At 55.6% G+C, this 230,686-nt stretch carries 201 protein-coding genes, 2 pseudogenes and 2 riboswitches (2 of these 205 cut by a window edge); of the genes and pseudogenes, 73 read left to right on the forward strand and 130 right to left on the reverse strand.

The window, feature by feature from the left end; genetic code table 11:
* The 8 genes from ACWI0H_RS18635 to ACWI0H_RS18670 all read right to left on the reverse strand — a co-directional run.
* A protein-coding gene (locus tag ACWI0H_RS18635; protein ID WP_485874204.1) for a formate dehydrogenase subunit gamma crosses the window boundary here: on the reverse strand, positions 1–515 show its 5' end (the start). The gene continues 586 nt to the left of window position 1, outside the view; only the first 515 of its 1,101 coding nucleotides appear in the window; its start codon is at positions 513–515; the stop codon falls past the left edge of the window.
* A gap of 11 nt (positions 516–526) precedes the next feature.
* Entirely contained in the window at positions 527–1,141 is a 615-nt protein-coding gene (fdh3B, locus tag ACWI0H_RS18640) for a formate dehydrogenase FDH3 subunit beta (protein ID WP_008959355.1), read from the reverse strand.
* 106 nt (positions 1,142–1,247) lie between these two features.
* On the reverse strand, positions 1,248–4,100 hold the full coding sequence (locus ACWI0H_RS18645; RefSeq protein ID WP_485874205.1) for a molybdopterin-dependent oxidoreductase: 2,853 nt from the start codon (positions 4,098–4,100) through the stop codon (positions 1,248–1,250).
* Between the two features lie 24 nt (positions 4,101–4,124).
* Positions 4,125–4,325 carry a twin-arginine translocation signal domain-containing protein gene (locus ACWI0H_RS18650; protein ID WP_176303970.1) on the reverse strand — a complete coding sequence of 67 codons (201 nt, stop codon included), beginning with the start codon at positions 4,323–4,325 and terminating at the stop codon, positions 4,125–4,127.
* A gap of 81 nt (positions 4,326–4,406) precedes the next feature.
* Positions 4,407–5,021 carry a TorD/DmsD family molecular chaperone gene (locus ACWI0H_RS18655; RefSeq protein ID WP_336273913.1) on the reverse strand — a complete coding sequence of 205 codons (615 nt, stop codon included), beginning with the start codon at positions 5,019–5,021 and terminating at the stop codon, positions 4,407–4,409.
* Positions 5,022–5,025: 4 nt separating this feature from the next.
* On the reverse strand, positions 5,026–6,753 hold the full coding sequence (locus ACWI0H_RS18660) for a 4Fe-4S dicluster domain-containing protein (protein ID WP_336273914.1): 1,728 nt from the start codon (positions 6,751–6,753) through the stop codon (positions 5,026–5,028).
* 198 nt (positions 6,754–6,951) lie between these two features.
* Complete coding sequence (locus tag ACWI0H_RS18665) at positions 6,952–7,578, reverse strand: DUF3306 domain-containing protein (RefSeq protein ID WP_336273915.1); 627 nt, start codon at positions 7,576–7,578, stop codon at positions 6,952–6,954.
* The gene (locus ACWI0H_RS18670; protein ID WP_336273916.1) at positions 7,578–8,015 is read right to left on the reverse strand and encodes a DUF3305 domain-containing protein; all 438 of its coding nucleotides are present in this window, start codon (positions 8,013–8,015) and stop codon (positions 7,578–7,580) included. The genes ACWI0H_RS18665 and ACWI0H_RS18670 overlap by 1 nt, the downstream gene beginning before the upstream one ends.
* A 176-nt stretch (positions 8,016–8,191) precedes the next feature.
* On the opposite strand from ACWI0H_RS18670, the gene ACWI0H_RS18675 reads away from it, so the two are divergent.
* From ACWI0H_RS18675 to ACWI0H_RS18695, 5 genes are read left to right on the forward strand one after another with little or no spacing between them, the layout of a single operon-like run.
* On the forward strand, positions 8,192–9,061 hold the full coding sequence (locus tag ACWI0H_RS18675) for a formate dehydrogenase accessory sulfurtransferase FdhD (RefSeq protein WP_485874206.1): 870 nt from the start codon (positions 8,192–8,194) through the stop codon (positions 9,059–9,061).
* Complete coding sequence (gene mobA / locus ACWI0H_RS18680; RefSeq protein WP_485874207.1) at positions 9,058–9,669, forward strand: molybdenum cofactor guanylyltransferase MobA; 612 nt, start codon at positions 9,058–9,060, stop codon at positions 9,667–9,669. Before ACWI0H_RS18675 ends, mobA begins: the two co-directional genes overlap by 4 nt.
* The gene (gene moeA / locus ACWI0H_RS18685) at positions 9,666–10,937 is read left to right on the forward strand and encodes a molybdopterin molybdotransferase MoeA (protein WP_485874208.1); all 1,272 of its coding nucleotides are present in this window, start codon (positions 9,666–9,668) and stop codon (positions 10,935–10,937) included. The genes mobA and moeA overlap by 4 nt, the downstream gene beginning before the upstream one ends.
* The gene (moaA, locus tag ACWI0H_RS18690; RefSeq protein ID WP_485874209.1) at positions 10,934–11,926 is read left to right on the forward strand and encodes a GTP 3',8-cyclase MoaA; all 993 of its coding nucleotides are present in this window, start codon (positions 10,934–10,936) and stop codon (positions 11,924–11,926) included. The genes moeA and moaA overlap by 4 nt, the downstream gene beginning before the upstream one ends.
* A gap of 3 nt (positions 11,927–11,929) precedes the next feature.
* Entirely contained in the window at positions 11,930–12,973 is a 1,044-nt protein-coding gene (locus ACWI0H_RS18695; RefSeq protein WP_485874210.1) for a CobW family GTP-binding protein, read from the forward strand.
* On the opposite strand, the gene ACWI0H_RS18700 is transcribed toward ACWI0H_RS18695, so the two are convergent.
* A complete protein-coding gene (locus ACWI0H_RS18700; RefSeq protein ID WP_101148125.1) occupies positions 12,953–16,003 on the reverse strand; it encodes a bifunctional diguanylate cyclase/phosphodiesterase in 3,051 nt (1,016 codons plus the stop codon). The genes ACWI0H_RS18695 and ACWI0H_RS18700 overlap by 21 nt on opposite strands.
* A 191-nt stretch (positions 16,004–16,194) precedes the next feature.
* Between ACWI0H_RS18700 and ACWI0H_RS18705 the strand changes: the two genes are divergently transcribed.
* Positions 16,195–17,097, forward strand: coding sequence for a LysR family transcriptional regulator (locus tag ACWI0H_RS18705; RefSeq protein ID WP_485874211.1), 903 nt, complete (start codon positions 16,195–16,197; stop codon positions 17,095–17,097).
* A gap of 58 nt (positions 17,098–17,155) precedes the next feature.
* On the opposite strand, the gene ACWI0H_RS18710 is transcribed toward ACWI0H_RS18705, so the two are convergent.
* Together ACWI0H_RS18710 and ACWI0H_RS18715 are read right to left on the reverse strand one after the other, a co-directional pair.
* A complete protein-coding gene (locus ACWI0H_RS18710; protein WP_485874212.1) occupies positions 17,156–18,673 on the reverse strand; it encodes an NCS1 family nucleobase:cation symporter-1 in 1,518 nt (505 codons plus the stop codon).
* Between the two features lie 353 nt (positions 18,674–19,026).
* Positions 19,027–20,388, reverse strand: a complete 1,362-nt coding sequence (locus ACWI0H_RS18715) for an IS1380 family transposase (protein WP_045812073.1) — start codon at positions 20,386–20,388, stop codon at positions 19,027–19,029.
* A gap of 612 nt (positions 20,389–21,000) precedes the next feature.
* Here ACWI0H_RS18715 and ACWI0H_RS18720 point away from each other — a divergent pair.
* From ACWI0H_RS18720 to ACWI0H_RS18740, 5 genes are all read left to right on the forward strand, one after another.
* On the forward strand, positions 21,001–21,867 hold the full coding sequence (locus tag ACWI0H_RS18720) for a nitrilase-related carbon-nitrogen hydrolase (protein WP_485874213.1): 867 nt from the start codon (positions 21,001–21,003) through the stop codon (positions 21,865–21,867).
* Between the two features lie 31 nt (positions 21,868–21,898).
* Positions 21,899–23,338: a dihydropyrimidinase gene (gene hydA / locus ACWI0H_RS18725; protein WP_485874214.1), complete on the forward strand. Its 1,440-nt coding sequence runs from the start codon at positions 21,899–21,901 to the stop codon at positions 23,336–23,338.
* A 40-nt stretch (positions 23,339–23,378) separates the two neighbouring features.
* Entirely contained in the window at positions 23,379–24,758 is a 1,380-nt protein-coding gene (locus ACWI0H_RS18730) for an NAD(P)-dependent oxidoreductase (RefSeq protein ID WP_485874215.1), read from the forward strand.
* Positions 24,755–26,089, forward strand: a complete 1,335-nt coding sequence (gene preA / locus ACWI0H_RS18735) for an NAD-dependent dihydropyrimidine dehydrogenase subunit PreA (RefSeq protein WP_485874216.1) — start codon at positions 24,755–24,757, stop codon at positions 26,087–26,089. Before ACWI0H_RS18730 ends, preA begins: the two co-directional genes overlap by 4 nt.
* A gap of 158 nt (positions 26,090–26,247) precedes the next feature.
* Positions 26,248–27,129: an ABC transporter substrate-binding protein gene (locus ACWI0H_RS18740; RefSeq protein WP_336269062.1), complete on the forward strand. Its 882-nt coding sequence runs from the start codon at positions 26,248–26,250 to the stop codon at positions 27,127–27,129.
* Positions 27,130–27,135: 6 nt separating this feature from the next.
* On the opposite strand, the gene ACWI0H_RS18745 is transcribed toward ACWI0H_RS18740, so the two are convergent.
* The gene (locus tag ACWI0H_RS18745; protein ID WP_336273926.1) at positions 27,136–30,180 is read right to left on the reverse strand and encodes an efflux RND transporter permease subunit; all 3,045 of its coding nucleotides are present in this window, start codon (positions 30,178–30,180) and stop codon (positions 27,136–27,138) included.
* Positions 30,181–30,182: 2 nt separating this feature from the next.
* Positions 30,183–31,277: an efflux RND transporter periplasmic adaptor subunit gene (locus ACWI0H_RS18750; RefSeq protein WP_336273927.1), complete on the reverse strand. Its 1,095-nt coding sequence runs from the start codon at positions 31,275–31,277 to the stop codon at positions 30,183–30,185.
* 177 nt (positions 31,278–31,454) lie between these two features.
* Between ACWI0H_RS18750 and ACWI0H_RS18755 the strand changes: the two genes are divergently transcribed.
* The 4 genes from ACWI0H_RS18755 (at position 31,455) to ACWI0H_RS18770 (ending at position 35,480) form a co-directional block, all read left to right on the forward strand.
* Positions 31,455–32,084 carry a TetR family transcriptional regulator gene (locus ACWI0H_RS18755; RefSeq protein ID WP_336273928.1) on the forward strand — a complete coding sequence of 210 codons (630 nt, stop codon included), beginning with the start codon at positions 31,455–31,457 and terminating at the stop codon, positions 32,082–32,084.
* 62 nt (positions 32,085–32,146) lie between these two features.
* A complete protein-coding gene (codB, locus tag ACWI0H_RS18760) occupies positions 32,147–33,412 on the forward strand; it encodes a cytosine permease (protein WP_336273929.1) in 1,266 nt (421 codons plus the stop codon).
* Between the two features lie 16 nt (positions 33,413–33,428).
* Positions 33,429–34,685 (forward strand): cytosine deaminase, encoded by a 1,257-nt coding sequence (gene codA / locus ACWI0H_RS18765; RefSeq protein ID WP_101148136.1) that lies wholly within the window; start codon positions 33,429–33,431, stop codon positions 34,683–34,685.
* Between the two features lie 32 nt (positions 34,686–34,717).
* A riboswitch (FMN riboswitch) is annotated at positions 34,718–34,877 on the forward strand.
* 105 nt (positions 34,878–34,982) lie between these two features.
* Positions 34,983–35,480 carry a 6,7-dimethyl-8-ribityllumazine synthase gene (locus ACWI0H_RS18770; RefSeq protein WP_176303950.1) on the forward strand — a complete coding sequence of 166 codons (498 nt, stop codon included), beginning with the start codon at positions 34,983–34,985 and terminating at the stop codon, positions 35,478–35,480.
* A gap of 48 nt (positions 35,481–35,528) precedes the next feature.
* On the opposite strand, the gene ACWI0H_RS18775 is transcribed toward ACWI0H_RS18770, so the two are convergent.
* Positions 35,529–35,978: a GNAT family N-acetyltransferase gene (locus ACWI0H_RS18775; protein ID WP_336273932.1), complete on the reverse strand. Its 450-nt coding sequence runs from the start codon at positions 35,976–35,978 to the stop codon at positions 35,529–35,531.
* A 104-nt stretch (positions 35,979–36,082) separates the two neighbouring features.
* On the opposite strand from ACWI0H_RS18775, the gene ACWI0H_RS18780 reads away from it, so the two are divergent.
* The 3 genes from ACWI0H_RS18780 to ACWI0H_RS18790 all read left to right on the forward strand — a co-directional run bounded on the left by ACWI0H_RS18780 (position 36,083) and on the right by ACWI0H_RS18790 (position 38,225).
* The gene (locus ACWI0H_RS18780) at positions 36,083–36,688 is read left to right on the forward strand and encodes a DNA-3-methyladenine glycosylase I (RefSeq protein WP_485874217.1); all 606 of its coding nucleotides are present in this window, start codon (positions 36,083–36,085) and stop codon (positions 36,686–36,688) included.
* 84 nt (positions 36,689–36,772) lie between these two features.
* A complete protein-coding gene (gene pcsA, locus ACWI0H_RS18785; RefSeq protein WP_422822697.1) occupies positions 36,773–37,498 on the forward strand; it encodes a phosphatidylcholine synthase in 726 nt (241 codons plus the stop codon).
* A gap of 34 nt (positions 37,499–37,532) precedes the next feature.
* Positions 37,533–38,225, forward strand: a complete 693-nt coding sequence (locus ACWI0H_RS18790) for a uracil-DNA glycosylase family protein (protein WP_485874218.1) — start codon at positions 37,533–37,535, stop codon at positions 38,223–38,225.
* A gap of 16 nt (positions 38,226–38,241) precedes the next feature.
* On the opposite strand, the gene ACWI0H_RS18795 is transcribed toward ACWI0H_RS18790, so the two are convergent.
* On the reverse strand, positions 38,242–39,684 hold the full coding sequence (locus ACWI0H_RS18795) for an aminotransferase-like domain-containing protein (RefSeq protein WP_485874219.1): 1,443 nt from the start codon (positions 39,682–39,684) through the stop codon (positions 38,242–38,244).
* A 165-nt stretch (positions 39,685–39,849) separates the two neighbouring features.
* On the opposite strand from ACWI0H_RS18795, the gene ACWI0H_RS18800 reads away from it, so the two are divergent.
* Positions 39,850–40,050 carry a YjiS-like domain-containing protein gene (locus tag ACWI0H_RS18800; protein WP_339885671.1) on the forward strand — a complete coding sequence of 67 codons (201 nt, stop codon included), beginning with the start codon at positions 39,850–39,852 and terminating at the stop codon, positions 40,048–40,050.
* Between the two features lie 102 nt (positions 40,051–40,152).
* On the opposite strand, the gene ACWI0H_RS18805 is transcribed toward ACWI0H_RS18800, so the two are convergent.
* From ACWI0H_RS18805 to aptA, 6 genes are all read right to left on the reverse strand, one after another.
* On the reverse strand, positions 40,153–41,205 hold the full coding sequence (locus tag ACWI0H_RS18805) for a class I fructose-bisphosphate aldolase (RefSeq protein WP_101148144.1): 1,053 nt from the start codon (positions 41,203–41,205) through the stop codon (positions 40,153–40,155).
* A gap of 143 nt (positions 41,206–41,348) precedes the next feature.
* Entirely contained in the window at positions 41,349–41,747 is a 399-nt protein-coding gene (locus tag ACWI0H_RS18810; RefSeq protein ID WP_101148145.1) for an Hsp20/alpha crystallin family protein, read from the reverse strand.
* Positions 41,748–41,783: 36 nt separating this feature from the next.
* Entirely contained in the window at positions 41,784–42,245 is a 462-nt protein-coding gene (locus tag ACWI0H_RS18815; RefSeq protein WP_101148146.1) for an Hsp20/alpha crystallin family protein, read from the reverse strand.
* Between the two features lie 141 nt (positions 42,246–42,386).
* Positions 42,387–43,007 (reverse strand): TetR family transcriptional regulator C-terminal domain-containing protein, encoded by a 621-nt coding sequence (locus tag ACWI0H_RS18820; RefSeq protein ID WP_485874220.1) that lies wholly within the window; start codon positions 43,005–43,007, stop codon positions 42,387–42,389.
* A gap of 94 nt (positions 43,008–43,101) precedes the next feature.
* Positions 43,102–44,598: a CoA-acylating methylmalonate-semialdehyde dehydrogenase gene (locus ACWI0H_RS18825; RefSeq protein ID WP_485874221.1), complete on the reverse strand. Its 1,497-nt coding sequence runs from the start codon at positions 44,596–44,598 to the stop codon at positions 43,102–43,104.
* 46 nt (positions 44,599–44,644) lie between these two features.
* Positions 44,645–46,018, reverse strand: coding sequence for an omega-aminotransferase AptA (aptA, locus tag ACWI0H_RS18830; RefSeq protein WP_485874222.1), 1,374 nt, complete (start codon positions 46,016–46,018; stop codon positions 44,645–44,647).
* Between the two features lie 193 nt (positions 46,019–46,211).
* On the opposite strand from aptA, the gene ACWI0H_RS18835 reads away from it, so the two are divergent.
* Entirely contained in the window at positions 46,212–47,492 is a 1,281-nt protein-coding gene (locus ACWI0H_RS18835; protein WP_485874223.1) for a Zn-dependent hydrolase, read from the forward strand.
* A gap of 54 nt (positions 47,493–47,546) precedes the next feature.
* Here the strand turns inward: ACWI0H_RS18835 and ACWI0H_RS18840 are convergent, their stop codons facing one another.
* From ACWI0H_RS18840 to frdA, 7 genes are read right to left on the reverse strand one after another with little or no spacing between them, the layout of a single operon-like run.
* Positions 47,547–48,944 carry an AMP-binding protein gene (locus tag ACWI0H_RS18840; RefSeq protein ID WP_290702222.1) on the reverse strand — a complete coding sequence of 466 codons (1,398 nt, stop codon included), beginning with the start codon at positions 48,942–48,944 and terminating at the stop codon, positions 47,547–47,549.
* Positions 48,941–49,885 (reverse strand): o-succinylbenzoate synthase, encoded by a 945-nt coding sequence (gene menC / locus ACWI0H_RS18845; protein ID WP_290702220.1) that lies wholly within the window; start codon positions 49,883–49,885, stop codon positions 48,941–48,943. The genes ACWI0H_RS18840 and menC overlap by 4 nt, the downstream gene beginning before the upstream one ends.
* Positions 49,885–50,745 (reverse strand): 1,4-dihydroxy-2-naphthoyl-CoA synthase, encoded by an 861-nt coding sequence (gene menB / locus ACWI0H_RS18850; RefSeq protein ID WP_295711620.1) that lies wholly within the window; start codon positions 50,743–50,745, stop codon positions 49,885–49,887. Before menB ends, menC begins: the two co-directional genes overlap by 1 nt.
* A gap of 49 nt (positions 50,746–50,794) precedes the next feature.
* Positions 50,795–51,175 (reverse strand): fumarate reductase subunit FrdD, encoded by a 381-nt coding sequence (gene frdD / locus ACWI0H_RS18855; RefSeq protein ID WP_241524590.1) that lies wholly within the window; start codon positions 51,173–51,175, stop codon positions 50,795–50,797.
* A 17-nt stretch (positions 51,176–51,192) separates the two neighbouring features.
* Positions 51,193–51,588: a succinate dehydrogenase/fumarate reductase transmembrane subunit gene (locus ACWI0H_RS18860; protein ID WP_290702214.1), complete on the reverse strand. Its 396-nt coding sequence runs from the start codon at positions 51,586–51,588 to the stop codon at positions 51,193–51,195.
* A gap of 13 nt (positions 51,589–51,601) precedes the next feature.
* On the reverse strand, positions 51,602–52,354 hold the full coding sequence (locus ACWI0H_RS18865; protein ID WP_290702212.1) for a succinate dehydrogenase/fumarate reductase iron-sulfur subunit: 753 nt from the start codon (positions 52,352–52,354) through the stop codon (positions 51,602–51,604).
* A complete protein-coding gene (gene frdA / locus ACWI0H_RS18870) occupies positions 52,351–54,138 on the reverse strand; it encodes a fumarate reductase (quinol) flavoprotein subunit (RefSeq protein ID WP_290702210.1) in 1,788 nt (595 codons plus the stop codon). The genes ACWI0H_RS18865 and frdA overlap by 4 nt, the downstream gene beginning before the upstream one ends.
* 257 nt (positions 54,139–54,395) lie before the next feature.
* On the opposite strand from frdA, the gene ACWI0H_RS18875 reads away from it, so the two are divergent.
* Complete coding sequence (locus ACWI0H_RS18875; RefSeq protein WP_295711613.1) at positions 54,396–55,865, forward strand: anion permease; 1,470 nt, start codon at positions 54,396–54,398, stop codon at positions 55,863–55,865.
* Positions 55,866–55,873: 8 nt separating this feature from the next.
* Here the strand turns inward: ACWI0H_RS18875 and menH are convergent, their stop codons facing one another.
* Genes menH through ACWI0H_RS18895 form a run of 4 tightly spaced genes read right to left on the reverse strand, consistent with a single transcriptional unit; the run spans position 55,874 to position 60,261 of the window.
* Positions 55,874–56,638, reverse strand: a complete 765-nt coding sequence (gene menH / locus ACWI0H_RS18880) for a 2-succinyl-6-hydroxy-2,4-cyclohexadiene-1-carboxylate synthase (RefSeq protein WP_290702204.1) — start codon at positions 56,636–56,638, stop codon at positions 55,874–55,876.
* Positions 56,622–58,400, reverse strand: coding sequence for a 2-succinyl-5-enolpyruvyl-6-hydroxy-3-cyclohexene-1-carboxylic-acid synthase (gene menD, locus ACWI0H_RS18885; protein ID WP_290702201.1), 1,779 nt, complete (start codon positions 58,398–58,400; stop codon positions 56,622–56,624). The genes menH and menD overlap by 17 nt, the downstream gene beginning before the upstream one ends.
* 5 nt (positions 58,401–58,405) lie before the next feature.
* Positions 58,406–59,731, reverse strand: a complete 1,326-nt coding sequence (locus ACWI0H_RS18890) for an isochorismate synthase (RefSeq protein ID WP_290702199.1) — start codon at positions 59,729–59,731, stop codon at positions 58,406–58,408.
* A gap of 41 nt (positions 59,732–59,772) precedes the next feature.
* Positions 59,773–60,261, reverse strand: a complete 489-nt coding sequence (locus tag ACWI0H_RS18895; RefSeq protein ID WP_290702198.1) for a DoxX family protein — start codon at positions 60,259–60,261, stop codon at positions 59,773–59,775.
* A gap of 158 nt (positions 60,262–60,419) precedes the next feature.
* Between ACWI0H_RS18895 and ACWI0H_RS18900 the strand changes: the two genes are divergently transcribed.
* Complete coding sequence (locus ACWI0H_RS18900) at positions 60,420–61,346, forward strand: 1,4-dihydroxy-2-naphthoate polyprenyltransferase (protein WP_290702196.1); 927 nt, start codon at positions 60,420–60,422, stop codon at positions 61,344–61,346.
* Positions 61,347–61,407: 61 nt separating this feature from the next.
* Here the strand turns inward: ACWI0H_RS18900 and hmuQ are convergent, their stop codons facing one another.
* A complete protein-coding gene (gene hmuQ, locus ACWI0H_RS18905; RefSeq protein WP_295711606.1) occupies positions 61,408–61,710 on the reverse strand; it encodes a heme-degrading protein HmuQ in 303 nt (100 codons plus the stop codon).
* A 201-nt stretch (positions 61,711–61,911) separates the two neighbouring features.
* Here hmuQ and ACWI0H_RS18910 point away from each other — a divergent pair.
* Positions 61,912–62,244 (forward strand): annotated as a pseudogene (locus tag ACWI0H_RS18910) (FAD-binding domain-containing protein); the annotation flags it as partial.
* An 86-nt stretch (positions 62,245–62,330) separates the two neighbouring features.
* Here ACWI0H_RS18910 and ACWI0H_RS18915 read toward each other — a convergent pair.
* Positions 62,331–63,584, reverse strand: a complete 1,254-nt coding sequence (locus tag ACWI0H_RS18915; protein ID WP_054641842.1) for an IS256 family transposase — start codon at positions 63,582–63,584, stop codon at positions 62,331–62,333.
* A gap of 151 nt (positions 63,585–63,735) precedes the next feature.
* Between ACWI0H_RS18915 and ACWI0H_RS18920 the strand changes: the two genes are divergently transcribed.
* Positions 63,736–63,897 (forward strand): hypothetical protein, encoded by a 162-nt coding sequence (locus tag ACWI0H_RS18920; protein ID WP_485874224.1) that lies wholly within the window; start codon positions 63,736–63,738, stop codon positions 63,895–63,897.
* A gap of 619 nt (positions 63,898–64,516) precedes the next feature.
* Here the strand turns inward: ACWI0H_RS18920 and ACWI0H_RS18925 are convergent.
* The 3 genes from ACWI0H_RS18925 to ACWI0H_RS18935 form a co-directional block, all read right to left on the reverse strand.
* Complete coding sequence (locus ACWI0H_RS18925; RefSeq protein WP_101146771.1) at positions 64,517–65,818, reverse strand: IS1380 family transposase; 1,302 nt, start codon at positions 65,816–65,818, stop codon at positions 64,517–64,519.
* A gap of 495 nt (positions 65,819–66,313) precedes the next feature.
* The gene (gene gabT / locus ACWI0H_RS18930) at positions 66,314–67,585 is read right to left on the reverse strand and encodes a 4-aminobutyrate--2-oxoglutarate transaminase (RefSeq protein WP_485876268.1); all 1,272 of its coding nucleotides are present in this window, start codon (positions 67,583–67,585) and stop codon (positions 66,314–66,316) included.
* Positions 67,586–67,596: 11 nt separating this feature from the next.
* Positions 67,597–68,904 carry an NAD-dependent succinate-semialdehyde dehydrogenase gene (locus ACWI0H_RS18935; protein ID WP_485874225.1) on the reverse strand — a complete coding sequence of 436 codons (1,308 nt, stop codon included), beginning with the start codon at positions 68,902–68,904 and terminating at the stop codon, positions 67,597–67,599.
* A 138-nt stretch (positions 68,905–69,042) separates the two neighbouring features.
* On the opposite strand from ACWI0H_RS18935, the gene ACWI0H_RS18940 reads away from it, so the two are divergent.
* The 5 genes from ACWI0H_RS18940 (at position 69,043) to ACWI0H_RS18960 (ending at position 73,775) form a co-directional block, all read left to right on the forward strand.
* On the forward strand, positions 69,043–70,461 hold the full coding sequence (locus tag ACWI0H_RS18940; protein WP_485874226.1) for an aminotransferase-like domain-containing protein: 1,419 nt from the start codon (positions 69,043–69,045) through the stop codon (positions 70,459–70,461).
* Between the two features lie 115 nt (positions 70,462–70,576).
* Positions 70,577–71,257, forward strand: a complete 681-nt coding sequence (locus ACWI0H_RS18945) for a transglycosylase SLT domain-containing protein (protein WP_176304042.1) — start codon at positions 70,577–70,579, stop codon at positions 71,255–71,257.
* Positions 71,258–71,267: 10 nt separating this feature from the next.
* Positions 71,268–72,008, forward strand: coding sequence for a TSUP family transporter (locus ACWI0H_RS18950; RefSeq protein ID WP_485874227.1), 741 nt, complete (start codon positions 71,268–71,270; stop codon positions 72,006–72,008).
* Positions 72,009–72,077: 69 nt separating this feature from the next.
* Complete coding sequence (locus ACWI0H_RS18955) at positions 72,078–73,265, forward strand: M24 family metallopeptidase (RefSeq protein ID WP_485874228.1); 1,188 nt, start codon at positions 72,078–72,080, stop codon at positions 73,263–73,265.
* 135 nt (positions 73,266–73,400) lie between these two features.
* Complete coding sequence (locus ACWI0H_RS18960; protein ID WP_339884461.1) at positions 73,401–73,775, forward strand: hypothetical protein; 375 nt, start codon at positions 73,401–73,403, stop codon at positions 73,773–73,775.
* A 110-nt stretch (positions 73,776–73,885) separates the two neighbouring features.
* On the opposite strand, the gene ACWI0H_RS18965 is transcribed toward ACWI0H_RS18960, so the two are convergent.
* Positions 73,886–75,445, reverse strand: coding sequence for a Fic family protein (locus ACWI0H_RS18965; RefSeq protein WP_485874229.1), 1,560 nt, complete (start codon positions 75,443–75,445; stop codon positions 73,886–73,888).
* 300 nt (positions 75,446–75,745) lie between these two features.
* Between ACWI0H_RS18965 and ACWI0H_RS18970 the strand changes: the two genes are divergently transcribed.
* From ACWI0H_RS18970 to ACWI0H_RS18980, 3 genes are all read left to right on the forward strand, one after another.
* Positions 75,746–76,864 carry an alkene reductase gene (locus tag ACWI0H_RS18970; protein WP_485874230.1) on the forward strand — a complete coding sequence of 373 codons (1,119 nt, stop codon included), beginning with the start codon at positions 75,746–75,748 and terminating at the stop codon, positions 76,862–76,864.
* 132 nt (positions 76,865–76,996) lie between these two features.
* Positions 76,997–77,407: a TspO/MBR family protein gene (locus tag ACWI0H_RS18975; RefSeq protein WP_485874231.1), complete on the forward strand. Its 411-nt coding sequence runs from the start codon at positions 76,997–76,999 to the stop codon at positions 77,405–77,407.
* A gap of 83 nt (positions 77,408–77,490) precedes the next feature.
* A complete protein-coding gene (locus ACWI0H_RS18980) occupies positions 77,491–78,093 on the forward strand; it encodes a cell division protein ZipA C-terminal FtsZ-binding domain-containing protein (protein WP_176304048.1) in 603 nt (200 codons plus the stop codon).
* Between the two features lie 30 nt (positions 78,094–78,123).
* On the opposite strand, the gene ACWI0H_RS18985 is transcribed toward ACWI0H_RS18980, so the two are convergent.
* The gene (locus tag ACWI0H_RS18985; RefSeq protein WP_485874232.1) at positions 78,124–79,713 is read right to left on the reverse strand and encodes an ABC-F family ATPase; all 1,590 of its coding nucleotides are present in this window, start codon (positions 79,711–79,713) and stop codon (positions 78,124–78,126) included.
* 94 nt (positions 79,714–79,807) lie between these two features.
* A complete protein-coding gene (locus ACWI0H_RS18990; RefSeq protein ID WP_485874233.1) occupies positions 79,808–80,662 on the reverse strand; it encodes a sirohydrochlorin chelatase in 855 nt (284 codons plus the stop codon).
* A gap of 130 nt (positions 80,663–80,792) precedes the next feature.
* Between ACWI0H_RS18990 and ACWI0H_RS18995 the strand changes: the two genes are divergently transcribed.
* On the forward strand, positions 80,793–81,365 hold the full coding sequence (locus ACWI0H_RS18995) for a gamma-glutamylcyclotransferase (RefSeq protein WP_339884471.1): 573 nt from the start codon (positions 80,793–80,795) through the stop codon (positions 81,363–81,365).
* Positions 81,366–81,367: 2 nt separating this feature from the next.
* On the opposite strand, the gene ACWI0H_RS19000 is transcribed toward ACWI0H_RS18995, so the two are convergent.
* The gene (locus ACWI0H_RS19000) at positions 81,368–81,895 is read right to left on the reverse strand and encodes an HPP family protein (protein WP_101145515.1); all 528 of its coding nucleotides are present in this window, start codon (positions 81,893–81,895) and stop codon (positions 81,368–81,370) included.
* 122 nt (positions 81,896–82,017) lie between these two features.
* Entirely contained in the window at positions 82,018–82,311 is a 294-nt protein-coding gene (locus ACWI0H_RS19005) for a hypothetical protein (protein WP_485876270.1), read from the reverse strand.
* Positions 82,312–82,511: 200 nt separating this feature from the next.
* On the opposite strand from ACWI0H_RS19005, the gene ACWI0H_RS19010 reads away from it, so the two are divergent.
* Together ACWI0H_RS19010 and ACWI0H_RS19015 are read left to right on the forward strand one after the other, a co-directional pair.
* Positions 82,512–84,182, forward strand: coding sequence for an isovaleryl-CoA dehydrogenase (locus tag ACWI0H_RS19010; RefSeq protein WP_485874234.1), 1,671 nt, complete (start codon positions 82,512–82,514; stop codon positions 84,180–84,182).
* A 102-nt stretch (positions 84,183–84,284) separates the two neighbouring features.
* A riboswitch (glycine riboswitch) is annotated at positions 84,285–84,386 on the forward strand.
* A 161-nt stretch (positions 84,387–84,547) separates the two neighbouring features.
* Positions 84,548–85,813: a D-amino acid dehydrogenase gene (locus tag ACWI0H_RS19015; RefSeq protein ID WP_485874235.1), complete on the forward strand. Its 1,266-nt coding sequence runs from the start codon at positions 84,548–84,550 to the stop codon at positions 85,811–85,813.
* Between the two features lie 41 nt (positions 85,814–85,854).
* On the opposite strand, the gene ACWI0H_RS19020 is transcribed toward ACWI0H_RS19015, so the two are convergent.
* A complete protein-coding gene (locus tag ACWI0H_RS19020; protein ID WP_485874236.1) occupies positions 85,855–86,202 on the reverse strand; it encodes an aminotransferase class III-fold pyridoxal phosphate-dependent enzyme in 348 nt (115 codons plus the stop codon).
* Positions 86,203–86,412: 210 nt separating this feature from the next.
* Here ACWI0H_RS19020 and ACWI0H_RS19025 point away from each other — a divergent pair, with 210 nt between their 5' ends.
* On the forward strand, positions 86,413–87,174 hold the full coding sequence (locus tag ACWI0H_RS19025) for an SDR family NAD(P)-dependent oxidoreductase (RefSeq protein ID WP_008959273.1): 762 nt from the start codon (positions 86,413–86,415) through the stop codon (positions 87,172–87,174).
* Here ACWI0H_RS19025 and ACWI0H_RS19030 read toward each other — a convergent pair.
* The 11 genes from ACWI0H_RS19030 to ltnD all read right to left on the reverse strand — a co-directional run bounded on the left by ACWI0H_RS19030 (position 87,171) and on the right by ltnD (position 98,593).
* A complete protein-coding gene (locus tag ACWI0H_RS19030) occupies positions 87,171–88,109 on the reverse strand; it encodes a GGDEF domain-containing protein (RefSeq protein WP_336273998.1) in 939 nt (312 codons plus the stop codon). The genes ACWI0H_RS19025 and ACWI0H_RS19030 overlap by 4 nt on opposite strands.
* Before the next feature lie 285 nt (positions 88,110–88,394).
* Positions 88,395–89,270, reverse strand: a complete 876-nt coding sequence (locus ACWI0H_RS19035) for an NAD(P)-dependent oxidoreductase (RefSeq protein WP_336273997.1) — start codon at positions 89,268–89,270, stop codon at positions 88,395–88,397.
* A gap of 30 nt (positions 89,271–89,300) precedes the next feature.
* Complete coding sequence (locus ACWI0H_RS19040; RefSeq protein WP_485874237.1) at positions 89,301–90,761, reverse strand: aldehyde dehydrogenase family protein; 1,461 nt, start codon at positions 90,759–90,761, stop codon at positions 89,301–89,303.
* Between the two features lie 50 nt (positions 90,762–90,811).
* Positions 90,812–92,089, reverse strand: a complete 1,278-nt coding sequence (locus tag ACWI0H_RS19045; protein WP_485874238.1) for a TRAP transporter large permease — start codon at positions 92,087–92,089, stop codon at positions 90,812–90,814.
* Positions 92,086–92,649: a TRAP transporter small permease gene (locus ACWI0H_RS19050; protein WP_485874239.1), complete on the reverse strand. Its 564-nt coding sequence runs from the start codon at positions 92,647–92,649 to the stop codon at positions 92,086–92,088. The genes ACWI0H_RS19045 and ACWI0H_RS19050 overlap by 4 nt, the downstream gene beginning before the upstream one ends.
* 65 nt (positions 92,650–92,714) lie before the next feature.
* Entirely contained in the window at positions 92,715–93,728 is a 1,014-nt protein-coding gene (locus ACWI0H_RS19055; protein ID WP_485874240.1) for a TRAP transporter substrate-binding protein, read from the reverse strand.
* Between the two features lie 104 nt (positions 93,729–93,832).
* Positions 93,833–94,795 carry a D-erythronate dehydrogenase gene (gene denD, locus ACWI0H_RS19060; protein ID WP_485874241.1) on the reverse strand — a complete coding sequence of 321 codons (963 nt, stop codon included), beginning with the start codon at positions 94,793–94,795 and terminating at the stop codon, positions 93,833–93,835.
* Positions 94,796–94,862: 67 nt separating this feature from the next.
* Complete coding sequence (otnI, locus tag ACWI0H_RS19065) at positions 94,863–95,660, reverse strand: 2-oxo-tetronate isomerase (protein WP_485874242.1); 798 nt, start codon at positions 95,658–95,660, stop codon at positions 94,863–94,865.
* A gap of 40 nt (positions 95,661–95,700) precedes the next feature.
* The gene (otnC, locus tag ACWI0H_RS19070) at positions 95,701–96,360 is read right to left on the reverse strand and encodes a 3-oxo-tetronate 4-phosphate decarboxylase (RefSeq protein ID WP_101145496.1); all 660 of its coding nucleotides are present in this window, start codon (positions 96,358–96,360) and stop codon (positions 95,701–95,703) included.
* Positions 96,357–97,655, reverse strand: a complete 1,299-nt coding sequence (otnK, locus tag ACWI0H_RS19075) for a 3-oxo-tetronate kinase (RefSeq protein WP_101145495.1) — start codon at positions 97,653–97,655, stop codon at positions 96,357–96,359. Before otnK ends, otnC begins: the two co-directional genes overlap by 4 nt.
* 5 nt (positions 97,656–97,660) lie before the next feature.
* Entirely contained in the window at positions 97,661–98,593 is a 933-nt protein-coding gene (gene ltnD / locus ACWI0H_RS19080) for an L-threonate dehydrogenase (RefSeq protein ID WP_485874243.1), read from the reverse strand.
* Positions 98,594–98,750: 157 nt separating this feature from the next.
* Here ltnD and ACWI0H_RS19085 point away from each other — a divergent pair, with 157 nt between their 5' ends.
* Positions 98,751–99,830: a LacI family DNA-binding transcriptional regulator gene (locus ACWI0H_RS19085; RefSeq protein ID WP_485874244.1), complete on the forward strand. Its 1,080-nt coding sequence runs from the start codon at positions 98,751–98,753 to the stop codon at positions 99,828–99,830.
* 68 nt (positions 99,831–99,898) lie between these two features.
* Here the strand turns inward: ACWI0H_RS19085 and ACWI0H_RS19090 are convergent, their stop codons facing one another.
* Positions 99,899–100,792, reverse strand: a complete 894-nt coding sequence (locus tag ACWI0H_RS19090) for a LysR family transcriptional regulator (protein ID WP_485874245.1) — start codon at positions 100,790–100,792, stop codon at positions 99,899–99,901.
* Positions 100,793–100,975: 183 nt separating this feature from the next.
* Here ACWI0H_RS19090 and ACWI0H_RS19095 point away from each other — a divergent pair, with 183 nt between their 5' ends.
* Together ACWI0H_RS19095 and ACWI0H_RS19100 are read left to right on the forward strand one after the other, a co-directional pair.
* The gene (locus ACWI0H_RS19095; RefSeq protein WP_336273985.1) at positions 100,976–101,305 is read left to right on the forward strand and encodes a hypothetical protein; all 330 of its coding nucleotides are present in this window, start codon (positions 100,976–100,978) and stop codon (positions 101,303–101,305) included.
* A gap of 94 nt (positions 101,306–101,399) precedes the next feature.
* Positions 101,400–101,891, forward strand: a complete 492-nt coding sequence (locus ACWI0H_RS19100) for a YciE/YciF ferroxidase family protein (RefSeq protein ID WP_485874246.1) — start codon at positions 101,400–101,402, stop codon at positions 101,889–101,891.
* Positions 101,892–102,036: 145 nt separating this feature from the next.
* On the opposite strand, the gene ACWI0H_RS19105 is transcribed toward ACWI0H_RS19100, so the two are convergent.
* Entirely contained in the window at positions 102,037–104,172 is a 2,136-nt protein-coding gene (locus tag ACWI0H_RS19105) for a PhoX family protein (protein WP_485874247.1), read from the reverse strand.
* 198 nt (positions 104,173–104,370) lie between these two features.
* On the opposite strand from ACWI0H_RS19105, the gene ACWI0H_RS19110 reads away from it, so the two are divergent.
* Complete coding sequence (locus ACWI0H_RS19110) at positions 104,371–104,745, forward strand: YbaN family protein (protein ID WP_008959256.1); 375 nt, start codon at positions 104,371–104,373, stop codon at positions 104,743–104,745.
* Between the two features lie 7 nt (positions 104,746–104,752).
* Here ACWI0H_RS19110 and ACWI0H_RS19115 read toward each other — a convergent pair whose 3' ends face one another.
* Positions 104,753–105,259: an Lrp/AsnC family transcriptional regulator gene (locus ACWI0H_RS19115; RefSeq protein ID WP_339883547.1), complete on the reverse strand. Its 507-nt coding sequence runs from the start codon at positions 105,257–105,259 to the stop codon at positions 104,753–104,755.
* A gap of 310 nt (positions 105,260–105,569) precedes the next feature.
* Positions 105,570–106,750, reverse strand: a protein-coding gene (locus ACWI0H_RS19120) for an IS3 family transposase (RefSeq protein WP_485874248.1) whose coding sequence is annotated in 2 segments (ribosomal slippage) — positions 105,570–106,483 and positions 106,483–106,750 — 1,182 coding nt in all. Because the reading frame shifts where the segments join, the coding sequence is not laid out codon by codon here.
* 61 nt (positions 106,751–106,811) lie between these two features.
* On the opposite strand from ACWI0H_RS19120, the gene ACWI0H_RS19125 reads away from it, so the two are divergent.
* The 3 genes from ACWI0H_RS19125 (at position 106,812) to ACWI0H_RS19135 (ending at position 110,299) form a co-directional block, all read left to right on the forward strand.
* Entirely contained in the window at positions 106,812–107,768 is a 957-nt protein-coding gene (locus ACWI0H_RS19125) for a 1-aminocyclopropane-1-carboxylate deaminase (RefSeq protein WP_485874249.1), read from the forward strand.
* A gap of 300 nt (positions 107,769–108,068) precedes the next feature.
* A complete protein-coding gene (gene mgtE / locus ACWI0H_RS19130) occupies positions 108,069–109,424 on the forward strand; it encodes a magnesium transporter (RefSeq protein WP_485874250.1) in 1,356 nt (451 codons plus the stop codon).
* Positions 109,425–109,558: 134 nt separating this feature from the next.
* A complete protein-coding gene (locus tag ACWI0H_RS19135) occupies positions 109,559–110,299 on the forward strand; it encodes a sulfite exporter TauE/SafE family protein (RefSeq protein ID WP_485876272.1) in 741 nt (246 codons plus the stop codon).
* Here ACWI0H_RS19135 and ACWI0H_RS19140 read toward each other — a convergent pair.
* The 6 genes from ACWI0H_RS19140 to ACWI0H_RS19165 all read right to left on the reverse strand — a co-directional run bounded on the left by ACWI0H_RS19140 (position 110,292) and on the right by ACWI0H_RS19165 (position 117,958).
* Positions 110,292–111,008 (reverse strand): HAD family hydrolase, encoded by a 717-nt coding sequence (locus ACWI0H_RS19140; RefSeq protein ID WP_485874251.1) that lies wholly within the window; start codon positions 111,006–111,008, stop codon positions 110,292–110,294. The genes ACWI0H_RS19135 and ACWI0H_RS19140 overlap by 8 nt on opposite strands.
* An 89-nt stretch (positions 111,009–111,097) precedes the next feature.
* A complete protein-coding gene (locus ACWI0H_RS19145) occupies positions 111,098–113,773 on the reverse strand; it encodes a bifunctional diguanylate cyclase/phosphodiesterase (RefSeq protein WP_485874252.1) in 2,676 nt (891 codons plus the stop codon).
* Between the two features lie 127 nt (positions 113,774–113,900).
* Complete coding sequence (locus tag ACWI0H_RS19150; protein WP_008957458.1) at positions 113,901–115,205, reverse strand: TRAP transporter large permease; 1,305 nt, start codon at positions 115,203–115,205, stop codon at positions 113,901–113,903.
* 104 nt (positions 115,206–115,309) lie between these two features.
* The gene (locus ACWI0H_RS19155) at positions 115,310–115,873 is read right to left on the reverse strand and encodes a TRAP transporter small permease (RefSeq protein WP_485874253.1); all 564 of its coding nucleotides are present in this window, start codon (positions 115,871–115,873) and stop codon (positions 115,310–115,312) included.
* 81 nt (positions 115,874–115,954) lie between these two features.
* Positions 115,955–116,938: a TRAP transporter substrate-binding protein gene (locus tag ACWI0H_RS19160; protein ID WP_176304075.1), complete on the reverse strand. Its 984-nt coding sequence runs from the start codon at positions 116,936–116,938 to the stop codon at positions 115,955–115,957.
* A gap of 36 nt (positions 116,939–116,974) precedes the next feature.
* Complete coding sequence (locus ACWI0H_RS19165; protein WP_008957461.1) at positions 116,975–117,958, reverse strand: LysR family transcriptional regulator; 984 nt, start codon at positions 117,956–117,958, stop codon at positions 116,975–116,977.
* A 355-nt stretch (positions 117,959–118,313) separates the two neighbouring features.
* Between ACWI0H_RS19165 and ACWI0H_RS19170 the strand changes: the two genes are divergently transcribed.
* The 3 genes from ACWI0H_RS19170 to ACWI0H_RS19180 are packed head-to-tail and all read left to right on the forward strand — an operon-like array spanning position 118,314 to position 120,756.
* Positions 118,314–119,066, forward strand: a complete 753-nt coding sequence (locus tag ACWI0H_RS19170) for a 5-oxoprolinase subunit PxpA (RefSeq protein ID WP_485874254.1) — start codon at positions 118,314–118,316, stop codon at positions 119,064–119,066.
* A 44-nt stretch (positions 119,067–119,110) separates the two neighbouring features.
* Positions 119,111–119,809, forward strand: coding sequence for a 5-oxoprolinase subunit PxpB (gene pxpB, locus ACWI0H_RS19175; protein WP_485876273.1), 699 nt, complete (start codon positions 119,111–119,113; stop codon positions 119,807–119,809).
* Positions 119,806–120,756 carry a 5-oxoprolinase subunit C family protein gene (locus tag ACWI0H_RS19180; RefSeq protein ID WP_485874255.1) on the forward strand — a complete coding sequence of 317 codons (951 nt, stop codon included), beginning with the start codon at positions 119,806–119,808 and terminating at the stop codon, positions 120,754–120,756. The genes pxpB and ACWI0H_RS19180 overlap by 4 nt, the downstream gene beginning before the upstream one ends.
* A gap of 12 nt (positions 120,757–120,768) precedes the next feature.
* Here the strand turns inward: ACWI0H_RS19180 and ACWI0H_RS19185 are convergent, their stop codons facing one another.
* Entirely contained in the window at positions 120,769–122,268 is a 1,500-nt protein-coding gene (locus ACWI0H_RS19185) for a sodium:solute symporter family protein (protein WP_485874256.1), read from the reverse strand.
* On the reverse strand, positions 122,261–122,449 hold the full coding sequence (locus ACWI0H_RS19190; protein ID WP_336273973.1) for a hypothetical protein: 189 nt from the start codon (positions 122,447–122,449) through the stop codon (positions 122,261–122,263). The genes ACWI0H_RS19185 and ACWI0H_RS19190 overlap by 8 nt, the downstream gene beginning before the upstream one ends.
* A 292-nt stretch (positions 122,450–122,741) precedes the next feature.
* Between ACWI0H_RS19190 and ACWI0H_RS19195 the strand changes: the two are divergent.
* A pseudogene (locus ACWI0H_RS19195) lies at positions 122,742–123,703 on the forward strand (XdhC family protein).
* 55 nt (positions 123,704–123,758) lie between these two features.
* Here ACWI0H_RS19195 and ACWI0H_RS19200 read toward each other — a convergent pair.
* From ACWI0H_RS19200 to ACWI0H_RS19230, 7 genes are all read right to left on the reverse strand, one after another.
* Positions 123,759–124,796 carry a hypothetical protein gene (locus tag ACWI0H_RS19200; RefSeq protein WP_485874257.1) on the reverse strand — a complete coding sequence of 346 codons (1,038 nt, stop codon included), beginning with the start codon at positions 124,794–124,796 and terminating at the stop codon, positions 123,759–123,761.
* A gap of 169 nt (positions 124,797–124,965) precedes the next feature.
* Entirely contained in the window at positions 124,966–127,119 is a 2,154-nt protein-coding gene (gene katG / locus ACWI0H_RS19205) for a catalase/peroxidase HPI (protein ID WP_485874258.1), read from the reverse strand.
* A gap of 241 nt (positions 127,120–127,360) precedes the next feature.
* Positions 127,361–128,365: an aldo/keto reductase gene (locus tag ACWI0H_RS19210; RefSeq protein ID WP_485874259.1), complete on the reverse strand. Its 1,005-nt coding sequence runs from the start codon at positions 128,363–128,365 to the stop codon at positions 127,361–127,363.
* Positions 128,366–128,396: 31 nt separating this feature from the next.
* Positions 128,397–130,160, reverse strand: coding sequence for an ABC transporter transmembrane domain-containing protein (locus ACWI0H_RS19215; RefSeq protein WP_485874260.1), 1,764 nt, complete (start codon positions 130,158–130,160; stop codon positions 128,397–128,399).
* A 122-nt stretch (positions 130,161–130,282) separates the two neighbouring features.
* Complete coding sequence (locus ACWI0H_RS19220; protein ID WP_336270545.1) at positions 130,283–131,725, reverse strand: NAD(P)(+) transhydrogenase (Re/Si-specific) subunit beta; 1,443 nt, start codon at positions 131,723–131,725, stop codon at positions 130,283–130,285.
* Positions 131,726–131,741: 16 nt separating this feature from the next.
* Positions 131,742–133,313, reverse strand: a complete 1,572-nt coding sequence (locus ACWI0H_RS19225) for a Re/Si-specific NAD(P)(+) transhydrogenase subunit alpha (RefSeq protein WP_485874261.1) — start codon at positions 133,311–133,313, stop codon at positions 131,742–131,744.
* Between the two features lie 185 nt (positions 133,314–133,498).
* Positions 133,499–134,422, reverse strand: a complete 924-nt coding sequence (locus tag ACWI0H_RS19230; protein WP_101146440.1) for a LysR family transcriptional regulator — start codon at positions 134,420–134,422, stop codon at positions 133,499–133,501.
* Between the two features lie 165 nt (positions 134,423–134,587).
* Here ACWI0H_RS19230 and speB point away from each other — a divergent pair, with 165 nt between their 5' ends.
* On the forward strand, positions 134,588–135,490 hold the full coding sequence (gene speB, locus ACWI0H_RS19235) for an agmatinase (protein WP_485876275.1): 903 nt from the start codon (positions 134,588–134,590) through the stop codon (positions 135,488–135,490).
* Between the two features lie 108 nt (positions 135,491–135,598).
* Here speB and ACWI0H_RS19240 read toward each other — a convergent pair whose 3' ends face one another.
* From ACWI0H_RS19240 to ACWI0H_RS19275, 8 genes are all read right to left on the reverse strand, one after another.
* Positions 135,599–136,981: an L-serine ammonia-lyase gene (locus tag ACWI0H_RS19240; RefSeq protein WP_485874262.1), complete on the reverse strand. Its 1,383-nt coding sequence runs from the start codon at positions 136,979–136,981 to the stop codon at positions 135,599–135,601.
* Between the two features lie 268 nt (positions 136,982–137,249).
* Complete coding sequence (gene purU, locus ACWI0H_RS19245) at positions 137,250–138,116, reverse strand: formyltetrahydrofolate deformylase (RefSeq protein WP_485874263.1); 867 nt, start codon at positions 138,114–138,116, stop codon at positions 137,250–137,252.
* Between the two features lie 75 nt (positions 138,117–138,191).
* Complete coding sequence (locus ACWI0H_RS19250; protein ID WP_485874264.1) at positions 138,192–138,827, reverse strand: sarcosine oxidase subunit gamma; 636 nt, start codon at positions 138,825–138,827, stop codon at positions 138,192–138,194.
* Positions 138,820–141,870 (reverse strand): sarcosine oxidase subunit alpha family protein, encoded by a 3,051-nt coding sequence (locus ACWI0H_RS19255; protein WP_485874265.1) that lies wholly within the window; start codon positions 141,868–141,870, stop codon positions 138,820–138,822. The genes ACWI0H_RS19250 and ACWI0H_RS19255 overlap by 8 nt, the downstream gene beginning before the upstream one ends.
* A complete protein-coding gene (locus ACWI0H_RS19260) occupies positions 141,867–142,208 on the reverse strand; it encodes a sarcosine oxidase subunit delta (RefSeq protein WP_101145557.1) in 342 nt (113 codons plus the stop codon). The genes ACWI0H_RS19255 and ACWI0H_RS19260 overlap by 4 nt, the downstream gene beginning before the upstream one ends.
* Positions 142,209–142,232: 24 nt before the next feature.
* Positions 142,233–143,483, reverse strand: a complete 1,251-nt coding sequence (locus ACWI0H_RS19265; protein ID WP_101145558.1) for a sarcosine oxidase subunit beta family protein — start codon at positions 143,481–143,483, stop codon at positions 142,233–142,235.
* A 12-nt stretch (positions 143,484–143,495) separates the two neighbouring features.
* The gene (gene glyA / locus ACWI0H_RS19270; RefSeq protein ID WP_485874266.1) at positions 143,496–144,809 is read right to left on the reverse strand and encodes a serine hydroxymethyltransferase; all 1,314 of its coding nucleotides are present in this window, start codon (positions 144,807–144,809) and stop codon (positions 143,496–143,498) included.
* 298 nt (positions 144,810–145,107) lie between these two features.
* Complete coding sequence (locus tag ACWI0H_RS19275) at positions 145,108–146,214, reverse strand: FAD-binding oxidoreductase (RefSeq protein WP_176304104.1); 1,107 nt, start codon at positions 146,212–146,214, stop codon at positions 145,108–145,110.
* Positions 146,215–146,578: 364 nt separating this feature from the next.
* On the opposite strand from ACWI0H_RS19275, the gene ACWI0H_RS19280 reads away from it, so the two are divergent.
* Positions 146,579–147,865: an aromatic ring-hydroxylating oxygenase subunit alpha gene (locus tag ACWI0H_RS19280; protein ID WP_176304105.1), complete on the forward strand. Its 1,287-nt coding sequence runs from the start codon at positions 146,579–146,581 to the stop codon at positions 147,863–147,865.
* 64 nt (positions 147,866–147,929) lie between these two features.
* Here ACWI0H_RS19280 and fdhF read toward each other — a convergent pair whose 3' ends face one another.
* From fdhF to fdhA, 3 genes are all read right to left on the reverse strand, one after another.
* Complete coding sequence (fdhF, locus tag ACWI0H_RS19285; RefSeq protein WP_485874267.1) at positions 147,930–150,791, reverse strand: formate dehydrogenase subunit alpha; 2,862 nt, start codon at positions 150,789–150,791, stop codon at positions 147,930–147,932.
* An 11-nt stretch (positions 150,792–150,802) separates the two neighbouring features.
* Positions 150,803–152,521, reverse strand: coding sequence for an NADH-ubiquinone oxidoreductase-F iron-sulfur binding region domain-containing protein (locus ACWI0H_RS19290; protein ID WP_485874268.1), 1,719 nt, complete (start codon positions 152,519–152,521; stop codon positions 150,803–150,805).
* Positions 152,522–152,674: 153 nt separating this feature from the next.
* Positions 152,675–153,865, reverse strand: coding sequence for a formaldehyde dehydrogenase, glutathione-independent (gene fdhA / locus ACWI0H_RS19295; protein WP_485874269.1), 1,191 nt, complete (start codon positions 153,863–153,865; stop codon positions 152,675–152,677).
* A 243-nt stretch (positions 153,866–154,108) separates the two neighbouring features.
* On the opposite strand from fdhA, the gene ACWI0H_RS19300 reads away from it, so the two are divergent.
* On the forward strand, positions 154,109–155,689 hold the full coding sequence (locus ACWI0H_RS19300; RefSeq protein WP_485874270.1) for a BCCT family transporter: 1,581 nt from the start codon (positions 154,109–154,111) through the stop codon (positions 155,687–155,689).
* A gap of 157 nt (positions 155,690–155,846) precedes the next feature.
* On the opposite strand, the gene etfB is transcribed toward ACWI0H_RS19300, so the two are convergent.
* The 7 genes from etfB to gbdR form a co-directional block, all read right to left on the reverse strand.
* On the reverse strand, positions 155,847–156,665 hold the full coding sequence (etfB, locus tag ACWI0H_RS19305) for an electron transfer flavoprotein subunit beta (RefSeq protein WP_485874271.1): 819 nt from the start codon (positions 156,663–156,665) through the stop codon (positions 155,847–155,849).
* Entirely contained in the window at positions 156,655–157,959 is a 1,305-nt protein-coding gene (etfA, locus tag ACWI0H_RS19310; RefSeq protein ID WP_041159049.1) for an electron transfer flavoprotein subunit alpha, read from the reverse strand. Before etfA ends, etfB begins: the two co-directional genes overlap by 11 nt.
* Complete coding sequence (locus tag ACWI0H_RS19315; protein WP_485874272.1) at positions 157,956–159,971, reverse strand: (Fe-S)-binding protein; 2,016 nt, start codon at positions 159,969–159,971, stop codon at positions 157,956–157,958. Before ACWI0H_RS19315 ends, etfA begins: the two co-directional genes overlap by 4 nt.
* Positions 159,972–159,991: 20 nt before the next feature.
* The gene (dgcA, locus tag ACWI0H_RS19320) at positions 159,992–162,076 is read right to left on the reverse strand and encodes a dimethylglycine demethylation protein DgcA (RefSeq protein ID WP_485874273.1); all 2,085 of its coding nucleotides are present in this window, start codon (positions 162,074–162,076) and stop codon (positions 159,992–159,994) included.
* 23 nt (positions 162,077–162,099) lie between these two features.
* Entirely contained in the window at positions 162,100–162,645 is a 546-nt protein-coding gene (locus ACWI0H_RS19325) for a DUF5943 domain-containing protein (RefSeq protein WP_176304117.1), read from the reverse strand.
* 86 nt (positions 162,646–162,731) lie between these two features.
* Positions 162,732–163,709, reverse strand: a complete 978-nt coding sequence (locus ACWI0H_RS19330) for a dipeptidase (RefSeq protein WP_485874274.1) — start codon at positions 163,707–163,709, stop codon at positions 162,732–162,734.
* A gap of 199 nt (positions 163,710–163,908) precedes the next feature.
* A complete protein-coding gene (gbdR, locus tag ACWI0H_RS19335; RefSeq protein WP_176304119.1) occupies positions 163,909–165,051 on the reverse strand; it encodes a choline metabolism transcriptional regulator GbdR in 1,143 nt (380 codons plus the stop codon).
* A 543-nt stretch (positions 165,052–165,594) separates the two neighbouring features.
* On the opposite strand from gbdR, the gene ACWI0H_RS19340 reads away from it, so the two are divergent.
* The 4 genes from ACWI0H_RS19340 to ACWI0H_RS19355 all read left to right on the forward strand — a co-directional run bounded on the left by ACWI0H_RS19340 (position 165,595) and on the right by ACWI0H_RS19355 (position 169,477).
* Entirely contained in the window at positions 165,595–166,071 is a 477-nt protein-coding gene (locus ACWI0H_RS19340) for a LabA-like NYN domain-containing protein (RefSeq protein WP_336274026.1), read from the forward strand.
* A gap of 338 nt (positions 166,072–166,409) precedes the next feature.
* The gene (locus ACWI0H_RS19345; protein ID WP_176304120.1) at positions 166,410–167,717 is read left to right on the forward strand and encodes an ATP-grasp domain-containing protein; all 1,308 of its coding nucleotides are present in this window, start codon (positions 166,410–166,412) and stop codon (positions 167,715–167,717) included.
* A gap of 159 nt (positions 167,718–167,876) precedes the next feature.
* On the forward strand, positions 167,877–168,680 hold the full coding sequence (locus tag ACWI0H_RS19350) for a M48 family metallopeptidase (RefSeq protein ID WP_485874275.1): 804 nt from the start codon (positions 167,877–167,879) through the stop codon (positions 168,678–168,680).
* Between the two features lie 212 nt (positions 168,681–168,892).
* Positions 168,893–169,477, forward strand: a complete 585-nt coding sequence (locus ACWI0H_RS19355) for an exopolysaccharide biosynthesis protein (protein WP_336269838.1) — start codon at positions 168,893–168,895, stop codon at positions 169,475–169,477.
* Positions 169,478–169,535: 58 nt separating this feature from the next.
* Here ACWI0H_RS19355 and ACWI0H_RS19360 read toward each other — a convergent pair whose 3' ends face one another.
* Both ACWI0H_RS19360 and ACWI0H_RS19365 read right to left on the reverse strand, forming a co-directional pair.
* Positions 169,536–170,735, reverse strand: coding sequence for a toxic anion resistance protein (locus tag ACWI0H_RS19360; protein ID WP_008956091.1), 1,200 nt, complete (start codon positions 170,733–170,735; stop codon positions 169,536–169,538).
* Positions 170,736–170,855: 120 nt separating this feature from the next.
* The gene (locus ACWI0H_RS19365; protein WP_485874276.1) at positions 170,856–171,797 is read right to left on the reverse strand and encodes a cobyrinic acid a,c-diamide synthase; all 942 of its coding nucleotides are present in this window, start codon (positions 171,795–171,797) and stop codon (positions 170,856–170,858) included.
* A 310-nt stretch (positions 171,798–172,107) separates the two neighbouring features.
* On the opposite strand from ACWI0H_RS19365, the gene ACWI0H_RS19370 reads away from it, so the two are divergent.
* The 5 genes from ACWI0H_RS19370 (at position 172,108) to rnk (ending at position 178,074) form a co-directional block, all read left to right on the forward strand.
* Complete coding sequence (locus tag ACWI0H_RS19370; protein ID WP_485874277.1) at positions 172,108–173,730, forward strand: BCCT family transporter; 1,623 nt, start codon at positions 172,108–172,110, stop codon at positions 173,728–173,730.
* A 344-nt stretch (positions 173,731–174,074) separates the two neighbouring features.
* Positions 174,075–175,460 carry an FAD-binding oxidoreductase gene (locus tag ACWI0H_RS19375; RefSeq protein ID WP_485874278.1) on the forward strand — a complete coding sequence of 462 codons (1,386 nt, stop codon included), beginning with the start codon at positions 174,075–174,077 and terminating at the stop codon, positions 175,458–175,460.
* Between the two features lie 61 nt (positions 175,461–175,521).
* Complete coding sequence (locus ACWI0H_RS19380; protein ID WP_008956088.1) at positions 175,522–175,662, forward strand: hypothetical protein; 141 nt, start codon at positions 175,522–175,524, stop codon at positions 175,660–175,662.
* Positions 175,663–176,195: 533 nt separating this feature from the next.
* Positions 176,196–177,548, forward strand: coding sequence for an NADP-specific glutamate dehydrogenase (gene gdhA, locus ACWI0H_RS19385; RefSeq protein ID WP_485874279.1), 1,353 nt, complete (start codon positions 176,196–176,198; stop codon positions 177,546–177,548).
* A 112-nt stretch (positions 177,549–177,660) separates the two neighbouring features.
* A complete protein-coding gene (rnk, locus tag ACWI0H_RS19390; protein WP_035581566.1) occupies positions 177,661–178,074 on the forward strand; it encodes a nucleoside diphosphate kinase regulator in 414 nt (137 codons plus the stop codon).
* A gap of 61 nt (positions 178,075–178,135) precedes the next feature.
* On the opposite strand, the gene ACWI0H_RS19395 is transcribed toward rnk, so the two are convergent.
* Positions 178,136–178,576 carry a universal stress protein gene (locus tag ACWI0H_RS19395; protein WP_035581568.1) on the reverse strand — a complete coding sequence of 147 codons (441 nt, stop codon included), beginning with the start codon at positions 178,574–178,576 and terminating at the stop codon, positions 178,136–178,138.
* Positions 178,577–178,784: 208 nt separating this feature from the next.
* On the opposite strand from ACWI0H_RS19395, the gene ACWI0H_RS19400 reads away from it, so the two are divergent.
* Positions 178,785–179,687: a LysR family transcriptional regulator gene (locus ACWI0H_RS19400; RefSeq protein WP_035581571.1), complete on the forward strand. Its 903-nt coding sequence runs from the start codon at positions 178,785–178,787 to the stop codon at positions 179,685–179,687.
* Positions 179,688–179,696: 9 nt separating this feature from the next.
* Here ACWI0H_RS19400 and ACWI0H_RS19405 read toward each other — a convergent pair whose 3' ends face one another.
* The 10 genes from ACWI0H_RS19405 to catA (ACWI0H_RS19450) form a co-directional block, all read right to left on the reverse strand.
* Complete coding sequence (locus ACWI0H_RS19405; RefSeq protein WP_035581573.1) at positions 179,697–180,497, reverse strand: universal stress protein; 801 nt, start codon at positions 180,495–180,497, stop codon at positions 179,697–179,699.
* A gap of 37 nt (positions 180,498–180,534) precedes the next feature.
* Complete coding sequence (locus tag ACWI0H_RS19410; RefSeq protein WP_485874280.1) at positions 180,535–181,734, reverse strand: benzoate/H(+) symporter BenE family transporter; 1,200 nt, start codon at positions 181,732–181,734, stop codon at positions 180,535–180,537.
* Positions 181,735–181,813: 79 nt separating this feature from the next.
* Positions 181,814–182,545, reverse strand: a complete 732-nt coding sequence (locus tag ACWI0H_RS19415) for an ABC transporter ATP-binding protein (RefSeq protein ID WP_035581577.1) — start codon at positions 182,543–182,545, stop codon at positions 181,814–181,816.
* Positions 182,542–183,309 carry an ABC transporter ATP-binding protein gene (locus tag ACWI0H_RS19420; protein WP_035581579.1) on the reverse strand — a complete coding sequence of 256 codons (768 nt, stop codon included), beginning with the start codon at positions 183,307–183,309 and terminating at the stop codon, positions 182,542–182,544. The genes ACWI0H_RS19415 and ACWI0H_RS19420 overlap by 4 nt, the downstream gene beginning before the upstream one ends.
* A 3-nt stretch (positions 183,310–183,312) precedes the next feature.
* On the reverse strand, positions 183,313–184,380 hold the full coding sequence (locus ACWI0H_RS19425; RefSeq protein ID WP_035581581.1) for a branched-chain amino acid ABC transporter permease: 1,068 nt from the start codon (positions 184,378–184,380) through the stop codon (positions 183,313–183,315).
* Between the two features lie 12 nt (positions 184,381–184,392).
* Entirely contained in the window at positions 184,393–185,253 is an 861-nt protein-coding gene (locus ACWI0H_RS19430; RefSeq protein ID WP_035581584.1) for a branched-chain amino acid ABC transporter permease, read from the reverse strand.
* 65 nt (positions 185,254–185,318) lie between these two features.
* A complete protein-coding gene (locus ACWI0H_RS19435) occupies positions 185,319–186,491 on the reverse strand; it encodes an ABC transporter substrate-binding protein (RefSeq protein ID WP_035581586.1) in 1,173 nt (390 codons plus the stop codon).
* A gap of 104 nt (positions 186,492–186,595) precedes the next feature.
* On the reverse strand, positions 186,596–187,084 hold the full coding sequence (gene benB, locus ACWI0H_RS19440) for a benzoate 1,2-dioxygenase small subunit (RefSeq protein WP_035581588.1): 489 nt from the start codon (positions 187,082–187,084) through the stop codon (positions 186,596–186,598).
* A gap of 26 nt (positions 187,085–187,110) precedes the next feature.
* A complete protein-coding gene (locus ACWI0H_RS19445) occupies positions 187,111–188,478 on the reverse strand; it encodes a Rieske 2Fe-2S domain-containing protein (RefSeq protein ID WP_071694742.1) in 1,368 nt (455 codons plus the stop codon).
* 99 nt (positions 188,479–188,577) lie between these two features.
* Positions 188,578–189,549, reverse strand: coding sequence for a catechol 1,2-dioxygenase (gene catA / locus ACWI0H_RS19450; protein WP_485874281.1), 972 nt, complete (start codon positions 189,547–189,549; stop codon positions 188,578–188,580).
* Positions 189,550–190,100: 551 nt separating this feature from the next.
* Between catA (ACWI0H_RS19450) and ACWI0H_RS19455 the strand changes: the two genes are divergently transcribed.
* The 4 genes from ACWI0H_RS19455 to ACWI0H_RS19470 all read left to right on the forward strand — a co-directional run bounded on the left by ACWI0H_RS19455 (position 190,101) and on the right by ACWI0H_RS19470 (position 195,974).
* On the forward strand, positions 190,101–191,993 hold the full coding sequence (locus ACWI0H_RS19455; RefSeq protein WP_485874282.1) for a sigma-54-dependent Fis family transcriptional regulator: 1,893 nt from the start codon (positions 190,101–190,103) through the stop codon (positions 191,991–191,993).
* 264 nt (positions 191,994–192,257) lie between these two features.
* Complete coding sequence (locus ACWI0H_RS19460) at positions 192,258–193,190, forward strand: transporter (protein ID WP_485874283.1); 933 nt, start codon at positions 192,258–192,260, stop codon at positions 193,188–193,190.
* A 140-nt stretch (positions 193,191–193,330) separates the two neighbouring features.
* The gene (locus ACWI0H_RS19465; protein ID WP_485874284.1) at positions 193,331–194,797 is read left to right on the forward strand and encodes a benzaldehyde dehydrogenase; all 1,467 of its coding nucleotides are present in this window, start codon (positions 193,331–193,333) and stop codon (positions 194,795–194,797) included.
* Between the two features lie 52 nt (positions 194,798–194,849).
* Positions 194,850–195,974 carry an NAD(P)-dependent alcohol dehydrogenase gene (locus ACWI0H_RS19470; RefSeq protein WP_485874285.1) on the forward strand — a complete coding sequence of 375 codons (1,125 nt, stop codon included), beginning with the start codon at positions 194,850–194,852 and terminating at the stop codon, positions 195,972–195,974.
* A 204-nt stretch (positions 195,975–196,178) separates the two neighbouring features.
* Here ACWI0H_RS19470 and ACWI0H_RS19475 read toward each other — a convergent pair whose 3' ends face one another.
* The 13 genes from ACWI0H_RS19475 to salA all read right to left on the reverse strand — a co-directional run bounded on the left by ACWI0H_RS19475 (position 196,179) and on the right by salA (position 210,493).
* Positions 196,179–197,423, reverse strand: coding sequence for a benzoate/H(+) symporter BenE family transporter (locus ACWI0H_RS19475; RefSeq protein ID WP_485874286.1), 1,245 nt, complete (start codon positions 197,421–197,423; stop codon positions 196,179–196,181).
* A 73-nt stretch (positions 197,424–197,496) separates the two neighbouring features.
* Positions 197,497–198,297 carry a benzoate diol dehydrogenase BenD gene (gene benD / locus ACWI0H_RS19480; protein ID WP_485874287.1) on the reverse strand — a complete coding sequence of 267 codons (801 nt, stop codon included), beginning with the start codon at positions 198,295–198,297 and terminating at the stop codon, positions 197,497–197,499.
* Positions 198,294–199,319, reverse strand: a complete 1,026-nt coding sequence (gene benC, locus ACWI0H_RS19485; RefSeq protein ID WP_035581598.1) for a benzoate 1,2-dioxygenase electron transfer component BenC — start codon at positions 199,317–199,319, stop codon at positions 198,294–198,296. The genes benD and benC overlap by 4 nt, the downstream gene beginning before the upstream one ends.
* A gap of 24 nt (positions 199,320–199,343) precedes the next feature.
* Entirely contained in the window at positions 199,344–199,832 is a 489-nt protein-coding gene (benB, locus tag ACWI0H_RS19490) for a benzoate 1,2-dioxygenase small subunit (protein ID WP_035581588.1), read from the reverse strand.
* 26 nt (positions 199,833–199,858) lie between these two features.
* The gene (locus ACWI0H_RS19495; protein ID WP_035581590.1) at positions 199,859–201,226 is read right to left on the reverse strand and encodes a Rieske 2Fe-2S domain-containing protein; all 1,368 of its coding nucleotides are present in this window, start codon (positions 201,224–201,226) and stop codon (positions 199,859–199,861) included.
* A 99-nt stretch (positions 201,227–201,325) separates the two neighbouring features.
* Positions 201,326–202,300 (reverse strand): catechol 1,2-dioxygenase, encoded by a 975-nt coding sequence (gene catA, locus ACWI0H_RS19500; RefSeq protein WP_035581592.1) that lies wholly within the window; start codon positions 202,298–202,300, stop codon positions 201,326–201,328.
* A 64-nt stretch (positions 202,301–202,364) separates the two neighbouring features.
* Entirely contained in the window at positions 202,365–202,655 is a 291-nt protein-coding gene (catC, locus tag ACWI0H_RS19505; protein WP_035581600.1) for a muconolactone Delta-isomerase, read from the reverse strand.
* 42 nt (positions 202,656–202,697) lie between these two features.
* On the reverse strand, positions 202,698–203,816 hold the full coding sequence (locus ACWI0H_RS19510) for a muconate/chloromuconate family cycloisomerase (protein ID WP_443604706.1): 1,119 nt from the start codon (positions 203,814–203,816) through the stop codon (positions 202,698–202,700).
* A 411-nt stretch (positions 203,817–204,227) separates the two neighbouring features.
* The gene (locus ACWI0H_RS19515) at positions 204,228–205,400 is read right to left on the reverse strand and encodes an ABC transporter substrate-binding protein (RefSeq protein ID WP_133733630.1); all 1,173 of its coding nucleotides are present in this window, start codon (positions 205,398–205,400) and stop codon (positions 204,228–204,230) included.
* A gap of 40 nt (positions 205,401–205,440) precedes the next feature.
* Positions 205,441–206,895, reverse strand: a complete 1,455-nt coding sequence (locus ACWI0H_RS19520; protein ID WP_133733631.1) for an aldehyde dehydrogenase family protein — start codon at positions 206,893–206,895, stop codon at positions 205,441–205,443.
* A gap of 57 nt (positions 206,896–206,952) precedes the next feature.
* Complete coding sequence (locus tag ACWI0H_RS19525) at positions 206,953–208,065, reverse strand: NAD(P)-dependent alcohol dehydrogenase (protein ID WP_133733632.1); 1,113 nt, start codon at positions 208,063–208,065, stop codon at positions 206,953–206,955.
* A gap of 50 nt (positions 208,066–208,115) precedes the next feature.
* Positions 208,116–209,090, reverse strand: a complete 975-nt coding sequence (catA, locus tag ACWI0H_RS19530; RefSeq protein WP_133733633.1) for a catechol 1,2-dioxygenase — start codon at positions 209,088–209,090, stop codon at positions 208,116–208,118.
* A 59-nt stretch (positions 209,091–209,149) separates the two neighbouring features.
* A complete protein-coding gene (gene salA, locus ACWI0H_RS19535) occupies positions 209,150–210,493 on the reverse strand; it encodes a salicylate 1-monooxygenase (RefSeq protein ID WP_485874288.1) in 1,344 nt (447 codons plus the stop codon).
* A gap of 158 nt (positions 210,494–210,651) precedes the next feature.
* Here salA and ACWI0H_RS19540 point away from each other — a divergent pair, with 158 nt between their 5' ends.
* The gene (locus ACWI0H_RS19540) at positions 210,652–211,557 is read left to right on the forward strand and encodes a LysR family transcriptional regulator (protein ID WP_485874289.1); all 906 of its coding nucleotides are present in this window, start codon (positions 210,652–210,654) and stop codon (positions 211,555–211,557) included.
* Between the two features lie 35 nt (positions 211,558–211,592).
* Here ACWI0H_RS19540 and ACWI0H_RS19545 read toward each other — a convergent pair whose 3' ends face one another.
* The 3 genes from ACWI0H_RS19545 to ACWI0H_RS19555 all read right to left on the reverse strand — a co-directional run bounded on the left by ACWI0H_RS19545 (position 211,593) and on the right by ACWI0H_RS19555 (position 213,954).
* Positions 211,593–212,411 (reverse strand): DODA-type extradiol aromatic ring-opening family dioxygenase, encoded by an 819-nt coding sequence (locus ACWI0H_RS19545; RefSeq protein ID WP_485874290.1) that lies wholly within the window; start codon positions 212,409–212,411, stop codon positions 211,593–211,595.
* A 73-nt stretch (positions 212,412–212,484) separates the two neighbouring features.
* Positions 212,485–213,432, reverse strand: a complete 948-nt coding sequence (locus tag ACWI0H_RS19550; protein WP_485874291.1) for a glutathione S-transferase family protein — start codon at positions 213,430–213,432, stop codon at positions 212,485–212,487.
* Between the two features lie 63 nt (positions 213,433–213,495).
* The gene (locus tag ACWI0H_RS19555) at positions 213,496–213,954 is read right to left on the reverse strand and encodes a DoxX family protein (RefSeq protein ID WP_485874292.1); all 459 of its coding nucleotides are present in this window, start codon (positions 213,952–213,954) and stop codon (positions 213,496–213,498) included.
* A gap of 158 nt (positions 213,955–214,112) precedes the next feature.
* On the opposite strand from ACWI0H_RS19555, the gene ACWI0H_RS19560 reads away from it, so the two are divergent.
* From ACWI0H_RS19560 to ACWI0H_RS19570, 3 genes are all read left to right on the forward strand, one after another.
* Positions 214,113–215,030 carry a LysR family transcriptional regulator gene (locus tag ACWI0H_RS19560; protein ID WP_253028244.1) on the forward strand — a complete coding sequence of 306 codons (918 nt, stop codon included), beginning with the start codon at positions 214,113–214,115 and terminating at the stop codon, positions 215,028–215,030.
* 72 nt (positions 215,031–215,102) lie between these two features.
* Positions 215,103–216,101: a LysR family transcriptional regulator gene (locus ACWI0H_RS19565; RefSeq protein WP_485874293.1), complete on the forward strand. Its 999-nt coding sequence runs from the start codon at positions 215,103–215,105 to the stop codon at positions 216,099–216,101.
* Positions 216,102–216,150: 49 nt separating this feature from the next.
* Positions 216,151–216,348, forward strand: coding sequence for a tautomerase family protein (locus ACWI0H_RS19570; RefSeq protein WP_485874294.1), 198 nt, complete (start codon positions 216,151–216,153; stop codon positions 216,346–216,348).
* Positions 216,349–216,459: 111 nt separating this feature from the next.
* Here ACWI0H_RS19570 and ACWI0H_RS19575 read toward each other — a convergent pair whose 3' ends face one another.
* A complete protein-coding gene (locus ACWI0H_RS19575) occupies positions 216,460–217,350 on the reverse strand; it encodes a LysR family transcriptional regulator (protein ID WP_485874295.1) in 891 nt (296 codons plus the stop codon).
* Between the two features lie 190 nt (positions 217,351–217,540).
* Here ACWI0H_RS19575 and ACWI0H_RS19580 point away from each other — a divergent pair, with 190 nt between their 5' ends.
* From ACWI0H_RS19580 to ACWI0H_RS19590, 3 genes are read left to right on the forward strand one after another with little or no spacing between them, the layout of a single operon-like run.
* Positions 217,541–217,753, forward strand: a complete 213-nt coding sequence (locus ACWI0H_RS19580) for a hypothetical protein (protein WP_485874296.1) — start codon at positions 217,541–217,543, stop codon at positions 217,751–217,753.
* Complete coding sequence (locus ACWI0H_RS19585) at positions 217,746–219,203, forward strand: sodium:solute symporter family protein (protein WP_485874297.1); 1,458 nt, start codon at positions 217,746–217,748, stop codon at positions 219,201–219,203. Before ACWI0H_RS19580 ends, ACWI0H_RS19585 begins: the two co-directional genes overlap by 8 nt.
* A 16-nt stretch (positions 219,204–219,219) precedes the next feature.
* The gene (locus ACWI0H_RS19590; RefSeq protein WP_133733642.1) at positions 219,220–220,521 is read left to right on the forward strand and encodes an amidohydrolase; all 1,302 of its coding nucleotides are present in this window, start codon (positions 219,220–219,222) and stop codon (positions 220,519–220,521) included.
* Positions 220,522–220,563: 42 nt separating this feature from the next.
* Here the strand turns inward: ACWI0H_RS19590 and ACWI0H_RS19595 are convergent, their stop codons facing one another.
* The 3 genes from ACWI0H_RS19595 to ACWI0H_RS19605 all read right to left on the reverse strand — a co-directional run bounded on the left by ACWI0H_RS19595 (position 220,564) and on the right by ACWI0H_RS19605 (position 223,447).
* Positions 220,564–220,971, reverse strand: coding sequence for a nuclear transport factor 2 family protein (locus ACWI0H_RS19595; RefSeq protein ID WP_485874298.1), 408 nt, complete (start codon positions 220,969–220,971; stop codon positions 220,564–220,566).
* Positions 220,972–221,010: 39 nt separating this feature from the next.
* Positions 221,011–221,832 carry a 3-oxoadipate:acetyl-CoA acetyltransferase gene (locus ACWI0H_RS19600; RefSeq protein ID WP_485874299.1) on the reverse strand — a complete coding sequence of 274 codons (822 nt, stop codon included), beginning with the start codon at positions 221,830–221,832 and terminating at the stop codon, positions 221,011–221,013.
* Between the two features lie 112 nt (positions 221,833–221,944).
* Complete coding sequence (locus tag ACWI0H_RS19605; RefSeq protein ID WP_485874300.1) at positions 221,945–223,447, reverse strand: SLC13 family permease; 1,503 nt, start codon at positions 223,445–223,447, stop codon at positions 221,945–221,947.
* A 332-nt stretch (positions 223,448–223,779) separates the two neighbouring features.
* Here ACWI0H_RS19605 and ACWI0H_RS19610 point away from each other — a divergent pair, with 332 nt between their 5' ends.
* Positions 223,780–224,448 (forward strand): nitroreductase, encoded by a 669-nt coding sequence (locus tag ACWI0H_RS19610; RefSeq protein WP_485874301.1) that lies wholly within the window; start codon positions 223,780–223,782, stop codon positions 224,446–224,448.
* A gap of 59 nt (positions 224,449–224,507) precedes the next feature.
* Here ACWI0H_RS19610 and pobA read toward each other — a convergent pair whose 3' ends face one another.
* Complete coding sequence (pobA, locus tag ACWI0H_RS19615) at positions 224,508–225,692, reverse strand: 4-hydroxybenzoate 3-monooxygenase (protein ID WP_295713962.1); 1,185 nt, start codon at positions 225,690–225,692, stop codon at positions 224,508–224,510.
* A 158-nt stretch (positions 225,693–225,850) separates the two neighbouring features.
* Between pobA and ACWI0H_RS19620 the strand changes: the two genes are divergently transcribed.
* On the forward strand, positions 225,851–226,753 hold the full coding sequence (locus ACWI0H_RS19620; RefSeq protein WP_485874302.1) for a helix-turn-helix domain-containing protein: 903 nt from the start codon (positions 225,851–225,853) through the stop codon (positions 226,751–226,753).
* 52 nt (positions 226,754–226,805) lie between these two features.
* Here the strand turns inward: ACWI0H_RS19620 and ACWI0H_RS19625 are convergent, their stop codons facing one another.
* The 5 genes from ACWI0H_RS19625 to pcaH all read right to left on the reverse strand — a co-directional run.
* Entirely contained in the window at positions 226,806–228,095 is a 1,290-nt protein-coding gene (locus ACWI0H_RS19625) for a TRAP transporter large permease (RefSeq protein WP_485874303.1), read from the reverse strand.
* Positions 228,085–228,612 (reverse strand): TRAP transporter small permease, encoded by a 528-nt coding sequence (locus tag ACWI0H_RS19630; RefSeq protein WP_295713971.1) that lies wholly within the window; start codon positions 228,610–228,612, stop codon positions 228,085–228,087. The genes ACWI0H_RS19625 and ACWI0H_RS19630 overlap by 11 nt, the downstream gene beginning before the upstream one ends.
* Positions 228,613–228,624: 12 nt before the next feature.
* Positions 228,625–229,650 (reverse strand): TRAP transporter substrate-binding protein, encoded by a 1,026-nt coding sequence (locus tag ACWI0H_RS19635; protein ID WP_485874304.1) that lies wholly within the window; start codon positions 229,648–229,650, stop codon positions 228,625–228,627.
* 324 nt (positions 229,651–229,974) lie between these two features.
* Positions 229,975–230,607 (reverse strand): protocatechuate 3,4-dioxygenase subunit alpha, encoded by a 633-nt coding sequence (gene pcaG / locus ACWI0H_RS19640; protein ID WP_208862679.1) that lies wholly within the window; start codon positions 230,605–230,607, stop codon positions 229,975–229,977.
* A gap of 31 nt (positions 230,608–230,638) precedes the next feature.
* Positions 230,639–230,686 carry the end of a protocatechuate 3,4-dioxygenase subunit beta gene (pcaH, locus tag ACWI0H_RS19645; protein WP_133731742.1) on the reverse strand. It continues 687 nt past the right edge of the window, so 48 of the gene's 735 nt are visible here — the last part of the coding sequence; the start codon falls outside the window, past its right edge; its stop codon occupies positions 230,639–230,641.

Genomic DNA, 230,686 nt, shown 5'->3' on the forward strand with positions numbered 1-230,686 from the left:
TTGCCGAACAGCAGCGTCATCCCGGTCAGCGCCAGAATGATAAACAGCGTCGCGACCGTCCAGTGCAGTGCGCGTTTCATTAGCGTCCAGCGCAATAGCAGACGACCTGTCCGCGGTGCTTCAAGCTCCTTACGTCCCACAATGAAGTAGAACAGGGCGATCAGCGCCGCCATGCCAAATACCGCGATCAACCCAAACGGCGATACCCAGCGGTTACGAATCTCCCGCCAGGTTTCACCGCTTGAGTTGATCAGGTTGTAGTTACTGTCAGCACGTGAATCACGGTAGTTAGGCCCGGTTTCTCCACTGCGCACCTGGCGCCACTGCTCGGCGGTAATACCAGGAGCAGCGGTGGTCATTTCACGGTCAGGATCCGCTTGAGCCACCGCCACTTGCGTAAAGCCGAGGCTTAGCACCAAAGCAAGCGCCACCAACATAAAACGCCAAATGCCCAGGGCGAGCCCTTTACCTGAGCGTGGCACCCCACCGGGTGCCTGTGCAGTCAACAGGTTCATGACACGCCTCCTTACCCTTTATGGGCAGCATCATAGGCTAGGTTGTCGGCGCTGGCCTGGGGATTATTGGACCAACCGCCATCTTTATGGCCACGGTGTACAACGCGCTGGCGGAAGATATCGGCAACGTCTTGGGCATCACCGGCAAGCAGCGCTTTGGTAGAGCACATTTCTGCACATAGCGGCAGTTTGCCTTCGGCAATACGGTTAGAACCGTACTTCTCGTACTCTTCTTCTTTGCTTTCGGCCGGGCCGCCCGCGCAGAAGGTACATTTGTCCATCTTGCCGCGCTCGCCGAACGCATCCTGCTGGGGAAACTGCGGGGCGCCAAACGGGCAGGCGTAGAGGCAGTAGCCACAACCGATGCAGAGGTCTTTATCGTGCAGAACGATGCCGTCATCGGTCTTGTAGAAGCAGTCGGTCGGGCAGACGGCCATGCAGGGGGCGTCGTCACAGTGCATACAAGCGACGGAAATGGACATTTCATCCGCTTCGCCATCATTCAGTGTCACCACGCGGCGGCGCTGGATACCCCACTCGACATCGTTGGCATTTTTACAGGCGGTGACACAGCCGTTGCATTCAATGCAGCGTTCTGCGTCACACATAAATTTCATTTGAGCCATGGTGTTCTCCTCATGCCGGTGCGGGATGGCTCCCGCACCGCCGTACTGTCAGGTCGGTCGCGTCTTTTGTTCTAAACTCAGTTTTCTAGACTCAAGTTTTCTAGACTCAGGCGCGCTCAATGCGGCAAATGGTGCACTTGGTCTCTTGCATCAGTGTCACCGGATCGTAGCCGTAGGTGGTGGCGGTGTTAGCCGCTTCACCGATGATGTACGGGTCAGACCCATCCGGGTAACGGTCGCGCAGGCTTTCGCCCTGGAACATGCCGCCAAAGTGGAACGGCATGAATGCGACGTTACGATCAACGCGAGGCGTGACCAGTGCTTTAACTTTCACACGGCCCCCTTCAGCCCCTTCAACCCAGACATCATCACCATCTTTGATACTGAGGTCGTTGGCATCGGCCGGATTGATCTCGACAAACATCTCTTGCTGCAGCTCGGCAAGCCACGACATGGAGCGCGTCTCTTCACCGCCCCCTTCGTACTCAACCAAACGCCCGGAGGTGAGAATCATCGGATATTCGCCGGTGTTGTCGCGATCCTGAATGGTTTTGTACATGGTCGGCAGGCGCATAATCGAGTCGAAGTCATCCCAGGTAGGGAAGCGTTCAACCAGATCGCGGCGCGTGGTGTAAAGCGGCTCACGGTGCTTCGGCACTTGGTCGGGGAAGGTCCAGACCACAGCGCGGGCTTTGGCGTTGCCGTAGGGCGCACAGCCATGCTCAATCGTGACACGCTGGATACCGCCGGAGAGGTCGGTTTTCCAGTTTTTGCCTTCCGCCGCCTGCTTCTCTTCGGCGGTCAGGTCGTCCCACCAGCCCAGATCCTTGAGCAGTTGGTCGTTGAACTCCGGATAGCCGTCGTCAATATCGCCGCCGACAGGCGCTGAACCTTCCGCCAACAGGTTGATCCCATCACGCTCGATACCGAACCGGGCGCGGAAGCCCATGCCGCCTTCCATCACAGGAACACTGGTGTCATAAAGATTGGGCGAGCCCGGGTGTTTAAACTCAGGTGTACCCCAGCAAGGCCACGGCAAGCCGTAGTAGTCACCATCCGCCGGGCCACCCTCTGCGCGCAAGTTCTCGAAGCTGAAGGTGTGCCAGTTTTTCTGGTGCTCTTTGAGGCGTTCAGGGCTTTGCCCGGTATAGCCTACCGTCCACATGCCGCGGTTGATTTCACGCAGAATATCGTCGATCAACGGCTCGTCGCCGTTCATCTGGTAGTTTTTCACCAGCTCATTACCAATGCCCAGCTTGCGGGCAAACAGGTACATGATTTCGTGGTCGGGCTTGGACTCAAACAGTGGCTCAATCACGCGGTCGCGCCACTGAATCGAACGATTGGTGGCGGTAACACTGCCGGTCGTCTCAAACTGGGTGGCCGCTGGCAGCAAATAAACACCATCGGTGCGGTCATGCATAACGGAAGCGACGGTGGGATAAGGGTCAACGATGACCATCATCTCCAGCTTCTGCATCGCCTTTTGCATTTCTACACCGCGGGTTTGGGAGTTAACCGCGTGGCCCCAGTAGAACATCGCTTTCAGCGCGGTGCGCTGGGAGATGTTTTCGTCGTCTTCGAGCACGCCATCGACCCAACGCGACACGGTAATGCCGGGGCTGTACATGGGCTGACCATCGGCGTATTCGGTATCGTCATAGCGGCCTTTAATCCACTCGTAGTCGACATCCCATACCTGTGCCCAGTGTTGCCATGCGCCTTCCGCCAAGCCGTAGTAGCCCGGCAGCGAGTCACAGCCAAGGCCAAGGTCAGTCGCGCCCTGCACGTTATCGTGCCCACGCAGGATGTTGGCGCCGCCGCCAGCGACACCAATATTGCCCAACGCCAGCTCCAGAATGCAGTAAGCGCGGGTGTTGTTGTTGCCGGTGGTATGTTGGGTGCCGCCCATACACCAGACCACGCAGCCTGGGCGGTTGTCGGAGAGGCGTTTGGCGACATCGTACATCTCGGCTTCGGGCACGCCGGTGACTTCCTCGACGACGCTGGGCGGGAAGTTGGCGACTTCGGCGCGCACTTCATCCATCCCGTAAACGCGCTGGTTGATGTACTCGTTATCTTCCCAGCCATTCTCGAAAATGTGCCACAGCAGGCCCCAGATATACGCCACATCAGAGCCAGGACGCAGACGCACGTATTTATTGGCTTTGGCGGCAGTGCGGGTAAAGCGCGGGTCGGCGACGATGATGTCGCAGTTATTACGCTCTTTAGCGATCAGGATATGCTGCATCGCGACCGGGTGCGCTTCACTGGGGTTAGAGCCAATGAACAGAATCGCCTTGCTGTTATGCATGTCATTGAGCGAGTTGGTCATCGCTCCATAACCCCAGGTATTCGCTACGCCCGCCACGGTGGTGGAGTGACAGATACGCGCCTGGTGGTCAGTATTGTTGGTGCCCCACAGCGAGGCAAGCTTGCGCATCAGATACGCCTGCTCGTTGCTGAACTTCGCTGACCCCAGCCAGTAAACGCTGTCCGGGCCGTGCTCTTCGCGTAGTTCAAGCAGCTTGTCGCCAATTTCGTTAACGGCGTCTTCCCAGCTCATGCGCTCCCACTCACCAGCCACCAGCTTCATCGGATACTTGAGGCGCCGCGTGGAGTGACCGTGCTGGCGCAGTGAAGCGCCTTTTGCGCAGTGTGCGCCGCGGTTGATGGGGTGATCAAAAGCGGGTTCTTGCTTAGTCCAAATACCCTCTTGAACTTCCGCATAAACGCCACAACCCACTGAACAGTGGGAGCAGATGGTACGTTTGGTCTCTACCGGAGAGTCCAGTACCGGTGTTTTATCCGCGGCTTCCGAGCGCTGCATCATCGGCGCGCCCATGAAGCCGACAGCGGCCACGCCGCCTGTGGCTGCACCGGTGCGCTTGAGGAATTGACGGCGGGAAATTCCCAGTCCAGAGGCCTTGGGGGTGTCTGTTTTGCGAGTTAAACGCATGGCAAATCTCCTGGCATTCCGCCGTCAGTCACGCAGCGAGGCGTAGTAAGCGCGGACGTGGTCGGTCTCACGGTAGTTAACCGTTTGTTTTTCGTTTTTCACTGGGGCAGTGTCAGCCTGTGCCAGGGTGACATGACCGACGGCCGCTGCAGCGCCAGCAGCGGCGGTTCCCAACCCAACGGTTTTCATAAAACGGCGGCGCTCAGGATTGTGTGACGGGTGCATGGGTTTCTCCTCTTGCATGCCTTTATAGCGGGTCTTTTTATGCTGTTTTTGATTTTTACTGATTTTTTTATGGAGCCTGCGTTAAGGCTCAACAATACGCACCGGCGTATGGCCCGCATCAACACTCAAGCGAGCCTCCTCACTCTCCATAAAAGCGCCACCCAACTGCCCCAGCGCTGCATAGAAAGCGGTGTCTACCTGTCCCAGGTCGGCAAAACAGCTGGCCGCCCAAGGGGCTAAATGTTGGCTAAAAAAATAGGCCTGCTCGTGACTCGCTGAGTCAATCAGCATTGCCATCACTTCGCACAGTGCCGCCAAGTGATCTTCTGGGTCACGGGTATGTTCACTGCGCACAAAACCGAGCACCTTCAAATCCTGACGCAGCGCTACCAGCGCCGCTTCCATCAATTCGCCATTGCGGTACCAAGAAGCATACGGCACCACCTCACCCTGAATGACGCCGACCAGGAGGCGGAAGTGAGCACGCTGCAGCCCTTCGACGTCGGTGTTTTTGGCGGCGGCTGCCAGCGCATGCCAACACTCAGCCAAGCGGCTGCCGTCTTGTTCGATGTCCAGTTCAGCCAACCAATTTAGCAACTCGGCATCCGGCGCCTGGCGCAATAAGGTGGCTAATAGCCGGTAAATATCGGCGCGTAGCGCATCCGCTTCTTTCAGCGTGGGCAGTGCATCCGTCATCGGCTTATACCTTCAGTTGCGCGTCGGGATCGCGAATCATGGTTTTCCAAACATCCTTAACGCGGCAGTCTTCACACATTTCCAGACGAATCATCGCTTCGCCAGCAAAGTAGGGGTGGTTGGCCAGCTTTTCTTTAATAGTAGCTACCGTGCTGACAGTAGCAAACGGCTTGCCGCAGTTGATGCATTCAAAGGCCGCTTCTTCGTGGCAGATATGGCGCGTTTCGCGAGCCTCCGAGGCCAGGAAGCCGGGCATCAAGGTAATCGCATCTTCCGGGCAGGCTTGTTCACACAGGCCACACTGCACACAATCCGCCTCAAGGAAACTCAGCGCGGGGGTTTTACCACCTGACTTGAGCGCGGGGGTTGGGCAATTGCTGACGCAGGCATGGCACAGCGTGCAGGCATCGCGATCCACCTGAATGGCGCCGTAGGCAGCGCCCACCGGCATAGCAACCCGCTCGTCGCTGGGGTTACCCAACTCGGCTAACCGCGCCAGCACGCGGTTCAAGCGTGCCCGCTTTTCAGGCTCAGGTAGACTAAGCGGCGCCTCGGTCAGTGGAGTAAGCGCCGGTAGCGCATCGCGAGCAGCGTGGTCAGCTACCTCAATCAGCGTCACACGGGCGCGATCATGGCCCAGCGCGTCCAACAAGGCATGTGCTTGAGCGACTTGATCAGTCAAAAAGTTACTCAAGCGGGCAGGCATGTCAGGGTGCAGCTGGATACGCACTTCAGCGGCACCGGCAGCCAGGGCGGTTAGCCACTGGTCGTGACCTGCGGCTCCAAGCTCTTCTAACGGTGCGTCGATGATATGGCCTGCGGGCACTACACCCGCAGCGCGCTCGGCATCTTGGGAGTCATGGGTAATAAAACGCAGCACCGGCACCTGACCACCGGCTTCGCGATAGGCTGCCAGCCAAGCGGATAGGGTGTCTTGCTGACGGCGCGTTTCTGGTAGACGAAATTCGATAGCACCCGTAGGGCAAGCACTGGTGCAACTGCCTACGCCTTGGCAGAGGAAGGGATCAATCTCAATACGAGACTCAATCCGCCCCTGAATGCTGGAGATGGCATCCGCCGGGCAAACATCCAAACAGCGGGTGCAACCAATGTTGCCGCTGGTGGAGTGGGCACATAAATCACTGTTGACTTGGAAATAGCGCGGCTTATCGAATTCGCCCACTAGCCCCACAAAATCGTCAAGAATATCGCTGCGCTGCTCAACGTCCTGCCACTGCATCACTACATAGCCAGGAGGCGGCAGCTCCCAGCGCTGGGTATGCGAAGTTGGAGCAAGATCGAGGATTAAGTCAAAACCGTCGCGCTCAATCAGTGCGCGAGCAATATCCAGCGGCGCATCTTCATCGTCAAGTTGAACGCTAAAGGCACCTAGATAGCCATTGATACGCAGTTGGCTGAGTTGTCCCTGGGTCAGCGTCTGGGCGACCAGCGGTTCGCTAGCCCCGAGAGGATCGACAGCATCGTTTCCCGGGCTGTTCGCGTCAGACTCAGTGACAAGTAGCGTCAGCGATGCCAAGCCGCGCCCCTGTAGAGCGCGAGCGGCAGGGTAAACGTCGGCTTCGGTACCTATTAACAGCGCATGACCACGGCTGTGATAGGTCACATTGGCAGGCGTTAGGTTAGCTGGCCACGAGATACGTCGGCGTACCGTTTCCCGAGCCTCGGCATTGCGCTGGTCGTCTATCGACGCCAGTTGGATTCGTTGGTTCATGCGCTCTCACGGTCTGGGAATCATTCTTATTATATTTTTGAGTTATATATTTAACTATTGTGGCATAACAATACGTTGAAGCTAAGTTCAGCCTATGTGCAATGCTGATATTTGCCAACTTAATTACCGTCAACGCTGCCAACGCTAGCAACTAAATCAATGCTCAACTTATTGATTTTTATATACTAAGGAATAATGTCATAGTTTGGTATGAGTGTCAGATAAATAATCAGACTGGTCGTCTAGTGAAGGCTCTTTTACAACGTTGTTACTGGCCGTGCAAGGTGCGGAGTGCTCTTCGTCGGCAGCTGTCGACGGCTCACTGGCTGCCACTTCAGCCGGGGACTCGGTGTGGCCCTCGTCTACTGGCTTATCAAGCGCCTCTTCCACTTTATGCGTCCAGCGGCGCAGTTTACCGGCGAGATCTGCCGCCATCGGTTTCAACAGCTTATTGTAGTCGGCGTCGTAGTCATCCAAGCCATCGCGCACGTTGTAGTTACCGGTGGCCCATAGGCGTTTCAATGCTTGTCGGCGTAAAGGGCCGCTAACGCCCGGCGCCATATACGCACTGAAATCGCTGCCTGCTTCCAGCGTGTCAGGATCTGGCAAGGTGTGGTCGAGACTGCCGGGTTCTGGCTCCTCGGCTGACGTTGCCAGGGGCTGGTCGTTCTCAGCGTTAGGTTGCTCGGCCTCGTTATGAAGCGCTGCCTCCTGGTCAGCAGGTGCCTCATCAACGGGCGTAGTATCTGGTGAAGCGGACGCCGATGCGTCCTCTTCTTTTTGCACATGGCGCTTTAGTCGCGACCAGCGTTCCAGGCGACTCATTACGGCTGCTCCTTGGAGGGCGTGTCTTTGGCGCGCCCAGCCCCTTTGTGTTTTTTCTTGCGCATTTCCAGTGGCGCTTCCCCATGGCGTGCCAGATAACTCTCAAGCCAGACCTGAATGGCCATTGGCATCGGTGCTTCGAGCACCTGTTGCTCGCCATCCATCCAACCAGCCGCAACGTCCTGACTAGCGGTAATCACATCCGGCTTGGGTGTTTGTCCGGTAAAGCCTGCTCGCACAAACAGTCGCGGAGTAGTCGACGTTAGATTGAAGCGGTAAGCAGCACGCTCGGTCATCGACAGCTGCAGGTTAAGGACATTATCCCCCTGATCGCCCAGCGTTAGCTCAGCAATGCGCCACTGTGTCAGTGTAAATCGCTTCACCTGCTTGGGCTCAGCCACCAAGGTAATACTGATGGGGCGTAGGTTATCGCTCATATTTTAAAAACCCTGCACCTTGCATGGATGACATGTGGAAAAATAGCACTTAGAAAATAGTACTTAGAAAAATCGCACTTATAAGGATAGCGCTTGAATGGGTAGACAAGTAAGCATCCCCAGCGCCATCATCGTCAACCCTGTCGTTTTGCGAGAACTATTTCGCGAGGATTACCATGCCCGCCCTTCAGCCTGCCTTTCAGATAAGCCGAGCCCGCTTACCGGCCACCACCGAAATCAGCATCGTTGATGAATATGGCGATGCGCGTCAGCAGGCCATCGCCGCTGAACGGGCACTCACCGTGTATCTCAACAAACGTGAAATCGTCACGCTGATGACGCTGGGCGATGACCCTGAAGCGCTGGTCGTGGGCTATCTACGCAACCAGGGGTTACTGCGTGCCGCAGCTGATTTAGCCGCCGTGCAGGTGGATTGGGAAGTAGAGGCCGCGGTCGTCATTACACGCCACTTGCCCGAGGATTTAGAGACGCGGTTAAGCACCCGTACGGTGACGACCGGCTGCGGCCAGGGCACGGTCTTTGGTAAACTGCTCGACCAAACCGCTCTGACGGCGCTTCCTGATACGCAGTTAGCACAATCCACGCTCTATCAACTGCTGCAAAACCTCAACGCCTATAATGAGACCTACCGTAGCGCGGGCGCCGTTCACGGCTGCGCGCTTTGCCGCCAAACCGAGGTGCTCGACTTTGTTGAAGACGTGGGGCGGCACAATGCGGTGGATACCCTGGCCGGGCGCCAATGGTTGCAACAAGCCGACAGCGCCGATGCCGATATTTTCTATACCACTGGGCGACTGACATCTGAGATGGTACTCAAAGTGGCGCAAATGGGCATTAGCGTGCTGGTTTCGCGCTCCGGTGTTACCCAAAAAGGCGTCGAGCTGGCTGAACGCTTCGGCGTGATGCTGATTGCCCGCGCCAAAGGCCGCCACTTTCAGGCGATTAATACTCAGAATCGCTTGGCGCTGGATGCGATACCTAATCGACCATCTCATGCCCGTTCATCTAAAGAGGCAAGCTCATGATTCCCACTCACAAACTCACCGGCATGATTCTCGCAGGCGGTGAAGGGCGCAGAATGGGTGGCCGGGATAAAGGGCTTGAGCCATTCGCGGGCCTGCCATTAGTCGGCCATGTCGTAAAACGCCTTGAAGGCCAAGTAGCCGAGCTGCTGATTAACGCCAACCGCAATGCTGACGCCTACCGCTTCTTCGCCGATCGCGTGATTGCCGATAAAGAAGGCGGCTTTAAAGGCCCACTGATGGGTATTTACAGCGGCCTACGTGCGGCAAAAACGCCTTGGTTACTAGTCGCCCCCTGCGACTCCCCCGCCCTGCCTGACGATCTAGTCGCGCGCATGGTGGCAGGGATTGGCGATCATGATATCGCCGTGGCCTTTGACGGCGAACGGCTGCATCCAGTGGTTGCCCTGCTACGCACTTCGCTGGCAGATGATTTGGCCGCTACACTTTCCGAAGGCGAACGCAAGATTGACCGTTGGTACGCCCGCCATGCGTGGTGCAAGGTCGATATGTCGGACTGTCCCGATGCGTTTGCCAATCTTAATACCGAAGAAGAGAAGCTGCGTTTGGAAAGTCTGCTGGCAGCCGCCTCAGGGAAGGTGTCGACATGACGCTTTCCTGCTTTGACCTTGGTGAGCAGATGCTTAGCGTGGATGAAGCGCGCCAAGCACTCGCCACTTTGATTGAACGCCCGCTGGGCAGCGAACAGATTCCGCTGGCGCAGGCTCACGGCCGCCGGCTGGCCACAGCCATTCAGGCCCCCATTAATGTGCCGCAAAATACCAATGCGGCCATGGATGGCGTAGCGCTCGCCTTGGCTAAAGAAGGTGTTGGGGCCAAGCAAGCCCATTGGCCGCTGGCCGGTGAGGTGTTGGCCGGGCAGTATCGCAGCGAATTAGTACCTGCCGGTCACTGTGTGCGCATCACTACCGGCGCCCCGCTGCCGCCGGGCACCGATACCGTGGTGATGAGTGAACAGCTGCGCGAACCGTTAGATGATAAGCCTGCGCATGTGATCATTGAGTCGCCCGAGCTTCTCAAGCACGGCCAACATGTTCGCCAGGCCGGTGAAGATATTGCCACTGGCGATACGGCGCTACCTGCGGGAGCAAGGCTCGATGCCGCCTCGATGGGACTGTTAGCGTCATTGGGTTATGCAGAGGTTAGCGTGTGCCAGCGCCCCAGAGTGGCGATTTTTTCCACCGGCAATGAAGTCACGCCCCCCGGCGAACCACTACCCAAGGCCGGCATTTACGATGCTAACCGCTTCACGCTGATCGGCTTACTCACCGAGCAGGGGGCCGAGGTGATCGATCTGGGCATTCTGCCGGATGACTTAAACGCGACCCAAACGGCGCTTAAGCAAGCCGCCGAACAGAGCGATCTAGTGATCACCAGCGGCGGCGTGTCAGTGGGTCAGGCCGACTTTACTCGCGCTGCACTGGAACAACTGGGCCGCCTGGCTTTTTGGCGCGTGGCACTGCGCCCAGGGCGCCCCATGGCCTGCGGCTGGCTGGGCGAATCGCGCACGCCATTTGTCGGTTTGCCCGGCAACCCGGTCGCTGTCATGGTAACCTTTGGACAGTTTGTGACACCGCTGCTGGACCGCCTTCATGGGCAGCCCATGGCGCCACCCCATCGCCTGCATGCAATCGCCGATAACCTGTTAAAAAGTCGCTTAAAGCGTACTGACTTTATGCGTGGCGTTTACCATACTGATGAGAATGGACAGCTACACGTGCGCAGTACCGGCGCTCAGGGTTCGGGTATTTTAACCTCGATGGTGGCTGCTAACTGTTTGATTGAGCTTGCCGATGACCAAGACGGCGCACAATTAGGTGAGGTAGTCAGCATACAACCACTAACGGGATGGCTATGACCCAGCAACTAATCGACGACTTTGGCCGGCGCATTAGCTATGTGCGTATCTCGGTCACCGATCGCTGTGACTTCCGCTGCGTATACTGCATGAGCGAGGAGATGACATTTCTGCCCCGCGCCCAGGTACTCACGCTGGAAGAGATCGCCATGGTGGCCCGCGCCTTTACCGAACTCGGCGTGGAAAAAATTCGCCTGACCGGTGGTGAGCCTCTGGTGCGCCGTGATATCACCCAGTTGGTCGATGAAATCGGCTCGATGCCAGGTCTTAACGACTTCACCATGACCACCAACGGCGCCAGCCTGCGCAAACACGCCAAGCAGCTGTACGCCGGCGGTTTACGTCGGCTGAATATCAGCCTGGATTCGCTGGATGCCGAACGCTTCAAGCAACTCACCCGCACCGGTGATTTAGCCAAAGTCATCGACGGTATTCATGCCGCTCAGGAAGCAGGCTTTAAGCGTATCAAGCTTAACGCGGTGATCTTGAAAGGGCGTAATGACGACGAAGTCATCGACTTGGTCACTTTTGCCCGCCGGGAAGGCCTCGATATTAGCTTTATCGAAGAGATGCCGCTGGGCGATGTTTCCGATCACTCTCGGGCGGAAACCTTCTACTCCAGCGATGACGTTCAGACGCTGATTGAATCACGCTACCCGCTGATCCCCACGACCGAAACCACCCCAGGGCCCTCGCGCTACTTCCGGATGGCGGATAGCGACAGCCGGGTTGGTTTTATCTCACCGCATAGTCACAACTTTTGCGATACCTGCAACCGGGTGCGGGTGACCGTGGAAGGCCGCCTGCTGCTTTGTTTAGGCAATGAACACTCGGTGGATCTGCGTGCCGTGCTGCGCCGTCATCCCGGCAATATGCAGGCACTGAAAGAGGCGATTATCAACGCCCTGCCGCTAAAGCCTGAGCGCCACCACTTCACCACCGATGGTGATGTTCAGGTAGTACGCTTTATGAACATGACAGGGGGCTAGGCATTGGTGGGGGTGGCAAAAACAGCCAACACAAAAATACCGGTGCATATCATTACCGGCTTTTTAGGTAGCGGCAAAACCACGCTTATCCACAGCCTGATTGAACAAAAGCCTGTGGGTGAGAAATGGGCCATTCTGGTCAACGAATTTGGCCAGATCGGCATTGATCAGGCGATGTTTGATGCCCGCGATGATGTGGTGGTGAAAGGCTTGCCCGGCGGCTGCCTATGCTGCCAGCTAGCGTTCGTGCTTCAGGCGGCGCTGGTCAATTTATTGGCGCGCAGCAAGCCCGACCGAGTGATTATTGAGCCCTCTGGCCTTGGCCACCCGGCAGGGTTGCTGGACCTGCTGCGCGGCGAGGCGTTTCAAGACGTGGTGGCGGTGCAGGATATCATCGCCACGCTTGACCCACGCCGATTGGATGAAGCCCGCGTGCGCGAGCACGACACGTTTCAGGATCAGCTAAATATGGCCGACGCCATCGCTATCACCATGGGCGAGCAGGCAAGCAACGCCCAGCACCAACAAGCGCAGCAGTTTATCAGCACGCTATGGCCGGCCCGTAAATGGGTGTACACCGTTGAGGAAGGGGTACTGCCGGTGTCGCTCATCTTGGACAGCGGCCAGGCGCGCCAACAAGATCAGCCTGCGATGCCTGCCGAGCATCAGGCTCTGGCAGCCAGCCCTAGCCTAGAGGGCGCTTTTTTCGATTTTCCGCCCCCTCCTGGCCAGCCCCAACAGCAAACCGCCACTGCCCTGGGTTACACCAGTACGGGCCTGCGCTGGCACCCTACCGAGCGATTCGACCTTGATCATCTCGCCTATTGTTTTAGCGAGCTGCCCACTACGGCGCGGGTAAAGGGAGTATTCCACACCGCTGACGGCTGGAAACGGTTCAACCGCGCGGATGGTGCCCTAAGCGTTGCCAGCAGCGCTTGGCGGCAAGACTCGCGGCTTGAGGTGATTACCCCCGAGAGCTTTGAGCACGCCGCGCTGATCGCGGCGTTACTCATCAAGCTGCATGCCTCAAGCGTAGGACTGAGCTAGCACGGCTGCTTCAATGTCATTAACGGACACCGGCCGTCCGAACAGATAGCCCTGAAAGGCGTGACAGCCATGGGCCATCAGCCACGCCTGCTGTGCTTCCACTTCCACCCCCTCGGCAATCACATCCAGGTTTAAGCTCTTCGCCAGGGCAATGGTACTTTCCACAATCGCCGCGTTTGCTTTGCTCTCTAGCACTTGCTGCACAAAGGATTGGTCAATTTTCAGCTGGTCCAACGGCAGTTGGGCCAAGTAAGCCAGCGACGAGTAGCCGGTGCCGAAGTCGTCCAGCGAAAAACGAACGCCCAAGGCTTTTAGACTGAGCATTTTATCGCGTGCATCGTCACGCGCCTCTACAAACAGCGTTTCAGTGACTTCTAATTTCAGCTGCTCTAGCGGCGCTTGAGTGCGCTGAAATACCTGCTCGACCCGCTGCAGAAAGTTGTTCTCGCGGAATTGTAATGGGCTGATGTTCACCGAAATCGTGAGCCTATCCAGCAGCGGCGAACCTGCCCACTGGGCTAACTGCTGGCAAGCCTCTTCCAGCACCCACTCCCCGACATCATTAATCAGCCCTGTGCTCTCTAGCAGCGGTATAAACTCGCCCGGCGAGACTAACCCACGCTCAGGGTGCTGCCAGCGCAGTAGGGCTTCAACGCCTATTAATCTACCCAGACGATCAACCTGAGGTTGGTAATGCAGCTGCCATTGCTGATGCTCAAGCGCTTGGCGAAGATCCGACTCTAGTTTTACCTTAGCTAGCAGTTTTGCCTGCATGGAAGGGTTAAAAAAGCGCACTGCTCGTCGGCCGCTGGATTTCGCCTGGGAAAGTGCCATATCTCCCTGTTGAAGATAGTCGTCTGCACTGCGCTGGCTATCTGCGATGATCGTAATACCTACGCTAGCGGTGACTAACGCACTCTCTTCCCCCACGCTGATCGGCTCATCCAGCGCAGCCAGCAGCTTATACGCGATATGTTCAGCCAGTTGCTGAGTTTGCCGGGGGCTACCATCAATCCCTTCAATCAGCACCGCAAACTCGTCGCTTCCCAACCTTGCCAAGGTGTCGGTATCTCGCAACATTTGCCCAAAGCGCCGGGCAACACTTTGCAACAGCTGGTCGCCCGCATGGTGGCCTAGGGTATCGTTAACATGATTAAAGTTATCAATATCGATCAGGATTAACGCGCCACAGCGCTGATGGCGGTTAAGCTCTTTTAACGCTGTACCAATACGGTCAATAAACAGTCGGCGGTTAGCAAAGCCGGTTAACGGGTCATAAAAGGCAAGCTGGTGGATCTCCTGCTCGGCCGCTTTACGCTCACTAATATCGCTCATGGTCGCCACGTAGTGAGTCAATTCACCGCCGTGGCCATACACGGCGCTAATGGTCAGCCATTCAGGAAACAGCTCGCCGTTTTTGCGCTGATTCCATATCTCCCCTTCCCAGTTACCCGTTGCCATAACGCTACGCCAAAGCCGACGATAAAACGCAGCGTTATGGTGGCCGGAACTAAACATACGCGGGTTTTTGCCAATCACCTCCTCGTCGCTGTAACCGGTAATACGCTTAAAGGTGTCATTAACCTTCAGGATATTGCCCCGCGCATCGGTCACCATAATGCCTAAATGCGCCTGGAATGCAGCAGCGGCGATTTGCAGTTCAACCTCGGCTTGCTTCGCGTCGGTAATATCGCGGGTCACAGAAAGCACTCCTTCAAAGTATTTTGTTTTGCTTGCCAAGGGGCTAACAGTGGCATGAAAGTAACGTTGCTGTTGGCCTAGCATCAGCGGGTATTCAAACGTCGCCACCTGACGGGTTTGCTGAACTTGATGAAAGATGGCGTCAAAGGTGTTTGCCAACGCGGGGGGCAACACCTGCTGATAGTGCAATCCTAGAGCTTGCTGGCTACCCAAGAGTAGCTTGTCCTTTTCGATGGCATGGATAAAGCGAAATCGTCCCTCACCATCAAATACAAAAATCAGGTCTTGTAGGGAGTTAATCAGCGCATCCATCCGCATCTCACGGGTCTGCAACTGATAAGAGAGCGCGAGGCGGTTCAAATAGTGGCGCACTCCCCACGCCCCCAATAGCACAATAATCGCCATAACGCCCGTTAACACCAGTGTTCGCTGTCGCCAACCTGCTAATAACTGCTGCACATCCACGCCCACCGCCACCAGTACCGGATAGTGACTGACTCGTTGCAAATGGATCAGATGCTCCCGCCCATCAATGGGTGAAAGCGCGGTAAATGTTTGTGACGCTTCTTGCGTCTTGAGCCACTGTTGCGTAGCAGAATCTTCAATTTGCCTGCCCACGGTAGCGCCGTTTGTGGGCATGGGATGTCGGGCAATTAATTTGAGATTAGAGTCCACCAAGGTCATGCTTTCGCCGTCATAGACGCGCATTTGCTGCAGCGCTTCGATCAGGGTCTGCGGCACCAGCCGAGCAACCACCAAGCCGTTAAAATTACCGTTTGCATCATTTACCCGCCGAGCGTGATAGAGGTAGAACTGCTGGTTCTGTGATGACCAGTAAAGCGGCGTAACCAGCTCTTGCTGCTTGCCTTGCTGGAAAGAGCGAAAAAAATCAGTCTCACTAATATCAAGACCCGCATGCCGGTTATTGCTACTACTTACCCAGACACGCCCTTGGGCATTGAGAACGCCAAGCTCATCAATTAGTGGCATATAGCCAGCCAAACTTTCTAAAGCATACTGTATGCTCGCCGTATTATTGAGGCCCGCCCCTCCGACACTCTCCACTCGCTCCGCCAAGGTAAAAAGTGCCTGCCCACTCTGCCCCAGCATACCCTTTGCCCACTCGGCCACTACATTCGAACGCGAAATAGCTCGAGACTCAGCCGAGCGGATCTCTTGCTGGTACTGCCCTTCCAATAACCAACCGAATAGCAGCAACATAATGCATAGAGCCAACGCAAATATGACGATGGCTTGCCGCTGCTGTTGGCGATACATCGGAATTGCTTGAGTACTGCGGGTTAACTCATCACTGCGAGAGGAGCGCATCAAATATTGGCCTTATTCAAGTGTCGCGCAGGCGCACCTGATACAGTGTAAAAAATAACAGTGAAAGATACACCACAGCGACTTCATGGTCGCAATGCTAGATAGTGGCGCTTCGCTTTTTTGATGTATATCAATTTTTTGTCTAACCCAATGCAGCAAAAAAGCCCCCTTTTCCTGATCAAGAGGCAGCTATGGCATCACTAGGCCAAATGAGCGACTACGAAATACGCCTGATCCGCATTTTTAAGACGGTCGTCGAGTGCGGCGGCTTTACGGCGGCGGAAACGACACTCGGTATTAGCCGCTCGGCGATTAGCCAGCACATGAATGATTTAGAGGGAAGGCTGGGGTTTTCACTCTGCCAGCGGGGGCGCAGCGGGTTTAGCTTAACAGAGGAAGGTAAAGAGATTTATCAGGCGGGACTCACGCTACTAACGGCCCTGGAAACCTTCAAAAGCGACGTAAACGCCTTACACCAAACGATTAAAGGCGAGCTGAATATTGGCATTACCGACAATCTAGTGACGCTTCCTGCTATGCACGTGACCAACGCGCTGGCTGAACTTAGCGCGACGGAACATGAGGTAACGCTGCATATTCATATGGAGCCTTCCGACGCCGTTATTCGAGGCGTGATGGATGGCCATTTGCACGTCGGCGTAGTGCCCGCGGTAAACCTACCCACCAGCTTAGAAACCCGACACCTTTATGATGAGCCTTCCTACCTTTACTGCGCCGCAGGGCATCCGCTGTTTGCGGAACACGATGATGCACTCAGCGCTGCAGATATCGCCCAACACGCTGCTATTTCACCTCGTTATCCGCTTCCGGTTGAGGCACGCCAAGCCCATGATGCGCTCACGCTCCGCGCTTCGGCATCCGACCGCGAAGGTGCGGCCTTTTTGATTCTTACCGGGCGGTTTATCGGCTTTCTTCCTGAACACGTGGCCGAGCAGTGGGTCGCGGCAGGCAAAATGCGCGCCCTTCTCACACCCACCCAGCACTACCGCATTCCGTTTGTGCTGGTCACCCGTCATGACCGCCGCCCTAACCGTGTAGTCGATGCTTTTTTAGGTTTAATCAAAAGTAGCTAATCTAAAAGGCAGGCTTCCGTGCCAGGCTTTAAACATAGCTATTGATTACCACTACTGATTAACGCTGCTCAGTGACCTCACTGGCCATTAACGGCGCAGGCCCTGCCTGCGGAGACGACGCCACGACTTGGCTGGCAGCATAGTAAACAATCGCCCCCAGCGCCGACCCAGTAAACCACCCATAATCGTAGAACCAGTTCATCGTGCCTGTCACCAGAGAGATCAAGGTGAGTAGCACCGGTACACCAAAGGCGATAAACCCAGCCATGTTCACCGCAGGATAGGCGTGGTTATCCATATAGAGGCTAGGCACATCCAAGCGCTGCTTTTTAATCAGGAAGTAATCCACCGCCATAATACCCGCTATCGGGCCGAGCAGGCTGGAGTAACCGAGCAGCCAGTTGGAGTACATCTGCTCAAGTGACACGCCTGGAGGAATCACACCTGCCTTTTGCAACAGATCGTAACCCATCAGCAAAACACCCACCGCCCCGGTCATCAGCACACCGCGGGTCTGGTTAATCAGTTTGGGCGCAATATTCTGGAAATCATTGGTTGGCGAAACAATATTCGACGCTGTGTTGGTGGAAATCGTGGCAATGATGATCAGCAGCATCGCCATGACGACCCAAAAGGGGCTATCGATATAGCCAATCAGACGCACCGGATCGGCAACGGTCTGGCCCACCAGCGTCTCGGACGCCGCTGTTAACACGACACCGAGGGCGGCAAAGAAGAACATCGTCAGCGGTAAACCGATTATCTGGCCAGCAATCTGGTCTTTTTGGCTTTTGGCAAAGCGGCTAAAGTCAGGGATATTCAGTGACAAGGTGGCCCAAAACCCCACCATGGCGGTCAAGCCTGCAAAGAAATAACCATAAACGGAAGCTCCCTCAGGGCGCGATGGCGGCTGCGCCAGCAGCTCGGTCATCGACATATTCGGCCAAGCCCATATCATCAGCCCAACGCCCACTGCCAACAGCAGCGGTGCAGCCAAGGTTTCCAGCCACTTGATTGACTCCGCACCGCGAATCACCACATACAGGTTCATGGCACCGAACACGAAAAAGCCAATCACCTCCCCCACACCGCCAAGCGCCGCCCAAGCGGGAATCAACTCAGACAACAGCAAGTGAATCGCCAGCCCACCGAACATGGTCTGAATACCAAACCAGCCACAGCCGACTAATGCCCGCACCAGGCAAGGCACATTGGACCCTAAGATACCGAAGGAGGAACGTAAAACGACGGGAAAGGGAATGCCAAATTTAGTGCCAGGAAAAGCGTTTAAGGTAAGCGGAATCAACACGATGATATTCGCTAATAGAATGGCAAACAGTGCCTCGCCAACGCTCAAGCCAAAGTAGGCGGTCAATACGCCGCCCAGCGTATAGGTGGGAACACAAATCGACATCCCGACCCACAGCGCCGCAATGTTCCACTTGCTCCAGGTGCGCTCGCTGGCCTGGGTAGGCGCAATATCCTCGTTGAAGCGAGGACTATTGCGCACATCCTCACCGACTTGCAGTTCAATCAACCCCTCTCTGTCGATCATCTGGGTTCTTGAGCCAGTCATTTTATTCTCCTCAGCAGCGATATTGCCGATCGCATTCACGGGTTCAGCTCTTGTTACAGCAATAAACATGCCTAAAAAAAAAGCATGGCCGTTAACTTATTGAACCAAAAGCTGACTTAAATCCTGAATCCGTGAAGCCGGCGCCGACACTTTCCCTATCACCGCCAGCGAGCACTTTTTGATCATTCGCCCCGTGCAAGTTGGCTTTCGCAAGCCCGTTATTGCCAAAACCCACCGTGCTGATCGGTGCTGACGGCCCGTTTTGTCATGCCTTTCCACCCGCCAGGCACGACATATCTGGCGATCGCGTGTCGCTTGGAACTGCTTGTGGATAGAGTGTCGCCGATTGACGGTCAGCATGGCGTTCCTCGTGGATAACGCAGTCGGCTCCGCAGCGTCTTGAGCACCGTCATGCGCCCGATATCCTGCCCGAAGTCGAGGATGATCTGCCGTGCCTTGTGAATCACGAGAGCCGCACGGTGCACCAGCTCTTGTAGCACGGTGCGCAGCCGGCGCCGCTTGGCCGGGTGGCGAACCGGGCTCAGCTCGCCGGTCATGCCCAGCTGTCCCATCAGGCGCAGGATGTTGTAGGCCAACTGGGCGAGATGCAGGATCAGATCGTTGGTGGCGAACTTGCCGGACGGCAAGCGCTCCAGGTCGAGATCGGTCTTGATCTCGCTGTGAAACTGCTCATGGGTGGCATGCGCCTGGTAGCGCTTGATCACCGCCTCCGGCGCCTCGTCCAGGCTGGTCCACCAGCCTTCCAACTCATAGTCCGGTTCGAGCAGCAACTGGCCATCGCGATCGGCGGTGCGCTCTACCAGGCGCATCACGCGTTGGACGACGTATTCGGTCTTGTTGTCGTCGTGGATCGAGACGGTCTGCAGCCACAGCGCCTGGCGCTTGCCAGGACGCAGCTCTTCCCAGTAGTCCGCCGCCACCGCCAGCCAGGTATCTCGATCAGCCGTGGCCGAGCCGCGCGGGTTCCATTTGACGACATAGTCGAGCCGGCGCCCCTCGTCGGCAAAGACCTGGCGCTGCTGTTCGAGAAGCGCCAGGTGCGCCTGGCTGTCGAAGCCGCTGTCCTCGCGTAACAGGATCGGTTGCTTGGTCAGGCCTTGGGTGCGAGGCAGCACCCGCTCCAGGAAGGCGTTGCTCTCCTTCATGGTGTGCTGCTTGCCAGGCCGCAGTTCCAGACCCAGGCACCACCCTTCGTTGCCCAGATAGGCGGCGATCGGTGTGTAGCCATCGACCTTCTGGTAGGTCCGCGAGACGCCTTCCTTCTTCGAGTTGCTGTTGTCCATGACGAAGGTGTCGATGTCCAGGCAGACGTGCGTCGTCTCGGCGGTGATCGGTGCTTCGATCAGTGACAGCAGGGTCGTGGACCAGGTGGCGGTGCGCGCCTGCAGGTCGTTGGCGGCAAGTTTCTCCAGCCGCTGTCGCAGCGTCGCCGCGCTCGGCACCTTCTGCAGGGTCAGCAGTTGTTGGAAGGGCTTGTCGCGGCGGAAGTTCTCGACAGCGTCATAGTCGCTCATGCCCAGACACAGCAGGCCCAGGTAGCTCTTGATCACGTCACTGGTGCGCATGCCCAGCGTGGTGGGGAAGCGGCTGTCGATGCTGTCGACGCCAGCGATCTCGAAGCATTGCCCGATGATGGACAGCCCGGCGTGGCTGGTGAGGGTGCGGCGACTGGCGCGGAACTTGACGTTGGGCATGGCACTGTCTGGGTGAATGGCGATATTCGCTATATTGCCATGCAGTTCAGTAGGTTAGAAGCATTCCTGGGGGCCGGTCTCACGGATTCAGGTTAAATGGCAGACAGACAATCACTCCCCATTGAATTGTTATTGTTTTAATCAACACACACTAACTCCCCTAAAAAACATAGCTGGTTAAAAAAATAGCGCACCAAAAAGAAACGTTAAATTTCAGACAAACCATGAATAAATATACTAAGCGATTGATTTATAAAATAATAAATAAATCACCATTCATGTGCACGCATTCACCAAATGAGTAAAAGCAATGATAAAAAGCAATAATCCCATATAAAATCAATTAGTTAATAAAAACGAATACCCACAGTAAAAAAACCTTGAAAAGCGACTGTATAAGGGACTATGTTCAAAAAGCTGTCAAATATGACAACTTTACTCATAACAATAATCCGTCGGCATTTAGTCGATATCACTACACGCCAAGCAACCCACGCTAATGGCTCATCCATAGCGGCTCACAAACATTAGCAATACCTGATTACTGCGGACCGTTACTCACCACTAAAAACGAGCCAGCGGTTGGCGCGTAGGATACGAGAGGGCTTTTGTATGCAGAAAATGAAAATCGGCCTGATTCAAATGGGCCTAAAAACCAGTACCGATCTGGAACCGGCCGCGATTCGCGATGCCATGAACGAAGCGCACCTACCCATGATTCAGCAAGCGGCTGACCAGGGCGTCCAAGTGCTTTGTTTCCAGGAAGTGTTCAACCAACCCTATTTTTGCCCCAGCCAGGATGGCAAATGGTACGCCGCCGCCGAGCGTGTGCCGGAAGGCCCCACCTGCCAAATGATGCAGAAGCTCGCAGCCGAACATCGTATGGTGATCATCGTCCCTATCTATGAAGAGGCCGAGACCGGCGTTTACTACAACACGGCAGCGGTATTCGACGCCGACGGTAGCTATCTAGGCAAATATCACAAAACCCATATTCCCCAAGTGGCCGGTTTTTGGGAAAAATTCTTCTTCAAGCCGGGCCAATCCAACTGGCCGGTGTTCGATACCGCCTACGGCAAGATCGGCGTGTACATCTGCTACGACCGGCACTTCCCTGAAGGCTGGCGGGCACTGGCGCTCAACGGTGCTGAAGTGATCTTCAACCCTTCCGCCACCGTGGCTGGGCTCTCTCAATATTTATGGGAGCTTGAACAGCCCGCCTCAGCGGCTGCCAACGGCTGCTTTATTGCCGCCATCAACCGCGTAGGCAGCGAAGCGCCTTGGAATATCGGCGACTTTTACGGCTCCAGCTACATCGTTAACCCACGCGGCAAGATCGAAGCCCAGGCCAGCGAAACCGAAGACGAGCTGCTGGTACACGAGATCGATTTAGACATGGTGCGCGAGGTGCGCAACAACTGGCAGTTCTTCCGTGACCGCCGCCCGGAAACCTACACCCGCTTAACCGACGGCGAATAAGCCCCTCAGTCAATTACCCCAGGAGCGAACCATGAGTTTATTGATCAAGGGCGGCACCGTCGTCACCCACGCCGACACCTACCGCGCTGACGTGCTATGCGTCGATGGAAAAATCCAAGCCATCGGCACCGATTTAGATGTGCCGGAAGGCTGCGAGATTGTCGATGCCAGCCACCAATTGGTGATGCCCGGCGGTATCGACCCCCACACCCATATGCAGATGCCGTTTATGGGTGCGGTGGCCAGCGAAGATTTCTATACCGGTACCGCCGCGGCCATGGCGGGCGGCACCACCACTATTATCGACTTTGTGATTCCCAGCCCCGGCCAGTCGCTGCTGGAAGCTTTCAACACCTGGCAAGGCTGGGCCGAAAAAGCCGCCACCGATTTCGCCTTCCACGTGGCAATCACCTGGTGGGACGAGAGCGTCAAAGAAGAGATGGGCACGCTGGTGCGGGAGCACGGCGTTAACAGCTTCAAGCACTTTATGGCCTACAAGGGCGCGATCATGGCCACCGACGATATCCTGGTGGAGAGTTTTTCCCGCTGCCTGGAGCTGGGCGCGATTCCCACCGTACACGCAGAAAACGGCGAGCTGGTGTATCACATGCAGCAGAAACTGCTTGCACAGGGCATGACCGGGCCAGAAGCCCACCCGCTGTCTCGCCCGCCCCAGGTCGAAGGCGAAGCCGCCAGCCGGGCGATCCGTATTGCCAGCACCCTAGGTGCTCCCGTTTACTTGGTACACGTTTCCACTAAGGACGCAGTAGACGAAATCGCCTACGCCCGCCAGCAAGGTCACCCGGTGTTTGGCGAGTGCCTAGCGGGTCACTTGGTCATTGATGACAGCGTTTATCAGAATCCCGACTGGGCAACCGCAGCCGCCCACGTCATGAGCCCGCCCTTCCGCCCCAAAGGCCATCAGGAAGCGCTTTGGCACGGCCTGCAATCCGGCAACCTGCAAACCACCGCCACCGACCACTGCTGCTTCTGCGAAGAGCAAAAGGCCGCTGGGAAAGATGACTTCACCAAGATCCCCAACGGCACCGCAGGCGTGGAAGACCGCCTCGCCGTGCTGTGGGACGAAGGTGTGAATACCGGCAAGCTCTCGCCCCAGGAGTTCGTCGCCGTCACCTCCACCAACACCGCCAAGATCTTCAATCTCTACCCACGTAAAGGGGCGATTCAGGTGGGTTCCGATGCCGACATTGTGGTGTGGGATCCTAACGGCACCCGCACGATCTCCGCTAAAACCCACCACCAAAATGTCGATTTCAACATTTTCGAGGGCAAAACGGTGCGCGGCATTGCTCGCCACACCATCAGCCAGGGCAAGTGGACATGGCGGGACGGCGAACTCCATGCCGAACGCGGCGCAGGGCGCTACTTGGAACGCCCCGCCTACCCCGGCGTGTTCGAGCTGCTCGCCAAGCGCGCCGAGCTGAATGCGCCAATGGCCGTTAAGCGCTAACCCCGGCCCTCATCAAGAACAGAGCAATGGAGAAACGACCGTGACCCATTCACTTGATCACCTGCCCAGCGCAAAAGAGGTCGGCACCTACGACCCAGCGACGTTGGCGCATAATTTCAGCGACCTTCACCCACCGCTGACGCCGCGCCAGGCCATTATCGAAAGCCAGCGCTGTCTCTACTGCTATGACGCGCCCTGCGTCGAGGCCTGCCCGTCGGACATTGATATCCCTAGCTTTATTCGCCAAATCAGCGAAAACAATATCAATGGCGCGGCGGAAACCATTCTGGAAGCCAATATCCTAGGCGGCAGCTGCGCCCGCGTATGCCCCACCGAAATCCTCTGCGAGCGCAGCTGCGTGCGCAACCACGACGCCGAGTGTCAGCCTGTGCTGATCGGCTTGCTACAGCGCTACGCCACCGACCATATGCAGTTTGAGAGCCACCCCTTTAAGCGCGCCGCCAGCACTGGCCGCCACATCGCTGTGGTGGGTGCCGGGCCTGCGGGGCTCTCCTGCGCCCATCGACTGGCGATGCTCGGCCACCAAGTGACGGTTTTTGAAGCGGAGCAAAAGCCCGGCGGGCTAAACGAGTACGGCATCGCCCGCTACAAAATGACCGATGACTTTGCCCGCAAGGAAGTTGAGTTTTTACTGGAGGTCGGCGGCATTGACCTCCAGTATGGCCAGCGGCTCGGGTATAACCTCGAGCTTTCCACGCTGCATCAGCAGTATGACAGCGTGTTTCTCGGTTTAGGCCTGGGTGCCAGCCGCGCCCTGGGCCTAACCGGCGAAGAGGCGCCGGGTCTGATGCCCGCCGTGGACTACATCAAAACGCTGCGCCAAACCGACGACCTAGGCAGTCTCACCGTGGCCAAACGCTGCATTGTGATTGGCGCAGGCAACACCGCGATTGATATGGCAACGCAAATGGCTCGCCTGGGCGCTACCGAGGTCACGCTGGTCTACCGGCGTGGCATTGAGGCGATGTCCGCCACTGACCACGAGCAGGAGATCGCCAAAGCCAACGGTGTGCGCATGGTGACCTGGGCGCAGCCCGATGAAATCTTGCTGGATGAACAAGGCCGAGTAGCGGGTATGCGCTTTGCCAAGACCGTTGAGCAAGCGGGCCTATTAACGCCGACGGGCGAAACGATTGAGATTGCCGCCGACGCCATCTTCAAAGCCATAGGGCAAAGCTTTGATAACACCAGCCTCGCTGATGCCACCGCCGCCGAGTTAGCCCGAGACGGCGAGCGCATTCATGTCGATGAAATGTTCCAAACCTCACTGCCCAACGTTTACGCAGGGGGTGACTGCGTAAAACCTGGCCAGGATCTCACCGTACAAGCCGTTCAGCACGGCAAACTGGCGGCTCACGCCATTCATCAGGCACTTGTCGCCAAGCAGGAGGCCGCATGAACACACTCAATTTTACACCACCGGGTAAGAAAAACCGCGGCGACAGCGTGGTCAACGGTGTTGATCTATCGATTAACTTTGCCGGTATTAAAGCGCCTAACCCATTCTGGCTGGCCTCTGCACCGCCCACCGATAAAGCCTACAACGTGGTGCGTGCCTATGAAGCGGGCTGGGGCGGCGTGGTATGGAAAACCCTTGGTGAAGAGCCTCCCGCGGTGAACGTCTCTTCCCGCTATTCGGCTCACTACGGCAAAAACCGCGAAGTTATTGGCTTTAATAACATCGAGCTGATTACCGACCGCTCGCTGGAAATCAACCTTAAAGAGATCACCCAGGTCAAAAAGGACTGGCCCGACCGTGCGCTGATCGTCTCCATCATGGTGCCCTGTAATGAAGAAGCCTGGGCCTACATTCTGCCGCTAGTGGAAGCTACCGGTGCCGATGGCATCGAGCTCAACTTAGGTTGCCCCCACGGCATGCCGGAGCGCGGCATGGGCGCGGCGGTGGGCCAAAACCCGGACCTGATCGAGAAAGTCACCTACTGGTGTAAAAAGCACTACTCGAAGCCAGTGATTGTAAAACTCACGCCGAATATCACCGATATTCGCGTAGGCGCCCAGGCAGCCTTGCGAGGTGGCGCCGATGCGGTGTCGCTGATCAACACCATCAACTCGATCACCAGCATTGACCTGGACAACATGGTCGCCAAGCCCACGGTAGGCCACCAAAGCACCCACGGCGGCTACTGCGGCAGCGCCGTGAAGCCTATTGCGATGAATATGGTGGCGGAAATCGCCCGCGACCCGGCCACGCCAACGCTGCCCATTTCGGGCATTGGCGGTATTTCCACCTGGCGGGATGCAGCAGAATTTATTGCCCTCGGTTCAGGCATCGTACAGGTGTGCACAGCCGCGATGCTTAACGGCTTTCGCATTGTGGAGGAGATGAAGGATGGCCTCTCCCGCTGGATGGCGGAAAAAGGTTACGACTCAATAGAGGCATTTTCCCGCAAGGCGATCCCGCAAACCACCGACTGGAAACACCTGGATATCAACTTCAAAACGATCGCCAAGATTGATCAGGATTTGTGTATCGAGTGCGGCCGCTGCTATATCGCCTGCGAGGACACGTCCCACCAGTCGATTGCCAAGCTCACCGAGCAGAACGGCGCGCGCCGCTATGAGGTAATTGAAGAGGAGTGTGTAGGCTGTAACCTGTGCCAGATCACTTGCCCAGTGGAGAACTGCATCACCATGGTGCCTCAAGAAACAGGTCAACCCTTTCTGGCCTGGGATAACGACCCACGTAACCCTTTCCGGGTCGCCTCTTAACCACCCACGGTTATCACTGTAACGGCCGCCTCCCTTGAAGGAGGCGGTCGCGTTTACCGCAACACATCGTTCCTTATGCTAAACGAGACAACGCTACGGCTTGCTGCGATGATGAGAAATTATTGCATATAGAATATTTTCTCATAAAAGGAATTGCTATGACGTCTAAGCTTCTCTCCACAGCACTCTCCACAACACTCGTCGCTACTGCTACCGCTACGCTGCTTTTTTCAGCTGTCAGCGCCGCTACCGACCAGCGTATAGCCACCTTCGATCTAGGCAGCCTGGACACCCTGGATGCGCTTGGCCTTAGCGAGCAGGTGGTGGGCGTGCCGAAAGCCAGCTTGCCGAACTACCTGGAACAGTACGCAGCAGAACCATACACCGATATTGGCGGCCTGCGCTCGCCGGATATGGACGCCATAAGCGCAAGCGAACCTAGCCTGATTCTCTACACCGGCCGCCAGGGCGACTGGGAAGCCGAGCTTGGCGACATCGCCCCACTGCTTAACACCAGCCTGCAAGGTGACGACTACTTGGCCGCTTTTGAGGCCAATGTGCGCGAGCTGGCTGGTCGATTAGACGCGGATAGCCAAGCGGAAGAGGCGCTTGAAATCCTGCATGCCGAGATTGAGTCCCAGCGCGAAGCGCTAAGCGATGCGCCTCGCACGCTAGTCGTGACCCATAACGGCGGTAACCTGATGCTCAATCAGCACCCGGTCGTGCACGAGGTGCTGGGCGTAGACGCACTTGAAATGCCCGACAGTGTGAACTCGGAAACCCGCGGCACCCGTACCTTTACGCCACTTTCGCCTGATGCCATTGCCGAAATTGATCCAGAGTTCGTGTTGGTGGTTGACCGCAGCGCGGCTATTGGCGATGAACCCGCCAACGCGGAAGCGTTAACCCAAACGCTTTTAGACGCCGGTGCAGAAGACGCGCAGCTCGTCATGCTGACACCCGCGCTGTGGTACCTCTCCGGCGGCGGTCTACAGAGCCTGCGCCTACAGATTGAAGAGGTCGCAGCGGCGCTGAATTAATCCTGGTTAATCCGCATGAATCTTGATCCGGTAGAGCACGCAGTAGACCACCGGCAGTACCACCAGAGTTAACAGCGTGGCAACGCCCAGACCACCAATCAGCGCAACCGCCATGCTGGCAAAGAACGCATCGCTGATCAGCGGAATCATACCCAGCATGGTGGTCAGCGCCGCCATCGATACCGGACGCACGCGGCTCACCGCTGCGCGCACTACCGCATGATAGCGATCCTGATGCAGCGGCAATTGCACGTTGATCTCCTCCACCAGAACGATGGCGTTTTTGATCACCATGCCGATCAAGCTCAGCGTGCCCAGCAAGGCCATGAACGAGAACGGCAAGCCGGTGAGCAGCAACGCGCCGACAACACCGATAATCGTCAACGGTACCAGCGACCAAATCGCCAACGGTTGGCGGAAGTTATTGAACAGCACCACGGTAAGGATGAACATCATCACGATGCCCAGCGGCAGCGAGGAAAACAGCCCTCTTTGCGCTTCGCCAGCGGTCTCGAACTCGCCGCCCCACTCCAGCCGATAGCCTGCTGGCAGCTCCAGCGCTTCTACCTGAGGTCGGATCTCCGCCAATACGCTGGCGGCGGTCACCCCACTTAACGGGTCTGGCTCACCGTACACTGCCAACATACGCTCACGATTACGGCGCATAATTAGCGGGTCCGCGACCCGGGTGGTGATATCGCTGATCACTTGGTCGGCGGTGATATAGCGGCCCTGCTCTTCGCTCCAGACATTGAGGGAACCCAGGTTGTCCACGTCGTGGCGCTGCTCGCGAATCGCTCGCGCCACCATGGGAATCAGGTCGCTGCCATCGCGATAAACGCCGACCTGGCTACCACTGGTACTCAGCGCAAGGGTGCTAGCCAAATCCTCACGGGTGACACCTAACCTCCTCGCGGTATCCTCAAGAAAGACGGGCTCGATTGCTTGCACCCGGTTACGCCAGCTGGTGCGCACGCTGGTCATGTTGGCCGTCTCACGGAACATGGCCTCCACCTCGTCGCCCAGTTGGCGCAGCACTTCCGGGTCACTGCCGTAGAAGCGCGCCTCTAGCTTGGCTTTCGGCGCGGGGCCGACTTCCAATGGGGCAATTTTGTAATCGATATCGCTATGGTCACGTACGAGCACCCTTTCAACGTCGGCCATGCGCTCGCGCTGAGTGGCTTTATCGTCGGTTTCGATAATGAGCTGCGCATAGCTGGCGTAGCGGTCTTCCGGCGAGTAAGTGAGGGTAAAACGCTGTGATCCACCGCCCACGGTGGTGGTGAGATGGTGAATGCCCGGCATCTCCATCACGCTCTCTTCCAGCTCGCTGACACGGCGCTGAGTCTCAAGGATATCGGTGCCTTCCGGCGTGCGGTAATCGACAAAAAAGATGGGCGTATTCGAGGCCGGAAAGAAGGCATTTTTGACTGAACCAAAACCGAACAACGCGCCCGCCAATATTGCGACCACCAGCACCAACGTCACCCAGCGCCAGCGTATGCCGGCAACGATGACGCGGCCGACCAAGCGATAAACAACGCCTTTGTAAGGGTCCTCTTGACCATCGCCAGGTGCGATATTGCGGAAAAACAGCTTAAAGTAGAAAGGCGTTAACGTTAGCGCGGTAATCCAGCTCAGCAGCAGCGAATAGAGCAGGACAAAAAACAGTGAACCGATAAATTCACCGGTGGTGTCTGGCGACAGACCGATAGGTGCAAAGGCAGCAATCGCGATCAGCGTGGCGGCCAGCAACGGCCAGGCGTTTTGCCGCACTACCTGATGGGCCGAATCACGAATCGAGCTGCCACGTTTTAGGCCCACCAGCATCCCTTCAGTCACCACGATGGCATTATCCACCAACATACCGAGGGCGATAATCAGCGCCCCAAGGGAGATCTTTTCCAGCTGCAGACCATGAAAGCGCATCAGCATAAAGGTGCCGATAATGGTGATCAGCAGGATGAATCCCATCAACAGACCACTGCGCCAGCCCATAAACAGCATCAACACCACGATCACGATGGCGACCGCCTGGATCAGGCTCACCAGAAAGCCGGAGACCGCCTCATCCACAACCTGGGGCTGGTTGTAGACGATATTCAGCTCCATGCCCAGCGGCGTGCGGGCTTGAAGTTGATCCAGTCGCTGCTGCAGTTGTTCACCGACCGCCACAACATTCACACCGCTTTCAAACGAGACGCCCATCGAGATGGCTGGCCTGCCCATATCACGATAGAGCTGCTGGGGCTGCTCTGTCAGTTCTCGGCTTACATCAGCAATATCACTCAGCCGCACCAGTTCGCCGTCACCTTCACTGACGATTAGCGCGCGCAGGTCATCAATATTCGCCGCGCTGCCGGTCGGGGTAATACGAAAACGGCGACCATCCTGCTTGAGATGCCCTGCATCGGCCACGGCATTCTGGGTATCCAGCAATTGCTGCAGCCGGCTGAGCGGAATATTCAACGCTCGCAGGCGCTCACGGTCGACTTCGATGTAGATGCGCTCTTCATGCTCACCGCCCAGCGAGACTTTCTTGACGCCCTCTACCAGGGTCAGCTCGCGCTTGAGAAAATCGGCATGGTCGGCCAGATCAGGCATGCTGTAGCCTTCGCCAGTCAGGTTGACCATAAAGCCAAAGACATCGCCAAAGTCGTCATTGACGCGGGATCGGCTGGCCCCCGGCGGCAATGCAGCCTGGGCATCCTGCACCTTGCGACGCAGTGAATCCCATAGCTGCTCAAGCTCTTCGTTCTGAACCGTACTCTCCAGCTCAACGGTAATTTGCGAAAGGCCGTCGGAACTCACCGAGCTCACTCGCTTAATCGACGACATCTCTTGAATCGACTCTTCCAGCGTCGAGGTGACTTCCTGCTCAACCTCTTCAGGTGTCGCGCCGGGGTACTGCGTGGTGATGAGGGCATTACGAATAGTGAATTCGGGGAACTCCAGCTGGCCCATGCCTAGAAATGACAGCGCACCACCGGCCAGCAGCACTACGGTCATTAAATAACTGGCCGCCCGGTGGCGTAAAAAGTAGTCGACCATGCTTATAGCCCCTGCTCTTTTTCCCACGGTGTGACGTTGGTATCCGCCGTTATACGGTGAGCACCGGCCGCCACGACACGATCGCCCGCCGTCAAATCGCCGCTAACTTCCAACCCATTCGACGTTAATGCCCCGACACTCACCGGCACTGCCTCTACATGTTCTGAACCGGTATAACGCCATACCAGCGCTTGATTAGCGTCTTCACCCGCATAGCTCACGGCTTCAGGCGGCAGGTGCCAAACCGGCGTAGCGTGGTCGGATTGTAGCGCACTTAAATCCAGTCGCACGTTGGCACTCATACCATCCAGTAGGGTGATATCGTCGGGCTGAGGGAGTGTCAGCGTGACTTCATAAGCCAAGCTCTGCGCGCTGGCTTGCGTGGTATAGGACGCTAACTGGGCGAGATAGGGCTTATCGCTGTTGCCAAATCGTACTTCATACACCAGCTCATCACCGAAGGGGGTGCCGTTGCTGCGCGGCATGCGCTGAACAATTTGCTCGGGCAGATGAAACACCACATCTAACTGCCCTGGCTGTTGAATGACCGCGACGGTTTCCTGCACTTGAACAATCTGGCGGTTATCTACCGGCACCTGGGCAATCACGCCATCGTAGGGCGCGCGCAGTTGCGTATGCGTTACCTGCTCTTCGGCCTGCTCAAACGTTGCGCGGGCTGCTCGCCACTCGCTTTCCGCTTCATCAAACCGGGATTGGCTGACCGCCCCGCGCTCGAGGGTATAGCGCATGCGCTCCAGGTTGGCCTTGGCGAGCTCCAGGCGCGAGCGGGCGCTATCGAGTTCGCTTTGCGCGTTACGGTTGTCAATTCGAGCGAGTACCTCACCCTCGCTCACCCGCTGTCCGGGGCTGACATTGAGCTCCAGCAACTCGCCTGCCATACGAAATGACAAATTGCTGCGGGTGGTGGCTTCTACCCGCGCCGGGAATTGCCGCAGGGCAGTAGCATTGGCCGACTGCAAGGTCATCAATTTCACCGGCCTGGCCGTGTCGGTGGACTGCGCCTGGGGTTGATCGCAGCCCATCAGCATAAGCAGCACCAGTGCGGCGGGCAGGAAACGAAGAAGAGTAACGGGCACGGCAGGCTCCTTGAGGACGATCAATGCAGCGTTGCAAACCTGAATTCAAGCAATAAGGGGCGTAGTATACATTTCACTGACATTCATGAATGTCAGTGAAATGTATACTAATCACCATCCGGCGACTTTGCTATCGATCAGTGCCAAAATACGGCCAATCTATTAAGAGGAGGCGCTATGTCCCGTCGTAAGGCCGACGCTGAACGCACTCGAGAAACGATCCTGGATGCGGCTGAGACCACCTTCTTAGCCCAGGGTGTATCGCGCACGACCCTGGCCCATATTGCCGAGGCGGCGGGCGTGACGAGGGGCGCCATTTATTGGCACTTTGAAGATAAAGCAGCGGTATTCAATGCGCTCTTGGAGCGGGTACGCATCCCTTTAGATGAAATCGTCGATGATACAACCCACCATCTTGGTGCAACGCCAGTGGCCTGCTTACGCGAGATTGCCCAACGCTCGCTGGCAGGCATCTGCCATGACCTACCACTGCAGCGGGCAGCCACCATCGTGCTGCACCGCTGCGAGAAACTGGAAGATGATCACCCGCGCATCAGCATGATCACCCGCCTTTCAGAGCACGCTGAAGTACAGGTAGAACGTCTGTTTGAACAAACACAACTGGCAGGCCAATTGCGTGCGGGCCTCTCCCCCACCAGCGCGCGCCGCCAGTTTCATGGCTTTTTGATTGGCGTCTGCTTTGATTGGCTGCAAGACCCACAGCAGTACTCACTAGCAGAGGAGTGCGACGCTATCGTCGAAACGTTAATGCGCGGGTTGTTAGTGGAAAACAGTCCTAATAAATAAAGCAAACTTGGCATGCCGGTTGCTTATATTTTCAAGAGAACCGTTTTCAACCGGAGCCTGCCATGAACCAATCTGATTACCCGCTCAGCGAAGTCCCTACCCGTGCCCGCAAAGGGTTACTCTCCACGTCAGCCGTACTGCTCGGCTTTACCTTTTTCACCGCGACCATGTGGGCCGGTGGCACGTTAGGCCAAGCGTTTCCGATTGGCCAACTGCTCTGGATCATACTGATTGGTAACCTGTTGCTGGGAACGTATGCGGCAGCCCTTGCTTATATCGCCTGCAAAAGCGGGCTTAATTCGGTGCTGATGGGGCGCTTCTGTTTTGGCGAGAAGGGCAGCAAACTTTCTGATTTTATCCTCGGTTTTACACAGATTGGCTGGTACGCCTGGGGCACAGCGACCATCGCGCTGGTACTAGTACGCACCACAGGGATGCCTGAATGGCTGGAAATCCCTTTAATGGTGCTTTTTGGTTTTGGCTTTTGTATCACCGCAATGATTGGTTATAAGGGCATGGACTGGCTTTCGCGCTTTGCCGTCCCCGCCATGATGCTGTTTATTTTGATTAGCCTGTTCACTGGGTTGGTGGATGTGCGCGGCTTTACAGGACTAAGCCAGCAAACGCCTACGGAAAGTATGGGCATGGCGGCAGCGGTCACTGTCATCATCGGCACGTTTATCAGCGGCGGCACCCAAGCCACTAACTGGAGCCGCTTCGCCAAAACGCCGAAAATTGCCGTCATTGCGACCCTGGCAGCGTTTTTTGTGGGGAACGGTTTAATGGTGCTCACTGGTGCACTTGGCACCATGATTTACCAGCAGGCGGATATTGTCGATGTGCTGATTGCCCAGGGCTTTGTCACCATCGCCGTGCTGATGCTGTTTCTCAATATCTGGACGACACAGGACAACACTATTTACAACTTCGCGGTGGCGGGCTGCAATTTGCTGCGTACTGAAAAGCGCCGCTTGGTCACCGTAGCAGGTGCGGCCATTGGGACGGTGCTAGCGGTCGGCGGTATGTACAATCTGCTTATCCCCTTTCTGGTACTGCTTGGCACGTTTATTCCGCCCATGGGCGGGGTGATCATGGCGGACTTCTGGCTCAAGCATAAAGGCCGTTACCCCGCTCTGGATACCGCTCAACTGCCTGATTTCAACCGTAGAGGGCTGGCTGCCTATGCGCTGGGTGCCGGGGCTGCCTACTTTTCCCCGTTACTGCCGCCATTGGTAGGGGTCGCGGTGGCAGCGGGCAGCTACGCCGTGCTGCTGCGTTTAAACCACGCTACGCTGAGCGATACGCTTCCTTCACCCGCTAAACAATAAGTGAGCCCTTTTTCATATGCCCATGCAGATCATTAATGCCCGCCTACGCCAGCGCCCTGAGCTTTATCGGCTGGAAATTGAGAACGGCACGTTCACCGCCATCACCGCACAAGATGCACCACAAACAGCGAGCGCGGGGCAGATTGATGCAGGCGCCAAGCTCGTTTGCGCGCCCTTTATCGAGCCTCATATTCACCTGGATGCCGCCCTCACCGCGGGTGAGCCAAGCTGGAACCAAAGCGGCACGCTGTTTGAAGGCATTGAGCGCTGGAGCGAGCGTAAGCCTATGCTCACCGAAGCCGATATTCGCGAGCGCGCTCTGAAAACGCTTAATTTATTAATCGGCAACGGCGTTCAGTTCGTGCGCACCCACGCTGACACCAGCGACCCAAGCCTGATTGGCCTTAAAACACTGTGTACCTTGCGGGATGAACTGAAGGATAAAATCGATATTCAAGTAGTCGCCTTTCCGCAAGATGGCCTGCTCTCCTACCCCGGCGGAGAAAAGCTAATGGAGGAGGCACTGGAATTCGGTGCCGACGTCGTGGGCGGCATCCCCCATTTCGAATACACCCGTGAACTGGGCGTGGCGTCCATGAAGCGAGTGATCGAACTCGCGATCAAGTACGACCGCTTGGTGGATGTGCACTGCGACGAGATCGACGACCCCAATTCGCGCTTTCTTGAAGTACTGGCCTGTGAAGCGCTATTTAATGATTTGGGCAGCCGCGTGACCGCAAGCCACACCACGGCGATGCACTCTTACGATAACGCCTACTGCTCCAAGCTGTTTCTGCTGCTCAAGCGCTCGGGCATTAATTTCGTCTCTTGCCCCACCGAAAGTATTCATTTGCAAGGGCGTTTCGACACCTACCCCAAACGGCGCGGCGTCACACGGGTAAAGGAACTCAACGAAGCGGGTATCAACGTCTGCTTTGCTGAAGACTCCATTTTTGATCCCTGGTATTCGTTGGGAAATGGCAAGCTCTTACGCACGTTGGATTTCGGCCTGCATATCTGCCAAATGATGGGTTATCAGGATTTCAGTCAGGCGCTTTCGCTGATTACTGACAATAGCGCTCGCACGCTTAACATCGAAGAACGCTACGGCATTGAGGTGGGCAAACCGGCCAGCTTCAACCTGCTGGAGGGCGAGGACGACTACAGCGTGCTGCGCAATCAAGGCGAGGTGCTGCTTTCGGTGCGCCACGGCGAGATCATCATGCAGCGCGACCCCGCCAAAATAACCACACCGCCTTGGCTCGGCTTTTAGAATAAGCGTAAAATGGCTGGGCTGATATTCAGCAAAGTTCTCAGGGCGGGGTGAAAGTCCCCACCGGCGGTGATACGGCCTTTAAACCAGGCCGCTAAGCCCGCGAGCGCTCAAGCAAGCAATTGCTTGAGGTCAGCAGATTCGGTGAGAAACCGAAGCCGACGGTGATAGTCCGGATGAAAGAGAACGGCACCTTAGACACGCAACGTTAACAGTGGCTGATGCCAACTGTTACGGCTGCCTGACGACCGGTTCCGCGTGCCCTGATTCTGGTACAACTTAGCCAAGAGAATGACCATGAATCAGACATTTCCGCTGACACTTTCTACCCACACCACGTCTCAACGCATCGCGTTTATTCAAGGCCACTGGCATCAGGATATCGTCGAGAAGGCCTATGAAGCCTTTATTGCTGAAGTAGAACGCTGTGGGCTTAACGCCGAACAAGTAGACACCTTCACCGTTTCAGGTGCTTACGAAATTCCCTTGCAAGCCAAGATCCTCGCTCAAAGTGGCCGCTATGGTGCCATTGTAGGGGCTGGCTTTGTGGTCGATGGCGGTATTTATCGCCACGACTTTGTCGCCCATGCGGTGATTGATGGCTTGATGCGGGTGCAGCTAGACACGCAAGTGCCGGTGATCTCTGCAGTATTAACACCGCACCACTTCCATGAGCACGCCACGCATCACGACTTCTACACCCAACACTTTGTTACCAAAGGGAAAGAAGCCGCCCAGGCGTGTCTGAACACGATGGAAAACCTGCACAGAGCGCGCAAGCTAAGCGAGGCTTGATGCACTGCGATTCAGGCTCGGCTAGGTGCCGAGCCTGAACTGCTTAACTCACTTCACATCAAGCAAGTAACCATAAAACGCCGTATTACGCTGCCAGCCCAATGACTCATAAAGGTGCTGGGCACGCTCGTTCTCTACCTGCGTCATTAATATCAAGCGTGCTACGCCATGCTCGTGGGCAAGTTGTGCGGCAGCCTCCATTAGCGCCCTACCGGTGCCTTTATCACGACACTCTGGCAACACAAACAGATCATTTAGCGTCCAACGTGCATTTAAGCCCACTGTGGAAACGCCCGGATAAAGCTGCACAAAGCCAGTCAGTTGCCCATCCCCACCCTCACTCACGAGGATGCGTGAATCCGCCTGCCCAAATCGTTGGCGCAAAAAGGCACGAGCGGCCTCCACATTACTAGGCTGAGCGTAGAACTGCCGATAACCATCTAGCAGCTCCGTTAGCGTATCAAGATCATTAATCGTGGCAGGGCGAACAAATGTCATACTCATCTCCAGGCTCGTTTGCTATCACGCCAATAACGTTATAGTGAGTTAACACCTAATTGCTAACTGAAAACAGCTTTTATCACCTGCTAAGGAAATGCTCTATGTCCGACTTTATCGCCCCTGATGGTCATCCCCGCTGCCTATGGTGTGGGGGCGCGGCGGAGTTTTTGCCTTACCATGACAACGAGTGGGGCTTTCCAGTAACTAACGACCAGCGGCTGTTCGAGAAGCTGTGCCTGGAGAGTTTTCAGTCGGGGTTGAGTTGGCGCACCATTCTCAATAAACGCGAGAACTTCCGCACCGCTTTTCACCATTTCGATTTTCATCAGGTTGCCCGGTTTGGCGAAGACGATGTGCAGCAACTGCTGCAGAACGCGGGCATTATCCGCCATCGCGGAAAAATCGAAGCGGTCATTAACAATGCTGTAAGGGCGCAAGAAATGGTCGAACAGGAAGGTTCGTTAGCCGCCTTCTTTTGGGGTTTTGAGCCCGATACCAACTCACTCCCCCCGCCGCAAACCCAGACCATCTCGCCTGAATCCATCGCTCTATCCAAAGCGTTAAAAAAACGCGGTTGGAAATTCGTTGGCCCGACGACCGCTTTTGCCTTTATGCAGGCGATGGGGCTGATCAATGACCACTCGCTAAACTGCATCACCCGCGTGCAGGTTGCACAGGCGCGGCAGCAATTTAAGCGACCGATATAAAAAAACAGTGATAGGGTATGGTTTTTGACACGCTTATCAATAAACCGAACAGCAAGGGGACAACACGTTCCCAATGGGGTCAACGTGGTTCAATCATTCTCTTCGCATACAGAATCCCGCACCTCACGATATAAAGCTTGGAGTGTGCATATATTCACCGCCAGCGGTGTACTACTCGGCACCATGGCACTGCTTGCACTGGTCGATAATAATCCCGTCGCCTGCCTCCTCTGGCTGGGTGCTGCGATGATGATTGATGGTATCGATGGCACTCTGGCGCGTAAGTATGAAGTGAAGACGATACTGCCCAACTTCGATGGCTCAACGCTCGATATGGTCATTGATTACCTGACCTGGGCCTTTATTCCTGCCCTCTTTATCTACTACTTTATTGAACTGCCGCCCTATTTTGCACTGCTCTCAGTGTTCATTATTCTGCTGTCGTCGATGTTCTGTTTTTGCAATGTCGATATGAAAAGCCAGGACAACTACTTCGTTGGCTTTCCAGCCGCCTGGAACATCACCGCCGCCTATTTTTACATTATTGATTTACCTCCTTTTATTACCTTTGCCACTATCGTTGTTCTCGCCATTCTCACCGTGACTAAAATGAAGTTTCTGCACCCCTTTCGCGTGCGTTTGTTCATGCCACTCAATATCGCCGTCACACTGCTATGGTGCGTGTGTGCAACGTCACTGATACTTTCCAGCCCTGCACACACCGCCTGGGCCGTATGGGGGTGGGGCGTGGCCTCTGTGTACTTCGGTGGTATGTGCTTATGGCGTACGGCGCAAGAGTGGTTTGATTGAACTAGCCAAACGACATCAGCAAGGAGCATGGACGATGTCACTGACCCCGCAGCAACAGGAACAATTCAGGGCGCTAGCGGCAGAAATCGAAGGAATCGATGTCGAGGTTTACCAGCGCTTCGAGCGCGACCCACTGGAGCCCATCATCGGCCTTGGCAAGCCTAACCAGCGCATTGGCTTTTTTGGACGCGACCCTGGGCGCGACGAGGTTCGCCATGGGGAGCCCTTTATCGGCACTGGCGGGCAGTTGGTCAGAAAGGCGCTGTATGAGCACCTTTATGATGAAAAAATGCCTGACTTCGAGGCCTCGCGCGACGTGGGAGAGCACTTTTTCTGGATCACCACCGTGCCTTACAAGCCCGTCGGCAATAAAGCGTGGTCCATGAAGGTTAAGCGCCACTTTCATGACCTGATGAACGAAGTACTGATCTCCCGCTGGAAAGGGCGAACCCTAATCACCTTGGGTCGCGAAGCTTTCCTGTGGTTCGGCATCGGCCGCTCAAAGGAGGAGCGTGCACGCCTGGAGGCGTTCTGGAAGCGCGAGGATCGGTTTGAAAGTAGTATCGAAGTAACGCTAGAGGATGACCGGGGCGAAGCACAAAACTTTCAACTCTATCCGCTGCCTCACCCCTCTCCGCTCAATCAGACCTGGTATGCCCGCTTTCCGGGTCTCTTAAAGCAGCGCTTAGAACAATTAGATGTGCGTCAAGACAACCTCACCTTGTAAGGCTTATGACCGATCCTCATCCCAGCACGGCTGCATGCGCCTGCGCTTCTTCCACCATCTCAGTGGCAAACTCGCCCACCGTGCGCACGGCCGCTTCGATCTCAGGGGTTAGAGTAAACGCATAATTAAGACGCAGGCACTGGCGAAACTTGCCCGAGGCTGAAAACAGCGACCCCGGTGCTACATGGATCGCACGCTGCGCCAGGCGCTGGTTGAGTCGTACACAATCCACCGCAGCGGGTAACTCTACCCACAGCAAAAAGCTGCCTTGCGGGTAGCTGATGCCTGCCCCCTGGGGGAAGTAGCGCTGCACCCAACTGATCATAATATCGCGCTGGCGCTGATACTGACGGGTGGCGTAACGGACATGGCGCTCGTAGTGCCCTTTAGCGACGAACTCCGCCACGGCCAGCTGCGGCAGCGTGGCCGAGGCGCCGGTAGAAACGTACTTCATGTGCAGCGCTTGATCGCGATAGCGCCCCGGCGCCAGCCAGCCCACCCGCAAACCAGGCCCCACCGTTTTGGAAAAGCCGCTGCACAGCATCACGCGCCCATCGTCATCAAAGGATTTAACGGTGCGCGGTCTGGGCAGCGAGAATGACAAATCGCCGTAGATATCATCTTCAATAATCGCCACATCAAAGCGCTGAGCGAGCTGAAACAGCGCCCGTTTACGTGCCTCACTCATGGTGTAGCCCAGTGGGTTGTTGTAGGTCGGCGTGACTTGTATCGCGCGGACCGGCCACTGCTCAAGCGCCAACTCCAGGGCTTCCAGGCTGATACCGGTTTGTGGGTCGGTGGGAATTTCCAGCGCTTTCAAGCCGTTGGCTTTAAGGATCTGCATGGTGCCGTAAAAGCTGGGCGAGTCGACGGCCACCACATCGCCGGGCTGAGTAAGGGTGCGCAGGGAAATGGCCAGCGCCTCCTGGCAACCGGTGGTAATCACAATGTCATCCGGGTGCAGCAGGCAGCCCGAGGCAATGGCCAATCGCGCCACCTGCTGTCGCAGCTCAGGGCTACCGCTCAGCTTGTCGTAGTTGAACCCGTGCAGGTCATTACTGCGATGCAGGCCAGCGAGGATTTTCGACAACGGCCGCAGCGTTTCGTACTCAAAATTCGGTACACCACGCCCAAGCAGCAGCCGCTCGTCATCTCGCTGGGTGGCGACGAGTTCAAGCACCTGATCCCATTGGGAAACATCCAATGGGCGCTGCGCTGGCCGAGAGACGGAGGGCAGCACCGCTGGCGCCCGGCTTGGCAGTACGAAGTAGCCGGATTTTGGTCGAGACTCGATCAATGCAACGTCCATCAGTTGCCGATAGGCCTCCTGAGCCGTCGAAATGCTGACGTCTAGTTCCTGACAAACCGCACGAATAGAGGGCAGGCGATCACCCACACGGTAAATACCGTGCTCTATACGCTCCCGCAAAATGGTAGCAACCTCTTCGTAGCGCGTCATGACACCCTCCCCCCCCCCGGCCTGAAAGCAATACAGATGAACTCTTAAGCGACCATACAGAGATATAACACAGCAATCTGTATCCTTAAAATAATAATATCTATATCTGTATCGAGGGAATAGCACTGAGTAATCTGGTGGGGCACTTAACACGGAGGATTCGCCATGCCACGCTTTAGCCTCACCCAGCTTCGCATTCAGTTACAAAGCTACCGCCAGTATCGCCGCAGCCGCCGCCAGTTACTGGCGCTTGATGACCGGCTGCTTGACGATATAGGCATTAACCGTACACAGGCGTTAAAAGAGGGCCATAAAGCCTTTTGGAAACATTCAACCTTTCAGAAGGGGACAAATGAAGAGCGCTAAGTGGCAGGGGCGTTGAACATTAATAATGTTCAACGCCCCTTTTCGAGAACAAATAACCTTTTATGCTAGTAATCTATGTAGCGATGCCTGCGATCGCTAGCATTAGGCGATGGAAACGTCTTTGGAGAGATAGACATCCTGAATGGCATGCAGCAGGTCAACACCTTCCTGCATCGGCTTCTGGAACGCCTTGCGCCCGGAAATCAGGCCCATGCCCCCGGCACGCTTGTTGATCACCGCCGTGCGAACGGCCTCACCCAGGTCAGAATGCCCTTTAGAGCCCCCGCCGGAGTTGATCAACCCAGCGCGTCCCATAAAGCAGTTGGCTACCTGATAACGAGCCAGATCGATCGGGTGATCCGACGTCAGCTTGCTGTAAACATCATCGTGGGTGTGGCCGAATCCGACTGCTTTGTAGCCGCCGTTATTTTCAGGCAGTTTCTGCTTGACGATATCCGCCTTGAGAGTGGCTGCCATATGGTTGGCCTGGCTGGTGAGGTCGGCTGCGACGTGGTAATCGGTGCCTTCCTGCTTGAAATCCGGGTTGCGTAGATACGCCCACAACACGGTGACCATGCCCAACTGGTGAGCGCGCTCAAAGGCTTCGCTGATTTCCATGATTTGCCGGCGACTCTCGTGGGAGCCAAAGTAAATGGTCGCCCCAACCGCCACGCAGCCCATGTCGTGCGCCTGCTCTACATCAGCAAATAATGTCTGGTCATAGATAGCCGGGTAACTCAGCGTCTCGTTATGGTTGAGTTTTAGCATCATCGGGATCTTGTGAGCATAGCGCCGCGCCACCGACGAAAGCACGCCAAGCGTGGAAGCCACGCCGTTGCAGCCACCTTCTATAGCCAACTCGACAATGTTGGCCGGGTCGAAATAGCGCGGGTTAGGTGCAAACGAGGCACCTGCCGAGTGTTCAATGCCCTGGTCTACCGGCAGCAGGCTAAGATAGCCGGTACCCGCCAAGCGCCCATGATTAAAGAATGCCTGCATGTTACGCAGCACCGCTGGGCTGCGGTCACTATCGGCCATCACACGATCGATGAAATCGGGGCCAGGGAGATGTAAGTCCTCACGACGCACCCCCTGGCAAGTGTGGTTAAGCAAGCTATCGGCATCGCTGCCAAGCAAAGCGGCTATATCGGTCATGATGGGCTCCTCTCTACTTAATTTGTAAGAAAGTGTAAAACAAAAACTTCCTCACTAGAGCATAGAGCTTAAATAGCGCAGATGGAAAGTACCGCCCCCGTCTTACAGCGAAAATACCGAGGGCGGTAGGTAGCAGCCCTGTCTTATGCTGCCTGAACATCGATACGCCGTGAGCGATGGCTATCCTTTTTCGGCAGCGTAATGGTCACGACACCATTGGTGATACTGGCCGTAATGGCATCACTGTCCACTTCATGACTAAGATTGAAGCGGCGCGCAAACCGCTGGCCACGCACCTCAGCATGCAGCGCGCTCAGCCCTTCAGGCATATTCAGGGCTATCTCACCCTCCAAGCTCAGCACGTTATTATCGAGCTCTACCTTGAGCGATTCGCGGGTCACGCCAGGCATATCGGCAATTAGTTTGAGGGCGCTGGCTTCCTCAATGATATCCACTGCCGGTAGCAACGTTTCTTGAGTACGTTTTATGTCGCCGCGCTCCTGCAACGGGGACTGGGTGGCTGTACGAACAACGTTATTCATGGTTTACCCTCCTGTACCAAGGTTAATAAACATGACTTAAGCCGCCTGAACATCAATACGCCGCGGCTTGAGTTCTTCCCGCTTAGGCAGCACGATCTCAAACACACCATGGGCATGATGCGCTTCGGCACGCTCAGCATCTAAGCCATCAGGTAGTGCAATGGCCCGCACGAACTCACCGCTGGGGCGCTCACGTCGAAACACTGGGCGCGAGCTGCCATCCTCATTACTACCGATGGCGGGCTCACGCTTGCCACGCAGGGTAAGCACGTTATCCTGGATATCAATGGTCAAGTCCGAGGGCGCCAGCCCCGCAGCAAACACATAGACACGCACGGCATCATCGCTGCGAGCGAGATTGATCATCGGAAAACTGCCCCGTGGCACTGCGCGAATATCCATCGCACTGCCATCAGGCAAGAAGCCGTCCAACAGTTGGCGAAACCAATCCAACTGCTGGGACGAGCCGATTTCGAAACGCTTAATATCGTCGAACATAGCGAACACCTCCTACGTTAAGCAGATGATCGAAAGAGGCCGCCACGTCACAGAGCAGCGCCTCTATCAACTGCAAAATAGGAGCAGTTCAAAGGCTTTCAAGGGGTTCAATAGCAATTTTTCTCGCTTTTTCACCGGCCATTACGAAGTCAGCCCAATGCCCCGCAAAATCACCGAGGTCACCGACTGCACAGCCTTTTCGAACTGTAAGTCGTCCAGCGGCTGGTCGTCGTTGAGCAGGTAGATTTGGTAGTCGAAATCGGCGTAGTGCTGGGTGGAGGCCCAGATCATATATAGAAGGTAGGAGGGTTCGACGGGGTTGATCTGGCCTGTTTCGACCCACTCGCGAATTTTCGATTCTTTGAGCTTGGCCCATTCATAAAGGTTATCGCGCAGGCGCTCCTTAAGGATCGGGGCGCCCTGCATCACTTCGGCGGCCCATACTTTTGAGCCGTGGGCGCGGTTGCGGGAGTGGGTCATCTTGGCGCGAATATAGGTGGAAAGCACGACGCGAGGATCATCGTAAAGCTCAAAGCACAGCGCATCCTGTTTCCATACTTCGAGAAGCTCTAAAAGGACATCTTGATACAACGCTTTTTTGGTCGAGAAGTAGTAGTGCACATTGGACTTGGGGATCTCTGCCAGTTGTGCGATTTCACCCATTGAGGCACCTGCATAGCCTTTTTCGGCAAACAGCTGCTCTGCCGCTTGGAGAATCTTTTTTACGTTAGTTTGCCGAATTTCGTCCTGGGTTCTCGCCACGCTGTCCTCGTCCCTATACGTCTGAAGTACGTACCAAAAAAAGCACCATCGCAGGGCGACGGTGCTGAGAAGATGTCCTAGTTACCCTAAGACGTCAACTTTGATTGTTGGGGAACGAGAACTCGGCCCGAGTGGCCTCACTCACCGACGGCCAGCGCTGGGAAACCGCCTTGCGGCGGGTATAGAAACGCACCGAGTCCGGCCCGTAGGCGTGAAGGTCACCAAACAGCGAACGCTTCCAGCCGCCAAAGCTGTGGTAGGCCACCGGCACGGGTAGCGGTACGTTCACCCCTACCATGCCGACCTCAATACCGTCGGTAAAGCGACGGGCGGCTTCGCCATCACGGGTGAATAGGCAGGTGCCATTACCATATTCATGATCGTTAATTAGCTGCATGGCGTCGTCCAAACTGCCGACCCGTACGATGCACAGCACTGGCCCGAAGATCTCTTCCTGGTAAATACGCATCTCAGCGGTAACGTTGTCGAACAAGCAGCCACCAACAAAATAGCCCTCTTCATGGCCAGCCACTTTCAGGCTGCGGCCATCAGCAACCAGCGTTGCCCCGGCGTTAACGCCATCTTCGATGAAGCCGAGCACCTTATCGCGGTGCTCAGCCGTTACCAGCGGGCCCATATCCAGGCCTTTGTCAGTGCCAGGGCCCACTTTCAACTGAGCGATTTTAGGCAGCATGGTTTCGACCAAGCGATTGGCCGTTTCATCACCGACGCACACCGCCACTGAAATCGCCATGCAGCGCTCGCCACAGCTACCGTAAGCCGCACCCATTAGCGTGTTGGCGGCGTTTTCCAAATCAGCATCCGGCAGCACCACGGCGTGGTTCTTCGCCCCGCCTAACGCTTGAACGCGCTTACCGGCGGAGGCCCCGCGAGAGTAGATCGCTTCCGCCACGGGCGTTGAGCCGACAAACGAAATGGCTTTAACGGCTTTGGCATCCAAGAGTGTTTCCACTGCTTCGCGACCGCCGTGAATGACGTTCATCACGCCTTTAGGTAGCCCCGCTTCTTGAAGCAGCTCGGCCACGGCCATCGAGGCGGACGGGTCTTTCTCAGATGGCTTGAGGATAAAGGTGTTCCCGCAGGCAATGGCCATGGGGTACATCCACAGCGGCACCATGGCGGGGAAGTTAAACGGCGTAATACCCGCCACCACGCCTAAGGGCTGGAAGTTAGACCATGCATCGATGCCCGGCCCAACGTTGTGGGAGTACTCGCCTTTGAGCAGTTCCGGTACACCGCAGGCGTACTCGACGTTCTCGATGCCACGCTTGAGTTCGCCCATGGCATCTTCTGGGGTTTTGCCATGCTCTTCGCTGACCAGTTGCACGAGGCGGTCGGCGTTATCTTCGAGCAGCTGCTTGAAGCGGTACATCACCTGGGCACGCTTGGCGGGTGGCGTATCGCGCCAGGCGGGAAACGCCGCTTGGGCGGCGGCAATGGCACGCTCTACGTCGGCGGCATTGGCATCCGCCACTTGGCGAATCACTTTGCCTGTGGAGGGGTTGGTGACATCCAGCGTGCGCTTACTTTCAACTAACTCGCCGTTAATCAGATGGGAAACAACACTCATATTTAAACTCTCTGAAATTTAGGTCAGTCGGTTATGCCAACGAGTCTTAGGCTAACGAATCCAGGGTGGTCGCCACCGCATCAAACAGGCGCTCCAGCTCGGCTTCGGTAGTGCCAAACGGAGGGCCAAATTGCAGCGTGTCGCCGCCGTAGCGCACATAGAACCCTGCCTCCCAAAGCGCCATATGCGCATCCCGTGGGCGGATAATGGGATCACCGTCCCGAGGCGTTAGCTGAATGGCACCCGCTAAGCCGTAATTACGAATATCGACAACGTGATTGCGCCCTTTCAAGGCGTGTAGCTTCTGCTCAAAGGTAGGCGCGATGGCGCTCACCTGAGCGGGGAAGTTTTCACGCTCCATCATTTCCAGTGCCGCTAACCCCGCAGCGCAGGCCACCGGGTGAGCGCTGTAGGTGTAGCCATGGGTGAATTCCACGGCGTGCTGAGGGCCGCCAGCGTGCATAAAGGTGTCGAATATTTCGCTGGAAGCGATCACTGCGCCCATCGGTACTGCGCCGTTAGTGATCTGCTTGGCCACGTTCATAATGTCCGGTGTCACGCCAAAGGCTTCGGCGCCTGTGGTCGCGCCGCTGCGCCCAAAGGCGGTAATCACTTCATCGAAAATCAGCAGAATATCGTGGGCGGTACAGATCTCACGCAGCCGATCCAAATAGCCTTTAGGCGGTACGATCACCCCGGCCGAGCCTGACATCGGCTCAACAATCACCGCTGCAATAGTGGAGGCATCGTGCAGCGCAATTTGATCGAGCAGCGCATCGGCAAGCTCGGCACCGGTTTCCGCTTGGCCACGGGTGAAGGCTTGGCCCGCCTGGAGGGTGTGCGGTAGGTGCGTTACATCCATCAACTGGCCGTAGTGCTTACGATTGCCGCCAATCCCGCCCAGGCTGGTACCACCGATATTCACCCCGTGGTAGCCCTTAGCGCGGCCAATCATGCGGGTTTTCTCAGGTTTTCCTTTTAACCGCCAATAAGCCTTGGCCATCTTGACCGAAGTATCAGCCGCTTCTGAACCCGAGTTGGTGAAAAACACATGGTCAAGCCCGGCAGGCGTCAGGCTTGCAACTTTTTCCGCTAGCTTGAACGCCAGCGGATGGGCAAGCTGAAAACCTGGCGCAAAGTCGAGGCTGCCTAGCTGCGCCGCCACGGCTTTTTGGATCTCTTCACGGTTATGCCCCGCGCCGCAGGTCCATAGCCCAGAAAGCGAATCGAAAAGCTTACGTCCCTGATCATCAATGTAGTAACGCCCTTCCGCCCCGGCGATAACACGCGGGTTGGCGTGGAAATCACGGTTGGCGCTAAACGGCATCCAGTAGTGCTGATTAAGTGCCGTTTTAGAAGATTCATTCTGTATTGAAGAGGTCGAAGCTTCAGGCTTCGTTTTGCTTTTTATTCCAAACATGGTATCCGGCTCCATCGTATGAGGCATTACCTCAGCATGCGTCACCGAACACGTTTATAAAATTACGCTTTTCTTTTGTTCACGTTAGAGAATCCATACGTATCACTGGCTTTTTTATCTCTACTCTAGCAATGAGCCAAATAATAAATCGGGGAGTCGCCAGCTTCGTCCGTGCTCAATAAAAGGAAGTCATATGAACTCGCTTACTGAACCGAAAATCGCCCTAGCCGACCTACGTACCGATAGCGACCGACTCTGGGATTCACTGATGGAGATGGCCAAACTAGGCGCCACCGCTAAAGGCGGCGTCAATCGGCAGGCGCTGACCGATCTAGAACGCCAGGGGCGTGACCTATTTATCCAGTGGTGCCGGGCCGAGGGCTGCACGATTCGGATCGATACTATCGGCAATATCTTTGCCCGCCGTGAAGGCAGCGATCCCGACGCAAAAAGCGTGATGGCGGGCAGCCATCTTGATAGTCAGCCTACCGGCGGCAAATATGACGGCTGCTTCGGCGTACTCTCAGGCCTGGAAGTGATTCGCACCCTTAACCAGCACAACATCACCACGCAGTCCCCTATCGAAGTCGTCGCCTGGACTAACGAAGAAGGCTGCCGTTTTCCGCCCTGCATGATGGGCTCCGGCGTATTCAGCGGCGAGCTGGAATTTGACGCCATGATGGCACGCACCGACGCCGATGGCGTGACGGTAAGCGATGCTCTGGATGCCATTCACTACCGCGGTAGCGATAGCGTCTCACCAGATGAGATAAAAGCTTATTTTGAACCGCACATTGAGCAGGGCCCGATTCTGGAAGATACCGACACCACGATTGGCGTGGTGATCGGCGGGCTTGGCCAGAAGTGGTTCGATTTAACCCTGACCGGGCTGGAGGCCCACGCGGGCCCTACGCCGATGAACCTACGCCGCGACGCCATGATGGGGGCTGCGGAAGTTACCCAGGCGCTCAACCGTATTGCCCATGAGCATCAGCCCCACGGGCGCGGCACGGTCGGCTGTATGACGCTGCACCCCGGTTCGCGTAACGTGATTCCCGGCCAAGTCAAAATGACCCTGGATATGCGCCATTGGGAGCCTGAAGCGCTTGAGTCAATGGGCCAAGCAGTCACCGCCGCTGTTGAAGAGATTTGTCAGCGCCACGGGCTTGAATACCACCTGGAGCCCACCGCTAATTTCGCGCCTGAATACTTCAATAAAGCATGCGTAGATGCGGTGCGCCAAGGAGCAGAGAAGCTCCAGCTGTCGCATATGGATATCATCAGCGGTGCCGGCCACGATGCGATGTTTGTGGGTCGTGTGGCCCCCGCCGCGATGATCTTTATTCCTTGCAAGGATGGCATTAGTCACAACGAGATCGAAAGCGCCACACCGGAGCATGTCGACGCAGGCTGTAACGTTCTACTCCATGCCATGCTGGACGCTGCTGGCACAGGCGCTGACCTAACTGAATAAGCTGAATAAGCTGAATAAGCCAAATAACGAGGCAAAGCCTAAAAGGTCTTGTCGCTACACAGCAAAATCTACGCGTGCCCGCGCCAGCTCAGAGAACTGCTTTCGAGAAGGCTTAAAACCCACTCCTGGCGGCCAGGCTAGCCAGGCGTCGGGCACCATAAAGCCGGGTAGCGTCTCGCGTACCCAGGCGCTTAGCGCCTGCTCTGTCACGGCTTCTGCATGCCAATCGATAAACGCCACCGGGCGCTCTCCCCATTCGGGGTGGGGCACCGGTACGACCAGCGCCTGGGCGACGCTGGGGTTGTCGACCAAACGCTGTTCGATAGCTTCCGGCTGAATATTCTCGCCGCCGGAGATAAAGCCGTTATCTAGCCGCCCTTCCACTACCAGCGCGCCTTCCGAAGTGAAGTGCCCCTTGTCGCGGGTAGCAAACCAGCCCTCGTCGTTTAGGCCTGGATCAACCTCGCCATTATTCAAATAGCCGCAGAATAGGGTCTCACCGCGCACCTGTATCTCACCCTCGACAATCCTCACTTCACGGCCCGGCAGAGGCCTGCCGACGACGCCCGGCGCGGTGGGGATACCAGTGCAGACTTGGCTGGCCATCTCGGACAGCCCATAGCTAACTTTCGGTGTTAGCCCCAGTGATGTCATCTTCGCCACCAGCGGCGCGGGTATCGCCGCGCCGCCCAGCAGCAGTTCCCGCAATTGAGTACGCTGAGGTGTAAAACCTGCCTGCAACAGCCGCCACAGCTGGGTCGGCACCAGTGAAAGGTGGGTGATTGACTGCTGCTCAAGGCGCGCGGGAAGCGTTTGCGGAGCATCATCGAGAATCACCCGCCCACCGGCGAGAAAAACACGAAACGGGATAGCGTAGCCACCGATATGAAACAGCGGCAGCGACAACAGCCAGCCACTGTTTTGATCAACGGGAATAAACGACGCTGAACCACGCGCGGAAGCCAAGTGATTCGCCACACTATGTAACACCGCCTTGGGCGTGCCGCTAGAGCCGGAGGTAAAAATGGTGTTGCAGAGCTGGCTACCATCGATCGATGGTGGCTCATCTGCGTTAGCTTCCGCCAGGAAACTCAGGGTAATTGGCGTTAGCTGTGAAGAGTAATCATTGTCGCTTTCCGTTTGGCAAACCCAGTCAGCCTGCAAACGCTTGGCTAAATTGAGCTGCTGGGCTACAGGGAACGCTGGATTATGCGGGCAGAAAATAACCCCGGCCCGCAGGCAGGACCACGCCAGCAGCAAGGATTCAAGCGAGCCTTTGGCGGGAACCACTAGCCGATCACCCGGTACAAAACCTTTCCGGGCCAGTTGCTGTGCTAAAGACGCCACGCGACGATTGAGCGTCCGATAACTTAGCATTACCGAGCCAGCCTCTATCGCAATACGTTCCGGGGTCTCTTTGGCCCAGTAGTGAATAGGGCAAGTATCTTTCACGCTGAATTTTCCATTTTAGAGAGGCAGTTCAAGCTTTCTGTCATCACTTCGCCCGTGGCAGTGATAATGCGCCCGGTAAGCCAATGTCCCGTATCTAACCCCGGCGGCTCATTGGGCGCCCACTCACTGGCCAACCGAGCAAGCAGACCAAGACCTAAATCAGATTCAAAGCTGGAGGAGATCACCACGCGGAGGTTACCCGCCCGCGCTCGCTGGACGAGTGCCTCGCAGTCGCTTAACGAGCCGATCAGTGTGGGTTTGATTACCAGGGTTTTAAGCTGAGGGTGGCAATGCCACTCTTCCCGACGCGATAGCGTTTCATCCAGCGCGATGGTTACTCCCGTTGCCTCGGCTACTGCGATGGTATCGGCAAAGGTAGCGCAGGGCTCTTCCAGGTAGTCGATATGTTCAAGGGGTAGGCGCCCGCAGAAGCGCAGGGCTTCTTTATGCGTCCAGCCACCGTTGGCATCCAGAATCAGCTTGGTAGCTGGGAGCCATTTGGCAAGCTGCTCGATCAGTGCCAGCTCTTCTTCCATGGCGTAGCGTGCCACCTTTAGCTTGAGCCGGGTCGGCGGCAATGTTTGCCAACGGCCTGCTGAAAGAGACTCGATCAGCACTGCAGGTGCTCCCTGGAGCAGCGGGTAGGGCGGCAAAGGCGCAGGGAGATTGTTTGGCCAAGAGCGCTGGGCGCAGTCAAACCCAAATTGCACCGAAGGCAGTGCTGGAGAGGCTATCTCACCACGCCTTAACGCAGCCAGGCAGGCGAGACTTTCCACTTCTGCTTCCGCCAGCGTTTCAGCCGAGAAGCCGGGCAGCGGAGCAATCTCGCCCCATTGCCCGTTGATGGAAACTAACATCCCTTCTCTGTGCGCCAGCCGCTGGCCTTTAAACATCAACGGCTGACGAAACGGTAGGGAGTAGCGGTAAAGCGCCAGCTGCATTAAGGGTTACGCGGGTAGCGGGAAAAATCCGGGCGACGCTTTTCGTTAAAGGCGTTACGTCCCTCCTGCCCCTCTTCGGTCATGTAGTAGAGCATGGTGGCATTGCCCGCCAGTTCCTGTAGACCGGCCTGGCCATCGCAGTCGGCATTGAGGGCGGCTTTTAGGCAGCGCAACGCCATGGGGCTGTGCTGTAGCATCTCGCGACACCAGCGCACGCTCTCTTTCTCCAGCGCTTCCAGCGGCACAACATGGTTGACCAGCCCCATTTCCAGCGCTTGGGCGGCGCTATATTGACGGCACAGAAACCAGATCTCCCGTGCCTTTTTCTGGCCCACAATGCGCGCCATATAGGAGGCACCGTAGCCACCATCAAAAGAGCCAACTTTGGGGCCTGTTTGGCCGAAAACCGCGTTATCGGCCGCAATGGTCAGGTCACACATTAGATGCAAAACGTGGCCGCCGCCGATAGCGTAGCCCGCCACCATGGCAACCACCGGCTTGGGGCAGGTGCGAATATCGCGCTGGAAATCCAGCACGTTGAGATGGTGGGTGCCCTCTTCATCCTGGTAACCGCCATAGTCACCGCGAATGCGCTGATCACCGCCGGAACAAAACGCTTTGTCACCTGCGCCGGTGAGCAGTATGGTGCCAATCGCGCTGTCGTGACGGGCGCGATTCAGCGCTTGGGCCATCTCGCTGACCGTCAGCGGGCGAAAGGCGTTGCGTACCTCGGGGCGATTGATGGTGATGCGTGCAATGCCCTCGGCACTGGTGTGGTACAAAATATCCTGATAGCCATCGGAGCGATCCTGCCACTCGATTGGGGCATAGAGTTCCGTTTCAGTGAGTCCGTTGATCATGCCTGTCTCTTTTTTATCTGTCAGGGATAAGGTGAGGACAGTACGTCGTTTAGCTAAAAAAGCCCGCCACGACTATGCCCAAGGCTACAATGCTTAGCAGCGCAGCCCCACCGTACATCAGTTTTTTGTTAAGTGCGTCATTGCCCACGCTGATATCAAACAGCCCATGGCGCAAGCGGTGGGCGGCATGAAATAGCGGTAGGCAAACCACCGCGCCAACAAACAGAAAGCCCGGTACGCTAAACAGCAGCGCTGATGCTCGCTCATAGCTCAGCGCATCGGCGGGCAGTAGGCCAAGGGGCAATAAAATCGCTATAAAGAGAATCACGGCGGGCAGCAAGACGGCAAAACAGACGCCGCCCGCGCTAAACAGCCCCCACCAAAGCGGCTCATCAAAGGCCTGTTTGTGCTGACTGCGGTGTTTGTTCATAGCTATTTTTTCCATGTTTATGCCCTCCCCAATAGCCAGAAAAACAGCAGTGCAACTGCCACGACACCTGCCCATTGCCCAGCCACAATGGCCTGATCAGGCAGGCTGTGCCCGGCGATGCGCAGCGGCATTACCCGCGGGAACAGCACAAAGAAGGTTGCGGCGTGAAACAGGCTGGCGGCCAACGCAAGAAGATTCAGCACGAATACAATGGGGGAACGCATAAAGGCGATCCACCCTTGCCAGCTCTCTGCCCCTTGAAGAAGTGCCACCATACCGGCGAGTAAACAGAGCGTGAAGAAAACCAGCGGCAATACTGTGGCTTCGCGCAGCATGTAGAGTTTAAAAAAGCGGTGCTTGAGCCACCAGTTGCGTTTCAGTGGCGGCAGGCGTTGCGACGATAATTTATCCACGACTTCTCCTCCCCTAACCTTTAAACAGCGCAATAAGCGTGTGTTTGGCAGCCTCGACCTTCCCCTGATTCACCGCAGCGGCCGGATCGACGTGCTTGGGGCACACCTTGGAGCAAAAGCCCACAAAGGTGCAGCTCCACACCCCTTCGTGGCGATTGAGCTCCGCCATGCGCTGTTTCTTGCCGTGGTCGCGGCTATCCAGGTTGTAACGGTGGGCCAGCGTTAGTGCCGCCGGGCCAAGGAACTCAGGATTAAGTCCAAACTGCGGGCAAGCCGAGTAGCAAAGGCCACAATTAATGCAGTTAGCGAACTGCTTGTAGCGGGCGAGCTGTTCGGGCGACTGCTGATAGGTTTCCGGCGCCTGGGGGTCGTAAGATTTCACCGGATTGTCATCGATCAAATAGGGCTTAACCGCGGCCAAGTGCTCAAGGAATATTTCCATATCCACCACCAGATCCCGCTGTACGGGGAAGTGGGATAGCGGCTCGATGCGGATATCACCGTCATAATCACGCAAAAAAGTTTTGCAGCCGAGCTTGGGAATGCCGTTAACCATGACCCCGCAGGAGCCGCAAATCGCCATACGGCACGACCAGCGGTAGCTCAGCGTGCTATCGAGCTGCTCTTTGATATGGTTGAGGGCATCCAGTAGCGAGGTACTGTCGTCCACCGGTAACTCGTACTGCTGCCAATAGGGTTCAGCCGAGCTGTCTGGCAGATAGCGTTTGACGCTGACTTGTTTGGTGCTGATCTGCTGGGTGTTCATATCTTGCCCCCCTTGCCCGCATCGCCATAGGCCCGCTCAGCCGGTGCGGAAAACCGCACATCGACCTCCTGCCAGTGCAACTCGGCATGGGCATCGCCTTGATAGAACACCTGGCTGTGCTTGAGGTAATTAACATCGTCGCGTTTCTGCATGCCTTCATCCAGGCGCTGATGAGCACCGCGGGATTCACGCCGCTCCAGTGCACTTAAGCAAGAAGCTTCGGCAATATCCAGGCCACACTCAAACTCCAGGCACTCCAGTAGCTCGGTGTTGAAGATCTTGCTGGTATCGTTTACGCGAACCTTGTTAAAGCGCGCACGCAGTTGACGCATGGTATCAAGCGATTCCTGCATGCCCTTTTCAGTGCGATAAATACCGCAGCCGCTCTCCATAGCCTGCACCATGGCGTGCTTGAGTTCTACCCAGTTCTCCCCACTGCCGGTTCCGTCACAGAGGCGCAGTAGCTTGGCTTGCTGACGGTCACCCTGAGCTTCCAGCAAGCGCATATCGGCCCACTCGGTTTGCGCTGCACGTTGACTTGCTTGCTCACCGGCCAAGCGGCCAAACACCAGTAGCTCGGTAAGCGAGTTGGAACCCAGCCGGTTGGCCCCATGTAAACCGACGGAAGCACACTCCCCGGCGGCGTATAGCCCGGCAATCGAGGTTTCGCACTGAGGGTCGGTTTCGATCCCGCCCATGGTGTAGTGAACCGCTGGGCGAATGGGAATCGGCTCTTTCACCGGATCAACGTTGATATAGGCTTTGGCCAGCTCGCAGATAAACGGCAAACGCTCTAAGATATATTTCTCACCCAGGTGACGCAGATCGAGATAGACCACATCGCTGTCGCCAAACTTGCCGGTGCGGCCCGCCTGCTGTTCCTGCCAAAAGGCCTGGGAAAGTTTGTCCCGAGGCCCCAGCTCCATGTACTTGTTTTCCGGCTTACCCAACGGTGTTTCCGGGCCTAGGCCGTAATCCTGCAGATAGCGATAGCCATCTTTATTGAGCAAAATACCCCCTTCGCCCCGGCACGCTTCGGTAATTAAAATGCCAGAACCGGGCAGGCCTGTGGGGTGGTATTGCACAAATTCCATATCCCGCAGTGCCACGCCGTGACGGTAGGCCATCGCCATACCGTCGCCGGTGACAATGCCCGCGTTGGTATTGAAGCGGAAAAGGCGCCCAGCGCCACCGGTAGCGAGAATCACCGCTTTAGCGCGCAGCAGGGTCAGTTCACCAGTGGCTATCTGCAAGGCAATCACGCCAATCACGGCACCTTCGTGTACCGCCAGATCGAGCACAAAGAACTCATCAAAGCGCTCGATCTCTGGGTACTTCAGCGAAGTTTGAAACAGCGTATGCAGCATATGGAAGCCGGTTTTGTCGGCCGCAAACCAAGTCCGGGCGGTTTTCATGCCGCCAAAGCGGCGCACCTGCACTTGACCATCGTCTTTCCGGCTCCAGGGGCAACCCCAGCGCTCCATCTGTACCAATTCTTGATAAGCGTGGTGGACAAAGTAATCAACGACGCCTTGTTCAACCAGCCAATCCCCGCCTGACACTGTGTCGTCAAAGTGGGCCTGATGGGAATCCTCGGCACTGGTGACGGCGGCGGCGCCACCTTCGGCGGCCACGGTATGAGAGCGCATGGGGTATACCTTGGAGAGCAGTGCAATACGCTGGGGAGTACCCTGCTCCTTGGCCTGCTCGGCCGCGCCAATGGCAGCGCGTAGGCCTGCCCCTCCTCCACCCACAATAACGATATCGAAATCTCGCTGTTGCATGACGCTTCCTTCCGTTAGTCAGGTCGTAATGGCGATACTCTGCGGCGCCTTCTTATTTTCAAATTACCATACCCCTGGCAGGCCGCGATTATTACTCGAAAGGAGTATTGACGTACGTCAAGGAAGGTGAAAATTAAGTTATCGTTGCTTTTACCTTAATCCCACACCGCTTACTCTTCAGGGCAATTACTGTCAGGCAGATAGCTGCCCACCAAGCGACAAAAGTAAATACGCTAAACACTGAAGAGAGGTGCCGCATGACAACCAATGCCCAACCCTCACCGCGATGGAAACTGCTAGCGCCGTTAGCAGTCGCTATTATTGTCGCGCTGATCCCCACTCCACCGGGGCTTGCGCCCCATGCGTGGTACTTCTTCGCCATTTTTCTCGGCTGTGTCGTTGGCTTGATTCTCGAACCCTTGCCCGGTGCGGTGGTGGGGCTGGTCGGCGTTACGCTGGTGGCACTGCTTTCGCGGTGGGTGCTGTTCTCTCCGGAGCAACTGGCAACTGGCGGCTTTAATGCCGCCAACCAAGCATTCTCATGGGCCGTGTCGGGCTTTACCAACTCCACCGTCTGGCTAATTTTTGGCGCCTTTATGTTTGCCCTGGGCTATGAAAAAACCGGCTTGGGCAGGCGGATATCACTCTGGCTGGTCAAGGCAATGGGTAAACGCACCTTAACCCTGGGCTACGCGGTAATGATTGCCGATGGCATTCTGGCGCCCTTTACGCCCTCTAATACGGCGCGTAGTGCGGGTACCATCTACCCGGTAATTCGTAACCTGCCACCGCTTTACGACTCCCACCCTAATGATCCCAGCATGAAGCGCATGGGCAGTTTTCTTATGTGGACGGCGCTCGCGTCTACCTGTGTGACAAGCTCACTATTTTTGACCGCGTTGGCGCCCAACCTATTGGCTATCGCACTAACTGAAAGCACCACCGGTATCCGTATCAACTGGGGGCAGTGGTTCATGGCCGTCGTGCCGGTGGGCATTCTGCTGCTTTTACTGGTGCCGCTACTGAGTTATTGGCTATGCGCCCCCGAGGTGAAAGCGGGTAATGAAATTTCCGATTGGGCTGGAAAGGAGTTAACCAAGCTGGGAGCACTGACCCGTAATGAAATAATACTGGTCATGATGGTGGTCACTGCCCTATTGCTATGGATTTTTGCGGGCAGTGTTATCTCTGGGTCACTGGTGGGTTTATTGGTCATCTGCGGGATGCTGTTAGTGGGCATCGTGAGTTGGAAAGATATTCTCGATAACCATGCCGCCTGGAATACCTTTGTATGGTTTGCAACCTTGGTAGCACTAGCAGGTGGGCTGAGCCTAGTGGGTTTCGTTAATTGGTTTGGCAATGTGGTCGGCGGGCAGATCAGTCACTTCGACCCGCTGATGGCCATGGTGGCACTGGTAGCCATCTTCTATCTACTGCACTATTTCTTCGCCAGCGTGACAGCGCACGTTACCGCCCTGCTGCCGGTGATTCTTGCAGCAGCGTCGGGGATTGCCGGGTTGGATATGCAGATGTTTGTTCTGCTGCTACTTCCCACGCTGGGCTTTATGGGCATTCTCACTCCCTACGGCACGGGCCCAAGCCCCGTCTACTACGGCAGTGGCTATCTGCCCAGCGCACTCTTCTGGCGGCTGGGGGCAATCTTTGGGTTGCTATTTCTAGTGGCTTGGCTGGTGATCGGCCTACCCTGGTTAATGGTGATCAGCTGACCCGTGGTTTAGCCAAACGTTTGATACCAAGCGTTGAGCTGTTGTGAGATTTCACCAGGCTGTTCAGCATGAAGATTGTGGCCCCCTTCCAGCGTGATCTGGCGCAGGCGGGGGGCCATCGTTTTTAGACGAGTAGCCAGCGTGTGGAACTTGGCATCCTGCAGACCCGAAAAATAGCTGACCGGTAGCGACGTATTTGCCAGCCACGCCCATTGCGATGGTTGCTTGCCGAGTGACGTTGCACGCAGCATATTCGCGACAGATGGCCCATGATTAGCAAGACGGCGTTGAATCTGCCGACAACGCTGGGCCTCGGTTAGGTCGGAAAACACCGGTTGTTGGTACCAGTCAGTCAGTACCCCCTCCATTGGTTCCTGCTCGAAACGTGTTGCCCAGCGTTCATCATGGGCAATGCGGGCGGGTCGCTCGCTGGCAGCCAGCCCTGGATGGGCGCTTTCCAACCAGAGGGCGGCAAGACCTAATGGCTGACGGCTAGCGTGGTAAAGCGCCAAGCGCCCGCCCAGGGAGTAGCCCAGCAGGCAGTAGCGGCGAATACCGTGAGCCACCAATGTATCAGTAAGCCAGTAGTGAAACGCCTCAAAAGAGGCTGTCTGGACGCGGTGATTTTTGCCATGGCCAGGTAAGTCCAACGCTAAGCAATCGACGCCTTCCAAGCCATCACTCACCGCCGCCCAGTCGTGGCGGTCGCCCAGCAGGCCGTGCAGCATGACCAGGGTTGGCTTGGATGCCTTTTGCTTAAATTCGTCGCTCACCCTCTTCCTCCCGAATTACGGCTCCTAGCGCTGTCAGATCATCAGCTACCTGCTGATGGGGCACGTTAACCTCGATCAACGTAACCCCCACCGTTAGAGCTTGGCTATAGGCTGTCGCAAAGGCGTCCAGTGACGCTGGCGCAACGTAGCCAAGCCCAAACATCTGCGCCGCATGCTCGAAGCTTAAGCCGTGAGGCTGTCGATAATAGCGCTCCAGCAGATCACCCTCTTTAGGCACGGGCAGCATATGGAAAATACTGCCGCCATCGTTATTGAGGATAACCACCACCAGTGGCTGGGTGGCTTGTTTCAGCAACGCCAGGCTATTGAGGTCATGTAACGCACTGGTATCTCCCAGCAAAATAGTGATGGGCTCTTGGCGAGAGCAGCTAATGCCATAGCCAGTGGCAATCAATCCATCGATACCGGACGCACCGCGATTGGCAAATACCCGCAGCGGTGTTTGGCGATGCGTACCCAGCATATTCATAAGCCGTGCAGGCAGGCTGTTGCCTATAAACAGTTGCCCTCTAGCTAGCTGCGCTAGCTGGTGGCAGACACCCAACTCTGAGAATGCTATACAGAACTTCTCAATAAGCTGACTGGTGCGGCGCTGGAGGTTAGCCAATTGATGCCAAGGAGGTTGCTCGGGAAGAGCCGGTAAATCAGCGATAAAGTCGGCAGGCGAGCATGTCAAACGGCGCTTAACACAGTAATCAGGGTCCAACCGCTGGGGCAGCGGATCAACCAACCAGACATCCTGCCACGACTGCTGGGCAATAAACTGGCTTAATCGCTTGGAAATCAGCCGGCCGCCAAACTGAAGCAGCACCTCGGCTTTAGCAAGTTCAGCACTGAAATCTTCGTCATGCAGCGCCAGGTCAAAATGAATTAGATTTTGAGGATCAAAATGGATCTGGCTCTGCACATCCGCTAACAGCGGCCAACCCAACTGCTTGGATAGCTCAACAATTTGCTGCGCCTGTTGGGAGCTATCAACACTGTCTTCAACTCTCTTTTTAACCCTGTCTTCAATCCTGCCAACAACAATCAGGCCGCGCTGCTGGGCAAGCGCTTCCCACTCGCTGTTGAGCGCTGGAACCGCAGTACTGGCCTGCCATTCACTCCAAGGTGTGGAGGCGGTCAGCCAGTTCCCCAGCAGGGCGAGATAGTCGCTGGCATCCACCAGGCAACGGCCGGGGTAAAGCGGTTCGCGGTAGCGGCAGTTAATGTGGATAGGCCCAGGGGAGCGGCGCTGTTGATCAATGGCTTGATCAAGCGTGCTGAGGAGAAATGCGGCTTTTATCTCAATCTCTGGCGGCGGCAGGTCATGATAGGCAATGGTGTGGCGCGAGAAAATATCGCGCTGATCAATCGCCTGGTTGCTGCCGTTATCCAGTAGCTCAATGGGGCGGTCGGCAGAGAGCACAATGAGCGGCACGCCGAGCAGCTTGGCCTCTACCACCGCCGGGTAAAGGTTCGCCACGGCAGTGCCTGAAGTAGTGATAATGACCACCGGACGCTGACTGCCTCGGGCAATACCCAGCGCCGTAAACCCCAGCCCACGCTCGTCAAAATGGCAGTGGCTGTGCAACCCGGCATGTTCGCTGGCGGCCATGGTCAAAGGCGAGGAACGGGAGCCTGGCGCCAGCACTACGTCGCGGACACCCAAGCGGTAGAGCTCCTCCAGCATTAGCGCCGCCCACACATGATTAAAGGTGGCGTGCTTTTTCATAAAGCCGCTCGATGTCGGTGCTGTCATCTACGTTATCCCATTCCGAGTAGTGACATGATATCAGCGATTTTGGTATCCAGTTCGCGCCACTCCTCTTCAGGCTGTGAGCCTGCCACAATGCCTGCCCCGGCATACAGCCGAATCGTTTTTGGGCTGATATGGGCGCAACGGATAGCGACCGCCAAGTCGCTACTGGCGTGATTAATTCGACCGAAAACGCCCGCATACCAGCCACGTTGATGGCGCTCATGCTGGCGAATAAAAGCCAGTGACGAGTCGCGGGGAACACCGCCTACTGCCGGGGTAGGCGGCAGTACTGCAAGCAGTTGCTGGTCGGTGATGTCACTGTGAAGCTCGGCGTGAATCAGGCGTCGGATATGCTGCACCGAGCGCAGCTTAACAATATGCGCCTCGCCCATCTGGACTTGCGAAGAAAGCGGTTCAAGCTGGGTCAAAAGTTGCTGATAGACGCACTGGTTTTCCAGATTGTTTTTCTTATCAGCAAGCAGTGTATCGGCAAGCGCTTGATCTTGTTGGGCCTCCTGCCCACGGCGGGTGGTGCCTGCCAGCGCCTCACTAACCAAATGTCTGTCTTCACGCTTATAAAGCCGTTCCGGCGGGCAGCCGATAAACGCTTCATGCGGTGTCAATTGAACGCCAAAGTGAAAGCAGTCGACGGTACCGGCCTGCCAGCGTGCTAGCAGCGACCAAGGGCTAGGCGTTTCAGGTGTCGTGAGGCAGGTCTCCCGGGAAAGCACTACTTTGGGTGTGTGGCCCAACTGATCAGGATGAGTGACCTGCGCCACCGACGCCATCCACTCTTTCAGGGTGGGGCAGTCTTCACGCTGATAGACATGCGGCAATAGGCAAGGCAGCGGTTGCTCCTGTTTCAGCGCAGCCAAACAGGCACGAGCCTGGGCTATCTCAGCCTCTGGGCAACGGTCATCAAAACGCAGGTTGAGTGATAGCGTCGCCCCACCTTGATGGCGCCTAAGTACTATACGTGGCAGCAAAAAGTAACAGCCGGGGAAGTGCTGCCACCCAGGTGCCTCAGGGTCGAAGGCCATACCACCGAAGTAGTCCGGCTGCTCGCCACCATTATCGGCCAGCGTGGCTAGGTCAGCCTGCAGCGCCGCTAGCGAATCAAACGCCTTAACAACCCCTAGCGCCGCATACTCAACAGCGCCCACATCACGCGCCCTCCAATAGAGGCGGGGGTAAACACTCTGCACGCTTAGCCACCCCATTAGGTTACCGACCTGACAGGGCGTACTTAGGCGGATAAACCCTTTTTTAGCAGTATGACAAAGCGAATCAAGCTGGTGCTTAAGTGCTTCAACAGGGTGTAAAGAATGCATAATTCGCCTATGAGCAAGCATTTATGATTACCTGCTATCTGCTACCTATACGCCCAACCTAGCTTGTGCTTTATATAGGGCAGCAGCCAACGATCTCCGCCCAAGCGGCCAGCATTCGCGCCCGCCACCAGCAAGAAGAAGGTTAGCGCAATCATCCAAGGATTGGTGGACACCGTGCCCGCCATCAAGAAAGACATGTTCATCACGATGGCGAAAAACGCAGCAAACGAGGTCAGCACACCAACAATCAAACCCAGGCCAACTAATATTTCTCCCAACGGTATAATGAAATTAATGGCATCCGCATTGGGCAACGCAACATTTTCGAGAAAAGCGACGTAATTAGGGTAAACCGCGCTTCCCTCGCGCATCACAGGGTTGGCAACAGCATTGTTCAAGAAGCCCTCGGCATTAAAGCCTCCTGTCATCTTACCGATGCCCAGTGTTAGCCAAGTGATGCCTAAATAGAGCCGTAGCAGTAGCCAAACTACCGCCATATATTTGTTATGTCTAAATAAGCTGCCAATCATCACGTAAACTCCTGAGTCGGGGTGGCTGAGTGTGGCGCAAAGCATCACTGCTTATTTTGACTTAGGTCTGCTTTTTAGCAGTTAACTATACATTAATGAATGTTTACTATTACCCCCTGAAGCTGTTATTTAAACCTGAATCAAGGAATATCGACCTAATGGAACCACACGCTAAGCGCCACCATTATCAAGCCTGGTTGCTAGCTGCTCGCCCCCGCACCCTCCCTCTGGCGTGCGCTTCTATTCTGCTGGGTAGCGGGCTAGCGGCGAGTGCGGATGCTTTTGATGCTGGTGTGCTCTTGCTTGCTCTGCTGACAGCGATTTCACTGCAGGTACTCTCCAACCTAGCCAATGACTATGGCGATGCAGTGTCCGGCGCCGACGACCAGGCGCGCATTGGGCCGGTACGGGCGGTCTCTTCAGGCTTGCTAAGCCCACAGGCCATGCGCAGAGGAATGATAATAACGGCCACTGTGGCAGCGCTCTTAGGGCTTTCATTGTTGGTTACCGCCTTCGGAAACCAGTGGGGATATATTGTCACCTTCGTGCTGCTAGGCGCCGCCGCTTTATTAGCCGCGGTGACCTATACCGTTGGGCTGGGCGGCACGCCCTATGGGTATCGTGGATTGGGCGATATTTCAGTCTTTGTGTTTTTCGGACTGCTCGGTGTTATGGGTACTTACTTCCTTTATACCCAGCAACTAAGTGGGCTGCCCTTTCTGCCCGCTGCGGCGTGTGGGCTGCTGGCAACCGCCGTGCTCAATGTGAATAACGTGCGCGATATCGAAAGCGATGCGCGTAACGGCAAAATTACCCTGGCGGTGCGGCTGGGCCGCGCTAACGCGATTCACTACCACTGGTCACTGCTAGGATTGGCGCTGTTACTGACGTTAATCTACTTGGTTGCGCTGCCGGTGCCGTTGGCGGGATGGAGTTGCCTGCTGGTGGTCAAGCCGCTGATGGATGCCGCCAGAACATTAAAACATAGCCGTGATGGCGAAATTCTCACCGGCATGCTGAAGAAAACGGCCATTTCAACGCTGCTTTACAGCGTGCTGCTCTCTATTGGTTTGGCATTATTTTAGTTAACGCTAACAGCGGGGCAACCACCCCGCTGACAACTGACTCAATTGAGCAACACGAGCCTTACAGCACCACCTCATAACCTTCAAACTTGGGCGGGCCAAGGTAGATGCCTTCCGGCGCTTTGGCATTGGCATGCGCTTTGCGGAACGCGTCTGACTTGGTCCAGTCGCGGAAGGCCTCTTCGGATTCCCACACGCTGTGGGAGATAAACACGGTGTGTTCTTCCTGGCTTTCACCCTGCAGCATCTTGAACTGCTTGAAGCCCGGCACTTCATCCAGGTGAGAGTCGCGGTTGCGCCACACTTCTAGAAAGTCCTCTTCACGGCCTGGGGCAATCCGAAAACGGTTCATGGCGATATACATTATGACGCTCCTGTTGGAAGGGTTCTGCTGAATGGATTACGCAAATACTGGCTTGATGGTAACGCCATCGGTTCATAACGAATAGGCGTTACGGCTAATGGCTCAGGCACCCATTCAGGTCGTTTGGTTCAAACGCGACTTACGCATTCACGATCACGCACCGCCGGCTAACGCAGCAGAGCCTGAAAATGCGGCCAAACCGGGGTGTCGTTGGTGGATGCCTACATGCGCAGCCTGATTGCCACTGGTTGGATCAATTTTCGCATGCGCGCCATGCTGATCTCCCACTCCACCTTTGGCCTTAGGCTGCACTGGGTTGAGCCTGCTCTGCATCTGGCGCGGCTATTTACCGATTTTGAGCCGGGCATTCACTACCCCCAGGTGCAGATGCAGGCAGGCGCCACCGGCACCAATGCGCTGCGGGTATATAACCCCATCAAACAGGCGGAGGATAACGACCCCAGCGGTGAGTTCGTGGCTCGCTGGGTGCCGGAATTAACGCCACTGCCGTTAGAGTGGCGCGCCAAGCCCTAGGCATTGCCGGAAAGCCTGCAAAAGCGGTTCGACTTTCAGCCCGGCGAACACTACCCGGAGTTATAGTCAAATCTGGTGGATGGCAGTCAGGCGGCAGTCCTGTCTGATTGATCGGTTACCTGCTCCCCATCCTGAAACCGGACGTTGTTCACGACCAGCTCCAGCTTGCTGAACCCCTTGATGCGCTTCCAGCGTTTCTCGGCGCTCTGGAGCAGCTTGAAGACCATCGCCAGGGTCGTCGCCCGGGATCCGCAGTTCCGGCTGCGCTTGCTCCGTAGACGGACCGTGGCGAAGGTCGACTCGATCGGGTTGGTGGTGCGGATATGCACCCAGTGCTCTGCTGGATAGTCGTAGAACGCCAGCAGCTCGTCCCGATCCTTGGCCAGGCACGCCATCGCCTTGGGGTACTTGGCCTCGAAGCGTTTCAACGTGCGATCGAAGGCCTTGTGCGCCTCGTCGCGGGTCTCGGCCATCCAGATGTCATGGAGGTCGGCCTTGACCTTGGGCTGCACTGATTTCGGCAGTTTGTTCAGCACGTTAGCGGTCTTGTGGACCCAGCAGCGCTGATGGTCGGTTTCCGGGTAGATCTTGCTCAGCGCCAACCAGAACCCCATGGCACCGTCGCCCACCGCCAGCTTGGGGGCTTGAGTCAGACCGCGCTCTCGTAGCCCCGTCAGCAGCGTTTCCCAGCTGTCTGCCGACTCACGGAAGCCGTCCTCGACGGCCACCAGCTCCTTGCGGCCCTGCTCCGTGACGCCGATGATCACCAGCAGACACAGGCGGTCATCCATGCGCACGTTGCTGTACACGCCGTCGGCCCACCAGTAGACGTAGCGACGGTCTGACAGGTCACGCTGCCGCCACTCGGTATGCTCGTCTTCCCATTGTTTCTTGAGCCGAGACACCGTGTTGGCCGAGAGCCCCTTGGCCTGGTCGCCCAGCAGCGCCGCCAGCGCCTCCTGGTAGTCGCCAGTGGAAATCCCCTTCAGGTAGAGCCAGGGGATCAGTTCCTCGATGCTGCGGGCCCGCTTCAGGTAGGGCGGCAGCAGGCTGCTGTTGAAGCGAGCACCACCGCCGCTGCGGTCACGCACCTTGGGCACCTGCACGCTGACATCCCCAATCCCGGTCTGGACCGTGCGCTCGGGCAGGTAGCCGTTGCGGACCACGGCCTGACGTCCATCGTCGAGCCGCTGATCGGCATACTGCGCCAGGAAGGTGGCCAGCTCGGCCTCGACGGCCTTGGCGATCAGGTCACGGGCACCTCGTCGCAGCAGCTCGTGCAGCGGGTCAGTGACCTGGGGTTCTGGTTGTGAAAGAGCCCGGAGGGTAGAATCGGTCATGGCGTATCCACTCGTGTTGGTTGAGATCTTGGTCGTGATCAATCAACAGGATACGCCACCCTTCCTACCTCCTCCCATACACCAGACTTGAGCTTAACTCCACTACCCGCTGCCCAACGACTTTGAAAATGAGGCGCGGCACTGGAAGAAAATGCTCTATGAGCTTCGCCGCACACCAGAAGTCAGAGATGCCAGCCAAGCGATTGTGGATAAGCTCGCCAGCCAGAGGTGGCTTCCCACTCGGCGCGCTAAAAAAGCAAAACCGGACAATCGTCAGCAGCTTTCGTTGTTTGATGAGAGCGGGTTGGATTAGTTGGCCCGCAGCTACCAAAGTGTGTAGCACTCAAGACAGATTGTAGCTGAAGCCAAGACAGCGCAAGATTTTGTAAGCGCTTTTCACTTCCTATAAAGATTCACTTTTATATCGTTCGTGAAGTAAGCTCCCTCACTCGATGATGAAATAATCTTTCTTAATTCAAGCCATCTAACCAAATCCTGATTCTCAGGAGTATTCTTTAGTCTCGGTGAAAAGTACCCGGTTTTTATATCAGAAAACGGAGGCGGTAGATTAGCCAAGACTTGACGTACTTCTTCTACAGCCATAAGAGAATGATATTTGTTAAAGAGCGAAATTTGAGTCGCTATGGGCCTAGAGTTCGTTATCAGTGGTCGAACACCAATTCCATTCATTTTGGATATGTTTGCGTCCGCACTGTTAACAATTGGACCAATAAGTGCTGCACGCTCTGGAAGATCCATGAGCACCTCTAGCCCGGATTTCTCATAGCACCTCAGCAAGTACCGCACCCAGGCCGCCATGCTATTAAAAACCTATTGGTACATCTTAAATTGCCTACTTTTTAACCACTTTCCGTCGTTCAGATACACTTCCCCCTTTCCCCCATTGCGTCGGGCCGGGGGCGCCCGCGCATTCAGTTCGGCACCAACCGCCTGACGAGATCGGATAGTTGCGCTTTATAGGGGTAGCTGTCACTCATCAACACCCGGATTCGGCGCGTATTGCGGATGATGACCGCGCCCACTTTGATGAGTTTGAGCCTCAGGTTGCTTGGGCTCATGCGCTCAAAAGGGGTCTTCTTCAGGTAAGTACGTAAGCGCTCGAACAGCGTATAGGCGAAGCCCGATAAGATCAGCCGCCACTGATTGGCCCACCAGTGCGTACTGGAGGTCCGGTCAGCAAACAGGCTCAGTTGTTGATCCTTGATTCGGTTTTCCATGTCGCCCCGAGCACAATACTGCTCGTAGTAAAGCTTGAAGCCGTCGTCGTAACGGGAGCTGATGATAAATCGGGGATTGGAGCCCAGCTCGCTTTCTTCTAGACGAGCGACCACCCAGCGTGGGTATTTCCAAGAGTGTGCTTGATACGGGAAGCGGAACGTCTCTGCCACTTTGCCTCCCACCTGCCATTGGGTCTTGCGCACCAGCATCATGGGCACGTCCACTTCCTTGAGCAGCCGACTGTTCTTACCGATACCCACGATATAGTCAACGTGATGCCGATCGCACCAGTTCAGCATCCGGGGGCGACAAAAGTGACTATCACCTCGTAACACAATGCGCGTATCGGGCCAGTACTGGCGGATAAAGCGCACCAGTAACGCCAGGATGGCCCAGCTGTGATGGCTGTCGCTGTGGTCACTGGTACGCAGATAGCTCACTAGCAGATGGCGGCCACAGAAGACATACAGCGGGAAGTAGCAGTGGTGATCATAATAGCGGTTAAAGAACTTCCCGGGTTGCTCGCCGTGCACGGGAATATCGGTGCCATCAAAGTCCAGCACGATTTCCTTGGGGGGTTGGTCATGCTGCTCAATGAAGTGATGCCACAGTAACGCATGGGCCTTCACCATCGCTTGCCGGTCTACCTTCTGCTCGCTCCGACACAGTGTAGACTTACCCGCCAAGACTTCATCTTCACCTAGCGCGGTCTGAAGCGCTTGGTCGTAACGTAGGGCCTCATGGTCGTTAAAATCTTCGTAGCCCGCGGCGACACCGAACACCCGCTGACGCACCAGAGTGTCGAGCTTGTGACGAACCTGTTCCGGTGCGCGGGGATCATGAAGCACGGAGGCCAAGCGGTGCGTCAGACGATGTTGTTTATCGACTTCCCGTAGCAAGAGCAATCCAGCATCGGAGGTGATGTGGCCCCCAGAGAAATCGGCTTCAATTTGCCGGCGTGAGAGTGGCGAGAAGGTCAGTTTTTCAGGTACCATTTTGGAAGCGGCTGTTGGTGCTTGATGGATTGGTTAGGTTCTTGAAATCATAGCACTTTCAGCCGCTTTCTTTTATACCCCGTGAGAAATCCAGGCTAGGTCCACGAACTTAGATTGCTCTTCATCTGAGCCGTATTTGTTTTCTAGCCAAAACATCATGCTATTGAGGCGGGTGGCAAGCTTGCGTGTTAATGAGATGATGTTTTTTATCATAAGATACCGAGCATACATAACCGTTAAGAAACAGATAGGCACGAAGGCCAACTTAACTCATCCCACTTTTGGCTAGGCACTCTTGCAGATTTTACGGACCTTGTCTAATTAACCCTTAGATTTCATATTGGACTGTTCTGAACACTGATACCATCGTCTGATCGGCGATGCCTGAATAAGGCTCCCTTTACCAGGACAAGAATCAACGCCCATAAAAAAGCCCGCCCTCATCAGCAGCTTTCGCTGTTTGACGAGGGCGGGCTTAGTACTGCCTAAATGCTACTAGCTAAGCGCTTCCAAAGACTGCTCGATAATGCTGAGCCCCTCTTCCAACACCGCAGACGACACCGTCAGCGGTACCAGAATTCGGATGCTGTTGCCGTAGAAGCCACAGGAGAGAAGGATTAGGCCTTTCTCGCGGGCCTTGGCGCATAGCGCTCCGGTCATTTGCGCATCGGGCTTGCCGTCGCTATCGAGCAGTTCAAACGCGGCCATGGCGCCGAGCTGGCGGCCGTGGGCCACGGCGGGGAAACGCTCTTCCCAAACCGTGAAACGCTCGGCCAGCATTTTGCCCATCTGCTCGCTGCGCTCAAGAATATTCTCTTCCTCGATCACCTCGATGACCGCCAACGCCGCGGCACAGGAGAGCGGATTGCCGCTGTAGGTGCCGCCCAGGGAGTTGGGGCCGGAGGCATCCATCACCTTGGCGCTACCCACCACAGCCGAGAGTGGCATGCCGTTGGCTAGGCTCTTGGCGGTGGTGAGAATGTCTGCCTCGATGCCGCTGTGTTCCAGGGCAAACAGTTTGCCGGTGCGGGCAAAGCCGGACTGCACTTCGTCGGCGACCAGCAGAATACCGTGCTCGTCGCACAGGGCGCGCAGCGCTTTGAGGTAATCCGGTGAGGCGATGTAGAAGCCGCCTTCGCCCTGTACCGGCTCGATCACGATGGCCGCCGTGCGGTGCGGGGCGATATCGGTTTTGAACAGCGTGCGAATAGCATCGAGCGACGCTTCTTCGCTGATGCCGTGCAGCGGGTTGGGGAACGGTGCGCGAAAGACGTCGCCCGGCATCGGGCCGAAGTCGTTCTTGTAGGGCAGCACCTTGCCGGTCATCGCCAGGGTCATCATGGTGCGGCCGTGGAAGGCACCATCGAAGGTGATGATTCCGGTGCGGCCGGTGGCGGCGCGGGCAATCTTGACGGCGTTTTCCAGCGCTTCGGCACCGGTGTTCACCAGCATGGCCTTGCGCTCGGGGCCACGCACGGGGGTGAGTTCGCAGAGCTTTTGGCACAGCTGCACGTAGGGCGCGTAGGAGATCACCGCAGCGCTGGTGTGCATCACTTTCTTGAGCTGTGCTTCGACCGCCGCGACGATTTTCGGGTGGCGGTGGCCCAGGTTCAGCACGCCAATGCCGCCGGCGAAATCGATCCAGCGGTTGCCGTCGGCGTCCCATAGCTCAGCGTTTTCAGCGCGTTCGGCAAACTGAGCCGTCGGCGTGGCGGCACCGTTAGCCACAAAGCGGATTTTCAGGTCGTTCAGTTCTTGGTTAGTCATCATCGTTCTCTTTATAAACCGCCTACGCAGACGTATTTCAGTTCAGTAAACTCATCAAGGCCATGGTGGGAACCTTCGCGGCCCAGCCCGGACTCTTTCACACCGCCAAACGGTGCCAGTTCGGTGGAGATCAGCCCCTCATTGACGCCGACCATGCCGTACTCCAACTGCTCCATGGTACGCCAGATGCGGCGGTAATCCGTGGCGTAAAAGTAAGCTGCCAGGCCGAACGGTGTGTCGTTGGCCATCTGGATGGCTTCTTCGTCTTTCTTGAAGCGGAACACCGGCGCTACGGGGCCGAAGGTCTCTTCATCAGCCACGGCCATCTTGATGGTGACGTCGGCCAGCACCGTGGGCGTATAGAAGCGCTCACCGGCAGCGTGGAGTTTGCCGCCACACATAAGACGTGCGCCTTTGCCTTGGGCGTCGTCCACGTGTCGCTGAACCTTGTCTATCGCCGCTTGGTTGATGAGCGGGCCGATAATGCTGCCATCTGCTAGGCCATCGCCGACTTTTAATGCATTCACACGCTCGGTGAGCTTACTGATGAACGCATCGTAAATGCCGTCCTGCACCAGAAAGCGGTTGGTGCAGACACAGGTTTGTCCGGCGTTACGGAATTTAGAGGCGATGGCGCCATCAACAGCGGCATCCACATCGGCGTCGTCAAAGACGATAAACGGCGCGTTGCCGCCCAGCTCCATGGCGGTTTTCTTCACTGTGCTGGCGCACTGGGCCAGCAGGTGTTTGCCGACCGGAGTAGAGCCGGTAAACGACACCTTGCGCACTCGTGGATCGGTGGTGAGCACTTCACCCACGGCCGCGGGTTTGGAAGCGGTGACCACGTTAATGGTGCCCGCGGGCAGGCCAGCTTCCAGCGCTAAATAAGCCACGGCCAGAGCGGTGAGCGGCGTGGCTTCAGCAGGTTTAATGACTACGGTGCAGCCAGCGGCCAGCGCCGGGGCGCACTTGCGGGTGATCATCGCCAGCGGGAAATTCCAGGGCGTAATCGCCGCCACCACGCCGACCGGCTCGCGCAGTACCAGCAGGCGCTTGTCGTCGGCGTGCTCATTGATCAGCTCAAACCAACGGCGCAGCAATGCTGAGCGCTGTTTGACCGGCGTGGTGCGCCAAGTAGGGCCTGCTTCGTAAGCGGCGGCGACGGCGTCGCGGGTGTCATCGGCCCCTAAGTCGGCCACCCGGGCAATGGTCTCACCGGTGGCGGGGTTGTCCACGGCAAAGGTTCCTTTTCCGGTGCGCCACTCGCTGCCCACCAGGGCAGGTACTGCATCATGTAACCACTGTTCGATAAAGCTCATGGTCTTCTCCTGATTAATAACATTGCGTGCACGCTAGCAGTAATGTGGTTGCAGGCGAATGCACCACTTTTGCGTTCAACCAGACCACTTTTCTGTTTTACTGATACATTGGTGGGCACTGTGATGTTGAGGATAAGGATGGATGGCCAGTCAGCTTTACAACAACTTGTAAAACACTATGCGCAGCAACCTGAACGCTTAAGTAAACAAGTGCGAATTGAGCAAGCGCTGAGACAAGCGGTTACCCAGGAGTGGCCTAACCAGACTCGCCTACCTTCTCACCGGCAGCTAGCAGCAGCGTTAGGCGTTGCTCGGTATACATTGTCACTAGCCGTTGCGACGCTGATTAAAGAGGGTCTGCTTACGACTTCTCATGGCAGTGGCACTTGGAGCTGCAAAGTGTCGCCCCCTGCTGTCTCAAAATCCACAAGTGTGCAGCTATCAAAACGTGCACAACGAGTGTTGCGTTGGCCGGGTGCGAGTACGGTTCAAAGCGGCGCGTTCGTGCCCGGCATTCCCGATATTGCTCAGTTCCCGATGCGTAAGTGGCGCCAGCTCTACTCGAGCGTAACGGTGCCGCAAAACGCCCTGCTGCTCTCTTACTCCACTGGCGGCTACGGCCCGCTAAAGCGCGCCATTCGCGATTTTCTAGCGCGCTGGCGCAACCTTGATTGCGATATTGAGCAGATCATCATTACTGACGGCACCCATAACGGCATTGAGCTGTGTGCCATGGCGCTGGCGGATGTGGGTGACACCGTTGCCATGGAGTCGCCCTGCTACTGGGGAGCGCGCAACGTATTTACCGCCGCTGGTTTGAACATTGAAGCGGTGCCGTGGCTGCCAGAGCAGGGGCACATACTCCCGCCTGTTGCTGCCCCGGTGAAGCTGGCCTACCTGACCGGCTCGCATCACTACCCACTCAGCGTGCCCACCAGCGCCACCGACAAGCAACGCTTATGCGATGCCTTATCGCCCGCTTACATTGTCGAGGATGATTACGAGTTCAATCGCGACGACCACCCTAACCTGCTCTTTTCGCCCCAATCAGAGCGCCACTTGCTGGTAGGATCGTTTTCCAAGATGATGTTTCCGGGGCTGCGGCTGGGTTATTTAGTGGTTCCACGCCAATTGGCGGCGCCGATGAACCGTCTGCGCAGCGAGCTTTTCCGAGAAGGTCGCATGCTGGATCAAGCCGTGCTGGCCCAGTTCATTTTTGATGGCGACCTGGACGCCTGGTGCCGGCGCATCCAGCGCGACTACTTAGGGCGTCAGCAGGTGCTGCACGACCAATTGCGCTCGCTACCGCAGGTGCGCAGCGTTTCACCGCCGAGCAGCGCGATCAGCCTTTGCGTTGAGTTTTCGCCCGGCATCAACGATGTGGGCATCGCCCAATCACTGCTGAAAGAGCACTTAATCGTGCGGCCTTTAAGCCCGGTGTGTGCGCCCACCGACCCAAGGGTTGGCTTGGTGATGGGCGTCGGCATGCTGTCTGGGGAAACGCTGGTGCGTGAAGCACAGCGGCTACGTCGCAGTCTGGAAGCGCTGCTGCGTTAGGCGTTACTGATAACGCATGGGTGAGGAAGGAAGCACTTCTCAATATCTTAGCCACAAGCTTTCAACGACTTATCCACAAGGATTTACTCACAAGAGCTTATTCACAAGGACATTTATGCGCTGCCCTGTTGATCGTTTTACCGTTGCCTCTTCAAATGCGTTCGCTCGCCTACGCCTTTGGGCATCACTGGCTTTTGTGCTGCTCCTCTCTGGCTGCGCCACCTTTGCCCCCAACCCACCCCAAGATCAAACCAATCTCTGCGAGATATTCCGCGAGCAGCCCACTTGGTACGACTACGCCCAGGAGTCCGAGGAGAAATGGGGCACGCCGATTGCGACTCAGATGTCGTTTATTCAGCAAGAATCCTCGTTTCGCAGCCATGTCCGCCCGGATCGCAAATATTACCTGGGCTTTATCCCCGGCCCACGCCCCTCATCAGCCAAAGGTTATGCCCAGGCACAGGACCCGGTATGGGGCGAATACGAAGACCAAGCGGGCAGCCTATTTGCGCGCCGAACGCATATGAAGCACGCCACCGACTTTATCGGCTGGTACAACCGCCGTTCCCAACAGCAGGCGGGAATATCGCTGAGTAATCCTGAGCACCTTTATTACGCCTACCACGAAGGCGCTGGCGGCTACCAGCGTGGCACGTATCGGGGCAAACCGCAGGTCTTGAGGGCAGGTCGTGAGGTGGCGGCGCGCGCTAATCGTTACCAGGCCCAACTCAACAGCTGTGAAGCGGAGTTTCAGTGTCGGAAGTTTTACCAAGTCTGGCCATTTTGCCGTAGTTAAGGAATAAACGATGTCACTATGGATTGGTGTGGCGCTGGTCAGCGTGGTGTTTTTCACCTCGATGCTTTCCGGCGTATTTGGGATGGCGGGCGGCTTGGTGCTGCTGTGGTTTCTGCTGTTGGTATTCCCCGCCGGTACGGCAATGGCCGTGCATGGCGTGATACAGCTCACGGCGAATGGGTCGCGCGCTTGGCTCTCGCGGCACTATATCGTCTGGCGCATCGTCGCGTTCATGGCGCTGGGCGTATTGAGCGCCGCTGGCCTACTGCTGCTATTCAACTACAGTCCTAATGCCGCCAGCGTCTCGATTTTGATTGGTTTGATGCCCATATTGGTGTGGACGCCTAAGCGCTGGTTTCATCTGGATGCCAACCGCGCCAGCCATGCGTTTTGCTGCGGCATTGCCTCAGGCGGATTAACCATTGCCGCCGGGGTTTCCGGGCCACTGATCGATATTTTCTTTGTGCGCTCACGCATGGACCGCCGCCAAGTGGTGGCCACCAAGGCGATGATTCAAGTAGTGGCCCACAGCATTAAAATCATCTTCTACCTAGGCGCCGCCATGGCGCTTAGCGCGGGCGAATGGGGCATCGTATTGCTAGCCGCACCGTTTGCCATGCTCGGTACGCAAGCGGGGAACCGTATTTTACACCGCCTCACCGATGCCAACTTCCGCACCTGGACCCGTTGGATCGTGACTGGCATTGGGGTTTTCTACTTTGCGCAGGGGATATTCCTGCTCAGCCGCTAGCGTTGAGGGTGATAAAAGCGAGCTTGCCGTTGATGCCTATACTGACCATAGCCATCAACGGAGGTCGCTATGGATTATCATCACTACCGCAAAGCCCTGACTGAAACACTTGCCCAGAGTGAAGTGCCCTTTCCCGCTGCCGAATACCAAGCTCGCCTGGACAAGGTGCGTCAGGCGATGACCGAGCAAGGGTTAGATGCGCTACTGCTCACCGACCCCGCGGATATTAACTACCTCACGGGCTACCACACCTTTGAAGTCTCGGTTCATGCCTGTTTGGTCTGCACGCAAGAGAAACTAGTGCTGCAAGTTGCCTCGATTGAAACCGGTGCGGCGGTGGTCACTGCTCGGGTCAATGAGATTATCGGCTACCGCTGGGAAAGCCTGGATGAAATCATCACCCCGCTGGCGGATCTGCTTACCCCCTGCCAGCACATCGGTATTGATGGCTGGAGCAGCGGGCTGCGTTTTGGGGTGATTGATGCATTGATGCAGACCATTGGCCGCGAACGATTCAGCGAAGCAGGCGCGTTAGTCGATGCGATTAGAATTGTTAAAAGCCCTGCTGAACTGGAGATGCTGCAAGAGAGCGCGCGGATAACCGCTCTAGGCCTTGAGACTGCGATTCAGAGCATTCGCCCGGGCATGACCGATAACGATATTGCCGCGGTGGGTGCCAAAGCGCTGTTGGAAAACGGCAGCGAGTTTATGAGCCTGCAGCCCATCGTGACCAGCGGGCACCGTATTGGTGTCATACACGTCAATCATAAGCGGCGCGTGATTCAGCCTAACGAACCAGTGTTTCTGGAGTTTGGCGCCGCGTATCAGCGCTACACGGCCCCCATGATGCGCACCGCGGTGACCGGCACTCCCAACGCGGCCCTCTCCGCCACTCGCGACCTTTGCCGTTCTATATTCGAGGCGCTGTGCGACGCCATGCGGCCCGGCAATAGTTTCGACGCCGCCGCCCAAGCGGCTGATGCTTTACTCGCCCCGCACCGCGACCAGTATTTTTTCTCCGGCGTGTTTGGCTACGCTGTGGGCGCGCAGTTTCCGCCTAGCTGGGTAGAGGGCACGGGCTTTATCGCCAAAGGTCAGCATCGCACCTTTGAAACCAATATGGTCTTTCACCTGCCGCTCTGCCTACGCGTGCCCGGCCAATGGGGCGTTGGCATCAGCGATACCGTGGTGGTGACCGAGCAGGGAGCCAAACCACTGACTAATAACGACTGGCAGCTATTTGAGGCACACTCATAACCTCTCACATAGACACTCCCATAGCCTCTGCATTGACACGTTCATAAAGTAACGCTATCGTCAGCACAGATGAAAATGAGAAACACTCTCTTTTTTATCCATCAAGTATACCATCCGTCGTGAGGGATCAGTGGGATGACTAGCGAGCAGCGGCAACTTCGCCAAACAGTCATGTTTTTACGCACCTCGTTTGAAGCGGTTCAGCACTCCATTGCTGGCCGCTTTGACGACCCGCTGCCCTGCTGGCTGGATACCAGCATGCTCTCGATGCTTTCACGCGAGCTGACCCGCTGCTGCCAGCAAGCCAAGCCGCTGTTCGCGCCTGCCGTGGTTGAGCAGCTCTTTATCGCCTCGCAACAGTGCGACCTGCTGCTAAAGCAATGCCCCGGCGTGCTGAACAGCGCCGTTTGCTATCGCCAGCTAGGTGCCATTATGTTGCCGCTTTCAAGCGCCATCGGCCAAATCGATACGCCTGCTAAGCGCCGCTGGCCTTGGATGAAGTGGCATTGACCGTTCTTCAGACGCTTCTTTGCTCCAATTGGGGCGTGCGCTCATGACGATTGCCAACACTGTAACTGCCAAAGCAGAAACACCAGACTTGGAAATGCTAGTGTCTATGTTTATTGATGCGTATTTTTAGTGGCTAGTACACGCTTACCTAGATCGGTTATTCGATATTTTTGAGTGGGACTACGCGGCGAATCAGGTTGCGTCATTTCAATCAATGTCAGAGCCAATGCCGGTTGCAAATAATTTTGTAACAGCGTGGGACGATGCGTGAGTGATAATGCCTGGAGAAGCGCTTTAGTGCTTAATGGCTCTTCAAGCAAAGCTTGCAACAAACGCATTACTTGTTCGGTTACTTGTTCGGTTACTTGTTCGGTTACTTGTTTGGGTAATGCAGGTGCTGTGTCCTCAGCGACCGAAAATCCCGCGTGAACGGGTAAGCGAATTAAAAAGTAACTGCGTTCATCGTCGGTTTCGAACACCGGTTCTGGCGAACCGTTCGTCTTCATCACCCGAAGAATTTTCGGCACGCCCGTTGAACGGCCTTCGGTTAAATCCAATTCTTTTAAAAACTCGCCAATACGCCGGTTGCGGTAGCGGCGGCTAACTGCTTTACCTGCCTGCAGGTCTTGCAAACGAATAGAGTGGTCGGGTCCTGGAAAGCTGAGCACCACAAGCTCCCGGCCATCAATACGGATTTCAATGGGCTCACGAATTTCATAAGAGCGGTGATACACCGCATTCACCACCGCTTCTTCAATGGCGACCAGCGGAAAATTCCAGAAACGCTCAGCTTCTGGGCGATCAGCGTGTTTTGTTACGCCCTCCTTTAAATAGTTGCGATTAATGTAGTCCAACGCCGTGCGGGTTATGCGCCCCAGCGGGCCCTTGAATATTTTCTCTTCAAAATGGTCGCCACCCGCACCGTCTGGAAAATACACCACATCTATCTGAGTCGCCGGGAAAAACTGCTCGGGTTGCTCGTTAAAGAACAACAGCCCCACATTTTTGGGAAAGGCCATCTCGCTTGGCCCACCAACCACATTCATTCGGCGGCCAAGGGTGTCAATATCCAGCTCGCGGGCTTCAGGTGCCAATTCGCTATTAATATCGTGGAGAAAGTCGCGCATCAAATAGGAGGAAAGGTCATTTAATGTCGCGGTTTGTCGATAGCGATCATCAAACGGTACAGTAGCCGCCAAACTTAACAGCTCACGCTCATCCCGCCCCGATGCTTTCACCGTGCTGGTATGTTTACGCAGGTAATAGGCCCAATCACTCTTCTTGCTCAAGCTGGTTTTAGCTTTATAGGGCCGTGTTTCACCGCCCGGCGCCCATAGCACCAGAATGGTTTTGCCCTGAATCTCATAGGTAGCGGTTAACGGGTGATAGTGCGGCGCAAGCGCTGAGTGCCCTAGATTTAATAACTCTTTTTGAACGGCATCGATTTGCTCCGGCAATAAACCGGCAGGCGGCAATTGCGGTTGACCATTCTCTTCAGCAATACCAACCAGGACATACCCGCCACCCAAATTGTGGAAGTCATTAGCGAACGCACACAAAGTATGCAGGATGGATTCAGGGTTCCAGCCTTCTTTATATTCAATGCGTTCACTTTCCACCGTGCGGTGATGAAGCAAGTCATCGATGTTGATGGGGAGTTTAGGTGTCATGCCGTTTTTTCAGCCGTTTGGTTGACGTCATATCGCACTAGTCAGGCCTTATAACGTTTAAGTTAACCTAATAATGTAGAACGATGCCTGCAAATGCAATTCTCGGAAAGCAGGCTGTGGCTAAAGCGCTAGCGGCTCATTTCTTTTTCATACCCATCCCGCCTGATTTTCCTGTCGGGGTTTTGTTTTGAGCGTAACGGCCCCATCAATAAGGGAATGACATAGTCGTTGGCGTTAACTAGTAAACTGGTCTATTCTGGAGCGTACTATTTATCGAAGCATTCAAAAGGAGCTTACTTGATGGCTTTCGAAACACTATTTACCCCTACATCGCTTGGTAGCCTGACGATTCCTAACCGCGTCATCATGGCGCCGCTGACTCGTGCGCGTACGCCTGATAGCGTGCCGGGCAAGATGCAGGAAGCCTACTATGGGCAACGTGCTGGATCTGGGTTGATTATTAGCGAAGCCACCAATATCTCCGCGACCGCCCGCGGTTATGTGTATACGCCAGGCATCTGGACCGATGAACAGGAAGCCGGCTGGAAAGACGTTGTGGATGCTGTACATGCCAAAGGCGGTCGTATGGCGCTGCAGCTGTGGCACGTTGGGCGCGTTTCACACGAAATGGTTCAACCCGATGGCCAGCAGCCGGTAGCGCCAAGCGCGCTGAAAGGCGAAGGCGCCCAGTGTTTTGTCGAGTTTGAAGACGGCACTGCGGGTCAGCACCCCACCAGTACACCGCGTGCGCTGGAAACCGATGAAATACCCGGCATTGTCGATGACTACCGCCAAGCGGCCGAGCGCGCTAAACGCGCTGGTTTCGATATGGTCGAAGTGCACGCGGCAAACGCCTACCTGCTCAACCAGTTTCTGGCGACTGGCACCAACAAGCGTACCGATCAGTACGGCGGTTCGTTGGAAAATCGCGCCCGCTTCCCGCTGGAAGTGATTGATGCGGTGATTGAGGTTTATGGTGCAGACCGGGTCGGCATCCGCATGACGCCGTTTATCGAGCTCTTTGGGTTGACCGACGATGAGCCGGAAGCAATGGCATTTTACATGGCCGAGCAGCTTTCCAAGCGTGGCCTCGCCTATCTGCACCTGAACGAGCCTAACTGGGCGGGCGGCGATATTACCTTCCCTAACGGTTTCCGTGAGCAGATGCGCGAACGCTTTAGCGGCAGCCTGATCTACTGCGGCAACTACGATGCCGAAAGCGCCGAGACACGCATCAGCGAAAACTCCACTGATGCCGTCGCCTTTGGCCGCCCTTACATCGCTAACCCGGATCTACCGGAGCGCTTCCGTGTTAATGCGCCGCTCACCGAGCCGAACCACGAAACGTTCTACGGTGGCGATGAGAAGGGCTACACCGATTATCCGTTTATGGATAATGGCTACGACCGCAAAGGGTAAGCTAATCTAACTTTAGCCCATGGCTGAACCCTTTCCTCAGAAAAGCATCACTTAGGTGATGCTTTTTTATGTCTGATTATTATCAAACGCTGCTAGGCTATTGATTCTTTCGTTTTAACGAAAAGGTGATACATGGTTGGTTCCTTGTTTTCTCTACTGGTGTCGCTCTTGCTGGTTGGCCTAACCGCCAGTACCGGTGCGCGTTTTCGCCCAGATAGCTGGTACCGAGAGTTACGCAAGCCGACCTGGACACCACCGGATATCGCCTTTCCTATTGCGTGGGGCATACTGTATTTATTGATGGCTATCGCTGCGTGGCGACTCTACATGGCCGATCATTCGGCGTGGCGCACCGCCAGCTTAGCGGTTTACGTGCTACAACTTTTCACCAATGCGGCGTGGTCCTGGCTGTTCTTCGGACGCAAACAGATTGCCATCGCACTGATCGATATTGTGGTATTACTAGGGTTAATTATTATCGCCATTGCGTTGTTTTCCCAAGTAAGCACGCTAGCCGCGTGGTTAATGGTGGGTTATGGGTAGCGTTGGCGCTAACCCTCAATGCCACTATTTTTCGGCTAAATAAAGCCTGAGCGTGGATTAAAAAAACAAAGGGTTCTGAGAGTATGGATCGCACCACTACTATAATAGTACTCGCCTTCGCATCGCTGGTATTAGGCGCAATGGCAACAGCGATATTTATATATGTCGTTGTACCCTGGCGCCGCCGACGGCGCGCAGCGAAAGCGAAAGCCGCTGCCCCTCGTCCGGTACAAGTAGACAGCTCTGACGAAGTTCAAGAACCTGACGCATATGCACCTTCAAAGCAAACTAAAAAAGTTAAGCAGCATTCGCTTTTTATAATCTTTGATCAGCCTAGTGCAGATTCAGACGAGCGCCTTATCCAGTGGCTAAGGGAGAAAAATGCCCACTACGACGCGCTCAAGAAAATATTTCTAATCGACGGCCAACAGCCGTCTAACCCAGTCACTATCGCCAACGCATTTCCACCGGGGGAAATGCCTGACCTGCTGCGTGGGGAAACCCATGAGCCCATCAGGGGTATTAGCTTATTAGTGAAACCACCGTTACGTAAGCGACGTAATCAACAAATGCATGTCTACGTAGAACTCGCCAAAGAGATGCAGACGGTGTTTAGCAGCAAAATGCTCAATGACGAGCGCGAACTCGCCACTGACAGCACCTTTGAGCAAATTATCGGCGAATAGACTTACAGCGCTATGCTGACAAAAACAGCGTCACACTACTCCCTGGCTGCGCAGGTAATCGTCGTAGTTACCGCTAAAGTCGACAATACCTTCCGGCTGCATATCAATAATGCGCGTCGCCAGTGAAGAGACAAACTCACGATCGTGGCTGACAAACAGCAGCGTGCCCGGGTAGTTTTCTAATGCCAGGTTCAGCGCCTCGATAGACTCCATATCCAGGTGGTTGGTCGGCTCATCCATCAGCATCACGTTAGGCTGAGTAAGGATTAACTTACCGAACAGCATGCGCCCCTGCTCGCCGCCCGAAATCACCTTCACCGACTTGCCGATATCATCGCTGGAAAACAGCATCCGCCCTAACGCGCCCCGTACAACCTGCTCGCCGCCAGTGGTCCAGCTCGACATCCACTCAAACAGCGTGGCATCGACGGCAAAATCGTCGCTATGATCTTGGGCAAAAACCCCGACATCAGCGGCTTCTGTCCACTTCACTTCACCCGCATCCGGGTGCAGCTCGCCTGCCAGCGTTTTGAGCAGCGTGGTTTTACCAATGCCATTGGGGCCGATGATAGCAATACGCTCGCCGGCTTCCACGGTCATGGAGAGGCGCTCAAACAGCGGCTTCTCGCCGTTATAGCTTTTAGTAATGCCATCCACATTGACAGCGTTACGGTGAATTTTCTTAGCCTGGTCAAAACGAATAAACGGACTAACACGACTGGAAGGTTTGATATCTTCCAGCTTGATTTTGTCGATCTGACGCGCTCGCGAGGTAGCCTGTTTGGCCTTCGAGGCGTTGGCAGAGAAGCGGCTAACGAACTGCTGCAGCTCGGCAATCTGGGCCTTTTTCTTGGCGTTATCCGAGTGCTGACGCTCGCGAACCGCGGTAGCGGCGGTCATGTAGTCATCATAGTTACCCGGGAACAGGGTAATTTCGCCGTAATCCAGATCCGCCATGTGGGTGCAGACGCTATTCAGGAAATGGCGGTCGTGAGAGATGATGATCATGGTGCTGCTGCGCGCTTTAAGAATATCTTCCAGCCAGCGGATGGTGTTGATATCCAGGTGGTTGGTCGGCTCATCCAGCAACAGTACATCCGGGTCAGCGAATAGCGCCTGGGCGAGCAGCACACGCAGCTTCCAGCCGGGAGAGACTTCGCTCATCGGGCCCGTGTGTTGCTCAATGGGGATGCCCAAGCCCAGTAGCAATTCGCCGGCGCGGGGCTCGGCGGTGTAGCCATCCAGCTCGGCGAAGCGCACTTCTAGATCAGCGACGGCCATGCCGTCCTCTTCGCTCATCTCTGCCAGCGAGTAAATACGCTCGCGCTCGGCAGCCACCGACCAGAGTTCGACATTGCCCATGATCACGGTATCGATGACGCGCTCGTTTTCAAACGCAAATTGATCCTGACGCAACTTACCCAGCCGTGTACTGCTATCCAGCATCACCTGGCCAGAAGTGGGCTCCAAATCGCCACCGAGAATTTTCATAAAGGTGGATTTGCCGCAGCCGTTCGCGCCAATCAGGCCGTAGCGATTGCCGTTATTGAATTTAACGGAGACATTTTCAAACAGGGGCTTGGCCCCAAACTGCATGGTGATATTGGCGGTTGCGATCACAAAAGGAGCCCGGTTAGCGTGTTATTTACAATACGAAAGGCTCGCGATTCTACGCGCTATTGGGCAGGCATTCATCCATCATCCACTAGGGCATTCAATTGATTGCCGGGATATCGAGCAGAAAGCGTTCACCATCAAGCGCTTGGCGCAATCGAGTAGCAAGAATATCGACAATATCTGGATGTTCGCCCACCAGCTTGGTCGTAGTAACGGAAAGCTCTGGATGCTGCTGTTCAGCCGCCGCGCATATTTCAGCGATATCGCCTCCCTCTCCCGCATGGCGACCCGGCGAAAGAAACAGCATCGCCAGGATGACCGGGCCTGCATTGAACTCGGGTGACAACAGCAAGTTTTCCAGCAGCGGCTCGTTAAAGCGGTACTCATCACCCTCGCGGCGTTCCATAGAAGCAGCAGCAACACACGCTACGTCATCGGCTAACAGCACACTAAGCTGCCCCGCTAAGCGGTTACGCACGGCGGTGACGTCAGGAATCGGGCTGCCGTGATCGACCAGTGCCACATGGGGCTTAGTACCTAGCCGAAGCTTCTCGCGCACGTTATCTGCCAGTAAATGGGCTAGGCGCAGGTCGTTATCCCCCAATTCATCCACCAAGGGCTGGGCCACACGCACCTTCACGTGGGGAAAGCGCTCTTGCAGCGTGGCCATGCGCTCGGGCAGGTAGCCGGTCAGTGCTTTGCTGGGACCAAAAAAGAACGGCAGGATCAATATCTCTGTCGCCCCTTGTTCGGCACTGCGTTCAGCGGCGGGGCCAAGCGTGGTGGCGGGAACGCCATCAACCTCTTCCACGGGAATCTTGTTGGAGTGCAGTAGTGAGGCCGCCTGTACGGTTTCACCCATAAGCTCACTAAGCGACGCCGCCACGCGACGTAAATTAAGCATTGCCTGCGCTCGTAGCGAGCCGTTATCGACCAAAAAAATCGCGCGCATGGCAGCCTCCTATTGTGGCCTTGGCGATCAAGTAGGTGATCAACCATGACATGTTAAGATGGTGGTTTTACACCGTCGTTGCCCACCATGTTACTTGAAAAATGTGACTTAAAAACGTTGCCTGATACCGATGCTTGATACCACTACGCTTAACCAGCAAAGAAATTTCTTCGATGGCCATGCCGAGATTTGGCTATTTGGCTATGGTTCACTGATCTGGAAGGCGGACTTTGCCTATTTAGAGCGCCGCCCGGCGTTTATCACCGGCTGGGAACGGCGATTTTGGCAAGGCTCCCATGACCATCGCGGTACGCTTGAATCACCGGGACGGGTTGCCACCTTGATTCCCGCTGAGGGAGCGGTGTGCCATGGCATGGCCTACCGGATTACCCCGGAGGTGCTGGCACCGCTGGATATTCGAGAGAAAAACGGCTACCTACGAGAGAAAGTGCCGCTGACGTTTACCGATGTCAGCAGCGACACACCTGAACAGAGCGAAGGGCTTATTTATCTCGCCAGCGAAGATAACCCGGCCTTTTTGGGCGACGCGCCGCTTGATGAAATCGCCCAGCAAATTGCCAACGCCCATGGGCCCAGCGGCCCCAACCGCGACTACTTAGTCAACCTCGCCAAGGCGCTACGGGAGCTAGGCGCCAAAGACGCTCATATCTTTGCCCTGGAACAGCAGTTGAGCCGCTTTTAACATTACCAGTAGCGTGGATAGCGACGATGCCGGGCAAGGTTATTGACCAAGATAGCAATGATCAGCATCACTACACTCCCTGCGCCAATCGGTAACAGCGGGTACCACCAACCCAACTGATGAACGCTAGCCCCGCCGCCTACTGCAATCAGTGCAGCCGCGGCTCCCGGTGGGTGAACCGTGTGGGTTATTTGCATAACAAGTATCGACAGCGATACAGCCAGAGACATCGAGAGCGGTGTCGCCCCCAGCAGTTGGTAGCAAGCGACGCCGATACCCGCTGATAGCACGCTACCAAACAGCACATGGCTTGGCTGAGCAAAGGGGCTTTCCGGTGCCGCATAGATAAGAACGGATGTCGCCCCGAAGGAGCCTACGATCAGCAGCTGTTGCGAGAGCCAAGCCGAGCTTAACCAGCAGATAACCGCCATACCGCTAAAGGCGCCAACCCATGACCACACCGCATCCTGCCAACCCACTCGGGTGCGCTTAATGGGCTGCCCTCGCATCTTGCCTAGATAAGTTTTCATTGCACTCGCTTTGCACAAAATGAGTGCAGATGATGGCAAAATGCACCAAATAAGCAAATGACAATCCATCATGCCTTGGATGAAGCTGACTCAAGAAGACAGATTAGGCGGAAACGGCTTCTCTACATCATTAACCACGAAAGAATGAACAGTCCTAATAAGGTACGAAATACCCCCCCAATCAGCGAACCACGCAGGAATGCTCGCAAGCCGCCCCACAGGATCAGCAACCCCACTACGAGCACGGCAATGCTAAAAAACGAATCGTTGATCCCCAGCGAGCGGGTCAGGCCATCAATAAAATCGCCGAAAGCGCCAAAAAAGTTGGTAAAGATACCCAACAGAAACTCCACCACCACGCGGATGGCTTCACCGATAGTTTCGCCTATTCCGTCAAAAAAACCGTTTGCCTGCATTGCATTTGGCTGCATCGATAGTACCCAAAGCTGAGAAGGATAAGCCGCATTGTCGGTTAAATACGCTGACTGAGCAAAGCAGAACAAATCCCGCTTCTTTTTACGCTAAATTTTTAGCGCCTTCCTCACCAAGCAACTACTATAAAAGACATAAAACGATCGTTTAAATAAATATAATTATCTGACACTAGGTTCTCACCATGACGCACCACTATCCACTTGCCGACAAACTCCAAGCCAATACCCATCAGGTGGAAAACCAGCCACCAACGCTTGAAAACTACAACAGCTACACCGCTGACCGCGCACTTCAAGAGGGCGTTAAACGCGAAGGTGGTACTAACAATAGCGCTCTCAAGACGTTTGGGCAGTGGGCGGGCTCCACCGAGGCCATTGCCCTGGGCTTTGACGCCAATCGTTACGCACCTCAGTTGGTCACCCATGACCGGCAAGGGCATCGAGTTGATCTGATTGAGTTTCACCCTGCCTACCATCAGCTGATGCAAACAGCGGTAGAGCACGGCTTGCATGCTAGCCCCTGGCGAAACCCTCAGCCCGGTGCGCATGTCAATCGAGCTGCCAACTACTTTTTACAGGCTCAGGTAGAGGCAGGCCATGGCTGCCCCATCACCATGACGTTTGCTGCCCTGCCAGCTTTGCGCCACCAGCCCAGCTTGCTTGAGAGCTGGGGAGACAAAATCACCGCGCCCCATTACGACCCGCGCAACGTGCCTTATTTTGAGAAACGGGGCGTCACCATCGGCATGGCGATGACCGAAAAGCAGGGCGGGTCCGATGTACGACAGAACACCACTCGCGCCTACCCGATTGGCCAAGGCGGGCCGGGTGAGGCTTACGAGCTGGTGGGGCATAAGTGGTTTGTCTCGGCGCCGATGTGCGATGCTTTCCTGGTACTCGCTCAGGCGCCCGGTGGTTTGAGCTGTTTTCTACTGCCACGCTGGCGGCCTGATGGCAGCAAGAATCCGCTGCATATTCAGCAGTTGAAGCGCAAAATGGGCAACGTGGCGAACGCCTCCAGCGAGACGGAACTGCGCGGTGCCTTTGCCTGGATGGTGGGCGATGAAGGCCGTGGCGTGCGTACGATCATTGAGATGGTCGCCATGACCCGCTACGACTGTATGATTGGCTCAGCTGCCGGAATGCGTCAAGCCACCGCCCAGGCGATTCACCACGCCTCTCATCGGTATGCCTTTGGGGCGCGCCTAAGCGAACAGCCGCTGATGCAGAACGTACTCGCTGACTTGGCCATTGAGAGTGAAGCCGCCACCACCTTAATGCTACGCATGGCCCGGGCCATGGATCATCAAGACGATGAGCATGAGCGGCTGCTTTCGCGAATCGCTACCCCTGTGGGCAAGTACTGGATCTGCAAGCGCACACCCCACCACGCTTATGAGGCAATGGAGGTGATTGGCGGTAGCGGCGTTATGGAAACTCACATAATGGCGCGCCTGTTTCGCGAGTCGCCCATCAACGCCATCTGGGAAGGCAGCGGGAATGTGCAGTGTTTGGATATCCTGCGCGCAATTGAAAAGCAGCCCGAAGTGCTCGACGCCTACTTCGCCGAGCTTGCCAAAGCGCAAGGTGCCAATGGGCATCTTGACCGCTTTATCCACCAATTACAGCGGCAGATGCAGGATACCCAAGCGCTCCAGTACCGCGCCCGCCAGTTGGCGGACGGCATGGCCCTGGCGTTACAGGGTGCCCTGCTGGTCCAACACGCCCCCGCTTATGTGGCCGATGCGTTCTGCGCTGGTCGGCTTACCGACCGCAGTGGCCTCAATTCAGGCACGTTGCCCACCGGGCTGGATTGCGCGGCAATCATCGAGCGTGCCCGGCCCGTGGAATAAAACCCTTGGAATGAGCCCCGTGGAATAAGCGTTCACGACCATGGTCGACTTCCATGCTAAAACTGATCGCGTTAGAACTTATGCTGTAAAACAATAAGCAGCAACGTGATAGCGGGAGAGCTTGGTACATCAAACTATGATGACGCCAGCGCCGAAGGAGCAACAGCCCCGGAAACTCTCAGGCAACCGGACCGCTATCACCATCACTTTCCGAAGAGCGGCTGATGACTGCGTCACTCAGCCCACCGAAGGAGCAAGCGCGCCCAACGGGCACGTGAATCTCTCAGGTTCCATGACGGAAGGGGTACGCCAACAGCTACGCCGTTAGGTGGTATTCCCGACGCTCATACAATCTGGAGAGACTCATGCAACGCATTGCCGTTATCGGTGGCGGTATCACCGGCATTACCAGCGCCTACGCCCTGGCCAAACGTGGCTATCATGTCACCGTCTTTGAAAAGCATCGTTACGCCGCCATGGAGACCTCGTTCGCCAACGGCGGTCAGCTCTCGGCTTCGAATGCCGAAGTGTGGAACCACTGGCCCACTGTGATCAAGGGCATGCGCTGGATGCTCAAAAACGATGCCCCGCTGCTGGTCAACCCTCGCCCGAGCTGGCACAAGCTCAGCTGGTTTGGCGAATTTATCGCCTCGATTCCCCGCTACTCTGAGAACACTACCGAGACCGCGCGACTGGCGATTGCGGCACGCGAGCATCTGTTTCAGTGGGCGCAGGAAGAGCAAATCGATTTTGATTTAAAGCAGAAAGGTATTCTGCATATTTACCGCGATAAAGCGGGCTACGACCACGCCGCCAAAGTCTCACAACTGCTCAGCAAAGGCGGCCTGGAACGTCGCGCGGTAAGCCCTGATGAGATGCGCACCATCGAGCCCACCCTGGCGGGCAACTACCACGGTGGTTTCTTTACTGAAAGCGACGCCACCGGGGATATCCATAAGTTTACCCACGGCCTGGCGCAAGCCGCCGAGCGCCGCGGCGTAACGCTTAAATACGGCCACAGCGTGCAGGATCTCGGCGCGGACGAACAGCACGCCTGGGTCACTGCCGCCATTGAAGGCGAGGCTGACGGTGAACCGGTGCGTGAAACGTTCGATAGCGTGGTGGTATGTGCAGGAGTGGGCAGCCGCGCCCTGGCCGCCAAGCTGGGAGACCGGGTCAATATCTACCCGGTTAAAGGCTACTCGATCACCGTGCAGCTCGATGACGCCGCCTCTCAGCAGGCCGCGCCCACCGTGAGCCTACTCGATGATGAAACCAAGCTGGTGACCAGCCGCCTTGGCGATGACCGCTTTCGTATTGCCGGTACCGCCGAATTCAACGGTTTCAATCGCGATATCCGCGACAACCGTATCCGCCCATTGATCCGCTGGGTGGAAGAGTGCTTCCCCGGCGTCAGCACCCGCCGCGTAGTGCCCTGGGCAGGCCTACGCCCGATGCTTCCCAACATGCTGCCTAAGGTCGGCCCCGGCAAATTACCCACCGTGTTCTACAACACCGGCCACGGCCACCTGGGCTGGACGCTCTCTGCGATTACCGCCGATATGCTGGCGGATGCGGTGCAAGCGGCGGAAGAAGCATCGGCACCAGCGAGAGCATCACACTCAGTGTGACGTGCTGGCATAAATCAGGAGGGGCATTCCCTCCTTTTTAATTAAACGGCGGGTACTTTGGCAATAATGCGCTTGGCTGCCTCACCGCGGGCAAGGTTGGCATGGGCGGGGGCAATGGTACACAGGCTGGCAGCCTGGGCTTGAATCGCGCTCACCACTTTTGTGTGTTGGTGACCGATATTGGTATTCACTAATTGACTACTAAAATCCAAATACGACTGTCCTGCATAATCCCATACCCGGCAACCTTGAGCGCCCGCGATAACCATTGGGTCTAAACTGCCTTGCTGTGCCCAGGAGTGGAACACATACTGACGGTCCAGGCTGTGTACATAGCGGTTATCCGCATCCTGTTGGGTTGGGTAAGAAGCGGCAAGATTGGCATTCATAACAAGCACCCTGTTTAATCCATAAGGAAATAGCGTGCTTGCCAGCCTAGTGAGTTCGACCCATTAAGCTGTAGGGCCAATCATCACGTACCCAGGGGACAGATGCGATGTCACACCGGCTATTGCCAACTGGCTCTAGAGGCTTGAGCCAGTGTTGCTTACAGTGAACACTGTTGTTTTAAATGTGTTTATAAACATGGAGATATTATAATGCCTAGCGTACTTATCACAGGAGCTACTTCAGGGTTTGGTAAAGCGGCAGCACAGCGCTTCGCCAAAGCAGGCTGGTCGTTGATCCTCACCGGTCGCCGCCAGGAACGCTTAGATGCACTGGAAAAAGAGCTAAGCCAGCAGGTTCCAGTACTTACACTGGCACTGGATGTCCGCGACAGCGACGCTGTGACTGACACTATTAGCAACCTGCCGGAAAGCTTTCTGCCGCTGACGTGCCTAATTAACAATGCAGGGTTAGCGTTAGCGCCGGAGCCAGCGCAAAAAGTCGCGCTGCAGGATTGGCACACCATGATCGATACCAACATCACCGGGTTGGTCAACGTCACCCACGCGGCATTGCCGCTACTGCTCAAAAACAGCGAAGGTGCGAGCATTCTTAATTTAGGCTCAGTTGCAGGCCAGTGGCCGTATCCGGGCGGGCATGTGTATGGGGCGTCAAAAGCGTTTGTTCAGCAGTTTAGTTATAACCTGCGCTGCGACCTGCTAGGAACAGGTGTCCGCGTGACCGATCTTGCCCCCGGCATGGCAGAAACCGAGTTTACGCTGGTAAGAACCAAGGGCAATCAGGCCGCGTCAGACGCGCTTTATAAAGGAACAACGCCTCTTCAAGCGGAAGATATTGCCGAGCAGCTTTTCTATCTAGCGACACTGCCCGCCCATATCAATATTAATCGGTTGGAAATCATGCCGGTGCGGCAAGCGTGGTCAGCATTTGCCATTGACCGTGACCCGGCTTAAGCCTGCTTCGCTGAAGACAACAAGCCGCCTGTTGATACCCGATCACGCCCTTTATTTTTAGCGAGATAAAGGGCGTTATCGACTCGCTTCATGACGCTTTTAACCGACTCTTGCGAATGAACCTCTACCACCCCAAAGCTTGCCGTGACGCTGCTTTGAAGCGGAAAAGCGGTATGTTTGATCGCGCCTCGGATTTTGTCGGCAAGCCGTACAGCCTGTTCAAGCGAGGTTTCAGGGGCTAAAAGCATAAACTCCTCACCGCCCCAGCGCGCGCAGCAGTCTGCTTTACGCAAATTACGCTTCAGCAGATCGGCAAGCTCCATTAGCACTTGGTCACCGACATCGTGCCCATAGCTATCGTTGATATCTTTAAAGTAATCAAGATCAAGCATGATTAAGGAGAGAGGGCGTGAGTAGCGGTGCTGTCGGTTGAACTCATTTTTAAGCACCATATCGAACTGCGATCGATTAACCAATCCAGTCAGCATATCGGTCGTTGCTAACCGCTCAAGCTGAGCCTCTTTTTCCATCTGCTCAGTAACATCGCGCTGCGTTAATACCAGCGTAAACTGCCCATTATGGCATGTCCCCATCGCCGTAATGCGCCACTCAACATGACGGCGTTTGCCATCATGATGGCGGGATACTTCGCGACCACTGATGCCTTCAAAAACACCGTGGGCACTGTCTTTTAGCGGGTGTAGTGCTTCATGCAGCTGTGCGAAAATCTGGCGGTTAGCGGCTTCCTGCTGCACAACCACGGGGGGAGCGCCCAACCACGCTTCGCGGCTGCCACCCCATAAACGCTGGTAGTCAGTATTGACATCGACGATGCGAACCCCTGGCGAGCCTTCCTGAACGCTCAGGATCGCCACCGCATGACCAGCCCGTTCGCCGTCTGCATCCGATCCTGGATGCGAATAGTGCTGATACATTCTATTTACTCATCCCTGTGAAATAGTCGTGCGGTCATATGGCTGAACATAGCAGCCATATTGTTAGGCATCAGCACCATTGCCATATCTATGCGGGTACTCACCTCTGCCACCGCGAGATTTCACGCCATATTTAACACCAAAGTTACTCTAATGATATTATTCATTACAATTCATTAACATAACGTAGGCTATGTCTCTCCAAAAAACAAATACCGATAGGGTCTTTTGTTCAGAACATGCTTTTCAGCAATGGCTGCGTCGAAGCAGGCATTCACCGCCAGCCTAGCGCCGCTGCTCCAATACGCCGATCACTTCAGGCACCGCCAGCGAACTATCGTCGATTGATGTATAAAGCGCATGAACGGCACCTGCAACACCGCGCTCTACCCCCAGTTCATTGGTCATGGTGTGGTAGTAACCGAGATCCTTGCTGGCGTTGGCGACCGTAAATTTGAAGCCGGAGGGGTCATTGTCAGCGATGTAGGGGCGCAACCGTTCCAGCACAACACCCCCGCCACCACCTGCGCCAAGTACTTCAAGCAAAGCAGTGTCACTGATGCCCGCTTTACGTGAAGCGGCCGTGGCCTCTGCTAATACCGCCGAAAACCCAAGCGAAACAAAATTGTGCAGCAACTTGAGGGTATGCCCCGCGCCTACATCCCCCGCGTGGGCAATATTTTCGGCAAACCCTTGCAGCAGAGGCAGTGTTTCATCGAACAGTGCCTTGGGCGCACCGACAATCAAGTTGAGCCGCCCTTCTGCGGCTTCTTTCGGCGTGCGCGTCATGGCCGCATCCATAAAGCGGCCGCCCGCGTCAGTCACTCTGGCAGCCACTTTTTCGGTTGAACTGGGCAAGGCGGTGGAGCAATCCACCACGACACAGCCGGGCTTTAATCCATCCAAAACACCGTTGGGCTCAAACAACACCGCTTCTACTTGGGGTGAGCCGGTGACGCAAAGAATCACCACATCAGACTGCTGAGCCACTTCCTGCCCTGTATTCAGCGCGGTGGCACCGGCTGCCAATAAGTCATCCACAGGCTGGTTGCCTGGATGATTAAGAAAACTGACCTGATGGCCTGCGCGTATTAGACTGCTGGCGATCCCATGGCCCATCAAGCCAACGCCGACGATGCCTACCTGGCGAGTTGTTGTCATTATGATGACTCCTTTTACTTGGTTACTGTCCTAGCCGTGTTTGATAGCGACGGTTTTGATTCGGGTATAGCTCCGCAAGCCTTCAAAGCCCTTTTCACGACCATGCCCTGAACGCCCAACGCCACCAAAAGGTAGTTCAACACCACCGGCGGCGCCGTAGTTATTGATGAACACTTGGCCACTGCGAATACCTTTCGCCAAGCGTAGCTGACGTCCGCCGTCACGCGTCCAGATACCGGCACACAGGCCAAAATCGGTGGCATTAGCGAGTGCTAGCGCTTCGGCTTCGTCCTCAAACACCTGCACCACCAGTACCGGGCCAAACAGCTCTTCGCGCAGTACTTCATGCCCATCAGGAATATCGGTCAGCAGTTGAGGGAGTACAAAGTGACCACCACCCGGTGCGCTCGGCGCTAGCTCGCCTATGGCCGCAACGCGAATGCCATCGGCTTTGGCCGCCGCCAACCGTTCTTCCAGTTTGGCTTTTTGGCGCGCATTGATCAGCGGCCCACAGTCGGCGTCGGCTTCACCCGCATCACAGCGCAAAGCAGCAAAGCGCTCACACAGATTGGCAACCACGCTATCGGCGATTTCACGCTGCACCAGCAGGCGGCTACCCGCTGAACAGGTCTGACCAGCATTTTGGATAATCCCGCGCACCACGGCAGGCAGCGCTTCCTCTAAATCCGCATCGGCAAACACTAGCTGAGGCGATTTCCCCCCTAGCTCCAACGTGACCGGCACATGGTGCTGGGCGGCCGCTTGGGCGACATGGGTACCGGTCTCCGGTGATCCGGTGAAAGAGAGATGATCAATTTGGGGATGGGAGGCAAGCGCTGCACCTGCTTCATAGCCAAAACCTGGCACAACATTGAGTGCTCCCGCCGGAAGCCCATGACTTACCGCCAGTTCTGCCAAGCGCAGCACGCTCAAGCAGGCATCTTCGGCGGGCTTAAGCACCACGCAGTTACCTGCCGCCAGCGCGGCTGCCACACAGCGTCCGAATATCTGAGAAGGATAATTCCAGGGAATAATTTGCGCACATACGCCGTAAGGCTCGCGCAGTGTCATGACCGCGAAGTCGGTCTCAAAGGGAATGGTTTCACCGTGAAGCTTGTCCGCCGCACCGCCATAAAAGCGGAAGTAGCGAGCACAGGCGGATATATCCCCTTTGGCTTGCGTCATCGGCTTACCGGTATCGGCACACTCGAGCTGTGCTAGCTGTTCATGATGCGCCTCGATCACATCGGCAAAACGCAGCAGCCACTCACTGCGCTGCCGGGCAGGCCAGCGAGCCCACTCGCCTAACTGGCCAGAAAAAGCCTGACGCGCTGCCTGAACGGCGGCATCGACCTCTTCCGCTTGGCTACGCGCAATACGCGCTAAAGGCTCCCCCGTGGCGGGGGCTTCTACCTGAAGCGTAGCGGCGGTCGTTACCCACTCTCCACCAATCAGCGCCTGCTGTGGCGGTAAGGTCATTGAATGTGACATTAAAGACTCCTTTTATTGTCGTTGTTTCGCTCACTTTAAATAACGACTGACTAACCATAGAAGATGTTCACCAACCCCATGGAAATCCACGGCATATAAGTAATTGCCATGAGGCAGGCCAGCACCACCAGCACAAAGCGCACCAGCCAGGGCAGCATCTGATCGATCGATATTTTGGCGACTGCACAGGCAGCAAACAGGTTCACGCCCAACGGCGGGGTGATCATGCCCAGAGCCAGATTAACCACCATGACCAGGCCAAAATGAACCGGATGAATGCCAAACTGAATAGCGATCGGCGTCAAGATCGGCGCCAGTACCAAAATAGCGGCAGAGGTTTCGATAAACATACCGACGACTAACAGCAGCGCATTGACCACCAGCAGAAACAGCAGCGGGTCGTTGATGGTGTTGGTGACTAGGGTGGCAATTTGCGCAGGCAGCCCCGTTCGGCTTAGGAGAAAGCTGAAGAGCGAGGCCGCAGCAATAATTAACATAACGGCGGCTGTAGAAATAACGCTCTGGCGCATAATCGGCCACATGTCATCAAGCTTCAGCTCACGGTAGTAAAAACCGCCGACGATCAGGGCAAAAAATACCGCCACAGCGGAAGCTTCAGTAGGGGTAAATACCCCACCGTAGATACCGCCGATAACGACCACTGGCATCAGCATGGCCACCCAGGCACGCTTCACCGAGACTATAAAACCGGTGCTGTCTTTATAGTCGTCTTTGCCGTAGCCCCGTATCTTGCAGAATAGATACAGGAAGATAATCAGCGCGCTGCCGATCAATATGCCGGGGCCAATACCGGCGAGGAACAGCTGGCCAATGGACGTATCGGTACTCACGCCATACAGAATTAGCGGAATCGACGGGGGTATAAGCACGCCCAGCTCAGCGGATGACGCCTGAATGGAGGCAGCCAAGGGCTTAGGGTAGCCATGTTTTACCATCGCCGGAATCAAGATGGCGCCAATCGCAAAGGTAGTTGCCACGCTGGAACCGGACACCGCTGCAAACATCATGCAGGTCAACACGCAGGACATCGCTAGCCCGCCCTGCACGCGCCCAACGATGGATTTGGCCAAGTCGACTAACCGTTGAGATATCCCCCCCGCCGCCATCAAGTTACCGGCAAGAATAAAAAACGGGATCGCCATAAGCGGGAATTTATCGATGCCGATAAACATCTGCTGCGGTACTAATAGCAGCGGCAAGCGGGTAAAAAACTCAATGCCAATAATGGATGCCAGAATAATAGAAACGGCAATCGGCACCCCGAAGGTAAATAGAATGATCAGCGACAGGCCAATAACCATATTCATGGCTGCACCTCCCGCTCAGGCCGCGGCGCACCCTGGGATGTTTCAGCCTCCGGCACGATCTCGCTATTTTCAGGGCCTACCTTTTCCCGACCAGCAAGCTGTGCGAGCAGTCTCGCCACCACGGCGACAATGGCAAAGCAGGAGCCCGTCGGAATCGCCGCATACGCCCACGCCATCGAAATATTCATTCCCGACATGGTTTGATTGCTCACCCGCATGGTCATTTGGATGCCGTAATGGATCAACACACCAAGCACCAGTAAGCAGCACACCACAATGGCGACTTCCAGTAGTGTCAAAAAGCGCGCGGGCACTACCTTATAAACCACCTCCACCGCCATCATATAGCCACCCCGAAACGTGGCAGCCGCCGCCAGGAAGACACACCAGATCATCGCCGCACGGGAGGCCACTTCCGTCCAGGTCGAGGGCGCATTGAAGACAAACCGGGTGAGCACCTGATAAAAACTGAGTGTCACCGAGATCGCCAGCATCGCCACGGCAAGCAGCATAGCGAGCCGGGTTAACTGGTGCTCAAAACGAAGAAAGACCGCTAGCATAAGAGTTCACCATGCTAAAGCGGCCTCCGGGGTACCGGAGGCCGAGGTGGGGAAGCCAGGGTTACTTAACAACCGCTGGCTGCTTCCTGAACGCGCTCAAGCATTTCAGTGCCGTATTCCGAGGTGAAAATCTCGTAGGCGGGCTGTACTGCTTCCTGGAAGGGGGCGATGTCGATATCGGTTTTTACCGTCATGCCATTCTCTTCCAGTAGTGCTACCCCTTCACGCTCTAAGCGCGAAACTTCTTCCCGGGTTGCCTGAGCAGAGGCTGCAGCTGCCTCCATAAACCAACCGCGCTCCTCATCACTCAAACCGTCCAGCAGAATGGGCGATCCCAGCACGATGGCCGGTGAGTAGACGTGCCCGGTGAGCGAGAGGTAGTCCTGCACTTCCCAGAAGTTGGTGGCGACAATGACGGTAATCGGGTTTTCCTGACCATCGACAGTGCCTTGCTGTAGCGCGGTGAAGAGCTCAGGGAACGCCATCGGTGTTGGGCGGGCGCCCATCTGACGGAACGCTTCCTGGTGTACAGCATTTTCCATGGTGCGTACGCGCAGCCCTTCGGCATCCGCGGGCGTGGCGATCTCGCGCTGGCTATTGGTTAGGTGGCGAAAACCATTTTCAGACCACGCCAAACCCACCAAGTCGTGCTCGCCCATTTTTTCCAACAGCTCATCGCCCAGTTCACTATCCAATACGCAGCGAGCCTGGTCGTAGTTTTCAAATAGGAACGGCAGATCGAGCACATAGCTTTCCGGTACGAAGTTACCCAATGGGCCAGTGGAAGTAATCACCACATCGACCGTGCCAATCTGCAGACCTTCGATCATCTCCCGCTCGCCGCCCAGCGACCCAGAGGTATGCTCGGTGACCGTGAACTCGCCATCGGATAATCGCTCCAGCGTCTCTTTAAACGCATCGGCACCTACCGAGTAGTGCGAGGTCGAGGAGAGTGTATGGCCCAGGTTCACTTCCGTTGCGGCGTGGGCCTGAAGTGCCATACCTGCTGTGGCGATACCGCTAATCGCGGCCACCAGAACATGGCGCTTGAGCGTTGGTGTCATGTGTTGCTTCGTCATTGTCGTGCCCTCTTTATATTGTTGTGAGGGTGGTCGTTGGGGCAACTTACCCGCCTACGGGTGTCGCCCAGGCAGTTTCCTACCGCTGACGGCAGGGCAGAAACTCACTTCGATTCAGTTATGAACGCATCGATGATCTGCTTGAAGTTGTCATCGCCGACAAAGCCAAGCTGCTTGGCTTTCGTGGTTTCAAACCGGGCGGGCCAGCTCGCCACAATGGCTTCAATGCGTGGGTCGGGTTCATGGCGTACCAGTGAAAGCGCTTTTTCTCCCGCGACGTCACCCAACGCTTTCAGCATTTGGGCAACCGTGACGGTGATGCCCGGCAGCATAAAGGCTCTAAAAGGCGCCAGCGCCTCACTTGGCACCTCAGCACCATGAATCAGCGCATCCACCACCTTGCCTGGCGACATCACAAACATCGGCAGTTCAACGGGCACCGGGCAAACCGCCTCTTCGCCCTTGAGCGGCTCACGCAGAATGCTGGAAGCAAAGCTAGAGGCCGCGGCGTTCGGTCGGCCAGGACGAATCACAATGGTCGGCAGGCGCAGCACTAGGCCGTCGATAAGCCCACGGCGGCTGTAATCGTTGATGAGCAGCTCACACATGGCTTTTTGGGCGCCGTAGGAGTTTTGCGGATGGAGGGCCGTCATATCATCCAACACTTCCGGCAGCTCACCACCGTAGGCCGCCACGGAGCTGGCCATAATCAAGCGAGCATCGGTCAGTGACTGCTCCCGGCAGCCTTCCAACAGCGCCCGCGTGGCATCGAAATTAACCCGCATACCGAGTTCCAAATCGGCTTCTGCGGCAGAGCTCACTACCGCCGCCAAGTGATAAATAACATCAGGGCGTTGCTCCAGTACACTATCCAGTGCGCCGGACTCGGTAATATCCAGCGCCCTTGATGCCACGGCGACGCTTCCCGCATCAGGCAACGGTGCTTCTATCTGATCAATCAGTGTTAGCCGGGTAATCGGCTGCTGGCGAAGCTCACCTCTAGCCAGCAGCTGTTGCACTAACCGCTGGCCTAGAAAGCCTGCCGCACCGGTAATGGCGATATGCATCGTTTTGCTCCTATGCACTGTTGTTATTGTTTGTGTTTTTCTCGTTTGTTATTTGGCCTGGCGGATATCAGTGAGTGGTTAACCCCCAAGCTTTGCCCCACCCTAGCCCCGCACGGGTTTCTGCCTTGGGGCGATACTCACAGCCGATCCAGCCGGAGTAGCCCAGCGCACTCAATCGCTCAAAAATGGCGGGGTAGTGCACTTCTCCAACATTCGGCTCGTGGCGCTCGGGCACACCTGCCACTTGGATATGGCCGATGGCGCTGAACTGGCGTTCAAGGTGGCGAATCAAATCGCCATCCATGATCTGGCAGTGGTAGAGATCAAACTGTAACTTGAGATTTTCCGCCCCCACTTCTTCCAGCACTGCCATGGCTTGCGCTTGGCGAGACAGGAAAAATCCCGGCATATCGCGGGTATTGATGGGTTCGATGAGTACCTCTCGACCGACTTTTGCCGCCTCACCCGCCGCAAAACGCAAATTGCGAACATAGGTCGCCTGATGCTCAGCTTTCGTCGCAGCATCGGCACCTTCAGGTAACAGGCCAGCCATGGCATGCACTCGGGGGCAGTTGAGCGCCTCGGCATAACGCAGTGCCTCTACCACCGAGTCACGAAATTCCCCTTCTCGGCCAGGCAGGCTCGCCAGCCCCCGTTCCCCGCCATCCCAATCTCCCGGCGGCAAGTTGAACAGCACCTGTTCCAGCTGCGTTTCCTGCAGCGCATGGCGCAACTCTTCCGGGGAAAACGCATAAGGAAATAGATATTCGACACCTTTAAAGCCCGCGTCCGCAGCGGCCCCAAAGCGATCGATAAAGGCGTGCTCGTTAAACAGCATGCTGAGGTTGGCGGCTAATCGAATCATCGTGGTGCTCTTGTTGTTAAGTACGCTATTAAATTTGTAGTTAATCCCGTGGAAAGCGCGCTTCTAACTCGGCTACCTGCTCGGGCGTTAACCCCCGAGGGTTCTCGCCTCGCAACAGTAGATAGAGCTTGGCGGTCTCTTCCAGCTCTTCGGTGGCGTACACCGCCGCCTCAAGATTTTTCCCCGCTACCACCGGGCCGTGGTTGGCCAACAGTACCGCGCTATGCTTGCCCGCTAAGCCCCGCACTGCATCGCCCAGTTTTGGGTCGCCGGGCATGTGGTAAGGCACCAGCGGTAGCTTGCCCACCCGCATCACGTAATAGGCGGTCAGCGGCGGAATGCAGTCGCAGGGATCGACTTCCGGCAAGCAGGAGACCGCCACCGAATGGGTAGAGTGCAGATGTACGATAGCGCCGGACTGCGGGCGCTCTTCGTACATCGCCATATGTAGAAACTGCTCTTTGGTGGGCTTATCGCCACTCAACAGTTGGCCGTTGTTATCCAAATGGGAAATGCGCGCCGGGTCTAACCTTCCCAAACAGGCGTTGGTCGGTGTCATCAGCCAGCCGCCATCGTCCAGCCGTACGCTGATATTGCCGCTGGAGCCCATGGTCAGGCCGCGGTCAAACAACGATTTGCCCAGGGTACTGATCTGCTCCCGCAAGCTGTTCTGGGGATGGCGATGCAAGTGGATGCTCATGCCAGCACCTCAAACGCCCGGGTAAAGAAATCGACGCCGCCGAAGTTACCGGACTTCAGCGCCAACGACAGCGGCGCATCGCGACCGGCTAGCGGGGCTTGGGTCCAGGGCACGCCGGGGTCGATCTGCTCGCCGATGCGCAGAGTGGTAATGCCCAGCGCCGAGACTACCGCACCGGAGGTTTCGCCCCCGGCGACTAGTAACCGGCCTACGCCTTCGTTCACCAGCGTGACTGCCAGTTGGCTCAGCGCCTCTTCCACCAGCGCGCCCGCACGTTCTACCCCTAGGGCTTGCTGGGCATCATTCACCTTGTCAGGATCAGCCGAGGCGTAAAGCAGTACCGGCGCCTGTTCAGATAAGCGCTGTCGCGCAAACGCCAACGCATGCGTTTGCTGTTGTTCGTCTTTCGCCAGCGCCAAGGGATCCAGGGCAAAACCGCCATTAGGATGCTTGACCAGAAAATCCGCAACCTGGGCCAGCGTGGCGCGGGAACAGCTGCCGGAGAGCACCAACGCCCCGCCCGAGGCAGGCGATAAACGCCCCGGTTCAGTGATGGTGGCTAACCAGCCCTGGGCACGGTACTGGGCAGGCAATGCCTGCCCCAGGCCAGAACCGCCGGTGACCAAGGGCATTAACACTGTCGCTTCGGCCAGTACGTCCAGATCCTGCTCATCCAGGGAATCACAGATCACATGGCGAACGCCTTGTGCTTCCAGCGCAGATAAATGGGCACGGGTTGACGTTGATCCTTGGGCAAGCACTGCGCGGTTGGCCAACCCCACCGGGTGCGGCGTTTGGCGGGCAAGCACGCGCACTAAGTCCGCATCCTGCATAGGGTTCAATGGGTGGTGCTGCATGCCGCTGTCGTTGAGCAAGCGATCACCCACAAACAGATGGCCTTGGTAAACCGTACGCCCATTGATTGGAAAGGCGGGCACCATCACCGTTTGGTGCCCGCCCAGAGCTTCCAATAGCGCATCCGCCACCGGGCCGATATTGCCCTGGTCGGTGGAGTCAAAGGTGGAGCAGTACTTAAAAAACAGCTGGCGGGCACCCTGCTTTTGCAGCCAATCTAACGCAGCGAGCGAATCATTCACCGCCTCATCCACCGGGCTGGAGCGGGATTTAAGCGCCACGACTACCGCATCGATATCAGCGAGGTCGATCTCTTCTTGCGGCACGCCAATCACCTGCAGGCAGCGCATGCCGCCGCGCACCAGGTTATTAGCAAGGTCGGTGGCCCCGGTGAAGTCGTCGGCAATAGCGCCTAATACGATGTTCGATCCCATACCCATTTTTATCAGGCTCCCTGGGCATCGTTGGCGGCTTCCGGCAAGGCGATGCCGGAGAGCCGCTGATAAACCTTGATCACCGCTGAATCATCTTCACGGCCAAAGCCTGCACCGCTGGCAGCGGTAAACTGCTGCAGTGCACTGGACGCCACCGGCGTTGCCAAAGCCAGCTCGCGGCCGGTTTGATGCACGATATTGAGATCTTTAACGAAGATATCCACAGCGGAAAGCGGCGTGTAGTCACCACTCAGAATGTGCGGCACGCGGTTCTCGAACATCCAAGAATTGCCCGCTGAGTGGGTGATGACGTCATAAATCACCTCTGGGTCGAGCCCCATACGAATCCCCAGCGCCATAGCTTCGGCGGCGGTGGCAATATGTACGCCAGCCAGCAACTGGTTGACCAGCTTCATACTGGAGCCCACCCCGGGGGCATCGCCAAGGCGATAGACCTTGGCGGCCATGGCATCAAGCACTCCCTGCGAATACGTGAAGGCTTCTGGTGCGCCGGAGGCCATGACCGATAGCTCACCGCTTTTGGCTTTCGCCGCGCCGCCGCTAATCGGCGCATCCAGCATCATTAAGCCCTGTGCCGACAAGCGCTCACCCAGTTGCTTGGCTTGACTGGGGGCCACCGTGGCACACTGCATAATCAGACTGCCCGGTGCCAATTGGCTGGCCACGCCCTGCTCTCCGAACAACACCTGCTCAACCTGAAGGCCGTTAACGACAACCACCAACACAATATGGCAGTGAGCAAGCTCGGCAGGTGTTGCAACACTTTTGCCCCCTGCCGCCACGAAGGCATCGCGAGCGTCTACAGAAATATCGCAGCCCGTGACGTTAAACCCGTGTTGGAGCAATACGGTAGCAGTGCCCATGCCCATGGCACCCAGGCCAATAACGCCTACTTGAAGTGATTGTTGATTGTGTTGACTCACCTGCCGACACCTCGCTTTGTTGAAAGTGTTGTTGTTTTTGTTGCTATCGTCGCGGTGTTATTAAAAGCGTCATGGTAGCGCTGTCATGATAGCGCTACCATTTGTTTTAGATTATTCTCTGCGTAACGACAAGCTGAACATTAGGGCCCTGCGACCAATGTCTAAAGACTCACCTAACGCTGACTCGCGCGCCAAAAATGTGACAACGCCTGCCCTGCCTAACAACGCTAGGCAGCGACGAAGCTCAGACCAAGTCACGCTCAGCCAAGTGGCACAAGCGGCTGGGGTATCGCCGATCACAGCATCGCGGGCACTGAACTATCCCGATAAAGTTAGCGATAGCGCAAGGCGAAGCGTTCTTCAGGCCGTGGAGAACTTGGGGTACGTACCCAACTTGGTTGCCGGTAGTCTGGCCTCATCCCGATCACGGCTGATTGCCGTGATCGTGCCATCACTGATCAATAGCGTGTTTGTGGAAGTCATCAAGGGGCTGCAGGAGACACTGGAAGCCGAGGGCTATCAGATACTGCTGGGTAACACCGACTACGATCTAGACCGTGAGTATCAGTTGGTGCGCACGTTTTTAGGCTGGTCATGTTCGGCGCTGGTCACGGCAGGGCTGCGCCATAACTCGGCGTGCCATACGTTGCTGGCGAACTGGGATCACCCCATCATGGAAGTCATGGAACTGGGGCAGGGCATGGATCTTAACGTCGGGCTGGATCACGTGGCCGCCGGCCGCTGTATGGCTACCCATCTTATCGACAAAGGCTACCGCCATATAGTTTATGTGGGCGCACGCTTGGCTCAGGACTACCGCGCCAGCATGCGTTTTGATGGACATAAAGCGGTGCTAATGGAGAAAGGGATAGACGCCCCACTACTGGAACTAGACACTCTGGGCAGCCTGCAAGCGGGCGCGGAAGGGCTGGCCCAAGTGCTCGCGCAATACCCTCATACCCAGGCCATTCACTTTGCCAACGACGACCTAGCGGCAGGCGCCCTGCTGGCTGCTCAACGTCAGGGTCTAAACGTGCCAGTGGATATCGCCATTGCCGGGTTTAACGGCCTGCCGCTTGGACAGCACGTGACGCCTCAGCTCACGACAATTCTCTCACCTAGAGAAGAGATGGGCCGCCTCGCCGCCAAGGAGCTTATCCGGCGACTAGGCGGCAAAAACGTCTACCGCCGCCAGCACGATGTGGGCTTTACGCTTCAAATCGGCGGCAGTACTTAGGCGCAAGCACGATAGACAGCGCTGGAGCCAGACAGATGTTCATATATCGATGTAATTAAAATATGGACTCACCCCTCCCGAAAAGCCTCCACCACCCGCTCGGCCAACACTTCGCTGGCATCGCCACTGCCAGGCCGTTTAACCAGCGCTACCTGATAATCACCCAATGGGGGTAGCGATTCGTTAGTGAGACGTTTGAGCGGGGGGCGAATCAAGCTTTTCGGAAACGGTGAAATGGCCAAGTCTGCCAACATAGCGGCTTCCTGCCCGGCACAGTGGTCGCAGGAGTAGGCAATGCGGTAATTCACCCCGGCGCTATCCAGCGCATGGAGTGCAATTCTACGCCATGCACACCCCTGTTGAGCCAGTGTCACCGGTAGCGGCGTGCGCTGTACGGCAACACCATCTTCACGGCCCGCCCATACCAGCGGCTCGCTATGCACGATCTCGCCACGCGTCGCCTGCCCTGGTTCCCCCGCCATCACCAGGGCCAGGTCAAGTTCCGCCTCATCCAATCTAGCAAGCAGCTCTATGCTGCGGCCAACAACGACATCGACCTGCACGGCCGGATGTGAGCGCGCAAACTGGGCCAGTACGGAGGGCAGTACACGCCCAACAACGTCGTCGGTAATGCCAAGCCCTACACGTCCTTCCAGTGTCGGCGCCAGGAATTGTGTCACCGCCTCTGCATTGAGTTTCAGCAGCCGTCGACCATAGCCAAGCAGCACTTCCCCCTCTGCCGTCAAGCGCACGTGGCGCGCTTCGCGTACAAATAGCGTCTGTCCCAGTATCTCTTCCAGGCGTTTGATCTGCATGCTCAGTGCGGAAGGGGTCCGAAACAGCTGCTGGGCAGCGCGAGTGAAGCTGCCACTTTCCGCAATCGTTACAAAGCTGCGCAGCACTTCACTATCCAGTAGCGGCAAGGCAGTCCGGCTGCTCACCACATTCGTTAGCTGATTCATCACGCCACCTTTCAGAAAAACTTAAGGCACAGTGTAGTTCTTTTCGTTTGATTGATCCAAGGCTGTGCACCAAGCTAATTATCAGAGGTCGCGACCCTCCTTCTTATTAACGATAAATGACACCCACTTCAGCAGGCGTGCAGGCGCTGTGGCTTAGGAGCAGGTGTACGATGGAGGTGTGTAATGAATCACGACAACCCTACCCGACATGCTCAGTATGCTTGGCAGCAAGCCAGCCAACTAACTCCGCCACCTAAACCGCCCCGGCTGGAGTTTTATATGCCAGCGATGCCGTCGCTGACCTTGATTCACAGGCTTGAAATGCGTTGGTGGCGCTACAGGCGTCGGCAGCTTTTTCGCCGCCATGTAGTGCCTCTATTGGCCTACGATGACCACGTACTACAGGATATTGGTCATTGCCGTGAAAATATTCACTGGGCCAATCAGTTGCCCCTGAGCGTCGATGCTGTGCAAGCGTTAGAGGAAAAAGCCAACATTGGCATTAAAACTTAACTTATATATATTTATCGCCCCTACATTCCTTGCTAGCTTTAAACCGTCGCATGGATTTGCGACGGTTTATCTTTTTATCAGCATGGAGCAAATCATGATTATTAAAAACGCTAATGAGCTTTTCGTTCGGCTACTTTCTGAAACAAATAGCGCAGAAAAGCAAATGACTCGCGTGCTGCCCAAAATGGCGCGTGCCGCGGATGACCCCAAGCTGGTCGATGCTTTTAAACATCACCTTGATGAAACCCAAGGACAGGTAGAAAGACTAGAGCAAGTCGCTGATAGCGTGCCTGATATCCGTATCAAACGGCTGAAGTGTTACGCCATGGAGAGCTTGATAGAGGAAGCGCAGGAACTGATTGAAGCGACCGAAAAAGGCGCTGTACGTGATGCTGGCCTGATTGGTGCTGCACAAAAAGTAGAACACTATGAAATCGCCACCTATGGCACGCTGTGTTCTCTTGCAGAACAGTTAGGTTATACCGAAGCTAAAAACATCCTGGCCGAAACGCTGAAGGAAGAAAAATCCGCGGATGATAAGTTGAATATGTTAGCGAAAGAGAACGTTAACAAGAAAGCTGGTTAACTTTTTATAAAATGCTTTTATAAAGTGTTTTTATAGGGTGGGCTTAATTAATCAAGCCCACCCTTTCCCGCTCGTTTTAGCAATTGGCACTATTGGATAAGCGCTAGTGCTATCACTACGTTATGCATTAGCAACTTAATAGCTTTTACACTCCCACCGGGCCGCCGTCACGCTTCTGTATCACCACGGTCGCTGCGCGGGGGCGCACTTGACCACTGGCGGCAACCGTAGCGTCTTGCACCAGCGCGCTAGCATCGGCTGGCCAATTGCCCGGATGCTGAATGTTGATAAACAGCGCGGTTTTATCAGGTGTGGCAAAGATGCCGGTCACTTCGCAGCCGTTCGGCCCCACCGCAAAACGTTTGAGCTGCTGCTGGTTGCTACTGTTAATGACGGGTCCGGTGCCTTGAATATCATCGAGACCGTTAGGCACGACCGCAAGCAACTGGTCGTTGGTGTACTCGGTGATACCTTCATAGCCGTTATCCGTCTGGATCCAGAGAATACCCTGCCCATCGCCGCGCTCGTCGAACCATAGCCCGTCGGGACTGGCAAACTGGTTCATTTCCGTCAGGCCCGAGTGGTTATCCGCATCATCGGTCGCCGCACCAAACACAAACACTTCCCAGGCAAAGGCGTTCGGCAGACGACTTTCACGCCAACGGATGATGTGTCCCGCCTCATTATTGGCACGTGGATTGGCGGCGTTGGTCGGTGCCAGATCGTAACCGACGCCATTCTGCTCAAGCCGCTCGCCGTCGTTGGTGTACGTCGGCGAGGAGTCCTCAGCGGTGCGCTGGCTATTATTGGTTAGCGTGAGATAGACATCGCCTGAGGCAGGATCGACAGATGCCCACTCAGGACGATCCATCGGCGTGGCGCCCAGCAAATCCGCCGCGTCACAGGTATTGATGATAATGCCTGCTTGATCATCGCTGGCAAGCCCCAGCGCCGCTGCCAATGTGCGGCCATCACGCGTTTGAGCACTGGGTGTTAGCGGCAGCCATTCACCGCTGCCATCAGCATGAAAACGGGCCACGAACAGCGTGCCGTTGTCCAGGTATTTGCTGCCGATGACAAGACGGTCATACGCTTCACCGGGGCGATTGGCATCGGCGGGATCCCAGGCAGCGTCGGAGACGTATTTATACACATACTCGTTGCGGGCATCGTGCCCCGAGTAGTACACCACCGGCTGACCGGCTTCCAGCTTGCCTAACCAGCATCCTTCATGGCGGAAACGCCCAAGCGCTGTCCGCTTGACGGCCCGCACTCCGCTATAGGGGTCAATCTCCACCTGATAGCCGAAGGTGCGTGCCTCGTTGCGATAATCATCCTCCGCCCGTTCGCCACGCGGGGTGATATCAAAGCGGGCGAACTCACCATTCTCCTCGGAGGCATCGCCTGCGGATGTGTCCCAACCATAGCGGCTTTTGTCCGTTGGGATGCCGATGCGGGCGTCGTCCTGAAAGCGTTCGCCACGATTGACGAAGATATCGGGCCAGTTCTCTTCACAGGCAATATAGGTTCCCCAGGGGGTTAACCCATTACCGCAATTATTGTTCGTGCCGCGGGTTTGCATGCCTGTCGGAGAGAACTGTGTCTTGACGTAGTCACTGCCAGCCACGGGCCCGGAAAGCTCCATCACCGTTGCGCTGGTGAAGCGGCGGTTATAGCGCGACCCCGGCACATGCGACCATTGGCCATTGGCGTCTTTTTCGACTTCGACAAGCGTGACACCGTGAGCGTTGATCTCGGTGCGCGACTCATCTGCTGGCCGCTGGCCCTCTTCGGCATTGGTGGGGCCGCCCTGAGGTGCCCATAGTGCGGCTTGGTCGATATATTCGTTATTGAGCGCCAGCACGAAACGACGCGAGGCGTTGTCGGCGTCCAAGGCAAAACCGGCCATGCCATCATGGTGCATGCCGACACTTTCCGCCTGCCGCTCAGGTGTCATGGTTTGGTCGGCCTGCCACGCATCGCCTGTGCTCAATGGCGTGCCCCAAGGCACCAACACCTGGGCCACATAGCCTTCCGGCACCACAATCGCGTCGGTAAGGGATCCGCGTACCGCTTCAAAGGCGAGCGTCAGGGGTGTTTTCTGCGCACCACTGGAAGCCAACGCCTGTGCAGCGCCACCAAAACTGAGCATCAAGGCAGCAGCGACTCCCAAGCCGCCGCGCATCACATCACGTCGGGATACGTGCCGCGCTAATACCTCAGCAAAAGGCTGATTGCTACTGCGGTTAAACAGGCGATGATCTTCGATCTCTTTACTCATGGTGGTCTCCCCCTGATCGTTTGTATGCCAACGATTGAACGTTAGGAGACACTAAACAAGCTAAATGACAGGACGATGACGGAGTGTCTGCATTTATATGAAGACTAACCACCTGCATGGCGAAGCCGTGATATAAGACCATACTTATTAACACATAATGCAATGCATTGAGTAACAGCGAGCCAATCGGGAGCAAGGATGAGACTGATCAGCATCATATGGGTGGCGTTGGCGGCTATTAGTTTCAGCCTGGGGCTGGTGGGTATTTTTTTACCGCTAATGCCCACCACTATTTTTATGCTGATCGCAGTTTACTGTGCCTCCAAAGGCTCACCGCGCTTTGAAGTCTGGATCCGCTCCCGCCACTATGTCGGGCCATTGCTGATCACCTGGGAGCAAGAGCGCGCCATTCCCCGGCGTGCCAAGCTCGCAGCCGTCAGCATGATCGCGTTGAGTGCATTGATCGTGGTCTGGTCACTCGACCAGGGCTGGCTGCGCTGGGGTGTGGTCGCTTTCCTTATAATGATCGCTCTGTGGTTAGCTACCCGTCCTGAGCCCTCTTCTTCGCCTTAACACATCACTAAATCGGCACCTGATGGGTCGAGACTACCTCCCGCAGCCCCATAAATGAGCGGATCTGGCGCACTCCAGGCAGATAGAGCAACTGTTCAGCATGCAGCCTGTTGAAGCTTTGGCTGTCCCGCGTGCGTACCAACATGAAATAGTCAAACTCCCCGGTGACCACGTGGCACTCCATACAGCCTGACACCTTCTGGGCCGCCTCCTCAAAGGCGGCGAAGGATTCCGGCGTCGAGCGATCCAACACCACGCCAATCAATACCACCATGCCTGCTTGGAGCTGTTCCGGGTCCAGATGCGCCACGATCCGACTGATCACCCCATCCCGCTTAAGCCTTTCCACTCGGCGCAGGCAGGCCGCAGGGCTTAGGTTAACGCGCTCGGCCAAGGCCACATTGGAAAGCGTGGCGTCGTTCTGAAGCAGCTTGAGGATACGCTTATCGATACGATCCAGGTCACCCGCTGGCTGGTCGGCATCTGAGCGCGAAAGTGATCGCTTTGCACACACTAACAGTGTCCTTATTGTCTGTTTAGCAAAATTTAAAACTGATTATATTTATTTATATCACTTTTTATTGCCTATAAAACAGATAATTTGCAACACAAATAATAACGTCACCGCTTACTATAAAACGGTGCTAAATATAAAAATTTGCGAGCACGCCAAGGTTTCACATCTACCCTCGCTAGGCAGTTTTTATGCCGCTCTTTCTCGCTTAGAAGTAGGAGATTTTATATGAATCTTGATCGTTTCCCACGTTATCCGCTTACCTTTGGGCCTTCTCCCATTACCCCCCTCAAGCGGCTAAGTGTAGTGGTCAAGTAAAACTGGCCACCGCTTTATAGTTAACCCAGTACTTTTCCTCTGCCTGGTTCGGACTCATACCACCGTTATGCTGGTGAGGCCTAAGCTGGCTGTAATACCCGATTAAATAGTTCACGATATGATGCTGCCCCTGCCAGAATGAGCGATAGCCATACGTTGGCACCCATTCAACCTTTAAGCTCCTGAAGAAACGCTCCATTGGCGCATTATCCCAGCAATTACCACGTCGGCTTAGGCTTTGTTTTACTTGGCATTTCCAGAGTGTCTGACGGAACTTACGGCTCGTATAATGACTGCCCTGGTCGCTGTGGAACATAACCCCTTTTGGCCGCCCACGGCTCTCATAAGCCATTTTCAATGCGCTGCTGGTGAGTTCGCTATCGGGCGACAACGACATCGACCAGCCAATCGTTTTCCTAGCAAATAAGTCCATGACAACGGCTAGATAAGCCCAGCGTTTGCCAGTCCAGATATATGTGACGTCGCCACACCAAACGCGGTTGGGCGCCACAACGTTAAACTGACGCGCTAAGTGGTTCGGTACCTCAACGTGTTCATCACCTGTTTTCTTATAGGTGTGCCCAGGCACTTGGCAGCTAATTAGGCCAAGCTTTTCCATCAGGCGGCCAGCGCGATAGCGACTTAACGGCACATCCTCCCTTGTCGCCATCTCTGCGATGCTGCGCGCCCCTGCAGAGCCTTCGCTCTCGCGAAATAGCTCTCTGACCTTGGCTATTTCCTTAGTCTTCGTGGCACACACAGGTCTTTTTGAACGTTGTCTCCAGTATTTAAAGCTGCTGCGATGCACGCCAAACACGTCACACAGTTTTTTTACCGGGTAGCTCGTCTTGAGTTTCTCGATTAGCGAGAAGTGTTCAGGGAGTCCGACATCAAGAGAGCGGTAGCCTTTTTTAGGATGTCTTTTTCCATCTCAATGTCACGGATGCGCTTTTCAAGCTCGCGAATCCTGAGCTGATCGGGTGTCATGGGCGTTGCTTTAGGGCTTTGGCCATCACGCTCTTGGCGTAACTGACGAACCCATTTATCCATGCTCGAATACCCCACATTCATTGCTTCTGCCGCTTCACGAACCGTGTAGTTTTGATCAGCGACTAGCTGTGCTGCTTCGAGCCGGAATTCAGGGCTAAAGTTACGTTTTGGTCTTGTTGCCATGCTGCCACCTAGTGATGTCTTGGTGCATATTAGCACCTCTAATTAGGTGGCCAAATTCACTATGCCACTACAAAGCGAACATTTAGGCGGTGAAGTAGAGCTATACGCTAAGCGCGAAGACTGCAACAGCGGCTTAGCCTTTGGCGGCAACAAAACGCGCAAGTTGGAATACTTGATTCCTGAGGCACTGGAACAGGGTTGCGACACACTGGTTTCCATTGGCGGAATCCAGTCGAACCAGACCCGCCAGGTCGCTGCCGTCGCCGCTCACCTGGGCATGCAATGCGTGCTGGTGCAGGAGAACTGGGTCAACTACTCCGATGCGGTGTATGACCGCGTGGGCAATATCGAGATGTCGCGCATCATGGGCGCCGATGTTCGATTGGATGATGCTGGCTTCGATATCGGGATCCGCCCCAGCTGGGAGCAGGCGATGGAGGATGTGCGCAAGCGGGGTGGTAAGCCCTTCCCGATTCCCGCAGGCTGCTCCGAGCATCCTTACGGCGGCTTAGGTTTTGTGGGCTTTGCCGAAGAGGTGCGTCAACAGGAGAAAGAGCTGGGCTTCAAGTTCGACTATATCGTCGTGTGCTCAGTGACCGGCAGTACCCAGGCAGGGATGGTGGTCGGCTTCGCCGCCGATGGCCGCGCCCAGCGAGTGATTGGCATTGACGCCTCTGCCAAACCCGAACAAACCCGCGAACAAATCCTGCGTATCGCCCGCCATACGGCTGAGCTGGTAGAGCTGGAAGGCGGCATCGCCGATGACGACGTGATTCTGGATACCCGCTACGGCGGCCCCGAATACGGCCTGCCCAACGAAGGCACGCTGGAAGCCATTCGCCTGTGCGCCCGTCTGGAAGGCGTACTCACCGACCCCGTTTACGAAGGCAAATCGATGCACGGCATGATCGACATGGTGCGTAACGGTGAATTCTCAGCAGGCTCCAAAGTCCTTTATGCCCACTTGGGCGGTGTGCCTGCGCTTAATGCTTACAGTTTCCTGTTTAGGAATGGATAGGATCTGACCAGTTCTATCCCCCCTTCACTGCCCGCCTGGCGCGAGACCTGAAGTCTCGACCAGGCGGTATTCCAGCTTCTGAAGCCTGTCACTACTCTCTGCTATCTTTGTCACTGCCATCCTCGTCCCTACCTTCCTCGCCCTTGTCGCATATCAGAACTCAACGCCTCCCGACGCAGAAAATGCCGTGCAAAAAAGCCGGGATGGCTTTCAACCAAGCCTGCCGATAAGATCCATGGTGAGCCATCACGAGCTTTCAAGTGGTTGTGTTAAAAATGAGTGTTTATAAGGATGGACTCTATGCGCGATGAGGAAAAATATACCAATACCGAGGAGCAACTGCTGTATCTGCAAAAGTTGTTAGACGAAGAAGATACCGCTGCCCTCAACGAGCTATTTAAAGAGCTCGATATATTAGCGATTGCGCGCACGCTTGAGTCGTTCCCCGCTAAAACCCGTGATTTACTTTGGGATTACATCCCAGATGATGTGCTGGGTGAAGTCCTAGCAGAAGTCGATGAGGGTATTCGCGCTGACTATATTGAGGATCTTTCTGCCAGCGATGTTGAACAGATCGTCAGAGGCCTGGATGCCCAGGAAGTCGCCGAGGTTCTCGATGTCGCCGACGAAGAGATCAAAACCACCGTCTATGCCAGCTTGGACCAGGAGATACGCGCCCAGGTTGAGAATCTTCATGCCTATGAAGATGATGTGGTGGGTCGATACATGGACCCCGAGACGGTCAATGTAAAACAAGGCGTGTCATTAGAGGCCGTACAGCGCTATATCCGGATTCATCACCTGCTCGATGATGAATCACAGCAAATCATGATTACAGACAAGGATAAACGCCTACTCGGCACCCTGAGCCTGATTGATTTAATCAAACAGCCACAAGAAGCCGTGGTTGATGATTTTATGGACGATCTTTTCACCCTAAATGATCAAATGAAAGTGAGTGACGCCGCTGCATTATTGCGCTCTAAAGAACTCCACTTTGTGCCAGTGTGCGATAGCGATGGGTTATTGGTCGGCCAGCTAAACGCTGCCGACGTATTAGAAATCACCCAAGACGATGCTGACATGACGTTGAAACACATGTCAGGCGTTAGCGATGAAGAAGAAGTGTTTACCCCCATTGCGCGCAGCGCGAAAAGTCGCGGTATTTGGCTGGGTATTAATCTGCTGACCGCCTTTTTGGCGGCCTTTGTGATTGGGCAGTTTGAAGCCGTACTGGATCAAATCGTCGCGCTCGCCATTCTCATGCCCGTGGTCGCCAGCATGGGCGGGATTGCAGGTAGCCAAACCTTAACGGTGGTCATACGCGGCTTGGCGCTCGGGCAGCTTGCCGGTAACAATAAACGCTGGCTGTATAATAAAGAACTATGGGTGGGGATGAGTAATGGCCTGGTATGGGCCCTGGTGGTCGGCGGCATTTCCTACCTGTGGTTTAGCGACCCGCTGATTACGCTCGTCATCACGCTAGCGATTTTTATCAATATGAGCCTTGCCAACCTATCCGGCGTCCTCATTCCCCTGGTGTTGAAACGGCTACAGATTGACCCTGCCCTCTCCGGCGCGGTAATTCTCACCACCGTCACGGATGTGGTGGGCTTTCTATCGTTCTTGGGGCTCGCGACGCTGATTATTTTGTGATCAAAGCCATTTAATGGTGCAAGCGGCGTCGCCACTCACTTCGCACGCTAACATTTATCTAATACTATGCTGATGAACCCCGCTAATGCGGGGCTTTTTTTGTGGTTCACTTTTTTGAATATCCAGAGGCGTTCATGCTCCCCGACTATACCGTGATTGCTTGGCTGTTAATCGTATTTTCCGTTTACCTAACCGGCGTATCAAAAGGCGGTTTTGCGGGTGGTTTCGGCACGCTCTCGGTGCCGTTGATGGCGCTGGCGATTAGCCCGACCCAAGCAGCCGGATTACTGTTGCCGCTATTGCTGGTGATGGATGTGTTTGCCGTAAAAGCGTGGTGGGGTAAACACGATAGCGCGGAAGTGTGGCGCTTTGTGCCAGGGTTATTCATTGGCGTCACGGTGGGAACAGTGCTGTTTGGCAGTTTGAGTGAACAAGGCGTGCGCCTGGCATTAGGGATTTTATCCGTCGTGTTTGCCGCTTATATGCTGCTAAAACCTGTCGCTAAAAAGCCGATTTCCAGCCGTTGGGCACTGCCTGCGGCAAGCGTTTGCGGGTTTACCAGTTTTATTGCCCATGCGGGTGCACCGCCAATGAACATGTACCTAATGCCACGCAAGCTCACCAAAGAGACCTTTATCGCCACCTGCACAGTGACCTACGCAGTCGTGAACTCCATCAAACTGGGGCCTTATGTGTGGTTAGGCGAAGTCAATATGACTAGCGCCTGGGCATCGCTACTGTTAGTGCCCGTCGCCTGGATCGGTGTGCGCAATGGCCTTTGGCTGCAGAGCCGCGTCAATGAAAAGCTGTTTTATCGACTAGTGATTTTAGCGATGTTTTTAGTTGGTTTTAATTTGATTTATCAGGCTATTTAGCGGATGCGCGGGAAAGACGGCTTAGTTGCTGGTTTTTCGCCCGCCAGTCTAAGCGCCGCCACCCTTCAACGCTAGCCACCTCTGCCAGCACCGGATCCGGGTTGACCGCCACCGGGTAATCCACATATTGCAGTAACGGCAGGTCGTTGCGGGAATCGGAGTAAAACGTGGTGTGGCTGGGGGTGATCTGCTGCTCGACCAGCCACTGCTTCAGGCGCAGCACTTTGCCGCCGCGATAGGAAAAAATACCTTCACTACCACCGGTATATCGCGCGTCTTCATTGATGCCATGTTCGATGCTCAGCTCTACCGCCAGCACGTGCTCGATCCCCAAAGTAGCCGCAATGGGCTGAACCAGATGCCGCGCAGATGCAGAAATCAGCAACAGGGTATCGCCCGCCTGGCGATGCGCTTCCAGGCAGGCCCAGGCCTGAGTGAAGATACGCGGCTGAAGGTGTGTGGCGACAAACCGCTCGACCTCTTTTTGCACATCCGTTACCCGGCGCCCGCGCAGTGGCGCCAGGGTCATGGCTAGATACTCTTCGAGCTTTAGCTTGCCCGCATGATAAGCCCGCTGCATCTGCTCGGCACGCGCCATGAAGGTCTCGGCATCGCTGACCCACCCTTGGTCTATCATCCATAAATTCCAGCGGTCGCTGCAGTCTCCATCTAGGAGGGTGTCATCAAGATCAAACAGGGCCAGGCGCATGGGAGCACTCCTTTCATCGCAGGTTGGCGGCGCGTAGGGTATGCCAAAGGTGATGACAGGACGATGACGCTGGCGGTGATATTGCGTGGTTACTTGTTCAACCACGCTGCAGCAAACTCATTGGCTGGCAACGGTCGACCGAACCAGTAGCCCTGGGCTTCATTACAGCCCATGTCGGCCAGCAGGCGGGCCTGCGCTCGGGTCTCTACGCCTTCTGCCACCGTTTTCATCTCTAGCGCTTTCGCCATGGCAATGATGGTCTGCACAATGGTGCGGTCGTGATGGTTATCGAGCATCTCGCGCACAAAAGAGATATCGATCTTCAGTGCGTCGGCGGCGAAACGCCTCAGGTATGAGAGTGAGGAGTAGCCTGTGCCAAAGTCGTCAATAGAGAGTGCGTAACCCGCCTTACGCATGGTGTGAGTAATTTCTACCGCTTGATCAGGATCGCGCATAAAGTCGCTTTCGGTAAGCTCCAGAGAAATGGCATTCGGTGGTACGCCAGCCATTAGCTGCGCAATATGCTGAGTTAACTCGGGGTCAGCAAACTGCTGGGCAGAAATATTGATCGACAGCCTACCCGGCAGTGCCTGCTTGTTTTGCGTACCCCATGCCATTAGTTGCCTAGCCGACTCCTCCAACACCCAGTCTCCCAAGAGGCGTATCAATCCGCGCTCTTCGGCCAGCGGAATAAACTCACCGGGACTCACCCACCCCCACTCCGCGTCATGCCAGCGGCAGAGAGCCTCAGCGCCTGTCAGCTGCCCGCTGGCAAGGTCCACCTGGGGCTGAAAATAGAGTTCCAGTTTGTTTTCGCTGATAGCCACGCTGAGCCGCTCGGTCATCCGCTGGCGGCGCTGTAGCGCGTGATGCATTGCTTGGGTATAGGGGCAGGTACTGTTGTCGCGGCGTTTGGCGTGGTGAAGCGCAATACTGGTGGCATTGAACAGCTCACTCGCTTGCTTCACATCGTGGGGATAACGGGCATAACCGATGCTGACATCAAGGTTAAACACACGGCGCTCCAGCTGCAGCGGCTGAGTCACAGCTGAGCGCAACTGCTCGACGAGATCATTTATGTTTCTGATATCAGCGTCGGCCACCAGCATGGCAAACTCATCGCCAGATAAACGCGCCAATGGGCCATAGGCGTGGCTGATCTTCTGCAAGCGGTCCGCGACTGACACCAGTAGTTGATCACCTACTTGGTGGCCGTGCAGGTCATTCACCTCCTTAAAGCGACGAATATCCAGTAGCAGCAGCGAAAGCCCCTGCCCAGTATGATGGGCCTCTTGCCACATCTGCGCTAACAGCTCCATGAAGCGGGTACGGTTAGGTAACCCGGTAGTGCTGTCCGTGTAGGCCAACTGGTGCATATGGCGGTGGTCCCGGCGGCGTTCAAGCTCTGCCGCGGCGCCAGTAGAAAGGATTTGCAACACCGAGGTGGCGAACGCATTAGTCGTCAGCGGTTGGCGGTAAAACACCATCATCACGCCAATGGCTTCGCCGTTGGCGTTATCTAAGCGGCGACCAATCCACGCCCTGACCGGTAGCTGCGTGCCCGCTAATAGCAGCGGCGGGCCGTCATGCATCACCGCTTCACGCTCCAGCACCACCTGCTCGCTAGGCGACCCGCGCAGTGCGAAAGCGTGCTGCTCACGCTGTTCGCCACTGACCACCATACTGACCGTGGTTGCCTGGCCATAGACTTCTTCCTCGCCCTGAGGGGAGGTATGCAGTAATGCAATGAAGCCTGCGTCGGCTTCCAGCACCTCGACCAGCGTGGCAATCAGCTGCTGAAAATAACCGTCACCCACCCGCGTAGTGACCGTCGAAGCAACCTGAAGCACGGCGTTTTGTACCCGTTGCGACTCTTGCTGATCGGTCACATCCGAGATAAAGCCTTCCAGGCAAACGATCTCACCGTCAGGACCCATGACCGCCTGGCCCTGCTCCCACATCCAGCGACTCTCCCCGTCGCGATGCTTCAACCGATACACCACCCGGTAAGGCCGCTTGTTGGCAACGGCCAACTGCACCTCTTCGAAGAGTTTTTCCTGATCATCGGGATGAATCAACGCGGCGAAGCTGGTCACCCGGTTACCTTGCAACTCATCCGGACGGTACCCGGTCAGTGCCTCGGCCCCTTGGCTTACCACCTGCATGGTCCAGTCACGGTCATTGAAGCAACGGTAGGCCATGCCAGGCAGGTGATTCAGCAGCGTATCCAGGCGTCGCTCACTCTCCCGTGCGACTTCTTCGCTTGCTCTTAATGCCTGCTCTGCCTTTTGGCGACCTAGCTCCGCGCCGGCCTGAGCGGCGGCAATTTGCAAAATTTCATTGGCTAGCTCATCCAACTGCATAGGGGAGTTCTTAAGCACCGCCAGCAGGCCAATCAGCGCGCCATCGGCAGCGTAGAGGGGGCGCCCCATATAACTCTCGGCGCCGAGCTTGCAGAGCAGCTTATCGTCTGGAAAGAGCAATTGAACATCACACGCATACAGGCAGGAACCGCGCCCTAGCGCAGTTTCGCAAGGGGTGCCGGACAGCGAGTAGGTGATATTGCCAAGCAGACCGCCATTGGACCAGACCGCTAACGTCTTAGCCTGATGCAACTGGGTTACATCGGCCATCAATACATGATCAACGCCCAGTAAGGCTGCCAAGCGCTCTACCAGCGTGGCGTAAAAGTGAGAGCTCCCACTGTGACCCATGCCTTCGGCCAACTGTCGAAATATCTCTGTAGCGTCATTCCTCGTGCGCATGGGTGGAGCCACCTATTCCCGCTTTTTCTGTAGCTTAGCGCGAAGCGAAGCGACAAAGAAGCACCCAATCAACATCCAGGCCTGCATGACAGCCGCCTGGATGATTGACCGTGGACGATAGTGAGCGTTAACGGGTCATGGCCTCGGGCAGGTAGAGCGCGATACCGGGAAAGAGATGCATTAAGGCAATCGCCAACAGCATCAGCAGGAAGAACGGCAGCGTGGCCTTGGTAATGGTCAGAATATCCTTACCCGTCAGCCCCTGAATCACGAACAGATTGAAGCCAACCGGCGGCGTAATCTGCGACATTTCGACGACGATCACCAGATAGATGCCAAACCAGATCAGGTCAAACCCGGCGGCGCTCACCAGCGGCATAATAATCGCGGTAACCAGCAGAATCAGCGAAATACCATCAAGAAAGCAGCCCATGATAAGCAGCAGCAAGGTGAGTGCGATCAACAGCATGGTGGGTGAAAGCCCCATTTCACCAATCGCCTGAGCGAGCTTCATCGGCACCTGGGTGAAGCCCATGGCCGAAGTCAGGAAAGACGCCCCCGCAATAATGAAGGCAATCATGCAGGCGGTACGCACAGCGGCAAACAGCGAGCTCTTGAATATCTCGCGGTCAAAGTGACCATTGAAGCGGGCAATCACGATCGACAGCACCACACCGACCGCTGCTGCCTCCGTGGGTGAGGCCAAGCCACCATAGATCGAGAAGATGATGCCGCCGATCAGCAGCAGAATGGGCACCAGTGACCAGGTGTTGCGCAGTTTTTCCCCAAAACTCATGCCTGACTCATCTTCACCGGTCAGGCCTTCGCGGTTACCTTTCAATAGCGCCCACAAAATGAGATAGCTCATGAACATCGCCAGGATCATCAAGCCTGGGCCAATACCCGCCATAAACAGCCTGGAGATCGACTGCTCGGTGACCACGCCGTAGACGATCAGCACGATGGAAGGCGGAATCAACAGCCCCAAGGTCGAGGCACTGGCCAGCGTACCAATCGCCATGTTGCTATCGTAGCCCCGCCGCTCAAGCTCCGGCAGGGTCATCTTGCCTACTGTGGCACAGGTGGCAGCCGAAGAACCGCACACTGCGGCAAACATACCACTGCCGATGATATTGGTATGCAGCAAACGTCCCGGCAGGCGGTTTAACCAGGGCGACAGGCCGCGGAACATATTATCGGCGAGCCCCGACCGAAAGAGGATTTCACCCATCCAGATAAACATGGGCAGCGCCGTGAGGTCCCAGCCGTAACTCGCTCCCCAGAAATCGGAGGCCAGAATAGAAGCCGGTGAAAAGGAGCTAAAGAACTCGAGCGCTATCCAGGCAGTACCGATCAACGCAAAGGCGATCCACACCCCGCTCCCCAGTAACAGTACAAGCGTAAAAATGGTGGCGAGACTTAGTAGCAGCACGAGGATCTCTCCGATTTAAGGGACAGAAGCGCCTGGAGTAACAGCGTCGTTATAAGAGAGTTAGCTAAACGCGGGCATCTTAGAAACAATAGTAAGGTCTTCATTTAGTAACCCTCGCTATCATCGGGGGCCGTCGCTTCACGAAAACTCGAAGGGTCGCGAATGGCAATACGCACCGCCATGAACAGGGCTTCAGCCAGCGCCAAGCACAGCAGCCCTACACTGGTCGCGAGTACCAGCTGGGGAATCCACAGTGGGATCGACACAAATCCCGAGGAGACATCGTTGTACTGGATGCTCTCCTGCGCCAGCCCCACCAGGCCATAACTGAGCATCAGGCTGATCGCCAAGGCGATGATGAGACCAAACACTTCAAACCACACACGAATGGCCGGGGGCAAACGGGTAATCAACAGCGTCACGCGAATATGGGCGTGATGCACAAAGGTGTAGGCCAAGCCCAAAAAGGTCGCGCCGACTAATAAGTAAGACGCAATTTCTGAAACGCCGGTAATACTCAGGCCTAGCCGGCTCAAACCTACCAGCACCAGCAGGGCATCTACCAAGCGGAAGGTTACCTGGAGCGCGATCAGCGCACAGATAGCCACCATGCACGCCGCCGCACCCCAAGCACCGAGGCGATAGAGTTTGTCGAATTTAAACGTCATGTTCGCAGCCTCGTGAAGCGCGCGGGAAAGGCAGGGACGGAGACGTTATCCCGCCCCTGCAAGAAACATTGAAGCCGGTGATTAACTGTCGCGTTGCTCGCGGTAGTTTTCCAGCGCCTGTTTGGCTTCATCGTCGGCACGTGACTGCCAATCTTCAAACAGCTCATCACCAGCGGCTTGCAGCGCCTCGGAAATAGCATCGTTCGGCTCAGAAACCGAAATACCGTTCTCTTCTAAGGCATCCAGGCTTGCCTGGTTATCTTCGCGGCTCATCTCCCAACCACGTTTTTCAGCCTCAGCGGCGGCTTCCATCAGGGCTTCCTGGGTCGCTTCATCCAGGCCATCGAAACTGCGCTGGCTGATGAAGACAATGTTCTTGGGCAACCACAGGTTAGCGTCGGTGTAGTCGGTGACATAGTCCCAAGCCGCCATAGAGTTCCCAGTGGAGCTCGAGGTAATCATGGCGTCCACACGGCCAGTGCTGAAGGCGGTCGGGATATCAGACTCTTCGGTTTCAGTGGGGCTACCGCCCAGGTTGTCGACGAAGCGCTGGGTATTGATGTTGGGTGCGCGCACGCGCAGACCTTCAAACTGTGCAGGATCGGTAAGCGGCTCTGATGTGTAGATCCCTTGTGCAGGCCAGGCGACCGCGTAGAGCGGAATCAACCCTTCATAGGCGAAGAGTTCGGTGATCATGGGCTTGGTGGCTTCCCACAACGCATAAGCATCATCGTAGCTGCCTGCAACCCCCGGCAGTGTGTCCACTTCGAAAATGGGATCATCATTGGAAAGTACAGACAGGAAGACTTCGCCCGCATCGATAGTGCCGCGACGCACAGACGGTTTGATCTCTCCGTGTGCCACAAGAGAGCCACCGCTATGCACGGTAATGGTTAATTCGCCGTCCGTCGCCTCGGCGACATCTTCAGCAAACTGCTTGGTGTTTTGGGTGTGGAAGCTGGCATCACCGTACGGAGTGGCCATGGTCCACTCAGCCGCGTGAGCCGTCACCGTCAGACCGCAGGCTGTTGCCAGTAGCAGGGTAGAAGTTAATGTCTTGCGCATGGTGAGAACCCTCTTGTTTCTATTAATAGTATGGAGCTAATGGTGTGTTGCATTGGTAGTACCAGAGGAGGCGCTGCTGGGTACCCAGCGCCCAGAGAAAAGTGTTGTTGTCATATCGGCACGGCGCGCCTGGGCATAGCGGCAGGCGCACTCCTGTGCCAGCCGAGCAACGCCCCGGCAAAAGCGTGGGTGGTTAGCGTTGCGCCATATCACATCATAGTGCATGGCGGGTAACGGCACCGGCAGTGACAAGCGGTGGAGCTCTCCTCGCTGCCACTCTTCCAGCACGGTGGCCACCGGCAGCGCGCCGATCCCTAACCCCTCCGTGGTCATGCGTACAATCGTCATCAGCGTACTGACGCTATGAATACGTGGGCTGGCTACGCCCTGCTCGGCCAGATAATTCACCAGTTCCGTATAGGGGCGCGCCAGCTTGCCAAATGAAATGAACGGTAATTGCCTGCCCCAGATATTGGCACTTTCGCTGAGCAAATGGGCGTGCCGGGGTGAGACAAACATGCCCATTTCATACGGACTCAACGACTCATAATCGATCTGCTTCTGCGGCGAATAACCATTCATCGCCAGTACAATATCCAGTTCGTTGCCCAGTAGCCGTTCGTTGAGCACTGGCGAGTAATCCACAGTCAGTTCGATAGTCAGCCGTGGATAGCGCTCGGTAAGCCTGCGCATAAACTCGGGAAACCAGCTATGGGCGATAGTTTCAATCGTGCCGAGCCGCAATGGCGCAGAAAACGCCTCTTCGTCATCGAAAAGCTTCATCGCCTCGTCACGCTGGTGCAGCATCCGCTCGGCATGCACAAAAAATTCGCGGCCACGCATGGTGGGCTGAATGGGCCGGGCGGCACGCTCCAACAGTAGCTCACCCACCGTGGTTTCAAGACGCGAAATACGCTCGGAAACAGAGGGCTGAGTAAGGTGCAAACGGGTCGCCGCCTTACGGAAGGAGCCCAGCCTCACCGCCCATACAAACGCCTCAAGTTCCTTAAAATCGAGCATAGTGACACGCCTACGAATGACTTTTGAGAGTGACTAAGCGCCGTCTTGCTGGCACGCAGCGCTGATTGCTTTGTGCTGATGCTCGTGAACACAAGATCACTATGCAACTTCGAGACCATCTTCGGCAGTGCTGTTTCACCAACGTTATTATCACGCCCCGCCCTTACTGTGATAAGCGTATCGTGCCCAAGCGTCAACCATTTTTCCACCAAATAACAATATGATAGAAGCACCCGATAGTTAGTATCGTCAAAAACGATTGGCACTGAGCTTGCCGTGTTCATATATTGGTGGTGGATTTAATTTCCCCATCAGCCACATGAAAGCACCCACTGCATCAACGACAGGAGTCGCTATGGCCATCCCCCTGCTTAATTGCGATATGGGCGAAAGTTTCGGCAACTGGACTATTGGTTTAGATGCTGAGGCGATGCCTTATGTCGATTGCGCCAACATCGCCTGCGGCTTCCACGCGTCTGACCCCCATGTAATGCGACGCACCGTCAAGCTGGCGGTACAAAATAACGTACGCATTGGCGCGCATCCTGGTTACCCGGATTTAATGGGGTTTGGGCGCCGTTCCATGGCCTGCTCGGCCGAAGAAGCGGAAGACATGGTGCTCTATCAGGTCGGCGCCCTGGCAGGCATTTGCCAAGCCGAAGGCGCACGGCTCAGCTACATCAAACCCCACGGGGCGCTGTATAACGACATGGCTGCCAACCCGGCGCTGCTTGAAGGCGTCATGCGCGCCGTGCGTGCATATGACGCCAGCCTGCCGCTAATGATCATGTCGACCGCCAATCCCGAGCCGCACCGCGAGCTAGCCGCTAAATTGGGTATTACCCTGTGCTTTGAAACCTTTGCCGATCGCGCTTACGACGCCAACGGCCACCTGGCTTCGCGCCGGTTACCCAACGCCGTGCACCACGACCAGAACACCATCGTTAACCAAGCGGTAATGCTGGCCAAAGGCGAGCCGCTCACCGCACTCGACGGCACACCGCTACAGTTAGCCTGCGACACGCTCTGCGTTCACGGCGACAACCCGGAGTCCGTGGCGGCCGTGCGCGCCATTCGCGAGGCCTTTCAGGCGCTGGAGAAAGCGTGAAACTAGGCATTGAAACAACACAAATTGAAGCGACCCGCGTTAAAATGCGCATTGAGACCACCGCCATGGATGCCTTGATGGTGCGACTGTTCGACACCATCGACGAGGCCAACATGGCCTGGGTGATCGCCGCCGACCAAGCGCTGCGCAGCGCTTTTGGGGCTGCCCTGATTGATCTGGTGCCTTCCTACACCACACTGCTAGTCCATTACGACTGCCAGCAAATGAATCACGCCGAGGCGCTCGGTCTGATCAATAAGACGCTTTCGGGCCTCGAACCTGCCGACACCCAGGCGGGGGAGCTGCACGATATTCCCGTGTGGTATGACGAAAGCGTCGGACCCGAGCTGCCCCTGGTCGCTAAACGTGCGGGCTTGAGTGTCGACGAGCTGATCCAGCAGCATTGTAATCACGACTACTGCGTGTTCGCGCTGGGCTTTGCCCCCGGCTATGGCTTTATGGGTCTGGTAGACGAAGCGTTGGCAACGCCACGCCTGAAAACGCCGCGTCGTAAGGTAGCCGCTGGCAGCGTCGGTATTGCCGACCGGCAAACGGCGATCTATCCGCTGCTTTCGCCGGGTGGCTGGAACATTCTGGGCCGCACCAATGTGCCGTTATTCGAATACGCCAAGCGCGGTGAACCACTGTTTCGCCCCGGCGATAAGGTGCGCTTTAGAGCGATCTCCCGCGAAGAGTTCGAAGCGGACGGTGGCGATACGACGCCCATGGAGGAGCGGCCATGAGTCACGCGGTTAACAATGATGCATCAAAAGGGCTGGTGGTTAAGCAGGCAGGTCCGCTGGCGCTGATTCAAGATGCCGGGCGGTTTGGCGTTGGTCATTTAGGGGTTACCCAGGGCGGCGCTGCCGACTGGATTTCATTTCGCTGGGCCAACTGGCTCTTGGGTAACGCACCCAACAGCGCCGCGCTGGAAGTCGTCATGGGCGGCGGCTTGAACTTTGAAACCGAACGCGAAGTGCGTCTGGCGTTGACCGGTGCCGATCTAGACGCCCAGTTGGATGGCAAACCGCTTGCACCCAATACCAGTTTCAAGCTACTGCCGGGCCAGCGTCTGGTATTTCGCCAACCGCGCCAGGGTTTGCGCGCTTATCTCGCCTTTCCCGGCGGACTAAATGCGCCAGAAGTGCTGGGCAGCCGCGCCTGCACTGCCCGCGAGCAATTGGGTGGCCTGCACGAAGATGGTAAACCGCTAAAAGTGGGCGACCGCTTAACATGGAAAGGCGCCGCTCCGGCGGTTCGCCGTATTGCTGAAGGACAAGGGCCGCAAATGCCCACGTCAGGCTGCCGTTTGCCCATCGTTCTGGGTTCGCAGATCGCCTCGTTTAGCGGACGCACACTTTTCCAGGCGTTCAACCAGCCCTGGACAGTGGATAACCGCGCCGACCGCATGGGCGTCCGCCTCACCGGCCCTACCCTTCACGGCTCACTCACGGGGATTATTTCAGAAGGCATTCCCCTAGGAGCAGTTCAAGTACCGCCGGACGGCCAGCCTATCGTGCTGATGAACGACCGCCAAACCATTGGCGGCTACCCGCGCCTAGGCGCTCTCACCCCCACCGCCTGCGCTACGCTGGCCCAGTGTTTGCCCGGTACCCAGGTGTGGCTGACGCCGGTCAGCGCCAGCCAAGCGCAAGATGATTATCGACAACAGCTAACGGTTTGGCGCTAAACCTGAAAAACCTCAGTTAAAAGCCTTATGCCGACGCTTTTTTCCCAGCTCTTCAGCGATGGCGCTAAAGAAAGCATCCGTGGTGGCTTGATGAGGTTTGGTTACAAGGCTAACGCCAACAAACAGCACACTAGCGACTACAATGCCCCATACACCGGCAGGCAGCCCCAGCAACGAGTTACCGGTGGCATACATCAGCAGTACAAAGGCGCTGGTGCCCACTACACTGGCCAGTGCTCCGGCAGCGGTGCCACGCTTCCAATAAAAGGCGCCAATAATAGCGGGTACCATGGCCACGAGCCCCGACGATGCAGCCACCGACAGCACAGCAATAAGATCAAGCTGTAGCTCGGCGAAGGCCAGCGCCATCAGTGCGATCACCGGCACCACAAACTTGCCTACTAACAGTTGGCGCTTTTCACTGACATTCGGTTTGACGTTGGAATAGACATCACGGGAAACCATGGACGCCAGCGTCAGCATGATCGAATCGATAGTAGAAACGGCGGCCGCCATGATGCCGATCATTACAATCACGCCTAACACTGGTGGAACAAACTCAGATGCCAGCAGCGTGGGCGTGGCTAAATCTGCACTTGCAAGGCTAGGGAAAGCCGCTAAGGCAGAGAACCCCCACAGCACGGAAACGATGGTGTAGATAAAGCCAAACACTAGGAAACCAAGCAGCATTTGACGCATGGAACGCAGCGACGAGGGCATAAACAGGCGCTGGCTGACTTGAGGGTTAGAAAGGCTAAAGAAGAACCACGGAATAGTAAGCCCCAAGAAAGTGACAAAGCTAAACAAACCAGGCCCAGGTACCGTCAGTGACTGCGGGTGCTCCGTTGCCAGCGTATCGAACAGCGCGCCAAAGCCGCCCAGGCCTTGAATCACCAGAAAGGCCACGAGTGTGGAAGCCACGATCATCATGATGGCCTGGAGCGAATCGGTCCACATGACCGAACGAATCCCCGCGATGTAGGAGAAGAAGATAGCGATCACCGTGGCTAACACCACCCCGGTGGTAAAGGTAATGGCGCCATCTGTGATCCCTTGCAGCAGGTAACCAACACCAGCGAGCTGAACGGCCGAATAAGGAATCAAGAAGATACAGCTGGCGATTGAGACGGCCATCGCCACCTGCTTGCTATGGTAGCGGTGTCCCAGCATCTCGCTGGGCGTCACGTAGCCGAACTTCTTGCCGACGGCCCAGAATTTGGGGCCGAAAACGGCCACCAGAGACACACCGGCGAAATAGATGATTTCAAAACCCAGCGCCCCAACGCCGCCCGCATAGGTAAGACCTGCCAAGCCCACCATCATAAAAGCGCTATATGTCGTGGCACTGTAGCTCAGCGCCGAGACAAAGCCATTCATTTGCCGGTTGCCCAAAAAGTAGCCCGACATGCTCTCCGAGGCCCCTTCTGCCGGGCGTTGGCGAGACATCAGCGCAATGCCGGTCGCGATCAGTAAGTAGATAGCGATAGACCACCAAATCAGCGACTCAGTCATCGCCATGTTCCTTAAAGTCTTGAGTGATATATACGTTCAGAGCAATGATGACTAACCCAGCCAACGCCCAAAACAAAAAGCTGCCGTACCATCGCGAGATACCATTTAACAGCGTATAAGGCACTAAATAGCAAAGTAAGACCACCGCCCATACTAGCCATATCCGTTTACGGCGTTCCATAGCCATCCTCTTTTTGTATCATCAGGATAATGTGCATGTTGGGGTAGCAAAGCCGGCTGGCTACCCATGCCTGGGACAGGCTTCACCATCATACTGCCTAACGATATTGCTTGCTCACCCCGCCCCCACCAGCGGGCAACAGCCTATTAAAATGAAGGCCGACTGCTGTGATGGCGGCTAACTCACTTATAAACGTAAAAAGCATAAGTTTTACCCATCCGCCCTTTACCCCTGACAGCGTTCGCGAGATTCTAAAAGCCTCCCACAACCATCCCTTGGAGGCCGTTAGTTAATGCATCATCTTGATCTGCAGGTTATTGAACGCGCATTGAAATGGGCTAATGAAGGGCTGACTGTATGGCTCTGCACGGTGTTGAAAACCTTTGGCTCCTCACCCCGCGAGCCAGGGGCGATGCTGGTCGCGTCTTCTACGGGAGCGTATATCGGCTCATTATCGGGCGGCTGCGTGGAAGAGGACTTCATCGACCGCCTGCAGAGCGGCGATTTCGACAAGCCTGTTCAACAAATACGTTATGGCGACGGCGATAGCGCTGCTTCGGTTCGCTTGCCCTGCGGCGGCAGCCTGGAGGTGCTGGTGGAACAATTGACACCGACGGCCGAAAACCTCATCCACCTAGAAGTGATGCATGCCACCTTGCTGGGCCGACAGCCGCTCACTCGCTGTATCTCGTTGTCCGATGGGCGCAAGCGCTTCAACCCATCCACATTGTCAGAACCTGCCGTTACTTTTGATGCCACCAGCGTCAATGTCCGCATTGGCCCAGCGCTACGGCTGATCATTGCCGGCATCTCTTCGGTCACTTCGCCCTGTTTGCCCAATCGCTCGGTTTTGAAGTCATTGTCTGCGACCCCAACGATGATGCTCGCAAGAATTTCGACGTGCCTGGCGTGGAAGTGCAAGCGGTACTGCCTTCCGTTTTTATCGCCTCGGGCGGCTGCCATGTCAATACAGCAGTGGTCGCGTTGACTCATGATCCGCGTATTGATGACCTGGCGATGATCGAAGCCGTCCGCACGGAGGCGTTTTACATTGGCGTGACGGGGTCTCAGCAAACGTCGCAACAGCGAGCAACACGGCTATTGCGCTCCGGTGGCCTGAAAGACACTCAGCTGGAAAGGATTACCATGCCTATTGGTCTCAATTTAGGCAGCAAAACACCGTCCGAGATTGCATTAGCAGTCATGGCCGATATTGTGCGCCTCTACCGTGGCAAAACGCGACATGAATTGTAAACGTTGAGTTGTAACAACAGCGCGTCGCCGAGCGACGCCTGAAATCTCGCGAGTCTTATTCCATATGCAAAAGCGTATAAAGCGCTTCGCTGGCGTGACGCTCATCGCGCTCGTCGATGCTGCCCACGCCCATTTCACAGTCATTGTCGTACACCACAAAGACACGCTCATGATCCAGCACGGCCAACCCTTCAGCCTTGTGCTCGAATTCAAACGGGGAGCCGTCCATCCCACGGATCAAGGCAGGTGGCTCGCCAGTGGTGAGGTTATCCAGCTCCATCAGCCATAGGTAGCCACCAATGCGGGCGACGTTATCGACCTCCGCCTCAAAGCTGGTCATCAGATAAAGCCGGTGGTGGTAAGGGTCATATTCAAGACTCGATAATCCGCACTCGATCGCTACCCCTTCATGATCAGTCGGTTCAAAAGCGTAAAGTTCGCGCAACTCATCGATAAACTCGAGATTGCCAGACGCATTTACCACATAGTGGGCACCCACTACACGGCTCACATAGGAGAAGTCATCATGACGCTGCCCCTGCTCGCGTACGCCGAAAAGCAGCAGCCCATCGCCTTGCTCGCCGGGCACTGCCGCCAGACCTTCAATCTTGTAGTATGGAAAGCCGATGGCGTGATTCAGCTTATTGCGTAACTCCAACGACCCTTCCACCCCATCACGGGGGTCAGGGTCCACCGCCTGGGCTTTTTCAGGCTCGCCCAGCGGCCAGATCAATAGATGGTTATAAGCATTCAGGTCATGGGTCACGTCATCGATGCGATCAAAACCCGTCGTGGCCAATACATGCTTACCATCGGCGGTCAGTGCAAAGTCTTCATACTTCACCGCGCGCTTAATCAGCGGCGTTGTAAAATACTCAAGCTGCGAATCATCCGGCCCGTCATCCGTCATGGGTAAGGCAAAGACCGCGGAACGATGCTCTCCTGGAATCGGCTTATCGCTGGCCAGCAGTAACCGCTCACCGTCATACATAACTGCCGAGACTTCTGCGTTGGCGAGTTTGCCCTGCTCATCGCGCAGGCCAACGGGGAAGCAGTGAATACTGCCCTGCTGCAAGATTCTGGCTTTCTGCATCGTTATACTCCTTGGAAAGGTCACTTCTACTGACAGCGTCAGGGCGAGAAAACTCCCGCCTCAAAAAACGCCATGCTGTTAAGCAATCGATAGTCACCCTATCAGCAAGTAATAAAAAACCCGCATCTTTCGATGCGGGCTTGGGTAGAGACGTAACGCTTAGTGTTGGTTACGCGACATCAAAGCGGTCCGCGTTCATCACTTTCGTCCAGGCGGCGACGAAGTCTTTGACGAATTTCTCGTCGTTATCGTCCTGGGCGTAGACTTCCGCGTAGGAGCGCAGCAGCGAGTTAGAACCGAACACTAGATCAACGCGAGAAGCAGTCCACTTAACGGCATCCGTTTGACGATCACGGATCTCGTAAGTGTTTTTACTCACCGGCTTCCAGGTGTTGCCCATATCGGTCAGGTTAACGAAGAAGTCGTTGGTCAACTGGCCTTCGCGGTCGGTGAATACGCCATGCTTGGTGCCACCATAGTTGGTGCCCAGCACACGCATGCCGCCGAGTAATACCACCATTTCAGGCCCTGTTAGCCCCATCAGTTGAGCGCGATCCAGCAGCAGCTCTTCCGGCTTCACGACGTAGTCTTTCTTCTGCCAGTTGCGGAAACCGTCGGCCAGCGGCTCTAGCGGCTCGAAGGATTCGCCGTCAGTCATCTCGGCAGAAGCATCGCCACGGCCTTTCAAGAAAGGTACGCGAACGTCATAGCCTGCGGCTTTAGCGGCTTTCTCGATCGCGACACTACCGGCCAGAACGATGACATCGGCAAGGCTAGCGCCGGTATCAGCAGAAATCTGCTCGTACACGGCTAATACGCTGGCAAGACGCGCAGGCTCGTTGCCTTCCCAATCCTTCTGGGGCGCCAAGCGAATGCGCGCACCGTTGGCACCGCCGCGCATATCAGAACCACGGTAAGTGCGCGCGCTGTCCCACGCGGTGCTAACCATATCGCTGATACTCAGGCCGGCATCGGCGATTTTCTGCTTAACCACTTCTTCGCTGTAGTCGGTGCTGCCAGCAGGAATCGGATCCTGCCAGATCAAGTCTTCAGCAGGCACTTCCGGGCCAATGTAGCGTGCTTTCGGGCCTAGGTCACGGTGAGTCAGCTTGAACCACGCCTTGGCGAAGGTCTTCTTGAAGTACTCCGGATCCGCCATGAATTTTTCACAAATGGCGCGGTAGGTCGGATCCACCTTCATGGCCATATCCGCATCGGTCATGATCGGATTGTGGCGAATGGAGGGGTCGCTGGCGTCAACCGGCTTATCCTCTTCCTTAATGTTGATGGGTTCCCACTGGTGAGCGCCAGCTGGGCTTTTGCGCAGCTCCCACTCATGGCCAAACAACAGGTCGAAATAGCCCATGTCGAACTTGGTGGGGTGAGTGGTCCAGGCGCCTTCAATGCCCGATGTAACGGCATTGCTCGCCTTGCCACCCATGGTCGGGTTGCCCCAGCCAAAGCCCTGGTTCTCAACATCAGAGGCTTCTGGCTCAGCCGCCAGCGCTGCCGCGTCGCCGTTACCGTGGCACTTACCCACGGTGTGGCCACCGGCAGTAAGGGCAGCCGTCTCTTCGTCATTCATTGCCATGCGGGCAAAGGTTTCGCGAATCTGCTGACCGGTTTTCAGCGGGTCGGGCACACCGTTAACGCCTTCCGGGTTGACGTAGATAAGCCCCATCTGAACCGCAGCAAGCGGGTTTTCCATGGTTTCTGGCTTTTCAACATCGCCATAGCGCTCGTCAGAAGGCGCCAGCCACTCTTTCTCGTCGCCCCAGTAGATATCTTTTTCGGGTTCCCAGATATCCTCACGGCCAAACGAGAAGCCGTAAGCAGGCAAGCCCATGGATTCGTAGGCAACGGTACCGGCCAGAATCATCAGGTCGGCCCAGCTGATTTTGTTGCCGTACTTCTTCTTGATTGGCCACAATAGACGACGCGCCTTATCAAGGCTGACGTTATCCGGCCAGGAGTTGAGGGGTGCAAAACGCTGGCTACCGGTACCGCCGCCGCCACGACCGTCGGCAAGACGGTAGGTACCAGCAGAATGCCATGCCATGCGGATCATAAGACCGCCGTAGTGACCCCAATCAGCTGGCCACCACGACTGGCTGTCAGTCATCAGCGCGTGGACGTCTTGCTTGAGCGCATCAAAATCGAGTTTTCTGACCTCTTCCCGATAGTCAAAATCGGCATCCATCGGGTTTGATTTGCGGTCTTGCTGGTGCAAGATATCCAGGTTCATCCCTTCCGGCCACCAGTCTTTATTAGACGTGCCCGTGGAGGTATTACCACCATGCATTACAGGACATTTACCACTCATAGCTCTCTCCCTCTCACTTCATTTTGTCTTAGTTGCTTTTGTCTTGGTTACGTTTGAAATAATAGCTTCCAAGTCAACTGACAGTGAGCGTCCTTGCACTCATCTAATGGTCAACCAGTGTCTTGCCATAAAAGGACGCTTCACTTACCTGATACTGTTTTAAAGCAGATATGTGATAGGCACAATTTGCTTTTTGTGACCGCTCTAATAGTTTTTACCCATCACAGCTTAATTAACATCTTTAGCGGGCGAACTCCTCGGTATCGATATCCGCCTGCTGCGCCTCGCTGTAGCGAGCCCCTGCGACCTGGTCTGGCATCATCATGGCATCCAACTGCTGCATTGTGGTGACATCAAGGCGCAGTGTTTCCGCGGCTAAATTTTCGCGCATGTGGTCAGGTGAGCGAGTTCCCGGAATGGGAATAATATCGTCGCCTTTGGCCTTCAGCCATGCCAGCGCCAGTTGCCCCGGCGTCAAGCTGAAGGCCTGCGCCAGCGCCGCAAGGCGTTCAAATAATTTGATATTATGCGGGTAGTTGTCGGTGCTGAAGCGCGGCATGTTACGGCGCATATCGCCCTCTTCAAGGCGCGCTGGATCCTGAATGGCGCCAGTCAAGAAGCCTCGCCCCAGAGGACTAAATGCGACCATGGCCGCGCCCACCTCTCGGCACGCATCGATCAGGGCGATTTCAGGGTTGCGCGTCCACAGCGAGTATTCAGACTGCACGGCGGCGATAGGATATTCAGCTGCCGCACGGCGCAACGTTAGTGCAGAGATTTCCGACAACCCCACGCCTCCAATTTTGCCCTCTTCCATCAAGCGCCCTAGCGCGCCGACGCTCTCTTCAATGGGGACCTGGCGATCCAAGCGGTGCAGGTAGTAGAGATCCAAATGATCGGTACGCAGGCGCGCAAGGCTTGCTTCGCACTGTTTGCGCAGTGTTGCCGGGCGGCCGTCAATAACGCGTTTGCCTGACTCAGGGTCCATCGCCATGCCGCATTTACTGGCCAGAAAGAGCTGATGCCGCTTACCCTCCAAAGCGCGCCCGACCACTTTCTCATTGGCTGTGGCGCCGTACAGGGTGGCAGTGTCAAAGTGGCGATAGCCCATCTCAAACGCCTCATCCAACGCTCGTATGGCCGCGTTTTCAGGCACGATGCTGCCATAACCGTGGGAGAGGTTCATACAGCCCAGGCCAATAGACGGGGCATTAACAGCATTAAGGCGTTGGAAAAAACTCGTCATAGCAACTCCTGGCGTTAACAAAATAGTTTCATCATCTTTCACCGCCAAACTGCAGCGCAGCTAGGTGGCGATAGAGTGGGCTGGTGGTGATCAATTCGTCGTGGGTGCCCGCCGCGATTAGCTTTCCACCATCAAGCACTAGCAAGCGGTCGGCAGCAATAACGGTAGCGAGCCGATGGGCGATCACAATACTGGTGCGCCCCACCATCAGCCGATCCAGCGCCTGCTGTACCAGACGCTCGCTTTCCGCATCCAAGGCGCTGGTGGCTTCATCCAGCAGCAGCACCGCCGGATTTTTGAGCAGCGCTCGGGCGATAGCGAGCCGCTGACGCTGGCCACCGGAAAGCTGTACTCCGCCAGGGCCAAGAGGCGTATCAAAGCCCTGGGGCAGCGCTTCAATAAAGTCGAGGGCGCTGGCATCCTGAGCGGCGATGCGCAGCCTTTCACTATTCGCTTCAGGATCGCCATAGCGAAGATTATCGGCCACCGAGCCACTAAACAGCACCGGCTCCTGGGCTACCAACCCCATGGCGCGCCGTAATGCAGCAAGGTCTAAGTCACGGACATCGATCCCATCCAGCGTTATACGCCCTTGGCTGGGGTCATAAAAGCGCAGCAGCAGCGCTAAGAGCGTGCTTTTTCCCGCGCCTGATGGGCCCACCACCGCTACCCGTTCTCCCGGCTGAATATGCAGATCAAAGCCGTCGAGCGCTGGCGTTTCCCGGCCGGGGTAGGTGAAGCTGACGCTCTCCAGCACAATCTCACCTTGTGATGGCACTGGAAGGAGATGGGGATGCGCCGGTGACTGGATAGCGGGCTGAGTATCGAGCAGTTCCAATAAGCGTTCCGCCGCCCCTGCCGCCCGCTGCACATCACCTGCGACTTCTGCCAAGGTGGCGATGGCCCCCGCCGCCAGCACGGCATAGAAAATAAACGCCGATAGTTCACCGGCACTCATGGTGCCATCAAGCACCGCCTGACCGCCTTGCCAGAGCATCAACCCCACCGCGGCAAACACCACCAACATGGCAATACCGGTCAACCAGGCGCGTTGCTGGGTGCGCTCGACGGCGCTGCCGAATGCCTGCTCCACGCGCTGACCGTAGCGGGTTTTATCCGCCGCTTCATGGGTAAACGCTTGGAGGGTTCGAATACCACTCAGCGCCTCCTCGGCATAGCGGCCCAGTTCGGCCACGCGATCCTGGCTGGTGCGCGAAAGTCGCCGCACCCGCCGGCCGTACCATACTATGGGCAAGAGCGTCGCCGGAATCCCGATCAGCACCATCGCCGAGAGCCACGGTTGGGTGATCAGCATTAGCACCACGGCGCCTACCAGCATGACCAGATTACGCAGCGCCAGCGAGACCGAAGAGCCAAACAGGCTCTGCAGTACGCTGGTATCGGCGGTTAATCGTGAGGCTATTTCCCCCGCGGCACGGCCGTCGCTTGCGCTCTCAAAAAAGCTGGGCTCCAGGGTGAGTAAATGATCGAACACCCGCTGGCGTAGGTCGGCAGCCAAACGCTCGCCAATCCAGGTCACTTGGTAGTAACGCAGCGCGGAAGCAAACGCTAACACCGTTACTACCACCAGCATCAACACCAGCGCTTGGCCTAGCGCCTGTGCATCGGCATCTAAAAAGCCGCGATCAATGACTAACCGCAGCCCGTTGCCTAGCAGCAGTACGCTGCCTGAGGCCAATAACAGCGCCAGACCCGCCAGGGCCAAACGTAGCCGATAAGGACGTAGCAGCCCCAGCAAGCGCAACAGCACGCGGGGGTTAGGGCGTTGATTCATGGAAATAAATGCTCAACAAAGAGAGGCAGTACTCGACCATAGCAGGAGTGCCATTGCCATGCACAGAATCAAAAAAGCCCGCGATCTCTCGCGGGCTCAGTACCGAATGGTTAGGCCTAGACCTAATCAATCAGCGGCAGCAGCGTATTCAAGCTATCCCGGGCATCGCCGTAGAACATGCGCGTGTTCTCTTTGAAGAACAGCGGGTTCTCGATACCCGAGTAGCCGGTGCCCTGGCCGCGTTTGCTGACAAACACCTGCTTGGCCTCCCACACCTTCAATACCGGCATACCGGCGATGGGGCTATTGGGATCTTCTTCGGCCGCAGGGTTCACGATGTCGTTGGAGCCAATCACGATCACCACGTCGGTGGTAGCGAAATCGTCATTGATTTCATCCATCTCCAGCACGATGTCGTAAGGTACCTTGGCTTCCGCCAGCAGTACGTTCATGTGCCCTGGCAAGCGGCCTGCGACCGGGTGGATACCGAAGCGCACGGTCTTGCCCGCTGCACGCAGTTTACGCACCAAATCGCTCACCGCCGTTTGCGCCTGGGCCACGGCCATACCGTAGCCCGGTACGATGATCACGCTGTCGGCATCGTTCAGGGCGCTTGCTACGCCACCGGCGTCAATCGCCACCTGCTCGCCTTCGATCTCCGCCGCAGGCCCTTGGCTGCCACCAAAGCCGCCCAAAATGACGTTGATAAAGTTGCGGTTCATCGCCTTACACATAATGTAAGAGAGAATCGCACCGGAGGAGCCCACCAGCGCGCCAGTCACAATCAGCAGGTCGTTGGAGAGCGTGAAACCGATAGCGGCCGCCGCCCAGCCGGAGTAGCTGTTGAGCATTGAAACGACCACCGGCATATCGGCGCCGCCAATGCCCATGATCAGGTGGTAGCCGATAAAGAAGGCCAGCGCAGCCAGCACAATCAGCGTCCAGAAGCCCGCACCGTTCAGGTAGAGAATTGCCAGCAGCAGCGACAGTACCGCCGCCCCGGCATTCAGCATATGCCCACCGGGCAACTGGCGGGGTTTACCGTCGACCTTGCCAGCCAGCTTACCAAAGGCAATCACCGAGCCGGTAAACGTCACCGCGCCAATAAAGATGCCTAACACCACCTCGACTTGCAGGAACATCAGTTCGTCGGGGGCTTTGGTGGCGACCAGCGCGGCGAAGGCGGAGAACTGATCCAACGATGCCTCGGCGGCACGCGCGGCCATCACCCGGCGGCGCTCTAAATCCGCGCTCCAGGCCACCAATACCGCCGCCAAGCCCACAAAGCTGTGGAGTGCGGCCACCAGCTGAGGCATTTCGGTCATCTCGACCTTGCCCGCCACGTAGGCGCCAATACCAGCGCCAATCAGCATCATCGGGATCAGCCACCAGTAACCGCCAATGCCTGGGCCGAGAGCAGTGAAGAACACCGCCACCGCCATGCCCACGATGCCATACCATACGGCCCGCTTGGCTTTCTCCTGGTTACTCAAGCCGCCCAGCGACAGAATAAACAACACACTTGCCGCAATTGCCGCGGCAGATACGAATCCTTGCTCTAACATATCGTCTCTCCGCCGCTTAGGATTTTTGGAACATGGCCAGCATCCGGCGTGTCACCAGGAAGCCACCCACGATATTGATTGATGCGATCAGTACTGAAATCGCCGCCAGCACGCTCACCACTGCGCTGCCGGAGCCAATCTGTAGAATCGCCCCCAAAATAATGATGCCCGAGATCGCATTGGTCACCGCCATTAGCGGGGTATGCAGCGAGTGGCTCACTTTCCAAATCACCTGGAAGCCGATAAAGCAGGCTAGTACAAAGACAATGAAGTGCTGCATAAACGAGGCTGGCGCTACTTGACCCAGCAACAGCATCAGTACGCCGCCAACAGCCAATAGGCTCACTTGACGCTTGGTTTGCGCTTTGAAGGCGGCTAGCTCAGCGGCCTTTTTCTCTTCCGGCGTGGGCTCTTTCTCTTTCTTCTTGGGTTTTGAGGCGCCAATCGCTTTCACTTTGGGCGGCGGCGGCGGGAAGGTGATTTCGCCCTGATGCGTCACCGTAGCGCCACGAATCACGTCATCTTCCATATTATGGTTGATTACGCCGTCTTTCTCGGGCGTCAGATCGGTCAACATATGGCGGATATTGGTGGCGTAGAGCAGCGATGATTGCGTTGCCATGCGGGAAGGAAAATCGGTGTAGCCGATGACTACGACGCCGTTATCCGATACTACGCGCTCATCAGGCTTGGTCAGGTCGCAGTTACCGCCCTTCTCAGCGGCCAGATCAATAATCACCGAGCCCGGCTTCATCGCCGCGACCATATCTTCCAGCCACAGCTTGGGCGCAGGTTTGCCGGGAATCAGCGCGGTGGTAATCACGATATCCACGTCCGGCGCCTGCTCGCGGAAGCACGCAAGCTGCTTTTCGCGAAACTCCGGGCTTGAGGGCGAGGCGTAGCCACCGCTTTCAGAACCGTCCAGGCTATCCTCGAAATCGAGGAACAGGAATTCGGCGCCCATGGATTCAATCTGCTCAGAAACCTCGGGGCGCACGTCAAAGGCGCGTACGACGGCACCCAGGCTGGTGGCCGTGCCGATCGCCGCCAAACCGGCCACACCGGCACCAATCACCAGCACTTTGGCCGGCGGCACTTTACCCGCCGCGGTTACCTGGCCGGTGAAGAAGCGACCAAAGTTATTACCCGCCTCAATCACCGCACGGTAGCCGGCAATATTGGCCATGGAGGAGAGCGCGTCCATCTTCTGCGCCCGTGAAATCCGCGGCACCATATCCATGGCGATGACAGTAGCGCCCTGGGCCTTGCATTTCTCTAGCAGCGCTTCGTTTTGCGCTGGCCAGAAGAAGGAAATCAGCGTTTGACCTTTACGCAGCCGCTCGGCCTCTTCATCAGAGGGCTCGCGGACTTTAATGACCACCTCAGCGTCGCGCCAGAGCGCGTCAGCCCCGTCCACCACGGTAACGCCAGCATCGCGATAAGTGTCGTCATTAAAGCCCGCGGCCAAGCCAGCGCCGGTTTCCACTAAGCACTCGTGGCCTAGCTTCTGAATCTGTTTGGCGCTCTCAGGGGTCAGCGCGACACGCGCTTCCCCCCGGGCACTCTCCTTCGGTGCACCTATTTTCACTCGCGTTCTCCCATTATTGATAGTTCTGCCCCGCCACTACCTAGCTGGGCGCGACACTATAACGACGTCATTCATAACGCCTTTTAGCAGCCTAGGATCTAACGGGGTGACTGCCAGATACTATTCAACCTTTGATACAACAGCGTTGTTTAATTACAACATAGGTAGTGTGCATGATGGCTAACCTAACGTCTAAACTCGTTAGCAAACTCAGTAAGCACTTGATAGAGCCACACGTTAGCAGGATCGTTGGCATACAGCCCATGCTGAATCAGGGTCATTTTCAACGATGGTAGCTCCTTGGGTGGCTCCACCAAGCGCACCGGCAGCATGGTCACAAAGCGCTCCGCCATTTGCCGCGGCAGCGTCATGATCGCTTCCGTCAGCGCCACTACGCGGGCCGCCGCAATGTAGTTAAGGTTTTTAGAGATCACCCGCCGGGTTAAGCCGTGCTGCGCCAAACAGCTATCAATGTTGCTGGGCAGCAGGCCGCTGATATCAGCTAGTTCCACATGGGTCTCTCGGGCAAACTGCGCAATATCCAGCGACTCTCCTACGCGCTCGTTATGGCTAGCGGCTAGGCAGACCAGTTCCTCGTCCATCCACGGAGTCTGAATCACGCCGCTGGGTAGCACGCTTTGACTATCCAGCCCGACAACCATATCCGCTTGGCGCTGCTCTAACCCCTCGCTCAACACTTCCTGGGTAATGAGCTCAATGGAAAAACTGATACCCGGCGCATAGGCCAGCAGTTGACTAAGAAACGTTGGGTACATCACTTCTTCAAAATAGTCCGTCGTCGCCAGCGTAAAACGACGGGTGCTATTGGCGGGTGAAAACAGCGCAGGCGGCGCCAAGCCTTCCCTCAACAGCGCCAGCGCCTGCTGTACGACTGGCTGCAGCGCCTGTGCCCGTGGGGTTGGTTGCATGCCCTTTTCGGTACGAATAAACAGCGGGTCATCCAGTGACTCACGCAGGCGTTTTAGCGAATGGCTCAAGGCTGGCTGGCTCAAATAAAGTCGTTCAGCCGCGCGCGTCACGTGGCGTTCACGCATGAGCGCCTCGAATACTAACAACAGGTTTAAATCAAATTGGCGGAGCGAACGCATAACGACTCACTATTGATAGGACGAATGATTTCATTCTAAACATTCATTTTATTCATCGCTAAAAATTCCTTATCGTCGCGCTTCTTTGTAGCCAACACCCCTGCGCCAGCCGCACTTTTACTGCACGCCGATAGGAGAACACTCTAGGTGAACCAATCGCAGATCATGCCCAGCCTGTTTGGTGATGTTATCTCCACGTTCATGGGCGTGCCCAAAGCCACTGACCCGCACGCGACGGACGCTGAGGTCGTGGTGAGCGGCGTGCCCTTTGATCTGGCGTGTTCCGGCCGTGCAGGTACTCGCATGGGGCCGAATGCTATTCGTCAAAGTACCGCTAACTTGATCTGGGAAGGCAAACGCTGGCCTTGGGATTTTGCCTTGGAAGAGCGCCTCAAGGTATGTGATTCAGGCAACGTGGATTACGCCTACGGCGAGCCCGAAAGTTTGGTCGATAATCTGGAAAATCACGCCCAGCACTGGCTAAGTGCGGGCAAAAAAATGCTCACCCTGGGCGGCGACCATTACATTAGCCTGCCGCTACTGCGCGCTCACGCACGTGTGCACGGGCCGCTGGCACTGATTCACTTTGACGCCCACACCGACACCTACGAGCAAGGCACGCGCTTCGACCACGGCACTATTTTCCATCACGCCCTCAAAGAGGGATTGGTCGTGCCCGAGCACTCGCTGCAAATTGGCATTCGCACCAGCTATGACCGCCACAATCACCCTTATGAAGTGCTGGATGCGGACTGGGTCAACGACCACGGTGCCGCCGCTGTACTGGAGCGTATTCGCGCCAAAGTGGGTCATCATCCTGCTTACGTCAGCCTGGACATTGATGGGCTGGACCCCGCCTACGCCCCCGGCACCGGCACCCCGGTCTGCGGAGGCATGTCTACCGACCTGATGCTGAAAGTCATTCGCGGCATGGTGGGTATGGAGTTAGTTGGCATGGACGTGGTGGAAGTTAATCCCGCCTATGATCACGGTGATATCACCTCGCTCGCTGCTGCGACGTTAGGGCTTGAGTTTTTATATACGTTGGCGGCGTCTAAACGGGGTTGATTGCCGAAAACGTATGGTTGGTTTGATAAGCCCCTGAATGAGCAAACTATATAGGTCACACTCTGCTTAAGAAGGGGCTAAATTGCCAAGAGTTCACATTAGAGCTACTTAACACTCAATGGCATTAACGGCTAACCCACCTTTGGACGTTTCTTTGTATTTATCCAACATGTCTCTGCCTGTATCACGCATGGTACGAATCACTTTATCCAACGATATAAAGTGGGTGCCATCGCCGCGTAAGGCCATCTGAGCGGCATTGATCGCCTTTACCGTTGCGATGGCGTTGCGCTCGATACAAGGAATCTGAACTAACCCACCCACAGGGTCGCAGGTTAACCCTAGATTGTGTTCCAGGCCGATTTCCGCGGCATGCTCTACTTGCTCGGGTGTTCCTCCCATCACATCAGCCAAACCGGCTGCCGCCATGGCACATGCCGACCCGACCTCCCCTTGGCAGCCCACTTCGGCGCCAGAAATAGAAGCATTTTTCTTACAGAGAATGCCAATGGCGCCAGCCGCCAACAGAAAGTCCACCACGTTTTTCTCGCAGGCGTTGGGCTGAAACTTCATATAGTAGTGTAAGACGGCGGGAATAATGCCCGCGGCGCCGTTGGTGGGCGCCGTGACCATGCGCCCGCCCGCGGCGTTTTCTTCGTTGACGGCGAGGGCAAAGATATTCACCCATTCCATCGCAGAAAACGTCGAGGCGATCAGGCATTCATTCTGCTCCGCCGCTTGAAGGCGTTGGTGAAGCAATTTGGCCCGTCGTTTGACGTTCAAGCCACCCGGCAATACCCCTTCATGGGCCAATCCATTGTCAATGCATTCACACATGACTTGCCATATACGCCACAGCTCGTTTCTAACCTCTTCCTCTGTCCGCCAAACCTTCTCATTTTCCAGCATCAGTCGGCTGACGCTTAGCTGCTCCTTTTTACATAGTGCTAAGAGCTCATCGGCGGTGTCAAAGTTGTACGGAATAATAGCCCCATCCAAATCGTCTAGCGGCATATCCACTTGGGCTTGCTCTACTACAAAACCACCACCCACCGAATAATAGGTGTTCTCATACAATAACTGGCGCTGAGGCGTAAACGCAGCCAGCCTCATGGCATTGGGGTGATGAGGCAAACACTCTTCATGAAAATAAATATCGCTATCCCACGTAAAGGTTACTTCTTTTTGTCGCCCCAGATTTAACCTCCTGCTCTCTTTTAGCGATTTTATGGATGGCTCAATCAGCGTGGGATTAATCGTGTCAGGACGTTCTCCCATCAGCCCCATAATGATCGCATGATCGGTGGCATGCCCAACCCCTGTCGCTGATAGCGAACCATAAAGATGAACCTCAAGATGCTCCACATCATTAAGCAGGTTGTTTTCGCGCAGCGCGTTTACATACTTAAAAGCCGCCTGCATAGGCCCAACGGTATGGGAACTGGAGGGGCCCACTCCAATCTTAAAAAGGTCGAAGACACTGATAGGCATTGGCTCACCTTTTGAGATTTAAATAGGAGAAATCAGGCGACGCCTGATGTTTACAAAATCATTGGTGTGGCGATAAATACTTTTCGTTATCTTTCTTGATGGTTTTTATACTTATCAAACAGCACTATTAAAACAAACGGCACTATTAATCACGCCAAATAAAGGGTTGCTTAGCACGCTAAAATAAGCCTATTCCTAGCGATAGCAACCCCATTATAAAAACGCACTTTAAACATCAGCGTTAATTAAAACCGTATTATGAAAAGCATTAATTACCAAAAACCACCGTGCGCCCTGAATAGAAAAACACACGGCGTTCTAAGTGATAGCTAATCGCCCTGGCCAACGTTAAGCATTCGATATCACGCCCCTTGGCAACCAGGTCTTCGGGATAATGAGTATGGTCGACGGGCTCGACCCCTTGGGCAATAATCGGCCCTTCATCAAGGTCATTATTAATATAGTGTGCCGTTGCGCCGACCAGCTTAACCCCTTTCTCATACGCTTGGTGATAAGGCTTAGCGCCTTTAAAACCAGGTAGCAAAGAGTGATGAATATTAATCGCCCGCCCTGCTAACAGTTCACACATGGAGGGCGAAAGCACCTGCATGTATCTTGCCAGCACTACCAGTTCCGCGTCAGTTTCCGCAATGATGTCGCGTACTCGCGATTCCTGCTGCAATTTCGTCTCGGGGCTGATCGGCAGATAGTGATACGGCAGGCCGTGCCACTTTGCCAACGGCTCCAGATCCGGATGATTGGAAATCACCGCTTTAATATCCAGTGGCAGTTGCCCGGTACGATAGCGATAGAGAAGATCATTTAAGCAGTGATCCGCTTTCGAAACGAGGATCACGGTTCCCGTGCGTTTTCCTGGCGCAGTCAGTTCAAACTGCATGTCGAATTCGTTCGCCCGCGCTGCAAAATCGGTATGGAAGCGCTCTTCATGGAACGCGTCTCGCTCTGGGCGAAACTCCGCGCGAATGAAAAAACGCCCACCGAGCCGATCATCGAAAGAGTTGAGTTCAGTGATATAACACTGCTGCTCTTTTAGAAAGCGCGTGACGACGTCCACCGTCCCTAAACGGCTTGGGCATTGGGCGGCAAGTATCCAGGTATCACTCATTCGGCTCATAGTGCATGCTTCTCAGTTAGCGGCAGACCGTTGCGGAAGATCATAGCGGCCGGAACAGCGTTCCGGCCTGCCCGCTTATTGTTGTACGTTAACGCCGAATTCTGCCCCGGCATCCAGTAACCAGCGGTAGCAGTAGTCGGCAAAGCTGCGCCGCACCACTAGCTCCCAACGATCCTCACTGGGGCGGCGAATAATGGTGGTCGCCTTGGCGAAGACGGTCGTGACGCCCTTGCCCACCGGGAAGTTGCTGGGATGAACATCGTAGATCACCGTTTTCATCAGCAACTCTCGGGCGGCCTCGCCTGTAATCTCTAGCAACGTCTGCCCACCGCTAACATCGCTGATCGCAAAGTGGGCGCTGCCCAGATGCTCGCGCAGCTTGGTCTCCAGCGGAAATTCCTCGCCGCCGGGTACGATCACCAGCCACTCGTCCGGGGAAAGCCACTGAATGGAGCGCTCGCCACTGGCGTCCTGCACCAGCGTCTGGGCCTGGCCGGGCAGGTTGAGCCCCAGCACGTCGCGCACCGCCTCATCGAGAACGATGGCGCCACCCCGAAGTATTAGATGCCCAAGCATTGCTCGCTCGCGTAGCTGAAGCCGACCTGAGTGGTCGCCCCGAGGAGCGCCGCTGCGGCGATAGCTATAGGCTAACGGGGACTCTACCGGAATAGCAGTATTAGTACGGGTGTCGAAGGTGGCCGCGTTAGACATTCTGGCGCTCTCCCTTGGGGTCGTAGAAAATGGTGCTGACGATTTCGGCCTCAAAGGTTTGGCCGTCCGCCATGGGCAGATAGACAGTCTCACCCAACCTCTGGTGGCCACCCTTGACTACCGCTAGCGCAAAGCCTGAATCCAGGATCGGGCTGTAATAGCTGGAGGTCACGTGCCCCACCATTGGCATAGGGATCGCATGCTTGGGATCAAGCACGATCTGGGCACCCTCTTCGAGTACCACCTTCGGGTCTTTCGGCCTGAGCCCCACCAGCTGCTTGCGGTTCTCGCGCTTAGTGTCGGAGCGGGTTAGGGCGCGCTTGCCAATCCATGAGTAGGGCTTGTCATAGCCGATCGCCCACTGCATACCCAGGTCTTCCGGCGTAACCGAGCCGTCGGTTTCCTGACCCACGATAATGAAACCCTTTTCCGCCCGCAGGACGTGCATGGTTTCGGTGCCATAGGGCGTCAAGCCATACTTCTCGCCATGCTTGAACAGGGTCTGCCAGACATACATGGCGTAGTTGGCTTGCACGTTGATCTCGAAGGTCAGCTCACCAGTAAAGGAGATGCGGAAGACCCGTGCAGGTACCCCCGCCACTTTCCCGGAGCGCCAATCCATAAACTTAAAGCTATCGCGATCAAGATCGATATCACTGATCTCAGCGAGCAGCTTGCGCGCTTCCGGGCCGGTGATCGTCATGGTGGCCCAGTGGTCGGTCACTGAAGAGAAGTAGACATCCAGTTCCGGCCACTCGGTCTGATGCCATAACTCCAACCATTCCAGAATCGCGGCAGCGCCACCGGTGGTGGTGGTCATTAAAAAGTGATTTTCAGCAAGACAGCTCGTCACACCGTCGTCGGTGACCATGCCATCGTCTTTACACATCAAGCCGTAACGGCATTTACCAACTGCCAGCTTCTCCCACTTGTTGGTGTAAATCCGCGCCAGAAACTCACGCGCATCCGGCCCTTGAATATCGATTTTGCCAAGCGTCGAGGCATCGAGGATACCGACCTTCTCGCGAACCGCCAGGCACTCGCGAGCAACCGCCTCCTGTATCGTCTCGGCCTTGCCATTCACCTTTTGTGGATAGTACCAGGGGCGCTTCCACTGACCGACATCCTCGAACTCGGCGCCACGCTCCACGTGCCACTGGTGAAGCGCGGTGTAACGTTCGGGATCGAACAAATCACGGCAGTGGCGACCGACGATGGCACCGAAAGTCACCGGGGTATAGTTGGGACGGAACACCGTGGTGCCCACCTCAGGAATCGAGCGATTCAAGCAACGGGCGGCAATCGCCATACCGTTAATATTGCCCAACTTGCCCTGATCCGTACCGAAGCCCATCGCGGTATAGCGCTTAATGTGTTCAATGGACTCAAAACCCTCCCGGGTCGCCAGCTCAATGCCCGCCGCCGTGACGTCGTTTTGTAGATCGACGAACTGCTTGGGACCGCGCAGCGTGGGCTTTTCATGAGGCACCTGGAAGAGTGGCACCGCAGGCCCTTGCTGGAGGCGTTCAGCACTAGGCAGGCTGACCGTCTGGGCGGTGTATCCCGTGGTGGCTGCCGCCCGGATACCCGCTTCGACACCCTCGGCGAGTACATCGCCCAATGTATAGGTCCCCTTCGCCCCGCCGCACGCCTGCACGCCCTTCACGAGCCCCGGCACGAAGCCGAGAATATCGTCGCGCCAGGTAGGCCGCGCGCCGGTATGAGAAGCCAAGTGAATCACCGGGCTGTAGCCGCCGGAACTAGCAATGGTGTCGCAGGCCAGTTCCTGTACCGGGCCGCTCACTTTGAACGCGTCAATATCGATCTTGGCAACTCGTGCAGCGGTGACCCGATTGCTGCCCTTCGCCTCAATCACGGCACTGCCAGTAATGATTTTGATGCCCTGGGCGCGGGCGGCATCGACCCAGTCACCCGCCGGCGCCTCGCGGGCGTCTACGATAGCGGCGACCTCGCAGCCAGCTTCTTTCCAGTCCAAAGCAACGCGATAGCCGTAGTCGTTGCTAGTAGAAAGTACTAGCTTGCGGCCCGGCGCCACGCCGTAGCGGCGTATATAGGTCGACACAGCGCCAGCCAACAGGTTGCCCGGCACGTCGTTACCCGCATAAACCAGCGGCCGTTCATGAGCGCCCGTAGCTAAAATCACCTGACCAGCGCGCACCCGGTGTAGGCGGGCACGCACTTGACGGTAACCATTGATTACAGGGGCCGTTTCGCCAAGGTGCTCGGTACGCCGCTCATGCAGAGTCACAAAATTGTGATCGTGATAACCGTTGACCGTTGTGCGCGGCAGCAGCGTGACGTTCGCACATCCGGACAATTCTTCAAGCACCCGAGCAACCCACTGATCCGCCAGCTTGCCATCCAGGGTTTCGCGGCTGTCCAACAGCGATCCGCCCATCTCTTCCTGCTCATCGGCAACGATCACCCGAGCGCCGCTGCGCGCGGAGGCCAGCGCTGCCGCCAGACCCGCGGCGCCTGCGCCGACGACCAGTACATCGCAGTGCTGATTGAAGTGATCATAGCTATCCGGATCGGCTTCCATGGGGCTGCGCCCCAAGCCAGCAGCCTTGCGGATGTACTTCTCGTAGGTCAGCCACATCGACGCTGGGGCCATAAAGGTCTTGTAATAAAAACCTGGTGGCATAAATTGCCCGCCCAGCTTGCCAACCAAGCCCATTAGGTCGCGCTGCACGTTCGGCCAGCCATTGGTGCTACAGGCGGTCAAGCCGTCAAATAACGCCTGCTGGGTGGCGCGTACGTTGGGCACTTGGGCCGCTTCGCTGCTACCCAACTGCACGATGGCATTCGGCTCTTCAGCACCGGCGGCAACGATGCCGCGAGGCCGCGAGTATTTAAAGCTGCGGTTGACGATATCCACGCCGTTAGCCAGCAGCGCCGAGGCCAGGGTATCCCCTGGGTGTCCTTGGTAACGCTGACCGTTAAAGGTAAAGCTCAACGTGCGGGAGCGGTCGATGCGCCCGCCCGTGTTAAGGCGGAACATTTGTTGCTTGGACTGGCTCATGCCCGCACTCCTTCTTGTTGGCTTACCGCGGCGGCCTCGCGAGGCTTAGCCTGGCTGTCGGCAGTAACCGACGGCTGCTCGCCCATTTTGTAAGTCTCGAGAATCTCGTAGCTCACAGTGTGACGCGTCATGTTGAAGAACTTCCGACAGCCCACCGCGTGCACCCACATTTCATGGTGTACGCCACGGGGGTTGTCGCGGAAAAACAGGTAGTTACCCCACTCTTCGTCACTACACGCCTCGGGTTCCTTGGGGCGCTCGATATGCGCCTGGCCCTTGGGGTGAAACTCCTCTTCCTCACGGTGTTCGCCGCAGTAGGGGCAGTAGATATAGAACATGCGAATACTCCTCTCGTATGAACCCTAGTGGGCCACGCCAGCAGCGCCGTGCTCGTCGATCAGCGCACCGCTGTGGAAGCGGAACATGGAGAACGGCTCGGCGATGGGATGCATTTCCCCCTTGGCCAGGCTGGCGGCGAACACATGCCCCGACCCTGGCGTCGCCTTGAAGCCGCCGGTGCCCCAACCGCAGTTGAAGTACAGCCCTTTCACCGGTGTTTTGGAGATGATCGGGCAAGCGTCGGGGCAGGTATCGACGATGCCGCCCCACTGGCGGTTCATGCGCACCCGAGAGAAGATCGGGAACATCTCGACGATCGCCTGAAGGGTATGTTCCACGGTGGGATAACTGCCACGTTGCCCATAGCCGTTATAGCCGTCGATGCCCGCACCGATGACTAGGTCACCCTTGTCGGACTGGCTGATGTAGCCATGCACCTGGTTGGACATCACCACCGTATCGAGAATAGGTTTGATCGGTTCGGACACCAGCGCCTGCAATGGATGGGATTCCAGCGGTAAGTTAAAACCTCCCATCTTAGCCAGCACGCTGGAATTACCGGCGGCCACGCAGCCCACGGTCTTGGCCTCGATGTCGCCACGGTTGGTGTGTACGCCGTAGATCTGACCGTCACGAATCTTGAAACCGGTGACTTCGGTCTGCTGAAGGATATCCACGCCATGGGCATCGGCGCCGCGGGCATAGCCCCAGGCCACGGCGTCGTGGCGCGCCACCCCGGCGCGCGGTTGCCATGAAGCGCCCATCACCGGGTAGCGAGCATTCTTGGAGCAGTCCATGATCGGCACCAACGCCTGTACGCCCTTAGCATCCAGCACCTCGCCATCGATACCGTTCAGGCGGTTGGCGTTAACCCGGCGTTGGATATCGCGCATGTCCTGCAGGGTATGCCCGAGATTGAGCACCCCTCGCTGCGAGAACATCACGTTATAGTTCAGATCCTGCGAGAGCCCTTCCCACAATTTCATGGCATGTTCGTAAAGGACGGCCGATTCGTCCCATAAATAGTTGGAACGCACGATAGTGGTATTACGGGCGGTGTTGCCGCCGCCCAGCCAACCTTTCTCAATCACCGCCACGTTTTTGACGCCGAACTCTTTCGCCAGGTAGTAGGCCGTGGCCAAGCCGTGGCCGCCACCGCCGACGATGATTACATCGTACTGTTTCTTGGGCGTGGGATTACGCCACTGGCGCTCCCAGTTCTCATGGTGGCTCAGCGCGTGCTTGACCAGGCCGAAGCCGGAATAACGTTGCATAGTGGTCTCCTCTCAAGCAATGGATTCGACGGCTTCAGCAGCAGATTCAGCGTAAACAGGATGCCGGACACACACGTCAGCCACCTTGGCTTGCACTTTAGCTTCAATGGAAGCGGTGTCTTTGCCTGCGGCCAGCTCATCCAAAATGTCGCAAATCCATCCCGCCAACTCACTACACTCTTGGGCATCGAAACCACGCGTGGTGACCGCCGGGGTACCAATACGCAGGCCGGACGTTACGAAGGGGCTCTGAGGGTCGTTGGGCACCGTGTTCTTATTGACTGTGATATGCGCACGGCCTAGTGCTGCATCCGCATCCTTACCGGTAATGCCCTGGCGGATAAGGGAGACAAGAAAGAGGTGGTCATCGGTACCACCAGACACAACGTCATAGCCGCGCTCAACGAACACATGGGCCATCGCCCGCGCGTTATCAATCACCTGCTGTTGGTAGCGCACAAACGCCTGGTTCATGGCCTCCTTAAAAGCTACCGCCTTGGCGGCGATCACATGCATCAACGGGCCGCCCTGCTGGCCTGGGAACACGGCCCCATTAAGCTTTTTGTAGAGCGCTTCGTCGCCATGGGCAGAGAGAATCAAACCACCCCGGGGGCCACGCAGCGTTTTGTGGGTCGTCGTGGTCACCACATGCGCAAATGGGAGCGGGCTTGGGTAGAGGCCAGCGGCAACCAAGCCAGCAACATGCGCCATATCGACCATCAACCAAGCGCCCACTTCATCGGCGATAGTGCGAAAACGCCGCCAGTCCACTACGCGTGAGTAAGCAGAGAATCCCGCAATGATCATCTTCGGCTGATGTTCACGCGCCAGGCGCTCAACTTCTTCATAGTCGATCTCGCCGGTTTCCGGCTTGAGGCCATACTGTACGGCGTTGTAGTGCTTACCCGAGAAGTTAGGGGCCGCGCCATGGGTTAAGTGGCCGCCGTGGGCCAAGCTCATCCCCAACACGGTATCCCCCGGAGAGACCAGCGCCATGAAGACGGCGGCATTAGCCTGAGCCCCGGAATGTGGCTGCACATTGGCATAGTTGGCGCTAAATAAATTACAAGCTCGCTCAATGGCGAGAGCTTCCACCTTGTCAACGAACTCACACCCGCCGTAGTAACGGCGACCTGGATAACCTTCAGCATACTTGTTGGTCAACTGTGTGCCTTGCGCTTCCATCACAAGTTTGCTGGTGTAATTTTCGGAGGCGATCAATTCAATATGCGCTTCTTGGCGAACCGTTTCTTCAGCAATTGCCTCAGCAAGCAACGAGTCGTAATTGGCCAAGCGGGCGTTGGGCGAAAAATTATTTTGAAGCATTACCGCCTCCTGATGAGTCACTTTTTTATTAAGTGCTGGACATACTCTTTAATGCTGATAAACCCAGGTCGCTTTCAACCAAAGTCCCTATCAACGCGTTGTTACCGCGATACTATCGTTGGTGTCCGGCCCCAAGATGCTTGCCGACGTCACCACGCGATGCATTTGCGACATTGACTCCATTCAGGATGCTTCTTAGAGAGGGACGATGACTTATTACCCATAAAAGCAAAGCGCCCTAGACGGGCAGTAGCCGTTTAGGGCGCTTAAACCTGGGTAGTAAGGTGCTTGCCGGGGGCTAAAAATCCACCACCAGATCCCCTTTAGGCCGACTACAGCAAGACAGAATGTAGCCCTCTTCAACATCCTCTTCCGTAATACCGCCGTTATGTTCCATTTCCACCTCACCTGATTTGAGCTCTACTCGGCAAGTACCGCAAATCCCCATACCGCAAGCCTTGGGAATATGCAGACCCAGCTTCGCTGCTGCCGCATGAACCGTCTCACCCGGCTGGATACGGACACTTTTCCCTGATGAGGCGAATTCGATGCTGTGCAGATCGCTGGTGTCGACATTTTCGGCGTCGACCTCTGCCTGTTCGGCCAGCTCACGGACATCCTCACGCACTTCAACCGGTGTAGCACCAAACGACTCTTCATGGTAATGATCCATGTTGAAATTGTTGCTACGCAGAATATTTTTGATGGCGTTCATGTAGGGGGTCGGGCCGCAACAAAAGATCTCCCGCTCCATAAAGTCCGGCACCATGAGTTCGAACAGCGGCTGAGTGAGATAGCCACGGTAGCCAGCCCAAGCCTCACCAATATCTTCCTTGCTCTCGCAAATGATATGCAGCTTGAATTCAGGGATACGCGAAAACATATGCACCAGCTCACGGTGATAAATCACATCACGCGGGGCGCGGGCACTGTGTATGAACTCAACATCGACAGCGGCATTGGTATCGAAAAGCCAGCGCGTCATGGACATCAAGGGCGTAATGCCCACACCGCCAGAGAGAAACAGCACTTTCTCGGCGGGGTAATCAATCGAATTAAAATTACCGACCGGCCCGTGCACGGCCAGCTCATCGCCCACCTTTAGATTTGCGTGTAGCCAATTGGATACCTTGCCCCCCGGCACCTGTTTAACGGTGATTGAAAAGCTGTAAGGAATAGAGGGAGAGCTGGAAATCGTATAGGAGCGCATGATCGGCTGATGGTCAATCTCAAGCTCCAGCGTGACGAACTGACCGGGCTTGAAGAAGAACAGCACAGGCTGCTCAGCCATGAAACAGAACGTGCGCACATCCTGGGTTTCCTGGATCACCTTGACGCAACGCACCTGGTGGCGGCCATTGGTCCAGGTTTGGGTCGTGACCGGATTGAAGAAATTAGTTGTCATTATCGCCTCTGCCTGAACAGCCTTCATCACTATGCATCGCCGAACCGTATTTGCGATACAGCCAGCACCTTTGAGCTGCATTTTGGGTATGCACTCGCTAACCGACTTACCTGACAGCGACTCACACTTACCTCGTGCCACTCTCTATCGTTTAGAAACCTCTTTTTTAGTCGCCGCTACGCCATCTAATGTCGCGGGCAGATAATTGACAGTGCAGCGCCTGCAGCACAATCGGTGCCTGACGTCAGGCCACATTTAAATCAAACGCCAGGTTACGCAACAGAACAACAAGAGACGCAATCTTGACTATCGGCCGATTCGCAGCCCTTTGAGGGGGGAGCGGAGGTTTACGAGGATACTGGTAATGGAAAAAAGTGTTTCTAACCGGATGGATGACCCACTCGCCGCGGCGCGTGCGGCAACGGTCCAGATGCTGCAGGAAAGAGGGCGTACCTTTTCGCTTCCGCAGCCGTTTTATAACGATGCCCGCCTGTTCGCGCTTGATATGCAGGAGGTCTTCGAGAAGGAATGGCTGTTTGCTGGCATGACGTGCGAGATCCCGGCCAAGGGTAACTTCATGACACTGGATATTGGTGATAACCCCATTGTCATCGTGCGAGGCAGTGACGGCATTATTCATGCGTTTCACAATGTCTGCCGCCACCGCGGCTCGCGTCTTTGCGTAAAAGATAAGGGCAAGGTGGCCAAGCTTGTCTGCCCCTATCACCAGTGGACCTATGAACTTGATGGCCGCTTGCTGTTTGCCGGTAGCGATATGGGCACTGACTTCAAGCTCGATCAATTTGGCCTCAAACCGGTCAATGTGCGCACTGCCGGCGGTTTCGTCTTTATCAACCTGAGCGATGAGCCGCCCGCAATTGATGACTTTCTAACAACGCTTGAGCACTATCTTGAGCCGTACCAGATGGACAACGTCAAGGTCGCCACCGAGTCCAGTATCGTTGAGCAAGCCAACTGGAAGCTGGTGATTGAAAACAACCGCGAGTGTTATCACTGCAACGGCGCTCACCCCGAGTTGCTGAACTCGCTGCAGGAGTTTGATGACACCGACGACCCGCGCGCAACGCCCGCCTACAAAGCGTTGGTGGCCCGCAAACAGGCGGATTGGGATCGGGAGCAGGTTCCTCATCAGTTGACGCGGCTTGGCAGGCGCAACCGTTTGACCCGAACGCCGCTGCTGGATGGCATTGTCTCGATGACGATGGACGGCAAACCGGGCTGTCAGAAGCTGATGGGCCGCTTATCAAACCCTGACATGGGCTCTCTGCGCATTCTGCACCTGCCCAACTCATGGAACCATTTCATGGGCGATCACGCAGTGGTCTTTCGCGTGCTACCGCTTGGCCCGCAGCAAACCGTGGTGACCACCAAGTGGCTGGTTCACAAGGACGCCGTGGAAGGCGTTGACTACGACCCCGAGAAGTTGCGCCGCGTGTGGGATGCTACCAACGATCAGGACCGCCAACTCGCCGAGGAGAACCAGCGCGGAATCAACTCCAAGGCTTACCAACCCGGCCCATATTCCGAGACCTACGAGTTCGGTGTTATCGACTTTATCGACTGGTACGCTGCTCGTATGCTTGAGAATTTAGAACACGATGCGCCGACGCTGCATCTAGCTCAGGGCTGAGGTTTTCAGAATTATCAAAAAACCTGGCCCGCTAATGCGGGCCAGGCTGTAGTGGTCAAGTGCTTTAGACAGTTAACGACGCCTCTAGATGGGTAGAGCTGCGGCTCAACCGGCAAGCGGCATACTTGAACTCCGGTATCTTGCCGAACGGGTCCAGCGCTGGATTAGTCAAGAGATTCGCCGCCGCTTCTCCGTAGCAGAAAGGCACGAAGACCATACCTTCGGGCATCCCAGAATCCGTTCTCGCCTTGAGGGTAATGGAGCCTCGGCGGGTGGTGATCGTTAGCTCATCGCCCGGCGCCATCCCCAGCCGGATAAACTCAGCAGGTGCTAAGCTCGCCACGGCTTCCGGCTCCAGGTCGTCGAGCACTTTGGCACGCCGGGTCATGGAGCCGGTATGCCAGTGCTCCAGCTGGCGCCCAGTGGTCAGTACCGTTGGGTAGTCGTTGTCGACCGGCTCATCCGGGGGCAGCGGGCGCGTGGGCGCGAATTTCGCCCGGCCGCTGGCGGTGGGGAAGGCGTCGCTGAAGACCACGTCGTGCCCCGGTGCGTCTTCCGCTGGGCAGGGGTAGGTCACTGACTGCTCGCGCTCCAGACGCTCCCAGGAAATATGATCAAGGGAGGCCATCCCTTGCTTCATCTCAGCAAAGACGTCCCGCGGGTGCTGGTAGTGCCAACCCAGGCCGAAGCGTTTGGCGATTTCCTGAATGATCCACCAGTCCGGCTTGGCCTGGCCGGGGAGCGGCACCGCCGCACGCCCCAGCTGTACCTGACGATTCGTATTGGTGACCGACCCATCCTTCTCCGGCCAGGCGGAGGCAGGCAGGATGACATCGGCGAACTGGGCGGTCTCAGTGACAAACAGATCCTGCACCACCAGATGTTCCAGCTTGGCCAGGGCGGCCCGTGCATGGGCGAGATCCGGGTCGGACATCGCCGGATTTTCGCCTTGGATGTACATGCCACGAATGGTGCCTGCGGTGATGGCATCCATGATCTCCACCACAGTGAGGCCAGGCGTGGGGTCCAGCTTGGTATTCCACAGCTCTTCAAACGCCGCGCGCACCTGGGCGTCGCTGACCGGCTGGTAGTCCGGCATCACCATGGGAATCAGCCCGGCATCAGACGCCCCTTGAACGTTGTTCTGCCCCCGCAAAGGGTGCAGGCCGGTGCCAGGTCGTCCAGTCTGACCGCAGGCCAATGCCAGCGAAATCAGGCAGCGGGCATTATCTGTTCCGTGGGTGTGCTGGGAAATCCCCATGCCCCAGAAAATCATCGCCCGCTCGGCGGTTGCATAGAGCCTTGCCACCTCGCGGATGGTCTCGGGCTCGACGCCGCACAGGCCGCTCATCGCTTCGGGAGTCATGTCCACCGTGTGCGTTTTCAGGGCCTCGAAGCCCTCGGTATGCTCGGCGATATAGGCCGTGTCATAAAGCTCTTCAGTGATGATCACATTGAGAATGGCGTTAAACAGTGCCACATCAGCGCCCGGTGAAAAGCGCACGCTCAGGTGGGCATAGGCATCCAGCGCTTGTCCACGGGGGTCGATAATCACGATCTTGGTACCGCGTTTGGCGGCCTGCTTGAAGAAGGTGGCCGCCACCGGATGGTTCACTGCCGGGTTGCACCCGGTAAGAATCACTACATCGGCTTGGCTGGCTTGCATAAAGGAAGCGGTCACCGAGCCTGAGCCAATGCACTCCATGAGTGCCGCTACTGAACTGGCGTGGCACAAACGCGTGCAGTGATCCACATGGTTGGAGCCAAAACCGGTGCGCACCAGCTTCTGGAACAGCCATGCTTCTTCGTTGGAGCACTTGGCGCTCCCGAACCCCGCCAGAGCGTCAGAACCATGAACCGCCTTGAGATCAACAAGTCCCTTAGCGGCGAAGCCCAGCGCCTCATCCCAACTGGCCTCGCGAAAATGCGTAAGCGGCTTGGCGGGGTCGAAGTCCGGGTCGATCCCCTTGGCAACGCCCTCACGACGAATCAGCGGGGTGGTCAGCCGGGAGGGATGGCGCGGATAGTCGTAGCCAAAGCGACCTTTGACACACAGCCGGTTCTGGTTGGAGGGGCCGTCGCGGCCTTCCACATAAAGGATCTCATCGTCCTTGATATGGTAGGTGAGCTGGCAACCCACCCCGCAGTAGGGGCATACCGAGTCGACCTGGCGGTCGGCCACGGCAGAATCGCCGCGCCCGGCCTCATCCACCAGGGTAGCGGGCATTAGAGCACCGGTGGGGCAAGCCTGAACGCACTCACCACAAGCCACGCAGGTGCTATCCCCCATGGGGTCGTCGAAATCAAACACGATCTTGGACGCCGCCCCGCGATGTGCCAAGCCGATAACATCGTTGACCTGCACCTCGCGACAGGCGCGCACGCACAGGTTGCACTCGATGCAGGCGTCAAGATTGACGCGCATGGCGGAGTGGCTGCTGTCTTGCGCCTGGCTATCCGCCTGGGAAGCCACATGATGCACGGTGGGTGTTTCACGCTCGTCGCGCCGGGGTAGCTTGCGGCGCACCGCCGTGGCATCAATAGCCAGTTGGTCGGCCATGGCCCAGAAATGGCTCGCACGGTCGGGGCTATCCTCTCGCTCCGGTTGGTCGACCAGCAGCATCTCCATGACCATCTTGCGGGCCGTGTGCGCGCGTTCTGAGCTTGCACTATTAACCACCATGCCGGGGGCTGCTTCGCGCAAACAGCTGGCGGCCAGGGTGCGCTCGCCCTCGATTTCCACCATGCAGGCGCGGCAGTTGCCGTCGGCGCGGTAGCCGTTGGTGTCCTTGAAACACAGGTGAGGAATGGTCTCGCCGGCGCGCTTGGCCACCTGCCAGAGACTTTCACCGGGGTGGGCGCTGACCTCAACGCCGTCCAGCGTCAGCGTGAAGCTGGTGCCTAGGGTCTGTTCGCTCATACTCATGTTCATCTCCCCTACCCCTTGACGATGACGTTCTGGGCGGCAAGTTCGCCGCGAAAATCCTTGAGCAGCCCCAGCACCGGGTTAGGCGCCGCCTGGCCCAGCCCACAGATGGAGGCATCGATCATCACCTGGGAGAGCTGCGTCATCAGCCCAGCATCCCATTCATTGCGCTCGAGCAGCGTGAGCATTTTTTCCGTGCCCACCCGGCACGGGGTGCACTGGCCACAGGATTCATCGGCAAAGAACGCCAGCAGATTGGTCGCGACCCCGCGCAAATTGTCCTGATCAGAAAGCACGATCACCGCGGCCGAACCGATAAAACAGCCATGTGCCTGAAGCGTATCGAAGTCAAGGGGGATATCGGCCTTGGCTGCGGGCAAAATACCGCCTGAGGCGCCGCCGGGCAGGTAGGCAGCTAGGCGGTGGCCGTCAGCCATACCGCCACAATATTCGTCAATCAGCTCGTTGAGGGTGATGCCCGCAGGCGTCAAATAAACACCGGCCTGTTTGACCCGGCCCGACACCGAGAAGCTACGCAGCCCCACACGACCGTTACGTCCCTGGCTAGAAAAAGCCTCCGCACCGCGCTGCCAGATCATCGGGATCCAGTAGACGGTCTCGACATTATTGACCAGCGTTGGGCGGTCAAACAGCCCCTTCTGAGCCACAAATGGCGGGCGGTGACGGGGCTTGCCCGGTTTGCCTTCCAGAGACTCGATCATCGCCGACTCTTCGCCGCAGATGTAAGCACCCGCGCCACGGCGCAGCACGATGTAACCCGGCGCCACCAGGCCCGCAGCCTCAAGCTCACCAATCGCCTCGCGCACCACGCCATGCAAGGCCGGGTACTCATCGCGCAGATAGATATACAGCGCCTCGGCCTCTACCGCCCAGGCACTAACCAAGGCGCCTTCAAGAAACTGGTGCGGCGAGCGCTCCAGGTAATAGCGGTCCTTGAAGGTGCCGGGCTCCCCCTCATCGGCGTTGATGGCGCAGTAGCGGGGCCCGGCCTCCTGGCGCACGAAAGACCACTTTTTAAAGGTCGGAAAACCCGCACCGCCCAGGCCGCGCAGATTGGCCTGCTGCATCGCCTCCATCAGCGCTTCCACCGTGACCTCTCCCTCGCGGCAGGCTTGCAGTAGCGCAAAACCGCCCTCGCGGCGATAGTCGTTCAATCGCTGCCAGTCGACGGGATCCGGGTGAAAGTGACTCTTTTCGATCACCGACGCGATCTGCGTCTGGGTGGCGAACGGCACATGGCGGTGCCCTACTTCGACTACCGGCGCCGTGTCGCAGCGTCCCATGCAGGGCGCCCGCAGCACCCGCACTTGTTCGATATCCACGTTCGCGTCCAGCTGTGCTTTAAGCGCCTCGGCACCGGCTAGCTGGCAGGTGAGGGAATCACAAATGCGGATGGTCACCGCGGGCGGCGGCAGCTGGTCGTCGTGGATGACGTCGAAGTGCGCATAGAAAGTGGCGGTCTCATAGACCGCTGCCATGGGCAGGTTCATGTAGGCCGCCAAGGCACGCAGTTCCGCCAGCAGCAGATGGCCCCGGGTGTCCTGAATGACATGCAGGTGTTCAATCAGTAGGTCGCGGCGGCGCAGCGTGGCGTCCTGGCGTTCGTCGCCCAGCAGCTCACGTAACCCCTCAAGTAGACGGGGATCAAGTTCACGGCCACGGGGCTTACCGCGGAAGCGGCGCTTGGGGGTCACGGTCTGGACGGTCATTGAATACCCATTATTATCTTGGTCGGCTTTATGCCGAATGAACGAAGACGGCACCCCGCGGGGCGCCGTCTAGGGTCGCACTATCCTACCCTCAGGCAGGGGGCCAGGACTTGTTGCTCAGTACTTATTACCCAGTACTCATTAAATAAGTTATTAAGCCACACTGCCATGGGGGTCAATGACAAATTTCTTGGCAGCACCGCCATCGAAGTCAGCATAGCCTTGGGGCGCTTGGTCCAGGGTGATCATCTGAACATTCACCGCATCGGCAATATTAACCTTACCGAACAGGATCGCCTGCATCAGCGGCCGATGGTACTTCATCACCGGGCACTGGCCGGTGTGGAAGCTATGGGATTTAGCCCAGCCAAGACCAAAGCGCATGCTCAGGGCGCCCTGTTTGGCGGCGTCGTCAGCTGCGCCAGGATCTTCGGTCACATAGAGGCCCGGGATGCCGATCTGGCCACCCGCACGGGTCAGCGTCATCGCAGAGTTGAGCACGGTGGCGGGTGCTTCTTTACCGTGGTTGCAGCCACAGGCGTGGGCCTCGAAGCCCACGCAGTCGACAAAGGCATCAACCTCACGTTCGCCGAGAATCAACTCGATCTTATCCGCCATGTCACCGTCCTGGGTCAAGTCGATAGTCTCGCAACCAAAGCTGCGAGCCTGAGCCAGTCGCTCTTCGATCATATCGCCGACGATCACGCAGGCCGCACCCAGCAGCTGAGCAGAGACCGCCGCCGCCAGCCCGACGGGCCCAGCACCAGCGATATAGACGGTGCTACCGGGCCCCACACCGGCAGTCACGCAGCCGTGGAAGCCAGTGGGGAAAATGTCAGAGAGCAACGTCAGATCCTTGATCTTCTCCATGGCCTGATCGGCATCCGGGAATTTCAGCAGGTTAAAGTCGGCGTAAGGAACCATCACGTATTCGGTCTGGCCGCCGACCCAGCCGCCCATATCCACATAGCCGTAGGCGGCGCCAGGACGGGCTGGATTCACGTTGAGGCAGATACCGGTGCGGCCTTCCTTGCAGTTGCGGCAACGGCCACAGGCAATATTGAACGGCACCGAGACTAGATCGCCCGGACGAATGTACTCAACATCGCGGCCGCACTCGACAACCATGCCGGTGATCTCGTGGCCGAGAACCAAGCCCGACGGCGCAGTGGTGCGGCCACGCACCATGTGCTGGTCGCTGCCACAAATGTTGGTGGTCACGACCTTGAGAATCACGCCGTGCTCGCATTTGCGATTGCCGAGGGCGAGCTCAGGATAAGCGATGGACTCAACGGCGACTTCACCCGGCCCCTTATAGATCACTCCGCGGTTGGCTGCATTCATGGCTGGCTCCTGTGATTATTGTTGTGTTTGTCATGGTTGATGGCGCTTTTCCACCCTAGCCCCTCCGCGTCTTAGGACTTACCCCAAAAAGGCACTCACATATCTATTCGAGACATCCTAGTCAAGATGAATAGCCGGAGGTCGCTTTCACGACACTGCTGCTTTGAAACCGGCTCAACAATTCCAAGCGTCGGCGATATAACGCAACGCCGACGCCTAACAAGAGCCAACCAAGGAACCCCAATGAAGAACAATGACGACCCGGTTCTGTCGCCTGGACAGGACAATACCCAGATAATGGGGTTGGATTTTCATAACCCCGTCTTTCCACTCTCCGCTCTCGCTATTTTGCTGTTCATTCTTTACGCATTGGTCTACCCGGATGCGGCTAATACGCACCTAGGGCTTGCCAAAAACTGGTCGATTGAACACTTCGACTGGTTGTTCATGATTGCAGGCAATGTGTTTGTGGTGTTCTGCCTTTTACTGATCTGCTTGCCGCTAGGGCGGATTCGTCTGGGTGGTAAGGATGCAAAGCCGGAATACACGCGCACCTCCTGGTTCGCCATGCTGTTTGCGGCAGGCATGGGAATCGGTCTGATGTTCTGGAGCGTGGCCGAGCCGGTGGCCTACTACACCGATTGGTACGGAACGCCTTTGAATGTTCCAGCGGGCACGCCGGAAGGCGCCAGCGCCGCCATGGGTGCCACCATGTTCCATTGGGGCCTCCACCCCTGGGCCATTTATGGGGTAGTAGCACTCTCACTGGCCTTCTTCTCCTATAACAAGGGTTTGCCGCTGACACTTCGCTCCGCCTTCTACCCAATTCTGGGCGAACGAACCCGTGGCTGGGCAGGCCATATCATCGATATCCTTGCCGTGCTGGCCACTATCTTTGGCTTGGCTACCTCGCTTGGTTTTGGCGCTACCCAAGCAGCTAGCGGCCTCGCCTATTTGTTCGACATTCCTAATACCATCGGCACGCAGTTGGCGATTATCGTGGTGGTCACGGTGATCGCGCTGATCTCGGTATGGCGGGGGATCGACGGCGGCGTCAAGCTGTTCTCTAACATCAACATGATTATCGCGGCGGTGCTGCTCGTATTTGTGGTTGTAGCAGGGCCTACCCTAATGATCCTGACCGGCATTGGCACCACGGCGTTGGACTACGTGGGCCACCTTCTGCCGCTGTCAAACTGGGTTGGTCGCGATGACGACACCTGGTATCACGGCTGGACCATCTTCTACTGGGCGTGGTGGATCTCCTGGTCCCCGTTTGTCGGCATGTTCATCGCCCGCGTATCCCGGGGCCGTACAGTGCGTGAGTTTCTGATCGCGGTGCTGTTGGTGCCCACTCTGGTCACGCTGGTATGGATGAGTGCCTTTGGTGGTACGGCGCTTTACCAGGCTGCTAACGGTGTGGGCGAACTGGCCAACGGCATTGGCGATGTTTCACTTGCTATGTTCCACATGCTGGAACAGCTCCCCCTGACCAGCATCACCTCGACGCTGGCTATTATTCTGGTGCTGGTGTTCTTCATTACCTCCTCGGACTCCGGCTCGCTGGTCATCGACAGTATCACCGCCGGCGGCAAAACCGATGCCCCCAAGAGTCAGCGGGTTTTCTGGGCCACACTGGAAGGCGTGATTGCCGGTGTGTTGCTCTACGGCGGGGGAAGCACCGCCCTTAGCGCGTTACAGGCGGGCGCTGTGGCCACAGGGCTCCCCTTTACCGTGGTGCTTCTGGTGATGTGTTTCAGCCTCTATAAAGGGCTCTATAAGGAGTGGCAGCAGATCAACGCGGTACCAAAAACCGCTAGTTAATACCCTTTCAACCGCCCGTCTACACGGCGAGCGGTTGTCTTCATTTTTATTCAGGCCTTGCTGGCCAATCGACAATAAAAAAGATGTGGACCACCGTTCAAGCCCGCCACAAAAGGCGGGCTTAAACGGTGGTTAAAAGCCTGAAGAGCAAAAAGCTTTAACGCAGTACATCCTCTTCCTTGAGTAGCTTGTAAATCGCCTCGGCGCCCTGCTCGGGGCTCACACCGGTGAGCACTTGCCCGCCCTTGCCCTCAGCCTTGGCGGCTGCCGCCTTGAAGCGGTCTCTTGCCGACGCGGCTTTGACGATCTTCAGACGCTTAGGCCGTTTACGCGCGGGGGCCAAGTGCCACTGAGCCAGCTCGCTGTCGGCTTCAGGGGTAGTGGGTGCTACCGAGAAGGTGGCTCGACGAGCCGGGCCGAAGGCACTTTGACGCGCCGTCGGCGCCGCTTCATCCACGCTAATGATGGCGGGCAGGCGTACCTTGAGCCGACGACGCTGCCCCCGCGGCAGCGCCTTTAGCAGCGTTACCACGCCATTTTCCACCTTTTCTATCGATGCCAAGCTATTCACCAATGGCCAGCCGAGATGTTCTGCCAATGCATAGGGCAAAAGCCCAGAGCCTTCACCGCGCTCTGCCCGGGCACCGGTGATCACTAGCTGAGGCGAGGTAGCGGCTAAATGTTCCACCAGGGACAGAATGGCATCGCTGCCCGCGGGCTGTTCGAGCAAGGTCATGGATTCAAGCCCCATGCCTAGGTAGCTGCGTAGCGCCAATTCGCTGTCATCCGCCTGGGGCCCCGCATGCAGTACGCTAATCCGAGTGCCCGGCAGTTCGGCCTCCATGGCCAGCGCTAGCTCCAGGCCCCGGGCATCCTGTTCGGCGCGCCGCGCGCGTCCGGTTGTCGGGTGACGGCCTATGGAGACCAGCACTGCCACGTCGATTCCCTGCTGTTGTTGCTGTCGATCAGGCTGCATCGCGCTGACCTCCCCGCTGCTGTTCCACCATGGCCACTAACGCGGCCAAAATTTGCGTGCTGTCGCCAATCACCGCCAGGTCGGCGCGCTTGATGATGTCGCACCCCGGATCGAGATTGATCGCCACCACCTTGTCGCAGCGCTGAATGCCCTGCAGGTGCTGGATAGCGCCTGAAATACCCACCGCCATATAAACTCGGGCGGTTACCCAGGTGCCGGTCGCACCCACCTGACGATCGCGGGCCATAAAGCCGTCGTCCACCGCGACACGGGACGCCCCTTCGGTAGCGCCGAGGACTTTCGCGGCATGGTGGAAGGCATCCCACTCTTTAACACCGTTGCCGCCGGAGAGGATGAACTCGGCCTCAGCCAGCGCCACACCGGCGGGATCCACGGCCACTTGGCCCAAATCGTCGATCCGCGATAGCGTGGAAGGTATCGACGCCGCCAGGCTCAGATGCTCCGCCGCGTGGCGCGTCTCGTCCACCGGCTCGGCGCACTCGGCCAGTGCCAGGGCAACCCGCGGCAGCGGGCGCTGGATATCCAGGCTCCCGGCGCCGCCACGAGCCGTACAGCGCCAACCCAAAGAGGCCTCATTATCAGTTTCCACCTGCCACACCCCCGTGGCAGCGCGTTCACCCAGGCGTAAGGCAAGCCGCCGCCCCAGATCGGCTCCGCCCAGGGGTGAGTCCGGAAACAGCCAGAAGCGCGGCGTCATCTCCCGCTCAACGGCGCTTAAAGCCGCCAGACGCGCTTCAGGCGCAAACCCCGCGTAAAACTCATCATCAAGATGCACGACGCGATCGATCCCGGCTTCGCCCAGCGTCTGCTCCTTAAGCTCGCCGCCACCCTCGCCCTTATACTCACCAAATAGGATCGCCACCACAGCGCCGGGCTGTTCGGCGTCGGCATCCGCCACACGCCGGGCCAGGCCCAGCAGATCCTTGTCATGTCCGGAGAGACGCCCGCCGGTCAGGTCGGGCACCACGGCCACCAGGAAGGCGGGCTGATCAATGGTCACCGTGCGGCGGCTATCGCGGGCCGCCGTGGTGGTCGCGGTGGCCTGCCCCCCTTGTTGGAGGCCACTACGATCAATCCGTTTGACGCCATTGGGACCGATAAAGCCGATGGCACGAGGATCCTTGCGCACCACGCCGTTGGGGCCCATCCATTCGCTGACCGCTCCGCCGCCCCTGTTTACACCCAGGGCGGCCAGCACCGCGGCGTTGTCGGGGTGCAGACGATTTCGGGCGATCCACTCACGACGTGGGTCGCGGCGAATAATCTCACTCATACGATCACCTCTTCAGCAGTCGTCGATGCAGTGGTTCGGCGGGATGCGCCGGTCACATCGTCAGCGGAACGCTCAACCAGCGCATCGGCCACCAGTTCGGCGATATCGCGCACTTCGGCGCTGGCATCCACCACGCCTTCCAGCATGGCGGTACATTGAGGGCAGCCCACTGCGACCAGTTCGGCGCCGCTCTCTTTGACGTCATTCATGCGCATGTCGGGAATCCGCTGCTTGCCGGGAATATCGGTAATCGGTGCCCCGCCGCCGCCGCCGCAGCAGCGCGAGCGGTAACTGGAGCGTTCCATCTCCTTGACCTCGATGCCCAGCGCCTTAAGCACGTTGCGTGGTGCTTCGTATTCACCGTTATAGCGCCCCAGGTAACACGGGTCGTGATAGGTAACACGACCGCCTTTCCAAGGGGTAAAGGTCAACCGACCGGCATCAAACAGCTCGGCGATAAAGGTGCTGTGGTGGCGTACATCATAAACACCACCCAGTTCGCCATACTCATTGCCCAGCACATGAAAGCTGTGGGGGTCGCAGGTAACAATCTGCAAGAAGCGATACTTGGCCAGAGTGGCAATATTGCGTTTCGCCAGGGATTGAAACGTCGCCTCATCGCCCAGTCGCCGGGCCACGTCGCCGCTATCGCGTTCCTCAGTACCCAACACCGCGAAATCTACCTCGGCGGCGCGCAACACTTTGACCAGGGCGCGCAGGGTTCGCTGGTTGCGCATATCAAAGGCGCCATCACCCAGCCATAGCAGCACGTCGACCTGTTTGAGATCGGCCATGAGCGGCAGGTTAAGATCCGCCGCCCAGTTGAGCCGCGATCCAGGATCGAAACCGCCGGGATTGTCAGTGGCGATCAGGTTATCGAGCACCTCGGCGCCTTTATTGGGCGTTTTACCGCGCTCAAGCGTCAGGTGGCGGCGCATATCGACAATCGCATCCACGTGCTCAATCATCATCGGGCACTCTTCGACACAGGCGCGGCAGGTCGTACACGACCATAGGGTATCGGCGTCGACCAGGGCCTTCCCCTCTTTCATCACAACAGGCGCCACAATCGGCGCCTGGGGAGCGCCTTGGTGTTCTCCTACTGGCTGACCAGGGTAGGGGGAGCCAGCATAGGCGGCATCGCTGCCCCCCGCCATGCCTACCACCATGTCCTGAATCAGCTTCTTGGGGTTGAGCGGCTGACCGGCGGCAAATGCCGGGCACACTGCCTCGCAGCGGCCGCACTGTACGCAGGCATCGAAGCCCAGCAGTTGGTTCCAGGTAAAGTCGGCGGGCTTTTCCACGCCCAGAGGCGCCGCTTCATCCTCCAGGTTCAACGCCTTGAGACCTGTTGAGCGGCCGACGCCCCCTTTTTTCGTGGAGAAGCGCTCGGCGCGTCGGTGGAAGGCCAGATGCAGGGCACCGGCGAAGGCATGCTTCATGGGGCCGCCCCAAGTCATGCCGAAAAACATTTCACCCAGCCCCCAGGCCACGACGCCCGCTAATACCAGCGCCAGCAACCAACTACCGCCACCTTCAAGTAAACCTTCGGGCAGCAGACCTACTGTGGGCAGCGTGATCAGGAAGACGCCTATCGAAAACGTCATCAGGCTCTTGGGCAGGCGCATCCAGGGGCCCTTGGAGAGCCGCTTTGGTGGGTTAATGCGTCGGCGAGCAACAAACAAGCTACCGACGAACATGGAAGCGCTGGCCAGTAGCAGCAATCCGCCTAGCAATGGATTGGCGATACCCAGGCCATGTACCAGAATCATCAGCACGGCGGCAGCTACGAAGCCACCGGCGGTAGCCACGTGGGTGTTGGAGATCATTTTGTCGCGCCCTACCACATGGTGAAGATCCACCAGGTAACGGCGCGGCAGAGCCGCCAGCCCCTTGAAAAGATTGACCGGCGAGGGGCGACCCTGACGCCACAGGCGGATACGGCGCACGGCGCCGATCGCCGCCAGGGCCAGGGCGGTGAAGATTAATATCGGCAAGAGCGTTTCGAGCATGGTGCCTCCCTCCTTAGCCGTCAAAAGTCTTTGCAGATTCGCAGGGCGTCGTAGATGGCCGCATGGGTGTTACGCGGTGCCGTGCAGTCGCCCAGGCGGAACAGCAGGAAGCCCTCCCCCTCTTCGCCGCTCTCATCAACCAGGCAGGGTTGCGGCTGAATAGCGTAAAGCGCTTCCAGATCCACCTGCCCTTTGTTGCGGGACTGCTCTTTGAGGGCGTAGTAGAGCGCCTCATCGGGGCGCACGCCGTTCTCAACGACCACCTGATCGACCACACGCTCTTCCAGGGCACCGGTGTACTCATTTTCAAGCACCGCCACCAAGCCGTCGCCCTCGCGGTAAACCTTATGCAGCATCAGATCGGAGGTCATGATCACCTCTTTCTCGTAGAGGCTGCGGTAATAGGTGGGGAAGGTGGTGCCACCCACCGCCGCACCGGGTTTGATATCGTCGGTGACGATTTCCACCTTGGCGCCTTTGTCGGCGAGAAAATCTGCTGCAGAGACGCCGGAGAACTCACAGATGGCGTCATAAATCAGCACGTTTTTACCTGGCGCCACTTTGCCTGAGAGAATATCCCAAGTGCTGACTACCAAGCTCTCTTCGGCATTCTCCGAATAGCCCCACTCTGGGTGCTGGCTAAGGAAGGGCTGGCCGCCGGTGGCTAGCACGACGATATCCGGACGCAGGTCGAGCAGCGTCGCCTCATCGGCGCGGGTGCCCAGTCGCAGGTCGACTTTAAGACGCGCCAGCTCCAGCTGGAACCAGCGAGTGATACCGGCGATCTGGTCACGCTGAGGTGCCTGGGCGGCAATCGTGATCTGCCCGCCCAAGGCGTCAGAGGCCTCAAACAGAGTGACATCGTGACCGCGTTCAGCGGCGACGCGCGCCGCCTCCATGCCGCCGGGGCCACCGCCCACCACGACGATTTTGCGCTTGGCGCCCTCGGTTTTCTCAATGATGTGGGGCAGACCCATGTACTCCCGGGACGTGGCGGCGTTTTGGATACACAGCACATCAAGGCCCTGGTACTGGCGGTCGATGCAGTAGTTAGCGCCCACGCACTGCTTGATCTGATCGATCTGGCCCATCTTGATCTTGGCGATCAGGTGAGGGTCGGCAATATGTGCCCGGGTCATGCCCACCAGGTCTACGTAGCCGCCTTTGAGGATACGCTGGGCCTGATTGGGGTCTTTAATGTTCTGGGCGTGGATCACCGGGACGTTCACCACTTCCTTGATCCCCGCCGCCAGGTGTAGGAAAGGCTCCGGCGGGTAGGACATATTGGGGATAACGTTGGCGAGGGTGTTGTGAGTGTCGCAGCCAGAGCCGATGACGCCGAAGAAATCCACCATGCCTGTTGCATCGTAGTAGGCGGCGATCTGTTTCATGTCGTCGTGGGAGAGACCGTCCGGATGGAACTCGTCGCCGCAGATACGCATGCCGACGCAGAAGTCATCCCCCACTTCGGCACGCACCGCCTTGAGCACTTCCATGCCGAAGCGCATACGGTTCTCGAAGCTGCCGCCCCACTCGTCCTCGCGTTTATTAACCCGCGGGCTCCAGAACTGATCGATCAGATGCTGGTGTACCGCGGAAAGCTCAACGCCGTCGAGCCCGCCTTCCTTTGCCCGGCGCGCTGCCTGCGCAAAGTCGCCGACGATCCGCCAGATATCCTCTTCTTCGATAGTCTTGCAGGTAGACCGGTGCACCGGCTCGCGGATACCGGAGGGCGATAGCAGCGTCGACCAGTCAAAACCGTCCCAACGGGAACGACGCCCCATGTGGGTGATCTGGATCATGATCTTGCCGCCATGCTTGTGCACGGCATCGGCTAGGTTCTGAAAGTGAGGAATGATGCGGTCAGTGGAAAGATTCACCGAACTCCACCAGCCCTGGGGGCTATCGATGGATACCACCGATGAGCCACCGCAGATACAAAGACCGCAGCCGCCCTTGGCCTTCTCTTCGTAGTACCTGACGTAGCGTTCCGTCGTCATGCCGCCGTCGGTGGCATGCACCTCGGCGTGCGCGGTACTCACTACGCGGTTGCGGATAGTCAGCTTGCCGATCTCGATCGGCTCGAAGATTGCGTCAAATGCCATGATGTTCTCTCCTCGTAGCCGGGTTAGCGGGCGGCATCAGTCAGCGGCTTAACGACGAAGATGCCAACGTCGCAGCCAGGCTCGGCCGCGCTTTGGGTCTGCTCGGCGACGGTACGCAGGTCGCTGCCGCGCGCGGCGAGGATCTGGTCCATGGCGCCTGCGAACCAGCCGGTGAACATGTACTCCACCTTACGTCCCACCTTGCCTATCTGATAAACGAAGGCGCTGTGTTCGAGGCGCACCTGAGCGGTACCTGACTCAAGATCAATCTGTTCAGTAATGAAAAGCCCCCAACCGCGCTGAGAGAGGCGCAGCATATAGTGCTCAAAGACGGCCTCCCCGCTAATGCCGTGTAGTTCGGCCTCTTTTTCGCACCAGTGCCAGGCGCTTTTGTAGCCTGCGTGATAGAGGATCTCAGCGTACTTCTCGGCACCCAGCGCCTCTTCGACGGCCACGTGATTGTTGATAAAGAAGTGTCGTGGCACATACAGCATGGGTAGGGCGTCGCTCGTCCAGACACCGGTTTCGCTATCCACTTCGATGGGCAGTGCGGGGGCCAGTTTGGTCACGGTTGTATTCCTCGGATCGTTGTTATGTCAGGTTATCGACGGGGCTCCCGGCGCCCCTCACTTCGGAGACAGCCGCCTGCGCTTAGTCAGGCGCCCCAGACATCCTTAAGCACACGCACCCAGTTCTCGCCCATGATCTTGCGCACCTGGGTCTCGCTTAAGCCGCGCTTGAGGAGTGCCTCGGTGAGATTGGGAAACTCACCAATGGTACGAATGCCTTTGGGGTTGATGATCTTGCCGAAGTCCGTCAGGCGGCGAGCGTAGCCCTTGTCATGGGTCAACCACTCGAAAAACTCTTGGCCATGCCCTTGGGTGAAATCGGTACCGATGCCGATAGTGTCCTCACCGACGATATTCATGACGTACTCGATCGCCTCGCAGTAGTCTTCGATGGTTGAGTCAATGCCCTTTTTGAGGAACGGGGCAAACATAGTGACGCCAACAAAGCCGCCGTGGTCGGCAATGAACTTGAGCTCTTGATCGGACTTATTGCGCGGATGCTCTTTGAGGCCGGAGGGCAGACAGTGGGAGTAGCAGACCGGCTTTTTGGATTCGAGGATGACTTCCTCAGAGGTTTTGGCGCCGACATGAGAGAGATCGCACATCATGCCAACACGGTTCATCTCGGCGACGATTTCGCGGCCAAAACCGGAGAGGCCGCCGTCGCGCTCGTAGCAGCCGGTACCCACCAGGTTCTGGGTGTTGTAGCACATCTGCACGATGCCCACGCCCAGCTGCTTGAATATCTCGACATAGCCGATCTGGTCTTCAAAGGCGTGGGCATTCTGGAAGCCGAAGATGATGCCGGTCTTGCCTTCTTCTTTCGCGCGAGTGATGTCAGCGGTGGTGCGTACAGGGCGCACCAGATCGCTACACTCCGCCATCAATTGATTGGAGGCGACAATGTTATCGACCGTGGCCTGAAACCCTTCCCACACCGAAACGGTGCAGTTGGCGGCAGTAAGGCCGCCGCGCCGCATATCTTCAAGCAGCTCACGGTTCCATTTGGCGATGATCAGACCATCGATAACGATAGCATCGTCGTGCAGTTCAGAGGGGGTCATGGCTAAGCTCCAACATTGGTTAATGCAGCGAGCATAGCGCTGACGTTGGCTTAGACGGCGCTTGGAAACGACGGCGGAAATTCCAAAAGCGTCATTGTGTCGTAAACACGACAGCTACCCGCGCCATAAAAAAACGTGCTGCCCGTCACCGAGCAGCACGTTTCAAGCACGTTTCAAATTAGTGATGACGCCGTGGGTATCAGCTTAATAGCCGCACGCTGGCAAAGGTGGGCTCGCCTTGGGCGTTTGCCAGAGCCTGACGAGCGCACGAGGACGGCTCGTTGGCAGTGGGCTCTTCTCCCCAGCGCTTTATAAGAGTCGGCGTTTTGCTGCTATTTCCCTGCCTGTCGTGGCTACCCAGGCGCTCATTCCTCGGCGGTACACCAAAGTATTCGCGGTAGCACTTGGAAAAATGGGGCGTGGAAACGAAACCGCAAACAGACGCAATCTCGATGATCGACAGCGGCGTTTGCTTGAGCAATTGCCGCGCACGCACCAGCCGCAGCTTGAGATAGTAGCGAGACGGTGAGCAAAGCAGGTAGCGTTGGAATAATCGCTCTAACTGACGGCGCGACACATTCACATAGCTTGCCAGTTCATCGAGCTCGATGGGCTCTTCCAGGTTGGATTCCATCAAGGCAACGATTTCCAACAGTTTGGGCTGAGTAGTGCCCAGCACGTGTTTAAGAGGAACACGTTGCTGATCATGTTCGTTACGCACGCGCTCATAGATAAACATTTCAGAAATGCCTGCCGAAAGCTCACGGCCATGGTCATGCGTAATCAAGTTGAGCATCATATCGAGCGGCGCGGTGCCGCCCGAAGCGGTGAATCGATCCCGGTCGATAGAGAAGAGATAGGTCGTCAGTATGACGTTCGGGAACGCCTCCTGCATGGAAGCCAAACACTCCCAATGGATGCTGGCTTCATAGTGATCAAGCAACCCCGCCTGGCCCAATGCCCAACTGCCCGTACAGACCGAGCCTAACCGCCTTAGCTTACGCGATTGCGACTGAAGCCAGCGCACATGCTCACGGGTAACGCTGTGCTGCGGGCCTACTCCGCCGCAAACGACCACCCACTCCAATGACAGCGGCGCGTGCATGGAGGCATCAGGCGTCACCTGCACCCCATCGCTGGCACGCACCGGCAAACCATCTTGTGTCAGGGTGTACCAGCGATACAGTTCACTGCCGGCCAGTTGGTTGGCCATTCGCAAAGGCTCTATTGCCGACGCCAGGGAAATCAGTGTGAAGTTATCTAACAGTAGAAAGCCAAGGGTCTGCGGTTCGCCGACACGTTTGGGGTTTACTGCCGGGTTTGTTGCTTGATTTGAAGTCATCGTTTTACCCTCCGTCACCTTTAGAGCATTATATTTTTTCTTGTTAGCGTAGGTGTCGCTGGCGTCTTTTAGTTGCCCTTTACTGCGTTAAACTTTCACACGTGCAGGGACGGCATTGCTCTTTGGTCGTATATTGGCACGAACAGGGCGGATAGCGACAAAACTATCGCGTAGATCTAAGTTTTTGTCGCAAATGAAACGCTAGAGGTCGTTCCCAAAACCAATGATCAGTGACAATCTGTTTCAAGAAGGAAGCGTCGTTATCGTTGCGCTGACTTGGAGTAAGGATCAAGGGCATATCAGCAAAGCTACGGTCCAACCATCCTAGAATACTGCCGCCCAGTCCCTGAGGCCGCCTAGGTTGTGCATACCCTCCAGCATAGTGTGCCCACTGACGGTACAATCACTATATTCCGCAGAAGGCGCTGCGCCAACGATTGCCGATGACAGCGATGAAAGAAGCAGGCTAAACGTTCGTGTTATTTACTCACTAGGTAATTAATTACGCGACAACCGGCAACTAATGAGAAAAGCTTAATGTCTATAAAAAAAGTGGCGATATTTGTTGATATTCAAAATGTCTACTACACCTCACGCCAAGCCTACGGCAGGAACTTTGATTATAATAAATTCTGGGCACAAGCAACCGCCGATAGAGAAGTGGTGCAAGCTTTTTGCTACGCCATCGACAGAGGAGACCAAAAGCAAAGGGAATTCCAAACTATACTCAGAGCTATTGGTTTTAACGTAAAGTTGAAACCCTTTATCCAACGCTCAGATGGTTCTGCGAAGGGTGATTGGGATGTAGGTATTGCGTTAGATGCCATGGAATACGCTGAGCAGGCGGACGTTATTGTGCTCGTGTCCGGCGATGGAGACTTTGATCTTTTAGTCAATAAAATACGCGTTAAGTACGGTAAAAAAGTTGAAGTGTATGGTGTTCCTCAGCTCACCGCAGCATCTTTAATTAATGAAGCCAATGAGTTTATCGCAATAGATAAGTCGCTTTTGCTAAATTAGCTACATATTAATACCTAACAACCTATTCAATAATGACCTAGCTACCGCTCTTTCATGCTGTTGTTGTATGAGCATTCGCTGATCTTACTTATGTGCGTTTGAAAAAATAATCAACTCCCAAGCAGAAAAAAAGCTCTACAGCTATTTAACAGTAACTCTACAGTTTAATTGCCATTTGTAACCATATCGACTAGGTTAGTTACAACGGGTGCGCTAATAACTTTTCTAATACTGGCTGACTCAATCGTTCCTGAACACTTCTGACTGTGACTCAGCTCACTTGGTGCGCTCCAACCTCAGCACAGTCAATTTGGGTCAACCAGCAAGGAGAACATCGAATGTCGATTACATCAGAAAAGCAATTACCCGAAGCAGTAGCGTCTTGGCGTGATCCGGAAATGGACTCGGTCAAAGGTACCGAAACTCCCAAAGACCCCAACAAAGGCTATATCGCCTTGCTTGGCTGGAGTGTCAACGCGATCAAGGCTGCGCAGAAATTTGACCGTCGATATATCGTTGTTGCTCCTGAATGGGCCGCGGATTTCTGTACCGCGAACAACATTCCTTTTCTTCCGTGGGACTTTATCCGGCTAAACGACCGGTCCATGGAAATCGCCGAAAAGCTAAAAGAGGAAGGCGTCGATATCGCCATCCCACTGTTTGAAGAAACCGTTGAATGGTCCGGTGCGATCAACTCGGTTCTTCTCGACAGTCCTCGTATGTTCGGGCAGTCCATTCTGTTCCGTGACAAGGCGTTAATGAAGCGTCGTGCCCAGCTTGGCGGTATTCGCGTCGGTATTTTCGAAGAGGCGCATGAGAAAGAAGACATCGTTCGCTTCATGAAGCGCGTCAACCAAACGCTGCTTAAACTTGATGGCGACCCGGATGACCCGATTCACGTTAAAGCATTCGACAAAGCCGGTTGCCTCGGTCACCGAATGATTCGCAAGATCGAAGAGATCGACAACATTCCGGACGAAGAATATCCCCTCCTAATGGAAAGCCATCTGGATGGCTGGGAGTTCGCGGTTGAGGCCTGGATTCACGATGGCAAAATCCAGTTCCTGAATATTTCAGAATACGTGACGCTTGGCTATTCGGTATTCGTACCCGCGACGGCGGAACTTGAGAGCTGGCGCACTGCGATCACTAAACAGATCGAACTGCTGATCAAAACGTTCGATATTCAGTTTGGCTTGATTCACCCCGAGTACTTCGTCACAGCTGATGGTGAGATGTACTTTGGCGAGGTTGCCTACCGCCCACCCGGCTTCAAAGCTTTCGAGCTGATCGAAAAAGCTTACGGGTTCAACGCCTATCAAGCATCGATGCTCGTGTTTGATCCGAAAAGCACAAAAGAGGAAGTGGCAGCGTTCTTCCCCCGTGAAGTGGTCGATGCGAAAGGCTACGCCGGCTGCTTCGGTGTGTACCCACGCCGCCGGGTGGTCAGCAAGCTGGAAATGCCCAAAGAAACGATTGAGCATCCCTATTTCGAGTCCCACGAACTGGTCGCGCCCGCAGAAGAAACCGTTCCTGACCGCTCAGCCTTCGGGACACACTGGGGCCTACTCTTCTTCTTTGGAGACGACCCCATCAAAATGCGCGATCTATTGAAAGCGCAGGAAGATCTGGATTTCTACGTCTAAAAAGCTTCAAAACAACAGGTTTCATTATGGGCGCCCTATCTGCAATTGTTGCTGATAGGGCGCCCTTTTTTTACCCACGCTAGCTCTTTCAGCATTGAGGTTTGGTTCTCCCCTTGGCTAAGGCCGGTATACTCGCTTGATTTATTGATGAGAGATGCGATGCGCCCACGACTCCTGTTGTGCCTATTATTCCTGCTCCCCCTGGTACTGCTGTCCGGCTGCGATGAAACGCCTACCGGGCGCTCCCAACTGACATTGGTACCAGAAAATTTAATGACACAGATGGGCGAGGATACCTTCGACCAACTACGCCGTGACCAGCCAGTGTCACGTGACGCAGCCGCTAACCGCCAGGTAGAGTGCGTAGCTCAGGAAATAATAGCCGCCACCGAGGCCATCTATCCGGCTGACGAGTTACCGGAGTCCTGGGAAGTTGTCGTTTTTGAAGATGATTCTCCCAACGCTTTCGCCCTACCAGGCGGACGCATCGGCGTGCATACCGGCCTACTCCAAGTCGCCGAGACGCCTGACCAACTGGCGGCGGTGATCGGCCATGAAGTTGGTCATGTGCTGGCTGACCATGGCAATGAACGCCTTACTCAGCAGCTTGGCATTAAGGCCGGGATGCTAGTAGTAGGATTGTTAGGCGAGGGAGACATGGGACAGCAGCAGTTAATGCAGGCATTGGGCCTCGGCGCCCAGCTCGGCATCACCCTGCCGTTCAGCCGCGCCCACGAGGAAGAAGCCGACCTGATGGGGCTGGCGATCATGGCGCAAGCAGGGTTCAACCCACAAGAAAGCGTGGCACTGTGGCGCAACATGGCGGCGGCTGGTGGCGGTCAGCCTCCTGAATTTCTCTCTACGCATCCCGCCCATGAGTCGCGCATTACGGCATTACAACAAGCAATGGAAGAAGCCGTGGCAAGCTATCGCACGGTCGCCCCGGCTGATTGTTCTGGGTAGGTAATTATCAGGCAAATAGGTGATGTCTGCGATGTGAGTAAGGATTACTAGCTGCTCTACGCAGAACCGCTTGTGGTCAATAATAACCCCACGTCACTCTCTTGGTAATTTGTATTCGCCCTGCCTACTCTTTGTCAGTGAACTCTCTCATGAGCGGCATATTCAAGCCCATGCCTAGTCCGCCCACAATTGATCTCTTATGGTAGCCATTGATGAACCAGCCGTTGCAAAACCTCGAACAACTCCTTGACCGAGTGGGCGAGTTGACACGCCACAACGATCGCGTCTCAATCGAGATGGTTGTCGAATCGATTGGCAGCCGTTCTTTTGGGCCGCTGTTGATGCTGATTGGCATCACGTTATTCTCGCCGCTCAGTGGCGTACCTGGCATGTCGTTCTTTATGGCGTTGTTCGTGTTGCTGGTAGCCGTACAGATGCTGATCGGTCGGAAAAAATTTTGGTTGCCCCATTTCATTCTCGACCGCTCAGTTGAGCATAACAAACTGCAGAAAGCGCTCGACTGGCTCAACAAGCCAGCGCGGGGCATAGACCGCGTTCTTAAACCACGATTAACGTTCCTAGTACATAGAGGGGGCAGCTATGGCATTGCCGTGCTGTGTGTCATCGTCGGTCTGTGTATGCCGATCATGGAACTGGTGCCCTTTTCTTCCTCGGCTGCCGGGCTGGCTTTGCTGGCGCTAGGGCTTTCACTGGTGGCCCACGACGGGTTACTCGCCCTATTGGCGTTTGTTATCTTCGGCGCCACGTTCACGCTTATCGCTGTCAACCTACTGTGATTGATCCCTACAGCAGCACTATGAGATAACGCGACACAAGAGGCTCCTTAATGACGCATTAGCTGGGGGCTTGACCGTCGTCCTGTGGCTGCGATTGGCTACCCTCGCGGAGGCGCTCGATGGAGGCGTTTCCCTGCTTCGCCAAGGTCGCCAGGCGGTCGATTTGCTCATCCAGCCGCGGTAAGGCCTCCTGCCGATAGCTTGAGAGATCATCGATCGCGCCCATTACCTCGCTGAAAGCTTCCTCAAGCACTTGCATATCAAGCATCGCGGAGGAGGCGCGCTTTTGGATATCTACCCCTTGCTGACGCAGTGCCTTGGCGGTCCCGCCAATCATCTGCGACGTGGTAGTGTTAAGGGCTTCGATGCGGTCCAGCACCAGGCGCTGATTGGCCATCGCCATGGCGACGGTCACCGCCACGGTAAGGGCTGAAACAGTGACGTTAATGGCTCTGTCTACGCCACGCATCAATTCCCGGTTATTGCGGATGATGACCTCTAGCGCCAGCACGCCCTGCTGACTCACTGCCAGTTGCTGTTGGAGGTCGACAATACGCTGGCGCAGGGGAAAGAGCAGCTCTTCCTCAAGGAAGTGACGCCGCGGATCATCGGCATCGCGAGCGGCAATCTCGTCCTGCAGGCGGCTATCAATCAAACGGCCCAGCGCAATTTGCCGGTTCAGCTCAACAAGGATTTTATTTAAAGCCTGCTGGTCATCGCTCAGGGTAACGTTGTCACGATGTAGCATATCGCGACCGCCTTTCAACTCATCAATAATCGCGTCTAGCGCCTGCTGAGCATTTTCGAACTTCTGAAAGTAGCGCTGCAGGCGGCTGTCGACGCCGGGAATGAGCGCCATAACACGATCCAGCGCGCTCGGCGCTAGGCGATGGCGAGCGGGATCAAGGCCCTCCATGCGCCCGCGCAGATCAACCAGCGCCTTGGCTACCGGCCCTCCTTCATCGCCCTGATGGGCTAACTGACGAAGCGGTGTTTGCAACATGGCACTACGATGCGCGGCCTGCTGCTGCAACTCAAGCCCCATCTCGTCTACGGCCCGGCGCTGGCGAGCGATGGATTCCTCGTCATTCTCGGCGAGGATATCTTCGACAAAGCGGCCGGCCATCGCCTCAAGCTCAGGGTCGATGGCACGCTCATTGGGGTCGACCGATTCTTCCTGGTTAGCCCCCAGCTGACTGGCAATCTCGTCCACCGGCGGCAGGGAGAGACGACGTTTGTCATCGGGTTGCTGAGCCATAAACATCTCCTGAGCTATTGAAAGAAGCCGTTGTGAAAACCGCATGACACCATTGGCACTGAACCATTAACCCAGAACCATTAACCTAGAACTTTCGGCACAGCAGCATCGTCCGCTGGATTAATCCTTGCGCGTATAACGATCCGCGCCTTCGACGAAGCGGCGTAAATCCTCCAGTGCCTTCTCGGTGGTAACCGACGCCTGTGGACGCGCTGTTTCGATGCGCGCCATGGAAACAGCGGTGTCGTCGAGCACGGTCAGGGCCGATTCGATACGGGCGGAGAGCTTATTCAACCGGTGCTCGGTTTCCACCAGCAGATCCAGGCGCCGCACCAGGGCAGCGCGCTCCTCCTCGCCCAACTGTTTGCCCTCTTGGGTCAGGCGACTACGCACGTAATTACCGTCTACGCTAACCACCCCTCGCGCCTGGGACGCCATAGATGTCAGCGTATCCACCGCGCCGAGACAAACCTGCGTGACCAGGCCACGCGAGCGCTCGAAAGCCAACTCGCCTGTGTGGAATCGGCCGCTCAGCACGTCCATCACATGCCGATAACGGCTATAGAGGCGATCCGCCTGAATGGCGAGATCGGGGCGATGCACGTCGAGCAGGCTCTGCTTGGCCCGGCACATGGCGAGTACAAGATCATCGGCCCCCTCTGGCGGCCGACCAGGGTCGAGTACCGACACGCCGGCCTCATAGGCCTTGCGCTCCTCTTGGGCACGGCGCTTACGTACCGCGGCCACTCGTTGAGCTTCCTGGCGGCGCTCGCGGCGTCGGGCCAGCCAGCCGCGCAGTGTTCGCTCGACTGGCAGCACCACAGGAATAGCGACAATACCCGCCAGCCAGCCAAAAAGGCTGGGGCTGAAACCGCCCCATAGAGAGGTCAGCCACATCAGCATGCTGATAAAAGGAACCAGCAAACAATAGCGGAAGATGACCTGCAGACGGCTGGGAGCCAGCACCGGAAGCGCCAGACCAGGGTTGAAAAGGCCGACCAATAGCCAGGGCAGGCAGGTCATAAACAGGCCATAGGAAAATCCCTGCAGGAATCCCAACATTGATACGGCTATCCTTCATTCATGAAACGCAAACACCAAGTGTAGAGTAACTGAGATGGCCCGCTCAGCACCAGTTGGGCACACGCTAGTGACTTTTTGAAGCCGGACGATATCACTTCCCTTGAGTGCTTTGATCAGCGCGGATGAAGCATGCTGCCAAACACCTTTTATACCGAACAGCAGCCTATGGAGAAGAGGTACTCTACTTCGCCCAGCTTGGCGTAATCGACCGACAACTCCTACGTTGTTTTAAGGACGGTTGTAAAACCGGTTATAAAAACTGGCTGTAAAGACTCAGGGAGACGTAACGATGGATGCACTTGCGCGAAAGCTGGGCCTCAAGACGGATCCCACTATTTTTTTCACATCGGCTGGGATCATGATTCTTTTCCTTGTGGCGCTGTTGATTGCGCCAGGCCCTATAGGGGAAGCCTTCGGCGCGGGGCGGCAATGGATCGTTACTAACCTTGGCTGGTTTTTTATTTTTGGGGTCACAAGCTGGGTGGCGTTTCTACTGTGGGTGGCAATAAGCCGTTTCGGGGCAATACGCTTAGGTGGCAATGATGCGAAACCGGCCTATACCAACGCCTCCTGGTTCGCCATGCTGTTCGCTGGCGGTATCGGCACGGTGCTGATGTTCTGGGGCGTGGCCGAGCCGATATCCCACTTCGCAACGCCGCCACGGCCGGGTGTCGAGCCCTTCTCTGTGGCCGCCGCCGACGATGCCATGAGCTTTTCGATCTACCACTTGGGCCTGCATACCTGGGCCATTTTCGCCATGCCGGGGCTGGCGTTCGCGTACTTTATCTATCGTTACAACCTACCCATGCGTTTTAGCTCGGTGTTCTTTCCGCTGTTGGGCGAGCGCATTCACGGCCCCATCGGCAAAACCCTGGATATCTTTGCCGTCCTCGGCACGTTGTTTGGCGTGGCGGTGTCTGTCGGCCTGGGCACCCAGCAGATCAATGCGGGGCTAACGGAACTGTTTGGTGTTCCAGACGCGGTGCTGCCAAAGGTAGTGATCATCGCCGTCCTGACCACTGTCGCCGTAGGGTCGATCATCGCGGGTCTGGATTCAGGGGTGAAGCGGCTCTCTAATATCAATATCGGGATGGCCGTTGGCCTGTTGCTGTTTGTGCTGTTTACCGGCTCAACCGTTTTCCTGTTACGTGCCGTTGTCGAAACCTTTGGCCTCTATATAACGAATCTACTGCCCATGGCGTTTTGGAATGACACGCTGGCACGCTACTCCAGCGAAGGCGGCGCCTGGGGATGGCAAGGCAGTTGGACGGTGTTCTACTGGGCCTGGACCGTCACCTGGTCACCGTTCATCGGCATATTCGTAGCGCGGATCTCTCGCGGTCGGACTATCCGCGAGTTCGTGCTCGGCGTGCTGTTCGCCCCTTCCATCTTTACGCTGATCTGGTTTGCGATCTTCGGCTGGTCGGCAATGGAGATAGACGGAATTGGCCCCGAGGCCCGGGCAGCCCTGGGTGATCAAGCCGGTACTTTATCCGCCGCCGTGGCCGAAAGCATCCCGCTCGCCATGTTCGCGTTTTTCGATAACTTCCCCGCCGCAACCTTGATTCAGGGCTTGGCGGTGGTGATCGTCGCCATCTTCTTCGCCACCTCATCAGACTCCGCCTCCCTGGTCGTCGATATGCTGTGTACCGGCAGCGCAGACCCAGGACCCTGGCATCAGCGGGTTTTCTGGGGTGTCTCCGAAGGCATGCTGGCCGCCATGCTCATCGTGCTGGCAGGCGATGCCGGGCTGACCGCACTGCAGGAGGTGATCACCGTTGTCGGCCTGCCGATGTTTATTCTGGTGTTTATCATGATGTTCGCCCTGTACCGCGGCCTTTCCCATGAGGATCTGAGCGAAATTAAGGTAGGCACCCCGCCCAAGCAGGAGGAATTAAAGCCAGAAGATTAGTCGATTAAAATAGGGGCTGTGAGCCTAGCATTCGATGCTGCCGTACCGCATGGGCCGGAGCAACGGTTAGGCGCACCCATCAAACTGCTCTCGAGAATTCTTTTAATTCTTGACGACAATGAAGGTTAAGTCGCTTTGCTCGGATATACAGATTCGGATGAACGTGTCAAAATAAATAAACGGTTTTATTGACAGGCGTGACTATACTGTGATTTGAGACTGGAGAAATGTCCTAATGCGGCCACTGTGAGGCATGCGGCTAATCCCCAGCCACATTGTCTTCCTCACTATCCCGTTCGGCGGTGCCTTCTGCGCACCGCCGAGCCCACTTAACGGTGGTCGTCATGAGCCAGCTTACGTCAACCGCAATCAAGGAGTTCAAGACCGGTTTCGCAGGAAGTGTTCTTCTTCCTGACAACCCTCAATACGACGAAGTGCGCCAGATATGGAACGCCATGATTGATCGCAGGCCTTCCATGGTAGCTCGCTGCACGTCACCTGCCGATGTCGTTCACGCCCTGAACTTCGTACGCCAGCACAACGTGCCTTTCTCCCTTCGTGGTGGTGGGCACAACATTGCTGGCAATGCGGTCTGCGATGAGGGCGTAATGATCGACCTCTCACCGATGAAGAAAGTAGACATTGATCAACAACATCATCAAGGCCATGTTGAGCCTGGGTGTACCCTCGCTGAATTCGACACTGCTGCCCAAGCATACGGGCTCGCCACACCGCTGGGCATCAACTCCACCACCGGGGTTGCCGGCCTGACCCTGGGGGGCGGCTTCGGTTGGCTCAGCCGAAAATACGGCCTGACCGTCGACAACCTACTCGGTGTGGACGTCATCACGGCAGATGGCCAACAGCTGCACGCCAGCGAATCGGAAAATGCCGACCTTTTCTGGGGGCTGCGTGGCGGAGGCGGGAACTTTGGTATCGTGACCCGCTTCACGTTTCAGCTACATCCCGTAGGCCCGAACGTGCTGTGCGGTCTTATCGTTTTTCCCTTCGAACAGGCAAAATCGGTCATCACCCAGTTCGCCCGCTTTACCGAAACCATGCCCGACGAACTCAACGTGTGGATGGTCACTCGCAAGGCACCTCCCTTGCCCTTCCTGCCCGAGGAAGTGCATGGCAAAGAGATCGTGGCATTCGCCCTGTGCTACGCAGGCGACCCCGCTGAAGGCGAGAAACTTATCGAGCCGCTGAGAGGATTCGGCACCGCCTACGGCGAGCATATCGGTGTGCAACCTTACACAGACTGGCAGCAGGCCTTCGACCCGCTGTTGACGCCAGGCGCCCGGAACTATTGGAAATCCCATAACTTCTTGACGCTTGATGAAGGGGTGATCGATACCATCATCGACTATGCCAGCGCACTACCCTCTTCGCAGTGCGAGATATTCATCGCCACGCTAGGTGGGCAGGCGAGCCGCGTAGACCCGCAAGCAATGGCCTATTCGAGCCGTGATGCCAATTATGTATTGAACGTGCATACGCGCTGGGAAACAGCGGAGGATGATGCTCGTTGCATTACCTGGGCGCGGGACTTCTTTGCTCGCTCACAGCCCTTTGCCAGTAGCGGCGCCTACGTCAACTTCCTGACTGGGGACGAGACCGATCGCATTGCCTTCGCCTATGGCGCAAGCTATGAGCGACTGGTGGCAATTAAGAAGCAGTACGACCCGGAAAACCTCTTCCGTATCAACCAGAACATCAGTCCCGCCTGAGCGCTGCTTCCCGAACAAGGCCCTGAGCGGGATCTAACGACCCGCTCTGAGGAACACCGCCATGCTCACCACGATTGCCGTCATTCAAAAACCGCCGGTGCTGCTCCAACGAGACACGACTATAGAGCAGATGGTCGAATCGGCCGACTCTGCATCCAAGGGCGGCGTGGCCAAACCCGCTCGATCGTTGGCGATTGCCTAGGCTTTTGGCTTTAGGTTCTTGAGAAAACCTTTGTGTCAGCTAGGCTCCACGGCACCTTTCAAAGTATTTATGGATCTGTTCAAAATCACCCAGGAAGTGCCATTGGACATTTATCAAACTGAAGTCCTCACTTGATTATTGAGACCGCCATTTTCCAAGAAAGCAATATTGACAACATTAACTTATATTCATAAAACAACACTCATTAGTTTTAATGCTTCGCTTAATACATTACGGCCACTTATAAGTTTTTACATTTTTAAAACTCAAATATTATTTTATTAAATTCAACACTCCTAGCTTTCTACATAGTAATTTGATTAAAAAGCACCATAAATCGTTTAATAACCGTTTAAAGGCTATTGAAAAATTAGCGCTTAAAACCGGCCATTACTAAACTTTAGTCTTATTTTTATATAATTTTCTCATATACAGAACACGCATAGGCTATGCACAGAAGAGTGCTGCCAGTTAAATATTCCAACGCTCTGGCCAGCCAATACTCTTTTGAAAAACGATGATGATATGCCCCTATGCCCTACGTTCACGATACGTTGACACGACTTAATAAAAGCAGCCCTGCACAGTCAGAATTTTATCAAGCCACCGAAGAAGTGCTCGAATGCCTACGCCCGCTAATCGAGCAGAGTGATTATTACCACCAACACAGCATTATTGAGCGGATAGTCGAGCCCGAACGGCAAATTATGTTCCGCATAAGCTGGGTAGATGATGCCGGCAGCGTACGGGTCAACAAAGGCTATCGCGTACAGTTCAACTCTGCCCTTGGCCCTTACAAGGGTGGCTTACGCTACCACCCCAGTGTTACCTCAGGCACCATAAAATTTCTCGGCTTTGAGCAAATCTTCAAAAATGCGTTAACCGGTTTGCCAATCGGCGGTGGGAAAGGCGGCTCCGATTTTGACCCAAAAGGAAAATCAGATAACGAGATTATGCGCTTTTGTCAGGCATTTATGAGCGAGCTCTACCGTCATATTGGCCCTCACTGCGATGTACCTGCAGGCGATATCGGCGTCGGTACCCGTGAAATTGGCTACCTCTTTGGTCAGTACAAGCGGCTCACCGGCCACTATGAAGGCGTGCTAACAGGAAAAGGGCTTAACTGGGGAGGCTCGCTGGGCCGTAAAGAGGCCACTGGCTACGGGGCGGTGTACTTTGCGCAAAACATGCTGGCTGCCCGTGGAGATGAGCTTCGTGGCAAAGCATGCCTCGTTTCCGGCGCGGGCAATGTAGCGATTTATACCATTGAGAAACTGTACGAGCTGGGCGCTAAACCGATCACCTGCAGCGATTCACGTGGCACTATCCACGATAAAAACGGCATTGATTTAGGCTTACTCAAACGGCTCAAAGAAGTGCAGCGCACCTCTTTAGAAGACTACCTGCATGAGTACCCTGACGCGCACTACATTTCTGTACGTGACTATCCCCTAGATGGGCATTCCGTATGGCATATTCAAGCCGATGCAGCCTTCCCTTGTGCGACACAAAATGAGCTGACCGCAAGTGATGCGGAAACCCTGCTCGCTAATGGCATCACGTGTATTAGTGAAGGGGCCAACATGCCCTCTACCAAAGAGGCCGTCGACCTGTTTCTAAACGCTAAAATCGCCTATGGGCCTGGCAAAGCCGCCAATGCAGGCGGCGTCGCTACCAGCCAGTTAGAGATGGCGCAAAACAGCAGCATGGAGCAGTGGTCCCTGGAGAAAGTTGACCAGAAATTAAAACAGATTATGACCAATATCCACCGTCAGTGCGCTGACACAGCCGACGAATTTGGTGATAAAACCAACTTGGTACTAGGCGCCAATATTGCAGGCTTCAGAAAAGTAGCTGATGCCATGATTGAACAAGGCGTCACCTGATCGTCTTTGTCTTGTAAACCGCTTATACTGTAACAAGTACGCAGTCCTTCCTTAATTGGGGAAGGGCTGTTTTTTATTGGTTTGAATTTATTGCTTTCTAAGGAGAGTAACCATGGGACAACGTCCTACTATTATTATTAATCGTCTTGATGCCGAACGCCTCCAGCGCTTGATCGACAATGCCTCCGATAAAGACATGGCCGTGGCTCAGCTACTTGAGGAAGAGTTATCGCGAGGTGAAGTCTGCGACCCCGAGGATATCCCGGATGACGTGGTCAGTATGAATAGCCAGGTTCGCTTCACCGATCTCACCCGCGGACTTAAGATGATTCGAACCTTGGTCTATCCGCACTCCCTGGAAAGCGTAGCGGACGGCATTTCAGTGATGGCGCCCATTGGCGCGGCACTGATCGGCCTTAAAGTGGGCGACATCATCGAGTGGCCATTACCCAACAACACCGAAACACGGCTGCGTATCGATGCTATTTATTGGCAACCCGAACGCGAAAAGCAGTTTCACCGATAGGTTGCGGTAGAGAGAGCTGGCTCCGCTAGCTCATGATGAACAGCAAATACTGCTTGAGTTACTAACTCACCGTAATGACGCGGCACTTCGCTGAATGGCTCACCTTGTGCGAGACGCTACCAATCACTACACCAGCCAAGTCGCTTAAACCTCGACTTCCCATCACAATAGTATCAACGTTATAGGCATTAGCGGTGTCTAAAATGACTCGAACCGGATCACCTTGAGTAAGCAGCTCTTCAGTATGCTGAACGCCTTCTTCTTGCGCTGAACTAACCGCCTGTACCAGCAATTGCTCGCCCGATTTCTCTCGCTCAGCGAGGTTAGCGCTGGCATCAATAGCACCAATGCCCCATACCAGCGTGGTCGTATAGGCAAGCGTTTCTGGAACATGTAAAAGATAGAGCGTTGAGGCTTCTTTATTCAACAGCTTGCAAGCCACTGACAACGCTTGCTTGGCGTTTTCAGAGCCGTCGATGGGAACTAAAATACGCTTATACATGGTTTGTTCGCTCCTCTTTTATCTTCATCACACAACTAAAGTCTTAGACAATATTTCGCTTCCATCACTTAAATACTGGTAGCGTTACATCGGCTAAGTGAACTGGCTTAAATAGTCTGTCTTGTCATTTGAGAATCTAGCCAGCCTGAAAGCAATCGAATGTCAAAACCAATATTATTAAAGTAGCCGCTCATACCTTGGAGGTATCATGGAACTACGCCACCTGAGGTACTTTTGTGTTGTAGCCGAAGAGCTTAATTTCACTTGTGCTGCTGAACGCTTGCATATGTCACAGCCGCCTCTTTCACGACAAATTAAGCAGTTAGAACAAGAAGTAGGCGCCGAATTGTTTGAACGCAGTTCAAGAGGCTTACGCCTGACCCCGCCGGGGGTTTTCTTTCAGCAACACGCCTTACAAATTTTAGAGAAAGTAGAAGTCACCATTGACGCTACACGACATATGGCACGTAGCAAACGTGCGCTATTCGGAATTGGTTTTGTACCCTCCGTATTTTATGGGCAGCTCCCTATGCTCGTGCGTGATTTACGCCGCATAGATAATGTTGAACTCTCCTTGGCAGAGCTTACGACGGTACAACAAATACAGGCGCTCAAAGCTGGTCGCATTGATATGGGATTTGGACGTCTTCGCATTGACGACCCGGATGTCGAGCAGGAAATTCTCTTCGATGAGCCATTGATTGCCGCCCTATCAAGCGGTCATCCATTAGAAGGCACAACCCCTACCTGCGAAGAACTGGCTCGCTATCCACTAATCCTCTTTCCCGCAAAACCACGCCCTAGCCTGGCAGACATGGTACTAGGCATTTTCCGCCGCCAAGGTTTAAAGGTTGAGGTGGTACAGGAGGCCAACGAGGTTCAGACGGCGCTTAGCCTCGTCGCCTCAGGCATTGGCATTACACTGGTTCCAGAACAGGTAAAACGTGTCCAGCGAGACGGCATCACTTACGTAGCACTGGCAGACAAAACCATTACCTCACCCGTCATTTGCAGCCGTCGGCGCGGCGAAAAGCCCTCTCCCCTTATGCAGGAAGCCAATACTATTTTAAATGTACTCGTGGAAAACCGCCGCTCCGGTCGTTACCCATAACCCCCTCCTTTATGGACGCAGTACGGCCACCGGACAGGATGTTTCGTGCAGCACTTCATGGCTAACGCTGCCGGCCACTACTTGCGAAAGGCCACTACGCCCATGGGTTGTCATGGCAAGCATCGTATTATGGCTACCTGCTAAGTAGCTGACGATAGAATCCGCGGGGTCGCCATGCAGTACCTCCCAATCAACCTCTAACGCTTGCTCGCTCTCGACACGGCGTGCCAAAGCGGTCAAATAAGCTGACTCCATGACATCGGTATGACCTAACGTTGTTGGTTTTCTAGCGGCAGCATCAACTACTTGCAGCAGCTGTAACCGAGCCCCCAACCGCTTCACTAAGGCAGAAGCATAGGGCAAAATTTGCTCGGATAACTTTGAGCCATCAACACAAACGGCTAATACTTCAACGCGGTGGTGAGCACGGCTGTCATAGCGTGGGCCACACAGGTAAACCGGGCGATGGGCTCGACGTACAACACCGGCGGTTACACTGCCTATTAGCATTTCGGGCACCGGGCGGCGCCCATGCGCCATCATGCATAGCCCGGTATCTTCACGGCTGGCAAGCTCACCGAGGTACTCCTTAGCGCTATCATGGGAAACGACATCAATGTGTACTGTTTCGAAATGATGCGTCGATAGGCGCTCCTGCAGTTTAACCCGCCTGGAGGCTATCTCATCCTGCGCAGGCACCACTGAGATAGCGCTTACATCCATGCCTAGTTGGTTTGCAAACTTTTGGCCAAATTCCAGTGCTGGCAAAGAGCCTTCACTGTCATCAATTGCCACAACGATCTTTTCCATGGTTACACTCCAACTACCGCTTAAGTAGTGTCTACTGTTATTGGGTTTTATGGTTAAGCGAGTTAAAACGTCGATGCAGCAGGTTGTAGGCAAGCGCCCCAACAACGACTCCCCAAAAGGCAGAGCCTAGCCCTAAAAAGCTAATGCCAGATGCCGTGGCAATGAAGGTAATGACAGAGGCTTCCAAGTGACTCTTTTCGGCAGCAAACGCGCTGATATTACTACTGATGGCGCCAATCAGCGCAAGGCCCGCCAGTACGGCCACAAACTCTCCCGGCAATGAGGTAAATAGCGCCACAATAGTGCCAGCAAAGATGCCACCAATTAGATAGAAAACGCCGTTTGCCACCCCTGCAACATAGCGCTTATCAGGGTCTTCGTGCGCTTCCTTGCTGGTGCAGATGGCTGCCGTAATCGCAGCGATAACCGTCGTAATACCGCCGAAAAAAGCGGTAAAGAATGACGTTAAACTGGCCACAATTACGATTGGTTTGGCCGGGGTGGAGTAACCTGAGGTACGCAAAATGGCCATACCGGGCAAGAATTGCCCCGTCAGACTGACCAAAACCAGCGGAATAGCCAGGCTCAAGGTAGCATTCCACGTCCACTCGGGGCGGATAAACTGTGGATCCGCAAACTGAACGGAAACACCTTCCAGGCTTGCGCCTTCTAACAAAACTGCCAAAGTAACCCCGGCAATTAAAAGCAGCACTAAGCTGTAGCGCGGCGTAAGTCGCTTAAATAGTAAATAAGCGATAATCATACCAATCGCCAACGCCGGTACGCTTTCCAATGAGACGAAAACGCCTACACCAAATTGGAACAGGATGCCTGCCATCATCGCGCTGGCGATACCAGGGGGGATCATCCGAATAATTCGGTCAAAAGAGCCAGTAACACCGATCACGAAAATGATCATTGCTGCCGTCAAGTAAGCACCTATCGCTTCATTAAGTGACAACCCTGGGAAAAGAGTCACTAATAACGCAGTCCCAGGCGCCGACCAAGCGGTCACCACCGGGACTTTTAACCACAGGCTTAAAAAGGTACCCGAGACTGCTGCGCCGATAGAGATTGCCCAGACCCAAGACGTCATCATGGCGCTGGATATTTCGGCGCTCTGGGCTGCCTGAAAAAAGATCGCCAAGGGGCCAGAGTAAGAGACCAGCACTGCCACAAAGCCAGCAGCGATTGCAGGAATCGACAGGTCTTTTAGCAATTGCTTGTGAAATTGCATGCAACACATTTCCCTGTATCAATGAATTTAACGCGATGCCAACATCAATTCCGGCAAGCATCCGCTTGCCGGAGCCATGTCAGGCGACCCCGAGATGGGTTTCAAGGATTGAAGGATTGTCTTTTAGCCCCTGAGAATCACCGCTATAGACCACTTCCCCCTTGACCAGCAGCAGATGTTTTTCTGCTATTTTAAGAAGGTTATCGATATTTTTATCGACGATAATGGTCGAAATGCCGGTCGCCTTGATCTCTCGTATGATCTTCCAGATTTCATCTCGGATCAGCGGCGCGAGTCCTTCGGTCGCCTCATCAAGGATCATCAGGTCAGGATTTGTTGTCAGCGCGCGACCAATAGAGAGCATCTGCTGCTCGCCGCCCGAAAGAAAAGAGCCATCGTGGTTAATACGTTGACCCAAGCGTGGAAACGTATCCAGGACTCGCTCCAGCGTCCAAGGGGACTCTCCGCGCTCATTAGGGCGTGCGGCCATAATTAAATGCTCACGCACACTGATGCCTGGAAAAATGCCGCGCCCCTCTGGCACGTAGCCGATCCCTTGGCGAATGAGTTGCCAAGGACGTCGCTTGGTAGCCGAGACGCCCTTAATAAACACCTCGCCACGCCGCGGTGGGACAAAGCCCAGTATCGACTTCAACGTAGTAGTCTTGCCCATCCCGTTCCGGCCCAGAAGACTCAGTGTCTCGCCGGGCATCAGGGTCAAATCCACCCCGTGCAAAATATGGCTCTCACCGTAGTAAGTATGCAGCCCCCGGGCATCAATCAATGGTGTACTTGTTTGCTCTGCGCTCATGCGGTTGCCCCCTCATCATGACGCCCCAGATAGACATCGCGTACCTTTTCGCTAGTGCGTATCTGTTCTGTCGGACCACTCTCCAACACACAACCATCGACCATGACGGTAATGCGATCGGCCAAGCGGAAGACCGAATCCATATCGTGTTCAATCAGCACCAAGGTATAACGATCCGTTAAACTGGCGAGCAGCTCCGTGACCTGAGCGGTCTCTTCACGCCCCATCCCCGCCATTGGCTCATCCAGCAGCATCAGCGACGGCGCTGTCGCTAGCACCATCGCGATCTGCAACTGACGCTGTTCGCCATAGCTCATATCGGATGCTGTCGTATGAGCGCGATGATTCAATTGGCAGGTATCTAGCACCTCTTGAGCACGCTCGCTCACCTTTTGTGCTGTTTGACGCGAACGCCAGCTACCAAACACACCGCCCATATGAATACGCGCCGCCAGCTCGCAGTTCTGTAGGCAACTAAGGCGTGGGAAGATATTGGTCTTCTGGTGGCTGCGGCCAATCCCCATACGTGCGATCTGGCGCGCGCTTTTACCCTGAATCGGTTGTTGGCGGTAAAGCACTTGCCCTTCAGATGGCGGGATCTCGCCAGAAAGCAAATTAATCAACGTGCTTTTACCCGCTCCATTAGGGCCCAAGATAGCGTGTATCTCATTGGCCTTAACGTCAAAATCAACATCGTTAACCGCTACTAAACCACCAAAGCGCCGGGTCAAACCATGTGTAGCTAAGATAATCTCGTCGCGCATGGCTTAGTTCTCCTTACGCTGTGTAGCAGGTGGAGTGGAGGCAGTTACCGGTGCATTCTCTTTCTCGGACACGGCTTCCGAGTCTGTTTGACGCTTGCGGCGCCAGGGCGGCGCGATAATCAAGCCGGCAATGCCTCGTGGCAGCACGAGTACGGCGGCGATAATGGTCAGCCCCATCAGGATTGGCCAGTGAGTAGTGGCGTGCTCATAGAGGTAGAGCAGAATCTCGTAGGCGAAGGCGCCTAAAATGGGTCCAAAAATGGTACCCATGCCGCCTAAAATCAGCATCATTAGCACTTCGCCAGAGGTGTGCCAGCCAAGCTGAGCCGGATTAGCGAAGCCGTACTGCATCGCCGCCAACATGCCAGCAATCGCCGCCATTACCCCTGCAATAACAAAGGCAACCAGTTTGTAGCCACTGGTGGCATAGCCTAACGCCTGCATGCGGTGCTCGTTGTCATGAATACCGTCGAGCACTTGTCCGAAATAAGAGCGGGTCAGCCAGCGTAAAAAGAAATACCCGACCAGCAGCATTCCCAAGCAGAAGTAAAAGAAGCTATAAGGGTTATCAAGATCCACCAGTGTGGTATCGCCTATCGCCAAGCTGGGCCGGAACATAATAAAAACGCCGTCTGTTCCTCCGGCGAATTGGGATGTGCTAATGAAGTAATAAAGCATCTGACCGAATGCCAAGGTCGTCATAATAAAGAAAATGCCTTTCGTCCGAATTACTAATATACCTATTACTAACCCGATACAGGCAGAGACGCCCATGACCAGCGGCAGCATCCACCACATTGATGCGGGACTAAAGTCAGGACTGGCTAATGCAAGCGTGTAAGCCCCCAGGCCGAAGAACAGGGCGTGCCCCAGGCTGACTAAACCTACGACGCCGACCAGCAGATCCAAACTCATGGCAAACAACGCTAGGATCAACATTAATGTCAGTTTCTCTAACATAAAGTTGGCCTGGCTACCGAATACGGCTTCTCCCCATAAAGGAAAAGCTGCCACCAACGCCGTTAATACCAGCATGATGAACGCAACGCGCTTGGGGTATCTATGCAACATTTCTTATTCTCCTCACGCGAACAGGCCGCGCGGTTTTACTAGCAATACCGCCGCCATAATCATGTAGATCACCATACTGGCGAGACTGGGTATGAGCACCGCACCAAAGGTGGTGGCCATGCCGATAATAATGGCCCCCCAAAATGCGCCTTTAATCGAACCAATACCGCCGATGACAACGACTACGAAACACGTAATAAGAATGCTATCGCCCATACCGGGCGCGATGGAGGTGAGTGGCGCAGCGATCATGCCAGCAAAAGCGGTTAGCGCAACGCCAACGCTGAAGATAAGCGTAAACAGAGTACGCACATTGATCCCCAAGCCTTCCACCATGTCGCGATTAACCGCACCAGCACGAATGATGATGCCTAGCCGCGTATGACGAATCACCCAATAAATCACACCCGCCAATGCTAAGCAGACCCCCATCACAAAGAGGCGGTACACCGAGTACTGCAGGTTGTCAGTCAGTTGAATACTGGCATCAAAGGGCGCGGGTATCGCAACACGGTGCACATCACCGCCCCAAATAATCCGCTGCGCTTCGTTGAGCACTAAAATTAGGCCAAAGGTCAGCAACACTTGGTAGAGGTGATCACGCTTATAAAGCGTATCGAGAAATAAGCGCTCAATGATGAGGCCCAGGACAATAGCAATGGGGATAGCCGCCAGCATGGCCAGCCAGAAATTGCCCAGCCGCAGGGTAAGGTCGTAAATCAGATAGGCACCAATCATATACATGGCGCCGTGGGCCAGATTGATGATCCCCATAATACCGAAAATTAACGTCAAGCCGCTGGCGATCAAAAAAAGCAGCAATCCGTACTGCAGTCCATTAAGGAGCTGTACGCTAAAGAATGCGAGATCCATAAGATCCCTCCGAGAATCAATGTGAGGGGCGAGTATCACTCGCCCCAGGGTGATTAAAGATGCCGTTACATCTGGCAAGCTTCATCGGGAACTTCAAAATTCTCGGAAGCGATACTAACGACTTCGTGCTTGCCGTCTCGAATCTCGCGCAGATACACATTTTGGATGGGGTGGTGGGAGTCAGAGAAGCTCAAAGGCCCGCGTGGACTCGCCAACTGGACGTTGGCCAGGACATCAATCAAACGCTCTTGATCTGATGTATCACCACCGAGCACATTGAGTGCCTGTACTAGCATCATGCCCGTGTCGTAGCCCTGTACCGCGTAGGTATCAGGTATTTCACCGTAGGCATTTTCATAAGCTGAAACGAAGGATTGGTTAGCATCATTTTCGAGGGTTTCCGCGTAATGAAGCGTGGTCATTACACCTTCGCCTGCATCACCTAGAGCCGTTAAATTACCCTCAGTTAGGAAACCTGAACCTAGCAGCGGTATGCTCTCTTTCAGGCCTGCTGCCGCATAATCCCGAACAAAGCTGACACCGCCACCGCCCGCGAAGAAGGTATAGACAGCGTCAGGCTCAAGGCTGGCAATTTGTGTCAGATAGCTCTGAAATTCAGTACTAGGGAACGGCACTAAAATTTGCTCGATGATTTCACCACCTTCAGCAGTAAAAGCCTCTTCAAAACCAGTAAGGTCCTCTTTGCCACCTGCATAATCCCAGGTAATGGTGACAACTTTACGATGCCCTTGATCGTAGGCCACTTTGCCCATCGGGTAGCTGTCTTGCCACATGCTAAACGAAGTACGGAAGACGTTTGGCATGCAAAGTTCATTAGTGGCGGCCCCCAACCCTGCGTTCGGAATGATGGTGATGGCACCGGTCTGCTTGGCGACCCGCAGCATCCCCATAGCTACGCCGGAGTGTACCGGGCCGATCACAAAGTCAACGTCGTTCCCATTGACGAGGCGGCTCATGTTCTGAGGCGCTTTGGAAGGGTCAGCTTCTGAATCAAGCTCGACATACTCCACATCACGGCCACCCAACTGACCGCCCTCTTGTTCAATGGCCAGCTTTAATCCGTTCGTAATGGCTTCCCCAAGGGCTGTATAAGTACCTGAATAAGGAAGCATTAAGCCGAGCTTCACCGGGTCTTCGTTAGCAGCGACGTTCATAGCTGAGAACATCGCGGTAGCGCTTAGCAGAGTGGCGAGGGAGGTCTTTTTAAATGTTTTCATTATATTTTCACCAGGGTTAAGTTGTTTTTAAATTTTCATTTTCAACTTGCTATCGCTTCACGCGATAGCAAGACAAGCGACATCCCTGTCTTCATCAGCACCGATTACACGTGGTAAACATCAATGACCTGATGGATATAGTCGTTATTCAACTGCACGACTTTTCTTGTGATCAGTGGGCTCTCCCCCGACACGTCCAGGGTGTAGAAGCACGTGCCGAAAAAGCTGTCGGTTTTCTTGTAGCGGTGGTTGAGCGTGTGCCAGTTGAACCGCAGGGTGACCGTGTCGCCCTCGTGCGACAGGATTTCCAGATTGGTCACCTGATGCGTGGTGCGCGGTTCCGGCGTACTCGCCCCACTGCGCTCGGTCTTGATCCGGTAGACCCGGTCTTCCAGCCCTTCGCGGTTGGGGTAGTAGATCAACGAGATCTCACTGTGCGGGTCGCGGGTGAGCTGGTCGTCGTCGTCCCAGGCGGGCATCCAGAACTCGGCGTCCTTGCGGTAAAGCGTGAGCCACTCGTCCCACTCTCGGTCGTCCAGCAGGCGGCCTTCGCGGTATAAAAAGGCTTGGATGTCGTGATAGCTAATGCTCATGTCACTTCTCTCCTCTTTTCAGGCGCTTAGGCGGACGCGGTGGCGATAAACTGGCTGCGCTCTTTGTCGATAGCGCGCAGCATTTCGTCGACCCAGTGCTTGTGGTGCAGCACGTAGAGTCCTTCGTCTTCCGGTGAGGCTCCGCTGAGCAGGGGCTTCATGTCGATCGCCTGGGCTGTTTCATCGGCGCCTTCGATCCACTGTTGGGCCCCGCGGGAGAGGTCGTTCCATTCGGCCAATGCACCGTTATAGCCTTCTTGGCAGGCGCGGAACTCTTCAAGATCGTCGGGCGTGCCCATGCCGGAGACGTTGAAGAAGTCTTCGTACTGGCGGATGCGCACACGCCGGTCTTCGGCGGCTTCGCCTTTGGGGGCGAAGCAGTAAATCGTGACTTCGGTTTTGTCCACGGCGATCGGACGAATCACGCGGATTTGGGTGGAGAACTGATCCATCAAGTAGACGTTGGGATAAAGACAGAGGTTGCGCGTCTGGTTGACGATGGAGTCAGCGCGGGCGTCACCCAGCTGTTCTTGGATCCAGTCCTTATGCTGATAGACCGGACGCACTTCCGGGTTAAGCAGCCGGGTCCACAGCATCATGTGGCCGTTTTCATAGGAGTAGAAGCCGCCTTTGCTTTTCGACCAACCGTCGGCGTCGACGGCCTTGGTGCCGCCGGAATCGTAATTACGGCGTTCCATGGTGGAGGCGTAGTTCCAGTGCACGGAGCTAACGTGATAGCCATCAGCGCCGTTTTCGGCCTGCAGCTTCCAGTTGCCGGTGTAGGTGTAGGACGAGGTACCGCGCAGGATTTCCAGGCCTTCGGGGGCTTGGTCGACGATGTTGTCGATAACCTTGGTGGTTTCGCCCAGGTGCTGTTCGAGCGGTTGAACATCATCGCTTAGGCTGCCGAACAGGAAGCCTTTGTAGTTTTCAAAACGCGGCAGGCGCTTGAGGTTGTGGGAGCCATCCTGTTTGAATTGGTCAGGGTAGGCGCCGTTCTTCTCATTTTTGGCTTTGAGCAATTGGCCGTCGTTTTTGAACGTCCAGCCGTGGAACGGGCAGGTGAAGGTGCCCTTGTTGCCGCGCTTACGGCGGCATAACGTGGCGCCACGGTGGGCGCAGGCGTTAATCAGGCCATGCAGTTCGCCCTGCTTGTCGCGGGTGATAATCACCGGCTGGCGACCCATGGTAACGGTCATGTAGTCACCCGGCTCACTGATCTGGCTCTCGTGGGCCAGGAACAGCCAGTTGCCTTCGAAGATGTGCTTGAGCTCAAGCTCAAAGAAGGCGGGGTCGGTGAACATGCTGCGGTGGCAGCGGAAGATGCCCTGGGCGGGGTCGTCTTGAACGGCGCCGCGCACGCGGGCTTCGAGCTGATCAAGCTGTGTGGTCATGATCTCTCTCCTCAAATACTTAGGCATAACCTGGGGTGTTAGGCGCTAACGCATCGGACGGTGGACGTCAGCCAGTCGTTAGCGCGAGGTTATGGGGCTTTAAACCTTGGCGGTTCCAGCGAGCTGGCTGGCTAGGTCCTGTTCGTCTTCTTTGGCCCGCGGGCGGGCGTGACGGACTTGCAGCTCGGCGGCGTCGGTGTGTGCCAGTTCCACGTCGAACACCACGTGGGAGAACGGGCCGTCCAGGTCGCGCTTGGCGATTTCGGCGGGGTCTTCAATCCGCTCGGCGGGCACGACCAGTTCTTCGCGGGTGGCAAAGGCGAAGTCGTCATAGGTGTAGGGGTCGCCTGCCAAGTTGATCTGGGTGGTCAGGTGCTGGTGGCCCGGGGCGGAGACGAAGTAGTGAATATGCGCCGGACGCTCGCCGTGACGGCCCAGGGATTTGAGCACCACATCGGTGGGGGCGCCTTCGGGCACGCCGTAGCCGGAGGGGATAATGCTGCGCGCGGTGTAGCGGCCGTCGCTGTCGGTATAAATCGTGCGGCGCAGGTTGTATTCGGATTGCGAGGGGTCAAAGAAGGAGTAGCCCCCTTTGGAGTTAGCGTGCCAGATCTCGACCTTGGCGCCGGGGATCGGGGTGCCGTTCACGTCGCGCACCTGGCCGGTCAGCCACATGGTCTCGCCGTCGGTCGCTTCGTCGTCCAGGCGAGCAAAGCCTTCCGCCTCGGGGGCGCCGGCCACATAGAGTGGGCCTTCAATGGTGCGCGGCGTGCCGCCGGTGCGCTTGGCTTCGGCGTCGATAGCGTCCTGGCGCATATCGAGAAAGTGGTCAAAGCCGAGACCAGGCGACAGCAGCCCGAACTGGGTCTGGCTGCCCAAGGCGTTGAGCAGGTTGACACCGGCCCAGTACTCTTCTTCAGTGACGTCGAAGTCGTCGATCAGGTTGAACAGATCACCGACCAGGCGATGAACAATTTGCTTGGCGCGGTCATTGCCACCGGCTTGGTCAAAGCCAGCAACAGTTTTGATGAAGTCTTGGACTTCGGGGGTATCGAATATCTTCACGGTCATGGTGAAACCCTATCGTTGGTTTATTATCGTTGTCTTGGTGCCCGGCGATAGCGTCAGTATGTTCAAGGTGATATTGGAATGAGTCTATCTAGGGCCTAAAGACGACGGTTATTGTTGTGCTCGGCCTTAATATCGGCTAGTTCATGGCTACCCGACCAATATCGTTTGAGTTCCATTCCATACTTCATAGGTATCTCGATGCGGCACCCTCACCTACAAGCATCAATGCTTTCTAATGCTTTGTTAAAAAATAACCAATTGTTTTATATGTAAAAAATAAATAAAAACATGGAAGTATTCTTACTGCTCTGCGAAAGGGATACTCGGCTTATTTACTTTTTTGGTTATGTAGGGTTTAGTTAACCCTGTACAGGGCATTTCACACCTAAGAGGGCATCCAACAGATTTTTGAATTACGACAAAAGAATAACAAGCCAATGCAAGGCAAGCCCCAATGACCAGTTTAATATTTTCTTATGTAATAGATCCTTGGCAACGCATCCGAATTTGAAGCCTACATAGAACAATATTGCAGTGAAGAGGGATAAGAAATGAATACACAACTGACGCCCTTACAAAGGCTGAGTGAGGCTAGAAAGGCTTTCTTCCAAGATGGGAATATTCCTAATGGAATAATAGACGAAGCTATCCTGAACTCATGGAAACGCTGTATCGCCGAGCACAAGAGTGTGACTGAGCGGGTCATATACGAAACGGTACCGTGCAGTAGATTTAACGAAATTAAACAAAAAAATCAAAACCTTACTAATGCAGCTACTATCCCCATTGAACAGCTTCATCGCACCATTAGTGGTGCGGGCTACGCACTGCTACTCACTGACCACCAAGGCCATGCTCTATGCACCTATCAATCTAACGCTCACTCCGGCAGGGTTCTCAAGCAGGCCTTCCGTCCTGGGGTCAATCTCTCGGAGCAATACATTGGGACATCGGCGATGAGCTGCGCGCTTACGGCTGGCCGACCTGTTGCTGTTTCAGGACCGGAGCACTACTACACCACTAATCAATCGCTGAATTGTGCAGCCGCTCCCATCATCGCCCCCTACGGTCAAGTGATTGGTTCGATTGATATCACTCGGGAGCACAGCTTGGCCCCAGGCAGTGCACTTTCACTCGTCACCCAGTGCGCGCGGGCGATCGAACATCGCTTGATCATGCAGCTAGGGCCCTACTTGATCCTGCAACTAAGCTGGCAGCAAGTACCCACAACTAATGATATGTTGATCGCCCTCGGCCCCGAGGGCGAAATCCTGGGTATGACGCCGAAGGTGCGCGAAGTGATCGGCCTCACCGCTAGCCATGGCCCGAAAAACTTCCAGGAACTATTTGATCTTCGCTTTGGCGAACTGGTCGATGCCGCCAGGGGTCAGCGCCCCCCATTGGTAGGCCGGACATCTTCCGGACTTTCCTTCGTACTAAATCCAACGGTGCAGCATCAGACAAGCCTGATTGAGGGAACGGCTACCTGCAAAGATAACAAGCGTCATTTGTCAGCGGTTGAATCGGTACCCGACTTTGGCGACGCGACTCTTAACAAACAGATTCCACTTGCCCTGAGAGCTGTTAACAAGCGTCTTCCCGTATTGATTCTGGGAGAAACCGGTGTAGGCAAGGAAGTCATGGCCAAGACTCTTCACGAACAGAGTGACAACAAAACAGGAGAGTTCATCGCTATTAACTGCGCCGCTATTCCTGAGACATTGATTGAAAGCGAGCTTTTTGGATATACCGAGGGGGCCTACACAGGCGCTCGCCGTGGCGGCGCGCCGGGTAAGATCGAGCAGGCCAACGGCGGCACCTTATTTCTCGATGAAATTGGGGATATGCCCCTTACTCTTCAATCCAGGCTGCTGAGAGTGCTGGAAACAAACGAAGTGAGCCGCCTGGGGGCGGGTAAGACGAAAAGCGTAAACTTCCGGTTAATCTGTGCAACTCACCATGATCTGGCATCAGCCGTAGCTCAAGGTGCTTTCCGTGATGATCTGCTTTACCGCATACAAGGGATGCCGCTAAGAATCCCACCTTTAAGAGAGCGCTCGCGGTTACAGGCATTTTTAGTAGAGCAGTGTTCACAAGTCACCCAGGGTACGCGTCAGCTATCATTTGATGCCCTCAAACGACTGGAGAACTACCCCTGGCCAGGAAATGTACGCGAACTGCGCCATGCCCTAAAACACGCTGATGTAATGGCTGATGATAGCGATCACCTGATCGATCTTTGCCACCTACCCACAGAGATCGTTGACAGCCCACCTCAACATTCAAGGAAGCGCTACTCATCAACACTAAAGGCCCAAGAGCAACATATGATTGAGGCAGCGTTAGAAAAGACCGATGGCAATGTCAGCAAAGCTGCCAAACATCTAGGGATAGGCCGCGCCACGCTTTATCGCAAAATCAAGGAAATCCAGAGCATAAAATAGCCGTCCAAGCTGGGCCTCATGGCATAAGAGCAACAGAAGAGCGACGCATACACCCTAAGCTAAAGCTGTATCAAAATGAGAATGTTAAGACATTGCTCTCACTTTGAGACGCCTACGCACTATATCAAGGCCCTGAAGGAACGCTTGGGGATCATAAAAATCAACAACTTAAAATAAATATTCACGACCGTCTCAGTTGGCATGCTTCTCGCTACAGATTGCAGGCACCTTACAAGATCAATAAGCATGATGGAGATACATAACATGCGGACGTATAGCCTGCCCATGCACTGCAGCCCACTGAGCAAAAAGATTCGACATGTTCTCGCGATGGCTGGAGCATTAACGCTTAGCACCACCGCCACTTTAACCGCCAATGCCGCCGAAATTGCCACAGACCCGGGTGACTACGTACCACTACCAGAAGGCAGTACGCTAGGGCTGCTTTATTTACAGCATGCTAGCCGGGATTCAGTTTACGCGAACGGTGATTTGCTTCGCGATGATACGGGGCTCGATACCCGTATCGGTTTAGCCCGATTTATTCACTATCTGAATATCGGTGGGTATACCGTCAATCCCCAGATAATACTGCCTTTCGGTAGGGTTGAATTGAAAGCACCTTTCGGCCCTCTGGAGCCGACCTCCTCTAGTGGCATGGGCGATCCCATGATCGGCGCCACTACGTGGTTAGTGAACAACCCGGATCAACAAAAGTGGTTTGGTCTCTCCGCCTTTGCCTCAATGCCTGCGGGAAAGTACGACGCCTCTAATGGCCCCATTAATGTCGGTGAAAATCGCTGGAAAGGCATTTTCCAAGCAGGTTACGTCACCGGTCTTGGTGACGATTTTATGCTGGATATCATCGCCGAATACGCGACTTACGGCGATAACGATGACTTTATAGGTACGCGTCGTGAGCAAAATGATAGCCAAAGCCTACAGACACATTTCAAGTACTTACTCAGCCCTCAAAGCCACCTTGCCCTCTCCTACTATCACTCCTTCGGCGGCGAAACGACCGTTGGTGGTGTTCGGCAAGACGACGCACTTGATAACAGTCGTTGGCAGGCAACGTTCGCGACCTTTGTTCAACCCACTCTTCAACTCCAGATGCAGTACGGCCAGGACATTGATGTTGAAAATGGCTTCAAGGAAGAGCACCGCATTAACCTTCGAGCAGCCAAAGTATTCTGAATTAATTTCTAGCAACGCCAATACAATGGCATATGCCCTGGGCCTTGTTGCCACAAGCTTTTCTAAACACCGGGAAATTAAGGGAATGGCGTAGTACCGATATTGAAGCACGCGTGAGTCAATTGAAAAGGAGAAACATCATGTCCGATGCACGATTACTGACACCTTCCATATGGCACAAGCAAGTATTTACAGGCCAGTGGGTAGCAGGTTCCGGCGACATATTGAAGGTCAAAGCACCTGCCAGTGACGCAACACTTGGCCATATCGGCAGCGCTGCTAGCGAGCAGGTAGATGCCGTCGCCGAAAAAAGCTACGAAGCCGCCATAGCTTGGGGCAACACCCCGTACGATGAGCGTGCGGCAATCATGCGCCAAGCCGCCCGTACCGCCGAGGAGCACCAAGATGAATTGATCCATTGGCTTGTAGACGAGAGCGGTTCAACGCCTGCCAAGGCCGCGTTTGAAGTGGCGATATCAATAAAAGTACTACACGAAGCCGCCTCGTTACCTTCACGTGCGGCGGGAGAGCTGATGCCCTCAACGCCTGGCCGTCTCAATATCGCACGCCGTCGTCCTTTGGGTGTTGTCGGCGTCATATCACCTTTCAACTTTCCCCTGTACCTAGCTATACGCGCGGTCGCCCCTGCGCTGGCATTGGGTAATGCCGTCATACTCAAACCCGACCCACGCACCAGTGTATGTGGCGGTGTCAGTATGGCGCGCCTATTTGAACTGGCAGGCTTACCTGAAGGTGTGCTTGCGATGCTTCCAGGTGGCGGGGCAACAGGTGCGGCGCTTGTCGAGAACAGTAACGTTGCCATGATTCAGTTTACGGGCTCAACAGCCGCAGGGCGAAAAATTGGCGAAACCGCGGGCCGTTTGCTTAAGAAAGTATCGCTGGAGCTAGGCGGCAAAAACTCGCTGATCATACTTGATGATGCCGACCTAGATTTGGCCATTAGTAATGCCACTTGGGGGGCCTATCTGCATCAGGGTCAAATCTGCATGTCGAGCGGCCGCATTCTGGTTCAGCGGGACATCTATGATCGTTTCCTCGAACGCCTGACAGAGAAAGCACGCAGCTTAAGCGTTGGTGACCCGCGAAGTGGAGAATTCGCTCTCGGCCCATTGATTGACAAGGGCCAACTGGATCACGCATGTGACCTGCTGTCTCGCGCAAAAGCGTCCGGGGGCAACGTACTCGTGGGTGGTGAAACCGACGGGCTTTTCTTTAAGCCGGCGGTCGTCAGCGATGTCACCACCGATAACCCTATTTTTCACGAGGAGGCGTTTGCCCCTATTGCCGTGGTTATCCCTTTCGACACAGACGCAGAGGCAGTAGCACTTGCCAATAATACAGAGTATGGGCTATCGGCCGGGGTGATTTCGCGCGATGTGGGCCGTGCTTTACGCTTAGGCGAGCAGCTAAGAACAGGGTTGTTGCACATTAATGATCAAACAGTGAATGACGAAGTCATCAACCCCTTCGGCGGGGTTGGCGCCTCAGGCAATGGAACCAGCGTGGGGGGGAGCAGCAATATAGATGAATTCACGCAGTGGCAGTGGCTAACGCTCAAGGGGGAGGCGCCCGCCTACCCTCTTTAAATGCTGCCTTTAGCCAGAAATTTCTTATTACAACGCAATACCGAGGTGAACCATGACAAACAATACACACACAGACATCACAGTTGCAGTCACCCGAGAGAAAGGAGCTGACTTTACAATAGAAAAAGCAAGCATTCGCCCACCCCAGGGAGACGAAGTGCTGGTCAGGGTGGTGGCGACCGGTATGTGCCATACAGACCTGATCGTACGTGATCAGTATTATCCGGTGCCATTACCTGCCGTATTGGGGCATGAGGGCGCAGGTGTTGTGGAAGCCGTAGGCCCTGGAGTTACCTCACTTGAAATTGGCGACCACGTCGTCCTGAGTTATGCATACTGCGGTGCTTGCAACCCTTGTGATGCCGGACATGCATCGTACTGTAAAGACTTTTTTGGACGCAATTTCAGCGGTGGTGACCCCGACGGCTTCCAAGCCATTCGTGATGGTAACAACCAGCCTCTGCACGATCATTTTTTTGGCCAGTCCTCCTTCGCTACCTACTCCCTGAGCCGGGAAAACAATGCAGTCAAAGTGCCAAAAGACGCGCCTCTTGAATTACTTGGCCCCCTAGGTTGCGGCATACAGACAGGCGCCGGTGCCGTTATCAATGCTCTCAAAGTCACGCCTGGAAGCCGTTTTGCCGCCTTTGGTGCAGGGGCCGTGGGGCTTGCGTCCATCATGGCAGCAAAAATTGCAGGTGCCACTACCATTATTGCCATTGACATCATCCCTTCACGCCTGGAGCTAGCCAAAGAGCTGGGGGCGACACATACCATCAACTCCAAAGAGGAGTCAGTAGTAGAACGTATTCAGCAAATAAGCGGAGGCGGTGTTGATTTCGCGTTGGAGTCGACAGGCCGTCCCGAGGTGCTTCGTCAAGGGGTAGATGCCCTTGGCGGTCTAGGCATGCTAGGGGTGGTGGGGGCTCCTGCTTTGGGCACCGAGGCCGCTTTTGATGTGAACGATCTCCTTATAGGAGGAAAAAGTATTCGCGGTATCGTCGAAGGAGACAGCGTGGCAAGACAGTTTATTCCTCAGTTGGTAGAACTTTACCAACAGGGTCGCTTCCCCTTCGATAAGCTGGTGAAGTACTACTCCTTTGAGGACATCAACCAAGCAGCCGCCGATAGTGCTGAAGGAGTGACGCTTAAGCCTATTATCCGGATGAATGGCTGAGCGTATAGCGTCCATTAATGCTGGCTAGCTTATAGTGGACGCGGCATCAGCGCACCGCCTTAAGTGCATTGAAAACAAGCTTTTGCCGGTGGAAGTTCTCCATCGGCATTTTTATCCAATGCTGTTGATAAAAAATGCCCGAGCAGCGATAGCAGACACGGGCAAAGGAGGATGCGGTTATCGAGTGACAGAGGTAACAAAAGGTCAACCGCTTTTGGTGACCACCTCACGGGTGAAAATAAACTCGAAGTCCTTGGTTTCGAAGATTGCTGAAACGACCACGCCCAATACCAACGCCCAAAACGTGGCGCCGATGCCGAGAATCTGAATTCCCGACGCGGCAATTAGAAAGGCAAACAGTGCACCTATTTCATGCTTCTTGCCTGAAAAGGCGATAGCCATCGAGGAGGTGATGACCCGCATCAGTGCCAGCCCAGCGATAATGACAATAAAGTAGCGCGGCGTAGCCTCCAGTAGGCTGACCACATAGCCGTAGAAAGGCGCGGCAACCACAAAGATAGCCCCCGCAATCACCGCTGCTACCCAACGCTTGTCATGAGTCCCCGCCTCTGGCGAAGCACACACGCCGGTCATCGGTGCCGCGATGCAAGTACTGTGCAAATTGAAGAATGACGACACCATGGTGCCTAAGCCACCCACTGCGGTAATCGCGTTAGCCGGCGCATCCTTGTAGCCCATCCCTTTCACCAAACCAACACCTGCTGGTGTTTCCATGCCGACCAGAATAATAGCGAGTGGCAGACCGTAAGTCAGAAAAGCTCCAAGAGTAAACTCAGGCATGATGAACTCAGGGAAACGAATGGTTGCTTCTATACCGGACAGATCCACGCCAGTCGCTATCAGGTACAGAATTCCTGCCAGCATGGCCACAATCAAGGGCGGAATCTTGCGAAAGAGGCGTGCAGAAATAAAGAAAGCCAGGATCATGATAGAGGCTGGCACAACAGCACTCTCCAGTGGCTTTACCATGTTGAGGCCGAAACTCAGCAGCATACCGCCCACCATGCCCATCACTATCGGCATCGGTATCAACCGCATAACAATACCCATTACGCCGGTTAAACCAGCAACCAATGTGATTGCTCCCGCAATCAGGCTAGCGCCTAATGCAGCTTCCAGCCCCACCACCGGAATGACGGCCGCAAACATCAGTGCACCTGGGATGGAGTTGGCCATAGGCAGTGGTAATCGGTAATACGCCGGCATGAATAGACCAAACAAGCCATTGATCATCAAATAGCTTATTACCCAAATCATGATGAAGGAGGAGTCGAGGCCCGCAGACGTGCCCGCACTGATGTGCACGACCCCTACGCTGAGCCCTAAGATTCCCGCCACTAGCCCGGTACTGGCGTTGTCGGCATTGAGGTCACGCAGGAAATCGCGAGGCGCATACCTTAGGCTGACGCCTTTCTCAATATGTTTCACGGTTTGCTCCAGGGGATTATTGTGCTTAGAGTTATAATTAAAGCTTATTTAGAATTATTTGTTTTTATGACTGTTAGCCGAGGTCGCCGCCCGCTACGGGCAGTACACTACCGGTGATATAACTGGCCTCATCAGAAGCAAGGAATAAGATAGGCGCGACCATTTCATCTAGCGTGCCGTAGCGGCTCATCAAGCAGCTCTGCTTGGTCTGATCGATATGCGCTTGAAACCACGCTTTCTCCGTCTCGTTACTAGGCGTCGGCGTTCCACGTGAAATTCGCCTGGGCGGTGCTTCGGTGCCACCGGGTGCCGTTGCAACGACACGGATACCATGCTCGGCATATTCAAACGCCAGTGACGCGGTTAGCGCATTAATACCGCCCTTCGCTGCCGAGTAGGGGATCCGGTGAATACCCCGCGTTGCCGCTGAAGATACATTGACGATGACGCCGTTACCCTGCTCGACCATTGTTGGGAGCGCCGCACGGCAGCACCAAAGCGTAGGCATTAGAGAACGATTGATCTCTGCCGCAATTTGCGCTTCAGTAAACTCTGTAAACGGCTTGAAGTTAATCGCGCCGCCTACGTTGTTAACCAAGATATCGATACGGCCAAATTGTTTGAGCGTCGCCTGCATGACTTGCTCGGCGCCTTCCCATGTTTCTAGGTCAGCTTGTACCGCAATCACTTCGCAGCCCTGCTTGCTTAGCCCAGCAACGCTCTCGTGGATATCATCAGCGCGATCTACCAATACCAAGCGCGCGCCTTCAGCGGCGGCGCGCTCAGCAACCCGCTGCCCAATTCCTTGAGCAGCACCCGTGACCACCATTACTCGATCTTGAAAACGTGGGCCGTCAAAACGATGATTGCTCATGCGCTCTCTCCCACTTGATTAGGTGTGAACTTCTCATAGTGGAAGCTCTGAGGCTCGATTCCTTCAGCGTCGAAGTACTTCAGCACAGCATCTACCATCGGGGGCGGGCCACACAGGTAAACGTCCACATCGCCGTCATGCATTACCTCGGCGTCCATGTGGTGCGTCACGTAACCTTTACGCGCATGCTCGCTAGCCTCGTCGACCACCACGGTGGCGTAGGTAAAGCTAGGAATTTTTTCTACGAAGGCATCTAGCGCATCCGTTTTGACCAGATGGTCATCTTTATTGACGCCGTAAATCATATGAATCGGTGTATCACAGCCCTTTTCGACCAATTGCGCTAACATGGAAAGGAACGGAGCCAGACCCGTGCCGCCAGCAAGCATGAGCACCGGACGCTTCACTTCTCGCAGGTAGAAGCTGCCCAGCGGGCCGGTCAGCGTAAGCTTTTCGCCCACTGTCGCGCGCTCGGTTAAATAGCCGCTCATTACCCCATTGGGGATGTTGCGAATTAAGAAGGTGGCACGCTTGTCCCCCGGCAAGGAGCTGAAAGAGTAGGAGCGGTGCACCTCAGTACCGGGCACATCAATATGAATATACTGCCCCGGCAAAAAGGCGAGCCCCTCGGCATCATCCAAATCAACGGCTAGTTCAATACTATCTTCGGAAAGTTGCTCAACCGCTGCTACCATGCCCTCAACCTTGCCCACCTGTGTTTTACACAGCGTGGATGCCACTGGCACTTGAATAACGCAGTCCGAAGAAGGCACCATTTGGCACGTGAGTACCTGGCCTTCAGCGGCTTCCTCATCGGAAAGCGCATCTTCCAGATACTCGTCCCCCATGTCGAATTCGCCTTGTTCGCAGTGGCCTTTGCAGGTACCACATACGCCGTCAGAGCAGTCCATCGGCAGGTTAACTTTTTGTCGGTAAGCGGCGTCGAGAACGGTTTCCCCCTCTTTACAGCCGATGAACCGGGTCACGCCGTCCTCAAAGTTGAGGGCAATGGTATAACTCATGGTTAGCTCTCCTCTCTCCTCAGGTCACACGTGATACACGTCAATAACCTGATGGATATAGTCGTTATTCAACTGCACGACTTTTCTTGTGATCAGTGGGCTCTCCCCCGACACGTCCAGGGTGTAGAAGCACGTGCCGAAAAAGCTGTCGGTTTTCTTGTAGCGGTGGTTGAGCGTGTGCCAGTTGAACCGCAGGGTGACCGTGTCGCCCTCGTGCGACAGGATTTCCAGATTGGTCACCTGATGCGTGGTGCGCGGTTCCGGCGTACTCGCCCCACTGCGCTCGGTCTTGATCCGGTAGACCCGGTCTTCCAGCCCTTCGCGGTTGGGGTAGTAGATCAACGAGATCTCACTGTGCGGGTCGCGGGTGAGCTGGTCGTCGTCGTCCCAGGCGGGCATCCAGAACTCGGCGTCCTTGCGGTAAAGCGTGAGCCACTCGTCCCACTCTCGGTCGTCCAGCAGGCGGCCTTCGCGGTATAAAAAGGCTTGGATGTCGTGATAGCTAATGCTCATGTCACTTCTCTCCTCTTTTCAGGCGCTTAGGCGGACGCGGTGGCGATAAACTGGCTGCGCTCTTTGTCGATAGCGCGCAGCATTTCGTCGACCCAGTGCTTGTGGTGCAGCACGTAGAGCCCTTCGTCTTCCGGTGAGGCTCCGCTGAGCAGGGGCTTCATGTCGATCGCCTGGGCTGTTTCATCGGCGCCTTCGATCCACTGTTGGGCCCCGCGGGAGAGGTCGTTCCATTCGGCCAATGCACCGTTATAGCCTTCTTGGCAGGCGCGGAACTCTTCAAGATCGTCGGGCGTGCCCATGCCGGAGACGTTGAAGAAGTCTTCGTACTGGCGGATGCGCACACGCCGGTCTTCGGCGGCTTCGCCTTTGGGGGCGAAGCAGTAAATCGTGACTTCGGTTTTGTCCACGGCGACCGGACGGATCACGCGGATTTGCGTGGAGAACTGGTCCATCAGGTAGACGTTGGGGTAGAGGCAGAGGTTGCGCGTCTGGTTGACGATGGAGTCGGCACGGGCGTCGCCTAGCTGCTCCTGGATCCAGTCCTTATGTTGGTAGACCGGGCGCACTTCTGGGTTGAGCAGCCGGGTCCACAGCATCATGTGGCCGTTTTCGTAGGAGTAGAAGCCGCCTTTGCTTTTGGACCAGCCGTCGGCGTCCACCGCTTTGGTACCGCCCGCATCGTAGTTGCGACGCTCCATGGTGGAGGCGTAGTTCCAGTGTACGGAGCTGACGTGGTAGCCGTCGGCGCCATTTTCGGCCTGGAGCTTCCAGTTGCCGGTGTAGGTGTAGGACGAGGTGCCGCGCAGGATTTCCAAGCCTTCGGGGGCTTGGTCGACGATGTTGTCGATGACCTTGGTGGTTTCGCCCAGGTGCTGCTCAAGCGGTTGTACATCATCGCTCAGGCTGCCGAACAGGAAGCCTTTGTAGTTCTCGAAACGCGGCAGGCGTTTGAGGTTGTGGGAGCCATCCTGCTTGAACTGGTCAGGGTAGGCGCCGTTCTTCTCATTTTTGGCCTTGAGCAATTGGCCGTCGTTTTTGAACGTCCAGCCGTGGAACGGGCAGGTGAAGGTGCCCTTATTGCCGCGCTTACGGCGGCATAACGTGGCGCCACGGTGGGCGCAGGCGTTAATCAGGCCGTGCAGTTCGCCCTGCTTATCGCGGGTAATGATCACCGGCTGGCGGCCCATGGTGACGGTCATGTAGTCACCCGGCTCACTGATCTGGCTCTCGTGGGCCAGGAACAGCCAGTTGCCTTCGAAGATGTGCTTCATCTCCAGTTCGAAGAAGGCGGGGTCGGTGAACATGCTGCGGTGGCAGCGGAAGATGCCCTTGTCAGGGTCGTCCTGGACGGCGCCGCGCACGCGGGCTTCGAGCTGATCAAGCTGTGTGGTCATGATCTCTCTCCTCAAATACTTAGGCATAACCTGGGGTGTTAGGCGCTAACGCATCGGACGGTGGACGTCAGCCAGTCGTTAGCGCGAGGTTATGGGGCTTTAAACCTTGGCGGTTCCAGCGAGCTGGCTGGCTAGGTCCTGTTCGTCTTCTTTGGCCCGTGGGCGGGCGTGACGCACCTGCAGCTCCGGCGCCTCGGCGGGGGCCAGTGCCACATCGAACACCACGTGGGAGAACGGGCCGTCCAGATCACGCTTGGCGATCTCGGCCGGGTCTTCGATCCGCTCGGCGGGGACGACCAGCTCTTCGCGGGTGGCAAAGGCAAAGTCATCAAAGGTATAGGGGTCGCCCGCCAAGTTGATCTGGGTGGTCAGGTGTTGATGGCCGGGGGCAGAGACAAAGTAGTGAATATGCGCCGGGCGTTCGCCGTGTCGACCCAGGGATTTGAGCACCACATCGGTCGGTGCGCCTTCAGGCACCCCGTAGCCGGAGGGAATGATGCTGCGCGCGGTGTAACGACCGTCGCTGTCCGCATAGATCGTGCGGCGCATGTTGTACTCGTCCTGGGAGGGATCAAAGAACGAGTAGCCACCCTTGGAGTTGCAGTGCCAGATCTCGACCTTGGCACCGGCAATCGGCGTGCCGTCGACATCGCGCACCTGACCGGTCAGCCACATCACCTCGGCATCGGGATCACTGCCGTCATCCATGCGGGCGAAGCCTTCGGCTTCCGGGGCACCGGCCACGTAGAGCGGGCCTTCGATGGTGCGTGGGGTGCCGCCGGTGCGCTTGGCTTCGGCATCGATAGCGTCCTGGCGCATATCGAGGAAGTGGTCGAAGCCGAGACCGGGTGAGAGCAACCCGAACTGGGTCTGGCTACCCAGGGCATTGAGCAGGTTGACGCCCGCCCAGTACTCTTCCTCGGTGACATCGAAGTCGTCGATCAGCTTGAACAGGTCGCCGACCAGGCGATGGACAATTTGCTTGGCGCGGTCATTGCCGCCTGACTGGTCAAAGCCGGCAACGGTTTTGACAAAGTCTTGCACTTCGGGGGTGTCGAATATCTTCACGGTCATGGTGTAAACCTCTATTTTTATAGGCTATTTTTTTATAAAAAGAACTGGCGTGTTCTGTTAGCAATTAGCTGTCGTCGTCACGAACCGAAGAAGGGTGGCGACAGAGTGGCTTGACGCTAATGTCCATATAAGGGAAGAGTGGCAGGTTACTAACGAGTTCCTGCAGCTCGGCATTGTCTTCCACATCAAAAATACTGACGTTCGAGTAGCTGCCCGCTACCCGCCACAAGTGGCGCCATTTGCCCTGGCGCTGCAGGTCTTGGGAATACGCCTTTTCAGTCGCCTTAATCTTCGCCGCTTGCTCTGCGGGCATATCGGTTGGCAACTTAACGGTCATCTCTACTTGAAACAGCATACGTCTCTCCTCTTGGATCGCGGGCGAACGCAAACGATGGCTTTATTTACGCGAGTAATGCGCCAACTTATCTTCATCTAAAGTGATGCCCAGCCCTGCCCCTTGCGGTAACTCCACCCCAAACTCAGTGTAGTTGAGGGGCTCAACGACGATGTCGTCTTTCAGCAGCAGCGGGCCAAACATTTCCGTGCCCCAGGCCATTTCCGGCAACGTCGCCCAGGCGTGTAAAGAGGCAGCGGTGCCAATGGTGCCCTCTAGCAGTGTGCCGCCATATAGGCCAACCCCCGCCGCTTGCGCGACATGCGCCAGTTCCAGCACGCCGTAGATACCGCCGGATTTGGCAATCTTCAGCGCAAAAGCACCACTAAATCCGCTACAGACAAGATCTAGTCCATCGCGGGCATCCTGTACGGCCTCGTCAGCCAGCATTGGGACGTTGAAACGGTTAGCCAAGCGAACTAAACCAGCATGTTCGCGGGCAGGAATGGGCTGCTCGATTAACTCAATACCGGCATCTTGCAGTGCCTGAATACCCCGCACCGCCGTGGATTCATCCCAAGCTTGATTAACATCTACACGCACACTGGCACGGTCACCCAGTGCTTCTTTAATTGCCGCCACATGACGTACGTCCTGATCAAGCGGATTGGCGCCAATTTTAAGTTTGAAGTCGCAATGGCGACGCTGTTCTAAACGCAGCAACGCCTCATCAATATCCTTGGCGGTGTCACCGCTGGCCAGCGTCCATAGCACGGGCAAGTGCTCTTGCTGTGCGCCACCGAGAAGGTCAGCGATACTCAAGCCCAAGCGCTTGCCCTGGGCATCTAATAACGCGGTTTCTAGCGCTGACTTGGCGATCATATTGCCGCGAGCGTGGCGGTTAAGCCGGGCGCGTAGCTGATGAACATTGTGAGAGGGCTGACCAATCAGCAGTGGTGCAAGATAGGTATCTATATTGCGCTTAATACTCTCCGGACTTTCCGGGCCATAAGCTAGGCCACCAATGGTGGTGCCTTCGCCGAGCCCTTCTATACCGTCAGAGTGGCGCATGCGCACAATGACCATGGTTTGGCAGGCCATAGTGGTCATGGAAAGTTTGTGAGGGCGGATGGTCGGCAAATCGACCAGTAGTGTATCAATATGTTGAATGACGGTTGACATGGCAGCTCCGGCGTCTGGCAATCGTTGACTTGAAGTCAGTTTGATTGCGCTAGTAAGACGGAACCAATATTGTTTAGGTGCTTGGCCATACCGAGGAGGTATTACCAGCACGTAGTGAACCCTGTGTGCTACTGCACTCATTGCCTATTGCTAACGTACCTTTACTGCTGAGACATATAAAAATGCACTTGGCGCACTTAAAACCTATTAATATATCTTTTAAATCATTAGATTACGCAACACCACACCCATAAAGCCGCACTCTCATTCCTACGACAGTTAGTTAAACCACGTTTGCGACAAAAGAATAAGGCTGAGCGGTGGGCTGTAGGGACAAAAAAAGCAGCATGACTAAAACCATAGGGATTTAGCCACGCTCACATAAGGATCGCTTTCTAACTTAGGGTTCACTTACATCTGGCAAGCAGCATCGGGAGACTCGAGCTGTTCATGCGCGACCGACAATACTTCATGGCGACCATCACGAATCTCACGCAGGTAGATATTCTGGATGGGGTGGTGTGATTCAGAAAAGCGCAATGGCCCCCGTGGACTCTGCAACTCTACGGCAGCCAGTGCTGCAATCAATACATCCCGGTCACTGGTATCACCTTCTACCACATCAAGTGCTTGTATGAGCATGGCACCGGTGTCATATCCATGTACCGCATAAGCATCGGGCATCTCACCGTAAGCCTCTTGATACGCGGCTACGAAAATCTGATTTTCTTCACTCTCCAGTGTTTCTGCATAATGTAGAGTCGTCAATACGCCCTCACCTGCATCTCCTATAGCTGCCAAATTTCCTTCGGTCATAAAGCCAGAGCCCAGTAAGGGAATATTTTCTTTGAGCCCAGCAGCCGCGTAGTCACGCACAAAGCTGACGCCTCCTCCACCCGCGAAGAAGGTATAAACAGCATCAGGGTTGAGGCTGGCAATTTGCGTCATGTAACTCTGAAACTCGGTGCTGGGAAAAGGAACCAAAATTTGTTCAATGATCTCACCACCGGCTTCAGTAAACGCCTCCTCAAAAGCCGCGAGATCCTCTTTGCCACCAGCATAATCCCAAGTAATCGTTACCATCTCGCGGTGACCGCGATCGTAGGCAACTTTTCCCATAGGGTAGCTGTCCTGCCACATGTTATGAGAAGTACGAAAGACGTTGGGCATGCAAAGTTCGTTAGTTGCCGCTCCCAATCCGGCATTGGGAATAATGGTAATAGCACCGGTTTGCTTGGCCACCCGAAGCATCCCCATGGCTACACCAGAGTGGACAGGGCCAATCACAAAGTCGACCTCGTCACTGTTTACTAAACGGCTCATATTCTGGGGCGCCTTTGAGGGATTGGCCTCGGAATCAAGCTGGACATACTCGACTTCACGCCCTCCAAGCTGTCCACTATTCTGCTCAATGGCGAGTTTCAAACCATTAGTAATGGCCTCGCCCAACGCTGTGTAGGTCCCCGTATAGGGCAACATTAAACCTAGCTTTACGGGCTCATTACCTTCTGCCACAGCAAGCTGGCCTGCCATCAACAGGCCAAACCCACATACTGGTGCCAGCATCTTATTTTTGGTTTTCATTTTTTTACCTTTTGTTGTTATCAACCACAGCTTAAGTCTTTTACTTCAGTAGGCGGATAGCATGCTCTTCTACATATTCAGCCATACCCGCTTCACCAAACTCACGACCAATACCGCTGAGCTTAATACCACCAAACGGCATGCGTAGATCCAGCGAGTCGAAGGAGTGACTGTTGATGAAGGTGCTGCCTGCTTCAATTCGAGAAGCAATTTGGAAGCCACGCTCACTATCCGAGGTCCAAACAGAAGAACCGAGACCGTACTCGCTATCATTCGCCCATTCGATCACTTGCTCCTCGTCGTCATAGGCAATCACAGGAATTACCGGTCCGAACTGCTCGCAACAGCTCACTTGGTCGGTGTGGGAAGCACCAATAACAACGTGCGGCAACATATAATAGCCATCATTTTTATCGACCCCGTCGGCCATGCGGCCCAACTCAACGACCTGGGCATCAGACGCCTTTGCGATATCAATGAGCTTGCGCACATTCTGATATTGCGCCTCTGTTGCCAACGGGCCAAAATTGACTCCCTCGCTCAAACCGTGACCCACTACAAACTCGCTAACCCGGTTGCATAAAGCATCGACAAACTGATCATGCATAGCGCGCGGCACATAGATTCGCTTAACGGCAAAACAAATCTGCCCAGAGCGTGTAAAGATACCGGATAACATACGATCCAATGTCTTCTCGATATCAGCATCATCCAGCACAATTGCCGGATCGTTACCGCCCAGTTCCAGGGTGAGATTTTTGATGGATTCAGCAGCGCTTTTCATAACCGCACGAGCAGTCGCGGTACCACCCGTAAACCCAACTTTACGCACTAGAGGATGGGTGGTCAGCGTCTCACCCACCTCAATGTCGCCATGCACCACATTGATTACACCCGGTGGAAAGACCGCTGCCATACGTTGGAGTGCAATGGTTAACGCCGCAGAGGCAAAGGGAGAAGGCTTTAGCACTAGAGTGTTACCGGTTGCCAGGGCTGGTGCCAGCTTCATCATCGTTAATACTACTGGCATGTTCCAGGGAACAATAGCGGCTACGACGCCTCTTGGCTGCTTTTCAATACGGATCGTACATTGGTCGTCATCAATATTAACCGGCTCAAGGAAGGCTTCTGCAAGGCTCGCCGTATGCTGAAGCACGCCCTTACCCAGCGCAAAATCAGTCTGAGCTTCCCAGAGCACGCCACCATGCTCACGTACGAGCAATGGTGCCAGGTCCTCGGCACATTCACCCAGTATCTCGCCAGCCTTCAGCATCATTTCAACACGTGCTTTTGGCTCCGTTTTTCTCCACGAAAGATACGCCTTATGCGCGGCCTGTATGGCTTGCTCGGCATCATCGGCCGTACCTACCGCTACACTCGCCACCACTTCTGAGAGCTTGCCCGGATCAATATGGCTGCGATACTCGCTGGCGTCTTTTATTTCACCATTAATTAAATGGCCTATTTTGATAATATCTTCGTTGGTAGGCGTCATGTCAGCTTCCTTTTTTATTTAATAACAATCAGGGGTAACTTAGCTTTATCAAAAGGGTTACCTGAGTCTTACAACAGGTTTAATAACAGCACCCTTCTTAGAGTCTTCAAACCCTTGATTAATATCGTCGAGAGAATAGAATTTAATTAGCTTTTCAAATGGAAATCGGCCTTGCTTCCATAGTTTGACTAATCGAGGAATAAATTCCTGTGGTATGGAACTCCCTTGCACAACTGTCTTAAATGTCCACCCCTTAACAAGAGAGGCACCTACTTCAAAGGGGACTTCTGTGCCAGGCGCTGCCGCACCCACCAAGACAAGCACACCTCGAATCCCCAACGTTTCGGCAGCTGTCTTCGTTACCGCAGGAATCGCCGTTGTATCAATTGCGTATTGAATCCCCTCTCCATCCGTAATCGTTTTAATTTCTTCGGCGACATCACTACTGCTGGAATTGATGGCATGCGTTGCGCCGATCTCAAGCGCCAATTCTAGCCGTGCGTCATGAATATCAACGGCAATCACCGTGGTACATCCCGCCACTTTTGCCGCCATAATGGCAGCTGAACCGACTGCCCCAACACCAAAGACAACTAACGATGATCCTGCTTCTGGTTTGATCTCATTGAGTACAGCGCCTGCCCCCGTTTGCAGGCCACAACCTAGTGGCCCCATCAGCTCTAACGGCACATCTTTATCAATAACCACCACGCTCTCTTCCACGACATTGGCGTGCGTCGCAAAAGAGGACTGGCCGAAGAAATGTGAGGAAATAGGCTCGCCACAACATGATAGAGACGTAGAACCATCTCTGCGTCGACCACCAAAGTCTTCAGCGAAGAGATTTTCACAATAAGCCATTCGTCCGGCGCGACACTGTTTGCAAGCACCACAATAAGCGGCTGAGAGCACAACGTGGTCACCAACGTGGACATTCCTGACGGTCTTGCCTACCGAAATGACCACCCCTGCGCCTTCATGGCCTAACACAGCAGGCAATGGAGTGGGGTAAACACCATCTCTGACAATTGCGTCGGTATGGCAGATACCTGTAGCGACCATTTCCACTTTTACTTCATTATCTTTAAGCTCATCCAGTTCAAGCGTTTCCACCGTAAGTGCAGCACCGGTAGTGCGCGCTACAGCGGCCTTGATGTTTGTTATTGTCATTAAATCTCTCCTTTAAAGAATGTTTAAATTCCGTTACTTACTTCCTCTAATCAAACCTTGGCGGTACCGGCGAGCTGGCTGGCCAGGTCCTGCTCGTCTTCCTTGGCCCGTGGGCGGGCGGGACGTGCCTGCAGCTCGGGCGCCTCGGCGGGGGCCAGTGCCACATCGAACACCACGTGGGAGAACGGGCCCTCTAGGTCGCGCTTGGCGATCTCGGCCGGGTCTTCAATCCGCTCGGCAGGGACGACGAGCTCTTCGCGGGTAGCAAAGGCGAAGTCATCAAAGGTGTAGGGATCGCCTGCCAGGTTGATCTGGGTGGTCAGGTGCTGGTGGCCCGGGGCGGAGACGAAGTAGTGGATATGCGCCGGGCGCTCGCCGTGACGGCCCAGCGACTTGAGTACCACATCAGTGGGGGCGCCTTCGGGCACGCCGTAGCCGGAAGGGATAATGCTGCGCGCGGTGTAACGGCCGTCGCTATCGGCATAGATCGTGCGGCGCATGTTGTACTCGTCCTGGGAGGGATCAAAGAACGAGTAGTTGCCCTTGGAGTTACAGTGCCAGATCTCGACCTTGGCGCCAGCAATCGGGGTGCCGTCGACATCGCGCACTTGGCCCGTTAACCACATCACCTCAGCATCGGGATCACTGCCGTCATCCATGCGGGCGAAGCCTTCGGCTTCCGGGGCACCGGCCACGTAGAGCGGGCCTTCGATGGTGCGCGGAGTACTGTCGGTGCGCTTGGCTTCCGCGTCAATGGCGTCTTGGCGCATATCGAGGAAGTGGTCAAAGCCGAGACCGGGCGAGAGCAACCCGAACTGGGTCTGGCTACCCAGGGCATTGAGCAGGTTAACGCCCGCCCAGTACTCTTCCTCGGTGACCTCGAAGTCGTCGATCAGCTTGAACAGGTCGCCGACCAGGCGATGAACGATCTGCTTGGCGCGGTCATTACCGCCTGACTGGTCAAAGCCAGCAACGGTTTTGACAAACTCTTGGACTTCGGGGGTATTAAAGATTTTTACGCTCATGAAATACTCCATTATTTTGTTATCGTAACTTGTGGTTATTATCAACTGTATAATCGGTATTAATTCAATGTAACTCGCAGCTTCCGAGCGGCAATCACATCGTCGTGCGGATCGTGGTTCCAAAGCCAATCGAAGCGGTTTTCCAGGTTTTCAATCAGCTTGGCCTCATCGTCGCCGATATTCTCACCGGCATATTCATAGACATCCCCAGCCTCATGGGACGTTTGTTGAACCCTGCAGGTGCGGGCGTGACGTACTTGCTCAAAAGCGGCTAAGAAATCGCTCACTGTGTGGCGATCACAATGTTCATCCGTGAGGAGGCTTGCCAGCACGTAGGCATCTTCAAGCGCCTGCCCCGCTCCCGCCCCCTGGTGCGGCACCAATGCATGGGCGGCGTCGCCAACGATCAGCACACGGTCACGATGGTAGTGGGCGAGTTCGGGTAACTCATGCAGCGCCCAACGCGTTGGCTCAGGAATGCATTCAAGGATTGCTTGGCAGGCTGGGCTCCACCCCTCAAAAACCTCCAGCATTTCCTTCTGGCTGGTGGCTTGTACCCACTCTTCACCTTCGGCAAGATTAGGGTTCGGTGTAGAGCGGTCAGTAATAAAAGCGACAACATTGATCAGTTGCGACTGCTTAACCGGAAACGTCAGGATGTGTCGGTCTTTGCCAAGATACATTTGGGGCACTAGTGCTAGGCGTTTCTCGCCACCTTTAGCCTCTAAAGCGGCCTCTAGCTCATCGGTCGGGATCATGCCGCGGTAGGCGTAAGTGCCACTCCAAAACGGGGTAATCTCGCCGTACTGCTCTGGAGGTAAGACATGACGGCGCACCGCGGACTTAATTCCATCAAAGCCGATGATCACATCGCCGGTAAAATGTGTGCCATCATCAAAGTAGGCTGTGGCGCTATCGGCATCTTGCTTAACCTCGACACAGCGCTTGCCAAAGTGAGCGATGCCCTCCGGTAGATTGGCAACAATGGCGTCCAGAAAATCGGCACGGTGTACTGAGGATTGACCAACACCTGGCGCTAAGCTGGCGGTCAAGTAAGCATCATCACTGCCACGCCGCCATTCAAACCAAACATCCTCAAAGGGAGCGGGTGAAGAATCGGCAATACGTTGATAGGAGGCTTCCAAGCCCAGCCGTTGAATCGCCTTCACAGCGTTAGGGCCAAAGGAGACCCCAGCACCAATTTCAGAGAACTGAGGAGCAGCTTCGAAAAGCTTTACATCAAGGTGGCTATCGCGAGATAGCGCGACGGCGAAAGCCACACCACCGATACCGCCACCGACGATGCCAATCGAAAGACGTTTTTGCTGTGTATTTGCTACTGTATTGTTAGCTACCATGATTTCACTCTGCTCTGGGGCTTGTCGTTGTATGTTGAGCGTCATGCTCTCCCCCTAACGCTATTCGCGAGCGTCAACAGTAACCACACAGCTTCCTTCATTCGGACTATAAACGGCGCTAATAACAATATGAATCAATTAGTTAAAAACCTCTTCGGCTGCCGCATTCAACTATTGTCGGATACGTGGCGAGGCGCTAGGTGATGGAGAAACTTGCCAATATTGACCTTAATCTGCTGGTCGTTTTTGACTTGTTGTACCAAGAGCAAAATACACAACGGGTTGCGCTGCGCTTGGGTATCACCCAACCGGCGGTGAGCCATGCACTGAAACGGTTACGACACTTGCTGGAGGACGAACTTTTCGAGCGCACGTCACAAGGGCTGCAACCTACGCCCCGTGCCAGCCGACTTCACCCCGGCATTGCGGATGCGTTGGCGCGAATGAACGACACGCTGAATCTATGCGACGATTTCAACCCCGCTATGAGTGATCGCACCTTTCATATCAACATGACTGACATTGGTGAAATCGTGTTTCTTCCACGCTTGCTGCAGCACCTCTCGCACCAAGCACCGGGCGTGTCAATTAATACCGTGCGCAGCCACCATAACGACCTAAAACACGAGATGGAGGAGGGAGAGATTGACCTGGCGGTTGGCCTGATCCCACAACTTGGGGCAGGTTTTTACCAGCAACGACTGTTTGTACAACGCTACGTGTGCCTGATGCGCCAGGATCACCCGCTCGCTGCGGGGAATTTTAACCTTGAGGATTTTCGCGCAGCGCATCACGCCGTGGTGGTTGCCCGGGGCACCGGGCACGGCATTATCGAAGAGCAGCTTGCGCACGCTGGGGTTGTGCGCCCAGTTCGGTTAACACTGCCGCATTTCGCGGCCGTTCCTTATATCGTCAGTAGTAGCGACTTAGTGGTAACGGTAACCAGCAAGCTGGCCGAGGCGACACGAATGCGTTTTGGTCTAGTCGTTCGTGAGCACCCTCTGGCATTCCCCGAGATTCCGATTAATCTATTCTGGCACCGACGCTTTCACCAAGATCCTGGGAATCGCTGGTTGCGGGGGCTGATGTTTGAGATGTTTTCAGAGTAGTAAATCACTCATTTACCGTCCCCCATCAGCGCGTTTTACTTGGTACTATCTCGTGACCAATAGAACATGCCGGCGGCCTTGTTCAATATCGTGGCTGATAACTGTTTATCACTCGGCCTGCCCGCAAGGCCATAACAGACATGCAGTGGCAGGAGGTGCTCTTCCCTTGGATGACAGAAGCGTGCATGGGGGGCCTTATCCCAGTTAGCCAAGCGACGTGTACGCTCTGCTTCATCGATGTCCTTGCTGGAGCACGTCGTCACTAGCCAGTCTTCAAACGCCTTATTTTTTGCTTGGCTCTCTTGCGTAATAGGGCTAAAGAATTCCCGCATGTTGTGGAATGAAAAACCCGAACCAATCACCAGCAGGTTCTCGCGCTCCAGAGAGTTGAGCGCTTGGCCGATGGCAAGGTGCGTATCAGCACTGAGGTTGTGAACCAACGAGAGCTGTACACAGGGAATATCGGCTTCTGGGTACATGATTTTGAGCGGGACAAACACGCCATGGTCAAATCCTCGTTTGGAATCTTGCTGGGCTGGAATGCCAGCGTTTTCAAGCGCCCGACTCACCTGTTGTGCCAACTCAGGCTCCCCCTGACAGGGGTACTGAATTCGATAAGCTTCAGGTGGGAAGCCCGCATAGTCGTAGATCAGTTCCGGAGCGGCCCCGGACGTGATCGTGGGGACAGACGCTTCCCAGTGGGCGCTAATGACCAAAATAGCCGATGGCTTGCTGATGACGTTGGCGATCCCTTTCAGCAACTCGACCATTTCTTGGTGAGCTGGGTCGCCCAATAGCGGCAGAGGCCCGCCGCCGTGGGAGAGAAATAAAATATCTGGCGAGGTGTTCATCATCGTTTCCTCGTGGTTACTGAAGACTTATGGGTAACAAAACGCGGCCATAGTCCTATTCATTAATTTTTTAAAATCAAATGATGGCAGGGCCTACCGGCACAATGCCGCTGGGGTTCAGCGCTTTGATGGAGTAATACCCGGCTTTGATGTGTTCACTATTGACCGTGTCGGCGATGCCATTAATCGCGTAGATGCGTTGCATGTAAGCGTGCAAGTAAGGCATGGTTTGAAGTGTATTTCGATTGCATTTGAATAGCCCGTGATAGGCAGCATCAAACCTTATCAAGGTCACGAACAGCCGCACATCGGTTTCCGTTAGCCGTTCGCCGAACAGATAAGAACGTCCATCAGATAAGCGCGTTTCAAGTTCATCCAAGGTGAGAAACACCTTGTCATACGCCTCTTCGTACGCCTGCTGAGACGATGCAAACCCTGCTTGGTAGACACCGTTATTGAGGTTTTGATAGATAACCTCGTTCAACGCATCGATGTCGTCGGCTAACTCTGCCGGGTACAGATTCGGCCCTTGCTGGCCAAACGCTTCGAACGCAGTGTTGAGCATGCGAAGAATATCGGCTGACTCATTGCTGACAATGGTGCGTGTTTTCTTGTCCCACAAAACGGGCACGGTTGCTCGACCGGTGTAGGTCGGGTCGGCTTGAGAATACAGCTCATGCAGATAACGAGCACCGTTAAGGCTATCTTCACCGGTACCGGGATAGCCACCAAACTGCCAGCCGTTATCGGATAGCCGGGGGTTAACGACCGTCACGCTGATCAGATTCGTTAGCCCTTTCAACTGGCGCACCATGAGCGTACGGGAAGCCCAGGGGCAGATATAAGCAACGTAAAGATGATAGCGGCCTTTTTCTGCCTTAAAGCCACCCTTGCCGGTAATGCCCGGCGAGCCATCGGGCGTGATCCAGTGGCGAAACGACGATAATTGGCGAATAAACCGCCCCTCCTCGTCTTTGGCCTGTACAGGATGCCAGTTCTCCTGCCATGTTCCGTTAACCAACATCGTCATCTCCTTCCGTCAAAATAAGCCCCGTCAATAGTGGCGGGGCGACCGGTATGCTGAGGGTTATTTTCGCTCCGGAAAGAACTGTGTCTGCAGCAGGCTATCGATTGACAAGCGCCCTGCGCCTTGAATCGCTAACGCGGTGGTCATCGCGAAAAGAGCAAGTGCGTATTCATAGCCGTTGTTCGTCAGGAAGAGGCCGTTACTCACATGGACGCTGAAAATAGCGACTAGCATCGTGATGGCTGAGGCAATCGCCGCGGGACGCGTTAGAAGCCCGAGGAATAAAGCGATCCCACCCAAAAACTCGGCGCTGCCTGCCAGTAATGCCATGGCATAGCCGGGCTCAAGCCCGATACTGGTCATCCATTGTCCGGTGCCTTCCAAGCCGTAGCCTCCGAACCAGCCAAATAATTTTTGTGCACCGTGTGCCGCTAATATCAGACCGACCGGCAGTCTTAAAGCCAGGGCCGCATAGCCGCCAGTGGAGTTAAATAAAGTGTGTGCGAATTGGTTTTTCATGAGTGGTTCCTCGAATAGCGAATGGTTTATTCAACAAGCTTTGCGTTACTGATGAACGCACTTTACTCTCGCCATGAAGGAACAATAAGGCCGGATATGTTGCATGATTAACAACAAAGCGTTGATAATTTTTATTTCCATCAGGGATAGGGAAACGAATGGATCGTCTTGATGCCATGAGAGCCTTCGTCAACGTGGTTAGCGAAGGCACCTTCACCCAGGCCGCCGAGCGACTTGAAATGTCGCCTCAGCTCGTCAGTAAATATGTGTCTCAGTTGGAAGACCGCCTCGGAGTGCGCTTGTTGAACCGCACCACTCGCAAAGTGCATCTCACAGAAGCGGGTATTCGTTACGTTGAGCATGCCCAGCAGGTGCTTGACGACATCGACGATATGGACAGTCAGCTCAATGACTTACAAGAAGGCGCACGAGGTCGTTTGCGGATCAGCGCGCCTGTTTCCTTCGCGACACTGCACTTAGCGCCACTACTGGCTGACTTCCAGCAGGCACATCCGGCCGTCAGCATTGACTTACAATTGAACGATAGAAAGGTGGATATCGTAGAGGAAGGGTTTGATATTGCCTTACGCATTGGTCATTTGAAGAGCTCTTCCTTGATCGCGAAATTTATCGCCCCCGTGCGACTGGTAATATGCGCCTCGCCTGACTATTTAGCCCGCTATGGCACCCCTACAAGCCCCAGTGAACTTAAGCAACATCGATATCTGCGTTACAGCTATATGGAGCATGATATGGGACTGCCCGCCACAGAGTGGCTCCCAATCGCTGGACGGCACCAAGAGGGGGACTTGATCAGTAACAATGGCGATGTGTTGACCAAAGCCGCTATTCAGGGGGCAGGTATTGCCATTCAGCCGACCTTTATCTCTGGCGCAGCGATTGCCAAGGGCAGCCTAAAAGTGATTCTTCCTGAGTGCGAACCAGCGCCTTTAGGTCTTTATGCTGTTTATGCACACCGCAAATTATTGGCGAGTAAGGTGAGGTGTTTTATCGACTTTTTAGACGGATATTTCGGTGACCCGCCGTACTGGGATGACTTTGAAACTGGCGAATAAATCTTTTTTTTTCCATTACCGCTTGTTCGTAATGTGTATTGCCTTCCGCTTAGCAAAACAGGATCACTTATCATGAGCAGTCCGGTTTTTTCTGACAATCCACGTGCCATTGTCTATTTTGTTGCCGTTGCCAAAGCGGGCAGCTTTACCGCTGCGGCCAATGAACTGGGTGTTTCTAAATCGGCGCTGGGTAAAAGCATCGCTAAGCTGGAACAGCACTTAGCTACCAAATTACTTTATCGAACCACGCGTAAGCTAAGCCTTACCACGGAAGGGGAAGCTTATTTTGCCAGCTGTCAAAGCGCTCTCGACACACTGCAGGCGGCAGAAACCTCGCTACGCTCAAAGCTGAGTGAACCATCCGGCACAGTTCGGATTGATATGCCCGCCGCCTTTGGTCGGTCGGTGATGATGCCTATTTTGTTAGGCATGACCGAGCGTTATCCGCACCTGAAGCTTACCCTCACCTTCAATGATCGCATCATTGACCCGCTGGATGCCGGGTTTGATCTCGCCATCCGCTATGGCGCATTGAAGGACAGTGCCGACCTGGTCGCCAAGAAGCTCAATGACCAGCATCTCGTGCTCTGCGCATCGCCTAACTACCTTGAACGCTATGGAACCCCACAGAGTTTACCGGCGCTCAGTCAAAATCGTTGCCTGATGGCGTGGCGCGGAGGGTCACCGTTGAGCTGGCGAGTCAAAGACGATAATGGGCAGGAAGTGAGGTTTAATCCCCTACCTTTTCATCAAATAAGCGATGGCGACGCGATGATCGATGCCTGCATAGCAGGCGCGGGGATTCTACAGTTTCCAGAGGCATTACTGCGGCCTTTTATCGTGCAGGGAAAGTTGGTGACGATCCTCCCCGAGTTCGCCCCTCCCCTACAGAACTTAATATTATTTGGCCGCGCTCTTATCAACGGCTACCGAGCGTTCGCTTTATTATCGACGAATTGGTCTCCCTGGCAGGTCAGAATGCTTTTGGCTGATTGTAGAATTAAGCGCTACTCAGAAGCAGTTTGTAGCGTGTTTATCAACCGCAGGGGCAGGACTAAACTGCATTCTTGAGCAGCAAGCTCGATGAAGCACACCGTTCACAACCCCAAGAGGATTCACCATGCCAGTCGTAAATATTCAGATGTTTGATGGCCGTGACGAAGCCAAACCTGCTATTGCTAAAGCTGTCACCGATGCGATCACTCAGCATGGCAACATCGACCCACAATACGTCTATGTCATTTTCAATGACGTGTCCATGGACAACTGGGCAATTTCAGGTGAGATTTTTTCTGAAACGCTCAAAAAATCGAGCTAGTACTGTCCGTTCCCCTAGGTTAGCGCAACTCGGATCATTGGCAGCATTAACTTAAGCCGTTGCGATAAAAATCGCAGCGGCTTACTTCTATTGAAGCCAAAGCAGCTAATTTTATTCAAATATCTCTACTGCCATTTGAATAAAATTATTGAGCACAGGAGATACATTGCCTGCTCGCCACGCTAGCCATAGCGGCATATCACAGGTGGTTAACTCCTCCAGTTCAATAAAACAGATACCGGGCATGGGATGGCTACGGCTGGCAGCCGGTACAATGGATACACCTAGCCCTGCTGCCACCATACTAAGAATGGTGATGTTATCAGCGCCATACTGCACAACGCGGGGCTCAAAGTTTAGCCGAGAAAAATGCGCGACCATTCGATCATAATAGACCGGCGAAATCCCACGATACCCCCATACAAACTCTGTCTCAGCAAGCTCATCCAGTCGTGTCGGTGTCGATTGTGCCCAATATGAGTTAGCGGGCACGGCGAGTATCAGATGGTCACGCTGCAAAAGGTGGGCTTCAATGCCTGAAGGCGTATGGTCATCATGATAGATAATACCTGCATCAAGCCCCCCCTGGTTCAGCTTCTCCAACTGCGGGCCGGAAAGTAATGTAAAGACATCCAATGCCACATGTGGATAACGACCACGATAGCCACCCATGAGCTTGGCCACTTCCGGCACCCACAAATGCGTCACAGTGACACCTAGGCTGAGCTTTCCAGTTTGGCCACGGCCCATCGCCAGCAGGCGCGCCTTGATATCTGCACGATCATCAATCAGCCGGGTGGCTTCGCTAAAAAGCGTTCGCCCTGCCAAGGTCAACCGAATACCGCGAGCGTGACGATCCAGAAGCTGTGTACCCACATCTTCTTCTAGCAGCCGCATCTGTCGTGTTAACGCCGGTTGAGCAACATGCACTTTTCGGCTGGCAGCAGAAATAGAGCCTGTCTCCACCACCGCTATAAAATATTCCAGCTGGCGAAATTCCATTGGCGTGATATCACCTCACATTCGCTCGTGAACTCACATTTAGGGGCAGAACAACATTACCACCATACTGGCTAGCCATGCCTATAGGATATGGCTAGCATCTAAAATCTATATTTTTGGTATCTCTCTCCTTGTTTCATAGTGAATTCACCCTCCATAACAAGACTTGCCAAGGCGAGCAGGAAACATTATGAACAAGAACTATCACCTTCTAACGGGGCTGCACTTTGCCGTGTGTACCCTAGCAATGATCTGGCCCGGCGCCCTGATTGCCAATCGTATCGAACCCACCGTCCTCGGACTGCCTTTTCTATTTTTCTGGTACATCCTCTGGATGCTGATTCTATTTGTCGGTATGTGGATAGCCTATGTGGTTCGCCACGGGGGCGGTCGCCATGAATGATTCGATCATTGTCGTCGGCATCACCTTGACCTATCTCGCTCTGGTGCTGTGGGTGGGACTCCGCGCTCGCGGCCAGAAAAATTCAAGCCTGGAGGGCTATGTAGCAGGTGGGCGCCACGTTGGCGTGGTGATTTTGTTCTTCATCCTCGGCGCCGAAATATTCTCTGCCTTTGCCTTCCTGGGTGCGCCAGGCTGGAGCTATCAGCACGGTGCACCAGCCTTCTATATTCTCGCTTACCTATCGCTGATACCCATCACTATTTGGGCCATGGGGCCGCGAGTGGCCAAGCTAGGTCGAGAGCGGGGCTATCTCACCCAAGGCGACATGATTGCCGATCACTACCAAAGCAAAACGCTGGGTATACTGGCCGGAGTAATCGGCGTGCTAGCGCTGGTGCCTTACCTCACGATTCAGATTGCCGGTGCCGGTCTGCTCTTTCAGGCGGCAACTGATGGCCTGATTCCCTTCTGGCTGGGAGCATTGCTCGCCTTCTTGGTGGTCGCCGCCTACGTCTTCTGTAGTGGTCTGAACGGCATCGGCTGGACCAACCTACTCCAAGGGATCATGATGATAGTCATCGCGTGGTTCCTGGGCCTGTCGATCTCCGAGCGCCTCTACGGCGGCGTGGGCGAGATGTTCAGCCAGATCCAGTTAACCATGCCGGAATACCTGACCATGCCTGGGGCCACCGACATGAACTGGGGCTACTTCAGCACAGCGGTACTGGTCAGCGCATTCGGTGGTGCCATGTGGCCGCATCTGTTTATGAAGTTCTACTCCGCTGATAGCGGCAAAACGCTGCGCAAAGTCAGTGTCTTTTACCCACTCTACGCCTACCTGCTGGTGCCGCTGCTGTTTATCGGTTTTGCTGGCATCTTGACCTTCTCCGACTCTCCTTTAGAGCGCTCTGATACGGTGCTCCTACGCATGGTAATGGACGTGGCCAACTTCTCGCCCTGGGTGATCGGTTTGATGCTCTCCGGCGCACTGGCCGCCGCCATGTCTACCGGTGCTAACCTAGCCCATACCGCTGCAGTAGTGCTGGTGCGTGATGTAGTTGGCCCCACCATGATGAAAGGGGCAAGCGAGAAAGCGGTTATCAGCGCAACACGCTGGAGCGTGCTCGGCTTGTCGTTGATTGCCTACCTGTTCGCGCTGGCCAACCCCTCGTCGCTGGTCCTACTCCTACTCGGCGCCTATGGCTTAATTGTCCAACTGTTCCCGATGGTAATTGGCGCGCTGTTTATGCCACATCTACGCCGCGCTAGCGTCATGGCGGGCGCCGTATTCGGCAGCCTGGCCTACTTGATGATGGAGTTCGCCTGGAGCTCTCCACTTGGCTGGCACGCTGGTGTCTGGGCGATGCTGCTCAACGTTGGCGTTGTGTCAGCCTGGCAGTGGCTCGTTAAGCCCGCCCTTGCTGCCCCTACCTCAACACACTCCCATTGAACGCCTGGAGAAGAACATGGTTACCCAAACAGAATGTTTCAATTTAAAAGATGCTATTAGCAAACAGGCCGAGGCAACGTTCGTAGATATCCAAAATCTATACCGCGAGTTGCATCGAACGCCCGAGCTTCCCTTCAAGGAGTATAAAACTAGTGCGCGACTCGCCGATGCTTTGGAAAGTCTCGGCTATGAAGTGACACGCGACGTAGGCGGCACAGGTGTCGTCGCTCTAATGAATAACGGAACTGGCCCTACCGTCATGCTGCGTGGCGATATGGATGCCCTCCCCATCAAGGAAGAGACTGGACTCGATTTTGCCAGTAAAGAAACCACTATTGCGGCAGATGGCAATGAAGTACCACTGATGCACGCCTGCGGGCATGACCTACACAGCAGCTGTATAGTGGGGACAGCAGCTGTGATGGCAGCGCTAAAGGAACACTGGTCCGGCACGTTGATGCTGATCTGCCAGCCTGCTGAAGAGATTTTTGGCGGCGCCAAAGCGATGTTAAATGATGGCCTCTATGAGCGCTTCCCACGCCCAGACATCATTTTAGGGCAACATAATATGCCAGCATTAGCAGGCAGCGTTGGGCATATCACTGGCAGCGCCATGGCCGCATGTACTAATTTGGAGGTGACTATTCATGGTGCTGGAGGCCACGGTTCCATGCCCGCACAAACGGTAGATCCAATAGTGATTGCTGCGCATGTGGTCACCCGCCTTCAGAGTATCGTTTCCCGGGAAGTGCCACCGGAAGAAACAGTGGTGGTCACCGTAGGAAAGCTTCACTCGGGTACCCAGGCAAATATCATTCCCCACTCCGCCGAGCTTGAGATTAATATCCGTAGCTTTGATGATGCACTGCATAGCCAAGTAGTGACGTCTATTGAGCGAATCATACGCGCAGAATGCGAAGCGGGCCGCTCGCCCAAACTGCCGGAATTCCGAGTGCTAAATGAGACTATCGCCCTGCATAACGACACAATGGCGGTAGAGCATGTTCGCAGCGCCCACGCGAAGCACTTTGGCGATGCCAACCTCTATGCCATGCCACGCCTCAATGGTAGCGAGGATTTCCCGTTTTTCGGCAATGCTGAAGCAGGCGGTTTTGGTGGCGAAGATATTCCCTACGCGTACTGGTTTATCGGGGCGACGGCCGCCGAGCGATGGGCGAAGACGCCAGGGGAAAGCGTCTCGCAGAAAATGCGCCATCTTGAAATGCCTCATTCGCCCTACTACTTCCCAGGCAACGACGTGACCTTGCGAACCGGCATTGAGGCGATGACAACCGGCGCGTTGGCCTATTTAGCCTAGCGTCACTGCAACCTTAACGGCCGCGGCATACCAGCAAGGCCGTTAATATTTTGGCTTTGCCCACGCCGCACGCGTGCTATGAGCGGCCGTTTTATTGGTAATTTTCCAAGCGTCATCGACCTTCACCAGGGCAATAACATCGACCCAGGAATCCGCAAGGTTTTCGCTATTGTCAAAGCCTAGCAACACGCTGGCGACTTCCCCGGCCTGGGTCACCGCAATAAAGCGACTCTTCACTGCACGGTGACTATCAGACCAACGCTCGAAACGATCGCTGATCAGATCAGTCGCTAACGCACCATCAGCGTCCAAAGCAAAAATCCACGCATCCTTATGGAACGCTTCTTCCAGCTTTTCTCTACTGCCTTGAAAGCCATCAACATATAGTTGCACAACACGCTTAATCTCGTCGATCTCAGGTGCATCACCCACGACAGTGACATCGGTCATAACTTAACTCCTGCGGTTTAATTGTCGGTTTTATATTATTTATAGCCCAAGCATTTCACGCGCCTGTTGCCAGGTAGCCACCGGCCGCTGGTACTTTTCGCATAGAGCGACGGTGCGCTCGACCAACGCCGCATTAGAAGGCGCCAGCGTTTTGCTATCCAGTCGCACGTTATCTTCTAGCCCGGTACGGGTGTGACCACCAGCGGCGATAGACCACTCATTAAGCAGGTATTGGTTAGCGCCAATACCCGCGCCGCACCACTGGGCATCCGGCGCCAGCCGCCTGAGCGTCTCGATATAGAAATCAAAGGTGGGCTTGTCTGCGGGCATGGAGTTTTTAACCCCCATGACAAACTGCACGTAGAGCGGCGTCTTTAGCTTGCCCTGCTTTGAAAGGTTCACCGCTTGGTGGATATGGGACAAATCAAACGCTTCGATTTCAGGCTTTACGCCGTACTTGAGCATCTCATCGGCAAGCCACTCCACCAGCTGCGGCGGATTCTCGTAAACACGATTGGGGAAGTTATTGGAGCCTACCGAGAGACTGGCCATATCGGGCTTCAGCGAAAGCATCCTACCGCGTGCTTCACCAGCGCCAGATCGCCCGCCGGTAGAAAGCTGAATAATCATGCCGGGGCAGTGTTTCTTAAGCCCGTCCATCAGGCGGCCAAACTTCTCTGGGTCAGATGAAGTTGTTTGGTCATCGTTGCGCACGTGACAGTGAGCGATAGTAGCCCCCGCCTCGAATGCCGCTTGGGTGCTTACAATCTGCTCTTCAACCGTAATGGGCACGGCTGGGTTGTTCTCTTTGCGTGGCAGGCTGCCGGTAATGGCGACGCAAATTATGCAAGGCTGAGACATGGAAAACCCCTTTGTTCTTATTGCGAACATTAATTTGTATTACGAACAAAATAGGACGGATCTTTACTAGCGTCAAATCCGAATCGCTGCCAATGACGTTGACAGCCTCGTTTTAGAAAGAGACGTCGAATACCAGAGGAACAATGGTATAGAGCGCGACCATGATCACCAGTAAGCCGATAACATTGAGCCAGATACCTGCACGGATCATGCTCTTAATCGGAAGATCTCCCGTTGCAAAAGCCACCGCATTGGAAGGTGTTGCCACCGGCAACATAAAGGCGCAGCTCACGGCAAAAGTAACCACGATGGTCATCAAGAAAGGTTCAATACCCAGCCCCACTGCTATAGAACCCATAATGGGGAAGAAGGCAGCCGCGGTCGCCGTGTTACTGGTGAGCTCGGTCAATAGGATAATGACGATAGCAGTGATGGCTAGGATCAAAATTGGCGGTAGGCCTGACAGTCCCGAGACGCTCTCGCCAACCCAGGCACTCAAACCAGTGGCGGTAAACTGAGCTGAAAGTGTTAAGCCACCGCCAAATAGAATCAGTACCCCCCAAGGCACGTCGCGGGTGGCCGACCACGCCAGCAACGCCCCTTTTCCTTTAGAGGCAGGAACCACAAACATCAGAATCGCCGCGAGGATCGCCACACTGGTGTCGTTAATGTTAGTCAACCAAGGCAGTGCACTCTGCACAACAGGAATTCTCGCAATTAACGGCACGAAGACCCAGCAGAACACTGCCCCTGCAAAGACCATTAGTACACGCGACTCTTCAGGCGACAGTCGGCCCATCGCGCTGAGCTCTGTCTCGATCATCGCCCGGCCACCCTGGATGTTCGCAACTTCGGAGCGGAACACCAACTTGTTGAGAACCAGCCAAGCCAATATCAGCATGGTGAATGAGAACGGCACACCCACCAGCATCCAATGGCCAAATCCGATACTAAGCCCGTGGGTGTCTTCCATATAGGCGCGCATTAGCGCCATCGGTGGCTGCCCGATCAATGTGGCCATGGAGCCGATGGTGATGGCATAGGCAATGCCCAATAGCACAGCAGCAGAAAACTTGGGCGTGTCATCACCGTTACCCAGCGACTTCACTAGCGCGATGATCGAACCTCCGATCGGCACCATGATGACAGCGGTGGCGGTATTGCTGACCCACATGGTGATAAACCAGCTAGCGAACATCAGACCGAAGACGATTTGAGCCGGTTTGGTGCCCACAGTGAGCACCGTCAGTAGTGCGAAGCGGCGATGTAAATTCCAGCGTTGCGTTGCCAAACCTAGCAGGACGCCCCCCAACACAAGAAAAACAATGCTATGGGCATAGGGTGAGGCGGTCTCGCCGACCGAGGCAATATCGAAAAAAGGGAACAGGACCAGCGGCAACAGTGACGTAGCAGGGATAGGGATCGCTTCTGTCATCCACCACGTGGCCATCAGCATGGCAATGCCCGCTACAAGACGAGCATTGAAAGCCAGCGTTTCGGGCAACAAAAAGAAAACACCCAGGCCAATAAGGATACCCAGCACAAGAGAAATCGGCTTGAAAGCAGAGGCTTCCGCGTAGGGCGCCTGTTCGGCTACCCCAGTGGTTTGCGACATGATTGTTACCTGCATAGTAATAACAGTGCGGGTAAGTGTTACGACTGACGAGCCGAGTCGCCAATACCTCTCAGGTTGATATGCATACCTAATCGAGCCATTTATTTAAAAAAGTGGACCTCTTTATAGTCTTAAAAATCAACTTGTTAATGGTTTATAAGTGACTATTTCGGAAGTTGACCCATCCTTAAATTTTGCACGAGATAGGGTATATTCACTTAAATTGAGACGTATCGCTTACGACTAATAGATGAACTAACTCTTTCGCCGGTGTAAGCCACTTGCGAGTAGTTGCAAAGTAAAGCACCGCACGAATTTTAGGGAGTACCCACATGCATGTAGATACCGCCATCACCAGCCGCAAATCGGTGCGTCGTTTTCTCGACACCCCCGTCGAGCGCGCAACGATTATGCACATTTTGCAGGTTGCGAGCCGCGCGCCCAGCGGTAGCAATATCCAGCCTTGGAAAGTGCATGTGGTGGCGGGTGCCGCTAAAGACCAGCTTTGTCAGCGGTTATTAGACGCGGTTGATCACGGCAAAAGCGATCCACCCGAGTATCACTACTATCCGCAGAACTGGTTTGAACCCTACCTGGAACGCCGCCGACGCTGTGGCTTTGGGCTTTATGCAACGCTAGGTATCGGACGCGACGATAAAGCCAAGCGCGAAGCCCAGGCGCGGCGGAATTTTCACTTTTTCGATGCGCCCATGGGGCTTTTCATCACGATGGATCGCCGCTTGGAAACCGGTAGTTTTATGGATTGCGGCATGTTTATCCAAAGCATAATGCTGACCGCCCGTGGCCAAGGGCTGCATACCTGCCCGCAGGCTGCCTTTGCTTGGTATCACACACTTATTCGCGACGAGCTTAAGTTGGATGAAAACTCGCTACTGCTCTGCGGCATAGCGCTAGGCTACGAAGACACTCAGGCACCCGAGAATACTTTTATTACCGAGCGCGAAAGTGCCAAAAACTTCACTACATTTCTTGGCTTTTAAGCACAAAAAAGCCCAAGCGTTAGCCTGGGCAAGGAGGATGAATTGACAAAGGTTAGGGGCTATTCCAGCGGTTCGTAGGGCAGCCCCACATAGTTTTCCGCGATGGTGGTCATCCCTGCTTTAGAGCTGGTCACGTAGTCCAACTCGGCCAGCTGCATACGGCTGTTGAAATCCTCTTGGTCAGAGAAGTTGTGCAGCATGGAGGTCATCCACCAGGAGAAGCGCTCCGCCTTCCAGATACGCTTCAAGCACGTTTGCGAGTAGCGCTCAATCAGATCCGTGCGGCCTTCTTGGTAGACCTTCACCATTAGCCGATAGAGCGTATTTACGTCGCTGGCAGCCAGGTTAAGCCCTTTGGCACCAGTCGGCGGTACAATATGCGCCGCATCGCCGACCAGAAAAAGCCGCCCGTACTGCATCGGTTCGACCACATAGCTACGCAGCGGTGCGATGCTTTTCTCGATGGAAGGCCCAGTGACAAGCTTTGCGGCCACCTCGTCAGGCAAGCGGCGCTTAAGCTCTTCCCAAAAGCGCTCATCAGACCAATCTTCTACCTTTTCATCTAACGGTACTTGAAGGTAGTAACGACTGCGGGTGGCAGAGCGCATGCTACAAAGACTGAAGCCACGCTCATGACGTGCGTAAATTAACTCATCGGAGACTGGGGGCGTATCCGAGAGCATACCCAACCAGCCAAACGGGTAAACTTTTTCAAACTCTTTGATGCGCTCTTGAGGGATCGCCTGGCGGGAGACGCCATGGTAGCCATCGCACCCGGCGATGTAGTCGCACTCTAGCCTGACCGTTTTACCGTCGTGTTCAAAGGTTAGATAGGGGTTGTCACTATCTAGGTTGTGGGGCTGGACGTTTTCCGCCTCATAGAGCGTTGTCGCGCCAGCGGCGGCGCGGGCCTCCATCAGATCCCGCGTCACCTCGGTTTGGCCGTAAACCATGACTTTACTGCCGCCGGTCAGCTCATCTAGCGCGACCCGCACGCGACGGTTGTCGAAAACAAGCTCGAAACCGTCATGGGGTATGCCCTCTTCATCCATACGCTGGTCGACACCCGCTTCGCGCAGTAAATCCACCATACCCTGCTCAAGCACACCAGCACGGATACGGCTCAATACATACTCACCGCTACGCCGCTCAACAATCACGTTATCAATGCCTTGGCGGTGCAATAGCTGTCCTAGCAGGAGGCCGGAAGGCCCTGCGCCAATAATCGCGACCTGTGTCTTCATAAGGGATGCCTCATCATTGTCATTACCTAAAACTTATAACTTGTATTTTTCAATGAAACACGCCACATAGTAAGGCATGATCTAGATCAATTATTGGACATTTAGCGCTTTATCACCCCACCTTAGTCTTAGATTAAATTAATAGTTGAGAAGTAGAGATGACAGACTCATCGGCAACAGCCGTTCCGGTATTTAAACTCTATGGCGAGACGCAGCACTGGCCCACGCCAGACTTGCTCCACTGCGAATCGATCCAAGAACGTAGCCAGCTACACGATTGGCGTATTCGCCCGCATCGGCACGCCGATCTAGTGCATGTTTTATTTATTTCTCACGGTAGCGTTGAGTTAGAGCTGGAGGGAACCAGCCATCAACTTCAAAGCGTCAGCGCTATCGTTGTGCCCGCGATGTCCATTCATGGCTTTCACTTCTCGCCCGATGTGCAGGGGCACATTATTACCCTGGCAAAACCGCTGGCAGACCATTTACATGCATTAATGGGTGAGAGCAGCACGCTAAAAAAAGCAGATTTCTACCCTTTTCTCCAGGCAAATCGGGCTGGGCGAATCGCCACGCTGGTGTCTCAGATCGACCAGGAGTATCGCCAACCTGCCCCAGGACGGAACAGCCTACTCGAAGCACTTATTCAAGCCTTGGTGGTGGAGCTTTCGCGTCTTGACACTTGCACAGGGAACCCTACAAAACGCTATGGCTCTCGCCAAAGCGATAAAGGCCGGCAGCATTTAGAGCGCTATCAAACGCTGATTCAAGCGCACTACCGTGAGCAGCCCAGCATTGAAGCGTTAGCCGAGCAATTGGGGGTAAGTAGCGCGCACTTAAACATGCTGTGCCGCCAACTCGCTGGACGCAGCGCTCTGCAATTGCTGCATGAACGCTTACTGCTAGAAGCCAAGCGCCAGCTAACTTATACCAATATGACTATCGGCCAAGTCTCTGACAGCTTGGGCTTCTCTGAACCTGCCTACTTCACACGCTTTTTTAAGCGCAATACCGCGCTTTCACCTCGCGACTTCCGCATTCGTCAGTCGCAAGCGCGTTAATACCGGTTAGCCCTTTAGCTAAACAACCTCTTTGCTTAAACAAGCGCGTTGCTTAAAGCAAGAAAAAGGTAGAAAGCACCGGGAAAAGGATTAATAGCGCCAAGCGTATTAAATCCGAGACCACAAAAGGCGCGACCCCTTTAAAAATCTCACCCAGCCCAACGTGCGGTGCCATCGCTTTTATTACAAACACGTTCATGCCCACCGGCGGGGTCATGAGCCCCAACTCAACGGTCAGTACGGTCAAAATACCGAACCAAATGGGGTCGATGCCCATGGCCTGAATAATCGGATACACCACCGGTACGGTGATCACCAACATTGCGATAGAGTCCATAAACATGCCCAGCACAAAGTAGAGCGCCAGAATGCACAGCACCACGACGATAGGCGTGAGATCCATACCGTAGAGCAGGTCAGTAATGGAAAACGAAATGCGCGACACCGAGATGAAGTAGCCGAGCGTTTCAGCCCCCACCAGCATAAAAAACACCACGGCTGAAAGCGCCAACGTCTCTTGTACGCTGCGCCATAGCTGCGCACCGCGCATGCCTTTTACTAAGGCGTAAAGCAGCGTGGCAAACGCGCCAACACTGGCCCCTTCCGTCGGCGTAAAGGCACCAAAATAGATACCTAAAATCATCACCAGGAAAACGCCAAAGAAGGGCACTAAGCCGGTCAGCGAAAGCAGTTTCTCTTTCCAGCTTGTCGGCTCTCCTGCTACCGCCAGGGAGGGGCGCAGATACATGACGACCGTGATGGTCAGTGAGTACATTACTAGACCCAGCAGACCGGGAATTAAACCCGCCATGAACATATCGCCAACGGACTGTTCGGTAAGAATGGCGTAGATAAGCAGTGCGATACTGGGCGGAATCATAATCCCCAGCGTGCCGCCTGCGGCCAGCGCGCCGGATGCTAAGCCACGGTTATAGCCATAACGCTCCATCTCCGGCAGCGCCACCCGGGTCATGGTGCTCGCCGTGGCTAACGAAGAACCAGAGATAGCGGAGAAGATCCCGCAAGAGCCCACGGCCGCAATCGCTAGGCCGCCCTTCCAGCCACCGCAAATAATACGGGTTGAATCAAACAGTTTACCGGCCATTCCCGAATGGGCAGCCAGCACGCCCATTAAGATAAACATGGGCACGGCGCTGAAGCTGTAATTGGAAAGTACTTCTACCGGAACGGTTTTTAACTGAGCGACAGCCGCATCCCAGCTAATGATCTGAGCAAAGCCCACCACCCCTACAATGAGCATGGTTAAGGCGACCGGTACGCGCAGAACCATCAGTACTAATAACAGCCCTAACCCAAGGGCGCCAATTGCCTCACTCCCCATGAGTCGCCTCCTCGCCCGCAGCATAAACAACGCCTAGCACGGCGTGAATAAAGCTACGTAATCCCAGTAGTAAACTGAGCACCGCTGCCAGCTGGTAAATCGGGCCCATGGGTAGCCTTAGGTCTTGGGTTATCTCGCCATGCCGACTGGCGGCCGCAGCCGAATCAAGCAAGCCCACAAATAGAATCAGCCCAAGCGCCATGAAACCGAGGAAAAAGAGCCCTTGCAGGCGATTTTTTATCGCTTGCGGCAAGCCGTGAGAGAACGCCTCTACCACCACTTGGCTTTTCTCCACATTAGCGGCCATGGCGGCTAATAGCGAAAACAGCATCAAATAGCTGACCAGCTCTACACTGCCGGAAACGCGCAACGCAATAGCGCCTTCTGTTACACGCGATAGATAGCGCGTACTGACATCGGCAATGGTCACTGCCAGCAGCCCAACCAGCGCGATGCCAGCCACTAAGCGACAAATGAGGGCCAGCCAGTGGCTGGCCCTATAGAGAGCAGACTTCATAAAACCTTACCCCTATTGGGTACCACAAGACTCACTGGCTGCCAATGCAGCTTGATATACATCCCGAGCCTGATCCAAACCGCGCTCTTCCAACTGGGTTAGGTAATTTTCAATACCAGTTTCGAGCGGTTCTTGCCAATCAGGATGCGCTAGCGGATTTTCGATTTCGCGAATGGTATGGCCAGCATCAGCAGCTTCTTGTTTGCCCTCTACGTCTAGGCGGTCAAACACTTTACCGGCGTTTTCAGCCCACTTCATGCCTGAGTTATTATCGATTACCGCCTGCTGTTCAGGCGTCAAATTATCGTACGCGCGCTGATTCATGGTGGCGACAAAGATTAATGTGTAAAACGGCACTTCGGTGTGGTAACTCACCAGCTCATTAATACGGAAGCCTTTCAAACCTTCCCAAGGAAAACTTAGGCCATCGATAACACCGCGCTGCATGGAGGTGTAAATATCGGGGGCTGGCATGCCAACCGGGCTTGCGCCCATATTTTCCAGCATTTCACCCGCCACAGCGGTGGGGCGGCGAATGCGCAGCCCTTCCAGGTCGGCAGGGGTTTGCACATCGGTGTCGATGGTGTGGATCCCGCCAGGCCCAGTGGTAAACATAAACAGCGGGCGGGTATCTTCGTATTCGCTATCCAAATGGCCATCGTCGTAGAGCGTCTGTAGCACGCACGCCCCTTGCGTTGCCGTAGAAGCTACACTTGGCAGCTCAACAATTTGCGACAGCGGAAAACGGCCAGCGGTGTAGCCCTGAGCGGTGGCGCCGATATCAGCAATACCGTTGGCGGCGGCTTCGTAGATGGAATCCGGCTTGGCTAACGTGCCTGCTGGGAACATTTGAATAGTCAAATCGCCATTCGACTCTTCGGCAATGGTATCGGCCCATGCCTGCAAAACATCTTCATTAACGCCTGAAGGTCCAGGCCAAAAGTGGGCCATACGCAGGGTGGTTTCTGCCTGTGCCGAACTAACGGCTAAGCCAGCAATCGCCGCTGCCAAGACACACCGGGATAGGGACATTTTCATTGGAGCCTCCAGGACTTTTTTTGGATTACTATAAGTTCGCACAGCGAATGCTAGTTCGCTCTAAGCAACCACATTAGTCCACTAGCATGCATAGGGCTAATCGACATTCGTCTATGTTCAAGTGACGCAATACGCCTTTGTGCCACTTCTGCTGACCGCTTTCAGCGTTGCGGGCCATATACCTACCTTAAAAGGCACAATGGCAAACAAAACTTGGACTTTTCCAATATCACGCCACGACCATAGTCGTACCCAATAAAAAAAGCGTTGCCCATAAATGAACAACGCTTTTGTTTGAGGAGAAAACGCTTGCCCGTGACAAGGCTAAAAATCAAAAAACAACGTCTCACCCTCGCCCTGCAGACGGATATCTAGCCGGTAACGTACCTTACCATCAACCTCTTCGCGCTTGGCGATCAGGGTTTGGCGGCGCGCCGGAGATTCGATGCGCGTGAGCACCGGGCAGTGGGCGTTCGCTTCAGCTTCGTCATCGAAGTAGAGCCGCGTCTGCAGGTGAATATTCACCCCGCGGGCAAACAGCGTTAGGTTAATGTGCGGTGCCATTAACTGACCACTCGGGTGCTTCACCGCGCCGGGTTTGATGGTGGTTAACGACCACTCGCTGCCGTGGTCAAACGTCGTCGCGGTACGTCCGAAGCTATTGAACGGTTTGCTGAGGTCGTAATCGGCTTGATAGTGACCGTTGGCATCCGCTTGCCACGCTTCTACAAAAGCATCGCGCACCAGATCACCGTTGCCGTCGATGACGGTACCTACGACTTCGATATGCTCACCCTCGGCGTCGGGCTTAGCCATCTCGTTCCAGATCTCTTCGTCCCGTACAGGATTGCCCGCCGCCGCAAGGGCCAAGCCAATATGCACGTAGGGGCCAGCGGTTTGCGAGGCGGTTTCCCGCAGCATCAGCTCGCTGGTCGGCTGGCTGTTAGGCTGATTCATGATGTATCCCTCTGCCCTTATTAGTTTTCGGCTATTGATTTTCGAAGAAGGTCTGCAGTTCGCCGCGTACCACCACATC

It is taken from the genome of Halomonas sp. NYA30 (assembly GCF_976980765.1).

What these genes read in the sequence shown, in the direction of transcription:
- ACWI0H_RS18810 (WP_101148145.1), bottom strand. Translation starts at nt 41,747, where the DNA reads ATGAATAACGTTGTTCGTACAGCCACCCAGTCCCCGTTGCAGGAGCGC.
- ACWI0H_RS19265 (WP_101145558.1), bottom strand. Translation starts at nt 143,483, where the DNA reads ATGCAACGTTATTCCGGCTTCGGCCTGGTCAAGCACGCGCTGAGCCAC.
- ACWI0H_RS18645 (WP_485874205.1), bottom strand. Translation starts at nt 4,100, where the DNA reads ATGCGTTTAACTCGCAAAACAGACACCCCCAAGGCCTCTGGACTGGGA.
- catA (WP_133733633.1), bottom strand. Translation starts at nt 209,090, where the DNA reads ATGAGCGTAAAAATCTTTAATACCCCCGAAGTCCAAGAGTTTGTCAAA.
- denD (WP_485874241.1), bottom strand. Translation starts at nt 94,795, where the DNA reads ATGCATATCGCCATTACCGGTGCGGCAGGCTTTCTAGGCCAGCGGTTA.
- ACWI0H_RS19260 (WP_101145557.1), bottom strand. Translation starts at nt 142,208, where the DNA reads ATGTTCTATATCTACTGCCCCTACTGCGGCGAACACCGTGAGGAAGAG.
- salA (WP_485874288.1), bottom strand. Translation starts at nt 210,493, where the DNA reads ATGACGCTCAACATACAACGACAAGCCCCAGAGCAGAGTGAAATCATG.
- ACWI0H_RS19345 (WP_176304120.1), top strand. Translation starts at nt 166,410, where the DNA reads ATGTCGATTACATCAGAAAAGCAATTACCCGAAGCAGTAGCGTCTTGG.
- codA (WP_101148136.1), top strand. Translation starts at nt 33,429, where the DNA reads ATGCCCATGCAGATCATTAATGCCCGCCTACGCCAGCGCCCTGAGCTT.
- dgcA (WP_485874273.1), bottom strand. Translation starts at nt 162,076, where the DNA reads ATGGCATTTGACGCAATCTTCGAGCCGATCGAGATCGGCAAGCTGACT.
- ACWI0H_RS18975 (WP_485874231.1), top strand. Translation starts at nt 76,997, where the DNA reads ATGGTTGGTTCCTTGTTTTCTCTACTGGTGTCGCTCTTGCTGGTTGGC.
- ACWI0H_RS19545 (WP_485874290.1), bottom strand. Translation starts at nt 212,411, where the DNA reads ATGATGAACACCTCGCCAGATATTTTATTTCTCTCCCACGGCGGCGGG.
- otnK (WP_101145495.1), bottom strand. Translation starts at nt 97,655, where the DNA reads ATGGGTATGGGATCGAACATCGTATTAGGCGCTATTGCCGACGACTTC.
- ACWI0H_RS18780 (WP_485874217.1), top strand. Translation starts at nt 36,083, where the DNA reads ATGTCCGACTTTATCGCCCCTGATGGTCATCCCCGCTGCCTATGGTGT.
- ACWI0H_RS19370 (WP_485874277.1), top strand. Translation starts at nt 172,108, where the DNA reads ATGGATGCACTTGCGCGAAAGCTGGGCCTCAAGACGGATCCCACTATT.
- ACWI0H_RS18825 (WP_485874221.1), bottom strand. Translation starts at nt 44,598, where the DNA reads ATGAGTGTTGTTTCCCATCTGATTAACGGCGAGTTAGTTGAAAGTAAG.
- ACWI0H_RS18800 (WP_339885671.1), top strand. Translation starts at nt 39,850, where the DNA reads ATGCCACGCTTTAGCCTCACCCAGCTTCGCATTCAGTTACAAAGCTAC.
- benB (WP_035581588.1), bottom strand. Translation starts at nt 187,084, where the DNA reads ATGAGCATTAGCTATCACGACATCCAAGCCTTTTTATACCGCGAAGGC.
- catA (WP_035581592.1), bottom strand. Translation starts at nt 202,300, where the DNA reads ATGACCGTGAAGATATTCGACACCCCCGAAGTGCAAGACTTTGTCAAA.
- otnI (WP_485874242.1), bottom strand. Translation starts at nt 95,660, where the DNA reads ATGATTCGATTAGCCGCCAACCTCAGCATGCTGTTTAACGAGCACGCC.
- ACWI0H_RS19585 (WP_485874297.1), top strand. Translation starts at nt 217,746, where the DNA reads ATGAATGATTCGATCATTGTCGTCGGCATCACCTTGACCTATCTCGCT.
- otnC (WP_101145496.1), bottom strand. Translation starts at nt 96,360, where the DNA reads ATGAGCATCCACTTGCATCGCCATCCCCAGAACAGCTTGCGGGAGCAG.
- ACWI0H_RS18890 (WP_290702199.1), bottom strand. Translation starts at nt 59,731, where the DNA reads ATGCATTCTTTACACCCTGTTGAAGCACTTAAGCACCAGCTTGATTCG.
- moaA (WP_485874209.1), top strand. Translation starts at nt 10,934, where the DNA reads ATGACCCAGCAACTAATCGACGACTTTGGCCGGCGCATTAGCTATGTG.
- ACWI0H_RS18740 (WP_336269062.1), top strand. Translation starts at nt 26,248, where the DNA reads ATGACGTCTAAGCTTCTCTCCACAGCACTCTCCACAACACTCGTCGCT.
- ACWI0H_RS19350 (WP_485874275.1), top strand. Translation starts at nt 167,877, where the DNA reads ATGCGCCCACGACTCCTGTTGTGCCTATTATTCCTGCTCCCCCTGGTA.
- ACWI0H_RS19140 (WP_485874251.1), bottom strand. Translation starts at nt 111,008, where the DNA reads ATGCGCCTGGCCCTGTTTGATCTTGATGACACCCTCCTAGATGGAGAC.
- pxpB (WP_485876273.1), top strand. Translation starts at nt 119,111, where the DNA reads ATGCGCATTGAGACCACCGCCATGGATGCCTTGATGGTGCGACTGTTC.
- ACWI0H_RS19630 (WP_295713971.1), bottom strand. Translation starts at nt 228,612, where the DNA reads ATGAAGTCTGCTCTCTATAGGGCCAGCCACTGGCTGGCCCTCATTTGT.
- ACWI0H_RS19375 (WP_485874278.1), top strand. Translation starts at nt 174,075, where the DNA reads ATGAGCCAGCTTACGTCAACCGCAATCAAGGAGTTCAAGACCGGTTTC.
- ACWI0H_RS19185 (WP_485874256.1), bottom strand. Translation starts at nt 122,268, where the DNA reads ATGACTGAGTCGCTGATTTGGTGGTCTATCGCTATCTACTTACTGATC.
- ACWI0H_RS19355 (WP_336269838.1), top strand. Translation starts at nt 168,893, where the DNA reads ATGAACCAGCCGTTGCAAAACCTCGAACAACTCCTTGACCGAGTGGGC.
- ACWI0H_RS19550 (WP_485874291.1), bottom strand. Translation starts at nt 213,432, where the DNA reads ATGTTGGTTAACGGAACATGGCAGGAGAACTGGCATCCTGTACAGGCC.
- ACWI0H_RS19300 (WP_485874270.1), top strand. Translation starts at nt 154,109, where the DNA reads ATGAAGAACAATGACGACCCGGTTCTGTCGCCTGGACAGGACAATACC.
- ACWI0H_RS18705 (WP_485874211.1), top strand. Translation starts at nt 16,195, where the DNA reads ATGGCATCACTAGGCCAAATGAGCGACTACGAAATACGCCTGATCCGC.
- fdhF (WP_485874267.1), bottom strand. Translation starts at nt 150,791, where the DNA reads ATGAGTATGAGCGAACAGACCCTAGGCACCAGCTTCACGCTGACGCTG.
- ACWI0H_RS18720 (WP_485874213.1), top strand. Translation starts at nt 21,001, where the DNA reads ATGCAGAAAATGAAAATCGGCCTGATTCAAATGGGCCTAAAAACCAGT.
- ACWI0H_RS19030 (WP_336273998.1), bottom strand. Translation starts at nt 88,109, where the DNA reads ATGTATCAGCACTATTCGCATCCAGGATCGGATGCAGACGGCGAACGG.
- ACWI0H_RS19595 (WP_485874298.1), bottom strand. Translation starts at nt 220,971, where the DNA reads ATGACCGATGTCACTGTCGTGGGTGATGCACCTGAGATCGACGAGATT.
- mobA (WP_485874207.1), top strand. Translation starts at nt 9,058, where the DNA reads ATGATTCCCACTCACAAACTCACCGGCATGATTCTCGCAGGCGGTGAA.
- ACWI0H_RS19190 (WP_336273973.1), bottom strand. Translation starts at nt 122,449, where the DNA reads ATGGAACGCCGTAAACGGATATGGCTAGTATGGGCGGTGGTCTTACTT.
- ACWI0H_RS19105 (WP_485874247.1), bottom strand. Translation starts at nt 104,172, where the DNA reads ATGAGTAAAGAGATCGAAGATCATCGCCTGTTTAACCGCAGTAGCAAT.
- ACWI0H_RS19155 (WP_485874253.1), bottom strand. Translation starts at nt 115,873, where the DNA reads ATGACGTTTAAATTCGACAAACTCTATCGCCTCGGTGCTTGGGGTGCG.
- ACWI0H_RS19250 (WP_485874264.1), bottom strand. Translation starts at nt 138,827, where the DNA reads ATGTCTAACGCGGCCACCTTCGACACCCGTACTAATACTGCTATTCCG.
- ACWI0H_RS19330 (WP_485874274.1), bottom strand. Translation starts at nt 163,709, where the DNA reads ATGACCCCCTCTGAACTGCACGACGATGCTATCGTTATCGATGGTCTG.
- glyA (WP_485874266.1), bottom strand. Translation starts at nt 144,809, where the DNA reads ATGCTTCAAAATAATTTTTCGCCCAACGCCCGCTTGGCCAATTACGAC.
- ACWI0H_RS19040 (WP_485874237.1), bottom strand. Translation starts at nt 90,761, where the DNA reads ATGTCACATTCAATGACCTTACCGCCACAGCAGGCGCTGATTGGTGGA.
- ACWI0H_RS19210 (WP_485874259.1), bottom strand. Translation starts at nt 128,365, where the DNA reads ATGACGAGTTTTTTCCAACGCCTTAATGCTGTTAATGCCCCGTCTATT.
- codB (WP_336273929.1), top strand. Translation starts at nt 32,147, where the DNA reads ATGAACCAATCTGATTACCCGCTCAGCGAAGTCCCTACCCGTGCCCGC.
- ACWI0H_RS19515 (WP_133733630.1), bottom strand. Translation starts at nt 205,400, where the DNA reads ATGAAAACCAAAAATAAGATGCTGGCACCAGTATGTGGGTTTGGCCTG.
- ACWI0H_RS19055 (WP_485874240.1), bottom strand. Translation starts at nt 93,728, where the DNA reads ATGACGAAGCAACACATGACACCAACGCTCAAGCGCCATGTTCTGGTG.
- benC (WP_035581598.1), bottom strand. Translation starts at nt 199,319, where the DNA reads ATGAGTTATACCATTGCCCTCAACTTTGAGGACGGCGTGACCCGGTTC.
- ACWI0H_RS19135 (WP_485876272.1), top strand. Translation starts at nt 109,559, where the DNA reads ATGCTCCCCGACTATACCGTGATTGCTTGGCTGTTAATCGTATTTTCC.
- ACWI0H_RS18965 (WP_485874229.1), bottom strand. Translation starts at nt 75,445, where the DNA reads ATGACACCTAAACTCCCCATCAACATCGATGACTTGCTTCATCACCGC.
- ACWI0H_RS19605 (WP_485874300.1), bottom strand. Translation starts at nt 223,447, where the DNA reads ATGTCGCAAACCACTGGGGTAGCCGAACAGGCGCCCTACGCGGAAGCC.
- gdhA (WP_485874279.1), top strand. Translation starts at nt 176,196, where the DNA reads ATGCCCTACGTTCACGATACGTTGACACGACTTAATAAAAGCAGCCCT.
- ACWI0H_RS19465 (WP_485874284.1), top strand. Translation starts at nt 193,331, where the DNA reads ATGTCCGATGCACGATTACTGACACCTTCCATATGGCACAAGCAAGTA.
- ACWI0H_RS19470 (WP_485874285.1), top strand. Translation starts at nt 194,850, where the DNA reads ATGACAAACAATACACACACAGACATCACAGTTGCAGTCACCCGAGAG.
- ACWI0H_RS19160 (WP_176304075.1), bottom strand. Translation starts at nt 116,938, where the DNA reads ATGCGCAAGACATTAACTTCTACCCTGCTACTGGCAACAGCCTGCGGT.
- ACWI0H_RS18945 (WP_176304042.1), top strand. Translation starts at nt 70,577, where the DNA reads ATGCGCTGCCCTGTTGATCGTTTTACCGTTGCCTCTTCAAATGCGTTC.
- ACWI0H_RS18665 (WP_336273915.1), bottom strand. Translation starts at nt 7,578, where the DNA reads ATGAGTCGCCTGGAACGCTGGTCGCGACTAAAGCGCCATGTGCAAAAA.
- ACWI0H_RS18795 (WP_485874219.1), bottom strand. Translation starts at nt 39,684, where the DNA reads ATGACGCGCTACGAAGAGGTTGCTACCATTTTGCGGGAGCGTATAGAG.
- ACWI0H_RS19610 (WP_485874301.1), top strand. Translation starts at nt 223,780, where the DNA reads ATGCATGTAGATACCGCCATCACCAGCCGCAAATCGGTGCGTCGTTTT.
- ACWI0H_RS19510 (WP_443604706.1), bottom strand. Translation starts at nt 203,816, where the DNA reads ATGTCAACCGTCATTCAACATATTGATACACTACTGGTCGATTTGCCG.
- ACWI0H_RS18925 (WP_101146771.1), bottom strand. Translation starts at nt 65,818, where the DNA reads ATGGTACCTGAAAAACTGACCTTCTCGCCACTCTCACGCCGGCAAATT.
- moeA (WP_485874208.1), top strand. Translation starts at nt 9,666, where the DNA reads ATGACGCTTTCCTGCTTTGACCTTGGTGAGCAGATGCTTAGCGTGGAT.
- ACWI0H_RS19520 (WP_133733631.1), bottom strand. Translation starts at nt 206,895, where the DNA reads ATGACGCCTACCAACGAAGATATTATCAAAATAGGCCATTTAATTAAT.
- ACWI0H_RS19410 (WP_485874280.1), bottom strand. Translation starts at nt 181,734, where the DNA reads ATGCAATTTCACAAGCAATTGCTAAAAGACCTGTCGATTCCTGCAATC.
- etfB (WP_485874271.1), bottom strand. Translation starts at nt 156,665, where the DNA reads ATGCAGCCTGATCGACAGCAACAACAGCAGGGAATCGACGTGGCAGTG.
- ACWI0H_RS18960 (WP_339884461.1), top strand. Translation starts at nt 73,401, where the DNA reads ATGACTAGCGAGCAGCGGCAACTTCGCCAAACAGTCATGTTTTTACGC.
- ACWI0H_RS19635 (WP_485874304.1), bottom strand. Translation starts at nt 229,650, where the DNA reads ATGAAAATGTCCCTATCCCGGTGTGTCTTGGCAGCGGCGATTGCTGGC.
- pobA (WP_295713962.1), bottom strand. Translation starts at nt 225,692, where the DNA reads ATGAAGACACAGGTCGCGATTATTGGCGCAGGGCCTTCCGGCCTCCTG.
- ACWI0H_RS19170 (WP_485874254.1), top strand. Translation starts at nt 118,314, where the DNA reads ATGGCCATCCCCCTGCTTAATTGCGATATGGGCGAAAGTTTCGGCAAC.
- ACWI0H_RS18815 (WP_101148146.1), bottom strand. Translation starts at nt 42,245, where the DNA reads ATGTTCGACGATATTAAGCGTTTCGAAATCGGCTCGTCCCAGCAGTTG.
- ACWI0H_RS18835 (WP_485874223.1), top strand. Translation starts at nt 46,212, where the DNA reads ATGAACTCGCTTACTGAACCGAAAATCGCCCTAGCCGACCTACGTACC.
- ACWI0H_RS19045 (WP_485874238.1), bottom strand. Translation starts at nt 92,089, where the DNA reads ATGAATATGGTTATTGGCCTGTCGCTGATCATTCTATTTACCTTCGGG.
- ACWI0H_RS19365 (WP_485874276.1), bottom strand. Translation starts at nt 171,797, where the DNA reads ATGTTGGGATTCCTGCAGGGATTTTCCTATGGCCTGTTTATGACCTGC.
- ACWI0H_RS19620 (WP_485874302.1), top strand. Translation starts at nt 225,851, where the DNA reads ATGACAGACTCATCGGCAACAGCCGTTCCGGTATTTAAACTCTATGGC.
- ACWI0H_RS19495 (WP_035581590.1), bottom strand. Translation starts at nt 201,226, where the DNA reads ATGACCACACAGCTTGATCAGCTCGAAGCCCGCGTGCGCGGCGCCGTC.
- ACWI0H_RS19220 (WP_336270545.1), bottom strand. Translation starts at nt 131,725, where the DNA reads ATGTTAGAGCAAGGATTCGTATCTGCCGCGGCAATTGCGGCAAGTGTG.
- ACWI0H_RS19240 (WP_485874262.1), bottom strand. Translation starts at nt 136,981, where the DNA reads ATGCCTATCAGTGTCTTCGACCTTTTTAAGATTGGAGTGGGCCCCTCC.
- hmuQ (WP_295711606.1), bottom strand. Translation starts at nt 61,710, where the DNA reads ATGTATATCGCCATGAACCGTTTTCGGATTGCCCCAGGCCGTGAAGAG.
- mgtE (WP_485874250.1), top strand. Translation starts at nt 108,069, where the DNA reads ATGCGCGATGAGGAAAAATATACCAATACCGAGGAGCAACTGCTGTAT.
- ACWI0H_RS18935 (WP_485874225.1), bottom strand. Translation starts at nt 68,904, where the DNA reads ATGAGCTTTATCGAACAGTGGTTACATGATGCAGTACCTGCCCTGGTG.
- ACWI0H_RS19575 (WP_485874295.1), bottom strand. Translation starts at nt 217,350, where the DNA reads ATGGAATTTCGCCAGCTGGAATATTTTATAGCGGTGGTGGAGACAGGC.
- ACWI0H_RS19085 (WP_485874244.1), top strand. Translation starts at nt 98,751, where the DNA reads ATGTCTAAAGACTCACCTAACGCTGACTCGCGCGCCAAAAATGTGACA.
- ACWI0H_RS19435 (WP_035581586.1), bottom strand. Translation starts at nt 186,491, where the DNA reads ATGAAAACATTTAAAAAGACCTCCCTCGCCACTCTGCTAAGCGCTACC.
- ACWI0H_RS19560 (WP_253028244.1), top strand. Translation starts at nt 214,113, where the DNA reads ATGGATCGTCTTGATGCCATGAGAGCCTTCGTCAACGTGGTTAGCGAA.
- ACWI0H_RS18915 (WP_054641842.1), bottom strand. Translation starts at nt 63,584, where the DNA reads ATGACCGATTCTACCCTCCGGGCTCTTTCACAACCAGAACCCCAGGTC.
- ACWI0H_RS18650 (WP_176303970.1), bottom strand. Translation starts at nt 4,325, where the DNA reads ATGCACCCGTCACACAATCCTGAGCGCCGCCGTTTTATGAAAACCGTT.
- ACWI0H_RS18900 (WP_290702196.1), top strand. Translation starts at nt 60,420, where the DNA reads ATGGAACCACACGCTAAGCGCCACCATTATCAAGCCTGGTTGCTAGCT.
- ACWI0H_RS18710 (WP_485874212.1), bottom strand. Translation starts at nt 18,673, where the DNA reads ATGACTGGCTCAAGAACCCAGATGATCGACAGAGAGGGGTTGATTGAA.
- ACWI0H_RS19405 (WP_035581573.1), bottom strand. Translation starts at nt 180,497, where the DNA reads ATGGAAAAGATCGTTGTGGCAATTGATGACAGTGAAGGCTCTTTGCCA.
- ACWI0H_RS19525 (WP_133733632.1), bottom strand. Translation starts at nt 208,065, where the DNA reads ATGACAATAACAAACATCAAGGCCGCTGTAGCGCGCACTACCGGTGCT.
- ACWI0H_RS19200 (WP_485874257.1), bottom strand. Translation starts at nt 124,796, where the DNA reads ATGCAGAAAGCCAGAATCTTGCAGCAGGGCAGTATTCACTGCTTCCCC.
- ACWI0H_RS19215 (WP_485874260.1), bottom strand. Translation starts at nt 130,160, where the DNA reads ATGAATCAACGCCCTAACCCCCGCGTGCTGTTGCGCTTGCTGGGGCTG.
- ACWI0H_RS18790 (WP_485874218.1), top strand. Translation starts at nt 37,533, where the DNA reads ATGTCACTGACCCCGCAGCAACAGGAACAATTCAGGGCGCTAGCGGCA.
- ACWI0H_RS18980 (WP_176304048.1), top strand. Translation starts at nt 77,491, where the DNA reads ATGGATCGCACCACTACTATAATAGTACTCGCCTTCGCATCGCTGGTA.
- ACWI0H_RS19315 (WP_485874272.1), bottom strand. Translation starts at nt 159,971, where the DNA reads ATGCTCGAAACGCTCTTGCCGATATTAATCTTCACCGCCCTGGCCCTG.
- ACWI0H_RS19430 (WP_035581584.1), bottom strand. Translation starts at nt 185,253, where the DNA reads ATGGATCTCGCATTCTTTAGCGTACAGCTCCTTAATGGACTGCAGTAC.
- ACWI0H_RS18670 (WP_336273916.1), bottom strand. Translation starts at nt 8,015, where the DNA reads ATGAGCGATAACCTACGCCCCATCAGTATTACCTTGGTGGCTGAGCCC.
- ACWI0H_RS18950 (WP_485874227.1), top strand. Translation starts at nt 71,268, where the DNA reads ATGTCACTATGGATTGGTGTGGCGCTGGTCAGCGTGGTGTTTTTCACC.
- ACWI0H_RS19400 (WP_035581571.1), top strand. Translation starts at nt 178,785, where the DNA reads ATGGAACTACGCCACCTGAGGTACTTTTGTGTTGTAGCCGAAGAGCTT.
- menC (WP_290702220.1), bottom strand. Translation starts at nt 49,885, where the DNA reads ATGCAGCTGGCGCTTTACCGCTACTCCCTACCGTTTCGTCAGCCGTTG.
- ACWI0H_RS19005 (WP_485876270.1), bottom strand. Translation starts at nt 82,311, where the DNA reads ATGCAGGCAAACGGTTTTTTTGACGGAATAGGCGAAACTATCGGTGAA.
- frdD (WP_241524590.1), bottom strand. Translation starts at nt 51,175, where the DNA reads ATGAACAAACACCGCAGTCAGCACAAACAGGCCTTTGATGAGCCGCTT.
- ACWI0H_RS19230 (WP_101146440.1), bottom strand. Translation starts at nt 134,422, where the DNA reads ATGCGTTCGCTCCGCCAATTTGATTTAAACCTGTTGTTAGTATTCGAG.
- ACWI0H_RS19540 (WP_485874289.1), top strand. Translation starts at nt 210,652, where the DNA reads ATGGAGAAACTTGCCAATATTGACCTTAATCTGCTGGTCGTTTTTGAC.
- ACWI0H_RS19035 (WP_336273997.1), bottom strand. Translation starts at nt 89,270, where the DNA reads ATGACAACAACTCGCCAGGTAGGCATCGTCGGCGTTGGCTTGATGGGC.
- ACWI0H_RS19050 (WP_485874239.1), bottom strand. Translation starts at nt 92,649, where the DNA reads ATGCTAGCGGTCTTTCTTCGTTTTGAGCACCAGTTAACCCGGCTCGCT.
- ACWI0H_RS19110 (WP_008959256.1), top strand. Translation starts at nt 104,371, where the DNA reads ATGAGACTGATCAGCATCATATGGGTGGCGTTGGCGGCTATTAGTTTC.
- ACWI0H_RS19565 (WP_485874293.1), top strand. Translation starts at nt 215,103, where the DNA reads ATGAGCAGTCCGGTTTTTTCTGACAATCCACGTGCCATTGTCTATTTT.
- ACWI0H_RS19010 (WP_485874234.1), top strand. Translation starts at nt 82,512, where the DNA reads ATGACGCACCACTATCCACTTGCCGACAAACTCCAAGCCAATACCCAT.
- hydA (WP_485874214.1), top strand. Translation starts at nt 21,899, where the DNA reads ATGAGTTTATTGATCAAGGGCGGCACCGTCGTCACCCACGCCGACACC.
- fdh3B (WP_008959355.1), bottom strand. Translation starts at nt 1,141, where the DNA reads ATGGCTCAAATGAAATTTATGTGTGACGCAGAACGCTGCATTGAATGC.
- ACWI0H_RS19455 (WP_485874282.1), top strand. Translation starts at nt 190,101, where the DNA reads ATGAATACACAACTGACGCCCTTACAAAGGCTGAGTGAGGCTAGAAAG.
- ACWI0H_RS19275 (WP_176304104.1), bottom strand. Translation starts at nt 146,214, where the DNA reads ATGACAACTAATTTCTTCAATCCGGTCACGACCCAAACCTGGACCAAT.
- ACWI0H_RS18770 (WP_176303950.1), top strand. Translation starts at nt 34,983, where the DNA reads ATGAATCAGACATTTCCGCTGACACTTTCTACCCACACCACGTCTCAA.
- rnk (WP_035581566.1), top strand. Translation starts at nt 177,661, where the DNA reads ATGGGACAACGTCCTACTATTATTATTAATCGTCTTGATGCCGAACGC.
- ACWI0H_RS18875 (WP_295711613.1), top strand. Translation starts at nt 54,396, where the DNA reads ATGACAACCAATGCCCAACCCTCACCGCGATGGAAACTGCTAGCGCCG.
- ACWI0H_RS19420 (WP_035581579.1), bottom strand. Translation starts at nt 183,309, where the DNA reads ATGCGCGACGAGATTATCTTAGCTACACATGGTTTGACCCGGCGCTTT.
- ACWI0H_RS19015 (WP_485874235.1), top strand. Translation starts at nt 84,548, where the DNA reads ATGCAACGCATTGCCGTTATCGGTGGCGGTATCACCGGCATTACCAGC.
- gabT (WP_485876268.1), bottom strand. Translation starts at nt 67,585, where the DNA reads ATGACTAACCAAGAACTGAACGACCTGAAAATCCGCTTTGTGGCTAAC.
- benD (WP_485874287.1), bottom strand. Translation starts at nt 198,297, where the DNA reads ATGAGCAATCATCGTTTTGACGGCCCACGTTTTCAAGATCGAGTAATG.
- ACWI0H_RS19145 (WP_485874252.1), bottom strand. Translation starts at nt 113,773, where the DNA reads ATGCGCACGAGGAATGACGCTACAGAGATATTTCGACAGTTGGCCGAA.
- ACWI0H_RS18660 (WP_336273914.1), bottom strand. Translation starts at nt 6,753, where the DNA reads ATGAACCAACGAATCCAACTGGCGTCGATAGACGACCAGCGCAATGCC.
- ACWI0H_RS18805 (WP_101148144.1), bottom strand. Translation starts at nt 41,205, where the DNA reads ATGACCGATATAGCCGCTTTGCTTGGCAGCGATGCCGATAGCTTGCTT.
- ACWI0H_RS19460 (WP_485874283.1), top strand. Translation starts at nt 192,258, where the DNA reads ATGCGGACGTATAGCCTGCCCATGCACTGCAGCCCACTGAGCAAAAAG.
- gbdR (WP_176304119.1), bottom strand. Translation starts at nt 165,051, where the DNA reads ATGACTTCAAATCAAGCAACAAACCCGGCAGTAAACCCCAAACGTGTC.
- ACWI0H_RS19600 (WP_485874299.1), bottom strand. Translation starts at nt 221,832, where the DNA reads ATGTCTCAGCCTTGCATAATTTGCGTCGCCATTACCGGCAGCCTGCCA.
- ACWI0H_RS19555 (WP_485874292.1), bottom strand. Translation starts at nt 213,954, where the DNA reads ATGAAAAACCAATTCGCACACACTTTATTTAACTCCACTGGCGGCTAT.
- ACWI0H_RS19025 (WP_008959273.1), top strand. Translation starts at nt 86,413, where the DNA reads ATGCCTAGCGTACTTATCACAGGAGCTACTTCAGGGTTTGGTAAAGCG.
- aptA (WP_485874222.1), bottom strand. Translation starts at nt 46,018, where the DNA reads ATGTTTGGAATAAAAAGCAAAACGAAGCCTGAAGCTTCGACCTCTTCA.
- ACWI0H_RS18655 (WP_336273913.1), bottom strand. Translation starts at nt 5,021, where the DNA reads ATGACGGATGCACTGCCCACGCTGAAAGAAGCGGATGCGCTACGCGCC.
- ACWI0H_RS19395 (WP_035581568.1), bottom strand. Translation starts at nt 178,576, where the DNA reads ATGTATAAGCGTATTTTAGTTCCCATCGACGGCTCTGAAAACGCCAAG.
- speB (WP_485876275.1), top strand. Translation starts at nt 134,588, where the DNA reads ATGCCCAGCCTGTTTGGTGATGTTATCTCCACGTTCATGGGCGTGCCC.
- menD (WP_290702201.1), bottom strand. Translation starts at nt 58,400, where the DNA reads ATGACAGCACCGACATCGAGCGGCTTTATGAAAAAGCACGCCACCTTT.
- ACWI0H_RS19445 (WP_071694742.1), bottom strand. Translation starts at nt 188,478, where the DNA reads ATGACCACACAGCTTGATCAGCTCGAAGCCCGCGTGCGCGGCGCCGTT.
- ACWI0H_RS19180 (WP_485874255.1), top strand. Translation starts at nt 119,806, where the DNA reads ATGAGTCACGCGGTTAACAATGATGCATCAAAAGGGCTGGTGGTTAAG.
- ACWI0H_RS19020 (WP_485874236.1), bottom strand. Translation starts at nt 86,202, where the DNA reads ATGAATGCCAATCTTGCCGCTTCTTACCCAACCCAACAGGATGCGGAT.
- ACWI0H_RS18745 (WP_336273926.1), bottom strand. Translation starts at nt 30,180, where the DNA reads ATGGTCGACTACTTTTTACGCCACCGGGCGGCCAGTTATTTAATGACC.
- ACWI0H_RS19380 (WP_008956088.1), top strand. Translation starts at nt 175,522, where the DNA reads ATGCTCACCACGATTGCCGTCATTCAAAAACCGCCGGTGCTGCTCCAA.
- pcaG (WP_208862679.1), bottom strand. Translation starts at nt 230,607, where the DNA reads ATGAATCAGCCTAACAGCCAGCCGACCAGCGAGCTGATGCTGCGGGAA.
- ACWI0H_RS18940 (WP_485874226.1), top strand. Translation starts at nt 69,043, where the DNA reads ATGGATGGCCAGTCAGCTTTACAACAACTTGTAAAACACTATGCGCAG.
- ACWI0H_RS19000 (WP_101145515.1), bottom strand. Translation starts at nt 81,895, where the DNA reads ATGAAAACTTATCTAGGCAAGATGCGAGGGCAGCCCATTAAGCGCACC.
- ACWI0H_RS18700 (WP_101148125.1), bottom strand. Translation starts at nt 16,003, where the DNA reads ATGCGCTCCTCTCGCAGTGATGAGTTAACCCGCAGTACTCAAGCAATT.
- ACWI0H_RS18990 (WP_485874233.1), bottom strand. Translation starts at nt 80,662, where the DNA reads ATGCGCGCGATTTTTTTGGTCGATAACGGCTCGCTACGAGCGCAGGCA.
- ACWI0H_RS18920 (WP_485874224.1), top strand. Translation starts at nt 63,736, where the DNA reads ATGCTCTATGAGCTTCGCCGCACACCAGAAGTCAGAGATGCCAGCCAA.
- catC (WP_035581600.1), bottom strand. Translation starts at nt 202,655, where the DNA reads ATGCTGTTTCAAGTAGAGATGACCGTTAAGTTGCCAACCGATATGCCC.
- ACWI0H_RS19165 (WP_008957461.1), bottom strand. Translation starts at nt 117,958, where the DNA reads ATGCTCGATTTTAAGGAACTTGAGGCGTTTGTATGGGCGGTGAGGCTG.
- ACWI0H_RS18715 (WP_045812073.1), bottom strand. Translation starts at nt 20,388, where the DNA reads ATGCCCAACGTCAAGTTCCGCGCCAGTCGCCGCACCCTCACCAGCCAC.
- ACWI0H_RS19095 (WP_336273985.1), top strand. Translation starts at nt 100,976, where the DNA reads ATGAATCACGACAACCCTACCCGACATGCTCAGTATGCTTGGCAGCAA.
- fdhA (WP_485874269.1), bottom strand. Translation starts at nt 153,865, where the DNA reads ATGAATGCAGCCAACCGCGGAGTGATCTATAAGGGGCCGGGTGAAGTC.
- ACWI0H_RS19425 (WP_035581581.1), bottom strand. Translation starts at nt 184,380, where the DNA reads ATGTTGCATAGATACCCCAAGCGCGTTGCGTTCATCATGCTGGTATTA.
- ACWI0H_RS19290 (WP_485874268.1), bottom strand. Translation starts at nt 152,521, where the DNA reads ATGACCGTCCAGACCGTGACCCCCAAGCGCCGCTTCCGCGGTAAGCCC.
- ACWI0H_RS19360 (WP_008956091.1), bottom strand. Translation starts at nt 170,735, where the DNA reads ATGGCTCAGCAACCCGATGACAAACGTCGTCTCTCCCTGCCGCCGGTG.
- ACWI0H_RS19580 (WP_485874296.1), top strand. Translation starts at nt 217,541, where the DNA reads ATGAACAAGAACTATCACCTTCTAACGGGGCTGCACTTTGCCGTGTGT.
- ACWI0H_RS18955 (WP_485874228.1), top strand. Translation starts at nt 72,078, where the DNA reads ATGGATTATCATCACTACCGCAAAGCCCTGACTGAAACACTTGCCCAG.
- ACWI0H_RS18755 (WP_336273928.1), top strand. Translation starts at nt 31,455, where the DNA reads ATGTCCCGTCGTAAGGCCGACGCTGAACGCACTCGAGAAACGATCCTG.
- ACWI0H_RS18775 (WP_336273932.1), bottom strand. Translation starts at nt 35,978, where the DNA reads ATGACATTTGTTCGCCCTGCCACGATTAATGATCTTGATACGCTAACG.
- ACWI0H_RS19090 (WP_485874245.1), bottom strand. Translation starts at nt 100,792, where the DNA reads ATGAATCAGCTAACGAATGTGGTGAGCAGCCGGACTGCCTTGCCGCTA.
- ACWI0H_RS18970 (WP_485874230.1), top strand. Translation starts at nt 75,746, where the DNA reads ATGGCTTTCGAAACACTATTTACCCCTACATCGCTTGGTAGCCTGACG.
- ACWI0H_RS19570 (WP_485874294.1), top strand. Translation starts at nt 216,151, where the DNA reads ATGCCAGTCGTAAATATTCAGATGTTTGATGGCCGTGACGAAGCCAAA.
- preA (WP_485874216.1), top strand. Translation starts at nt 24,755, where the DNA reads ATGAACACACTCAATTTTACACCACCGGGTAAGAAAAACCGCGGCGAC.
- ACWI0H_RS19255 (WP_485874265.1), bottom strand. Translation starts at nt 141,870, where the DNA reads ATGAGCCAGTCCAAGCAACAAATGTTCCGCCTTAACACGGGCGGGCGC.
- etfA (WP_041159049.1), bottom strand. Translation starts at nt 157,959, where the DNA reads ATGAGTGAGATTATTCGCCGCGACCCACGTCGTGAGTGGATCGCCCGA.
- ACWI0H_RS18995 (WP_339884471.1), top strand. Translation starts at nt 80,793, where the DNA reads ATGCTTGATACCACTACGCTTAACCAGCAAAGAAATTTCTTCGATGGC.
- ACWI0H_RS19100 (WP_485874246.1), top strand. Translation starts at nt 101,400, where the DNA reads ATGATTATTAAAAACGCTAATGAGCTTTTCGTTCGGCTACTTTCTGAA.
- ACWI0H_RS18895 (WP_290702198.1), bottom strand. Translation starts at nt 60,261, where the DNA reads ATGATTGGCAGCTTATTTAGACATAACAAATATATGGCGGTAGTTTGG.
- purU (WP_485874263.1), bottom strand. Translation starts at nt 138,116, where the DNA reads ATGAGCCGAATGAGTGATACCTGGATACTTGCCGCCCAATGCCCAAGC.
- ACWI0H_RS19125 (WP_485874249.1), top strand. Translation starts at nt 106,812, where the DNA reads ATGCCACTACAAAGCGAACATTTAGGCGGTGAAGTAGAGCTATACGCT.
- ACWI0H_RS19590 (WP_133733642.1), top strand. Translation starts at nt 219,220, where the DNA reads ATGGTTACCCAAACAGAATGTTTCAATTTAAAAGATGCTATTAGCAAA.
- ACWI0H_RS19625 (WP_485874303.1), bottom strand. Translation starts at nt 228,095, where the DNA reads ATGGGGAGTGAGGCAATTGGCGCCCTTGGGTTAGGGCTGTTATTAGTA.
- catA (WP_485874281.1), bottom strand. Translation starts at nt 189,549, where the DNA reads ATGACCGTGAAGATATTCGATACCCCCGAAGTCCAAGACTTCATCAAA.
- katG (WP_485874258.1), bottom strand. Translation starts at nt 127,119, where the DNA reads ATGAGTGGTAAATGTCCTGTAATGCATGGTGGTAATACCTCCACGGGC.
- frdA (WP_290702210.1), bottom strand. Translation starts at nt 54,138, where the DNA reads ATGCAACAGCGAGATTTCGATATCGTTATTGTGGGTGGAGGAGGGGCA.
- ACWI0H_RS18675 (WP_485874206.1), top strand. Translation starts at nt 8,192, where the DNA reads ATGCCCGCCCTTCAGCCTGCCTTTCAGATAAGCCGAGCCCGCTTACCG.
- menB (WP_295711620.1), bottom strand. Translation starts at nt 50,745, where the DNA reads ATGATCAACGGACTCACTGAAACGGAACTCTATGCCCCAATCGAGTGG.
- benB (WP_035581588.1), bottom strand. Translation starts at nt 199,832, where the DNA reads ATGAGCATTAGCTATCACGACATCCAAGCCTTTTTATACCGCGAAGGC.
- ACWI0H_RS19280 (WP_176304105.1), top strand. Translation starts at nt 146,579, where the DNA reads ATGGAAAAAAGTGTTTCTAACCGGATGGATGACCCACTCGCCGCGGCG.
- ACWI0H_RS18865 (WP_290702212.1), bottom strand. Translation starts at nt 52,354, where the DNA reads ATGAACACCCAGCAGATCAGCACCAAACAAGTCAGCGTCAAACGCTAT.
- ACWI0H_RS19415 (WP_035581577.1), bottom strand. Translation starts at nt 182,545, where the DNA reads ATGAGCGCAGAGCAAACAAGTACACCATTGATTGATGCCCGGGGGCTG.